This is a genomic window from Amycolatopsis sp. cmx-11-32 (assembly GCF_047608695.1).
Taxonomy (GTDB): domain Bacteria; phylum Actinomycetota; class Actinomycetes; order Mycobacteriales; family Pseudonocardiaceae; genus Amycolatopsis.
The window spans coordinates 1-227,047 of record NZ_JADNQN010000011.1 but is presented as its reverse complement, the minus strand read 5'-3'; the positions used below and the strand labels follow the sequence as shown (position 1 = coordinate 227,047).

General features: G+C 68.7%; 206 protein-coding genes, 4 tRNA genes, 6 pseudogenes and 1 riboswitch (2 of these 217 running past the window's edge). Of the genes and pseudogenes, 127 read left to right on the top strand and 89 right to left on the bottom strand.

The features are described from left to right. On the top strand, positions 1–13 hold the final stretch of the coding sequence (locus tag ACM6LR_RS29335; RefSeq protein WP_414940648.1) for a hypothetical protein. It extends 476 nt beyond the left edge of the window; only the last 13 of its 489 coding nucleotides appear in the window; the start codon falls outside the window, past its left edge; the stop codon is at positions 11–13. Here the strand turns inward: ACM6LR_RS29335 and ACM6LR_RS29330 are convergent. From ACM6LR_RS29330 to ACM6LR_RS29320, 3 genes and pseudogenes are all read right to left on the bottom strand, one after another. Then, positions 1–992, bottom strand: partial view of an aliphatic amidase gene (locus tag ACM6LR_RS29330; RefSeq protein WP_414940647.1) — the 5' portion only. 7 nt of this gene lie to the left of the window's left edge; 992 of the gene's 999 nt are visible here — the first part of the coding sequence; it begins with the start codon at positions 990–992; its stop codon lies beyond the left edge, outside the window. The two genes, ACM6LR_RS29335 and ACM6LR_RS29330, sit on opposite strands and share 20 nt — an antisense overlap. Beyond that, positions 979–1,604 (bottom strand): annotated as a pseudogene (locus tag ACM6LR_RS29325) (AmiS/UreI family transporter). The gene ACM6LR_RS29330 and the pseudogene ACM6LR_RS29325 overlap by 14 nt, the downstream one beginning before the upstream one ends. A gap of 79 nt (positions 1,605–1,683) precedes the next feature. After that, a complete protein-coding gene (locus ACM6LR_RS29320) occupies positions 1,684–2,760 on the bottom strand; it encodes a substrate-binding domain-containing protein (RefSeq protein WP_414944963.1) in 1,077 nt (358 codons plus the stop codon). An 87-nt stretch (positions 2,761–2,847) separates the two neighbouring features. Here ACM6LR_RS29320 and ACM6LR_RS29315 point away from each other — a divergent pair, with 87 nt between their 5' ends. Then, on the top strand, positions 2,848–3,258 hold the full coding sequence (locus ACM6LR_RS29315; RefSeq protein ID WP_414940646.1) for a MarR family transcriptional regulator: 411 nt from the start codon (positions 2,848–2,850) through the stop codon (positions 3,256–3,258). Between the two features lie 11 nt (positions 3,259–3,269). Here the strand turns inward: ACM6LR_RS29315 and ACM6LR_RS29310 are convergent, their stop codons facing one another. The 4 genes from ACM6LR_RS29310 to ACM6LR_RS29295 form a co-directional block, all read right to left on the bottom strand. Then, positions 3,270–3,923 carry an MFS transporter gene (locus ACM6LR_RS29310; RefSeq protein ID WP_414940645.1) on the bottom strand — a complete coding sequence of 218 codons (654 nt, stop codon included), beginning with the start codon at positions 3,921–3,923 and terminating at the stop codon, positions 3,270–3,272. A 309-nt stretch (positions 3,924–4,232) separates the two neighbouring features. Continuing rightward, positions 4,233–4,306 (bottom strand) — tRNA-Arg (locus ACM6LR_RS29305). 242 nt (positions 4,307–4,548) lie between these two features. Then, positions 4,549–4,938 carry a peptidase inhibitor family I36 protein gene (locus ACM6LR_RS29300; RefSeq protein ID WP_414940644.1) on the bottom strand — a complete coding sequence of 130 codons (390 nt, stop codon included), beginning with the start codon at positions 4,936–4,938 and terminating at the stop codon, positions 4,549–4,551. A 188-nt stretch (positions 4,939–5,126) separates the two neighbouring features. After that, a complete protein-coding gene (locus ACM6LR_RS29295; protein WP_414940707.1) occupies positions 5,127–6,176 on the bottom strand; it encodes a LacI family DNA-binding transcriptional regulator in 1,050 nt (349 codons plus the stop codon). Between the two features lie 121 nt (positions 6,177–6,297). Here ACM6LR_RS29295 and ACM6LR_RS29290 point away from each other — a divergent pair, with 121 nt between their 5' ends. Both ACM6LR_RS29290 and ACM6LR_RS29285 read left to right on the top strand, forming a co-directional pair. After that, complete coding sequence (locus ACM6LR_RS29290; protein WP_414944962.1) at positions 6,298–7,476, top strand: MFS transporter; 1,179 nt, start codon at positions 6,298–6,300, stop codon at positions 7,474–7,476. Positions 7,477–7,578: 102 nt separating this feature from the next. Continuing rightward, positions 7,579–8,754 (top strand): sensor histidine kinase, encoded by a 1,176-nt coding sequence (locus ACM6LR_RS29285; protein WP_414940706.1) that lies wholly within the window; start codon positions 7,579–7,581, stop codon positions 8,752–8,754. On the opposite strand, the gene ACM6LR_RS29280 is transcribed toward ACM6LR_RS29285, so the two are convergent. Next, positions 8,728–9,366 carry a histidine phosphatase family protein gene (locus ACM6LR_RS29280; protein ID WP_414940642.1) on the bottom strand — a complete coding sequence of 213 codons (639 nt, stop codon included), beginning with the start codon at positions 9,364–9,366 and terminating at the stop codon, positions 8,728–8,730. The two genes, ACM6LR_RS29285 and ACM6LR_RS29280, sit on opposite strands and share 27 nt — an antisense overlap. A 42-nt stretch (positions 9,367–9,408) precedes the next feature. Here ACM6LR_RS29280 and ACM6LR_RS29275 point away from each other — a divergent pair, with 42 nt between their 5' ends. The 8 genes from ACM6LR_RS29275 to ACM6LR_RS29240 all read left to right on the top strand — a co-directional run bounded on the left by ACM6LR_RS29275 (position 9,409) and on the right by ACM6LR_RS29240 (position 23,541). Next, a complete protein-coding gene (locus ACM6LR_RS29275; RefSeq protein WP_414944961.1) occupies positions 9,409–11,436 on the top strand; it encodes a cytochrome c oxidase assembly protein in 2,028 nt (675 codons plus the stop codon). 590 nt (positions 11,437–12,026) lie between these two features. After that, positions 12,027–12,476 (top strand): single-stranded DNA-binding protein, encoded by a 450-nt coding sequence (locus tag ACM6LR_RS29270; RefSeq protein ID WP_414940640.1) that lies wholly within the window; start codon positions 12,027–12,029, stop codon positions 12,474–12,476. A gap of 97 nt (positions 12,477–12,573) precedes the next feature. Further along, positions 12,574–14,250 (top strand): energy-dependent translational throttle protein EttA, encoded by a 1,677-nt coding sequence (gene ettA, locus ACM6LR_RS29265; protein WP_414940639.1) that lies wholly within the window; start codon positions 12,574–12,576, stop codon positions 14,248–14,250. 16 nt (positions 14,251–14,266) lie between these two features. Next, complete coding sequence (locus tag ACM6LR_RS29260; RefSeq protein WP_414944960.1) at positions 14,267–16,819, top strand: hypothetical protein; 2,553 nt, start codon at positions 14,267–14,269, stop codon at positions 16,817–16,819. Positions 16,820–17,166: 347 nt separating this feature from the next. Then, positions 17,167–22,140 carry an NAD-glutamate dehydrogenase gene (locus tag ACM6LR_RS29255; RefSeq protein ID WP_414940637.1) on the top strand — a complete coding sequence of 1,658 codons (4,974 nt, stop codon included), beginning with the start codon at positions 17,167–17,169 and terminating at the stop codon, positions 22,138–22,140. Continuing rightward, positions 22,140–22,559 carry an acyl-CoA thioesterase gene (locus tag ACM6LR_RS29250; RefSeq protein ID WP_414940636.1) on the top strand — a complete coding sequence of 140 codons (420 nt, stop codon included), beginning with the start codon at positions 22,140–22,142 and terminating at the stop codon, positions 22,557–22,559. The genes ACM6LR_RS29255 and ACM6LR_RS29250 overlap by 1 nt, the downstream gene beginning before the upstream one ends. Beyond that, positions 22,552–23,187: a hypothetical protein gene (locus ACM6LR_RS29245; RefSeq protein WP_414940635.1), complete on the top strand. Its 636-nt coding sequence runs from the start codon at positions 22,552–22,554 to the stop codon at positions 23,185–23,187. The genes ACM6LR_RS29250 and ACM6LR_RS29245 overlap by 8 nt, the downstream gene beginning before the upstream one ends. Before the next feature lie 63 nt (positions 23,188–23,250). After that, a complete protein-coding gene (locus tag ACM6LR_RS29240; RefSeq protein WP_414940634.1) occupies positions 23,251–23,541 on the top strand; it encodes a hypothetical protein in 291 nt (96 codons plus the stop codon). Between the two features lie 75 nt (positions 23,542–23,616). Here ACM6LR_RS29240 and ACM6LR_RS29235 read toward each other — a convergent pair whose 3' ends face one another. After that, the gene (locus ACM6LR_RS29235) at positions 23,617–24,249 is read right to left on the bottom strand and encodes a DUF305 domain-containing protein (RefSeq protein WP_414940633.1); all 633 of its coding nucleotides are present in this window, start codon (positions 24,247–24,249) and stop codon (positions 23,617–23,619) included. A gap of 86 nt (positions 24,250–24,335) precedes the next feature. Between ACM6LR_RS29235 and ACM6LR_RS29230 the strand changes: the two genes are divergently transcribed. Then, entirely contained in the window at positions 24,336–25,787 is a 1,452-nt protein-coding gene (locus ACM6LR_RS29230; protein ID WP_414940632.1) for an LVIVD repeat-containing protein, read from the top strand. An 86-nt stretch (positions 25,788–25,873) separates the two neighbouring features. Here the strand turns inward: ACM6LR_RS29230 and ACM6LR_RS29225 are convergent, their stop codons facing one another. Genes ACM6LR_RS29225 through ACM6LR_RS29215 form a run of 3 tightly spaced genes read right to left on the bottom strand, consistent with a single transcriptional unit; the run spans position 25,874 to position 28,820 of the window. After that, a complete protein-coding gene (locus tag ACM6LR_RS29225; protein ID WP_414944959.1) occupies positions 25,874–27,427 on the bottom strand; it encodes a glycoside hydrolase family 13 protein in 1,554 nt (517 codons plus the stop codon). Further along, entirely contained in the window at positions 27,427–27,822 is a 396-nt protein-coding gene (locus tag ACM6LR_RS29220) for a globin (RefSeq protein ID WP_101605936.1), read from the bottom strand. Before ACM6LR_RS29220 ends, ACM6LR_RS29225 begins: the two co-directional genes overlap by 1 nt. A gap of 20 nt (positions 27,823–27,842) precedes the next feature. Continuing rightward, positions 27,843–28,820 (bottom strand): mechanosensitive ion channel family protein, encoded by a 978-nt coding sequence (locus ACM6LR_RS29215; protein ID WP_414944958.1) that lies wholly within the window; start codon positions 28,818–28,820, stop codon positions 27,843–27,845. 419 nt (positions 28,821–29,239) lie between these two features. Here ACM6LR_RS29215 and ACM6LR_RS29210 point away from each other — a divergent pair, with 419 nt between their 5' ends. The 3 genes from ACM6LR_RS29210 to ACM6LR_RS29200 all read left to right on the top strand — a co-directional run bounded on the left by ACM6LR_RS29210 (position 29,240) and on the right by ACM6LR_RS29200 (position 31,212). Further along, complete coding sequence (locus ACM6LR_RS29210; protein ID WP_414940629.1) at positions 29,240–29,734, top strand: HNH endonuclease; 495 nt, start codon at positions 29,240–29,242, stop codon at positions 29,732–29,734. 745 nt (positions 29,735–30,479) lie between these two features. Further along, the gene (locus tag ACM6LR_RS29205) at positions 30,480–30,743 is read left to right on the top strand and encodes a hypothetical protein (RefSeq protein ID WP_414940628.1); all 264 of its coding nucleotides are present in this window, start codon (positions 30,480–30,482) and stop codon (positions 30,741–30,743) included. Then, a complete protein-coding gene (locus ACM6LR_RS29200) occupies positions 30,730–31,212 on the top strand; it encodes a DUF5130 family protein (RefSeq protein ID WP_414940627.1) in 483 nt (160 codons plus the stop codon). Before ACM6LR_RS29205 ends, ACM6LR_RS29200 begins: the two co-directional genes overlap by 14 nt. 133 nt (positions 31,213–31,345) lie before the next feature. Here ACM6LR_RS29200 and pepN read toward each other — a convergent pair whose 3' ends face one another. Beyond that, positions 31,346–33,922, bottom strand: coding sequence for an aminopeptidase N (gene pepN, locus ACM6LR_RS29195; RefSeq protein WP_414944957.1), 2,577 nt, complete (start codon positions 33,920–33,922; stop codon positions 31,346–31,348). 167 nt (positions 33,923–34,089) lie between these two features. Between pepN and ACM6LR_RS29190 the strand changes: the two genes are divergently transcribed. Beyond that, positions 34,090–34,710, top strand: a complete 621-nt coding sequence (locus tag ACM6LR_RS29190) for a disulfide bond formation protein DsbA (RefSeq protein ID WP_414944956.1) — start codon at positions 34,090–34,092, stop codon at positions 34,708–34,710. Here ACM6LR_RS29190 and ACM6LR_RS29185 read toward each other — a convergent pair. Beyond that, positions 34,707–35,510 carry an MBL fold metallo-hydrolase gene (locus tag ACM6LR_RS29185; RefSeq protein WP_414944955.1) on the bottom strand — a complete coding sequence of 268 codons (804 nt, stop codon included), beginning with the start codon at positions 35,508–35,510 and terminating at the stop codon, positions 34,707–34,709. The two genes, ACM6LR_RS29190 and ACM6LR_RS29185, sit on opposite strands and share 4 nt — an antisense overlap. Continuing rightward, positions 35,507–36,249 (bottom strand): annotated as a pseudogene (locus tag ACM6LR_RS29180) (2-phosphosulfolactate phosphatase). The gene ACM6LR_RS29185 and the pseudogene ACM6LR_RS29180 overlap by 4 nt, the downstream one beginning before the upstream one ends. A 45-nt stretch (positions 36,250–36,294) precedes the next feature. On the opposite strand from ACM6LR_RS29180, the gene ACM6LR_RS29175 reads away from it, so the two are divergent. Both ACM6LR_RS29175 and ACM6LR_RS29170 read left to right on the top strand, forming a co-directional pair. Beyond that, positions 36,295–36,768 (top strand): ribose-5-phosphate isomerase, encoded by a 474-nt coding sequence (locus ACM6LR_RS29175; protein ID WP_414944954.1) that lies wholly within the window; start codon positions 36,295–36,297, stop codon positions 36,766–36,768. A gap of 1 nt (position 36,769) precedes the next feature. After that, positions 36,770–37,579, top strand: a complete 810-nt coding sequence (locus tag ACM6LR_RS29170; RefSeq protein WP_414944953.1) for an Fpg/Nei family DNA glycosylase — start codon at positions 36,770–36,772, stop codon at positions 37,577–37,579. Between the two features lie 555 nt (positions 37,580–38,134). Here ACM6LR_RS29170 and ACM6LR_RS29165 read toward each other — a convergent pair. Further along, entirely contained in the window at positions 38,135–38,920 is a 786-nt protein-coding gene (locus ACM6LR_RS29165; protein ID WP_414940621.1) for a hypothetical protein, read from the bottom strand. Positions 38,921–39,049: 129 nt separating this feature from the next. On the opposite strand from ACM6LR_RS29165, the gene ACM6LR_RS29160 reads away from it, so the two are divergent. Further along, positions 39,050–39,925 carry a TIGR03619 family F420-dependent LLM class oxidoreductase gene (locus ACM6LR_RS29160; protein WP_414944952.1) on the top strand — a complete coding sequence of 292 codons (876 nt, stop codon included), beginning with the start codon at positions 39,050–39,052 and terminating at the stop codon, positions 39,923–39,925. Positions 39,926–39,928: 3 nt separating this feature from the next. Further along, complete coding sequence (locus ACM6LR_RS29155) at positions 39,929–40,375, top strand: nuclear transport factor 2 family protein (protein ID WP_409495198.1); 447 nt, start codon at positions 39,929–39,931, stop codon at positions 40,373–40,375. 172 nt (positions 40,376–40,547) lie between these two features. Here the strand turns inward: ACM6LR_RS29155 and ACM6LR_RS29150 are convergent, their stop codons facing one another. From ACM6LR_RS29150 to ACM6LR_RS29140, 3 genes are all read right to left on the bottom strand, one after another. Further along, entirely contained in the window at positions 40,548–41,777 is a 1,230-nt protein-coding gene (locus ACM6LR_RS29150; RefSeq protein WP_414940619.1) for an RNA polymerase sigma factor, read from the bottom strand. Between the two features lie 161 nt (positions 41,778–41,938). Beyond that, entirely contained in the window at positions 41,939–42,379 is a 441-nt protein-coding gene (locus tag ACM6LR_RS29145) for a GNAT family N-acetyltransferase (protein ID WP_414940618.1), read from the bottom strand. A 241-nt stretch (positions 42,380–42,620) separates the two neighbouring features. After that, a tRNA-Pro gene (locus ACM6LR_RS29140) sits at positions 42,621–42,697 on the bottom strand. 84 nt (positions 42,698–42,781) lie between these two features. Here ACM6LR_RS29140 and ACM6LR_RS29135 point away from each other — a divergent pair. Further along, positions 42,782–42,855: transfer RNA gene (locus tag ACM6LR_RS29135), tRNA-Gly, on the top strand. A 214-nt stretch (positions 42,856–43,069) separates the two neighbouring features. Here ACM6LR_RS29135 and ACM6LR_RS29130 read toward each other — a convergent pair. After that, a complete protein-coding gene (locus ACM6LR_RS29130; RefSeq protein ID WP_414940617.1) occupies positions 43,070–47,749 on the bottom strand; it encodes a HAMP domain-containing protein in 4,680 nt (1,559 codons plus the stop codon). Positions 47,750–47,879: 130 nt separating this feature from the next. On the opposite strand from ACM6LR_RS29130, the gene ACM6LR_RS29125 reads away from it, so the two are divergent. Further along, complete coding sequence (locus tag ACM6LR_RS29125) at positions 47,880–49,457, top strand: SpoIIE family protein phosphatase (protein ID WP_414944951.1); 1,578 nt, start codon at positions 47,880–47,882, stop codon at positions 49,455–49,457. On the opposite strand, the gene ACM6LR_RS29120 is transcribed toward ACM6LR_RS29125, so the two are convergent. After that, positions 49,440–50,447, bottom strand: coding sequence for a DNA topoisomerase IB (locus ACM6LR_RS29120; RefSeq protein WP_414940615.1), 1,008 nt, complete (start codon positions 50,445–50,447; stop codon positions 49,440–49,442). The two genes, ACM6LR_RS29125 and ACM6LR_RS29120, sit on opposite strands and share 18 nt — an antisense overlap. A 97-nt stretch (positions 50,448–50,544) precedes the next feature. Here ACM6LR_RS29120 and ACM6LR_RS29115 point away from each other — a divergent pair, with 97 nt between their 5' ends. Then, a complete protein-coding gene (locus ACM6LR_RS29115; protein ID WP_414940614.1) occupies positions 50,545–51,087 on the top strand; it encodes a type 1 glutamine amidotransferase domain-containing protein in 543 nt (180 codons plus the stop codon). Between the two features lie 69 nt (positions 51,088–51,156). Then, a complete protein-coding gene (locus tag ACM6LR_RS29110; protein WP_414940613.1) occupies positions 51,157–51,342 on the top strand; it encodes a hypothetical protein in 186 nt (61 codons plus the stop codon). On the opposite strand, the gene ACM6LR_RS29105 is transcribed toward ACM6LR_RS29110, so the two are convergent. Together ACM6LR_RS29105 and ACM6LR_RS29100 are read right to left on the bottom strand one after the other, a co-directional pair. Further along, positions 51,335–51,721 carry a hypothetical protein gene (locus ACM6LR_RS29105; RefSeq protein WP_414940612.1) on the bottom strand — a complete coding sequence of 129 codons (387 nt, stop codon included), beginning with the start codon at positions 51,719–51,721 and terminating at the stop codon, positions 51,335–51,337. The two genes, ACM6LR_RS29110 and ACM6LR_RS29105, sit on opposite strands and share 8 nt — an antisense overlap. A 49-nt stretch (positions 51,722–51,770) precedes the next feature. Then, positions 51,771–53,075 carry a protein kinase domain-containing protein gene (locus ACM6LR_RS29100; RefSeq protein ID WP_414944950.1) on the bottom strand — a complete coding sequence of 435 codons (1,305 nt, stop codon included), beginning with the start codon at positions 53,073–53,075 and terminating at the stop codon, positions 51,771–51,773. Between the two features lie 142 nt (positions 53,076–53,217). Here ACM6LR_RS29100 and ACM6LR_RS29095 point away from each other — a divergent pair, with 142 nt between their 5' ends. Further along, positions 53,218–54,315 carry a hypothetical protein gene (locus ACM6LR_RS29095; RefSeq protein ID WP_414940705.1) on the top strand — a complete coding sequence of 366 codons (1,098 nt, stop codon included), beginning with the start codon at positions 53,218–53,220 and terminating at the stop codon, positions 54,313–54,315. A gap of 164 nt (positions 54,316–54,479) precedes the next feature. Beyond that, positions 54,480–55,322, top strand: a complete 843-nt coding sequence (locus ACM6LR_RS29090) for an SAM-dependent methyltransferase (protein WP_414940610.1) — start codon at positions 54,480–54,482, stop codon at positions 55,320–55,322. Here ACM6LR_RS29090 and ACM6LR_RS29085 read toward each other — a convergent pair. The 3 genes from ACM6LR_RS29085 to ACM6LR_RS29075 all read right to left on the bottom strand — a co-directional run bounded on the left by ACM6LR_RS29085 (position 55,303) and on the right by ACM6LR_RS29075 (position 59,727). Continuing rightward, positions 55,303–57,186: a M48 family metallopeptidase gene (locus ACM6LR_RS29085; protein WP_414944949.1), complete on the bottom strand. Its 1,884-nt coding sequence runs from the start codon at positions 57,184–57,186 to the stop codon at positions 55,303–55,305. The two genes, ACM6LR_RS29090 and ACM6LR_RS29085, sit on opposite strands and share 20 nt — an antisense overlap. Positions 57,187–57,684: 498 nt before the next feature. After that, positions 57,685–58,518 carry an aldo/keto reductase gene (locus tag ACM6LR_RS29080; RefSeq protein ID WP_414940608.1) on the bottom strand — a complete coding sequence of 278 codons (834 nt, stop codon included), beginning with the start codon at positions 58,516–58,518 and terminating at the stop codon, positions 57,685–57,687. A 27-nt stretch (positions 58,519–58,545) separates the two neighbouring features. After that, positions 58,546–59,727 carry an MFS transporter gene (locus ACM6LR_RS29075; protein ID WP_414944948.1) on the bottom strand — a complete coding sequence of 394 codons (1,182 nt, stop codon included), beginning with the start codon at positions 59,725–59,727 and terminating at the stop codon, positions 58,546–58,548. 142 nt (positions 59,728–59,869) lie between these two features. Between ACM6LR_RS29075 and ACM6LR_RS29070 the strand changes: the two genes are divergently transcribed. From ACM6LR_RS29070 to ACM6LR_RS29055, 4 genes are all read left to right on the top strand, one after another. Further along, complete coding sequence (locus tag ACM6LR_RS29070) at positions 59,870–60,322, top strand: MarR family winged helix-turn-helix transcriptional regulator (RefSeq protein WP_414940606.1); 453 nt, start codon at positions 59,870–59,872, stop codon at positions 60,320–60,322. A 93-nt stretch (positions 60,323–60,415) separates the two neighbouring features. Beyond that, complete coding sequence (locus ACM6LR_RS29065; RefSeq protein WP_414944947.1) at positions 60,416–61,873, top strand: amidohydrolase; 1,458 nt, start codon at positions 60,416–60,418, stop codon at positions 61,871–61,873. A gap of 40 nt (positions 61,874–61,913) precedes the next feature. Next, positions 61,914–62,318: a hypothetical protein gene (locus tag ACM6LR_RS29060; protein ID WP_414940604.1), complete on the top strand. Its 405-nt coding sequence runs from the start codon at positions 61,914–61,916 to the stop codon at positions 62,316–62,318. A 59-nt stretch (positions 62,319–62,377) separates the two neighbouring features. Further along, a complete protein-coding gene (locus tag ACM6LR_RS29055; RefSeq protein ID WP_414940603.1) occupies positions 62,378–62,842 on the top strand; it encodes a DUF2127 domain-containing protein in 465 nt (154 codons plus the stop codon). Between the two features lie 9 nt (positions 62,843–62,851). Here ACM6LR_RS29055 and ACM6LR_RS29050 read toward each other — a convergent pair whose 3' ends face one another. From ACM6LR_RS29050 to ACM6LR_RS29020, 7 genes are all read right to left on the bottom strand, one after another. After that, entirely contained in the window at positions 62,852–63,550 is a 699-nt protein-coding gene (locus ACM6LR_RS29050) for a PP2C family protein-serine/threonine phosphatase (protein WP_414944946.1), read from the bottom strand. A gap of 304 nt (positions 63,551–63,854) precedes the next feature. Beyond that, positions 63,855–64,334: a hypothetical protein gene (locus tag ACM6LR_RS29045; protein ID WP_414940601.1), complete on the bottom strand. Its 480-nt coding sequence runs from the start codon at positions 64,332–64,334 to the stop codon at positions 63,855–63,857. A gap of 80 nt (positions 64,335–64,414) precedes the next feature. Then, positions 64,415–66,265: an ArnT family glycosyltransferase gene (locus tag ACM6LR_RS29040; protein WP_414944945.1), complete on the bottom strand. Its 1,851-nt coding sequence runs from the start codon at positions 66,263–66,265 to the stop codon at positions 64,415–64,417. Positions 66,266–66,269: 4 nt separating this feature from the next. Continuing rightward, on the bottom strand, positions 66,270–67,529 hold the full coding sequence (locus tag ACM6LR_RS29035) for a glycosyltransferase (RefSeq protein ID WP_414944944.1): 1,260 nt from the start codon (positions 67,527–67,529) through the stop codon (positions 66,270–66,272). Between the two features lie 74 nt (positions 67,530–67,603). After that, on the bottom strand, positions 67,604–69,457 hold the full coding sequence (locus tag ACM6LR_RS29030) for an ArnT family glycosyltransferase (protein ID WP_414940598.1): 1,854 nt from the start codon (positions 69,455–69,457) through the stop codon (positions 67,604–67,606). 5 nt (positions 69,458–69,462) lie between these two features. Then, positions 69,463–71,001: a sensor histidine kinase gene (locus ACM6LR_RS29025; protein WP_414940597.1), complete on the bottom strand. Its 1,539-nt coding sequence runs from the start codon at positions 70,999–71,001 to the stop codon at positions 69,463–69,465. Positions 71,002–71,570: 569 nt separating this feature from the next. Next, positions 71,571–73,583 (bottom strand): fatty acid desaturase, encoded by a 2,013-nt coding sequence (locus tag ACM6LR_RS29020; RefSeq protein ID WP_414944977.1) that lies wholly within the window; start codon positions 73,581–73,583, stop codon positions 71,571–71,573. A gap of 558 nt (positions 73,584–74,141) precedes the next feature. Between ACM6LR_RS29020 and tig the strand changes: the two genes are divergently transcribed. The 6 genes from tig to ACM6LR_RS28990 all read left to right on the top strand — a co-directional run bounded on the left by tig (position 74,142) and on the right by ACM6LR_RS28990 (position 79,996). Beyond that, positions 74,142–75,512, top strand: a complete 1,371-nt coding sequence (tig, locus tag ACM6LR_RS29015; RefSeq protein ID WP_414944943.1) for a trigger factor — start codon at positions 74,142–74,144, stop codon at positions 75,510–75,512. A gap of 210 nt (positions 75,513–75,722) precedes the next feature. Beyond that, entirely contained in the window at positions 75,723–76,325 is a 603-nt protein-coding gene (locus ACM6LR_RS29010; RefSeq protein WP_076166113.1) for a ClpP family protease, read from the top strand. Between the two features lie 27 nt (positions 76,326–76,352). Next, on the top strand, positions 76,353–77,024 hold the full coding sequence (locus ACM6LR_RS29005; RefSeq protein ID WP_101605975.1) for an ATP-dependent Clp protease proteolytic subunit: 672 nt from the start codon (positions 76,353–76,355) through the stop codon (positions 77,022–77,024). A gap of 217 nt (positions 77,025–77,241) precedes the next feature. Continuing rightward, complete coding sequence (gene clpX / locus ACM6LR_RS29000) at positions 77,242–78,537, top strand: ATP-dependent Clp protease ATP-binding subunit ClpX (RefSeq protein ID WP_257488325.1); 1,296 nt, start codon at positions 77,242–77,244, stop codon at positions 78,535–78,537. Positions 78,538–78,616: 79 nt separating this feature from the next. Then, entirely contained in the window at positions 78,617–79,000 is a 384-nt protein-coding gene (locus ACM6LR_RS28995) for a hypothetical protein (protein ID WP_414940595.1), read from the top strand. 75 nt (positions 79,001–79,075) lie between these two features. Continuing rightward, complete coding sequence (locus ACM6LR_RS28990; protein WP_414940594.1) at positions 79,076–79,996, top strand: anti-sigma factor RsbA family regulatory protein; 921 nt, start codon at positions 79,076–79,078, stop codon at positions 79,994–79,996. Between the two features lie 208 nt (positions 79,997–80,204). On the opposite strand, the gene ACM6LR_RS28985 is transcribed toward ACM6LR_RS28990, so the two are convergent. Together ACM6LR_RS28985 and ACM6LR_RS28980 are read right to left on the bottom strand one after the other, a co-directional pair. Next, positions 80,205–81,146 (bottom strand): alpha/beta hydrolase, encoded by a 942-nt coding sequence (locus ACM6LR_RS28985; protein WP_414940593.1) that lies wholly within the window; start codon positions 81,144–81,146, stop codon positions 80,205–80,207. A 97-nt stretch (positions 81,147–81,243) separates the two neighbouring features. Beyond that, a complete protein-coding gene (locus ACM6LR_RS28980; RefSeq protein ID WP_414940592.1) occupies positions 81,244–81,942 on the bottom strand; it encodes a TetR/AcrR family transcriptional regulator in 699 nt (232 codons plus the stop codon). 85 nt (positions 81,943–82,027) lie between these two features. Between ACM6LR_RS28980 and ACM6LR_RS28975 the strand changes: the two genes are divergently transcribed. Further along, complete coding sequence (locus tag ACM6LR_RS28975; protein WP_414944942.1) at positions 82,028–83,467, top strand: carotenoid oxygenase family protein; 1,440 nt, start codon at positions 82,028–82,030, stop codon at positions 83,465–83,467. A 69-nt stretch (positions 83,468–83,536) separates the two neighbouring features. Here ACM6LR_RS28975 and fdhD read toward each other — a convergent pair whose 3' ends face one another. Continuing rightward, entirely contained in the window at positions 83,537–84,370 is an 834-nt protein-coding gene (gene fdhD / locus ACM6LR_RS28970; protein ID WP_414940590.1) for a formate dehydrogenase accessory sulfurtransferase FdhD, read from the bottom strand. Between the two features lie 101 nt (positions 84,371–84,471). Between fdhD and ACM6LR_RS28965 the strand changes: the two genes are divergently transcribed. Genes ACM6LR_RS28965 through ACM6LR_RS28950 form a run of 4 tightly spaced genes read left to right on the top strand, consistent with a single transcriptional unit; the run spans position 84,472 to position 88,187 of the window. Then, positions 84,472–85,833, top strand: coding sequence for an OFA family MFS transporter (locus ACM6LR_RS28965; protein WP_414944941.1), 1,362 nt, complete (start codon positions 84,472–84,474; stop codon positions 85,831–85,833). Continuing rightward, on the top strand, positions 85,830–85,958 hold the full coding sequence (locus ACM6LR_RS28960) for an MFS transporter small subunit (protein ID WP_255355414.1): 129 nt from the start codon (positions 85,830–85,832) through the stop codon (positions 85,956–85,958). The genes ACM6LR_RS28965 and ACM6LR_RS28960 overlap by 4 nt, the downstream gene beginning before the upstream one ends. 18 nt (positions 85,959–85,976) lie before the next feature. Continuing rightward, the gene (locus ACM6LR_RS28955) at positions 85,977–86,735 is read left to right on the top strand and encodes an SDR family NAD(P)-dependent oxidoreductase (protein ID WP_414944940.1); all 759 of its coding nucleotides are present in this window, start codon (positions 85,977–85,979) and stop codon (positions 86,733–86,735) included. Positions 86,736–86,783: 48 nt separating this feature from the next. Beyond that, positions 86,784–88,187, top strand: a complete 1,404-nt coding sequence (locus ACM6LR_RS28950; protein ID WP_414944976.1) for an LCP family protein — start codon at positions 86,784–86,786, stop codon at positions 88,185–88,187. Between the two features lie 143 nt (positions 88,188–88,330). Here the strand turns inward: ACM6LR_RS28950 and ACM6LR_RS28945 are convergent, their stop codons facing one another. The 3 genes from ACM6LR_RS28945 to ACM6LR_RS28935 all read right to left on the bottom strand — a co-directional run bounded on the left by ACM6LR_RS28945 (position 88,331) and on the right by ACM6LR_RS28935 (position 92,062). After that, positions 88,331–90,646, bottom strand: a complete 2,316-nt coding sequence (locus tag ACM6LR_RS28945; RefSeq protein ID WP_414940587.1) for an FdhF/YdeP family oxidoreductase — start codon at positions 90,644–90,646, stop codon at positions 88,331–88,333. Between the two features lie 95 nt (positions 90,647–90,741). Then, positions 90,742–91,068, bottom strand: a complete 327-nt coding sequence (locus tag ACM6LR_RS28940; RefSeq protein ID WP_414944939.1) for a hypothetical protein — start codon at positions 91,066–91,068, stop codon at positions 90,742–90,744. Positions 91,069–91,093: 25 nt separating this feature from the next. Next, positions 91,094–92,062: a hypothetical protein gene (locus tag ACM6LR_RS28935; RefSeq protein ID WP_414940585.1), complete on the bottom strand. Its 969-nt coding sequence runs from the start codon at positions 92,060–92,062 to the stop codon at positions 91,094–91,096. Positions 92,063–92,169: 107 nt separating this feature from the next. Between ACM6LR_RS28935 and ACM6LR_RS28930 the strand changes: the two genes are divergently transcribed. Next, positions 92,170–94,803 carry a valine--tRNA ligase gene (locus ACM6LR_RS28930; protein ID WP_414940584.1) on the top strand — a complete coding sequence of 878 codons (2,634 nt, stop codon included), beginning with the start codon at positions 92,170–92,172 and terminating at the stop codon, positions 94,801–94,803. 60 nt (positions 94,804–94,863) lie between these two features. Here ACM6LR_RS28930 and ACM6LR_RS28925 read toward each other — a convergent pair whose 3' ends face one another. Continuing rightward, the gene (locus ACM6LR_RS28925; protein ID WP_414940583.1) at positions 94,864–95,739 is read right to left on the bottom strand and encodes an SGNH/GDSL hydrolase family protein; all 876 of its coding nucleotides are present in this window, start codon (positions 95,737–95,739) and stop codon (positions 94,864–94,866) included. 107 nt (positions 95,740–95,846) lie between these two features. Continuing rightward, on the bottom strand, positions 95,847–96,476 hold the full coding sequence (locus tag ACM6LR_RS28920) for a class I SAM-dependent methyltransferase (protein WP_414944938.1): 630 nt from the start codon (positions 96,474–96,476) through the stop codon (positions 95,847–95,849). Between the two features lie 68 nt (positions 96,477–96,544). On the opposite strand from ACM6LR_RS28920, the gene folC reads away from it, so the two are divergent. Then, positions 96,545–98,221 (top strand): bifunctional tetrahydrofolate synthase/dihydrofolate synthase, encoded by a 1,677-nt coding sequence (gene folC, locus ACM6LR_RS28915; protein WP_414944937.1) that lies wholly within the window; start codon positions 96,545–96,547, stop codon positions 98,219–98,221. Continuing rightward, complete coding sequence (locus ACM6LR_RS28910; protein ID WP_414940580.1) at positions 98,218–98,619, top strand: DUF4233 domain-containing protein; 402 nt, start codon at positions 98,218–98,220, stop codon at positions 98,617–98,619. The genes folC and ACM6LR_RS28910 overlap by 4 nt, the downstream gene beginning before the upstream one ends. Positions 98,620–98,683: 64 nt before the next feature. On the opposite strand, the gene ACM6LR_RS28905 is transcribed toward ACM6LR_RS28910, so the two are convergent. Continuing rightward, positions 98,684–101,065 (bottom strand): penicillin acylase family protein, encoded by a 2,382-nt coding sequence (locus ACM6LR_RS28905; RefSeq protein WP_414944936.1) that lies wholly within the window; start codon positions 101,063–101,065, stop codon positions 98,684–98,686. A gap of 160 nt (positions 101,066–101,225) precedes the next feature. Between ACM6LR_RS28905 and ACM6LR_RS28900 the strand changes: the two genes are divergently transcribed. Beyond that, positions 101,226–102,788 (top strand): alkaline phosphatase D family protein, encoded by a 1,563-nt coding sequence (locus ACM6LR_RS28900; RefSeq protein WP_414944935.1) that lies wholly within the window; start codon positions 101,226–101,228, stop codon positions 102,786–102,788. On the opposite strand, the gene ACM6LR_RS28895 is transcribed toward ACM6LR_RS28900, so the two are convergent. Further along, a complete protein-coding gene (locus ACM6LR_RS28895) occupies positions 102,721–103,635 on the bottom strand; it encodes an NAD(P)-dependent oxidoreductase (protein ID WP_414940577.1) in 915 nt (304 codons plus the stop codon). The two genes, ACM6LR_RS28900 and ACM6LR_RS28895, sit on opposite strands and share 68 nt — an antisense overlap. Before the next feature lie 112 nt (positions 103,636–103,747). Here ACM6LR_RS28895 and ACM6LR_RS28890 point away from each other — a divergent pair, with 112 nt between their 5' ends. The 4 genes from ACM6LR_RS28890 (at position 103,748) to ACM6LR_RS28875 (ending at position 108,843) form a co-directional block, all read left to right on the top strand. Continuing rightward, the gene (locus ACM6LR_RS28890; RefSeq protein WP_414940576.1) at positions 103,748–104,095 is read left to right on the top strand and encodes a winged helix-turn-helix transcriptional regulator; all 348 of its coding nucleotides are present in this window, start codon (positions 103,748–103,750) and stop codon (positions 104,093–104,095) included. A gap of 64 nt (positions 104,096–104,159) precedes the next feature. Then, positions 104,160–104,570, top strand: coding sequence for a nucleoside-diphosphate kinase (gene ndk / locus ACM6LR_RS28885; protein ID WP_414940575.1), 411 nt, complete (start codon positions 104,160–104,162; stop codon positions 104,568–104,570). 56 nt (positions 104,571–104,626) lie between these two features. Further along, positions 104,627–105,370, top strand: coding sequence for a maleylpyruvate isomerase family mycothiol-dependent enzyme (locus ACM6LR_RS28880; protein WP_414940574.1), 744 nt, complete (start codon positions 104,627–104,629; stop codon positions 105,368–105,370). Positions 105,371–105,480: 110 nt separating this feature from the next. Then, the gene (locus tag ACM6LR_RS28875; RefSeq protein ID WP_414944934.1) at positions 105,481–108,843 is read left to right on the top strand and encodes a phosphodiester glycosidase family protein; all 3,363 of its coding nucleotides are present in this window, start codon (positions 105,481–105,483) and stop codon (positions 108,841–108,843) included. Positions 108,844–108,912: 69 nt separating this feature from the next. Here ACM6LR_RS28875 and ACM6LR_RS28870 read toward each other — a convergent pair whose 3' ends face one another. After that, complete coding sequence (locus ACM6LR_RS28870) at positions 108,913–109,929, bottom strand: M14 family zinc carboxypeptidase (RefSeq protein WP_414940572.1); 1,017 nt, start codon at positions 109,927–109,929, stop codon at positions 108,913–108,915. A gap of 118 nt (positions 109,930–110,047) precedes the next feature. On the opposite strand from ACM6LR_RS28870, the gene ACM6LR_RS28865 reads away from it, so the two are divergent. The 3 genes from ACM6LR_RS28865 (at position 110,048) to ACM6LR_RS28855 (ending at position 112,621) form a co-directional block, all read left to right on the top strand. Next, positions 110,048–110,962 (top strand): ABC transporter ATP-binding protein, encoded by a 915-nt coding sequence (locus ACM6LR_RS28865; protein ID WP_414940702.1) that lies wholly within the window; start codon positions 110,048–110,050, stop codon positions 110,960–110,962. After that, positions 110,962–111,777: an ABC transporter permease gene (locus ACM6LR_RS28860; RefSeq protein WP_414944933.1), complete on the top strand. Its 816-nt coding sequence runs from the start codon at positions 110,962–110,964 to the stop codon at positions 111,775–111,777. Before ACM6LR_RS28865 ends, ACM6LR_RS28860 begins: the two co-directional genes overlap by 1 nt. A 76-nt stretch (positions 111,778–111,853) precedes the next feature. Further along, on the top strand, positions 111,854–112,621 hold the full coding sequence (locus ACM6LR_RS28855) for an ABC transporter permease (RefSeq protein ID WP_414940701.1): 768 nt from the start codon (positions 111,854–111,856) through the stop codon (positions 112,619–112,621). A 768-nt stretch (positions 112,622–113,389) separates the two neighbouring features. Here the strand turns inward: ACM6LR_RS28855 and ACM6LR_RS28850 are convergent. Further along, positions 113,390–114,820, bottom strand: coding sequence for a S8 family peptidase (locus ACM6LR_RS28850; protein ID WP_414940570.1), 1,431 nt, complete (start codon positions 114,818–114,820; stop codon positions 113,390–113,392). Positions 114,821–115,348: 528 nt separating this feature from the next. Here ACM6LR_RS28850 and ACM6LR_RS28845 point away from each other — a divergent pair. The 5 genes from ACM6LR_RS28845 (at position 115,349) to proB (ending at position 121,912) form a co-directional block, all read left to right on the top strand. After that, positions 115,349–118,459 (top strand): translation initiation factor IF-2 N-terminal domain-containing protein, encoded by a 3,111-nt coding sequence (locus ACM6LR_RS28845; protein WP_414944932.1) that lies wholly within the window; start codon positions 115,349–115,351, stop codon positions 118,457–118,459. A 170-nt stretch (positions 118,460–118,629) separates the two neighbouring features. Then, a complete protein-coding gene (rplU, locus tag ACM6LR_RS28840) occupies positions 118,630–118,944 on the top strand; it encodes a 50S ribosomal protein L21 (RefSeq protein WP_414940568.1) in 315 nt (104 codons plus the stop codon). A gap of 38 nt (positions 118,945–118,982) precedes the next feature. Next, a complete protein-coding gene (gene rpmA / locus ACM6LR_RS28835; RefSeq protein WP_003067129.1) occupies positions 118,983–119,240 on the top strand; it encodes a 50S ribosomal protein L27 in 258 nt (85 codons plus the stop codon). Between the two features lie 108 nt (positions 119,241–119,348). Beyond that, positions 119,349–120,806, top strand: a complete 1,458-nt coding sequence (obgE, locus tag ACM6LR_RS28830) for a GTPase ObgE (protein ID WP_414940567.1) — start codon at positions 119,349–119,351, stop codon at positions 120,804–120,806. Continuing rightward, positions 120,803–121,912 carry a glutamate 5-kinase gene (gene proB, locus ACM6LR_RS28825; protein ID WP_414940566.1) on the top strand — a complete coding sequence of 370 codons (1,110 nt, stop codon included), beginning with the start codon at positions 120,803–120,805 and terminating at the stop codon, positions 121,910–121,912. Before obgE ends, proB begins: the two co-directional genes overlap by 4 nt. Here proB and ACM6LR_RS28820 read toward each other — a convergent pair. The 5 genes and pseudogenes from ACM6LR_RS28820 to ACM6LR_RS28800 form a co-directional block, all read right to left on the bottom strand. Then, a complete protein-coding gene (locus ACM6LR_RS28820; RefSeq protein ID WP_414944931.1) occupies positions 121,909–122,712 on the bottom strand; it encodes a hypothetical protein in 804 nt (267 codons plus the stop codon). The genes proB and ACM6LR_RS28820 overlap by 4 nt on opposite strands. Positions 122,713–122,714: 2 nt before the next feature. Continuing rightward, entirely contained in the window at positions 122,715–123,206 is a 492-nt protein-coding gene (locus ACM6LR_RS28815) for a SigE family RNA polymerase sigma factor (RefSeq protein ID WP_414944930.1), read from the bottom strand. Positions 123,207–123,391: 185 nt separating this feature from the next. Then, a pseudogene (gene argS / locus ACM6LR_RS28810) lies at positions 123,392–124,390 on the bottom strand (arginine--tRNA ligase); the annotation flags it as partial. Positions 124,391–124,462: 72 nt separating this feature from the next. Next, entirely contained in the window at positions 124,463–125,749 is a 1,287-nt protein-coding gene (locus ACM6LR_RS28805; RefSeq protein ID WP_414944929.1) for an MFS transporter, read from the bottom strand. A gap of 78 nt (positions 125,750–125,827) precedes the next feature. Continuing rightward, entirely contained in the window at positions 125,828–126,067 is a 240-nt protein-coding gene (locus tag ACM6LR_RS28800) for a hypothetical protein (protein ID WP_414940562.1), read from the bottom strand. 119 nt (positions 126,068–126,186) lie between these two features. On the opposite strand from ACM6LR_RS28800, the gene ACM6LR_RS28795 reads away from it, so the two are divergent. Continuing rightward, positions 126,187–126,327 (top strand): hypothetical protein, encoded by a 141-nt coding sequence (locus tag ACM6LR_RS28795; protein WP_414940561.1) that lies wholly within the window; start codon positions 126,187–126,189, stop codon positions 126,325–126,327. 254 nt (positions 126,328–126,581) lie between these two features. Here the strand turns inward: ACM6LR_RS28795 and ACM6LR_RS28790 are convergent, their stop codons facing one another. Continuing rightward, positions 126,582–128,687, bottom strand: coding sequence for a RecQ family ATP-dependent DNA helicase (locus ACM6LR_RS28790; protein WP_414940560.1), 2,106 nt, complete (start codon positions 128,685–128,687; stop codon positions 126,582–126,584). Positions 128,688–128,848: 161 nt separating this feature from the next. Here ACM6LR_RS28790 and nadD point away from each other — a divergent pair, with 161 nt between their 5' ends. The 7 genes from nadD (at position 128,849) to ACM6LR_RS28755 (ending at position 135,375) form a co-directional block, all read left to right on the top strand. Further along, a complete protein-coding gene (gene nadD / locus ACM6LR_RS28785) occupies positions 128,849–129,448 on the top strand; it encodes a nicotinate-nucleotide adenylyltransferase (RefSeq protein ID WP_414940559.1) in 600 nt (199 codons plus the stop codon). A 54-nt stretch (positions 129,449–129,502) separates the two neighbouring features. Continuing rightward, entirely contained in the window at positions 129,503–129,907 is a 405-nt protein-coding gene (gene rsfS, locus ACM6LR_RS28780; RefSeq protein ID WP_016332398.1) for a ribosome silencing factor, read from the top strand. Then, positions 129,904–130,518, top strand: a complete 615-nt coding sequence (locus ACM6LR_RS28775) for a histidine phosphatase family protein (protein ID WP_414940558.1) — start codon at positions 129,904–129,906, stop codon at positions 130,516–130,518. The genes rsfS and ACM6LR_RS28775 overlap by 4 nt, the downstream gene beginning before the upstream one ends. A 3-nt stretch (positions 130,519–130,521) precedes the next feature. Continuing rightward, positions 130,522–131,247, top strand: a complete 726-nt coding sequence (octT, locus tag ACM6LR_RS28770; RefSeq protein ID WP_414940557.1) for a diglucosylglycerate octanoyltransferase — start codon at positions 130,522–130,524, stop codon at positions 131,245–131,247. 10 nt (positions 131,248–131,257) lie between these two features. After that, the gene (locus tag ACM6LR_RS28765; protein WP_414940556.1) at positions 131,258–132,103 is read left to right on the top strand and encodes a DegV family protein; all 846 of its coding nucleotides are present in this window, start codon (positions 131,258–131,260) and stop codon (positions 132,101–132,103) included. A 147-nt stretch (positions 132,104–132,250) separates the two neighbouring features. Beyond that, positions 132,251–132,973: a ComEA family DNA-binding protein gene (locus ACM6LR_RS28760; RefSeq protein ID WP_414944928.1), complete on the top strand. Its 723-nt coding sequence runs from the start codon at positions 132,251–132,253 to the stop codon at positions 132,971–132,973. After that, complete coding sequence (locus ACM6LR_RS28755) at positions 132,970–135,375, top strand: ComEC/Rec2 family competence protein (protein WP_414944927.1); 2,406 nt, start codon at positions 132,970–132,972, stop codon at positions 135,373–135,375. The genes ACM6LR_RS28760 and ACM6LR_RS28755 overlap by 4 nt, the downstream gene beginning before the upstream one ends. A gap of 17 nt (positions 135,376–135,392) precedes the next feature. Here ACM6LR_RS28755 and thrC read toward each other — a convergent pair whose 3' ends face one another. Then, positions 135,393–136,658 carry a threonine synthase gene (thrC, locus tag ACM6LR_RS28750; protein ID WP_414940553.1) on the bottom strand — a complete coding sequence of 422 codons (1,266 nt, stop codon included), beginning with the start codon at positions 136,656–136,658 and terminating at the stop codon, positions 135,393–135,395. 11 nt (positions 136,659–136,669) lie between these two features. Next, positions 136,670–136,802, bottom strand: a riboswitch (SAM riboswitch). 135 nt (positions 136,803–136,937) lie between these two features. Here thrC and holA point away from each other — a divergent pair. Continuing rightward, a complete protein-coding gene (gene holA, locus ACM6LR_RS28745; protein WP_414944926.1) occupies positions 136,938–137,921 on the top strand; it encodes a DNA polymerase III subunit delta in 984 nt (327 codons plus the stop codon). Positions 137,922–137,973: 52 nt separating this feature from the next. On the opposite strand, the gene rpsT is transcribed toward holA, so the two are convergent. Further along, entirely contained in the window at positions 137,974–138,234 is a 261-nt protein-coding gene (gene rpsT / locus ACM6LR_RS28740) for a 30S ribosomal protein S20 (RefSeq protein ID WP_414940551.1), read from the bottom strand. Positions 138,235–138,595: 361 nt separating this feature from the next. Between rpsT and ACM6LR_RS28735 the strand changes: the two genes are divergently transcribed. Both ACM6LR_RS28735 and ACM6LR_RS28730 read left to right on the top strand, forming a co-directional pair. After that, complete coding sequence (locus tag ACM6LR_RS28735; protein ID WP_414944925.1) at positions 138,596–139,474, top strand: EamA family transporter; 879 nt, start codon at positions 138,596–138,598, stop codon at positions 139,472–139,474. Between the two features lie 23 nt (positions 139,475–139,497). Continuing rightward, entirely contained in the window at positions 139,498–139,872 is a 375-nt protein-coding gene (locus ACM6LR_RS28730; RefSeq protein ID WP_414944924.1) for a VOC family protein, read from the top strand. Here the strand turns inward: ACM6LR_RS28730 and ACM6LR_RS28725 are convergent. Then, entirely contained in the window at positions 139,869–140,456 is a 588-nt protein-coding gene (locus ACM6LR_RS28725; protein WP_414944923.1) for a class I SAM-dependent methyltransferase, read from the bottom strand. The two genes, ACM6LR_RS28730 and ACM6LR_RS28725, sit on opposite strands and share 4 nt — an antisense overlap. A gap of 113 nt (positions 140,457–140,569) precedes the next feature. Between ACM6LR_RS28725 and lepA the strand changes: the two genes are divergently transcribed. Then, a complete protein-coding gene (gene lepA, locus ACM6LR_RS28720) occupies positions 140,570–142,408 on the top strand; it encodes a translation elongation factor 4 (RefSeq protein WP_414940547.1) in 1,839 nt (612 codons plus the stop codon). Between the two features lie 51 nt (positions 142,409–142,459). Here the strand turns inward: lepA and ACM6LR_RS28715 are convergent, their stop codons facing one another. From ACM6LR_RS28715 to ACM6LR_RS28705, 3 genes are all read right to left on the bottom strand, one after another. Beyond that, positions 142,460–142,906 (bottom strand): pyridoxamine 5'-phosphate oxidase, encoded by a 447-nt coding sequence (locus ACM6LR_RS28715; RefSeq protein WP_414940545.1) that lies wholly within the window; start codon positions 142,904–142,906, stop codon positions 142,460–142,462. A gap of 20 nt (positions 142,907–142,926) precedes the next feature. Beyond that, on the bottom strand, positions 142,927–143,070 hold the full coding sequence (locus ACM6LR_RS28710; RefSeq protein ID WP_414940544.1) for a hypothetical protein: 144 nt from the start codon (positions 143,068–143,070) through the stop codon (positions 142,927–142,929). 331 nt (positions 143,071–143,401) lie between these two features. Beyond that, on the bottom strand, positions 143,402–145,165 hold the full coding sequence (locus tag ACM6LR_RS28705) for a family 20 glycosylhydrolase (protein WP_414940543.1): 1,764 nt from the start codon (positions 145,163–145,165) through the stop codon (positions 143,402–143,404). A gap of 153 nt (positions 145,166–145,318) precedes the next feature. Between ACM6LR_RS28705 and ACM6LR_RS28700 the strand changes: the two genes are divergently transcribed. After that, positions 145,319–146,368 carry a nitronate monooxygenase gene (locus ACM6LR_RS28700; RefSeq protein WP_414940542.1) on the top strand — a complete coding sequence of 350 codons (1,050 nt, stop codon included), beginning with the start codon at positions 145,319–145,321 and terminating at the stop codon, positions 146,366–146,368. Here the strand turns inward: ACM6LR_RS28700 and ACM6LR_RS28695 are convergent. From ACM6LR_RS28695 to ACM6LR_RS28685, 3 genes are all read right to left on the bottom strand, one after another. Beyond that, entirely contained in the window at positions 146,343–147,818 is a 1,476-nt protein-coding gene (locus tag ACM6LR_RS28695; protein ID WP_414940541.1) for an amino acid permease, read from the bottom strand. The two genes, ACM6LR_RS28700 and ACM6LR_RS28695, sit on opposite strands and share 26 nt — an antisense overlap. Positions 147,819–147,952: 134 nt before the next feature. After that, entirely contained in the window at positions 147,953–148,996 is a 1,044-nt protein-coding gene (locus tag ACM6LR_RS28690; protein WP_414940540.1) for an alpha/beta fold hydrolase, read from the bottom strand. A 174-nt stretch (positions 148,997–149,170) separates the two neighbouring features. Then, positions 149,171–150,136, bottom strand: a complete 966-nt coding sequence (locus ACM6LR_RS28685; protein WP_414940539.1) for a zinc-binding dehydrogenase — start codon at positions 150,134–150,136, stop codon at positions 149,171–149,173. 60 nt (positions 150,137–150,196) lie between these two features. Between ACM6LR_RS28685 and ACM6LR_RS28680 the strand changes: the two genes are divergently transcribed. The 3 genes from ACM6LR_RS28680 to ACM6LR_RS28670 are packed head-to-tail and all read left to right on the top strand — an operon-like array spanning position 150,197 to position 151,247. Continuing rightward, a complete protein-coding gene (locus ACM6LR_RS28680; protein WP_409496266.1) occupies positions 150,197–150,400 on the top strand; it encodes a hypothetical protein in 204 nt (67 codons plus the stop codon). Between the two features lie 11 nt (positions 150,401–150,411). After that, a complete protein-coding gene (locus ACM6LR_RS28675; protein ID WP_414940538.1) occupies positions 150,412–150,891 on the top strand; it encodes a ribonuclease domain-containing protein in 480 nt (159 codons plus the stop codon). After that, the gene (locus ACM6LR_RS28670; RefSeq protein WP_414940537.1) at positions 150,888–151,247 is read left to right on the top strand and encodes a barstar family protein; all 360 of its coding nucleotides are present in this window, start codon (positions 150,888–150,890) and stop codon (positions 151,245–151,247) included. Before ACM6LR_RS28675 ends, ACM6LR_RS28670 begins: the two co-directional genes overlap by 4 nt. On the opposite strand, the gene ACM6LR_RS28665 is transcribed toward ACM6LR_RS28670, so the two are convergent. From ACM6LR_RS28665 to ACM6LR_RS28620, 10 genes are all read right to left on the bottom strand, one after another. After that, positions 151,244–152,017 carry an enoyl-CoA hydratase-related protein gene (locus ACM6LR_RS28665; protein WP_414940536.1) on the bottom strand — a complete coding sequence of 258 codons (774 nt, stop codon included), beginning with the start codon at positions 152,015–152,017 and terminating at the stop codon, positions 151,244–151,246. The genes ACM6LR_RS28670 and ACM6LR_RS28665 overlap by 4 nt on opposite strands. Positions 152,018–152,091: 74 nt before the next feature. Next, complete coding sequence (locus tag ACM6LR_RS28660; protein ID WP_414940535.1) at positions 152,092–152,268, bottom strand: hypothetical protein; 177 nt, start codon at positions 152,266–152,268, stop codon at positions 152,092–152,094. A 28-nt stretch (positions 152,269–152,296) separates the two neighbouring features. Continuing rightward, complete coding sequence (locus ACM6LR_RS28655; RefSeq protein ID WP_414940534.1) at positions 152,297–153,046, bottom strand: sirohydrochlorin chelatase; 750 nt, start codon at positions 153,044–153,046, stop codon at positions 152,297–152,299. Continuing rightward, positions 153,043–154,305 carry a sulfate adenylyltransferase subunit 1 gene (locus ACM6LR_RS28650; protein WP_414940533.1) on the bottom strand — a complete coding sequence of 421 codons (1,263 nt, stop codon included), beginning with the start codon at positions 154,303–154,305 and terminating at the stop codon, positions 153,043–153,045. The genes ACM6LR_RS28655 and ACM6LR_RS28650 overlap by 4 nt, the downstream gene beginning before the upstream one ends. Further along, a complete protein-coding gene (gene cysD / locus ACM6LR_RS28645) occupies positions 154,305–155,255 on the bottom strand; it encodes a sulfate adenylyltransferase subunit CysD (RefSeq protein ID WP_414940532.1) in 951 nt (316 codons plus the stop codon). Before cysD ends, ACM6LR_RS28650 begins: the two co-directional genes overlap by 1 nt. A gap of 11 nt (positions 155,256–155,266) precedes the next feature. Continuing rightward, positions 155,267–155,962: a phosphoadenylyl-sulfate reductase gene (locus ACM6LR_RS28640; RefSeq protein ID WP_414940531.1), complete on the bottom strand. Its 696-nt coding sequence runs from the start codon at positions 155,960–155,962 to the stop codon at positions 155,267–155,269. Continuing rightward, entirely contained in the window at positions 155,959–156,111 is a 153-nt protein-coding gene (locus ACM6LR_RS28635; protein ID WP_414940530.1) for an Insertion element protein, read from the bottom strand. Before ACM6LR_RS28635 ends, ACM6LR_RS28640 begins: the two co-directional genes overlap by 4 nt. After that, complete coding sequence (locus ACM6LR_RS28630; RefSeq protein ID WP_414940529.1) at positions 156,108–157,802, bottom strand: nitrite/sulfite reductase; 1,695 nt, start codon at positions 157,800–157,802, stop codon at positions 156,108–156,110. Before ACM6LR_RS28630 ends, ACM6LR_RS28635 begins: the two co-directional genes overlap by 4 nt. 36 nt (positions 157,803–157,838) lie before the next feature. Next, positions 157,839–157,925 (bottom strand): putative leader peptide, encoded by an 87-nt coding sequence (locus tag ACM6LR_RS28625; RefSeq protein ID WP_360907593.1) that lies wholly within the window; start codon positions 157,923–157,925, stop codon positions 157,839–157,841. Positions 157,926–158,078: 153 nt separating this feature from the next. Then, on the bottom strand, positions 158,079–158,651 hold the full coding sequence (locus ACM6LR_RS28620) for a TetR/AcrR family transcriptional regulator (protein ID WP_414940528.1): 573 nt from the start codon (positions 158,649–158,651) through the stop codon (positions 158,079–158,081). Positions 158,652–158,733: 82 nt separating this feature from the next. Between ACM6LR_RS28620 and ACM6LR_RS28615 the strand changes: the two genes are divergently transcribed. Next, entirely contained in the window at positions 158,734–159,147 is a 414-nt protein-coding gene (locus ACM6LR_RS28615; protein ID WP_414940527.1) for a VOC family protein, read from the top strand. Positions 159,148–159,329: 182 nt separating this feature from the next. Beyond that, positions 159,330–160,544 carry a radical SAM family heme chaperone HemW gene (gene hemW / locus ACM6LR_RS28610; protein WP_414944922.1) on the top strand — a complete coding sequence of 405 codons (1,215 nt, stop codon included), beginning with the start codon at positions 159,330–159,332 and terminating at the stop codon, positions 160,542–160,544. A gap of 66 nt (positions 160,545–160,610) precedes the next feature. Here the strand turns inward: hemW and ACM6LR_RS28605 are convergent. Next, positions 160,611–161,108 (bottom strand): annotated as a pseudogene (locus ACM6LR_RS28605) (hypothetical protein); the annotation flags it as partial. A 40-nt stretch (positions 161,109–161,148) separates the two neighbouring features. On the opposite strand from ACM6LR_RS28605, the gene ACM6LR_RS28600 reads away from it, so the two are divergent. From ACM6LR_RS28600 to ACM6LR_RS28590, 3 genes are read left to right on the top strand one after another with little or no spacing between them, the layout of a single operon-like run. Further along, entirely contained in the window at positions 161,149–161,988 is an 840-nt protein-coding gene (locus ACM6LR_RS28600) for a hypothetical protein (protein ID WP_414944921.1), read from the top strand. Beyond that, on the top strand, positions 161,985–163,028 hold the full coding sequence (locus tag ACM6LR_RS28595) for a GNAT family N-acetyltransferase (RefSeq protein ID WP_414940520.1): 1,044 nt from the start codon (positions 161,985–161,987) through the stop codon (positions 163,026–163,028). Before ACM6LR_RS28600 ends, ACM6LR_RS28595 begins: the two co-directional genes overlap by 4 nt. Continuing rightward, the gene (locus tag ACM6LR_RS28590; protein WP_414940519.1) at positions 163,022–164,041 is read left to right on the top strand and encodes a GNAT family N-acetyltransferase; all 1,020 of its coding nucleotides are present in this window, start codon (positions 163,022–163,024) and stop codon (positions 164,039–164,041) included. Before ACM6LR_RS28595 ends, ACM6LR_RS28590 begins: the two co-directional genes overlap by 7 nt. A gap of 119 nt (positions 164,042–164,160) precedes the next feature. Here the strand turns inward: ACM6LR_RS28590 and ACM6LR_RS28585 are convergent, their stop codons facing one another. Next, the gene (locus ACM6LR_RS28585; RefSeq protein ID WP_414944920.1) at positions 164,161–164,850 is read right to left on the bottom strand and encodes a TetR/AcrR family transcriptional regulator; all 690 of its coding nucleotides are present in this window, start codon (positions 164,848–164,850) and stop codon (positions 164,161–164,163) included. Positions 164,851–164,962: 112 nt separating this feature from the next. Here ACM6LR_RS28585 and ACM6LR_RS28580 point away from each other — a divergent pair, with 112 nt between their 5' ends. Genes ACM6LR_RS28580 through ACM6LR_RS28565 form a run of 4 tightly spaced genes read left to right on the top strand, consistent with a single transcriptional unit; the run spans position 164,963 to position 167,805 of the window. Continuing rightward, the gene (locus ACM6LR_RS28580; RefSeq protein WP_414940517.1) at positions 164,963–165,376 is read left to right on the top strand and encodes an SgcJ/EcaC family oxidoreductase; all 414 of its coding nucleotides are present in this window, start codon (positions 164,963–164,965) and stop codon (positions 165,374–165,376) included. Continuing rightward, a complete protein-coding gene (locus ACM6LR_RS28575) occupies positions 165,373–165,729 on the top strand; it encodes a hypothetical protein (protein ID WP_414940516.1) in 357 nt (118 codons plus the stop codon). Before ACM6LR_RS28580 ends, ACM6LR_RS28575 begins: the two co-directional genes overlap by 4 nt. Before the next feature lie 29 nt (positions 165,730–165,758). After that, the gene (locus ACM6LR_RS28570; RefSeq protein ID WP_414940515.1) at positions 165,759–166,559 is read left to right on the top strand and encodes a siderophore-interacting protein; all 801 of its coding nucleotides are present in this window, start codon (positions 165,759–165,761) and stop codon (positions 166,557–166,559) included. A gap of 10 nt (positions 166,560–166,569) precedes the next feature. After that, the gene (locus tag ACM6LR_RS28565; RefSeq protein WP_414940514.1) at positions 166,570–167,805 is read left to right on the top strand and encodes a serine hydrolase domain-containing protein; all 1,236 of its coding nucleotides are present in this window, start codon (positions 166,570–166,572) and stop codon (positions 167,803–167,805) included. 745 nt (positions 167,806–168,550) lie between these two features. On the opposite strand, the gene ACM6LR_RS28560 is transcribed toward ACM6LR_RS28565, so the two are convergent. Together ACM6LR_RS28560 and ACM6LR_RS28555 are read right to left on the bottom strand one after the other, a co-directional pair. Continuing rightward, positions 168,551–168,778 carry an alpha/beta hydrolase gene (locus tag ACM6LR_RS28560; RefSeq protein ID WP_414944919.1) on the bottom strand — a complete coding sequence of 76 codons (228 nt, stop codon included), beginning with the start codon at positions 168,776–168,778 and terminating at the stop codon, positions 168,551–168,553. Between the two features lie 116 nt (positions 168,779–168,894). Further along, positions 168,895–170,007, bottom strand: coding sequence for an alpha/beta fold hydrolase (locus tag ACM6LR_RS28555; RefSeq protein ID WP_414944918.1), 1,113 nt, complete (start codon positions 170,005–170,007; stop codon positions 168,895–168,897). A gap of 174 nt (positions 170,008–170,181) precedes the next feature. On the opposite strand from ACM6LR_RS28555, the gene ACM6LR_RS28550 reads away from it, so the two are divergent. After that, a complete protein-coding gene (locus ACM6LR_RS28550; RefSeq protein ID WP_414944917.1) occupies positions 170,182–171,678 on the top strand; it encodes an FAD-dependent monooxygenase in 1,497 nt (498 codons plus the stop codon). A 75-nt stretch (positions 171,679–171,753) separates the two neighbouring features. Here the strand turns inward: ACM6LR_RS28550 and ACM6LR_RS28545 are convergent, their stop codons facing one another. From ACM6LR_RS28545 to ACM6LR_RS28530, 4 genes are read right to left on the bottom strand one after another with little or no spacing between them, the layout of a single operon-like run. Continuing rightward, complete coding sequence (locus ACM6LR_RS28545) at positions 171,754–172,743, bottom strand: TIGR03842 family LLM class F420-dependent oxidoreductase (protein ID WP_414940510.1); 990 nt, start codon at positions 172,741–172,743, stop codon at positions 171,754–171,756. A 12-nt stretch (positions 172,744–172,755) separates the two neighbouring features. Continuing rightward, positions 172,756–174,141 carry a dihydropyrimidinase gene (gene hydA / locus ACM6LR_RS28540; RefSeq protein WP_414940509.1) on the bottom strand — a complete coding sequence of 462 codons (1,386 nt, stop codon included), beginning with the start codon at positions 174,139–174,141 and terminating at the stop codon, positions 172,756–172,758. Next, complete coding sequence (locus ACM6LR_RS28535) at positions 174,141–174,983, bottom strand: nitrilase-related carbon-nitrogen hydrolase (RefSeq protein ID WP_414940508.1); 843 nt, start codon at positions 174,981–174,983, stop codon at positions 174,141–174,143. Before ACM6LR_RS28535 ends, hydA begins: the two co-directional genes overlap by 1 nt. After that, the gene (locus ACM6LR_RS28530) at positions 174,934–176,505 is read right to left on the bottom strand and encodes an NCS1 family nucleobase:cation symporter-1 (protein WP_414944916.1); all 1,572 of its coding nucleotides are present in this window, start codon (positions 176,503–176,505) and stop codon (positions 174,934–174,936) included. The genes ACM6LR_RS28535 and ACM6LR_RS28530 overlap by 50 nt, the downstream gene beginning before the upstream one ends. A 241-nt stretch (positions 176,506–176,746) precedes the next feature. Here ACM6LR_RS28530 and ACM6LR_RS28525 point away from each other — a divergent pair, with 241 nt between their 5' ends. From ACM6LR_RS28525 to ACM6LR_RS28515, 3 genes are all read left to right on the top strand, one after another. After that, a complete protein-coding gene (locus ACM6LR_RS28525; protein WP_414940698.1) occupies positions 176,747–177,430 on the top strand; it encodes a response regulator transcription factor in 684 nt (227 codons plus the stop codon). Continuing rightward, positions 177,427–178,494 carry an ATP-binding protein gene (locus tag ACM6LR_RS28520; RefSeq protein ID WP_414940506.1) on the top strand — a complete coding sequence of 356 codons (1,068 nt, stop codon included), beginning with the start codon at positions 177,427–177,429 and terminating at the stop codon, positions 178,492–178,494. The genes ACM6LR_RS28525 and ACM6LR_RS28520 overlap by 4 nt, the downstream gene beginning before the upstream one ends. A 93-nt stretch (positions 178,495–178,587) precedes the next feature. Further along, the gene (locus tag ACM6LR_RS28515) at positions 178,588–180,144 is read left to right on the top strand and encodes a DUF4153 domain-containing protein (protein WP_414940505.1); all 1,557 of its coding nucleotides are present in this window, start codon (positions 178,588–178,590) and stop codon (positions 180,142–180,144) included. Between the two features lie 110 nt (positions 180,145–180,254). On the opposite strand, the gene ACM6LR_RS28510 is transcribed toward ACM6LR_RS28515, so the two are convergent. Both ACM6LR_RS28510 and ACM6LR_RS28505 read right to left on the bottom strand, forming a co-directional pair. Next, on the bottom strand, positions 180,255–180,620 hold the full coding sequence (locus ACM6LR_RS28510; RefSeq protein WP_414940504.1) for an SSI family serine proteinase inhibitor: 366 nt from the start codon (positions 180,618–180,620) through the stop codon (positions 180,255–180,257). Positions 180,621–180,679: 59 nt separating this feature from the next. Further along, on the bottom strand, positions 180,680–182,302 hold the full coding sequence (locus tag ACM6LR_RS28505; protein WP_414940503.1) for a PucR family transcriptional regulator: 1,623 nt from the start codon (positions 182,300–182,302) through the stop codon (positions 180,680–180,682). A 139-nt stretch (positions 182,303–182,441) separates the two neighbouring features. On the opposite strand from ACM6LR_RS28505, the gene ACM6LR_RS28500 reads away from it, so the two are divergent. The 13 genes from ACM6LR_RS28500 (at position 182,442) to ACM6LR_RS28440 (ending at position 193,994) form a co-directional block, all read left to right on the top strand. Further along, positions 182,442–183,938, top strand: coding sequence for a CoA-acylating methylmalonate-semialdehyde dehydrogenase (locus ACM6LR_RS28500; RefSeq protein WP_414944915.1), 1,497 nt, complete (start codon positions 182,442–182,444; stop codon positions 183,936–183,938). 422 nt (positions 183,939–184,360) lie between these two features. After that, positions 184,361–185,386 (top strand): heat-inducible transcriptional repressor HrcA, encoded by a 1,026-nt coding sequence (gene hrcA, locus ACM6LR_RS28495; protein ID WP_101606072.1) that lies wholly within the window; start codon positions 184,361–184,363, stop codon positions 185,384–185,386. A gap of 42 nt (positions 185,387–185,428) precedes the next feature. Continuing rightward, entirely contained in the window at positions 185,429–186,592 is a 1,164-nt protein-coding gene (gene dnaJ / locus ACM6LR_RS28490) for a molecular chaperone DnaJ (protein ID WP_414940501.1), read from the top strand. A 3-nt stretch (positions 186,593–186,595) separates the two neighbouring features. Then, positions 186,596–187,348, top strand: coding sequence for a 16S rRNA (uracil(1498)-N(3))-methyltransferase (locus ACM6LR_RS28485; protein WP_414940500.1), 753 nt, complete (start codon positions 186,596–186,598; stop codon positions 187,346–187,348). Between the two features lie 627 nt (positions 187,349–187,975). Next, entirely contained in the window at positions 187,976–188,326 is a 351-nt protein-coding gene (locus ACM6LR_RS28480) for a histidine triad nucleotide-binding protein (RefSeq protein ID WP_414944914.1), read from the top strand. 114 nt (positions 188,327–188,440) lie between these two features. Beyond that, positions 188,441–189,541: a PhoH family protein gene (locus ACM6LR_RS28475; RefSeq protein WP_414940498.1), complete on the top strand. Its 1,101-nt coding sequence runs from the start codon at positions 188,441–188,443 to the stop codon at positions 189,539–189,541. Further along, on the top strand, positions 189,538–190,092 hold the full coding sequence (ybeY, locus tag ACM6LR_RS28470; RefSeq protein ID WP_414940497.1) for an rRNA maturation RNase YbeY: 555 nt from the start codon (positions 189,538–189,540) through the stop codon (positions 190,090–190,092). The genes ACM6LR_RS28475 and ybeY overlap by 4 nt, the downstream gene beginning before the upstream one ends. Before the next feature lie 2 nt (positions 190,093–190,094). Continuing rightward, entirely contained in the window at positions 190,095–191,447 is a 1,353-nt protein-coding gene (locus ACM6LR_RS28465; RefSeq protein ID WP_414940496.1) for a hemolysin family protein, read from the top strand. Beyond that, positions 191,440–191,766, top strand: coding sequence for a cytidine deaminase (locus tag ACM6LR_RS28460; protein ID WP_414940495.1), 327 nt, complete (start codon positions 191,440–191,442; stop codon positions 191,764–191,766). The genes ACM6LR_RS28465 and ACM6LR_RS28460 overlap by 8 nt, the downstream gene beginning before the upstream one ends. Beyond that, positions 191,766–192,665 (top strand): GTPase Era, encoded by a 900-nt coding sequence (era, locus tag ACM6LR_RS28455; protein ID WP_414940494.1) that lies wholly within the window; start codon positions 191,766–191,768, stop codon positions 192,663–192,665. Before ACM6LR_RS28460 ends, era begins: the two co-directional genes overlap by 1 nt. 168 nt (positions 192,666–192,833) lie before the next feature. Next, positions 192,834–193,169 (top strand): CD225/dispanin family protein, encoded by a 336-nt coding sequence (locus ACM6LR_RS28450; protein ID WP_414940493.1) that lies wholly within the window; start codon positions 192,834–192,836, stop codon positions 193,167–193,169. 25 nt (positions 193,170–193,194) lie between these two features. Then, positions 193,195–193,545, top strand: a complete 351-nt coding sequence (locus tag ACM6LR_RS28445) for a CD225/dispanin family protein (RefSeq protein ID WP_276368437.1) — start codon at positions 193,195–193,197, stop codon at positions 193,543–193,545. Continuing rightward, complete coding sequence (locus ACM6LR_RS28440; RefSeq protein ID WP_414940492.1) at positions 193,542–193,994, top strand: DUF2752 domain-containing protein; 453 nt, start codon at positions 193,542–193,544, stop codon at positions 193,992–193,994. Before ACM6LR_RS28445 ends, ACM6LR_RS28440 begins: the two co-directional genes overlap by 4 nt. Positions 193,995–194,223: 229 nt before the next feature. On the opposite strand, the gene ACM6LR_RS28435 is transcribed toward ACM6LR_RS28440, so the two are convergent. Further along, entirely contained in the window at positions 194,224–194,529 is a 306-nt protein-coding gene (locus tag ACM6LR_RS28435) for a hypothetical protein (protein WP_414940491.1), read from the bottom strand. Between ACM6LR_RS28435 and ACM6LR_RS28430 the strand changes: the two genes are divergently transcribed. Genes ACM6LR_RS28430 through ACM6LR_RS28395 form a run of 8 tightly spaced genes read left to right on the top strand, consistent with a single transcriptional unit; the run spans position 194,521 to position 200,131 of the window. Continuing rightward, positions 194,521–195,285, top strand: coding sequence for an RDD family protein (locus ACM6LR_RS28430; protein ID WP_414944913.1), 765 nt, complete (start codon positions 194,521–194,523; stop codon positions 195,283–195,285). The genes ACM6LR_RS28435 and ACM6LR_RS28430 overlap by 9 nt on opposite strands. 54 nt (positions 195,286–195,339) lie before the next feature. Continuing rightward, on the top strand, positions 195,340–195,813 hold the full coding sequence (locus ACM6LR_RS28425; RefSeq protein ID WP_414940489.1) for a CD225/dispanin family protein: 474 nt from the start codon (positions 195,340–195,342) through the stop codon (positions 195,811–195,813). A gap of 28 nt (positions 195,814–195,841) precedes the next feature. Continuing rightward, positions 195,842–196,270 (top strand): CD225/dispanin family protein, encoded by a 429-nt coding sequence (locus ACM6LR_RS28420; protein WP_414940488.1) that lies wholly within the window; start codon positions 195,842–195,844, stop codon positions 196,268–196,270. A 49-nt stretch (positions 196,271–196,319) separates the two neighbouring features. Beyond that, a complete protein-coding gene (recO, locus tag ACM6LR_RS28415; RefSeq protein ID WP_414940487.1) occupies positions 196,320–197,081 on the top strand; it encodes a DNA repair protein RecO in 762 nt (253 codons plus the stop codon). 39 nt (positions 197,082–197,120) lie between these two features. Next, on the top strand, positions 197,121–197,942 hold the full coding sequence (locus tag ACM6LR_RS28410) for an isoprenyl transferase (RefSeq protein ID WP_414940486.1): 822 nt from the start codon (positions 197,121–197,123) through the stop codon (positions 197,940–197,942). Continuing rightward, positions 197,939–198,361: a hypothetical protein gene (locus tag ACM6LR_RS28405; protein ID WP_414940485.1), complete on the top strand. Its 423-nt coding sequence runs from the start codon at positions 197,939–197,941 to the stop codon at positions 198,359–198,361. The genes ACM6LR_RS28410 and ACM6LR_RS28405 overlap by 4 nt, the downstream gene beginning before the upstream one ends. A gap of 37 nt (positions 198,362–198,398) precedes the next feature. Further along, positions 198,399–199,415 carry a permease gene (locus tag ACM6LR_RS28400; RefSeq protein ID WP_414940484.1) on the top strand — a complete coding sequence of 339 codons (1,017 nt, stop codon included), beginning with the start codon at positions 198,399–198,401 and terminating at the stop codon, positions 199,413–199,415. Then, a complete protein-coding gene (locus ACM6LR_RS28395) occupies positions 199,412–200,131 on the top strand; it encodes a TIGR03943 family putative permease subunit (RefSeq protein WP_414940483.1) in 720 nt (239 codons plus the stop codon). The genes ACM6LR_RS28400 and ACM6LR_RS28395 overlap by 4 nt, the downstream gene beginning before the upstream one ends. 249 nt (positions 200,132–200,380) lie before the next feature. Here ACM6LR_RS28395 and ACM6LR_RS28390 read toward each other — a convergent pair whose 3' ends face one another. Together ACM6LR_RS28390 and ACM6LR_RS28385 are read right to left on the bottom strand one after the other, a co-directional pair. Continuing rightward, on the bottom strand, positions 200,381–200,794 hold the full coding sequence (locus ACM6LR_RS28390; RefSeq protein WP_414940697.1) for a Fur family transcriptional regulator: 414 nt from the start codon (positions 200,792–200,794) through the stop codon (positions 200,381–200,383). Positions 200,795–200,796: 2 nt separating this feature from the next. Continuing rightward, positions 200,797–201,180 (bottom strand): ArsR/SmtB family transcription factor, encoded by a 384-nt coding sequence (locus ACM6LR_RS28385; protein WP_414940696.1) that lies wholly within the window; start codon positions 201,178–201,180, stop codon positions 200,797–200,799. Between the two features lie 265 nt (positions 201,181–201,445). Here ACM6LR_RS28385 and ACM6LR_RS28380 point away from each other — a divergent pair, with 265 nt between their 5' ends. From ACM6LR_RS28380 to ACM6LR_RS28325, 12 genes and pseudogenes are all read left to right on the top strand, one after another. Beyond that, entirely contained in the window at positions 201,446–202,516 is a 1,071-nt protein-coding gene (locus ACM6LR_RS28380) for a hypothetical protein (RefSeq protein ID WP_414944912.1), read from the top strand. Between the two features lie 7 nt (positions 202,517–202,523). Continuing rightward, positions 202,524–203,153, top strand: coding sequence for a class F sortase (locus tag ACM6LR_RS28375; RefSeq protein ID WP_414944911.1), 630 nt, complete (start codon positions 202,524–202,526; stop codon positions 203,151–203,153). 179 nt (positions 203,154–203,332) lie between these two features. After that, positions 203,333–204,010: a class F sortase gene (locus ACM6LR_RS28370; RefSeq protein WP_414940480.1), complete on the top strand. Its 678-nt coding sequence runs from the start codon at positions 203,333–203,335 to the stop codon at positions 204,008–204,010. A gap of 93 nt (positions 204,011–204,103) precedes the next feature. Next, positions 204,104–205,492 carry a glycine--tRNA ligase gene (locus tag ACM6LR_RS28365; RefSeq protein ID WP_414940479.1) on the top strand — a complete coding sequence of 463 codons (1,389 nt, stop codon included), beginning with the start codon at positions 204,104–204,106 and terminating at the stop codon, positions 205,490–205,492. A gap of 208 nt (positions 205,493–205,700) precedes the next feature. Further along, a pseudogene (locus tag ACM6LR_RS28360) lies at positions 205,701–206,600 on the top strand (ABC transporter ATP-binding protein). Continuing rightward, on the top strand, positions 206,597–207,313 hold the full coding sequence (locus ACM6LR_RS28355; RefSeq protein WP_414940478.1) for an ABC transporter permease: 717 nt from the start codon (positions 206,597–206,599) through the stop codon (positions 207,311–207,313). Before ACM6LR_RS28360 ends, ACM6LR_RS28355 begins: the two are co-directional and overlap by 4 nt. A 16-nt stretch (positions 207,314–207,329) precedes the next feature. Then, complete coding sequence (locus ACM6LR_RS28350; protein ID WP_414940477.1) at positions 207,330–208,514, top strand: sensor histidine kinase; 1,185 nt, start codon at positions 207,330–207,332, stop codon at positions 208,512–208,514. After that, complete coding sequence (locus ACM6LR_RS28345; protein ID WP_414940476.1) at positions 208,511–209,116, top strand: response regulator transcription factor; 606 nt, start codon at positions 208,511–208,513, stop codon at positions 209,114–209,116. The genes ACM6LR_RS28350 and ACM6LR_RS28345 overlap by 4 nt, the downstream gene beginning before the upstream one ends. A gap of 31 nt (positions 209,117–209,147) precedes the next feature. After that, entirely contained in the window at positions 209,148–209,783 is a 636-nt protein-coding gene (locus tag ACM6LR_RS28340; RefSeq protein WP_414940475.1) for a YdcF family protein, read from the top strand. 71 nt (positions 209,784–209,854) lie between these two features. Next, positions 209,855–211,126 (top strand): deoxyguanosinetriphosphate triphosphohydrolase, encoded by a 1,272-nt coding sequence (locus tag ACM6LR_RS28335; protein ID WP_414944910.1) that lies wholly within the window; start codon positions 209,855–209,857, stop codon positions 211,124–211,126. Positions 211,127–211,343: 217 nt separating this feature from the next. Beyond that, positions 211,344–212,420, top strand: coding sequence for a serpin family protein (locus ACM6LR_RS28330; protein ID WP_414940473.1), 1,077 nt, complete (start codon positions 211,344–211,346; stop codon positions 212,418–212,420). Positions 212,421–212,429: 9 nt separating this feature from the next. Then, complete coding sequence (locus tag ACM6LR_RS28325; protein ID WP_414944909.1) at positions 212,430–214,232, top strand: glycosyl transferase; 1,803 nt, start codon at positions 212,430–212,432, stop codon at positions 214,230–214,232. 62 nt (positions 214,233–214,294) lie between these two features. On the opposite strand, the gene ACM6LR_RS28320 is transcribed toward ACM6LR_RS28325, so the two are convergent. After that, on the bottom strand, positions 214,295–215,632 hold the full coding sequence (locus ACM6LR_RS28320) for an aldehyde dehydrogenase family protein (protein ID WP_414944908.1): 1,338 nt from the start codon (positions 215,630–215,632) through the stop codon (positions 214,295–214,297). Between the two features lie 259 nt (positions 215,633–215,891). Here ACM6LR_RS28320 and ACM6LR_RS28315 point away from each other — a divergent pair, with 259 nt between their 5' ends. Beyond that, a complete protein-coding gene (locus ACM6LR_RS28315) occupies positions 215,892–216,458 on the top strand; it encodes a carboxymuconolactone decarboxylase family protein (RefSeq protein ID WP_414940470.1) in 567 nt (188 codons plus the stop codon). Between the two features lie 75 nt (positions 216,459–216,533). On the opposite strand, the gene ACM6LR_RS28310 is transcribed toward ACM6LR_RS28315, so the two are convergent. Then, positions 216,534–217,472 carry a sigma-70 family RNA polymerase sigma factor gene (locus ACM6LR_RS28310; RefSeq protein WP_414944907.1) on the bottom strand — a complete coding sequence of 313 codons (939 nt, stop codon included), beginning with the start codon at positions 217,470–217,472 and terminating at the stop codon, positions 216,534–216,536. A 62-nt stretch (positions 217,473–217,534) separates the two neighbouring features. Here ACM6LR_RS28310 and dnaG point away from each other — a divergent pair, with 62 nt between their 5' ends. The 3 genes from dnaG to ACM6LR_RS28295 are packed head-to-tail and all read left to right on the top strand — an operon-like array spanning position 217,535 to position 220,758. Continuing rightward, complete coding sequence (gene dnaG, locus ACM6LR_RS28305) at positions 217,535–219,436, top strand: DNA primase (protein ID WP_414944906.1); 1,902 nt, start codon at positions 217,535–217,537, stop codon at positions 219,434–219,436. 2 nt (positions 219,437–219,438) lie between these two features. Beyond that, on the top strand, positions 219,439–219,960 hold the full coding sequence (locus tag ACM6LR_RS28300) for a hypothetical protein (protein WP_414940467.1): 522 nt from the start codon (positions 219,439–219,441) through the stop codon (positions 219,958–219,960). A gap of 33 nt (positions 219,961–219,993) precedes the next feature. After that, a complete protein-coding gene (locus ACM6LR_RS28295; RefSeq protein WP_414944905.1) occupies positions 219,994–220,758 on the top strand; it encodes a trans-aconitate 2-methyltransferase in 765 nt (254 codons plus the stop codon). Between the two features lie 50 nt (positions 220,759–220,808). On the opposite strand, the gene ACM6LR_RS28290 is transcribed toward ACM6LR_RS28295, so the two are convergent. Next, positions 220,809–220,988, bottom strand: a complete 180-nt coding sequence (locus ACM6LR_RS28290; protein WP_414940465.1) for a hypothetical protein — start codon at positions 220,986–220,988, stop codon at positions 220,809–220,811. Between the two features lie 164 nt (positions 220,989–221,152). Between ACM6LR_RS28290 and ACM6LR_RS28285 the strand changes: the two genes are divergently transcribed. After that, positions 221,153–221,225: transfer RNA gene (locus ACM6LR_RS28285), tRNA-Asn, on the top strand. 572 nt (positions 221,226–221,797) lie between these two features. After that, a complete protein-coding gene (locus ACM6LR_RS28280; RefSeq protein ID WP_414940464.1) occupies positions 221,798–222,943 on the top strand; it encodes a hypothetical protein in 1,146 nt (381 codons plus the stop codon). Positions 222,944–223,386: 443 nt separating this feature from the next. Here ACM6LR_RS28280 and ACM6LR_RS28275 read toward each other — a convergent pair whose 3' ends face one another. Beyond that, positions 223,387–224,400, bottom strand: a complete 1,014-nt coding sequence (locus ACM6LR_RS28275) for a hypothetical protein (protein WP_414944904.1) — start codon at positions 224,398–224,400, stop codon at positions 223,387–223,389. A 443-nt stretch (positions 224,401–224,843) separates the two neighbouring features. Beyond that, positions 224,844–225,350 (bottom strand): hypothetical protein, encoded by a 507-nt coding sequence (locus ACM6LR_RS28270; RefSeq protein WP_414944903.1) that lies wholly within the window; start codon positions 225,348–225,350, stop codon positions 224,844–224,846. A gap of 111 nt (positions 225,351–225,461) precedes the next feature. On the opposite strand from ACM6LR_RS28270, the gene ACM6LR_RS28265 reads away from it, so the two are divergent. Next, complete coding sequence (locus tag ACM6LR_RS28265) at positions 225,462–226,445, top strand: DUF5937 family protein (protein WP_414941787.1); 984 nt, start codon at positions 225,462–225,464, stop codon at positions 226,443–226,445. Positions 226,446–226,897: 452 nt separating this feature from the next. Here ACM6LR_RS28265 and ACM6LR_RS28260 read toward each other — a convergent pair. Beyond that, positions 226,898–227,047, bottom strand: a pseudogene (locus ACM6LR_RS28260) (MerR family DNA-binding transcriptional regulator); the annotation flags it as partial.

Genomic DNA, 227,047 nt, shown 5'->3' with positions numbered 1-227,047 from the left:
TGCGGAGGAGTGATGGTGTCGCGAGTGATCGACTCGACCTTCTCCTGCGCCTTCTTGGCATCGGTGACCCAGAGCTTGTAGAAGTCGAACGGGCAGTCCGCCACGCCCTTGTCACCCTCGTCCGCGTCCTGCACGCCCGTGTATCCGCGGTGCAGCAGCTTGAAGATGTGGTTCTGCGACTGATCGTAGGTGCGTGCGTCGCGGATCGCCGACACCGACAGTTGCGCGTACTGGATCCCGAATTCCTCCTCGCCGGTCTCGCCGAGCGTGCGGCCGTCGAAGCCGATGATCGCGGAATGGCCGAAGTACGAGTACACGCCGTCGAATCCGGCGGCGTTCGCCACGGCCACGTAACAGTTGTTGGCCCACGCCATCGCCTTGGCCATCAGTACCTGCTGTTCCTTGGCCGGGTACATGTAGCCCTGGCACCGCACGATCAGTTCGGCGCCCTTCATCGCGCAGTCACGCCAGATCTCCGGGTAGTTCCCGTCGTCGCAGATGATCAGCGAGATCTTCATGCCCTTGGGGCCGTCGCTGACGTAGGTCTCGTCGCCCGGGTACCAGCCCTCGATCGGGCACCACGGAAGGATCTTCCGGTACCTCTGGACGATCTCGCCTCGGTCGTTGATGAGCACGAGGGTGTTGTACGGGGGTTTGTCCGGGTGGTCCTCGTGCCGCTCGCCGGTGATGGAGAAAACGCCCCAGGTCTGGGCTTCCCGGCAGGCGGCCGCGAAGATCTCGGTCTCCTCGCCGGGAATCGTCGCCGCGGTCTCGTACATCTCCTTGGGGTCGTACATGATGCCCTGCGTCGAGTACTCCGGGAACACCACGAGGTCCATGCCCGGCAGCCCGGATTTCATGCCCACCACCATTTCGGCGATCTTTCGGGCGTTGGCGAGGACTTCGGCCTTGGTATGCAGGCGCGGCATCTTGTAGTTGACCACCGCGACGCCGACCGTGTCCGGGCTGGCGGAAATGTCACCGTGTCGCATGAAGACTCCTTTTCTCCGAACGGTCTTTCAGGACGTCGAGAGAACCTGCGATGGCGACCAGCACCACCGCGATCGCGGCCGCCAGCAGCGCTGTCCCGCCGTCACTGCGGTAGGCGCGCCGGTCAGCCCGAGGAAGGCGGGCACCGTGCAGGTCGGCTGGCTGAGCAGGAGGACGGTCCAGCCGGTGAATCGCGTCAGCTGCTCCTTTCCGAGGCCCAGCACCAGAAAGAACAAGGTCCACAACAGCGACCAGGACAGCCAGATGACACCGAAAACCGGATCGTTGTCGTGCCAGAAGGCGATTCCCGCGTACACCGCGGCGGCGCCCGCCACGAAGAGCGAGAACCAGCCGATGCCTTCGGGTGCCAGGCCGGCGAGGTTCGCGATGCCGATGTACAGGTAGGTGAAGCCGAACAGGTACAGACCGGACGCGGCGAGGATCGCGTCCGGATTCCCGTCCGCCTGGACGATCAGCACGGTCGGGGTGACGCACTGCAGCGCGCCAACGAACAGGTTCAGCACCGCCGCCGACCGCGACGGTATCCGGCCGAGCAGCATCAGGCCGTTGATCATCAAGGCGGCGCCGACGTAGAGCAGGCCAACGTTGCCCATGCCCACCTCCGCCTCTTCACCTGAAATATTTCCAGATGAAAGTATGTGGCGTGTCGGACCGAGTCAAGGGGTGAGGGGGTCAGAGCCGGGTGAGGACTTCGAAGTCGTAGCCGTCGGCAACAGCGAGATGGACGTGCTGGTCGGCCTGCTGCCCGCGGAACTCGATCGTGCCGCGGGGACCGTGATAGGCGACGCCGTCGATCGCCGCGTTGAGCGCGGGCAGTTCCGGCGTACCCGCGCGGCGGACGAGTTCCGCCAGCGTGTGCAGTCCCTCGTAACAGGATTCGGCGGCGTTGTTCAAGGCCGGGGCGCCGGGACCGTTGCGGTCGACGTAGCGGCCGAGCAGGTCCATCGCGTCGGCGGTGACCATGGACCGGAAGTACGCCGCGGAGACGTAGAGATTTTCGGTGGCGTTCGCGCCGCTCGCTAGAAGCATGTTCTCTTCCATCAGCGGGCTGAACCGGATCAGCCGGTCGCTGAGGCCCTGGGCGGCGAAGGCCCGGTTGAAGCGCACCGCGTCCTGCCCGACCAGCAACATGAGTACACCGTCGCTTGTGGACTGTTCGACCGAACGGACCACTGTGGACATGTCGCCCGCGCCGAGCCCGACGAACGCCTCGCCGGTGATGCGCAGCCCGAGATCCTTGGCGTAGTGCCGGATCGCCCGCGTCGACCGGTGTGGCCAGACGTAGTCGTCACCGACGACGAACCAGCGCCGTGCGCCGAGATGGTCACGCAGCCAGCGCAGTGCCGGTTCGATCTGACAGCGCGGCGTCTCGCCCGTGCAGAAGATGCCCGAGCGGCGCTCGCCGCCTTCGTAAAGCGAGGTGTACACGTACGGCACCCTGTCGGCCACGACCGGCGCGAGCGCGTGCCGGATCGACGAGATGTGCCAGCCGCTCACCGCGTCGATTCGTCCCGCGTCGACCAGGCGGCGCAAGTCGTCGGCTACTTGCGCGGGGGAACCTCCGCCGTCGACCACCTCCGCCTCGACCTGCCTGCCGAGGATGCCGCCGGATTCGTTCAGTTCGTGGACGGCCAGGTCGGTGATCGCCTCGCAGGAGGGGCCGAACAGCCCGGCGGGCCCCTGCAGCGGTACCACCATGGCGACGCGCCAGGTGTCGTCGCGGGTCCGCGTGGCGAGGCGTAGGGGCATGGCGCTCCGTGCGGTGGCCCAGTAAGGTCAAAGTGCTTTCACCTGGAAGTATCGCGAGGGTGTCCGGTTTTGGCAAGGGGACGGGATATGGGGACACGCGGCGTCACGACCGCCGGACTGTCGCTCATCGGCTCGCTCACCCGTGCCGCGAGGGCCGCCGCAGCCAGTGTGGAGCAGGTGCTCGCCAAGGAGGGGCTCACTCTGGACCAGTGGCTGGTGCTGGACGCGCTGAGCGGCAAGGGTGGCCTCTCCATGGCCGAAATCGCCGACCGGACGCTGGCCACCGCCCCGACGCTGACCAGGGTCGTCGACAGACTGGTGACCACCGCGCAGGCCTACCGCGAGGTCGACGCCGCCGACCGGCGCCGGGTGCTCGTCCACCTCAGCGCCCGTGGCCGCACGACGCACCGGCGCGTGGCCGCGAAGGTGTCCGAGGTGGAAGCCCGGCTCGACGTGACGGATGAAGTGCTCATGGCGTTGCGGGGTCTCGGCGGCTGAAGCCCCGGTCGTCAGGCGTGCGGCGGACCCTGCGGCGGGTACGGCATCGACTGAGCCGGTGGTTTCGTCTTCATCACCGCGACGATGCCGATGACACCGGCGACGACGAGCGCGGCGAACACGAACACCGCGGCTACCAGGTACACCACGCGGAAGCCGACAGCGTCCGAGAGCAGCCCGCCGAGGACCGGTGCGATCGCCAAGGCAAGGACACCGAGCCCCGCGGTCACCCCGGCCGCGGCGCCGCGGCCGGTGCGCAGCCGCCGGAGCAGCGCGATGGTCACGCCGATGACCGCGCCCGCGCCGAGTCCGTTGAGCACCCGCGCGACCAGGAACAGGACGCCCTCGGGGGTGAAGGCGACCAGCACCACACCGAGGAGCATCGAGCAGATCGCGGGCACGGTCACCGCCGTCGGGAAGCGCGCTCCGAGCAGCAGGCCTGCCGGGAAGGCGATCGCGGCCGCGACGAGGTACGCGACCAGTCCACTCAGCAGCAGGGCCTGGTTGGACATGCCCAGCTCGATCTGCAGGGTCGCCCGGCCGTCGAAGCGGTAGATCACGGTAAGCAGGAACAGGCCGATGAGCGCGGCGAACCCGGGCCCGATGAGCAGCCACCATGGCGGTCCGGCGGTCGGATGCGGGTCGCGCTGCGTCGGCACGTACATGCGCACAACCTATAGCGCCTAACGATGTGGATGAACCACTTCCCGGGGAAGGCGGCGGAGGGGCGCACAGGACGCTCGTCCCGCCCGGTGTGACTGTGACCAACAACTGAGGATCTTCGACATCTGTTCCCGTTGGAAACACGCGGCTTTCCGGCGCTTGGGTGATGTTCTGCCGCGTTACGGGCCGTAACCGGAGACGCCTGTTCGAAGTCGCCGCTGGGACATCACGTGATGCCCCAGCGGCGGACCTGCTCGGACTCATCCGCGTCCGAGTTGCCTGGTCAAGATGCCTCTTGACCAGGTGCGACGTGCCCCCGGCAGGACTTGAACCTGCGACCTAGAGATTAGAAGGCTCTTGCTCTATCCAGCTGAGCTACGAGGGCCGACGTCGGCGACGTTGGGTGTCGCCCAGCACCGGCAGCTTAGCCGTCGCCAACCTGTCGATCGTTCGACACCGCCAGATCGTTTCAGGTCGAGCCCACTGTTTTTCGGAACGCCCGTGAGCGCGTCACGACGCGGGGTGACGCGCCCACGGGCCGGGGCCGCTTCGGGGGAGCGGCCCCTGGGTTCGTGCAGGTCGCGAGTCGACTCTTCGGCGAGCGACCGGCACGAACCGCCGGGGTGGTCAATCCCAGATCTTGAGGGCGCGAATCACGAACGGTCCCTGCGGTACGTAGGTGCCGCCACCCGGATAGGTGATAAAATCTCCTTCGGTCGTGCATTCTTCACTCTGATAAATCGTGACGTCCCTGCTCAACCGGTTCACGAACGAATGTCCGTCGAATCCTGCGGGCAGGGGAATGCATTCCTCGGGATTGGCGGTTCGCAGGTCGAATTCGTGCACGGTGCCGCTGAATGATTCTTCGCTCCAGACGCAGAACTCGCCCTTCTGACAGTCGGGTGCGGGCGGCGCGGTGGTGGCGCTCGCGACTCCGGTACTGGTCAGCAGGCCGAGCATGGTCAGCAGGAGTACCTGCGGGAGGCGTGCGCGCAGGTTCGTCAAACGTCGTTGCATGGCTGGGTTCTCCCCCGTGGATCGGCGGCTCGATCGCCGTCGGTGAATGTGTGATTCCACGATGACCCGGCGGGAAGGCTTTGTCAGCCCGCATTTCTACTGTTGTGGATAAGTAGTTGTGCGCCGCTCGATCGGGGCTAGTTGTCCACAGATCACCGAGACCGCATTGCGCTTGCCGAAATCAGCTGCTAGGCGGGCGCGGTCGACTCGCGGACGACCAGTTCGGTGGGGATCTCGGCGGGCGCGGGCGTCTTTTCCCCGCGCAGCAGGGTCAGGACCAGGTCGCCTGCCGCCCGCCCCTTGGCGGCGAGGTCCTGCCGGACCGTCGTCAGCGGTGGTTCGGACCACCGGGCGGGCGGGACGTCGTCGAAACCCACAACGGAAAGATCGCCAGGAACGGACAGCCCGAGGTTTCTCGCCGCCGAGATCGCCGCCAGTGCCAGCAGATCCGACATGCACAACAGCGCGGTCGGACGTGGCTGCCGGTCGAGCAGTCCGAAAGCGCTTGGAAGGGCTTCCTCGACCGAGAGTCCGGACGCCTCCCAGATCGGCACGTCCGCCACCGGGACACCCGCCTCGGCCAGCGTCTCCAGGTAGCCCGCCACCCGCTCGCGGTTGTCGTGGAACCGGCCGTTCCCGGCCTCCGCCGCGCTCAGTTCGCCGCCGCGTGGCGCCGAGAGGCACTGCGCCGAGAAGATCCCGATCCGCCGGTGCCCGAGGTCGAGCAGGTGCCGGGCCGCCGCGGCCGCCCCCGCACGGTCCGCCACCCCGATCCTGGCCGAACCGCGGATATGCGGCTGGTCGATCACCACCAGCGGCATGCCACGGTCACGGACCGCGCTCAGCGCCGGCGCCCCGTCGGCCAGCGAATACGCCACCGCGATGTCGGCTTGCGCGGTCAGGATCCGCTCCGCGCGCGGGCCGCCGCTCTCGCCGTCGCCGGGAAGCAGCAGGAGGGCGTGGCCCTCGGGGTCGACGACGGTCGAGAGCGCGTCGAGGGTGAGCGACAGCGCTGGGTCCGAGAAGGCCGTCGAAAGGTTCGTGTCAAGCAGGACGGCGATCGCGCCGGTGCGGCTCGTCGCCAGGCTGCGCGCCGTCGGGTTCGGGCCCGCGTACCCGATTTTCTTCGCCGCGCGCAGCACCTCTTCGCGCAGTTGGGCGGACAGCTGATCGGGCCGGTTGTAGGCGTTGGAGACGGTCGCCCGCGATACCCCGACGGCGTCGGCGACATCGTCCAACGTCGGCCTACGCCGTCGCGTCGTGGTCACCGCCGCAGTCTAGTCCCGGGCGGAACCGGTAGACTTTCTGAAGCGCTTAAGTCATTCTGGGGTAACAAGATTCGGAAGGAGACTGGGGTTTATGCGTGACCGTACGGCCGTTTTCGTCGTGTTCGCGCTCAACGGGGCCGCGCTCGGCTCCTGGGCGCCGCGGACTCCGGCGCTGTCGGAAAGAGTGAACGCCTCACCGGGTGTTTTCGGCCTGGCCCTGCTGGGTGCCGCCGTCGGTATGTTGATCGCGGCCTCGGTTTCGGGGCGGCTGATCGAGCGGCACGGTGCCCGCGCGGTGGTCGCGGGCAGCACGATCATCGCCTGCGCCGCGTTGCCGATGATCGGCTTCTCGACGTCGGTCATCCTGCTCGCCGGGGCGCTGTTCGTCCTCGGCGCGAGCGTCGGCGCGCTGGACGTCGCGATGAACGTCGCGGGCGTCGAGGTGGAGCGTCGGTCAGGGCGGGCCATCATGCCGATCCTGCATGCCGGGTTCAGCTTCGGAGCGCTGGCGGGCTCCGTCGCCGCCGGTTTCGCCGCTTCGCACCAGTGGTCGCCGGGTCGCCATCTCACCATCGCCGCGTTGGCGGCGCTGGTGGTGCTCGCCTTCGTCGTCGCGGCCGTGCCTGGCGCGCGGCCCGCACACGCCGGACCCGTCGAGAAGCCGCGGGTACCGCCGATCAAACGTCCCGTCCTCTGGCTGCTCGCCGCCATCGCGCTGTTCTCGGCGATCGCGGAAGGCGCGAGTTCGGACTGGTCCGCCCTGCTGATGACATCCGTGCACGGCGTCGGCGACGGCGCCGCGGCCTTCGCCTACTCCGGTTTCGCCCTGGCCATGGCGCTTGCCAGGCTCGCGGGCGCTTGGCTTCAGCGCCGCTTCGGCGCGACTCGCGCGCTGGCGGTGGGCGCCGGCGTCGCCGCGGCCGGACTCGTGCTCGCCGCGCTGGCTCGCCAGCCTGTGTTCGGATTCGTCGGCTTCGCGTTGGCGGGAGCCGGGCTGGCCGCGGCCTTCCCGATCGCGTTGAGCCTCGCGGGGGCGTCCGGCAAACGCGCCGACGGCACCGGCGGAGAGCGGGAGCTGGCCTTCGTCACCGCGATCGCCTACACCGGCTTCCTCGCCGGGCCGCCGCTGATCGGCGGAATCGCGCAGGTGACGTCGTTTTCGGTGTCGTTCTTGTTCGTCGGCTTGACCGCCGCGCTGATCGTGCCGTCCGCGCTGGCCGCGGCGCGGGCGGCGAAACGAGAGGAGATGCCCGAACCCGTCGCCCGTTGACATCCTCGCCAGGACGCGGGCAAGCTGATTGCTCGTAAACTGAAATGAATGCGACTCGCTCGCTGTTTCAGGATGGCTGATCCGGGGAGGGGCGGCGTGAGGGTGCTGATGCTCGGGGGCGGCGTAGGGGTCCTGACCGGTCGTCACCAGGTTCCCGGGATCCCGGCGCGGCTGGTGCAGACCGCGTTGCCCCGGCTCGTGCTGGTCCCGGTGGTGTTCCGGCTGGTGATGCTCGTGCAGGCGCTGTGGGCGGCGGGCTTCGGCGGTCCGTCGGTGCTGTGGACTTTCGCGGTGCTGTACCTGGTGCCGAACGTCGCCGAAGCCGCCTGGATCTTCCGCTTGTCCGCCCGCGATCCCGCTGGTACGCGCCTCGTACCGGTGGCCGACGCCGGGGTCGCCGTGCTCCTGACCCTGGGTGCCGCGCTGATCGCGCAGGACATCGCGATCACGTCGATCATCTGGACCCATCTGATGGGCACGGTGATGATCTGGACCCTGCTGCGCGGCGCGCTGGCGGGATCGCTGGTCGTCGGCGGCGGAGTGGTTCTGCACGCCGTGCTGGACCCGGCCTCCTCGCTCGGTCTCTTCCTCACTCTCGCGACCGCGCTGGTGGCGTCGCTCGCGATCGTCGGCCTGGTCGGCGCGTCGATGCGGTTCGCGCTCGGGTTCGGGGAGCAGCAGGGCCGGGCGGCGGAACGCGAACGGCACCGCCGCGACGTCCATGACACTGTCCTTCAGGTGATGGAGTCGTTCGCGATCCCCGCGCCTGCCGACGAACTCGACCCGGCGGCCAGCCTCGACCGGGTTCGCCGCACCGCCCGCGCCCAGGCGCTGCGCCTCCGGATCAGTCTCGAGCACGAACCGGCGGAGCCGGTCGGACTGCACCAGCGACTACGGCTGCTCGCCGCCGAAATGGCCCTTGAAGGCCTGCGAGCCGAGGTCGTCATCCAGGACGACTGTGGTCCGGCTCTCGCGGAGGAATCCGCCATGGCCCTGCACGACGCGGCGAGGGAAGCCTTGCGCAACACACTGAAGCACTCCGGGACCAGACGGGCCGTCGTCAGCGTCGAAGAGATCGGCGGCGGGGTTTCCCTGACGGTGCGCGATCACGGCGCCGGTTTCGACGTCGGCGACCGGCGGCACGGGTTCGGGCTCGAGAACTCGATCATCGCGCGGATGGCGGAAATCGGTGGCTTCGCGCGGATCGAATCCAGCCCGGGTTTGGGGACGAGAGTGGTGCTCCTCGCTCCATCAATCCTGCGTGTCCCCGTCGGGTGAGTCCCGCCATTGGCGGAACGGCCGGTCCAGCGTCCATTCGTCATCCTTGCGTTCGACGACGCGATATTCGCAGGTCGACGGGTTGGACAGGGACTCGAACAGCTCGATGCTCCAGCCGAAGAGACGGCGGCACAGCAACCGGATCGTCAGGCCGTGCGAGACGACCAGCACGGTCTTGGGGTGATGTTCGCCGCAGGCCGCCAGCTCGCTGAGGAAGGCCGCGACCCGGTCGTCCACGTCCGCGCCGGACTCGCCGAACGGGAGCCGGTAGAAGAAGTGCCCGAACTCGTGACGGCGTTGCTTCTGGACCTCCTGCCCCAGCGGGTCCTGGAGGTTGCCCCAGTCCTGTTCCCGCAGCCTCGGCTCCGGCACGATCCGCTCGCAGACGTCACGGATGTCCAGTAGTCGCAACGTTTCCCGCGTCCGCAGATAGGGGCTGACGTAGACCGCCGGGCGCTCGCCGTCGAGGAGGTCCCTGAGCTCCGGGCCAGCCCGCCGAGCCTGCTCGCGGCCGGCGTCGGTCAGGGGGAGGGAGTGGTCGGGGATCCGGGTGTAAGCGAGTTCGTCGACGTTGCCGAGCGACTCGGCGTGCCTCAACAGGATGATCCGCACGCCGCCATCTTGCCCCTTGCGCGCCCGGCTTACCCTCGTGACGTGCCTTCAGACCCCGAGACGAAACCGGCCCCACCCGCGCGGAAGGCCGGTGTCCTGCCGCTGGTGTCGATCGGGGCGCTCCTGGCCGCGGTGGTGGCCGTCGGCCTGGTCGCGCTGACCGGCGGCGCCGGTTACGTCATCGCAGGCCTGCCGGATCCGGGGCTGGTGACGCGCTACGGCATCACCGTCGTCCGGGTGCTGGCCGAGGCGGCTTCGGTGCTGTGCGTGGGTTCACTGCTGCTCGCCGCGTTCCTCGTCCCGCCGCAGAAGTCCGGCACGCTCGCGGCGGACGGCTACTCGGCCATCCGCGTCGCGGGCGCCGCCGCCTGGGTCTGGTTCTTCGCCGCCGCCGCGTCGATCTTCTTCTCCGCGGCCGACGGCGCGGGTCGCCCGTTCACCGAGGTGCTTTCGCCGCAGGTGCTGATCGACCTCGTGGACGCCATCGAGCAGCCCAAGGCGTGGCTGTTCACCGCGCTGATCGCGCTGCTGGTCGCACTCGGCTGCCGTCTCGCGCTGACCTGGGGCTGGACGACGGTGGTCTTCTTCCTGTCCGTCGGAGGCCTGATCCCCGTCGCGGTCACCGGGCATTCCGCGAGCGGCGGCTCGCACGACATGGCGACCAACAGCCTGCTGTACCACCTGGTCGCCGCCGCGCTGTGGGTCGGCGGCCTGGTGGCGCTGCTCGCGCTCGGCTGGCGCCGCGGCGAGAACCTCGAGCTCGCCGCGACCCGGTTCTCCAAGCTGGCACTAATCTGCTGGATCGTGATGGCGCTCTCCGGCCTCGTCAACGCACTGGTGCGGATCAGGATCGCCGACCTGTTCACCACCGACTACGGCCTCCTCGTGGTCGCGAAGATCGTGGCTTTGCTGCTGCTCGGCGTCTTCGGGCATCAGCAACGACAAAAGGGCGTGGCCGGGCTGGTGAACGGCGCGGGTGGCGGGCAGTTGCTGCGGCTCGCCGCGGTCGAGGTGCTGATCATGTTCATCACGATCGGCATCGCGACCGGGCTCGCGAAAACCCCTCCGCCGCAGGAATCGTTCACCCAGCCATCGACGACGGAACTGCTGATCGGCTACGACCTTTCCGGTCCGCCGACCGTCTTCCGGCTGCTCACGGACTGGCGGTTCGACCTCGTCTACGGCACTCTCGCGATCGTTCTCGCCGGGCTGTACCTCGCCGGCGTCCGGCGGCTGCGGCGCCGCGGCGACACCTGGGCCACCGGCCGGACCGTCGCGTGGCTCGCGGGCTGTTTCGTGCTGCTGATCGCGACGTCGTCCGGCGTCGGGCGGTACGCGCCCGCGATGTTCAGCGTGCACATGGGCAACCACATGCTGCTGTCCATGGTGGCGCCGGTGCTGTTCGTACTCGGCGGACCCGTGACGCTCGCGCTGCGCGCGCTACCCGCAGCCGGTAAGGAAGCCCCGCCCGGACCGCGTGAATGGCTGCTCGCCTTCGTGCACTCGCCGCTTTCGCGGTTCCTGACCCATCCGATCGTCGCGCTGCTGCTGTTTGTCGGTTCTTTCTACGGCCTGTACTTCTCGGGACTGTTCGACTCCGCGCTGAACTACCACTGGGCGCATCTGGCGATGAACGCGCATTTCCTGCTCGCCGGATACGTCTTCTACTGGCCGGTGATCGGTGTCGACCCCGCGCCACGACGGCTCCCGCCGCTGGGACGGCTGGGGATGATGTTCGCCGCCATGCCGTTCCACGCGTTCTTCGGGATCGCGCTGATGAGCATGCAGACCGTGCTCGGCCAGGACTTCTACCGGTCGCTGAAGCTGCCGTGGGTCACCGATCTGCTGACCGACCAGCGGCTCGGGGGCGGGATCGCGTGGGCGTCCGGTGAGGTGCCGGTCCTGCTGGTACTCGTCGCGCTGCTGGTGCAGTGGGCGCGGCAGGACGAGCGGGAGGCTCGACGCCGGGACCGCCGCGAGGACGCCTCGGGGGACGCGGATCTGAACGCCTACAACGCGATGCTGAAGAACCTCGCGGATCGGGGCCAGGGGCCGGGGCAGGGCTCTTGACCGGTGAAGTCCGTGAAGGACTCCTTAAGGGACCCAGAGTCCCTCGAAGTTCCCCTCACCCGTCCAGGAACGTCGCTTCAGGTCTCAGCCATCCCGCCAACCACCTCGGCTCAGCCGAGGAAACTCGCCCTTCACGTGCAGGGCGTCGGTACCAAGTCGGTCGGGACTGGTGACTTGGAGTCTGAGAAGTAGGCGACGGTGGCGTGTTCGTGGGCGGGCCGGTTGCGGGTGAAGGCTCCCTTCGCCGCGTCTGAGGCAGTGAAGGGAGCCTTCACCCAGGCGTCGGGACGGCGACCCCCGGGTATCGCACACTGCGGGCCGATGTCCCAATGCGGCAATGGGGACACTGAGCGTCTCCAATGTGGCATTGGGGGCAGCGGCCGCGAACAGCGCGGTAATGCTCCCCTCGGCCCCCAAGCGCGGCCTATCACAAGTCCCCGCCCAGTCGGCGACTTCCGCCCGAGTTGTCCACAGGAAGCCCGCCCTGCCCGGAGTTGTCCACAGATCCCGTTCACGCCCTTTGCCGGTCCTTGATTCGAGGCAGTCTGTGATCAAGGGAAACACCGAGGAGAAAGGCGAGTGTGATGGCGATGGGCGAAACGTGGGTGACCATGATCGGCAACCTGACCAGCGAACCGGTCCACCATCCGGAACGGATTCACGGGCACGATGTCGTGTCGTTCGGCTTGCGGAGTGTCGAACGCCGGTACGACAAGGAAAGGGGGGAGTGGGGTGAGGGACGGCAGCTCGCGGTCAAGGTCACCTGCTGGCGGAAGCTGGCGATGGCGGCCTTTTCCTGCCTGAGCAAAGGTGATCCGGTGATCGTGGCCGGACGGCTGCGTGGTGCCGAGACCGCGGAGGAGATCCCGGCACCTCTCGGTCTACCTGAGCTTGAGGCCTTCTCCATCGGCCCCAACCTCGCGCGCTGCTCGGCCGAGATCCGGCGGATCGGGCGCGACCGGCCCAGGGCGATCCCGCTACCGCCGCCGCCAGCCGGGAATCCCATGGTCACCGCGCTGGAGGACGCACCCGTGGCTTGAGAATTCCGATGCTCACTCAGTGATATCGGGCTGACTGTCGGTAGTTCGGTGGTGACCGCCGTCAAGGCCGCGATCGGCTCGCTCTACGATCGCTTGTATGGCCGAGTTCATCTACACCATGAAGAAGGTGCGCAAGACCGTCGGGGACAAGGTCATCCTCGACGACGTCAGCACCGCGTTCTACCCCGGCGCCAAGATCGGCGTGGTGGGGCCGAACGGCGCGGGTAAGTCCACCGTTCTGAAGATCATGGCGGGGATCGAGCAGGCCAGCAACGGCGAAGCCTTCCTCCAGCCTGGCGCCAGCGTCGGCATCCTCATGCAGGAGCCGGAGCTCAACGAGGAAAAGACCGTCCGCGAGAACGTCGAAGAGGGCCTTGGTGACATCAAGGTCAAACTCAACCGCTTCAACGAGGTCGCCGAGCTGATGGCGACCGACTACAGCGACGAGCTGATGGAGGAGATGGGCAAGCTCCAGGAGGACCTCGACCACGCCGACGCGTGGGAGATCGACTCCGCGGTGGAGCAGGCGATGGACGCTCTGCGCTGCCCGCCGCCGGAAGAGCCGGTCACGCACCTCTCCGGTGGTGAGCGCCGCCGGGTCGCGCTGTGCAAGCTGCTCCTGTCCGCGCCCGACCTGCTGCTCCTCGACGAGCCAACCAACCATCTGGACGCCGAAAGCGTGCTGTGGCTGGAACAGTTCCTCGCGAACTACGCCGGTGCCGTCCTCGCCGTCACCCACGACCGGTACTTCCTGGACAACGTCGCGCAGTGGATCATGGAGCTCGACCGTGGCCACGTCGTCGGCTACGAGGGCAACTACTCGACGTACCTGGAGAAGAAGGGCGAGCGTCTCGCCATCCAGGGCAAGAAGGACGCCAAGCTCGCCAAGCGACTGAAGTCCGAGCTCGAATGGGTCCGGTCGAACGCCAAGGCGCGCCAGACCAAGTCGCGGTCCCGGCTCGACCGCTACGAGGAGATGGCCGCGGAGGCGGACAAGTACCGCAAGCTTGACTTCGAGGAGATCCAGATCCCGCCGGGGCCCCGGTTGGGCAGCGTGGTCGTCGAGGTCGAGAAGCTGCGCAAGGGTTTCGACGACCGTGTGCTGATCGACGGCCTGTCGTTCGACCTGCCGCGTAACGGCATCGTCGGCGTGATCGGGCCGAACGGTGTCGGCAAGACGACCCTGTTCAAGACGATCGTCGGGCTCGAGGAGCCGGACGACGGCCAGGTCAAGATCGGCGAGACGGTCAAACTGTCCTATGTGGACCAGAACCGTGGCGGGATCGACCCGAAGAAGACGGTATGGGAGGTGGTTTCGGACAAGCTGGACTACATCCACGTCGGGCAGACCGAAATGCCCTCGCGTGCCTACGTCAGCGCGTTCGGCTTCAAGGGCCCGGACCAGCAGAAACCGGCGGGAGTGCTCTCCGGCGGTGAGCGCAACCGGCTGAACCTGGCGCTGACCCTCAAGCAGGGCGGGAACCTGATCCTGCTCGACGAGCCGACGAACGACCTGGACGTCGAGACCCTTGGCTCGCTGGAGAACGCCCTCGAACAGTTCCCCGGCTGCGCCGTGGTCATCTCGCACGACCGGTGGTTCCTCGACCGGGTCGCGACGCACATCCTCGCCTGGGAAGGCACCGACGAGAACCCCTCGCAATGGTTCTGGTTCGAAGGTAACTTCGAGGGCTACGAGAAGAACAAGATCGAACGTCTCGGTGCCGAGGCGGCTCGGCCGCACCGCGTCACCCATCGCAAGCTGACCCGCGACTGAGGGCCGGGGGTTCCCCGTGGAAGCCAGCAAGCGCCGACGGCCGGGCTCGCCCACCACCATGGTGGGTGGGCGGACGGCTGTCACCGGGGGAACCCTGTCCGCTGTCGGCAGGCTGATCGAACGAGCGGACGCCCTGCACCTGAGGGCGCCCGAACTCGCCCTGGTCCTCGGGGAGCGCGCGGCCGCGCTCGCCGAGGCGGCCGGTGCCGACGAGCAGTGGATCCGCGCGGAGAGCCTGGTCGTGACCGCTCGGGTGCGGCTCGGTGGCCGTCCTCGGACGGTCGGCCGGGCGGTGGCCGCCCTGCGCGCCGCCGAGCACGCGGGTTACGGCGACATCGCCGCTCGGCTGAGGATCGACCTCGCGGTCTGCGCGCGCAGCGTCGGCATCCCGCTGACCGGGCTGGCCGCGCTGCGTCCGCTGCTGGCGGATCCGTCGGTCTCACCGGCGCACCGGGCCGAAGCGATGTGTCACCTCGTCGGCTGCCTGGCGCAGTTCGGCCGCAAGGCGGAACTCGACCGGGTGCTTGCCGAGGCGGACAAACTCGTGCTCGGCGACGGCTCGATGACGGCGGATTCACAGCTGCTGACCCGCGCGTTGCTGCGGGTCGGGGTGTCGGCGCACCGTCGTCGTCACGGAGATCTGACGTCGGCGGCCGACGCCGCGCGGACCGGACTGGGCATGCTCGAAAAGCTCGGAAACCCCGACGACGACGGAGGTCTCGTCCGGATCCGGCTGATCCTGCAACTCGTCTGCACGTTGCTGGACCGGGGCGACACGGAGATGGCGATGGAGGCCGCGCAGCCGATCCTCGCCGCGCCCGTTCGCGCAGCCGGGGTCTCGCCTGCCGCATGGCTGCGGCTGGCGGTGGCCACCCGTGTCCTGCTGCCAGCGGGATCCGGGGAAGCCGCGGGCACGCTCGTGCGCGAAGCGGTCGCCGGGGCCGAGGACCACAACCTGCACGCCGTCACGGCACGGCTGTGGCTGGAACTCGCGCAGATCGAGGAACGGCTCGGCCGGGCCGAGGAGGCCATCGGCTGCATGCACCGTTCGCGTGCCGCCGAGCATCTGCACGCCCGCGCGCGCAGGCAGGCGTGCAACGTCCTGCTCGGCGAGTTCGGCGCGGCCGAGAACGCCGCGGTCGACCTCGACGACGTCCTGCGGGCCGTCGCCGCGCGGCCGTCCGTCGCCGCGGCACCCGCGCCGGTTCCGGCGGAGGTGACCGCGGTGATGGCGCCGATCGACGTCGCGCCCTCGAAACGGGCCGCGGCCGAGCCTCCGGTTCGTCGTGAACCGCCGCGGCCGGTGCGGCAGCACAGGCAGCCGGAGCCCGCGCCGGTGCGGAACACGCCGGTCGAGCCTCCGCGTCCTGCCGTACCTCCGCGTCCGGCGGAACCTTCCGTGGCGCCTGCCGCCGAAAAGACGGAAGCGCCAGTGTTGAAGCCGCCGCCGCGCCCTGAGACGTCTCGTGAATCTGCGGCGTCAGCCAGCGACTGGCGTCGCCGGGTGCCGAAGAAGCCTCAGCAACCCAAGGCGGCGATCAGGTTCGAGCCCAAGATCGAACCCGTCGTATCGAAACTGATGCCGCCGCCCCCGGAACCGGCGCCACGCCCTGAGCCGGTATCGCGTCCCGAGCCGGAGCCCGGGCGCCGCAGCCGTCCGGAGGTGCCCGCCGCTCGTGAGACCGTCGCCCGCGAGACGGTCGCTGCCGATCCCACGGTCGCCTGGCCCGAGACACCGGTCCCGGCCGCGCGGCGGCGGCGATCCGAGGTACCCGTCCGGTACGAGGAACCGGAACCCGTGGTCCCGGAACTGCTTCTGGCTCCCGAACCCGCCGCCGAACCCCGGCCGCGGATCGCGGCGGAGGCCGAACCGCCGCGTCCGCCGGGGACCGCCGCCCCGTTGTGGGAGAGCGACGAATGGGCCGCCGAGGAGCGTGTCCGCCGGTCCGCCGCGCCCGTTTCGCGCACGACCAGGCACGACGCCGAACACGGTTCCGTGGCGGCGAGATCGGTGCTGGACCGACTCGGGATCTCCAGCACCGGCGGGCACGGTGGTGGCCGTCGCCGCGCGGACAGCGGCGCGGATCCCGTGCACCCCGAGCCCGTCGCCGAGGAACCCGCCGATACCGGACGCGGCCGCCGGGAGCAGCCTCCGGTGGAGTACGCCGAACCCGCCGTCCCGCTCGCGCCGCCGCCCCGGGAGGACCCGGCGCCGTCGTTCGGCGGTGCGCCTCCGGAAGACACCCGGGAAAGCACTCGGCAGGGTGCCAAGGACGAGGTCGCGGATCCGTGGCTGCCACGCCTGCGGATGCCGCCGGCGCTGGACCCCTTGACCGACACCGGTTCTTGGCGGCCCATCACGCCGTTCCCGGAAAGCTACGCCCGCGCGATCGCGGAGGACGAGCCGCCGCCGGACGCCGGTCTCGCCGACCTGCTAGCCCGCGCGCTCGCCGAGCATCAGGCGGGGACCGCGAGTGCCGCCGCGCTCGTGAAACAACTCGGGTCCCAGGACTCGGGAAAGCGTCCGGTCAACGGCCGCGACCGGCACCGCGCCAACGGGAGCGACTGACCGCGCGAGAGCAAAGGTCCCCTGCTGCGGGGCTGGAAGAAGCCCGAGCCCGGCTTAAACGATTCAGTCGACCGGATGAGGCCGCCTGTCGTTCGTCCGATCGGCAAGGGGTGCTGGTCACCCCCGGTGCGGCAGGACTTGGGCAGGGCCGGACAGACCGCTTATGTGACCCGTCAGTAGCTGAACCGATCACGGCGATTCCGGTATCTGAGCAGGGAAATCTTCGCCGGGCGGGAATGACCCGGCCTTGTGGAGCCGACTGTCCGGAGCTGTAGGTTGGGTCTGGTCCGGTACGCCAGGCGTGCCGGTCGCGGTGTCAATCTCGCTACAGTGGAGAGTTGCCTCAAATGAGCTCGACGGGAGTCTCGTCCCCGCCCGGAAAAGATGTCGGCACCGAAGAGGGCGCCCGGCGCCGGTCGGCGAACCCGGAGCAGATCCGGGACGACCTGATCGACGCCGCCGCGGCGTATGCCCCGGAGATCGGCGACCTGATCCGCCTGTACTACCGGCACATCCCCGCTGAAGAGATCCTCGGTGACGACCCGGTCGACCTCGTCGGCGCCGTTCGTTCGCACCTGCAGCTGGCCAAGGACCGGATGCCCGGCCGTCCAGCGGTGCGCCTGCTGAACCCGACGGGCCCGGAAGACGGCTGGACGCGTGAGGCCACCGTCGTGCAGGTCGTCACGGACGACATGCCTTACCTCGTGGATTCCGTCGCGGCCGAGTTCGCCCGTGACGGGGTGCAGGTGCAGCGCATCGTGCACCCGATCGTCGTGGTCAGCCGCGATCTGACCGGCGAGTTGCTGGCGGTCCACCCGGACGCCGATCCGGCGGAGCCGCCGCCGAATTCGGCGGCCGAGTCGTGGATGTACATCGAGATCGACCTGGTGACGGACCCGAACCGCGCCCGCGAGCTGGACAACCGGCTCTCGTCGGTGCTGGGCGACGTGCGCGAGGTGGTCGAGGACACCGACAAGATGGCGGAGACGGCACGTCGTCTCGCCGACCAGCTGGACGCGGACCCGCCGAAGCTGTCCACGCGTGAGGTCGCCGAGGGCGCGCGGCTGTTGCGCTGGCTCGCCGACGGTCACTTCACCTTCCTCGGCTACCGCCGCTACGAACTGATCGACAGCCCTCATCCGGACAGCGACGAGCCCGCCCTGCGCGCGGTGCTCGCGACCGGACTGGGCGTGCTGCGCCAGGACAGCCTGGCCGCGCGCAGCCTCACCGCCGGTCCCGACACGGCGGCGTCCGCGCTCGCGCCGACGCTGCTGGTGCTGACACAGGCGAGCGCGCCGTCCACCGTGCACCGCCCGGTGTACCCGTACTACGTCGGCGTGAAAACGTTCGACGACAAGGGAAACGTCACCGGCGAACACCGCTTCCTCGGCATGTTCACCACCACCGCCCTGCACGAGAACGTGCTGGACATCCCGGTGGTGTGCAACCGGGTCCGCGAGGTCATCCACCGCGCGGGCTTCCCGATGGAGTCCTTCTCCGGCCAGCGGATGCTCGAGGTGTTGCAGAACTGGCCGCGCGCGGACCTGTTCTCGGCCGACACCGACTCGCTGTACTCCACGACGACCGGCGCGATCACGCTGTCGGATCGCCGACGGCTGCGATTGTTCCTGCGCCGTGACCCGTACGGCCGTTTCTACTCCTGCCTCGTGTACCTCCCGCGCGACCGCTACACGACCCGTTCGCGGCTCGCGATGCAGGAGGTCCTGCTCGACGAACTCGAAGGCACGCAACTGGAATACAGCGCGCGCATCGGGGAGACCGTGCTCGCGCAGGTGCATTTCATCGTGCACACCGACCCCTCGCAGCGGTCCGAGCCGGACACCCTGCGCATCCAGGAACGGCTCAACGAAGCCGTCCGCGGCTGGGACGACAGGATGGTCGAGGCGATCCTCGCCGAGCGTCGAGAGCGCGCCGGAGACAGCGGCGTCGCGATCGGCCTGCTGGGCGAGGAGTCCGCGGGCGAACAAGGCCAGCGGTTCGCCGCGGTGTTCCCCGAGGGCTACAAGGAGGACTTCTCCGCACTCGAAGCGCTCGCGGACCTCCGTGCCCTGGAGTCGCTGACCGATGAGGGCGACCTCTCGATGTCGTTCTACCTGCCCGCCGACGCCGAGCCGGGGGAGCGGCGCTTCAAGCTGTACCTGCGCGGCGAGGGTGTCACGCTCTCGCAGGTGCTCCCGGTCCTGCAGCGGATGGGCGTCGAGGTCGTCGACGAACGGCCGTACGAACTGCGCCGCGAGGACGGCGGCCGGTCCTGGATCTACGACTTCGGCCTGCGCATCGACCCGCAGGTGCTCGACCACGCCGACCACGACCTCCGGACCCGCTTCCAGGACGCGTTCCACGCCGCCTGGCGTGGCGACTGCGAGGTCGACGGCTTCAACGGTCTCGTCCTGCGCGCCGGGCTCACCTGGCGCCAGGCGGTCATCCTGCGGGCCTACTCGCGGTATCTGCGCCAGACGAAGATCCCGTTCTCGCAGGAGTACATCGAGGACACCGTCCTCGCGCACACCGACATCGCCACCGCGCTGGTGCGGCTGTTCGAGTCCCGCTTCGACCTTTCGCTCGGCACCGAGGTCCGCGCGTCGCAAACCGACCAGCTCACCGCCGAGATCGGCAAGCTGGTCGACGAGGTGACCAGCCTCGACGAGGACCGGATCCTGCGGCGGCTGATGGCGGTCATCCTCGCCACGCTGCGCACGAACTACCACGTGACCGACGGGGAGGGGAACTCCCGGCAGTACCTGGCGCTCAAGCTCGACCCGAGCGCGGTGCCCGAACTGCCCGAACCGCGGCCGAAGTACGAGATCTTCGTGTACTCGCCCCGGATCGAGGGTGTGCACCTGCGCTTCGGTGACGTCGCGCGCGGTGGCCTGCGGTGGTCCGACCGCCGGGAGGACTTCCGTACGGAGATCCTCGGCCTGGTCAAGGCACAGGCGGTCAAGAACGCGGTCATCGTGCCTGTCGGCGCGAAGGGTGGCTTCGTCGTGAAGCGGCCGCCGACGGCCACCGGTGACCCGGGCCTGGACCGCGACGCCCAGCTGAACGAGGGCATCGCCTGCTACCGGATGTTCATCTCCGGCTTGCTGGACGTGACCGACAACCGCGTCGAGGGCAAGACCGTGCCGGCGCCGGGCGTGGTCCGCCACGATGGCGACGACAGCTACCTCGTCGTCGCGGCGGACAAGGGCACCGCGAAGTTCTCCGACATCGCGAACGAGGTCTCGGCGAACTACGGGTTCTGGCTCGGCGACGCCTTCGCCTCCGGTGGCTCGGTCGGCTACGACCACAAGGCCATGGGCATCACCGCGAAGGGTGCTTGGGAAAGCGTCAAGCGCAACTTCCGTGAGCTGGGCAAGGACACCCAGACCGAGGACTTCACCGTCGTCGGCATCGGCGACATGATGGGCGACGTCTTCGGCAACGGAATGCTGCTCTCGGAGCACATCCGGCTGGTGGCCGCCTTCAACCACCTGCACATCTTCCTCGACCCGAACCCGGATTCGGCGACCTCGTTCGCCGAGCGCCGCAGGTTGTTCGACCTGCCGCGTTCGTCGTGGGAGGACTACGACCGCTCGCTGATCAGTGAGGGCGGCGGAATCTACTCGCGGTCGGCGAAGACGATCCCGGTCAGCCCCCAGGTCCGCGAAGCGCTCGGGCTCGGTGAGGACGTCACGAAGCTGGCCCCGCACGACCTCATGCAGGCGATCCTGCTGTCGCCGGTCGAACTGCTGTGGAACGGCGGCATCGGCACCTACGTCAAGGCCGAGAACGAGACCCACGCGGACGCGGGCGACAAGGCCAACGACGCCTTGCGGGTCAACGGGAACCAGCTCCGCGTCAAGGTCGTCGGCGAGGGCGGGAACCTGGGACTGACGCAGCTAGGCCGGATCGAGTTCGCCCGCACCGGCGGGAAGATCAACACCGACGCGCTCGACAACTCGGCGGGCGTCGACTGCTCCGACCACGAGGTCAACATCAAGATCCTGCTGGACCACCTGGTCTCGACCGGATCGCTGGGGGCCGAGCAGCGCAACGAGCTGCTGGAGCAGATGACCGACGAGGTCGGCGAGCTGGTGCTGGCCGACAACTACCGGCAGAACGCCGTGCTCGGCGTCAGCAAGGCGCACGCCGGGCCGATGGTCTCGGTGCACCAAAGGCTTGTCGCGGCCCTGGTCGCGAAGGGCGCCTTCGACCGCAAGCTCGAAGCGTTCCCGAGTTCGGCGGAGTTCCGCGCGCTGGAGAAGGCGAACGAGGGCCTCACCTCGCCGGAGCTGGCGACGCTGCTCGCGCACGTCAAGCTCGATCTCAAAGAGGAGTTGCTGGCGAGCGAACTGCCGGACTCGGAGGTGTTCTCGCGCCGTCTGCCCGAGTACTTCCCGAAGCCGCTTCGGGAGCGTTTCGGCGACGCGATCTTCCAGCACCCGCTGAAGCGCGAGATCATCACGACGATGGTGGCCAACGAGGTGGTCGACGGCGCTGGGATCTCCTACGTCTTCCGCCTGATGGAGGAGATGAACGCGACGGCGACCGACGCCGTCCGCGCGTACGCCGTGGTCACCCACGTGTACGACCTGCCCTCGCTGTGGGCCCAGATCGACACGCTGGACAACATCGTGCCGACCGAGGTCGCGGACGAGATGATGCTGGAGACCCGCAGGCTGCTCGACCGCGCCGCCCGCTGGTTCCTCACCAACCGGCCACAGCCGCTGGCCCCGCTCGCCGAGATCAACCGGTTCGGCCGGGTCGTCGGTGAGCTGGCCCCGCGGGCGCACGAGTTGCTTCGCGGTGTCGAGTGCGAGTCGGTGGACGCGAACACCGAGCGACTGGTGGGGAAGGGTGTCCCGGCGGAACTGGCGGGGCGCGTGGCACTCCTGCTGCACACCTTCGGCCTGCTCGACATCACCGATGTCGCGGAGATGGCCGAGCAGCAGGCGGGGATCGACGCGGTGCACACCCCGTCGGAAACCGCGAGCCTGTACTACGCGCTCTCCGACCACCTCGGCGTCGACAAGATGCTGACGTCGATCAGCGGCTTGGAACGCGGCAACCGCTGGCACGCCCTCGCGCGGCTCGCGCTGCGGGACGACGTGTACGGCTCGCTGCGGGCGATCACCCTGGACGCGTTGAAGCACAGCGATTCGGGCACCGGCCCGGACGAGAAGATCGCGCACTGGGAAAAGGCGAACGCTTCGCGGTTGCAGCGGGCCCGCGTCGCCCTGGACGAAATCAGCCAGTTCGGCAAACTCGACCTGGCGACGCTGTCGGTGGCGGCGAGGCAGATCCGGAGCACGGTGAGGTAGTGAGCTACATTTCCCTGATCCGGCCGCGCTGGTCGGATATGGACGTCTACGGGCACGTCAACCACGCGAACATGGTGACCCTGCTCGAAGAGGCGCGGATCCCCCTGTTGTTCGGGGACGCCGTCCGGGCCGGGCTCACCGAACTGCCCAAGGGTATCGTGGTGGTGAAGCTGGCCGTCCATTACCGTTCGCCGATCGTGGTGTCCGATCAGGACATCCGGGTGGAGATCTCGTTGAAGGACTTGAAGCACGCCAGCTTCACCCTCGGCTACCAGGTGCACGCCGGGCCCGCCGAGGTCGACAAGGTCGCGGTCACCGCGGAGACGGTGCTCGCGCCGTTCGACACCGGGTCGGAGCGGCCCCGTCGCCTGACCGAGGACGAACGCGCCTTCCTGGAGAAGGGGTTCGCGGATGCCTGAGCTCGTCATCCCGGACGCGGGCGACCGCGAAACGCTCGGAGCGTTCGTGGCCAGGGCCGTCCGGCTCGACCAGAACACGCTGGTGCGGCTGCGGCAGCGTGGTGACGGCGTCGTCGAGGCGTGGAGCACGACCCCGTTCGAGGTGCTCGCCACCAGGGCCGTCGCCGGTGACGTCACGCCGTCGGACGTCACGGTGTCCGGGAACGAGTTGCTCGCCGCGCTGACCATCGCCGGCGGCGAACGGATGGATCCGGGCCCGGCCCGCGACCTGATGTGGCACTCCGAACTGCCCGCCGCCGGACGCTGGCAGCTGGTGGACGAACTGCCGGCGACGGTGCTCTCCGAACTGGCCGACCGCGGTGTCACGCTGGCCCGTGACAACGTCGGCCCGCACGGCAACCCGCCCGCTTCGCTGATGGACCAGGCGGTGCTCACCGTCACCGGTGGCGAGGTGGAGATCAAGGTCCAGATGCGGTGCCTGTTCGCGTTGTCCGGGATGGGCTTCCTGGACTCGTCGATCGCCGACGACGTCGTCCGGGTCACCGCGACGGATTCGTGGATGCGCATCGACGCCCGGTACGGCGCCGTCCTCAAGCGCCGCCACGCGCTCCTGCCGCTGCTGTTCTGACAGGGTTCTTACCGCTTCGCACCGCGGGTGGCTTCCGGCCGCCCGCGGTGTCAGGCTGTCCCCATGAGCGACAAGGACGCCGGTAAGGACGGGGAGGACCCGACCGCGGACTTCCTCGCCGAGGTCAGGCAGGAGGAGACCCCGTGGCGGACCGAGCGGCCGCCTGGTGAGGAGGCACCGGAACGCGCCGAACGCCCGGAGAAGTGGGGCCGCGCCAAAGCTGCCGGACGGACCGCGGCGAAGGCGGCGCCCTACGTCCAGGCCGCCGCGCTGGCGACCTGGATCGTCTCGGGCACCCTCGACGACTCCGGCGATCCCGGCTACGGAGACATGGGCGCCTCCGGCGACGCCTGACCCCCGCAATTAGTCCTCTAGTTGCGGTAGTTCGTGCTGCCAACTACCGCAACTAGAGGACTAATTGCGGAGGGGTCAGAGCTTTGCGCGCATCGTCTTCATGCGCTCGATCTCGGCGGACTGGCCGGTGATCACCTCCTGCGCCATTTCCTGCGCCTTGATCTCCACCCCCTTGCCGAGCTGGGTCTCGGCCATGGTCAGCGCGCCCGTGTGGTGCGCGATCATCAGGTCGAGGAACAGCTTCTCGAACGCCACACCGCTCGCCGCGCGCAGATCCGCCAGCTGGGCGTCGGTCGCCATTCCCGGCATCAGCGCGTGATCGTGATGGCCGCCGTGGCCCTCGCCGGGCACAGGCTTGCCGCGGTCGGCCAGCCACGTCTTCATCATCGCGACTTCGCCGTCCTGCGCGACCGAGATCCGGCCCGCGATCGCCCGGATCTGCTCGTTCGCCGTCTTGGCCGGCACCAGGTCGGTCATCACCTTCGCCTGCTGGTGGTGGGGGATCATCATCGTCATGTACTCGACGTCGGCCTCGCCCGCCTTATCGCGATTCACCGGGCCAGGGGTGCCGGTGCCCGCCTGCTCACCCGGCTTCCCGGGGACGATCACCGGTGCGCTCTGGGCCGGTGAGGCGGGAAGTTCGTCGGCGGAGCAGCCAGAGACGGCGAAAGCGGCAGCGAGCAGTGCCGATGTCAAACTTTTTCTCATCCCGGAATTCCTCCGTTGGTCGGTATCTGCTGAGCCTAAATAAGTAATAAGGTCCGCGTAAAGCTGGGTGGAAGGAGAGCCATATCGTGCTGCAGCCTGGGCTGAAACGCCGCTTGACCAGGGTCCTCGTATCGGCGGCAGCGGTCGCCGCCCTCGGGGCCTCCAGTGCGCTCGCCGCGCCGGCCGTCGTCGCGGAGCCGTCGGCGACCACGATTCCGGGGGTGGACGAGATCGTCCACAGCCCGAATCTCCGGTCGATCGCGAACATTCCGCAGCAGGGACCGTTCACCGAGGACTCGACCGGTACCGACATCGCGTTCACCAAGGGTCACGCGATCATCGGCACGTACGACGGCTTCAACGTCTTCGACGTCCGCAACCCCTACCGCCCGAAGATCGTCAGCCAGGTCCTCTGCCCCGGCGGGCAGAACGACGTGTCGATCTCCGGTGACCTGCTCTTCCTGTCGACCGACGCCTCGCGCAGCGACGACTCGTGCAACAGCGTCGCGAAGCCCGCGTCGGACAAGACGGCGTGGGAGGGCATCAAGATCTTCGACATCTCGAACCTCGCCGCGCCGAAGTACGTCGCGGCGGTCGAGACCGACTGTGGTTCGCACACCAACACCCTGGTGCCGGACAAGCGCGGCAAGGACGTGTACATCTACGTCTCGTCGTACGCGCCGGCGGCGAACCTGCCCGACTGCCAGCCGCCGCACGACAAGCTGTCGATCATCAAGGTCCCGGTGAAGGATCCGGCGACGGCTTCACTCGTCGCGACCCCGGTGCTGTTCCCGATCGACGGCGGCAACCCCGGCGGCCCCAACCCCGACGGCACCCGCCGGTCGGCGACCACCGGCTGCCACGACCTGACGGCGCTGCCGGAGAAGGACCTCATGGCCGGTGCCTGCATGGGTGACGGCGTCCTGATCGACATCTCCGACCGGCTCAAGCCGCGTGTCATCAACCGTGTCCAGGACAACGTGAACTTCGCGTTCTGGCACAGCGCCACCTTCAACAACGACGCCACCAAGGTCGTTTTCACCGACGAGCTCGGCGGCGGCGGCATGGCGACCTGCCTGGAGAAGTTCGGCCCCACCCGCGGCGCCAACGGCATCTACGAGATCACCGGCCGCGGCGACAACCGCAAGCTGGAGTTCCGCAGCTACTACAAGATCCCGCGTCTCCAGTCCGAGACCGAGAACTGCGTGGCGCACAACGGTTCGCTGGTTCCGGTGCCGGGCAAGGACATCATGGTCCAGTCCTGGTACCAGGGCGGTGTCTCGGTGTGGGACTTCACCGACTCGAAGAAGCCGAAGGAGATCGCGTACTGGGAGCGGGGCCCGCTCTCGAACGAGAAGCTCGTCGGCGGTGGAACCTGGTCGGCGTACTGGTACAACGGCTACATCTTCTCGTCCGACATCGTGAAGGGCCTGGACGTCCTGGACCTCAACGACTGGCGGACCTTCCCGGCGAAGCTCGTCCGGCAGAACCAGTTCAACGCCCAGACGCAGTACAAGCTGCACCCGGGCTCCAACTGATCCACTGATCCACCTGTGAAATGAACGGACCTTTCATCACACATCCTGTGATGAAAGGTCCGTTCATCACATCCGGGGCCGGGCGCTCAGACCAGCCAGACAGCCGCGTCCGGCGGCAGTTTCCCGTCCACCAGCGGCACGCTCGACAGCAGCACCTCACCCGGCGGCAGCGCGATCGGGCTCGCCGACGTGTTCAGTGCGCAGATCAGCCCGCCGCCTCGCCGCCGGAACGCGAAACACCCGGCCGGGGCGCCGTACCACTCGAGGTCTTCGCCGCTGAAAGCCCTGTGCGACTTACGGGTCTCGATCGCCCGCCGGTACAGCGACAGCGTCGACGCGGGATCCTCCAGCTGAGCTTCCACGGTCACCGACGCCCACGAAGCGGGCATGGGCAGCCACGTCCGCGGATTCCGCGAGAAGCCGAACGGCGGCCGGTCGCCTTCCCACGGTATCGGCACACGCGACGCGTCCCGGCCGAATTCGGCGCCGGAGATCTTGGCGCGCGGGTCCGCGAGCGCGTCGGGCGGGAGGTCGACGTTGCCGAGTCCCAGTTCCTCACCGTTGTACAGATAGATCGTCCCTGGCAGCGCGAGTTCGACGAGCGCCATCGCCCGCGCCCGCCGCACGCCTCGTTCACCGTCGCCGTACCGGCTGACCTGCCGCCAGACGTCGTGGTTGCTCAGCGTCCAGGTGGCAGGGGCCCCGGCCGACTTCGGCACCGCCAAGGAACGCTCGATGGCGGTCCGCAACGCGTCCGCGTCGAAATGCGTGAGCACGAGCCGGAAGTTGAACGCCAGGTGCAGTTCGTCCGGCCGCAGATAGCGCGCGAGCCGTTCCTCGTCGGTCACCCAGATCTCGCCGACGGCCATCGCGTCCGGGTACTCGTCGAGCACCTTGCGGATCATCTGGTGGATCTCGTGGACGCGGTCGTTGTCGAACCGCGGGTCGTAGAACTCGCTCGGCCCGATCGGGTTCACCCTCGGGTCCATGTCCGGCAGGCCCGGCGGTTTCGCCATGCCGTGCGCGACGTCGACGCGGAAACCGTCCACCCCGTGGTCCAGCCAGAACCGCAGGGTGCGCTCCAGATCGGCGGCGACCTCGTGGTTGGCCCAGTTCAGATCCGGTTGCCGCGGCGAGAACAGGTGCAGGTACCACTGGCCGTCCGGGATCCGGGTCCACGCCGGCCCGCCGAACGCGCTGACCCAGTTGTTCGGCGGCCGCTCGCCGCGCGGGCCGAGCCCGTCACGGAAGATGTAGCGGTCCCGTTCCGGGCTACCCGGCGGCGCCGCCATCGCCGATTTGAACCAGGCGTGGGTGTTGCTGGTGTGGTTGGGGACGACGTCGATGGTGACCTTGATGCCGCGTTTGTGCGCCTCGGTCAGCAGCACGTCGAAGTCGCCGAGGGTGCCGAACATCGGGTCGACGTCGCGCGGGTCGGCGATGTCGTACCCGTGGTCGGCCATGGGCGAGCGGTAGAACGGCGTCAGCCACAGCGCGTCGACCCCGAGCAGCTCCAGGTACCCGAGCTTGCCTCGGATGCCTTCGAGGTCACCGACGCCGTCCCCGTCGGAATCGGCGAACGAGCGCACGTAGACCTGGTAGAAGACCGCCTGGTCCCACCAAGTCACGCCGCGCTCCATCACACGAAACTGTTCATCATGCTGTTGGCGGCCATCTCCAGGTACGCCCACAGCTGCCCGCGGTAGGGCTCCTCGATGTTCTCCTCGTCGACCGCGATCTTGATGCAGCGCAGCCAGGCGTCGCGTTCGATCGGGCCGATCTTGAACGGACCGTGCCGCATCCGCAGCCGAGGGTGGCCGCGCTGATCCGAGTAGGTGTGCGGGCCGCCCCAGTACTGCATGAGGAACAGCCGGAAGCGCTCCTCGGCCGGGCCGAGGTCCTCCTCGGGGTACAGCGGCCGAAGCACTTCGTCGACCGCCACCTCGGCGTAGAACCGCGCGACGATCCGGGTGAACACCGGTTCACCGCCGATCGCCTCGTACAAGGTCGTGGGGTCTGGTTCGCTCACGGACACAGCTCCATTCTGCCCTTGTCCTACTGGGCCGCGGGGCCGGACGACATAAAGCGCCCCAGAGGTGGTTCGAATCCCGCTTCGTCGAGCGCGGCGAGCAGGTGCGCCCGCAGCGCGCGCTGTACCGCCCACTGCTTGCCAGGCCGGACCTTCACGGTCAGGCGGACCTTGATGCCCTCCGGTGTCACGGTCTCCACACCGAGCATCTCGGGCGGCTCCAGCACGTTGGGTGCCAGCACCTCGTTCTCCAGGAGTGACTTCGACTTCGCGGCCATCAGCGCGGTGGCCTTCTCGACGTCGGCGGAGTAGCTGAGCGGGACGTCGACGACGGCCACGGCGAAGCCCTGGCTCGAGTTGCCGACCCGCAGCACCTCACCGTTGCGGACGTACCAGACGGTGCCGTTGATGTCACGCAGGGTGGTGATCCGGAGGCCGACGGCCTCGACGGTGCCGGAGGCCTCACCGACGTCGACGACGTCGCCGACGCCGTACTGGTCCTCGATCATCATGAAGATGCCGGAGAGGAAGTCCTTGACGAGATTCTGCGCGCCGAAACCGAGCGCGACACCGACGATGCTGAAGGAGGCGATGATCGGCGCCAGGTTGATGCCCAATTCACCCAGCACGAGGATGAACGCGATGCCGTAGATCAGTAACGTCGCCATCGACTTGAGCACCGAGCCGATCGTGGCGGCGCGCTGGCGGCGTCGTTTTATCACCGCCGACCCGAGCACCTCGGGAGCTTTCTCCCGCAGCGGTCTCAACAGGGCGGGCAGTTTCTTGGAGCCGCTCGGCATCCGCGTCACGCGGTTGATCACGCGCCAGACCAGGTACCGCAGCAGGAACGCCACGGCCATGATCATCAGGATCCTGATCGGCTTCGTCAGCACCCAGCCCGCCGACGCGGAGAGCCATTCGTTTTTTGTGACCTGGAACACCTGGTAGCACAGGCTGCCGACTTCTCGTGTGCAAGCCGGGGGTTCGGTAGGCAGCAGGTTCACGAAGAAGAAATGTCCTTTCGTGCTCGGCGGGGTTCGTTCGCGCTGTTCGGCTCGGCGGGATTCGAAATACCCGATTTCGGATGGCCGCCGGGTCGCGCGCATGTGACACGTCCAGTAACACACGTGCACTTTGGGGCTGATCTGTGGTCGACTATGCCTGCACCGGTGGAGGTGGTCGAGTGCCAGACCGACAACCCATCCCCCTCGGCGTCCCGAGCCAAGCCTTGGCCGGACAGGCGCCGGAGGTCGTGCTGCGCGCCCATCCGGGAGGTGCCCCCTCGCACGGGGCCCCGCCGGCAGGGCCGGGAACGCGACCAGGGGGTGTTGCCCGCCCGCCCGGACAGCGTAGAGGGCGGGATCCGTCGACTTCGGCGGCACCCACTACGACTACGGCGTCGTCCTGGGGTCGCAGACGGGTATTGCTGTTGAACGCCACGTTCGAGCCGCTCACGGCGCTGCCGTTGCGGCGCGCGGTGGTCCTCGTGATGTGCGGCAAGGCAGAGGTGGTGCACGGCGACCCCGCGGGGCACGAACTGCACGCCGCTTCGGTCTCGCTGCCCGTGCCCTCGGTGATCCGGCTGAGCACCTACGTACGCGTGCCTTACCGCGCGCAGGTGCCGCTGACCCGGGCCGGGCTCATGCATCGCGACCGGTACCGCTGCGCCTACTGCGGAGGGCGGGCCGAGACGATCGACCACGTCATCCCGCGCAGCCGTGGCGGTCCCCACGGCTGGACGAACTGCGTGGCCTGCTGCGCCAAGTGCAACCATCGGAAGGCGGACAAGCTGCTCTCCGAGATCGGCTGGCGCCTGCGCGTCGTGCCGAGGGCCCCGCACGGGCCGCACTGGCGGCTGCTCGCCCATTCCAAGGAGGCCGACCCGTTGTGGCGGCCGTACCTGGGAACCGCGGCTTGACCCTGTCCTGAACACGTCGGCGCCCCGGCTGCCTTTCGGCGGCCGGGGCGAGCCGATGATGCCGTGGTGAAGCTCTGCATCGCTACAGGTACGCCGGTCTTGCTCCTGCTCAGGCGGCCAGGGAGAAGTCGCTCTGGCAGGTGACGCGCGTGCCACGGGTGACGCGGGTGCCACGAGTGACCCGGGTTCCGCTGGTGACACGAGTGCCGGCGGTGCCGCGAGTGACGCGCGTGCCACGGGTGACGCGAGTTCCGGCGGTGACCCGCGTGCCCCGTGTCACGCGGGTGCCACGGGTGACCCGGGTTCCGGCGGTGACCCGCGTACCGCGAGTGACACGAGTACCGCGCGTAACCCGTGTGCCCGCCGTCACACGCGTTCCGGGGATGAATCCAGTTTCGAAGAGTGACGAAATGGTGTCGATGATCGCCTGGCCGGGTGTCTGGGTGCTCTGCATGACATGTCCTCCTGCGACCGGTGCGTTACCTGCTGGGGTGAGAGAGCTGGGCGCAAGGCCCGTACAGGTGAAAAAGCTACGAGGATTTCAAGGTCGCTACAAGACGACAGCGCCGGGTGCGGCCGCCCGTACGTTGAGTTGCAACCTTTCGGCCTTGAGGGCTTCGGCCCAATGTGGGAGCGCTTTCGCGGCAAGCGGCGGACGGCCCCCTCCGGACGACGAGTGGTACGTGCCGGGCCGCACGCCCGTGCGACCGGGTGCGGCCCTTCGGTATCGGATACGCTCACGCGCGTGAACCTTGTCGAGACGATCCTGGTCTTCGCGGTGATCCCCTTGGCCATCTACGCGATTTGCGGGGTGGCCACGCTGCGGTCGAAGGGCGCGGGCGTCGCCCGGTACCGGCCGGGGCAGCCGTGGGAGTACCCGGCCATGTGGTGGAGCGCCAACCCCGACGGTGTCGGCGCCAGGCATTCGCACGCGAACGTGGGCGGCGCGACCGCCGTCGGCGCGTCGGACGGAACTACGGTGACGGGAGGCGCTCGTGGCAACTGGTGAACTGACCCATTCGTCCACCGCTGTTGACGAAGAGCCCGGTTACGGCGCCGCCGTTACCTCGAGCGGCCGGGTTTCCGCCGCCAAGATGTACGAACCGGCTGGGCCGATCAGTCCATTCACGATCCAGCAGCTTGCCCGGCTGGACGAGGCACTGACGCTGGCCAGCCGCGAAACCGGCCTCGACTTCAGTGTGTACCTCGGCGAGCTCGGCGAAGACACCCGCGCGACCGCCGAAGGCCTCCTGGCCTCGACCGACGCCCCGGCCGACTCCGTGGTCGTCGCCGTGTCACCCGGCCAGCGCGCCATCGAGATCGTGACGGGTTCGCAGGCCCGGCACCGCCTGCCCGACCGCGGCGCGAAGCTCGCCGTGGCCAGCATGGTGGCCTCCTTCAAGGAAGGCGACCTCGTCGGCGGCCTCGTGAACGCCCTGCGGATGCTGAGCGACCAGGCCGGCAGCCCCAGGGGCTGAAGGGGACTTTCCCCGCATAAGTCCAGGCGTGGGCGCGGAGCGCCTCCGTTGAGGGTGGTGGCGGGGGCATGGATGGAGTAAGGAAGGGGCCCTTCGCCGCATCACATGCGGTGAAGGGCCCCTTCAACTCGTTCTAGACCCCGGCCTGCGAGTCGAACTCACGGGCGGCCAGCGCCCGCACGATCCCGGCCCGGCCTTCCGACACGAGACGGCGCAGCGCGGCGGGGTGGTCTTCCCCGGCCAGCCACACGTCCGACGCCTCGACGGTCGGCGCTTCGACCGCCCAAGACGGGTACAGCCCGACCACGGTCGGCTGGGCCCGCTCGCTGGAGCGCCGCTGCCACACCTCGTCGATGACGTCGAAGTAGCGCGTCACGTAGTCGCCGAGCAGGTGCTTCTGGCCCGGGTGGGAGAAGCCGGTGATGAGCGAGTCGCTGACCGCGTTGGGCAGCTCGTCGTCGTACACCGCCCGCTCCCACGCGTCGGCCTTCGCCTCGTCGGTCGGCCGCAGCGCCCGTGAGCGCTCCGCCTGACGCCGTCCGGCGGCGGTGTCGTCCTTGGCGAGTTCCGCGTCGATCTCGGGGTTCTCCGCCTTGCCATGCGCGACCAGTGCCTGCAGCAGCCGCCAGCGCAGGTCGGTGTCGACGGTCAGGCCCGCCAAAGGCGCCGTGCCGTCGAGCCAGCCCGCGATGATCTGCAGCGTCTTCTCGTCGAGCACGCAACCCGCGAGCGAGTTCACGAAGGCGAGCTGGTGGTCCGAACCGGCCTCCGCGCCCTGCGCCAGCTCCAGCAGCCGCGAGCTGAACTCCGGCCAGCCCTTGTCCGCCGCCCACGCCTTGTTCGCGTACGAGTTCAGCGCCGTCTGCGCCTGCAGCAGCAGCCGCTGCACCACACCGACCTCGGTCTCGGTGTGCACGCCGCGCTGGACCAGCGTGACGAAGTCGCGGGCCTTGAGCTCGGCCTCGCGCGTCATCTCCCACGCCGCCGACCAGCACAGCGTGCGGGGGAGCGGGTCGGTGATGTCGGCGATGCGGTCGATCAGCGTGGTCAGCGACGCCGGGTCGAGCCGCATCGTGCAGTAGGTCAGGTCGTCGTCGTTGACCAGCACGAGCTTGCCCGCGGGGAGACCGACCAGCTCCGGCACCTCGGTGCGCTCGCCGTCGACGTCGAGTTCGACGCGGTGCTTGCGGACGATCTTGCCGTTCTCGTCCTCGTCGTAGACACCGACCGCGACGCGGTGCGTACGCAGCTCACCGGCGCCCGGCTTGGCACCGGTCTGGGTGACGGCGAAGGCGGTGTACGCGCCATCGGCGCCGATCTCGTAGCGCGGGCTCAGCGAGTTGAGACCGGTGGTCTCCAGCCACTGCGCGCTCCACCAGGACAGGTCGCGGCCGGACGCCTCTTCCAGCGCGCCCAGCAGGTCCGCGAGGGTCGCGTTGCCCCAGGCGTGCTTGCCGAAGTAGACCTTCAGGCCTTCGAGGAAGTGGTCGAGCCCGACGTAGGCGACGAGCTGCTTCAGGACACTCGCGCCCTTGGCGTAGGTGATGCCGTCGAAGTTCACCTCGACCGCGTGCAGGTCGACGATGTCGGCGGCGATCGGGTGCGTCGAGGGCAGCTGGTCCTGCCGGTACGCCCACGACTTTTCGATGTTCGCGAAGCTGGTCCACGCGTTCTTGTACTCGGTGGCCTCGGCCTGGGCCAGCACGCTCGCGAAGGTCGCGAACGACTCGTTCAGCCACAGGTCGTCCCACCAGCGCATGGTGACCAGGTCGCCGAACCACATGTGCGCCATCTCGTGCAGCAGCGTCTCGGCGCGGCGCTCGTAGGCGTAGCGCGTGACGCGGCTCCGGAAGACGTAGTCCTCCAGGAAGGTGACGGCACCGGCGTTCTCCATCGCGCCCGCGTTGAACTCGGGCACGAACAGCTGGTCGTACTTGGAGAACGGGTACGGGGTCGCGAACTTCTCGTGGTAGAAGGCGAAACCCTGCTTGGTCTCGGTGAACAGCTTGTCCGCGTCCATGTGCTCGGCGAGCGAGGAGCGGCAGTAGATGCCGAGCGGGATCGTGCCGAGCTCGTCGGAGTGCTCGTCGCGCCACTCGCTGTACGGGCCCGCGATCAGCGCGACCAGGTAGGTCGAGATCCGCTCGGAGACGGCGAAGACGGTGCGAACGGCCCCTTCCGGGGTCTCGTCGGCCGACTCCACCAGCGCGTTCGAAATGACCTTCCAGTCCTGCGGCGCGATCACGGTGAGCCGGTAGACCGACTTGAGGTCAGGCTGGTCGAAGCAGGCGAACATGCGCTTGGCGTCGGCGGTCTCGAACTGGGTGTAGAGGTAGACGCCGTCGTCGACCGGGTCGACGAACCGGTGCAGGCCTTCGCCGGTGTTCATGTACCGGCAGACCGCGTCCACGACGAGTTCGTTCGACTCGGCGAGGCCAGGGAGCTCGACGCCCTTGTCCTCGACGTACCCGCTGACGTCGAGGTCCGCCCCGTTGAGGACGGCCGACTCGATCCCCTCGGCGACGATGTCGATCCACGACGCTTCGCCGCTTCTGGCGCTCGCGAACTTGATCTTCGTCTTCGACGTGAAGGTCTTCTCACCGGGACCGCCGCGGCCGTCGGTCAGATCGAGCGCGATGTCGTAGGACTCGACGTCGAGCAGGTCCGCGCGCAGCTTGGCTTGGTCTCGGGTCAGGTTGGGGGCGGGCACTGGCACCTCTGGTCATCGGTATCGGTTTTGGTTTCCAACTACAGGCATCCAATCATGCGGAGGCCGGTGCTGACGACGGGAACAACGCCGATGGCCCCGATGTTGGCCGCTGTGTAGCACTCTGTGGCTACCGGCCCACCCCAAGACGATGGCACCGGGAGAACTTGATGACCGCCCCGTCCGAGACGACCAAGGTCGACTTCTACTTCGATCCGATCTGCCCCTTCGCCTGGATCAGCTCGCGCTGGATCCTCGAAGTGGCGAAGCACCGCGACCTCGACCTGAGGTTCCGGATCATGAGCCTGTCCGAGCTCAACAGCGGCCGTGAAGACCTTCCTGAGCAGTACAAGGAGCTTCTCGACCGTGGCTGGGGACCGGTCCGTGTCGCGACCGCGCTGGCACAGAAGAACGGCGAGGAGGCCCTGCGCGACTTCTACACGGAGTTCGGCACCCGCCATCACAACCAGGGTGACAAGGACATTCCGAAGGTCATCACGGAGACCCTCAAGGCCATCGGCGCCCCGGCCGAGCTGGCAGGCGCCGCGGAGTCGACCGAGTACGACGATGCGCTGAAAAAGAGTCACTACGAAGGTATGAATCCGGTCGGAATGGACGTCGGCACCCCGACCATCCACATCGACGGCGTCGCCTTCTTCGGCCCGGTCCTCAGCTCGATCCCGCGCGGCGAGGACGCCGTCAAGGTCTTCGATGGCGCCCGCGCGCTGGCGAGCTACCCGGACTTCTTCGAGCTGAAGCGCACCCGGACCGGGGATCTCAACTTCGACTAAGGGGTCGCGAGTGCGGCCTTGGTGACATCGCCGGGGTAGGAGGACCTCGCGACGGCTTCGTCCGTCGTGAGGTCGCCCGAGGCGATCTGTGTCTTGAGCGCGACGAGTTCCCGCAACCCCTCACGGTGTTTCTCGATGAAGGCGATGTCGACCGGGTCTCCGTGTCCGGCCACGATGACCTTGGGTTCCAGCGCGAGGATCGCGTCCATCACGCCGGCCCACTCCGTAAGGGAGCTGTCCTCGGTGAAGGAGAACGCGCTGAAGCCCGCTTCGGCGTTCTCGACGGCGTCGCCCGCGTAGATGATCCCGGCGTCAGGTACGTGCACGAACAAATCGTGATCGGTGTGAGCGCGGCCGAGGAAGCGCAGCACGACAACGCGGCCGCCGAGGTCGATCTCGGCGGTGTCGACGACCGGACGATCCGGCATGGTGAGTTCGGTGCGTTCCAGCGCCTCCGCCATTTCGGGGCGGTTTTGGGCTAGGTAGTACGCGATCCACTTGCGCCGCGCGCCCTCACCGTAGGTGGTCAGCTCGGCCAGGCACCCTTCGTGTGCCCAGACGTCACAGGGCAGGAACGCCGTCGTGCCGAAGGCGTGATCGAAATGCGCGTGGGTGTAGACGACCGACCACGGCAGCGGCGTGATCTCCCGCACCGCCGCGGCGAGTTCGGCGCCCTGCTCGACGTCGCCGCGGACGTCGACGACCAGGCAGCGGTCAGTGCCGACGACCAGGCCGACGGTCAGGTCCAGCTCCTCGTGACGGCGGGCGTACACGCCGTCCGCGAGTTCGAGCCAAGTCACGAATCCTCCAGTATTCCCTTGCGCAGCACCGGAACCGTGCTGCTCGTGTCGAGCCGTGCGGCGAGGGTCACGTCGTTCCCGTGTCCGGCCGCAGCGAGCTCACGCCCTGAGGAGCACTCTGCCAGTGCTTCGCCGACGTCGGTCACTTTCGCTGCGATGGCCGCGAGACGGGCTTCGGCGGACAGCCGGCCGTAGTCGCTCAGCGCGGCCACGATCGCGCCCGCGCCGAGGTGGTCTTCGACGCAGGGCCGCAGCGGTCCGAAGGTCTTGGTCTCGGTGTGCATGTCGATGCCCCAGCGTTCCCCGGCCGGGATGACGCCGATCGGCCTGCCGTCCGCGAGTCCGGCCGCGTGGGCGGCGACGGCGGAGGCGTTGCGCAGGCAGCCCGCCAGGACTTCGGCGCCGGTCGTGGCGGCGGCGTCGCAGAGCGTGGCGCCGTTGGGGGAGGGGAGCGCGAGGAGCGTGCCGGAAGGGATCTCGATCACAGACGAAGGTCGCAAGGTCCACTCGTTTCACCCGTGAGGATGGCGCTTCGCTCTTTCGCGGCTTGTTCACCGCGATGGTCGCGCCAGCGGACGGGCAGCACCCGTCCGCCGTTGCCGAGGACTAGATCCGTTGTGGTGCAGAAGGAAAGTACGTCGACGATGATCAGAACGGCGCAGTCTCCGCCGAGGACGCAGACGCCTTCGGGTCCCCATTCGAGTCTGATGTCGGATCCGCGCTGGCCCCAGATGTCCACCCCCAGAGCATGCCCGAGAAGCCTTGTGATGGCAGACTTCGCGCTGTGCGTGTCTACCTTGGCTCTGACCATGCCGGTTTCGAACTGAAGAACCACCTCGTGGCCCACCTCAAGGAACAGGGCCACGACGTCGAGGACGTCGGTCCCTTCGTCTACGACGCGGCGGACGACTACCCCGCCTTCTGCATCGAGGCGGCCCGCCGGGTCGTCGCGGACGAGGGCAGCCTCGGCATCGTCGTCGGCGGTTCCGGCAACGGCGAGCAGATCGCGGCCAACAAGGTCAAGGGTGCTCGCGCCGGCCTCGCGTGGAGCGTCGAGACCGCGAAGCTCACCCGCGAGCACAACCACGCCCAGCTGATCGGCGTCGGCGCGCGGATGCACACCACCGAAGAGGCCACCGAGATCGTCGAGGCGTTCCTCGCGACCCCGCCGAGCCCGGACGCGCGCCACGGCCGCCGCGTCCAGCAGATCCTGGACTACGAGAACACCGGCTGGCCGCCGCCGCTGCCCGAGCACTGACATGCCCGAGGGGCACACGCTCCATCGACTGGCACGTCTGCACAAACGCCGTTTCGCCGGCCACCCTGTCGAAGTGAGCAGCCCGCAGGGACGCTTCGGCACCGAAGCGTCCCGTTTGGACGGCAGGGTACTGGTGAAGGCCGAGGCGTACGGGAAACACCTGTTCCACGACTACGGTCCACACGGGACAGTGCATATCCACCTCGGCCTGTACGGCACGTTCTCCGACGAGCCGCTGCCGGTGGCCGAACCGGTCGGTCAGGTGCGGATGCGCCTGGTCGGCCCGACGCATTCCGCCGACCTGCGCGGACCGAACCAATGCGAACTCCTGGACGCACCGCGCGTCGACGCGATCAAGGCCCGGCTGGGGCCGGACCCACTGCGCCGGGACGCGAAGCCGGACAAGGCGTGGGAGCGGATCACGCGGTCCAAGACGTCCATCGCGGCTTTGCTGATGGACCAGTCCGTACTGGCGGGCGTCGGCAACGTGTACCGCGCCGAGGTGCTGTTCCGGCACGGCGTCGCCCCGCTCCTCCCGGGCCGTGCGCTCGATCGCGGGCTGTGGGACGACATGTGGGCGGATCTCGTGACGCTCATGCGGCACGGTGTCCGGGTGGGACGGATCGACACGGTCGCGCCCGAGCACCTGCCCAAGGCGACCGGCCGCGCGCCGCGGCAGGACCGGCACGGGGGTGAGGTCTACGTGTACCGCCGGGCCGGGGAGCCGTGTCTGGTGTGCGGGACGCCGGTGCTGCGCAGCGACCTGGCCGCGCGGAACCTGTTTTGGTGCCCCACCTGTCAGCCAGCCTGAGGATGCTGGGAACGGGGCCGTTCATAGCATCGAGGCTGTGGGTGGGCCCCACGCCTGGTTCGCGGACTCTGCGCGACAAGGTGACCGGCTCTTTGCCCGCCTGAAGTACATGAAGCCCCCTTTGCTTGCGCCAGGCGCAAGCAAAGGGGCCTTCATTCACTTGGTGGGGGCGCTGGTGATGCTGGGACGCGCCCCGGGTCGGTGAGGGGAACTTCGAGGGACCCAGAGTCCCTTAGGGAGTCCTTCACGGACTTGACCCGGGGCTCCCGACTGGCGGGGGTTCGAAGGCCTCCATCCCTGCCTTGAGAGTGGGGAAGGGGTCTTTCTCGCACCGTTGTTGTGGCTGGTGGGGTGGCTGTGGCCAGGGGTGGCGTTCCGGGCCGGGTGAGGGGAACTTCGAGGGCCCCAGAGTCCCTTAAGGAGTCCTTCACGGACTTGACCCGACCGGCAGCCGAACCCGGCCGACACCGAACGACACAGGAAGAAGGCCTGCTATGAACGGGACTTTCATTGCAAAATTTGCAATGAAGTCCCGTTCTTCTCATCTCTCAGGGCTTAGAAGTCGAACCCGCCACCGTCGAAGCCGCCGCCATCGAACCCGCCACCGTCGAACCCACCGGCGTCCCCGCCCGTGTCTCCACCGGCGTCGCCACCCGCGTCACCGCCGCCGTCGGCCGCCCCGGCGTCTCCCTGGCCCGCGTCGTGGCCCGACTCCCAGGCCGACGCGCTCGCGATCCCTGCCATACCGGAGAACATCGCGCTGAACAGCAGCATCGAACCGAGACCCCAGGCACCGGCGACGAGCGCGGGCTTCCACCACGGCTCGCTGTACCAGCCCTGCGGCACCGGACGGCCGGCCACACGGCCACCGGGGTAGTAGTGCGGCGTCCGCTGGCTCGGGTCCGGCGAAGCCTCGTAGTGCTCGCCCTCGACGTCGACAGAGCGGTGTTCGGTGACCTTGCCGGCACGGTCGCGCTCCTCGCTGCCGGGCAGCTCCGGACCGGGGTCCATGCCCATCGCGAGCCGGGCCGCGCGGACGTAGTAGAGGCCTTCGATGGCCGTCTCGCGCACGAGCCGGGCCTGCTCGATGGTCTGCGCCTGCTCCATCTGGGAGCCTGCCGCGGTGAAGCGTTCGGACGCGTCCGCCATCGCCTGCTGGGAGGCGATGTCCGTGCCGGTGATGTTCATGACCTGACCGCCGAGTCGCTCGACGAGGCGCCGTGCGTCGGCTTTCGCGTCGTCCAGCTGGCGCTTCTTGGCCGCCGCCTGGGATTTCGCGAAGTAGATGCCGCCGCCGACCACCACGACGAGGAGCACGATCAGGAAGATCGCGGTGCCCATGGGTTCACTCCAGGAATCGTTCGGCCTTTTGCCTGGTCAACGCGGCCGGTGCGCCGGCGGTTCCCGCCAGTGCTCTCGGTCACCGCGCACACTGGCGGGCCAAACTAGAACACGTTATAGTTCGCCCTCATGAAGTTCACCCTGTCGATCGCGATGAATCCACTCGATCAGCTGGGCGAGCTCGCCCGTGCCGCCGAAGAGGTGGGGTTCTCCTCGATCGCGCTCCCGGATTCCCTGTTCTATTCCGAAACCGTCTCGGCCGACTATCCGTACACACCGGACGGCAGCCGGTTCTGGACCGAGGAGACGCCGTGGGCCGATCCGCTGGTCGCGGCCGCCTCGATGGGCGCGGTCACCGAACGGCTCACGTTCTACACCTCTGTGCTCAAACTCGGCTCCCGCAATCCGGTCCTGCTGGCACGCCAGGTCAACTCGGTCGCGGCGCTGACCGGCGGCCGCTTCGGCCTCGGGCTCGGCGTCGGCTGGTCGCCGGAGGAGTTCCGCTGGTGCGGCGCCCCGTACGAGAAGCGCGGCAAGCGCGTGGACGAGGCCATCGAGGTGCTGCGGCTGATCCTCGACGGCGGGATGGTCGAGTTTCACGGCGAGTTCTTTGACTTCGACAAGCTCCAGATGAGCCCGACGCCGCCGTCGCGCGTGCCGTTCTACATCGGCGGCCACACCGACGTCGCGCTGCGCCGGGCCGCCAGGGTCGCCGACGGCTGGTCGTCGGCGATGATGAGGTTCGACGACCTCCGCGAAACGATCGCGAAGCTGCGCGGGCTGCTGGCCGAACAGGGCCGCGCCGAAGACCCCTTCGAGTACCAGGCCGTCTGCATCGACAAGTTCGGTCTCGACGGCTACCGCGAGCAGGGCGACCTCGGCGTCACCGACGTCATCACCATGCCGTGGGTGTTCGACGGCCTCGGTTTCGACGCCGAAGTCGGCCCGAAACTCCATTCCATCAAGAAGTTCGGCGACGAGATCATCGCTAAGATCGGAGACTGAGCCATGGGTGTCGACGTCTGCTGGGATCCGGCCGCCACACAGCCGCCCGCGCGCCAGGCCGCGTTCCGCTCGATGACCGCCGTGACCGCCGGCGACAAGGCCGCCTGGCTCGAACTCTTCGCCGGGGACGCCGTCGTCGAGGACCCGATCGGCCCGTCCATGTTCGACGAGGAGGGCAAGGGGCACCACGGGCAAGACGGGATCAGTGCCTTCTGGGACAAGACGATCGCGAACGTCGAGCGCTTCCAGTTCACCATCCGCGATTCCCACGCGGCCGGTGACGAGGTCGCGAACGTCGGGACGATCACGACGTACCTGCCAGGGGGTTATCGCGTCGACACCGACGGCGTGTTCGTCTACCGGGTGCGCGAGGACGGGCTGATCGTGTCGATGCGGGCGTTCTGGGAGACCGAGCGCGCCATGGCCACCGCCAGGAAAGCCGATGAGTGACATACGGGCTTGACCGCTCTTCGTAAAGAACACTTCGGCCACGACGATCAGCACCACCGCGTCGGCGCTGGGCCACGGCGGGGCGCCGTCGTACGACTTGAAAGACGTGTGGTCGAAGGCGACCCGGATGACCGTCGGGAAGATCAGCGGCACGGCACCATCGTCTGCCGCGTCATTCGGTGAGCCGCTCCGCGCGCCGGGACAGGTACTGCTTTTCGGGTTCGCTTGCGGTCTTACCGGCGGCCCGGAGGTAGGCCTCGCGTGCGGCGCCGGTGTCTCCGGCCAGTTCCAGCAGATGCCCGCGGACGGAATCGAGGCGGTGTGTCTGGCTCATCCGGCCGTCGTCGTCGAGGGTGGCGAGCAGTTCGAGGCCCGCCGCCGGGCCGTTGACCTCGGCGACCGCGACGGCACGGTTGAGCGTGACGATCGGGCCGGGCGAGACCTTCTCGAGGACGTCGTAGAGTGCGAGGATCTGTGACCAGTCGGTGCCTGCCGCGGTGGCCGCCTCGTCGTGGACGGCGGCGATCGCGGCCTGCACCTGGTACGGCCCGACCGGGCCCGCTTCCAGCGCCGCGCTCACCAGCGAGACCCCTTCGGCGATGACTTCCGCGTTCCAGAGCGAGCGGTCCTGGTCGGCGAGGGGGATGAGCGAGCCGTCCTCACCGGCACGGGCGGCGCGGCGGGCGTCGGTCAGCAGCATGAGTGCGAGCAGCCCGGTGACCTCGTCCTCGTCGGGCATGAGCCGCCGGAGCAACCTGGTCAGCCGGATCGCCTCGGCGGTCAGATCGGCGCGGTGCAGGTCGGGGCCGCCGCTGGTCGTGTAGCCCTCGTTGAAGATCAGGTACAGCACGTGGAGGACGACGCGGAGCCGTTCGGCGAGTTCGGCGGACGGCGGCAGGACGAACTCCGCGCCCGCCTTCCTGATGGTCTGTTTCGCACGGCTGATCCGCTGGGCCAGCGTCGATTCCGGGACCAGGAAAGCGGTCGCGATCTCGCCGGTGGTCAGGCCGCCGACCGCGCGCAGCGTCAGCGCGAGTTGTGACGACGCGGACAGGGAAGGGTGGCAGCACAGGAAGAGCACGGTGAGCGTGTCGTCCGATGAGGACACTGTGGACGCTTCGCCCGGACCGGCCAGGTCCATCACCGCGGAGTTCTCTTCGCGACGGCGGCGGGCGCTCTCGCTGCGCCACTCGTCGACAAGGCGCCGTGACGCGACCGTCGCGAGCCAGGACTTCGGACTGTCCGGGATGCCTTGCTCCGGCCACTGTTGCGAGGCCGAGAGGAGCGCTTCCTGGACGGCGTCCTCGCAAGCGTCGAACTGCCCGTGCCTGCGCACCAGCAACCCGATGACCTGTGGGGCCAGCTCCCTCAAGAGTGCTTCCACCTGACGATCGTCTTTCACGCCGCCAGTCTTACCGCAATTCGTCCTCTAGTTGCGGTAGTTGCACGCGCAAGGACCGCAACTAGAGGACGAAACGCGGGGGCAGGCGGCGGGGCAGGTCGTCGTAGTTGTCGACGGCGTAATACTGGGTGGGCCTAGCGCTCCCCTCATGCGGGAGCTGGTCAGACGTTCAGCCGTCGCACGAACCGGGCGCTGTCTTCGCAGCGATCCTGGTATCCCCGCGCCCGGTAGAAGGCGTGCGCGCCGGTCCGGTGGCGGGAACTGGTGACCTCCATGGTGTTGCAGCCCAAGCGCAGCGCCTCCGCTTCGGCCGCGGCGACCAGCTCACGTCCGATCCCCGCGCCGCGCTGGGCCCCGTCCACCACCAAGGCCACGATCCGTCCTCCGGAGCCTTCCTTCTCGAGAAAAGGGATCGCGACCACCGCGACCACACCGACCACCGTGCCGTCCGATTCGGCGACGAACGCGGCACCTTCGGGATGACGGGACCAACGCTCGAGGCGGCGGCGCACGCCGGCCTCGCTGTTGTCCGGGTAGCCCAGCTCGGCGAGCAGCGCGGTCACGGCGGGAGCGTCGGTGGTGCGGGCGGGGCGGATCTCCATGATCTTCATCCTGCCCGGATGCGCGGTGGCCGACCAGCGTCGGGGCTCGTGCGGCTCAGGACTTCGCCGAAGCGCTGAGCGGCTCTGTCCTATTCGGTCGCGACGGCAAACTCCGAGCGGGCTGGAGGGTGCGAGGCGGCAGGCGAAAATCCGCAAAGCGGAGTGTCGCTGAGTGCCGCACTAGCTTCCGGGCCGAGTCTTCCGGCCCAAATAAGAGGTACAATCGCAGGTCAAAGACCTATGGTCGGGATGACAGGATTTGAACCTGCGACCCTCCGCTCCCAAAGCGGATGCGCTACCAAGCTGCGCCACATCCCGTGACTCCCCGATCTTCCCGGGGGGTGTACACACAGCCTAGCGGGTCACGCTAAGCTGCTTTCGCACCCGGTACTCCGGGGGCACGCGGGTGTAGCTCAATGGTAGAGCCCTAGTCTTCCAAACTAGCTACGCGGGTTCGATTCCCGTCACCCGCTCCACCGCTTCGAAGGAGACCCGCAGGCTTCTGGCCTGCGGGTTCTTTCGTTTCCGGAGCGAGCTGGAGTGGGCTTCAGGACGGTGCTGCCGACCCGCGCCGGTCCGAATACGGGGGTGTATGGAAATAGGGACACTCAACGTCCCTATTTCCACACACCCCTCCGGACACCGGCCACGCCCACCCGACCGATACCCGGGCGCCACGTACTTCGGACTTCAGTCACCGGCCTCCGAGGGCGACACGGCCTGCGAGAGGCCGCTGGAGGCGGCGTCGGCCTCGAGGTGCACAGCGATCAGGTCCAGCAGCTTGTCGGTGTCGACAGGCTTGGTCACGTAGTCGTCCGCCCCCGAAGCCAGCGTCCGCGCCTTGTCCTCCGCGGTCGCCTTCGCTGTGACAGCGATCACGGGCAGGTCTTCGTGTGCGGCCTCGGCCCGGATCGCGGTGATCGTGGCGTTGCCGTCCAGTTCGGGCATCATCACGTCCATCAGGACCAGTGCGGTGTCCTCGTGCCGTTCCAGGGCCCGGATGCCCGCGACACCGGTCTCGGCGTAGATGACTTCCAGGCCGTTGCGCTCCAGGACGGCGGCCAGCGCGAAGACGTTGCGCAGGTCGTCGTCGACGATCAGGATCTTCTCGCCGTGGAACCGCTGTGAGGGCGCGGGAGGGGCCACCCGCGGCACGGCCATGATCAGCGGGACACCGCCTGCCGCCGCGGTCGGGACGATCAAGTTCGACGCGCTGACCGGCAGGTACAGGGTGAACGTGCTGCCCTTGCCGGGTTCGCTGCGGACGCGCAGTTCGCCGCCGAGCAGTTCCGTCAGCTGCTGGCTGATCGACAGGCCCAGCCCGGTGCCGCCGTACTTACGGCTGGTGGTGCCGTCGGCCTGGCGGAACGCGTCGAAGATGATCGCGAGTTTGTCCGGCGCGATGCCGATCCCCGTGTCCTCGACGGCGAACGCGAGGACGCCGGGGGCCTGCCGTAGTGATTCGGCTTCCACTTCACCCGCGTCGGCCATCCGGATGTGCAGGCGCACGCCGCCCTCGTCGGTGAACTTCGCCGCGTTCGACAGCAGGTTCCGCAGCACCTGCTGCAAGCGATGTTCGTCGGTGTGGATCGACGACGGCACCGGTGGGTCGATCAGGACGGCGAACTCCAGGCCCTTGTCCGAGGTGAGCGGACGGCAGATCGATTCGACGTACTCGACCACTTCGGGCAGCGTGACGTCGGACATCTGGAGATCGAGATGCCCGGCCTCGACCTTGGCCATGTCGAGGATGTCGTTGATCAGCTGTTGCAGGTCGCTGCCCGCCGAGTAGATCGTCCGCGCGAACTGGATCTGCTTCTCCGACAGGTTCCCGTCCGGGTTCTCCGAAAGCAGTTTCGCGAGGATCAGCGCACTGTTGAGCGGGGTCCGCAGCTCGTGCGACATATTCGCCATGAACTCGGATTTGTACTGCGACGCCATGGTCAGCTGCCCGGCGCGCTCTTCGAGTTCCTGCCGCGCCTGCTCGATCTCGCTGTTCTTGACCTCGATGTCGCGGTTCTGCTGCGCCAGCAGCGCCGCCTTCTCCGCGAGATCCGTGTTGGACCGGCGCAGTTCTCGTTGCTGCGCCTGCAACTGCTCGGACCGCGCGCGCAGTTCCTGTGCCAGGCGCTGGGATTCGGTCAGCAGCGCCTCGGTGCGCGAGTTCGACTGGATGGTGCTGACGTTGACCGCGATGGTCTCCTTCAGCTGCTCCAGCAGATCGATGTGGACGGTGCTGAACGCGTTGATCGTCGCCAGTTCCAGCACGCCGAGCACCTCGCCCTGGAACAGCACCGGCAGCACGATCACGTTCACCGGCGCGGCCGAGCCGAGGCCCGACGAGATGAGCGCGTACTCCGGCGGCGCTTCGTGGACCAGTATCGTGCGGCGGTCGACGGCTGCCTGGCCGATGAGCGACTCGCCGGGGGAGAAGCGAAGCCCCGCTTGGGATTTCGCCAGCCCGTAGGTGGCGATGCTTTCCAGGACCGTTTCCTCTTGCTCGTCCTCGCGGGCGAGGAAGAACGCGCCCTGCTGCGCGGACACCAGCGGCGTCAGCTCGGACAGAATCAGCGAAGCCACCGAAGCGAGATCGCGGTGCCCCTGCATGAGCGCGGACAGCCGGGCCAGGTTGGTCTTGAGCCAGTCCTGTTCGCGGTTGGCGCGGGTGGTCTCCTTCAGGTTCGCGATCATCTGGTTGATGTTGTCCTTGAGCTCGGCCACCTCCCCGGACGCGTCGACGGTGATGTGCCGGGTCAGGTCGCCCGCGGTCACCGCGGTGGCCACCTGCGCGATCGCCCGCACCTGGGTGGTCAGGTTCCCGGCCAGCTGGTTCACACCCTCGGTCAGCCGCGACCACGTGCCGGCGACGCCGGGCACCTCCGCCTGCCCGCCGAGCGTGCCGTCCGTGCCCACCTCGCGCGCGACACGCGTGACCTCGGAAGCGAACGACGACAGCTGGTCGACCATCGTGTTGATGGTCGTCTTGAGTTCCAGGATCTCGCCGCGGGCGTCGATGTCGATCTTCTTCGACAGATCGCCCTGCGCCACCGCGGTGGTCACGGTCGCGATGCTGCGGACCTGGCCGGTCAGGTTGTCGGCCATGACGTTCACGTTGTCCGTCAACGCCTTCCACGTGCCCGCCACGTTCGGGACGCGGGCCTGACCACCGAGGATGCCTTCGGTGCCCACCTCGCGGGCGACGCGCGTGACCTCGTCGGCGAACGCGCGCAGCGTCTCGACCATGCTGTTGATCGTCTCGGCGAGGACGGCGACCTCGCCCTGCGCGTCGATCGCGATCTTCTTCGACAGGTCCCCGTTCGCCACCGCTGTCGTCACCGTGGCGATGCTCCGCACCTGATCGGTGAGGTTGTCGGCCATGACGTTGACGTTGTCGGTGAGGTCCTTCCAGGTCCCGGCGACGCCGCGCACCTGCGCCTGGCCGCCGAGTTTGCCTTCGGTACCCACCTCACGGGAGACCCGGGTGACTTCGTCGGCGAAGGCCGAGAGCTGGTCGACCATGATGTTGACGGTGTTCTTGAGCTCCAGGATCTCGCCGCGCGCGTCGACGATGATCTTCTGCGTCAGGTCGCCCTTCGCGACGGCGGTGGTGACCTGGGCGATGTTGCGCACCTGGTCGGTCAGGTTGTTCGCCATGAAGTTGACGTTGTCGGTCAGGTCCTTCCACGTCCCGGCCACGCCGGGCACGGTGGCCTGGCCGCCGAGCCGTCCGTCGCTGCCGACCTCGCGGGCGACGCGGGTGACTTCGTCGGCGAAGGCCGACAGCTGGTCGACCATGGTGTTCAGCGTGTTCTTGAGTTCGAGGATCTCGCCCTTGGCGTCGACGGCGATCTTCTGTGACAGGTCGCCCTTGGCCACCGCCGTCGCCACCTGGGCGATGTTGCGGACCTGCGCGGTGAGGTTGTTCGCCATGAAGTTGACCGACCCGGTGAGGTCGCGCCAGGTCCCGGCGACACCGGGCACCTGCGCCTGGCCGCCGAGCTGACCTTCCGTGCCGACCTCGCGCGCCACCCGGGTGACTTCGTCGGCGAACGACGACAGCTGGTCGACCATCGTGTTGACGGTCGTCTTCAGTTCGAGGATCTCGCCGCGCGCGTCGACCGTGATCTTCTGCGTCAGGTCGCCCTTCGCCACCGCCGTGGTGACCTGGGCGATGTTGCGGACCTGGTCGGTCAGGTTGTCGGCCATCTGGTTCACCGAGTCGGTGAGCCCGCGCCAGGTCCCGGCGACGCCCGGCACCGTCGCCTGGCCGCCGAGACGCCCTTCGCTACCCACCTCGCGCGCGACCCGCGTGACTTCGTCGGCGAAGGCCGACAGCTGGTCGACCATGGTGTTCAGCGTGTTCTTGAGTTCGAGGATCTCGCCGCGCGCGTCGACGTTGATCTTCTGTGACAGGTCGCCCTCGGCCACCGCCGTCGCCACCTGGGCGATGTTGCGGACCTGGTCGGTGAGGTTGTCCGCCATCAGGTTCACCGAGTCGGTGAGGTCGCGCCACGTGCCCGCCGCGCCGGGGACCTGCGCCTGGCCGCCGAGACGGCCTTCGCTACCCACCTCACGGGAGACCCGGGTGACTTCGTCGGCGAAGGCCGAGAGCTGGTCGACCATGATGTTGACGGTGTTCTTGAGTTCCAGGATCTCGCCGCGCGCGTCGACGTTGATCTTCTGGGTCAGATCGCCCCGCGCCACCGCGGTGGTCACCTGGGCGATGTTGCGGACCTGGTCGGTCAGGTTGCTGGCCATGACGTTGACGTTGTCGGTCAGGTCACGCCAGGTGCCCGCCACGCCCGGGACCTCGGCCTGGCCGCCGAGACGGCCTTCGGTGGCGATCTCGCGGGCCACTCTGGTGACCTCGGTCGCGAACCGGGAAAGCTGTTTGATCAGGCCGTTCAACGTCTTCGCCACCTCGGCGAACTGACCCTGCAACGGCCGCCCGCCGACCTCCAGCGGCATCGACTCCGACAGGTCGCCCTCGGCGACCGCGCCGAGGACCCGGTTGAGCTCGGCCGTCGGCCTGCTCACGTCCTCGATCAGCCCGTTGACCACGTCGACCGCGGTGGCCCAGCCGCCGGGGCCGATCTCGGCCGCGACGCGCTCGGTCAGCCTGCCTTCCTTGCCGACCGCCTCGCGGACGCGCAGGAGCTCGCTCACCAGCCGCTGGTTGCGTTCGGCGATGTCGTTGAAGGCGACGGCGAGCTGGGCCGTGAGCCCGTCGCCGTGCGCTACGAACCGCCGCCGAAAGTTGCCGTCCCCGAGGTCGCGGGCCGCCGAGAGCAGGCGTTCCAGGGTCGCTTCGTCCACCTGGGCGCCACCACCTTTCACGGGGGTCCGGTCCCTTTGGGAGTGCTGTGTCATCTGTGTCGACCCTCTCCACCACGCATGCCAAGCCATGGTCGTCGCATCAGCGTGCCATGATCCGACCTACACTTCGAGCCAGTCCGCCCGCTCACACTGCGCTACCCGCCAGGCAGGAGGAGGTCCGGGAATGGTGTCACGGCCGGCCCCGGCCTCGACGTCGCTCCCCTCGGAGCCGTCGTCCACGACGAGCGAGGGAGCGCTGCCCGAATCCGGGAGGTTCTGGCGCGAGCTGCTCGAAGACGTGCGTGACGCGGTGCTCGTGCAGGACGTCGGCGGCACGCTGCGCTGGTCGAATCCGGCCGCCCGTGAGCTGTTCGGCGGCGGCCGCCCGGTGCTGACCGCCGAAGGACCCGACGTCGGCCATGTCGAGCACACCGGCCGCCGGTTCCCTGCGCGAATCCGGACGTTGCCCGGAGGCTGGCACGCGTGGACGGTGACCTCAGCGGTCGCGGCCGACGGCCCGCGTGTCGACGGCTTCCTCGCCGCTTCGGCGCCACGGCTGGCCTCCACACGGGGACGGCACGGGACGGCGAAGGTGATCGCCGAGGTCGCGGCGGCCGAACTCGCCGACTGCGTGTTCGTCCTGCTGCCGGCCACCCGCGGCCGGTGGGAGTGGTGGAGCTGCGATCACCGCACCAACCACGGTCACGGCCATATCCGCCGTGTCCCGGCCCAGCTGGCGCCGGTGCTCGCCGGAACCTTCGCCGCCACCGACGAACCCGAGGCCAAGACCGTTCCGGCGGAAGAGGTCGCGGCGCTGCCCGCGGTCGTCGCGGAACGGCTCGCCGTCCATCAGTCGGTCACCGTGGTCTCGCTGGGACTCGACGGTGGTGCCGGGGTCACCGGCGCGGTCGTGCTCGGCAGGCGCGGCACACCCGCGTTCGGCGACGACCACCCGCGCGCGGTGGCCGAGTTCGCCCGTGCGGCCGGGACCGCGCTGGCGAACGCGCACCGCTATGCCCGCCAGGAAGAGGCCACCCGCGGCCTGGAGACCACGTTGCGCCCGACGCCGCCGCCGGAAGTCCCCGGCGCCAAGTTCGATGTCTGGTACGAGCCGTCGGCCGGGCTGCTCGACGTCGGCGGTGACTTCTACGACGTCCTTCCACGCGAGGACGGCGGCGCGATGTTCGTCCTCGGCGACGTCTGCGGCAAGGGCGCCGAGGCGGCCGCGCTCACCGGCCGGGTCCGGCAGACCCTCGCCGCACTCAACCTCGTCGAGCGCGACAACACGACGTTGCTGAGCCTGCTCAACTCCCTGCTCATCACCGGCGGCAGCGGCCGGTTCGCCACGCTGGTGCTCGGTTCGGTGCTGGCGGGCGAAGACGGTCTCGGTGTCACCTTGGCTTCCGGCGGACATCCCGCGCCGCTGGTGGTGCGCCGCCGCGGTGGGGTCGACGAGATCACCTTGCCCGGCACCCTGGTCGGGATCTCTCCGCAGGCCCGTTTCGCCGAGACGGCCGTCAAGCTGGCCGAAGGCGACGTCTGCCTGCTTTACACCGACGGGATCACCGAAGCACGCCACCACGAGCGGCCGTCGGACCTGTTCGGCGACGAACGGCTGCGCGAACTGCTGACCCGCTGCCGGGGCCTGTCCGGCCACGAGGTCGTCGGCCGGGTCCGGTCCGCGGTGCGGGATTGGCTCGGCAGCGGGACACACGACGACATCGCGGTCCTCGCCATCGAGGCCTCAAGACCCACCCAGTAGCCGCACCACCGCCCGCTCCACGATGTCACGGGCCTCAGTGGGATCGGCTGCCTTCTCCGCTCGTCGCGTCGCGCGCTCGATGGTCCGATCCTCGTGGTACGCCGTGATCACGCGAGGGTCCACATAGGACCGACGGGCGACGGCGGGCGTGTTGCCGAGGCCCTCGGCGACTTCGGTCATCACGGTCTTCTCGATCCGATTCAGGCCGCGCCGGCTGGACGGCTTTTCCTGTCCCGCGAAGGCGGCCGCGGCGAGCACGGTGGCGTTCCACGTGCGCAGATCCTTCGCGGTGAAGTCCTCGCCCACGAGTTCCTTGAGCCGTTCGTTGATGTCGTCGGCCCGGACCTCCTGCCACCCGCGGCCGTCGCGATAGGCGAGCAGGCGCACCTCCCCACCACGCGCCCGTCGCAGCGACCGGACCAGCCGCACGAGACCGTCGTCGCGCAGCCGGACCTTCCGCTGGATCCCGCCCTTCGCGGGGTAGTCGCAGAGCAGGCAGCCTTCGCTGACCGAGACGTGTTCGCACAGCAACGTCGCCACCCCGTGTGTGCCGTTCTCGTCGGCGTAGTCCTCCCCGCCGGTCCTGAACACGCCGAGGTCGAGCATGCGCAGCGCACCGGCGAGCACACGTTCGCGGGTGAGCCCACGGGAATCGAGGTCTTCCTGGACCGCCTCACGCAGCTTGGGCAGCTTCCGGGCCAGCCTGAGGACGCGCTCGTGTTTCTCTTCGTCCCGTGCCCGTCGCCAATCCGGGTGATAGAGGTATTGGCGCCGCCCGGCGTCGTCCACACCGACCGCCTGGACGTGCGCGTTGTCGTACGGCGAGATCCACACGCGCCGCCACGCGGGCGGGATCGCCAGCGCGGTGATCCGCTCGACCACTTCCTTGTCCGCCAGCGGCTCGCCGTCCGGGGCGAGGTAGCCGAAGCCACGCCCTCTGCGCCGCCTCCCGATACCGGGGGACCCCAGGTCCGCTCGCCGAAGTCGCATGAGGACTGATACCCGCCGCGACGCCGGTTCATGCCCATGGTTCGGCGACTCCGCTCCGGGGTAATCCGGGGGCGGAAGACGAGCTCAGGAGGAACCCATGGCGACATCGCTGAAGGGACGCCGCGTGGCCATCCTCGCGGCCGACGGCGTGGAACAGGTCGAACTGGTCGAACCGCGCAAAGCGGTCACCGAAGCCGGGGCCACGGCCGAGGTCGTCTCGCTGGAATCCGGCGAGATCCAAGCCATGAACGGCGACATCGACAAGGCGGACAAGTTCACCGTGGACCGGGTCGTCAAGGACGTCACGGTCGACGACTTCGACGCGCTGGTGCTCCCCGGCGGCACGATGAATCCGGACAATCTGCGCGCTGACGAGAACGCTGTCCGCTTCGTCCGCGATTTCGTGAACAGCGGCAAACCGGTCGGGGTCATCTGCCACGGGCCGTGGACGCTGGTCGAGGCCGACGTCGTCCGTGGCCGCACGCTCACGTCGTATCCCAGCGTGCGCACCGACATCCGCAACGCCGGCGGCACCGTCGTGGACCAGGAGGTCGTCAACGACAACGGCCTGATCTCCAGCCGGAATCCCGACGACCTGCCCGCCTTCTGTGCCGCGATCGTGACGGAATTCGGCAAATGAGCCCGGGTGAACGAGTGGCGCGCGTCACATGATTGAGGGATCGTGGTCGGTAGAGAAGGAGGTGCCACGATGACCGTGCATTCGAGACGCTACGGCCGTCGGTGCCGTCAGCATTTCGACACCGAGCCGGAAACCGGGCAGCGGCGACCCGCCGCTCAGGCCGTGGAGGTCAGGGCGGATGCCACCGACGCCCCGGCCGAGCAGGCCGAAGGCGCCGGTGACGTCCCGCCGGGGAACCCGGGCTCGCTCAACTGAGTGTTCGCCGGTACCAGACCCTGCGCGGGCCCGGGAGGCCGATCCGCGAGACCAGGTCGGTCACCACACCGCCGATGATCAGCCACAGCAGCGCGGCGAGGCCGTCGTTCAGCAGGGTCCGCAGTTTGGGACTGTCCGGCGTGAACAGGTTGCGCAGGCCGAGAGAGACCCCGCGCGACCACTGGTCGATCAGCTGCGCGAACCCGTTGCCGGGATTGGCCTCGCCGAACACGAGCAGAATGTGCAGGATCAGCACCAGCGCGAAGATCCAGCACACCGCGTGGACGAGGGCGTTGACGATCCTTACAACGCGGATCCTGGTCGGTGTCCGCTCGACGATCTCTTCCTGCGGCTCGCGCGGGTCGTTGATATAGGTCATCGCCGTCTCCCATCATCGTCCACAGTGGACATCACAGCGGAGCGGACGCTCAGCCGGGGCCCCGGGTCTTCGTATTCGATTTGATCCGGGTCTTCGACTTGCCTGGCTTTTCCGAGGTGCTCGGATCGCCGCTGGACGCGGTCGCGCCACTCGGTGTCGACGTGACGCCGACATTTCCCAAGGTGCCGGGTGGATTCGCGGAGACCGGCACCACGACCGTGTCATGGGGTGCCTTCGCGCCGCTGGCGGGTATCTCGACGGCCCCCGAGGGCGGTGTCCCCTCCGCCGCCGGGCCGGAGGTGCCGGTCGCCGCCGGAGGGGGCGACCCGCCCGGCTGAACCGGCGGGTTCGGCCCGGTCTGGTTGACCGCCAGCAGTACACCGATGGTGATCGCGGCGGCCGGTGCGCTGATCGCGGCGAGCACCGCCGCGCGCTTGCGGGTAACCGGTGCGAGGTAGGCGACCTTCGTCCCGGTCGAGTCCTCCAGCAGGATCCGCGAGATCGCCGCGGCGGTCGGGCGCTGCGACGGCTTCCGCGCGGTCATCCCGCGTAACAGCGTCGTCATGGTCACCGACAGGCCGGTGGGGATTCGCGGCTGCCGGTGCAGCCTGCCGACCGCGGCCTCGACCGGTGTGCCGATGTACTCCCGTTCCCCGGACAGGCATTCGAGCAGCACCAGCCCGAGCGCGTAGACGTCGGCGGGCGGGCCGATGTTCTCGCCGCGGACCTGTTCGGGCGCCATGTACGCGGCTGTGCCGACCACGCCGCCGGTCTCGGTCACCCTGGTCGCGTCGAAGGCGTGCGCGACCCCGAAATCGCCGATCAGCGGACCGTCGTCGGCCATCAGGATGTTCGCCGGTTTCAGGTCGCGGTGGGTGATTCCGTGCGCGTGGACGTGCGCGAGCGCGTCGGCCAGCCGGGCCGCCAGGTCGACGACCGCGTCCGGGGAGAGCGTGCCGGAACGCAGGCGCTGGGCCAGGTTCGGCCCGTCGACCAGGCGCATCGTGAGATAGCTGTAGCCGTCATCGGAGCCCGCGTCGTACAACGGGACGAGCCCGGGATGACGGACCACGCTGAGGGTTTGGATCTCCTGGTCACGGCGGCGTTCGTCGCGGGTCATCGTGTCGGCGTGGAACAGTTTCAGCGCGACCTCGCGCTGTTCGAGCAGGTCGTGGGCGCGGAAGACACGCGCGGTCGCGCCGCGGCCGAGCAGATCCCCCACCTCGTACCGGCCGGCGAGTTTGCGCGGCAGGTGATCCGGGTCGTGGACGTTCAGGCTGAACCGTCGTTGAGTGGTTCCGGCATCAAGGTCTCCGTCGTCATCACCGCCAGCACGCGGACCCGCGTCGTCCATCGGTGCTACCTCCGTCTCACCGGCCGAACGCCGTATACCCGGTCCGGCTCCGGGCGAAACAAGGTTCGTGAGCTTACCGGACCTATCCGCGGTTCACCCCGAATGGCGGGCAACCCCCGAGGGGGCCGGACGTCTCGTGACCATGAAGCCGAACCGGTGGGCCGCGCTCACCGCCATCGCGGTGACCGCCCTGGCCGCCCTCACTCCGTCCGCCGCCGCCGATTCGTCGGTACCCCAGGGCTTCGCGCCCGCGTCGACGAGCTGGACCGGGCCGCTGCGCGGGTTCGTCCTCGGCTTCGCCCCGTGCGGGACGCCGGGATGGTGCGCGTCCCTGCTGTCGACGGCCGACGGCGGGAAGCGGTGGCGGCGGGTCGGTGCCCCGCCGATCTCGTTGCCGGACAACCACAACCAGGTCAAGCTCACCGTGATCGACGAGCGCGACGTCTTCCTCTCCGACGGCACCCGGTTGCTCGCCAGTCACGACGGCGGCGGTTCCTGGTCCCGCGTCCGGCTCGCCGGAGTTCGGGAGCCCTTCTATATTTCGAAAATCACCGAATCCGGGGCTCGGGTGTTCGCCATGGTCACTGGTTTCGGCACCCCGTCGACGACGACGCTGTACGCCGGGCTCTCCGGCACCCGGGTCCTCCTGCCGGTCCCGGGGTTCACCGTCACCGGCTCCTCGACCTACGGCGACATCGCCACCAGCGGCGGGGTCCAGGTGTCGATGGGGTCAGACTACCGGGTCCAGAAGTATTGGACGTCGTCCGACGGCCTGACGTTCGCGGCCGCGCCGCCGCCCTGCCCGGCGGACAGTTCGGCTTCGTTAAGTGGAGTCCGGCAAGGGCACGTGCTGGCGCTGTGCAGCGGGGGACCGGGGTCGCCACAGCCGGGGGCGACCGTCCGCCGGTTGTGGCGGGCGCCGAAGCTCGGCGGGCAGTTCACCGGAACGGCGCAAGGGCCCACTCTCGGAATCAACCAGAGTTTCAGCGCCGCGTCGCCCGCGGCGGCGACCGTCGCGGCGGAGGGTGGCGGAACCGGATTCCTGCACCGCACCGGCGACGGCGGGGTGACCTGGACGACGATGGTCCTCAGCGACCGCGGTGTTTGCCTCAACGACCTGGACTTCCCGGACGAGCGCGTCGGGGTCGTGGTCGACGGACAGCCCGACGCCGACGGTGGATCTGCCGTCTACCGCACCACTGACGGCGGTGTCACCTGGAGTGAACTCGCCTTCGGGTAAGGCGACGGTGCCCGCACGGATGATCACCGCAGGTAGGCAAGGCCCTTGGGGAGGTTCACTTTGCTACACGCCATGTCGTAACCTGAGTACTGTCCGTCGATGTCGAGGGAGCCGTGGATCGTGTTCGCCGCGATCCGCATGCGGCTGAAGGGTGGAGCGTGTCCATGACTTCGGACGAGGTCCGGGCTGTGTCGAGGCGCCCGCTACCACCCCTCGACTACAGCAAGCCCAATCTCGCCAGGATGAAGGACGCCCTTCTCGGGGGGCACGATCACTACGAGATCGACAGGCAAGCCGTCGAGGCCTTCCTCACGGTGGCCCCCGACGGCGCCGCGGTGGCCAAGGAGTTCCGGTCCTGGGCGAGCCGGGTGGTCCGGTTCCTCGCCGGCACCCGTGAGGTCGACCAGTTCCTCGATCTGGCCTCCGGCATGCCCTACGTCGAGAACACGCACCAGACGGCGCAGCGGTACAACCCCGACGCGCTGGTCATCTACATCGATGACGACCCGGTGGTCCAGGCACACGGACTGGCGTTGCTGGAAGACCACCTCGTGCACGTCAGCGGCGCGGATCCGCTCGATCCCGAGCGGACGCTGAAAGATCCGGTGGTCGCCGAGCATCTCGAACTCGACCGCCCGGTCGCGGTGCTCCTCAACGCGGTGCTGCACCACATCGAGGACCTCGGCGAGGCGCAGGCCGTCGTCCGCGGCTATGTCGACGCCCTCGCCCCTGGGTCGTATTTGCTGCTCACGCACTACTACACCGACGGCGACGGCCCGCGTGGCGCGTTCGCGCGGAAGCTCGACGGCCTGATGGGCGGTATCGGTTATCCCACGGTGCACCGCGGTCGCAAGGAGATCGAGTCGCTGTTCGACGGGCTGGAGATGCTCGAACCCGGTCTCGTCCACCTGCATGAATGGTGGCCGGAAGGCCCGCGTCTGGCGCCGTTGACCCAGCTCAACTACCTGAGCCTCGGCGGCGTGGGGGTCAAGCCTTCAGCGAGCTGAAGAACGCCTTCAGTTCGTCGTGGGCGGTCCCGAAGTCCTCGGTGTTGCCGGTGATCGCCAGTTCCAGCGCCTCGCCGTCGGAGAGTTCCAGTGTCAGGTAGGCGGTGAGCTTCCGGCGGGGGAAACCGCCCGCGACGATGTCCGTGAACGGGATCCGTCGCGCGCCCGGCTCGGCGCGAAGGTCGTCGAGGCCGCGCTCCCGCAGCTTCCGGATCCGCTTGCGGTCCGACACCCCACGCGCTCCGATGAGCCCGGCGACGCCGCGGCGGAGCAGCACCGAACGCGCCATCGGCAGCAGCACCACTTCGGTGTCGCAGACGATCAGGTCGTAGAGCTTCCGCTTGGCCTTCAGCGCGGTGAACATCCCGAGCATCCGGGCCTCGGCGGGATCAGGCTCCCGTTCGGGCTCCTGTTTGCAGAAGTACCCGGCCGGCACGTTCAGCAGTTGCAGGTTGCGGACCAGTTCGTCGACCGCGCGCGGGCTCGCCACGGCCGGGCCGACCAGGTCCGTGACGTCGAACGGCTCGCCGTCGCCGAGACAAAGTTCCCAGCCGCCGCCCCAGTTCAGGCGGTGCGCGGCGACGCCGTTGTCGATCATCGCGGCGGTGACGGTGTCGGCGAACAACTCGGTCAGCAGTTCGCGGCCCTCTTCGCGGGACGGGGCCCGCAGGGGTTTGGCGAGCGCGTCGGCGTCGCCGTCACGCAGGACCCGCACGACCTCGCCGATCGTGCCGCGCGGCGCCAGCCTGCTCTCGATCCCGGCCGAGGTCAGCAGCTTCGCGCCCTCCGCCACCGATGCCCGGCCGGCGCGTTTGACGACCTCGTCCCAGTCCGCCCGCGGCCCCACGTCGCGGACCAGCACGTCCAGTTCCGCCTCGGGGACGTCGACCTTCGGCGCCCCCAGCAGTGACCAGCCCGGCCGCGCGTCCGGCTTCACCGGGTTGTCCGGCACCCCGGACAGTGCGGCGATCCGCCGCTTCGTGGGGGGATGACTGTCGAACTTCGACAGCTCTTCGCCGTCGAGGATGTCTTCGGCGTACTCAATCACCCAGTCCCGCTGGACCGGGTGATTGAGGTACGAACGGAAGCCCAGGAGCACCGCAGGAGTGCGCCTCGCCGCCACGCCGAGCGAGACGTAGCGCTCGGCGTAGTCCTTCCAGAGCGGGGTCAGCGTCGCGACCTTCCGCAGCGCCGTTGCCGCCGTTCGGCTTCCCGCCGCGAGCACCGACGCCTCGTCCGCCTGCAGTTCCTGCCGCCGGTTCGCCGACCGCGCGACCAGGAGGTACAGCTTCGAATACGCGGAAAGCAAGGCCCTGGCTGGACCGCCGTCCAGCCTGTCGACGGTGAAGGCGAGCGTCTGGGTCCCGCGATAGGTCAGCGCGAGCAGGCGGGTGTGGCCGCCGCTGTAGTGGCCGAGTTCGTGCGCGAGCACCGAACGCAGTTCGCTGACGCTCATCGCGGCCAGCAACGGCAGCCCGATCAGCATCGTGCGGCGGCCCGGCCGCAGGCCGAGGAACCGGGCGTCCTCGGAGACCGCCGCGTTGATCTCGCCGATCAGCACGATCTCGTCCGGCGGCCGCGTCTTCACCTGGGCGGCGAGGTCGTCGATCATCTCCCACAACGCCGGATGGGCGTCGCGGTCCAGCCGCGGCCCCTCGATCGGGGGACGCCGCGCCCGCAGCGCGCTCACCAGCCCGAAACCGAGCGCGATCATCATCGCGAGGCCGGCGAGCAGCACGTAGATGCCGGTCTTGCCAGGGATCCGCAGGCCCGCCAGCACACTGGCGACACCCACCGCGACGACCACCACTGGGAACGCCACGAGCAGAAGTGTCGCGAGGACGGCGCGTCCTCGGGCCTGCATCGTCCGGTTACCTCTTTTCGCACAAGTGCCGTCTGTGCGGCCGAATAGTAACCGGCTACCCAGACGACTCGTGCGAGAAGGAAGAGCTACGCCCGCCAGCTGGGAACGGCCGCCGGTGCCGCGGTTCGGGTCGTGGGAAGTCCGTGAAGGACTCCTTGAAGGACTCTGGGTCCCTCAAGGAGTCCTTCACGGACTCGGGCCACTTGTCGCAGCTTCAGCAACCTCATTAGTCACGACAGCGGCACGTGACGGTCCCTTACGCGGCTCAGCCGGGGAAACTCGGACCTTCATATACTCGCGCCGTGTTCGTGATGGGAGCCTTCGTTGCGTCTGACGTGGTGAAGGACGCCTTCGGCCCTGGCCGCCCGCGGGTTGTGGGTGCCGAGTCGCGGTCTCTCGGCCCCGCGCGGACACTGCGTGGCTGATGTCCCCAATGTGGCGTTGGAGGCGCTCAGCGCCCCCAACGCCACATTGGGGACCTTGACAGCTGCGCGTCGGTTACGCGGCGTTGAAGGTGTCGGGATCCGGCCCGGTCCGCTGCCCCCGGTCCAGCACGGACAGCGAGGCGACATCCTCCTCCGACAGACTGAACCCGAAGACGTCGAGGTTCTCCTTGATGCGAGACGGCGTCACGGACTTCGGGATCACGACGTTGCCCAGCTGCAGGTGCCACCGCAGGACGACCTGCGCCGGAGTACGGCCGTGCTTCGACGCCAGCGCCTTGACCGCCTCCTCGCCGAGCAGGTCGCCGCCCTTGGCCAGCGGGCTCCAGGCCTCGGTCGCGATGCCGTGCTTCGCGTCGAATTCGCGCACCTCGGCCTGCTGCAGGTACGGGTGCACCTCGACCTGGTTCACCGCCGGGACGACGGAACCGGCGCCGAGTACCCGTTCGAGGTGGGCGGGCTGGAAGTTGGACACGCCGATCGCGCGTACCCGGCCGTCGGCGTAGAGCTTCTCCAAGGCCTTCCACGTGTCGGTGTAGAGGTCGCGCTCCGGCGTCGGCCAGTGGATGAGGTAGAGGTCCAGCCGGTCGAGGCCGAGTTTGACCAGGCTGGCGTCGAACGCCTTCAGTGTGGCGTCGTAACCCTGTTCGCTGTTCCACAGCTTGGTGGTGATGAACAGCTCGTCGCGGGCGATCCCGGATTCGGCGAGGGCCTTGCCGACGCCGGCTTCGTTGCCGTAGATGGCGGCGGTGTCGATGCTGCGGTACCCGGCGTCCAGCGCGGCCTTGACCGCGGCGGTGGTCTCCTCGTCCGGTACCTGGAAGACGCCGAATCCGAGCTGCGGCATCTCCACCCCGTTGTTGAGCTTGACGGTGGGAATGTCGGTCACTTGCTTTCCTTCCGTGGATATTCGCGGTCAGGCGACGGGGGCCGGTTCGGCGCGACGGACCTTCCGCCGCCCGTGGTCGAGCATGCCTGAGATGACCGCGACCAGCAGTCCGGCGAGCGCGAGCGCGGCCCCGATCCAGCTGGGCGCGGTGTAGCCGAGACCGGCGTCGATGGCCTGGCCGCCGAGCCACGCGCCCGCGGCGTTGCCGAGGTTGAACGCGGCGATGTTGGCGGCCGACGCCAGCGCGGGTGCGCCTTCGGCCTTGTCCATGACGCGGGCCTGCAACGGTGCGACGGTCGCGAAACCGGCGGCGCCGAAGACGGCGATGGTGATCGCGGCGGGCAGCTGGGCGTGCGCGGTGAAGACGAACACGACCAGCACGGCCGCGAGCGCGGCGAGGATGACGTACAGACTGGGCATCAGTGCCCGGTCGGCCGCTTTGCCACCGAGCAGGTTGCCGACGAACAGGCCACCGCCGAACAGCACGAGCAACCAGGTCACCGCTCCGGGCGAGAAACCGGCGACCTCGGTCATCATCGGGGCGATGTAGGTGAAGGACGCGAACACCCCGGCGAACCCGAGCGCGGTCATCGCCAGCGCGAGCCACACCTGCGGACGCTTGAAGACGGCGAGTTCGCTGCGCAGTCCCGCGCTTCGCGTCGTCGTCTGGACCGGCACCAGCGCGAGGATCCCGATCAGGCCGATCACGCCGAGGACGCTGACCGCCCAGAACGTCGAACGCCAGCCGAACGCCTGTCCGAGTGCCGTCCCGGCGGGGACACCGAGGACGTTGGCGACGGTCAGGCCGGTGAACATCATCGCGATGGCGCTGGCCTGTTTGGCAGGCGCGACCAGCGAGGCGGCGACCACCGCGCCGACACCGAAGAACGCGCCGTGCGAGAGTGCCGCGACCACGCGGCCGGTCATCAGCAGGCCGTAGGTGGGAGCCACCGCGGAAACCACGTTGCCGGCGATGAACAGGACCATCAGGCCGACCAGGACTGTCTTGCGTGGCACCCGCGACGCGAGCGCGGTCAGCACCGGGGCGCCGACGACGACGCCGAGCGCGTAACCGGAGATCAGCAGCCCCGCGGAGGGAATCGAGACGCCGAAGTCGCCCGCGACCTCGGGCAACAGGCCCATGATCACGAACTCGGTGGTGCCGATACCGAAGGCGCTGATCGCCAGTGCGAGCAGAGCGGCAGGCATGGGAGCTCACTTCTTCCCGTAGAGTGTTGATAACTGGCGTCGGCAACTACGAGCGTCTGAAATAGTTGCGCGCGCCGTATATTGCACACGCTTGATGATGCACGACGCAACGAAGCTCGGGCAACCGGGGAAGAGGTGAACCGTGTCACTGGCCGACGACGCCGTGGAGGCACGCGCGCAGGGTTGGCGGACCCTCGCCGCACTGCACGCGCGGATAGAGGACGCGCTGGAGCGCGCGCTGGCGCAGCAGCACGAACTGTCCGTCAGCGAGTACACCGTGCTGGACGTGCTCGCCCGGCAGGACGGCTTTCACCTGCGGATGAACCAGCTGTCGAACGCCGTCGTGCTCAGCCAATCGGCGACGACGCGGCTGGTGTCGCGGCTTGAGGACCGAGGGCTGCTGCAGCGGTACCTGTGCCCGGACGACCGGCGGGGGATTTACACGGAGGTCACGCCGTCGGGGCAGGAACTGCTCGCGGCCGCCCGGCCGACGCACGACACCGTCCTCACCGACGCACTCGCCGCCGCCGGAGAACTCCCCGAACTCGCGCCTTTGGTCGCAGCACTCGGAAAACTCACCTTCGCCCGCTCCTGACGCTCCCCGCGTTTCGTCCTCTAGTTGCGGTAGTTGCACAGGCAAGGACCGCAACTAGAGGACGAAACGCGGGCGGGCTGGCAAGGTGAGGACGTGGACGATCTTCTGTTGCGCCGGGTCCGGGTCGGCCTGGCGGGTTCCCTGTCGGACGTGCTGATCAAGGGCGGCCGGATCGCGGCCATCGCGGGCCCGGGTCAAGCGGGTGAAGCGTCGGAGATCCTGGACGGGCACGGCGGCACGCTGCTGCCGGGGCTCGTCGACGCGCACGCGCACACCGCGCAGTGGTCGGCGGCGCGGCGCCGGCTCCCGTTGGGGGAGGCGAGGTCCGCCGCGCACACGGTCGATCTCGTACTCGCCCACCTGCTGGCGAACCCCGTGCCGCCCGGCGATCTCGTGCTCGGCGCCGGGTTCCGCGACGGCCTCTGGCCCGACGTCCCGCACAAGGATCTGTTGCAGAAGGCGCTACCCGGGCACCCCGTCGCCTTGTTCAGCGCCGACCTCCACACGCTGTGGCTCAGCCCCGCCGCGCTGAAGCTCATCGGCCGCGAGCATCCGACCGGCGTGCTGCTGGAAAACGACTGCATGAGCGCGACGGCCGAACTCCCGGTCGCCCCCGACGACGTCATCGACGGCTGGGTCGCCGACGCGCTCGACGCGGCGGCCGCCCGCGGCGTCACCAAGATCGTCGACTACGAGTACGCCGACACCGTCACCGACTGGCGACGGCGGCTGGCGCGGAAACCCTTGCCTGTCAGGGTTTCCTGCGTGATCGCGAAGTACCTGCTCGACACCGCCGTCGAACGTGGCCACCGCACCGGCGACGTCCTCGAGGGCACTGGCGGGCTGCTCACGGTCGGCCCGTTCAAGCTGTTCGTCGACGGTTCGCTGAACACGCGCACCGCGTACTGCGTGGGGCAGTACGCCGGAACCGAGTCCCACGGGCTGCTCGAACTTCCGCCCGAGGAGCTGGAACCGTTGATGCGTAAAGCTTCCGAGTATGGGCTCTTGCCCGCGGTGCACGCGATCGGCGATCACGCCAACAAGATCGCGCTCGACGCTTTCGCCAACGTCGGCTGCGCCGGCCGCGTCGAGCACGCGCAGTTGCTGCGTGCCGAGGACGTCGCGCGGTTCGCCGAACTGGGTGTCGTGGCGAGTGTGCAGCCCGCCCACCAGCCGGACGACCGCGACGTCGCCGACCGGTACTGGCACGGCTGGACCGACCGGGCTTTCCCGTACGGCGCCCTGTATCACGCAGGGGTGACCCTGGAGTTCGGTTCGGACGCTCCGGTCGCGCCGCTGGACCCGTGGGACGCGATCGCGTCGGCGATCAGCCGCACCGACGACGACCGTCCGCCGTGGCATCCCGAGCAGGCGATGCCGCTGGAGGCCGCGCTCGCGGCGGCGTCCGGCGGCCGGTCCTCGGTGGCCGTCGGGGACGTCGCGGACCTGGTCGTCACCGCGGTGGATCCGGCGCGGCTGTCCCCGGCCGGGCTGCGCGACATCCCCATCACCGCCACCGTGCTCGACGGCAAGGTCGCTTTCGTGTCCTGAGTCCTTCCCTTGCCAGGACGCAACGCCCTAATGGGAGGGCATGGATCACCGCCTGCTCGACCGGCTCCGAGACCTCCACGGCTCGCTCGGCAGCGACATCACCTTCGTCACCCGGATGGTCGAGGAGGACACGCCGCGCGCGGACCTCCTCCGAGATCTCGGGGAACGGCTCACCGACCTCGGCGCGGCATTGCTCCGGCGCTCGGACGACGTCGACGCCGACGTGCTCGCGAAACTGCCTGACGACGGCTGGCTTCCCCAAGCCGGCGTGCGTCACCAGGCGCTGGTCGTGGCGCACAACGTCGGTGCGCGGCCGCTGCGGTGCGGGCGCATCTACCTCGGCGTGTGCGGCGCGCCGTGCTTTCCCTTCTACGGCAGGGACCCCTCCGGCCGGACCGGATGGCACGAACGGTGCCGGACCTGTCAAGACCGCCTGTTCCGGTGACGGTGGCTGCGTCCGGCGGCCGGGTGAGGCAGGGTGAGGTGATCGCGGAAGGAGCGCCCATGGGCACCGAGAAGCTGTTCCGGATCGCCATCGCCTTGAAGGGGCTTGACGGCGCCTTGCAGCTGGTGGGCGGGCTCGTCCTGATGATCGTCCCGGCGTCGGTCATCACCGGTTTCGCGCACGCCGTGGTCACTCGTGACCTGCTCGGAGACGCGGAGGGGACGCTGGCCCGGCATCTCGAACTCGCCGCCGGCCACTTCGTCGAAGGCCGGACGTTCGCCGTCGTGTACCTCGTCGCGCACGGGCTCATCAAGCTCGGCCTGGTCTGGGCGCTGGCGCGCAAGGTGATGCGCGCTTACCCCGTGGCCGCGGTGGTGCTTTCGGCGTTCGTGGTCTACGAGATCTTCCGCGCGGTCCACACGCACTCGCTCGCGCTGCCGTTCTTCGCCGCCCTCGACGTCGTGATCGTCGTACTGGTGCTGCGCGAGTACCGGCAGCTGAAACGGGATCGCGTCGCGGCCTGACCGCCCGGTTCAGGCCGCGACGCGAAATTTCTCGGTGGTGGGATCCGCGCGGGGCGGATCCACCACGATCGCGGTGGCGTTGTCGGAGCCACCGAGCGAGATCGCCGTCCGCACCAGCTCCGTGGCCGCCCTGTCCGGCATCCCGAGGATGTCGAGCATGGTCGGCCCGCTGAGCGTCTTGTGCACACCGTCGCTGGTGAGCAGAAGCCCACCGGTCGTGCTGGTGGCCGTGCCGATCTCGTGGGTACCGGCCGTGCGGACGCTGGTGGTGACGACGTGTTCCATCCGCGGTGTCACGGGTTGATCGTGGTCGCGGAAGTACTGCGCGAGCGTATGGTCCTTCGTCACCTGCCGCACGGTGTGCCCGTCCCAAGCGTACGCCCGGGCATCCCCGAGCCATGCGATGCCATACCCCTCGCCGGTCCAGACCGCCACGACGAGGACGCAGTCACCGGTCCCGCCGAACCCGAGGACTGCGCGCTGAGCTGCGAGAACAGCCGCGACCGCGCCCTGGTCGACCGGTGTCCGGACCGCCGCCGAGGCGGCCGTCCGCGCCGCGTGTGCCGCGTTCGGGTGATCTCCGACTCCATCGGCCAGTGCGAACACGATCCCCGCCCCGCCCGCGGCCGCGTACGCCCCGATGGCGTCCGCGTTGTGCTTGCGCGGACCCCGCGCGCTCGCCGTGTGCCAGTGTGGAAGCTCCCTCACGGTCTTCTCCTCACCCCTGGGTGATTCTTTCCCCACTTCCAGAGTCCGCCTGTTCCCTGTGTTCCGCCTGAGGGTTTCGGTGTCAGACGGGCCTGAATGTCCGTGAAGGCCTCCTTCGCTGCTTTCAAGGTCAGGGTCTCGGCAAGTGAGCTTGATCTACAGGCGTTCAGGGACATGCCTCCCTCAAGAACCCCGGCACACGCAGGCACTAGCGATGCCCAAGTCGGCAGGAAAGGAGGCCTCCACGACCTTGGGTGCGCCGTGGTGGGCGCGCTGAACGTTTGGGCGGTCCGACACCCGCGGATCATCGCCGCAGCTGGAAGTCCCCTCGCGTGATCTCCATCGCCTGGCCCGCTGCCGGAGCGCAGCGCCGCGTCACCTGTTCCCGCGACCCGAAGGCGACGAGATCCTTCGTCCCGTTGTCCCGCACGGTGAGGCTGACCGGGTCCCCCGCGACCGCGCCTGTGAAGGCCTCCGCGTCGGTCACCACCCCGGTCACGGTCCCCACCGCGCCTTCGACGCGGACGCAGTCGACCCGCGCGACCAGCCAGCTGAGCCCGCCGTGGACGTGATGCGCCATCCACAGCACGCCTTCACCCGCACGTCCGTTCCCCTTCGCGTGGACGGTGAATTCGAACGTCGTCAGCGGGTTCTGGGTGTCGAGTTCGGCCCGGCCCGTCATCGAGACCGTCCGCGCCGGTTCGGCGCCGGCCGCCGCCCCGGTTCCGACCAGGGTGACCACGGCCACCGAAACACCGGCGAGGGCTTTCTTCATCTTGTTCATACGGCGAGCATCTCGGATCCCAGCCGCGGAGAACTCCCTCTGCGGCTGGGGTTCCGTCCTCCTCGAGAGGGAGCCAGGGCTCAGGGGATCAGGTTGTACACCGTCTGCTCGCCGACCGTGGTGGCCGCGAAGTTCGCCGCGACCCAGTCACCGATCTCGTTCGACCCGCCGCCAGGACCGCCGCCGCGGCCACCCTCGACGTAGTAGGTGATCTCGCCGTCGGCCACGTACTGCTGGAACTCCGCCAGTGTCGGCGCCGGGTCCTGGCCGCTCCAGCCGCCGATGCCGATCACCGCCTTGCCGCTCGCGAGTTCCAGGTTCGCCGCCGACTGCGAACTCGCCGTCGCCGCCGCCCACGTCGTCGTGGTCGCGGCGAGAAGGGTCCCCATCTCCGCCGACGAGCCCTCTTCCATGCCCGGACCGCCGCCCAAGCCGCGATCACCGCCGGTGACCGGTCCGGAGAGCGGGATCGACCCGGAATGCGCCTGCGCGGCCGTTTCCACGGCGAAGGCGGTGGTGCCGAGGCCGACGGTCAGCACGGCCGCCGACGCGATCACGGAGACGAGTCCGCGCATCGGCGGGACACCCACCAGCACGACGGTCGCGGTCACCAGGCCGAGACCGGCGACGGTCCAGCGCAGCGCGGGCAGCCAGTCGGCGTCGCGGTCGAGCAGGATGTACGCCCAGACAGCGCTGGCCGCGATCATCAGCGACAGGAACACCCGCGGCGCGAGATGCGCTCGGCCGCGCCACAGCGAGGTCCCGGAGATCGCCACCACGGCGGCGATCGAGGGCGCCAGCGCGACGGCGTAGTACGGGTGCACGATGCCGCTCATGTAGCTGAACACCAGTGAGGTGACGAGCATCCAGCCGCCCCAGACGATCAGCGCGGCCCTGGTCCGGTCGGTGCCGGCGGCCCGCCGGGTGAACCACAGCCCCGCGACCAGGCCGATCAGCGCGGCGGGCAGCAGCCACGACACCTCGCCGCCGAAGCTGGCGCCGAACATCCGGGTCAGGCCGCTCTCGCCGCCGAAGCCGACGTTCCCGCCGCCCATGCCCCCGCTCGTCCCGCCGACCATGGTGCCGCCGCCCCTGCCGAAGATCCGGCCGAGTCCGTTGTAGCCCAGTGCCAGTTCGAGCAGGCTGTTGTCGGTCGAGCCACCGATGTACGGGCGTGAGCCGGCAGGCCACAGGTCGACCAGCGCGATGAACCAGCCGGCGGACATGATGGTCGCGATCAGAGCTCCGAGAAGGTGAAGCAAACGTTTGCCCAGCGAGGTCGGCGCGGCGATCAGGTAGGCGAGCCCGAACGCGGGCAGCACCAGGGACGCCTGCAGCATCTTGGTCAGGAAGCCGAACCCGATGGCGACCCCGGCCAGTGCCAGCCAGCGCGGGCTCGCCTTTTCGATCGCGCGGACCGAGCAGTACGCGCCCGCGATCAGCAGCAGCGTCAGCAGCGCGTCGGGGTTGTTGAACTTGAACATCAGCGTGGCGACCGGGGTGACGGCGAGCGCCGCCCCGGCGAACAGGCCGGCGACCGGTCCGGAAGTCCGCTTCACCGTCAGGTACAGCAAACCGACGGAAGCGACGCCCATCAGCGCCTGCGGCGCCAGCACGGTGAAACTGGAGAAGCCGAAGAGCCGCGCGAACGCCGTCGTGACCCAGAGCGCGGCTGGGGGTTTGTCGACGGTCAGCACGTTCCCGGAGTCGAGGGAGCCGAACAGCCACGCCTTCCAGTCCTGCGTGCCGGACTGCACCGCCGCGGCGTAGAACGAGTTGCCGTAGCCGGAGGCGGTCAGATTCCAGAAGTACAGCAGTGCGGTGGCGGTGAGCAGCCCGAAGACGGCCGGACGAACACAGCGCCCCGGCGGCTTCGCGACGCTTTCCTCGACCGGACCGGGTTCCACCCGGGAAGCGAGTGCGGTGGTCATGGGTTCAGCTCTCCATCTCGGTGGTGGGCTGACGGCGGGAGCGGAAGACCCAGCCGCGCAGCAACAGGAAACGCACTACGGTGGCCGCGAGGTTCGCGAGCACGAGCGCGGTGATCTCGAGTGGCAGCCCCGGCGTCGTCATCGTGTGCAGCAGCGCCAGCGTGCCGCTGGTGAGCCCGAGCCCGATGCCGAACACGATGAGACCTTGGAACTGGTGCAGTCCGGAGCCTTTCCGGCCGCGGATGCCGAAGGTCAGACGCCGGTTGAGCGTGGTGTTGCCGATCGCCGTCACCAGCAGCGCGACCAGGTTCGCCGCCTGTGCGCCGGTGAACGTCCGCAGCAGCAGGAAAAGCAGGAGGTACGCGACGGTGCTGGCGACGCCGACGGCGGCGAACCGGACCAGTTGCCGCACGAGGCTCGGTGCCACTCCTGGTGCCCGCACCTGGATCGGCGCGCGGCCGAGTTGCTCGCGCAGGCCGCTGATCGGGACCCTGCCGGTCAGCGTCGCCTTCGTCAGCCGCACGATGCCTTTGAGGTCGGCGGTCGCGGTGGCGACGATGTCCACCGACGAGTCCGGGTCGTCGATCCAGTCGACCGGGACTTCGTGGATCCGCAGCCGAGCCTTTTGCGCCAGCACGAGCAGTTCGGTGTCGAAGAACCAGCCGGTGTCGTGGATATGCGGGAGCAGCCGCTCGGCGACGTCGGCGCGGATCGCCTTGAACCCGCATTGCGCGTCGCTGAACCTCGCCGCCAGCGTGCCGCGCAGGATCAGGTTGTAGCAGCGGGAAATGAGTTCCCGTTTCGGTCCGCGCACCACTCGCGCGCCACGGGCGAGCCTGCTGCCGATGGCGAGATCGGAATGTCCGGACAGCAGGGGCGCGACGAGGGGGCCGAGTGCGGCCAGATCGGTCGAAAGGTCGACGTCCATGTAGGCGAGCACCGGAGCGTCCGAAGTGGACCAAACGGCGCGAAGCGCGCGGCCGCGGCCTTTCTCCTCGAGGTGGCGGACTTCGACGTCGTCGAACTCGCGGCTCAGTCGTTCGGCCACGCGCAGGGTGTCGTCCGTGCTGGCATTGTCCGCGACGGTGATCCGGAACGGATACGGGAACTGCTCCACCAGGTGTGCGTGCAGTCGTCGGATGCACGGTTCGAGGTCGGCTTCCTCGTTGTGGACCGGGATGACGACGTCGAGAACGGGGGAGCCGGTCGGGGCGATGGCTGGACGGCGGCCGGGGTCGGCGCCGGAGATGATCGCGGCTGTCATGTCGTCAATCTCGGCCATCGCGCTGAGGCCGGCTTGTGTCCCGCCTGTGCCGTCGCTGTGTTCCGTCACGGGTTTCACCGGCTCAGGTCGTAGACGGTGACACCGTCCACAGTGGTCGATGTGTAGGTCTTCGCGACCCAGGCGGCGATGCGTTCGGCGGCGTCGCTGCCGGTCTCGCCGCGCATCGTCATCCCGTCGCCGAGGAAGTAATGGATCTGTCCACTTCGGACGTGTTCCTGAAACTGTGCCAAGGTGGGAGCCGGATCCGTGCCGTTGAACCCGCCCACGGCCAGCACCGGCGCCCCGCCGCCCAGCTGGTAGCCCGCCGCGTTGTTGGAGCCGACCGTCGCGGCCGTCCACGTGTAGTTCGCACTGTCCTGCCGTAGGAGGGCGGCGAGGTTCTCGCCGGGCAGGCTCGTCCCGAGCAGACCGCCGGGGCCGCCCATGCGTATTCCCCGGCTCGTCTCGGGGCCCGCCGACGGGAGCGCGCCCGAGTGCGGCGTGGCCGCTGTCGCGACCGTGTACACGCCGGTGCCGGTGAGAACGGTGATCAGCGCGCCGACGGCGACCATGCGCCTCGCGACACCGGGTAACCGTGAAGCGAAGAAGACCAGGATCGCGCACAGGAACCCGGCCACGAGAATCGCGATCGCCAACCCCGGGAGCCAGGTGGATTGCCGTGACAGCAGGAGATACGCGGTCAGGGCGGTCAGGCCGATCCCCGCGCTCAAGGTGCCCGCCGCGGCCGGATTCCCGCGGGCGCGCCACAACTGCGTCCCGGCGATCCCGACGAGTGCGGCGATCGACGGGGCGAGCGCGATCGTGTAGTACGCGTGGATGATGCCGCTCATGTAGCTGAACACCCCGGCGGTCACCAGGAACCAGCCGCCCCACAGGATCAGCGCCGCGCGCCCGCGGTCGGTGTGCCGGGCGTGGCGGGTGAACCACAGCCCGGCGGCCAGCGCGCCGACGGCGGCCGGGAGCAGCCAGGCGATCCCGCCCGCCATCTCGGTGCCGAACAACCGGTCCCAGCCGGTGCCGCCCCAGCCGCCGTTGCCACCCCCGCCGACGCTGCCGACCTCGTCGCCGGTGATACGGCCGAAACCGTTGTAGCCGAAGGCGAGTTCCCACAGGCTGTTCTCCTGCGAGCCGCCGATGTACGGCCGGTCGGTGGCGGGCCACGACGCGACGACGGCGAGATACCAGCCGGCGGAGACGATGGTCGCGATCAAAGCTCCGAGCAGATGCAGCAGGCGTTTGCCCCATGACGTCGGCGCGGCGATCAGGTAGGCGAGCCCGAACGCGGGCAGCACCAGGAACGCCTGCAGCATCTTGGCGAGGAAGCCGAACCCGACGGCGGCCCCGGCCAGCGCCAGCCAGCGCGGACTCGCCTTCTCCAGCGCGCGGACGACGCAGTACGCGCCCGCGACCAAGAGCAGGACGAGCAGGGCATCGGGGTTGTTGAACCGGAACATCAGCGCGGCGGCGGGGGTGAGGGCGAGGACGGCGCCCGCCAGCAGACCCGCTGGCGGGCCGGACGTCCGTCGCACCGCGGCGTACAGCAGGGCCACCGAGCCGACACCCATAAGCGCCTGCGGAACGAGAATGCTCCCGGCGTTGACGCCGAACAGGCGGGTGGAAAGGCTCATCACCCACAACGCGGCCGGTGTCTTGTCGACCGTGATCGCGTTCGCGGCGTCGCTCGATCCGAAGAACAGCGCCTTCCAGCTCAGCGATCCGGCCTGCGCCGCCGCCGAGTAGAAGGCGTTGGCCCAGCCGGATTCGCCGAGGTTCCAGAGGTACAGGACAGCGGTCGCGAGCAGGAGCGCGGCGACGGAAGGCCGGACCCAGCGTGGATCTGCCGGTTGTTTCGCCGTCGCGGCGTCTTCGGCGTCTTCGGCGGCGTCGCGAGAGGCGAGAAGGATCATGGGCTTCAGGGTCGAGTGCCGACCTGGGGCGTGGTTGTGCCGAAGCTGTGCACCCGCTGTGAGGAACCGATCACCGGCAGGCGCACGGCGAATTCGGTACGCCCGGGACGGCTGTGCACCTCGATGGTCCCGTGGTGGGCCACCACGATCGCCGACGCGATGGCCATCCCGAGCCCGGTGCTGCCCGCGGTCCGGGAACGCGAAGAGTTCCCGCGGGCGAAGCGTTCGAAGACGCTCGGAAGCAGTTCCGGCGCGATGCCGGGGCCGTTGTCGGTCACCGTCAACACCGCGGCCCCGGCGTGGGAGCGGCCCAGCGCGGTGATCACCGTGGTGCCCGGCGGGGTGTGCGTGCGCGCGTTGGACAGCAGGTTCGCCAGGACCTGGTGCAGGCGCTGGACGTCGCCGTGGACGGTCAGCGGCCCGTCCGGCAGCCGCAGTTCCCAGCGGTGGCCCGGGCCCGCGACGTGCGCGTCGCCGACGGCGTCCGCGGTCAGCCGGGTGAGGTCGGCGGCGCCCGCTTCGAGCGGGCGTCCGGCGTCGAGCCTCGCCAGCAGCAGGAGATCCTCGACCAGCGTCGTCATGCGGGCGGCCTCGGACTGGATGCGGGACATCGAACGCGCGACGTCCGGCGGCACCAGCGCGCTGCCGCGGCCGGCGAGTTCGGCGTACCCGCGGATCGCCGCGAGCGGGGTGCGGAGTTCGTGGCTCGCGTCGGCGACGAACCGGCGGACGCGGGTTTCACTGGCGTGCCGGGCTTCCAGCGCCCGCGCGATGTGGCCGAGCATCAGGTTCAGCGCCGAACCGACCTGGCCGACCTCGGTACGCGGATCGGTGTCGGCCGCGGGCACCCGCACGGAAAGCGCGACCTGGCCGCGGTCGAGCCGCATCGCCGACACCCGGCCCGCGGTCGCCGCGACCCGGTCGAGTGGCCGCAGGGTCCGCCGGACCGCGAACGCGCCGAGGAACCCCGCGCCCGCGACGCCCGCCGCCGCGACCCCGAACAGGATCCACCCGACCGTCGTCAGCGTGTCCTGCATCGGCTCGAGGGGAAGACCCGTGACGACGACCCCGCCGGGGACCGAGACGGCCTGCACCCGGTAGTCGCCGAGCCCGGCGAGCAGCACGGTCGTCGGCGTCCGGTCGACCGGAACCGAGAGCAGCCCGGACTCCTGCCCGGCCGAGAGGCCTTGCGGAAGTCCTTGCGCCGACAGCACTCCGGCGTAGAGCACGCGATCGCCGGTGAAGCGCACGCTCAGCGTCCCCGACGCCTGGCCCGGCGCGTTGAGCGGATTGGGACCGGGGCCGGGCGAGTCGTCCGGCGGCCGGTTCGCGTAGTCGTGGGCACGGGCCGACGCGGCCGAGAGCTGACCGTCGACCTGGTCGGCGAGGAACGACCGCAGCGCGATCTCACTGGCGACGCCGATCACCAGGCAGACGAAGGTGAGCAGCAGCACCATCGAGCCGGTCAGCTTGGTGCGCAGGGAAAGCCGCCCTGGCCGGGACCACCGGCGCGGGCCGGTGGTCGGGACCGATCCGGATGCCATGCCCTCGAGCGTGCGCCGCGGTCGTATGCGCGCGGTGTGTCCCGCCTGTGAGCCGGCTGTGCGCGTGGGTCACAGGAAGGTTTGACGCGCGGCACAGGCCGGGCACAGCCGCGACGCGGGCAGTGGGGTCGACGACGAAGCCACAGGAAAACCGATCATGAACGAGAACACACCGCCCGCTCCGTCCACATCGGACCGGGAAACCCTTGCGCCCGCACGCGGCGGCAAACGCAAGCCGTCGTCGCGGGCGCGGCCGCCGCGGTGCGCGCCGTCGGAGCCGACGGGGGAGGGCCAAGGGCCTCCGCAGGACGTTCCGGAGGGACGCCGCCGGCCAATGAGCCGTGGGTGCCGCCCGAAGGTCCGTGAAAGACTCCTTGAGGGACCCAGGGTCCCTCAAAGTTCCCCTCACTAGGCTTGCTGTGTCACTTTCGCCCCAGCGACACCACCCCCCACAGGAAGGGGGCCTTTCTGTACTGGGGAACGGCAAGTGCGCCCACGGATGACCATCCCGGGGCGGCGATTCACCAGCGACGCCCCGAACCGCGTCAGCACGCGAACGGCCGTCCGCCTCAGCGGTCGTAGTCCACCGACAGTTCGGCCGAAGCCGCCACCGCCCGGCAGGTCAGGATCTGCCCCGCCGCGACTGCTTCGTCCCCGAGCGCGTAGTTCACATCCATCCGCGCGCTGCCTCGCACCACTGTCGCCCGGCACGTCCCGCAAGCCCCGCCGACGCACGCGTACGGCGCGTCGACGCCGCGCCGCAGTGCAGCGCTGAGCACGGTTTCGCCCACCGTCGCGGGGAATTCGGCGGTCTCGCCGCCGGCGGTCACCGTCAGCACCGGGCCCGGTCGTCGCGAGGGGCGGACGGGAAGCGCGCCCTGGAACAGTTCGAAGTGGACGTTCTCCTCGGGGACGTCCTTGTCCGCGAGCGTCCGGCGGACCATGTCGACCAGTTCGCGCGGGCCGCACAGGAACCAGTCGTCCACCTTCGCCGGGTGCAGTCGTGCCTGCAGCAGCGCGCGGAGGCGGGTGCCGTCGAGACGGCCGCGCTGGTAGCGCTCGTACGAGATCGCCAGCGCCTCACCGACGGTGTCGAACGGCTTCTCGAACCGCTGTGTGCGCAGGTCCGGGTCGCGTTCGTCGGTGCGGTAATGCACGACGTGCAGCCGTCCGCCCAATTTCGCCGCGAGGGCGCCGAGTTCGGCGGCGAACATCGTGCTGGCGCCGGAGGTGTTGATGTACAGCAGGGTCGCCTTGCTGTTCGGTTCGTTCAGCAGCGTCGTGGTCAGTATCGACAGGATCGGCGTGATCCCGCTGCCCGCGGCGAGCGCGACGTACCGGCCGGTGCGGCCGTGCGCGGGGGTCAGCGTGAACGCGCCGTCGGGAGGCAGTACTTCCAGTAGGTCGCCCGCCGCCAGTTCGGTGGTGGCGAACGTCGAGAACGCGCCGCCGATCTGGTGCTTGATCGCGATCCGCAGCTCCCCGGAGTCCGGCGTCGAGCAGATCGAGTAGGCCCGCCGTACCTCTTCACCGTCGACTTCGGCGCGGACCACGATGTGCTGGCCCGGAGTGAACAGGAAGGTCTCCCGCAGCCGCTCCGGCACGTCGAACGTCACGGTGACGGCGCCTTCGCACAGCGGCCGGACTTCGGCGACCCGCAGCGGGTGGAACAGGCTCGGCGGCCGGGGCTGGGGAGCGGGCGGCTCTTCGTCGAACGAACCGGTGAGCTGGCGCCATTCGCGGTACTCCGACGACGTCAGTTCGCGGCCCCAAGCGGTCGCGATCGGGACGTCCCTGGCCAGGTAGGCGTCGCGGTTGTCCTTCCACGCGCGCAGGTACCGGTAGAACGGGATCGCCGGGTGGAGATGGTGCACCAGGTGGTAGTTCTGGCACAGCATGATCGGCGTCATCAGCCATTCGAGCCCGACGCGGACGCGGGTGGCGCCGAACCGGTTCTGCCGCTGCGCGCCGAGGTCGTGATGCGGGAGCCAGTCGAACCACCAGGCCAGCACGGCGAGGCCGAGGCGCTGCGGGAGCAAATAGACCACCAGCAGTTCCCAGCCGTGGCCGGACGCGATCAGCCAGGCGAACGCGGCGAGGCTCAGCGCGACCACGGCCGCGGTCTCGATCCGTTCCGACGGCGGCCGCGTGCGCTGCCGCGCCACGTAGAAGCGGGCGTACCAGAAGTCGATGGTCAGCCACCGCAGCGGCAACTGCCACCAGGGGCCGTGCGCGGTCCAGGCGTCGGGATCGGTGTAGGCGTCCTCGTTGGTGTTGCGGTGGTGCTCCAGATGGATGTAGCGCACCAGGGGAAAGGAGCCGTAGCCCGCCACGAACGGCATCGCGAGCCTGCCGAGCAGTTCGTTGACCCAGGTGAGCTGCCCCGCCGCGTGATGCGTCGACTCGTGCAGCACGGTGAACATCGTGAAAGTGACCAGCGCGTGCAGCGGGATGGTCACCCACGACGACCCCGCGTCGTTGACGACCAGCCAGGTGGCGCCCACCCAGACCATGGCCCCGCCGAGGAACAGGAGAACGGTCGGCACCGAGACCACCGGAAGCGGGATCCTCGGGTTGGGCAGACCACGTCTCGCCGGTCTTGCGGTCAGGTCCCCCGTGTCCTCGGACCGGGTGGCGGCGACGGTCATCGATCGGTCCCTCCGTCGATGGCTACCGGGACAAGCTGTCACACCGTAGACAACTGGTACTGGTTTGTAAACTTCGGCTACCTGCTGAAAGGCCTGGTCGCGGCGCCCGATGGTGGAGCGCGGCCCGCATTCCTGTCCAGGACTGGACGGCTTCGTAACAGAGAAGAACTGAAAGCTGGTCCGATCGGGTGGTCCACGCTCTGTTCGCCGGACGGGGCCCGAAAGCTGTGATCCGCCAATGAGGGCGGGCACGACGCGGCCGTGTCGGACTAGACCCGGACCGGTGTGCCCGGTCCTGTGAGTCCGTACGCGGGCTTCGCACCCAGGCGGTCCCCGGCGGCACGGGCGCCACCTGGATCACGAACCCCACCGAAGAGACTCACAGGACACGGCCTAGACTCGGACGGCCCGGTCTGCAAGCTGGCCAGGGCACATCCGCTGTCGACCGCATGCGGATGCCCATCACATCGTTTACCGCTCGAGGAGAATACGTTGAAGAGCACCGTCGAGCAGCTCAGCCCGACGCGAGTCAAGATCAATGTCGAGGTGCCGTTCGACGAGCTCAAGCCGAACTTCGACCGCGCCTACCGCAAGATCGCCCAGCAGGTGCGCATCCCCGGCTTCCGCCCGGGCAAGGCGCCGGCTCGCGTGCTGGAAAGCCGGATCGGGCGCGCCCCGGTGCTCGACGAGGTCGTCAACGAGGTCATCCCGGCCAAGTACATGGAGGCCGTGCGCGCGGGCGAGGTCCGCACGCTGGGCCAGCCCGAGTTCGAGGTGACCAAGCTCGAGGACCGTGAGGTCCTGGAGTTCACCGCCGAAGTCGACATCCGCCCGGAGATCTCGCTGCCCGACCTCGAGGGCTTCGCGGTGAGCGTCGACGACGTCGAACTGACCGACGCCGAGATCGACGAGCAGCTCGACGAGCTGCGTGCCCGCTTCGGCACCCTGACCGGTGTCGAGCGCGCGGCCGAGAACGGCGACTTCGTCTCGATCGACCTCGCGGCCACCGTCGACGGCCAGGAGGTCGAGGAGGCCTCGACCACCGGCCTGTCCTACGAGATCGGCTCCGGCCAGCTCGTCGACGGTATCGACGAGGCGATCATCGGCGCGAACGCGGGCGAGACCAAGACCTTCACCACGAAGCTGGTCGCCGGCGAGCACGCGGGCAAGGACGCCGACGTCACCGTCACCGTGCAGACCATCAAGCAGCGCGAGTTGCCCGAGGCGGACGACGAGTTCGCCCAGCTGGCGAGCGAGTTCGACACGATCGACGAGCTGAAGAGCGACCTTCGCGAGCGCCTCGGCCGCGTCAAGAAGATGCAGCAGGGCGTCCAGGCACGGGACAAAGTCCTCGAGGAACTGCTCGAGCGCACCGAGGTCGCGATCCCGGAGAAGGTCCTCGAAGCCGAGATCGAGAACCGCAAGCACGACGCGATCCACCCCTTCGATCACGACCAGGCGCAGTTCGCCAAGGCGCTGGAGGCCGAAGACCGCACGATCGAAGAGTTCGACACCGAGGTCCGCGAGGAGTCGGAGAAGGCGGTTCGTACCCAGCTGCTGCTGGACAGCATCGCCGACGCCGAGCAGACGTCGGTCAACGACGGCGAGCTCACCGAGCGGATCATCTACCAGGCGCAGCGCTTCGGCGTCAGCCCGGACGAGTACGTCCAGCGGGCGCAGCAGTCCGGTCAGCTGACCGCGATCTACGCAGACGTCCGCCGCGGCAAGGCACTGGCCACCGTGGTTCGCAAGACCACCGTGACCGACGCCTCCGGCACCGCGGTCGACCTCGAAGAGCTTTTCGGCCCCGCACCCGAGGAGACGCAGGTCACCGAGGAGACCGCGAAGACTGCGGCCGAGTAGGGAATAAGCGGCCCGCGCGAAGCGGACCGTAAAGCTGTAAGCGAACTTGGGCGGTGTCAGGCATTCTGCACCGCCCAAGTTCGTTAGGGTCGGTTGCAAGATCTTCAGCATCTGGACACACCAGCAACAGCATCTCCGACAGCAGCAGCTAGACACACAGCGGCGGCAGGCCCAAGGCCACGCCGCCGTCGGCGGAAAAGGCAGGCAGACGTGACGCAGCACACGCCCGAGGCGCGGACCGGTACCGCGGGGCTCAACCTCACCGACTCGGTCTTCGAGCGGTTGCTCCAGGAGCGCATCGTCGTCCTCGGCTCCGAGGTCAACGACGAGGTCGCGAACCGGATCACCGCCCAGTTGTTGCTGCTCGACGCAGACGACTCCGAGTCGGACATCCGCTTCTACATCAACTCGCCAGGTGGCTCGGTCACCGCGGGTTTCGCGATCTACGACACCATGCAGCTGATCCGCCCGGACGTCGCGACCTACGCGATGGGCCTGGCCGCGTCGATGGGGCAGTTCCTGCTGTCCTCCGGCACACCCGGCAAGCGGTACGCGCTGCAGCACGCGCGCATCCTCATGCACCAGCCCTCGGCCGGCGTCGGCGGCACGGCCTCCGACATCGCGATCCAGGCCGAAGTGTTCGGCAAGTGGAAGCAGGAGCTCGCCAAGATCACGGCCGAGCAGACCGGCCAGACCGTCGAGCAGATCGTCAAGGACGGCGACCGTGACCGCTGGTTCACCGCGCAGGAGGCGAAGGACTACGGCTTCGTGGACCAGGTCCTCACGCGCGAGAACCCGCTTCCCAACAGCTGATCCGCGCCGGCACACAGGAGAATTCCAATGAGCAACTTCCAGCTTCCGATCGGGTCGCAGGCGCCGGGGATGCAGTCGCGGCTCCAGCTGCCGCAATCGCGGTACGTCCTGCCCTCCTATGTCGAGCGCACGAGCTACGGCATCAAGGAATCGAACCCGTACAACAAGCTCTACGAAGAGCGTCAGATCATGCTCGGCGTGCAGATCGACGACGCGTCGGCGAACGACGTGATGGTCCAGCTGCTGCACCTCGAGCACGAGGACCCGGACCGCGACATCATGATCCTGATCAACTCGCCCGGTGGTTCGTTCACCGCGCTGATGGCGATCTACGACACGATGCAGTACGTCCGCCCCGACATCGTCACCATGTGCATCGGCCAGGCCGCTTCGGCCGCCGCGGTGCTGCTGGCGGCCGGTACCCCCGGCAAGCGGTTCACGCTGCCGAACTCGCGCGTGCTGATCCACCAGCCCGCCACCGAGGGCACCTACGGCCAGGTGTCGGACCTGGAGATCCAGGCCAACGAGATCCAGCGGGTGCGGCGCCAGATGGAGGTCATCCTGGCGAAGCACACGAACAAGGACGCCGACGACGTCAAGAAGGACATCGAGCGCGACAAGATCCTGACGGCCGATGAGGCCAAGGCGTACGGGATCGTCGACGAGGTCCTCGAGTACCGCAAGGCTTCGAGCAGCTGATCGCGACCGGACCGGTGCGTGTCGGGAGACGACACGCACCGGATCCCTGGTCTATGGTCAGCTTCTGGCGTGCTCAGATGTGACGTTGGTTCTCCCGTCGGCGGCATCGGGCGGGTACCGTCAGTGGCAGTGTGTGAGGCTCCGAGCGGTCATCCGTGACCGGGGCGGTAAGACAGTCAGGCGCGACATCGCGCCGGAGGGGACGAGGTCAACGGCCATGGCACGGATCGGTGACGGCGGCGACCTGCTGAAATGTTCTTTCTGCGGCAAGAGCCAAAAGCAGGTGAAGAAGCTCATTGCCGGCCCCGGGGTCTACATCTGCGATGAGTGCATCGATCTCTGCAACGAGATCATCGAGGAAGAACTGGCCGAGGCCGGTGAGGTCAAGCTCGACGAGCTGCCCAAACCCGCCGAGATCCACGAGTTCCTCGAGCAGTACATCATCGGCCAGGACGACGCGAAGCGTTCGCTGGCCGTGGCGGTGTACAACCACTACAAGCGTGTGCAGTCCGACGACAAGGCCGGGCCGAAGGATTCCAAGGACGAGACCGTCGAACTGGCGAAGTCCAACATCCTGATGCTGGGCCCGACCGGCTGCGGCAAGACCTACCTCGCGCAGACCCTGGCGAAGATGCTGAACGTCCCGTTCGCGATCGCGGACGCCACGGCGCTCACCGAGGCCGGGTACGTGGGCGAGGACGTCGAGAACATCCTGCTCAAGCTGATCCAGGCGGCGGATTACGACGTCAAGCGGGCCGAGACGGGCATCATCTACATCGACGAGGTCGACAAGATCGCCCGGAAGTCGGAGAACCCGTCGATCACCCGCGACGTGTCCGGTGAGGGTGTGCAGCAGGCGCTGCTGAAGATCCTCGAAGGCACCACCGCTTCGGTGCCGCCGCAGGGCGGACGCAAGCACCCGCACCAGGAGTTCATCCAGATCGACACGACGAACGTGCTGTTCATCGTGGCCGGCGCTTTCGCCGGGCTGGAGAAGATCATCAACGAGCGGGTCGGCAAGCGCGGCCTCGGTTTCGGCGCGGAGATCCGCACCAAGGCCGAGATCGACGAGAGCGACATCTTCTCCGACACCATGCCGGAGGACCTGATCAAGTTCGGGTTGATCCCGGAGTTCATCGGCCGCCTCCCGGTCGTGGCGACGGTGACCCACCTGGACAAGGAGTCGCTGGTCAGCATCCTGACCACGCCGCGCAACGCGCTGGTGAAGCAGTACAAGAAGCTCTTCGAGATGGACAACGTCGAGCTGGAGTTCACCAAGACCGCGCTCGAGGCCATCGCCGACCAGGCCGTGCTCCGCGGTACCGGCGCCCGCGGCCTGCGCGCGATCATGGAAGAGGTCCTGCAGCCGGTCATGTACGACATCCCCAGCCGCGACGACGTGGCGAAGGTCGTCATCACCGAGCAGACCGTTCGAGAGAACGTGAACCCGACGATCGTGGCGCGTCAGCCGTCACGCCGTCGCAGCAGCGAGCGCGGCGAGAAGTCCGCCTGAGCGACTGATTCGAAAAGCGACGCCCCGGCCGGATCCTTCCGGCCGGGGCGTCGCTTTCTCCGGGCCGAGATAGGATGCGATGGTGCCGCTGACTCCCACGAAGGACGAGAACGAGGCTCCCGAACTGGCGGCCGCGAGTCCACGCGAGGTCAGGGGACTCGTCGAACTCACCGAACGCATCGTCATCGGGGCCTACCGCCGTCATCTGTGGATCCCGCGTGCACTGACGATCGCGCTGGGCGTGCTGGTGGCGACCTGTCTGGTGGCGGGGGTCGTCCGGTTGTCACCGCTGCCGCTGATCCCGTTGCCGTTGTTCGCCGTTTCGGCGTACACGCTCATCCGGGTCAAGGCGGCGCGAAGCGCGGAGGCGAACCGCGCGCTCGTCGCCTGGACCGGGTTGTTCGCCGGTGCGACGCTCATCGGATTCTGGTTGATCTCGATGGTGGGACGCTGGCTCAGCTGATCGGCCCAGGACCGTTTTCGGGTTTTCCTCCGTTAGCAGGGTTTCAGAATCGTCCCGACGGGGTAAGACGGGTCCGTGACAGTCACCGCAGAAGCCTTCTCTCATGTGGGCCTGCTCTACTCCGGTGACTCCGAGTATCTGAACGGTACGGTTCCGTACATCCTGGAGGGCCTGAAGCTCGACGAACCCGTCGCGGTGGCCGTGCCGGGCCGGAACTTGACGCTCATCGAAGAAGCCCTGGGTGATTCGGCCGCCGAGGTCGAGCTCATCGACATGTCCGAAGTAGGCCGCAACCCGGGCCGCATCCTTCCCGGCGTGCTCCTCGCGTTCGCGGACAGTCGTCCGGGGCCGGTCCGGATCATCGGCGAGCCGATCTGGGCGGAGCGGTCGGCCATCGAGTACCCGGCGTGCGCGCAGCACGAGGCGCTGATCAACTTCGCTTTCGGCGACCGCGACCTCAGCATCCTGTGCCCGTACGACCTGATCCGGCTCGACGACGACGTCCTCGCCGACGCCGAGCGGACCCATCCGACCCTCTCTGGCGCCGACGGCGACCGCCGGAGCGAGGGTTACGCTCCCGACGCCGTCGTCGAGAAGTACAACCTGCCGCTACCCGAACCGCGGGCGGCCGACGCGTTTCGTTTCGATCTCTCCAGGCTCGCCGCGGTGCGTCACTTCGCGCGGGAACGGGCCGAGGAGAGCGGGCTCGTCCCGGACCGCGTCGAGGATCTCGTGCTCGCCGTGGCGGAACTGTCCGCCAACAGCGTGCTGCACGGTTCGGGCCACGGTGTCGTCCGCGTCTGGCGCGACGAGGACCACGTGCTTTGCGAGGTCATCGACGAAGGCACGCTGAACGATCCGCTCGCGGGCCGTCGTCCCGCGTCGCTTGGGCAGATCGGCGGACGTGGCCTGGTGCTGGTGAATCAGGTCGCCGATCTGGTCCGGCAGTACCGGAGACCGGGTTCGACCGTCACCAGGATCTACTTCCGCGTCTGAACCCGGTTCGATCCATTCTCGTGCGTGTCAAGGACGGTCGGACAAGGGGCGGCGCCGGGAACGCGAGCGCCAGCACCCGCTCACTCACGCCTGCCTGCCGGGCCGCAAGTAGAGGACTACTTGCTTTGGGGCGGCGGCGGGGAAGAGCGGGACGTGTCCCCAATGTGGCATTGGGGACACCCGCCACGTTTGTCTGGAGAGACCCGGGTCAGGCGTTCTTCGGGACATGTTTGCCGAGGAACGCGATCAGGCTCGGCACGACCGTGCGGTTGAACGTGTCGCCGTGCTTACCCCGCGCGGTGTGCGCGACCGTCGGCCGCGCTTCGGAGATGAACTTCCGCACCCCGCCGATGAACGGGTCTTCGGTACCGCACCAGACCCCGGTCGGCACCCTCTTCGTGACGTCGATGTGGCGCAACGGATCCAGCGAGCCCCAGTCGGTCGCGTCGCGGAACGCGCGCCGCTTGCTCATCTCCGCCCACGACGTGATCAGCGCGGGCGCGAGCGCCGCGACCGCGGCGGGCGGACGGCGGTGTTCCAGACGCCGCCGCGTGTAGAGCAGCGCGCCGAAGCCGCCCATCGAAAGCCCGGTGGCGGCGAACGGAAGCCCGTCCCGGCCGCCGAGGCCGCGGGCGGCCAGCCAGCGAGGGACCTCTTCGAGCAGCATCGCCATCGGGTTGTCGCCGGGCTGGTTCTCGTGCCAGTAGTGGTCGCCGCCGTCGACCGCGACGAATCCGAACGGGGGCACCGCCTTGCGGGCGACGTCGCTGCCGAGTTGCTTGAGCAGTCCGGTGGGGGCGGCGTGCCGCGCGGTGCCGTGGAGGCCGTGCAGCATCAGCGACATCGGCAGGCCTTTGGGCGGCGCCTTGGTCGGCAGCATCAGTACGAGGTCGACCTCGCGGCCACGGGCTTCGGAGTACACGCGTTCGACGCGGGGGCTGCCGAGCTGGGTGGCCGGAGTCGGCGACGCGACGCCGAGTGCCCGCTGGAGCGCTTCGCTGAACGGCAGGGCTCCGGAGGCCGTTCCGGCGGCGAGCCCCGCGACACCGAGACCGGAGGCGCCGGCGATCAGCACGGAACGACGGCTCAGCCAACGGCGGGCGCCACGCACCCCCGGCAGCGTCGCGTGCCCCTGGTCGTCGTCGTTCACCCGTCCCCGTTCCCCGTTTGATCTTCTACCAGGTCAGACGCGCGCTCCCGCCCAAAGGTTGCACGATTCACCGACCTGTGACCGGGGTATCGCCGGATCAGGTGCCGACGTTTCCCTCTTTCGCGCGCCATGCCTCGATCGAGACCCGCGCGGACCGCGTCGCGGCCTCGAGAGTGTCGCCCAGGCCGACCCCGAGGGCGGTGGCCAGGGGAACCAGGATGTGGTCCACACCATTCTCGCCGTCGCCGAAATGGCCGGCGACCTCCAGCGTGATGTAGCCGTGCACGGCGCTCCAGAGCTGGGCGGCGACGGCGAACTCCGGGGCAGGGCGGAACCGGCCCGCCTCGATCACCCGCTTCGCGCCGCGGACGAGGTAGCCGAAGGCCTCGATGCCCTCCTCGCTGACGTTCTGGCGGGTCTCTTCGTTGGTCATGTCACCCTGGGCGGCCTTCTGCCCACTGGGCTGGCTCTGACCGAAGGTCACCGCGTAGAGCTCCGGGTTCTCCACCACGGTCCGCCGGTATGCCAGGGCCAAGGTGAGGATGTCGGCCACCGGGTCACCGGTCTCGTCGACCTCGCCCAGATTCGCCGACAACCGCCGGAATCCCTCCCGTGCGACCTCGTCCACCAGTGCGCCCATCCCGCCGAAATGGGTGTAGACGGCCATGGTCGACGCGCCGATCTCGGCCGCCAGCTTGCGGGCTTGCAGCGACTCCGGGCCGCAGGTGGAGAGCAGCCGGATCGCCGCCTCGATCAGTTTGGCCTTGACTTCGGCGGCGGCGGGTTTCGGTGACATGCTTGCCAGTATTCCATAACCCTGTTATAAATGTATCCATAACCACGTTATGGTCGCTGCAGTCATCAGATCCAGGGGGCCTGTGATGGGCAACAAGTTCCTCGAGGGCAACTTCGCCCCGGTCAGCCGTGAGCACACGATCACCGAACTGGATGTCACGGGGCACATTCCGGAGTACCTGGACGGGCGCTATCTGCGGAACGGGCCGAACCCGTTGTCCGAAGTGGATCCGGCGACCTTCCACTGGTTCATGGGCGACGGCATGGTGCACGGCGTCCGGCTGCGCGACGGCCACGCCGAGTGGTACCGCAACCGCTGGGTGCGCAACCCCAGGCTGTCGCGGGAACTCGGTGAGCGCTGGGAAGGCGGATCGGTTGCCGGGACCGCGTCCATGGGGGCCAACACGAACGTCATCGGCCACGCGGGCAAGACGCTCGCCCTGATCGAGGGTGGCGCCTCCAGCTTCGAACTGACCGAGGAACTCGACACCGTCGGCGTCTGTGACTTCGACGGCACCCTGCCCGGCGGCTACACCGCCCACCCGAAGCGTGATCCGGAGACCGGTGAACTGCACGCCGTGTCGTACTTCTTCGGGTGGGGCAACAAGGTGCGGTATTCGGTGCTCGACGCGCAGGGTCACGCGCGGCGCAAGGTCGACATCGAGGTCACCGGTTCGCCGATGATGCACGACTTCTCCCTGACCGAGAAGCACGTGGTCTTCTACGACCTCCCGGTCACGTTCGAGACCGAACAGGCCGTCGCCGCGTCCGTGCCTTCGTTCCTGCGCGCGCCCGCCCGGTTGGTGGTGTCGGCGCTGGTGGGCAGGGTGAAGGTGCCGGATCCCCTCAGCGCGAAGCTGCGTGAACGGATCTCTGGCAACGCGGGCCTGCCGTACCGCTGGAACCCGAAGTACCCGGCGCGGATCGGCGTCATGCCGCGGGAGGGCGGCAACGGCGACGTCCGCTGGTTCGAGATCGAGCCGTGCTACGTGTTCCACCCGATGAACGCCTATGACGACGGAGACGACGTCGTGCTGGACGTCGTCCGGCACCCGAAGATGTTCGACAGCGAACTGCTCGGGCCGGCCGAGGGGCCGCCGACCCTGGACCGCTGGACCGTCGATCTCGCCGCGGGCAAGGTCATCGAGGAACGCCTCGACGACCAGGGCCAGGAGTTCCCGCGCGTCGACGAGCGGCTGGTCGGGCGACGGCACCGCTTCGGCTACTCGATATCCACAAAGGACGGATCGGCGTCTTCGGGTGTTTTGTACAAACACGACCTCGGGAAGCAGTCGGTGCAGAGCAGGCGGTTCGGCGACGGCGCGCAGGTGGGGGAGTTCGTGTTCGTTCCGTCCTCTGTGGACGCGGCCGAGGACGAGGGCGTGCTGATGGGGTTCGTCTACGACCCCGCGACGCGGAAGAGTGACCTGACCATCCTGGACGCGGAGACGCTGGAGACCGTCGGTGCCGTGCACCTGCCGGACCGGGTGCCGAACGGCTTCCACGGCAACTGGGTGGCGAGCTGAAGGGGACTTTTCCCGCATGGCACGCGGTGAAGGGCGCTTTCCCCGCATGAGACGCGGGGAAGGTCCCCTTCAGCTCCCGAGCCCGAGCACCCGCTGCTCGCCGGTGTAGAGGTTCATGCTGTCGCCCCGCAGGAAGCCGATGAGGGTCATGCCGTTCTCCTCGGCCAGTTCCGCGGACAGCGACGACGGCGCGGAAACCGCCGCCAGCAGGCCGATCCCGGCCATGGCGGCCTTCTGCACCAGTTCGAACGAGGCGCGGCCGGACACCAGGAGACCGGCGTCCGCCGCGGGGATCCGGCCTTCCTGCAGCGCCCAGCCGAGGACCTTGTCGACGGCGTTGTGCCTGCCGATGTCCTCCCGCACGACGGCGAGGTCCCCCTCGGCGTCGAACAGGGCGGCCGCGTGCAGCCCGCCGGTGCTGGAGAAGACCTTCTGATGGGTGCGCAGCGTGTCCGGGAGCTTCGCCAGCACATCCTTGCTCACCGCGAACTCGGACTTCTCCGGTGAAAACCGGCTTCGGAGCTTGACCGCGTCGAGTGCGGCCTTGCCGCAGACGCCGCACGAGGACGTCGTGTAGAAGTTCCGTTCGACGCCCGTCTCCGGCGGCGCGACGCCTTCGGCCAGTGCGATGTCCAGGACGTTGTAGGTGTTGCGGCCCTGGTCGTCGACGCCGTCGCAGTACCGGGCGACCGCGACGTCCTCGCGAGTGGTGAGCACGCCTTCGGACAGCAGGAACCCGTGCGCCAGTTCGACGTCGTTGCCGGGCGTCCGCATGGTGACGGCGAGTGCCTTGCCGCCGACGCGGATCTCCAGCGGCTCTTCGGCCGCCAGCGTGTCGGGCCGTCGCACGTCCCGGGTCGCGGAGATCATCCGTACCGGACGGCGCACCGTCACCCTGCCCACTTGTCCACCCTTCTGGCCGGTCATTCGACAGTCGAATACTGCAACGCCGGGCATTAAGTAATACATTCCCAGTGCCCACCCCCAGAGTACGGAGGCGCCGGATGGCCATCGGCTTCCTGGACCGTTCACGCATTGTCGCCCCGCCGGGCTGGAGCCGCTGGCTGGTGCCGCCCGCCGCGCTGGCCGTCCACCTGTCGATCGGGCAGGCGTACGCGTGGAGTGTCTTCAAACTCCCGCTGGAGAAGACCCTCGGACTCAGCGGCACACAGAGCGCGCTCCCGTTCCAGCTCGGCATCGTGATGCTCGGGCTCTCGGCGGCGTTCGGCGGGACACTGGTCGAGCGCAACGGCCCGCGCTGGGCGATGTTCGTGTCGACGGTCTGCTTCAGTTCGGGCTTCCTGATCTCCGCGCTCGGCGTGGCGACGTCGCAGTACTGGCTCGTCGTCCTCGGCTGGGGCGGGGTCGGCGGCATCGGGCTCGGCATCGGCTACATCTCGCCGGTGTCGACGCTGATCAAATGGTTCCCCGACCGGCCGGGGATGGCCACCGGCATCGCGATCATGGGCTTCGGCGGCGGCGCGCTGATCGCCTCCCCGTGGTCGACGCAGATGCTGGGCGCGTCGCCGTGGACGATCGGGACGGTCGCGACGGCGTTCCTCGTGCACGGCCTGGTCTACGCGGTCTTCATGACTCTCGGCATCCTGCTGATCCGGGTCCCGGCCGACGACTGGAAGCCGAAGGGCTGGGAGCCGAAGACCGACCACGGCAACGCGATGATCACCACCGCGAACGTGTCGGCGCGCAACGCCATCAAGACACCGCAGTTCTGGCTTCTCTGGGTGGTCCTTTGCTTCAACGTGACCGCGGGCATCGGCATCCTGGAGAAGGCGTCGCCGATGATCGCGGACTTCTTCCGCGAGACCTCGACGCCGGTCGGCACCGCCGCCGCGGCCGGGTTCGTCGCACTGCTCTCGCTCACCAACATGCTCGGCCGGTTCGTCTGGTCGTCCACTTCGGACCTGGTGGGGCGCAAGAACATCTACCGGCTCTACCTCGGCGCCGGTGCCCTGCTGTACCTCGTGATCGCGCTGACCACGAACGCTTCGAAGCTCGTGTTCGTCCTGTGCGCCATGCTGATCCTGTCCTTCTACGGCGGCGGTTTCGCGACAATCCCGGCGTATCTGAAGGACCTCTTCGGCACCTACCAGGTGGGCGCGATCCACGGCAGGCTGCTGACCGCGTGGTCGATGGCGGGGGTGCTCGGGCCGCTGATCGTCAACGCCATCGCCGACAGTCAGAAGTCGGTGGGCAAGGTCGGCCCCGATCTCTACACGACGTCGCTGTTCATCATGATCGGCCTGCTGGTCGTCGGCTTCGTCGCCAACGAACTGGTGCGGCCGGTCAACCCGAAGTTCCACCAGCCGGCGTCGTCCGGCGAGCCCGCGAGGAGTGCGGCCCGATGACCGAACAGGCACCCGAGCGCCGCCGCACCGGGCTGATGGTCTTCGCGTGGCTGTGGGTCGCGCTCCCGTTCGCCTACGGCGTCTACGAACTGTTCCGGAAGGTGGTCCAGCTCTTCGGCGGCTGACCCGCGTAGGGTCGGGCCGTGGGTGTCTTGGTGACCGGGGCGTCGCGCGGTATCGGCCGTGCGATCGCCCGCGCCTTCGCGGAAAAGGGCGACCGTGTCGCCGTCCACTACGCCTCGAATCAGGAGGACGCCGAGCGGACGTTCGGCGGGCTTCCGGGGTCCGGTCACGGTCTTGTCCGGGGTGATCTCTCCGATCCCGACGTGGCGCTCCGGATCGCGGACGAGGCCGAGGCACTGGTCGGTGGGGTCGACGTACTGGTGAACAACGCCGCCCTCGCGCCGTCGTCCGCGTCGGCCCATCCCGTCGCCGAAGTGTCCTACGCGGACTGGCAGCGGATCTGGCGGCGGATGGTCGACGTCAACGTGCTCGGCACGGCGAACGTGACCTACTGCGTGTCGCGGCACATGATCGACCGTGGCGTGCCAGGCCGCGTGGTCAACATCGGCTCGCGGGGCGCCTTCAAGGGTGAGCCCGAGTTCCCGGCGTACGGCGCGAGCAAGGCCGCGCTGCACTCGCTCGGGCAGTCGCTCGCCGTCGCCCTCGCCCCGCACGGGATCGCGGTGACCTCGGTCGCGCCCGGGTTCACCGCCACGGACCGGGTCGCGATCAAGCTCGAAGGCGAGAGCGGCGAAGTCCTGCGCGGGCAGAGCCCGTTCGGCCGGGTCGGTACGCCGGAGGAGGTCGCGGCGGCGGTGCTCTACCTCGCCTCGGCCGAGGCCGCGTGGGCGTCCGGCGCGATCCTCGATTTGAACGGGGCCTCGCATCTGCGGATGTGAAGTGGGTCACCTATGCAGCAACGACCCCCTGCAGTGCGTCAGATGATCGTGCACAAGCTGGGGAAGGTCGTGGTCGCCGTGCTCGCGGTGGCGGTGTTCGGTGGGACCGCGTATGGCTACTCGACGGTGAGTTCGCTGGACGGCGTCACCCGTGAAGACGTGATCGAGTCCCCGGAGAAAGGGGAGCGGCCCGCCGACGGTTCGCTGGACATCCTGCTGGTCGGGCGCGATTCGCGGACCGACGAGCACGGCAACCCGCTGGCCCCGGAGATGCTGCGTGAGCTGCGGGTTGGCGCGAACGGCGACGACCTGACCGACACGCTCATCGTGCTCCGCATCCCCAACGGCCAGCAGGCGGTGAAAGCTTTCTCGATCCCGCGCGACTCCTGGGTCGCGGAGCCGGGGACCAAGGACAAGACCAAGATCAACGGGATCTTCGGTCACGCCAAGTTCGCTTCGGCGACCGAGCAGCGCGCGGCGGGCAAGACCGACAAGGCGGAGATCGACAAGGTGGCGATCACGGCCGCGCGGAAGGCGACCTTGAAGGCCGTCGAGGACCTCACCGGCGTCAAGATCGATCACTTCGCCGAGGTCAACCTGCAGAGTTTCTACGACATCAGCAAGGCCGTCGGCGGGGTCGAGGTGTGCTTGAAGAGGGCCACCAAGGACGTCAAGTCCGGGGCGAACTTCCCGGCGGGGAGGCAGACGATCCAGGGCGCAGACGCGCTGGCCTTCGTCCGCCAGCGGGAGGATCTGCCTCGCAGCGACCTCGACCGCGTACGCCGTCAGCAGGTGTTCCTCGCCGGGCTGGCGAAGCAGGTGCTCTCCGCCGGGACACTCGCCAACCCGGCCCGCGTCTCCGAACTGATCGACGCGGTGAAACGCTCGGTCGTGCTCGACGGCTCGTGGGACCTGTTCGACTTCGTCCGGCAGATGCGGGGCGTCACCGGCGGCGGCATCGCCTTCGACACGATCCCGGTGGTCAACGCCGACTATCGCTACAACCCCAGGCAGCCGGCCGCGACCGCCGTGCAGGTGGATCCCGCCCAGGTGCGCGCTTTCGCCGCGTTGCTGATCGGCGCCCAGCCAACGACACCGCAGACGCCCGCCGGCCCCACGGTCGACGTCGTCAACGCGAGCGGCAAGGACGGTCTCGCCGCTCGCGTCGCGGATGTCTTGGCGGAGAAAGGGTTCGGCAAGGGCGAGACCACGGCCGAGACCGGACGGCGGACCTCCGTCGTCCGGTTCAGCGACGCGTCCGGGCCCGCCGTGGAGATCGCGAAGCTGCTCGGCGGGCTGGAAACCCAGAAGGCCGATTCCGTCGCGGCGGGCCGTGTACAGGTCGTCCTCGGACAGGTCTACAAGGGACCGGGCGTCTCCTCGGGTGGCGGGGCGGCCGGAGTCCGGACCGACCAGCCCATCACCTCCGACGACACCGGGTGCATCAACTGAGCCGGGTCATTTCCCCCGGCGGGATCTTGCCGTTCTTGGCGACCGGAAGGCCGAGCTGGGTCGGCTCGGTGACGACGACCTCCTCGCTGGGAAGGTTGGCCAGCACGGGGTTCTCGCCGATTCGCGGGCGATGTCCCCAGGGTTCATGGGGTGGAATCTAGCGGCTCCAGCCTGACCACGATCGCCTTCGACACCGGGGTGTTCGACTTGTCGGCCACCGAATCCAACGGCACCAGGGTGTTCGCCTCGGGGAAGTACGCCGCGGCACAGCCCCGTGCCGTCGGATACGAGACCACGCGGAAGCTCGGCGCCCGGCGGTCACCGTCCCGCCATTCCGAGACCAGGTCGACCATCGCGCCGTCGGCCAGCCCGAGCGAGACCAGGTCGTCGGGGTTGACCAGCACCACGCGCCGGGCGTCCTCGATCCCGCGGTAGCGGTCGGAAAGGCCGTAGATCGTGGTGTTGTACTGGTCGTGGCTGCGTATCGTCTGCAGCAGCAGCCTGCCTTCGGGCACCTGGGGGTACTCGAGTTCGGAGACGGTGAAGTTCGCCTTGCCGTTGGCGGTCCCGTTGAACTGCCGGGAATCGCGCGGCGCGTTCGGGAGGACGAACCCGTCGGGCTCGCGGACACGGGCGTTGTAGTCGTGGCAGCCGGGGACGACACGCGCGATCCGGTCGCGGACGAGGTCGTAGTCGGTGTGGAAGTCCCGCCACGGTACGGCGTGCCCGGTACCGAACAGCGCTTCCGCGAGGTGGCAGATGATCGCGACCTCCGAAAGCAGGTGCTCACTGGCCGGGGTCAGCCTGCCGCGTGAGGGGTGCACCTGCGACATCGAATCCTCGACGGTGACGAACTGCTCGCCGCCCGCCTGGGTGTCGCGTTCGGTGCGGCCGAGGGTCGGCAGGATCAGCGCGGTCTTGCCGGGGACGACGTGCGAGCGGTTCAGCTTCGTCGACACGTGCGCGGTCAGCGAGCACGACTTGAGCGCCTTCTCGGTCAGCTCGGTGTCCGGGGTGGCGGAGGCGAAGTTGCCGCCGACGGCGAAGAAGACCTTGCCCTTTCCGTCCCGCATCGCGCGGATCGCGGCGACGGTGTCGTAGCCGTGCTCTCGCGGCACCTTGATGCCGAACTCGTCGTCGAGGCTGTCCATGAACGACTCCGGCATCTTCTCCCAGATGCCCATCGTCCGGTCGCCCTGCACGTTGGAGTGCCCGCGCACCGGGCACAGGCCCGCGCCCGGCTCGCCGATCATGCCGCGCACCAGCGCCAGGTTCGCCACCTCGGAGATGGTCTGCACCGCGTGCTTGTGCTGGGTCAGGCCCATCGCCCAGCAGTAGATGGTCCGCTGCGACGTCGCGATCATCCGCGCCAGCCGCTCGATCTGCTCACGCGGCAGCCCGGTCGCCGCGGCGACCTCGGTCCAGTCGATCTCCCGCAGATGGTTCGCGTAGGCGTCGAATCCCTCGGTGGACGACTCGACGAACGCGCGGTCGACGATCGTGCCCGGCGTCTCCCGCTCCCACCGCAGCAGGAGGTGCCCGATCGCCTGGAACAGCGCGAGGTCGCCGCCAAGCCGGATCTGCGCGAACTCGTCCGCCAGCGGGGTGCCCCTGCCGATCACGCCCCGGACGTTCTGCGGGTTCTTGAACCGCATCAGGCCGGCTTCGGGCAACGGGTTCACGGCGACGATCTGCGCGCCGTTGCCCTTGGCCTCTTCCAGCGCGGACAGCATGCGCGGGTGATTGGTGCCGGGGTTCTGGCCGACGACCACGATCAGGTCCGCCCGGTGGATGTCGGCGAGTGTCACCGAGCCCTTGCCGATCCCGGTCGTCGCCGCGAGCGCGGCGCCGGAGGACTCGTGGCACATGTTGGAGCAGTCGGGGAGGTTGTTCGTGCCGTAGGAGCGCACGAGCAACTGGTAGAGGAACGCGGCCTCGTTGCTGGTGCGGCCGGAGGTGTAGAAAATCGCCTCGTTCGGGTCCTGGAGCGCGCGAAGTTCCTCCGCGACCAGGGTGAAGGCGCCGTCCCAGGAGATCGGTTCGTAGTGCGAAGCCCCTTCGCGCAGCACGAACGGCTCGGTGATCCGGCCCTGCTGGCCGAGCCAGAAGTCGGTCTTCTCCGCCAGGTCCTGGATGGAGTGCTCGGCGAAGAACTCGCGGCCGACCCGGCGTTTGGTCGCCTCCTCGGCGACGGCCTTCGCGCCGTTCTCGCAGAACTCCGCGAGCTTGCGGTGCTCGCCGTCGACCTCGCGCGGCTCCGGCCAGGCACAGCCGGGACAGTCGAAGCCGTCGCGCTGGTTCAGCAGGCGCAGCGTCTTGACCGTGCGCGCGGCGCCCATCTGCTCCACGCCGCGTATCAAGGAGACCGCGACCCCGGGGATCCCGGCCGCCCAGCTCTTCGGTTTCCCTACCTCGAGCTGGGTCTCGTCAACGTCGTTCGCGGGTGCTTCGCGGGTCATGCCACCATCGTGCGCCTTGCCGGCCCCGTGCGCGACCGAGGGAGTGTCGTCCATCCAGTCACGCGTGACTGATATTCAGGCACGCCTGTTCGCCGCTAGGCGTCCGTGATGGTCCGCGTGATCTGCGATTCGTCCAGTGGGAACCAGGGCGTGTCGTTGACGCCGCGCTCCTGCACCGCGTTCACCGTCACCGCGGCCACGACCAGCACGACAAGGCCGACGATCGCGGCGATACCCGGCCACCGGTTCGAGCCCGGCTCGCGGTAGCCGCCGACGGACGCCCCGGCCACCTTGCGCTGCTTGCGGCGCTTCTTCTTGAGTTCCTTCTTCGCGCCGAGCCAGGCGTCCAGTTCGGCGTGCTTCTGCCAGTTCGGGTCGACCAGATCCGGATGAGTCTCGATGCGCCGGTCTTCTTCGTCCATCTCGGTCCTCTTCCCCAGGATTCGGCTACTCACAGTTGCCCGTCGACGGCAGGGGTTTCGTCGGGTCGTAGGTGTCGGCTTCGTCGACCGCGATCGCACCGTCGACGGGTTTGCTCTTGTCAGCGTACTGGGGCGCGAGGATGCCGGTCTTGATCGCGTCACACGCCATGTTCGAGTGATAGCCCGAGCCCTCGCCGAAACCGAGCCCGGCGTCGGCCTTCGCGAACGGTGGGGCCTTGCGGATCACGTAGTCCTGCTCCTCGCGGATGAACGGGACTATGTCCGCCGGCGTCCGGGCTTCGCTTGGAAAGGCGTCGAAGGCGTAGGCGGTCGTGTAGCTCGCGTGGACGATCAGCTCGCCCTCGTCGCCGGGCTTCGCCGTGAGGGAGCCGGTCATCCGCGGTCGCACCTGCAGCAGACGGTTCGGGCCGATGAGGGTCAGGTACCTGCCCTTCTCGACGGTGAGCGCGCTCGTGAGCGCCGGTTCGAGCCGGGCGCGTTCGTTCGGGGCAAGCAGGGCGAGCAGTTCCGAGCCGTCCTTGTTCTGCAGGGCCCGGGAGCTGAGCCGCGCGGCCGCGATGGCTTCCGTCACCGTCCGATACGCCGCGTCGACCTCTTTCGCGGTGAAGCCGCCGACGGCCTGCCCCGGCGGCACGGTGATTCCGGCGAGTCCTTCGGCCCAGTTCGCGGCCGGGGTTCGGTCGTAGGGCCGGTTGAGGTCGACCCCGCCGGACAGCGGGACCGCTCTCGGCGCCTGCCCGAAGCCAGGGACGTCGTTGACCCCCGAGCCCCGCACCTGGTGCCCGACGACCGCGGCGGCCACGAGCGCGATCAGCGCCAGTACCAGGACAGGACCGGGGGACACCCGGAAACCGCGGCGCGAAGCCCGCTGCCTGATGTCCTTCTTCGCGCCGAGCCAGTCATCGACGTCGGCGTGCTTGCGCCATTCCGGATCCATCAGATCCGGAGGTGTGGCCAGCCGCCGGTCTTCCACGAGCCCGTCCCTCCCCAGTGTGTGACGACATCACCTCATCGGCTGGGAACGGCCGGCGTTACGGCCGGTGAGGAACTCGCTAGTGAGGGTTCGTAGACTTGTCAACTGTGACCGAGAACGCCCAGCCGCAGCAGACCGACCTACCGGGTGCCTGGAACCCGGCCGACGAAGAAGCCTCGCTCTACCAGCGTTGGGTGGACGCCGGGTACTTCACGGCCGACCCCACGTCGGACAAGCCGCCGTTCACGGTAGTCATCCCGCCCCCGAACGTGACCGGTTCGCTGCACATCGGGCACGCGTTCGAGCACACGCTCATCGACGCCGCCACCCGCTACCACCGCATGCTCGGCGACGAGACGCTGTACCTGCCGGGCATGGACCACGCGAGCATCGCGGTCCACGCGCTGGTCGAGAAGCAGCTCCGCGCCGAAGGCACCAGCCGCCGCGAACTCGGCCGCGAGGCCTTCGTCGAGCGCGTCTGGCAGTGGAAGCAGGAGCACGGCGGCCGGATCCTCGCCCAGATGAGGCGCCTCGGCGAGGGCGTCGACTGGACCCGTGAGCGGTTCACCATGGACGAAGGCCTGTCCAAGGCCGTCAACACGATCTTCAAGAAGCTCTTCGACGACGGCCTGATCTATCGCGCCGAGCGGCTGGTCAACTGGTCGCCGGAGCTGCGGTCGGTGCTGTCCGACGCCGAAGTGAAGCACGAAGAGGTCGAGGGCGAACTCGTCTCCATGCGCTACGGCGACGGGGACGACGCGATCGTCGTGGCCACCACCCGGATGGAGACCATGCTCGGCGACACCGCCGTCGCGGTCCACCCGGACGACGAGCGCTACACGCACCTCGTCGGCACCGAGGTCGAGCTGCCGCTGACCGGGCGCAGGATCCCGATCGTCGCGGACAAGCACGTCGACCCGGAGTTCGGCACCGGCGCGGTCAAGGTGACTCCCGCGCACGATCCGAACGACTTCGAGATCGGCCAGCGCCACGACCTGCCGATGATCACGATCATGGACGAGCAGGGCCGCATCGACGGCACCGGCACCGAGTTCGACGGCATGGACCGCTTCGAGGCCCGTGTCGCGGTGCGGGAGAAGCTGCGCGAGCAGGGCCGCATCGTCGCCGAGAAGCGTCCGTACCTGCACAGTGTCGGGCACTCCGAGCGTTCGAAGGAGCCGATCGAGCCGCGGCTTTCGCTGCAGTGGTTCGTCAAGGTCGGCCCGCTCGCGCAGGCCGCCGGCGACGCGGTGCGCGACGGCCGGGTGAACGTCCATCCGCCGGAGATGGAGAAGCGCTACTTCGACTGGGTCGACAACCTGCACGACTGGTGCATCTCGCGCCAGCTGTGGTGGGGGCACCGCATCCCGGTCTGGTACGGCCCGAACGACGAGGTCGTCTGCGTCGAACCGGACGAGGAGCCGCCTTCGGGCGAGGGCTGGACCCAGGACCCGGACGTCCTCGACACCTGGTTCTCCTCGGGTCTGTGGCCGTTCTCCACCCTCGGCTGGCCGGAGAAGACGCCGGACCTGAACAAGTTCTATCCGACGTCGGTGCTGGTCACCGGCTACGACATCCTGTTCTTCTGGGTCGTGCGGATGATGATGTTCGGCCTTTACGCCACCGGCGAGGCGCCGTTCAAGACCATCGCGCTGCACGGCATGGTCCGTGACCAGTACGGCAAGAAGATGTCGAAGACCGCGGGCAACGGTGTCGACCCCATCGAGTGGATGGACCGCTACGGCACCGACGCGCTGCGCTTCACCCTCACCCGCGGCGCCAACCCGGGCACCGACGTGCCGATCGGCGAGGAATGGGTCGCCGGTTCCCGGAACTTCACCACGAAGCTCTGGAACGCCACCAAGTTCGCCATGATGAACGGCGCGGCCGCGGACGCCCCGCTGCCCGCGCCCGCCGAGCTCACCGAGGCCGACCGCTGGATCCTCGGCAGGCTCGACAGCGTGGTCGAGGACGTCACCGGATACCTGGCGGACTACCAGTTCGCCAAGGCCACCGACACGCTCTACCAGTTCACCTGGACCGAGCTGTGCGACTGGTACCTGGAGCTGTCGAAGGTCCAGGTCTTCCAGGGTGACGAGGCCCGCGTGACGGCGACGCGCGCGGTGCTGGGGCACGTGTTCGACACGGTGCTGAAGCTGCTGCACCCGTTCATCCCGTTCGTCACCGAGAAGCTGTGGACGGCGCTGACCGGCCGCGAGTCGCTCGTCATCGCCCCGTGGCCGGTGGCGGACGGCTCCTACGCCGACGCGGTGGCCGACAAGCGGATCGCCGATGTGCGGAAACTGGTCACCGAGGTCCGCCGGTTCCGTGCCGACCAGGGCCTCAAACCCAGCCAGAAGGTGGCCGCGCGGCTGTCCGGCGACGGCTTCGCCGAGATCACCGGCCACGACGAGCCGATCCGCTCGCTCGTCCGGCTCACCCAGCCCGGGGACGGCTTCGCGCCGAGCGCGTCGCTGGAGGTCGGGCTGTCGGCCGGCGTCGTCACCGTCGAACTGGACCTGTCCGGCACGATCGACGTCGCCGCGGAGCGCAAGCGCCTGCGGAAGGACCTCGGCGTGGCGGAGAAGGAACTGGCGCAGGCCGAGGCCAAGCTCGGCAACCAGGCCTTCATCGACAAGGCGCCGGAGCCGGTGATCGGCAAGATCCGGGCCCGCAAGGACACCGCGGTCGCCGACATCGAGCGCATCAACGCCCGGTTGGCGACGCTGCCTGCCTCCTGACGAGCGCTATGAACGGTCCGTTCCTTGCAAAATTTGCGAGGAACGGACCGTTCATAGCATTCAGCGGAGGTGGCGGAGGATCACGTTGGCGACGCCCGCCATCCCGGTCCGGTAGGGGTGATACGCCGCCGCGGCGAGCAGTTTCGTGTGCTGCCCGTTGATCCACGCGGCCCCCTTCGGCGCGCAGGCGTCATGTCCGGCCGAGGGGCCGAAAGTGTCCACGAAGGAAGCTTTGCCGTCGGCGGCGACGGCCTTCTCGATCGCCGAGTTCAACGCCTTCTCGACGTCGTTGAGCCAGGCGTAGTCGCCCTCGGCGAAGGGCAGGATCTTCGGACAGTAGCCGGATTGCGGCGCGATCCGCGGGTAGCCGATGACGAGCACGTCGGCGCGCGGCGAGCGGGCGTGGATCCCGGCCAGCACTTTCTCGACGTTCTTGCCGGTGTCGGCGAGCTTGGCCTTCATGGTGTCGACGCCGCCGACGGTGAACTTGTCCTGGCAGGGGTTCCCGGTGGGGTCGCTCGCCCGCAGCGACGGGCAGGTGCCGACCAGGGTGCCGAAGACGCCGTAGTCGTTGCCGCCGATGCCGACGGTGACCAGGTCGGTGTTCGCGCGCAGGGCGCTGAACTGGGGCGGATTGCTGCCGAGGAGCACGCTCTGCGGTCGCGTCATGTTGGTGGTGTCCGCACCGCCGCAGCTGATGTCGGTGTAGGAGCGGACCCGCAGCGCCGCGGCGAGGATCGACGGGTAGTTCTGCGTCGATTTGCCGCAGAAGAGTGGATCGAACCGGGGGAGCGGGATGAGCGGTCCGGACGTGTAGGAATCACCCAGCGCGACGTAATTCCGGTAGGACCGCTCGGCGGCGGTGGCCGCCGCGGTGGAGGCGATCAGCAGGACGACGGTCGAGACGGCCGCGAACAGGACGCGTCTGAAGCGCATGAGGACCCCGATCTCCGGACTGGATGGCCCTTCCAAAATGAACCGGATCCAGCCGGGCGAACGCCGCCGATCGGGTAATCGCGTGCCGGGTTCACCCACTTGGGGTGTCACCTGGGGTGATCGTTTTCTGGCTTTCGGTAGACGAGGAGATAGCGGTAGAAGAGCAGGTTCCGGACCTTGCTTCCCGGCAGCAGCCTGGCCGCGTCGCGCCGGATCCGGTGCATCGGCGGGAACGTCTCCACGATCGGCGCCGTCGGCAGCGGATCGATCCCGCCGTTCAGCCGCTCGCCCGCGGACACGATCGCCCTGGCCAGCGCGTTGATCGGCGAGGCGACGATGGAACGGGCGTAGTCGGCGGGCGAGCTGGGTCTGCCGACACCGAGGACGGCCAGCACCCCGCCGGGGACCAGCGCGTCCCGCAGCTTCGTGACCGTGTCGAACGGCACATGATGCAGGGAAGCGAGGCAGGAAACGAAGTCGTAGGCCTCCGTCGGCAGTTTCTCCGTGAGGAAGTCGGCCTGCCGGTAGGAGATCGTGCCTGGACCCGGTGAACCCGCGGCGTGGGCGATGTCGATCATCGGCCCGAACCGGTCGATGGCCTCGACGTGCATGCCCGTCGCCGCGAGCCGCCGGGCGAATCGCCCGCTGCCGCAGCCGACGTCCAGCGCCACGCCGGGGCCGGGAGGCAGCTGGTCGAGCAGCAGCGGGTGGTAGTGGTCGTTGTGGTTGAACCCCATGCGTCGAGAGTGCCAGCAAAGCCGCACGTAGACTCGGGACGACAAGAGCAAGGGTTAGAGGAGAGTTCGTGCCGCGAGGTGACGGCCGGGATTCCGAAGAATTCGCAGAATCCCCGGACCTGGCAGATCTGGACAGTTTCGCCGGTGTGGACGAATTGGGGGCGCGTGCCCACGATCCGTCCGACGACACCGACCCGGATCTGGACGCACCCGACGCCGCGTACCAGGCGGGCGGCGGTGCGGGCGGTGGCATCGGCGGGATCGGGCAGCTGGGGGACAACCTCGCGCTCGGCCCGGTGCCGGACCTCGTCGCCCCGGAGGACGTGGAGCTGCACGAACTGGACGACCAGGGCGACGACCTCGCCCCGGCCGACCCGAACGGGCAGCAGGCACGCCGCGAGCTGCTCGCGGTCGAGGCCGAGCTGAACCTGCGCTGGCCCGAGACCAAGATCGAGCCGTCCCTCGCCCGGATCGCGGCGCTGGTCAACCTCATGGGTGAGCCGCACCGCGGCTACCCGGTGGTGCACGTCGCCGGGACCAACGGCAAGGGCTCGACCACGCGGATGGTCGACGCGCTGCTGACCCGGATGGGCCTGCGCGTCGGCCGGTACACGAGCCCTCATCTGCAGCTGGTCACCGAGCGGATCGCGCTCGACGGCGTCCCGATCTCCGCCGCCGCGTACGTCGACCTGTACCGGGACGTCGCGCCGTACGTGACCATGGTGGACAACGCGGGCGGGCCCGACGCGGTACCGATGAGCAAGTTCGAGGTGCTCACCGGGATGGCGTTCGCGGCCTTCGCCGACGCGCCCGTCGAGGCCGCGGTCGTCGAAACCGGTCTCGGCGGCTCCTGGGACGCCACCAACGTCGTGGACGGCGACGTCGCCGTCATCACGCCGATCGGCGTCGACCATGTCGAGTACTTCGGCGGCGATCCGGCCAAGGCCGCGGTGGAGAAGGCCGGGATCATCAAACCCGGCAGTGTCGCGGTTATCGCCGAGCAGGACCCCGAAGTGCAGAAGATCCTGCTGGAACGCGCCGTCGAGGTCGACGCCAGCGTCGCCCGCGCGGGCAGCGAGTTCGGCGTGCTGGAGCGCGAGGTCGCCGTCGGCGGGCAGATGCTGAAGCTGCAGGGCCTCGGCGGGGTCTACGACGAGATTTTCCTGCCGTTGCACGGCGCGCACCAAGCGGCCAACGCCGCACTCGCGCTGGCCGCCGTCGAAGCGTTCTTCGGCGCGGGCAAGGACAGGAAACTGGTCGTCGAGGCCGTCCGAGAGGCCTTCGCCGAGGTCGAGACCCCCGGCAGGCTGGAGCGGGTCCGCGCCGCACCGACCGTGCTGCTGGACGCGGCCCACAACCCGCACGGTGCCAAGGCGCTCGCCACCACCGTCGCCGAGGAGTTCGCCTTCCGCCGCCTCGTCGCCGTGGTCGGCGTCATGGCCGAGAAGGACGCGCGAGGCATCCTGGACGCCCTCGAACCTGTCGTCTCCGAGATCGTCGTCACCAAGAACTCGTCGCCGCGCGCGATGCCGCTCGACGAACTCAACGAGATCGCCATCTCGATCTTCGGCGAGGACAGGGTGGTCGCCGAGGCTAGCCTGGACACCGCGCTGGAAACCGCCATCGGCCTCGTCGAGCAGAGCGACGACCCCGAGGAACCACTGGCGGGCGGAGGCGTGCTGGTCACCGGCTCGGTCGTCACCGCCGGCGAGGCCAGGACCCTGTTCGGTAAGGAGCCGGCGTGACCGACGAGACCCCGAAGCCGCCCGCGAAGGACCCGATGAAGTCCTTCCGCGGTGTGATGGCAGGCTCGCTGATCATGGAGGGCATCAGCGTCGCGCTCGCGCTGCCGGTGGTGGCGAGACTCGGCGGCGGTGTCGGTTCGTTCACCGGCTGGTCGGTGCTCGTGCTCGCGGTCGGGCTGATCGTGCTGTGCGGTTTCCTGAAGAAGCCTTGGGCGGTGCCCGCGGTGCTCGTCCTCCAGGTCGCGTTGATCGCGTTCTTCGTCGCGCTGCCCGCCGTGGCGATCCTCGGGGTGATCTTCCTCGGGTTCTGGCTGTGGCTGCTGTGGCTGCGGCGGGACGTGGCACGGCGGATGGCCGCCGGAACGCTCCCGAGCCAGCAGCAGGTACCTCAGCAGTAGCCCGCCCCACCGCAACTAGAGGACTACTTGCGCCAGGTACCGACCACCTTGACCCAGTCCGGGCCTACCGCAGCCTCACCACCCGCAGTTCCGGCGACTTCGCGATATCCGCGCCACAGAACCGGCCCCGCACCCAGCCGCCCCGCGAGTACAACCGCGTTTGGTCGGCGAAATGCGGTGAGGTGACATCGGTCGACTGCGAGTACGTCATGATCGTCGAGACGTCCGGGCAGGCCTTGCCGCCGAACCCGACGACCTGCACGAAGCTCGAGCCGTGCACGACCTCGTGGTTGCCCCTGGCCGGGTCCCACCGCGCCGTGATCACGTTGAGCACGCCGAGACCGCCCGGGCCACCGTGGATCGGGATCTGTCGCCCGGCGCGTGTCACCGACTGGTTGTCGCCGAGCCTGCCGTCGACGGGGATGCCGCCGTCACGGAACTCGGCGAGTGTGTCGCCGAAAGCGCTTTGCACCGCGGGGTTTCCGACGGCAAGGGTGTTGGGCGTCGTGACCGGCTGGTTCGGGTCGAACGGGACCTGCCAGCTGCCGCGCAGCCCGCCGATCCGTTCCGCGAACCGCTGGAAGAACAGCGCGCCACGGCTGTCGAGCCGGAACGTGTGGTCCCAGGACGCGAGTGTCGCGCAGGCGTCGCCGACCGGAACCGGTCCAGACGCGGACGGAGCCTGCCCTCCCGGGAAGGCCGCACACATCTTCGCCGTGTCGGCGGCCGCGAGCTCGGCGGTGCGGCTCCGGTCGCGATACAGGGCGTCCTTCATCGACGACGTCGTAAATCTCTTGCCCGCGAAGCCTTCCTCGGCGGTGATCAGCGCTTCCCTCGTCCGGTCGGACCGCTGTGTCCCGATCGTCCCGACGATCCGGGGGTACCCGGTGATCGGGGCGCGGGCGTTGGCCAGCCAGGCGCTGTCGTTGGCGTTGAGTTCGTAGTCACGTCGCTGCTGCAGTGGCAGCCGGGACGGCGCGAACAGACCCGGTTCCAAGGATCCCGGGTCGGAACCCCAGTCGCACGAGGACTTCGAACCGTCCAAAATAGACAGACCGGTGCCTGGGAACAGGGCGCGGCCCAGTGGGGTCCCGCAGTTCGTCGCCCGGTCGTCGGTGACGTGCGGGACGACCTGGATGTCGCTGTAGAGCGCGTTTCCCGCCCTGTCGGCGGCGACGGTGTTGACCCAGGGGACACCCTGCGTGCGTGCGAGCGCCTCGGCGACGTCCTTGGTGCCGCGTGATCCGCTGAGCTCGAACCAGGTGTTGAGACCGCGCAGGTTCCCCGCGTTCCCGTCCCGTAGCGCGTGCGCCGACTTCGCCGTCCACGGCGTGGGCACCCCGAAGGCCGACCCGATCACCTGGCCGTAGCGCGTCCCGTAGAACGTGCGGCCGACCAGCCGCCGCTCGCCGTTCGGCTCCCGGACTTCGACCTTCACCTCACGCGCGGTCATCTTCTCCGGTTCGCCGTCGACGAGGTACGTTGTCGGGTCGCCGGGCGTCAGCGCCACCTCGAAGAGGCCGAACGTGACCGCGGTCGACACCGTATGCGTCCACGCGACGTCGGCGTTGTGCCCGATCTGTGGCAGCGGCAGACCCAGCAGGCTCCCGCCCGCGACGTCGAACCGGCCGGGAATGGTCAGCTGTGACTGCCAGAACCGGCGCCCGCCCTGCCACGGATAATGCGGGTTGCCGAGCAGCAGGCCGCCGCCGGAGCGCGTCCCGTCGGCGCCGATCGCGATGCCGTTGCTGCCCAGTTCGCCCGAGCCCGTGGCCTTGCGGAACCCGTCGGCGATCCGCGGTGCCGCATCCGGTCCCACCGCCGGAACGTCCTTTGTGGACGGCGGCTGTGTCCTGGCGAGGTCGGCGGCGAGCACGCCTTGTCCGCCCACCGAGGTGACGGCGTAGAAGTGCCGGTAGAAGTCCAGTTCGGTGATCGGCCGGACCCAGTCCGCGCCGCGGCACACCGGATCCGAGATCCCCTGGACGCCGGTTTCCTTCAGGTATGCGTTGTAACCCTCGACGTATCCGGCCGCCAACTCACGGACCTCCGTGCGCGGGCCGTGCGGCGCGGGCTGGGCGGCAAGGCGTTCGACGACGCCCGAGTCGTTGATCCGTCGGAAGTGCAGGTCGCTGTCGAGGTTGTTCTTCGCCTCGCTCATCGCCGGATCGCCATGGCCGCCCGCCCCGAGGTACGCGGACCGCCGCGCGGACACCGTCAGATAGGTGTTCGCGAGTACGCAGATGTTGTCCTTCGCCGCGGCGAAGCCGTAGCCGTAACCGAGCCCGTCGAAATCCTTCGCCGCGATGTGCGGGATCCCGTACTCGGTGTAACTGATCACCGCCCTCACGCGACCCAGTTCGTCCGCGGACGAGACCCCCGTCACCAGGCCCGACGTCACCAAAGCCGCTGTGAGCAGCACGAAGCCACGCTGGAATCTTCGCATCGTTCCCCCCTCCGGATCGATCATCCCGAGATCGAAACTACCGGCGGGGACACCGGGCAAACAGCGGCCGATCGGTGGAGGCGGAAATACCGCCCACTCGTTCACCGCCGCGCAAACCGCAGTTGGCCCATCGGCCGTGGCCGCGGGATAGAACCGCGCCATGACCGCAACCCACCACAACCGCCGCACGCTGCTCAAAGCCGGTCTCACCGGCGCCGGGGCCGTCGCGGGCGGACTGCTCCTCCCCGGAACCGCGACCGCGACGCCGGGCGCCGTCCCGCTGATCCGCGGCGACCGCCCGGTGCTCACCCACGGCGTCCAGTCCGGCGACGTCACCACCGGCTCCGGCATCGTCTGGTCGCGCGCCGATCGGCCTTCGCGACTGATCGTGGAGGTCGCGAGAGACCCCTCGTTCCGCCACGCGCGCCGCGTGCGCGGGCCGGTGATGAGCCCGGAGACCGGTGGCACCGGAAAGGTCCGCGTCGCGGGTCTCCTGCCGGGGACCGAGGTTTACTACCGCGTGACCGCCGAAGCCCTCGACGGCCGCACCCGCAGCGAGCCGGTCACCGGCCGGTTCGCCACCGCCCCGTTCGGCCGCTCGGACGTCCGCCTGGTGTGGTCCGGTGACGTCGCCGGGCAGAACTGGGGCATCAACCCCGAACGCGGCGGGATGACGATCTACCGCGCGATGGCCGACCGTCGCCCGGACCTGTTCCTCCACTGTGGAGACACGGTCTACGCCGACGCGCCGCTCACCGAGACCGTCGCGCTGCCCGGCGGGCGCGTGTGGCGCAACATCGTCACCCCGGAGAAGTCGAAGGTCGCCGAGACGCTCGACGAGTACCGCGGCCAGTTCGCGTACAACCTCCTCGACGACAATCTCAAGCGCTTCACCGCGAACGTGCCGTCCTACGTCCAGTGGGACGACCACGAGGTCGTGAACAACTGGTACCCGGGCGAGATCCTCGACGACCGCCCCGAATACACCGAAAAACGCGTCGACGTGCTCGCCGCCCGCGCGTTCCAGGCGTTCCACGAATGGCACCCGATCGACCGGCGCCAGGCCGTCGACGGCCGTGTCCACCGCAACTTCCGGCACGGCTCGCGCGCCGAAATCTTCGTACTGGACATGCGGACGTACAAGGACGCCAACACCGCCGACCAGGCCGAGCCGGGCCGGATCCTCGGCGACCGGCAGGCGCGCTGGCTCGTCGACGCGCTCGACCGCAGCACCGCCACCTGGAAGATCGTCCAGGCCGACCTCCCGATCGGCCTCACCGTCCCGGACGGCAAGGGCATCGAGGGTGTCGCGAACGGCCTGCCCGGCGCGCCCGGCGGCCGCGAGACCGAACTCGCCTGGGTGCTGCGGGAGATCTCACGGCGCCGCGTGCGCAACGTCGTCTGGCTGACCGCGGACGTGCACTACACCGCGGCACACCACTACTCGCCGGATCGCGCGTCGTTCACCGACTTCGACCCGTTCTGGGAGTTCGTCTCCGGCCCGCTCAACGCCGGCGCGTTCGGCCCGAACACGCTCGACCCGACCTTCGGGCCGGAAGCGGTGTTCGTGCACGCCCCGCCCGCCGCGAACACCTCACCCGCGGACGGGTTCCAGCACTTCGGAGAAGTGAACATCGACGGACGGAGCGGTGCGCTCACGGTCGATCTGCGCGACGCGACGGGTGCTTCGCTGTGGTCGAAGACCCTGCGGCCCCAACGCTGAGCAGTTCGGTCAGGACCGCGATGCTGCGGTCGCCGTGCCCGGCCTCGGCGGCCCGCCGCACGAGGTCGTGCATCGGAAGCTGCCAGCCGACGTCGACGCCCTCCTCGGCCAGTTCGAGGTCGGCGGCGGCGCCGGCGTGGAAGATGTCCACCGAGGAGGAGGGATTCGAGTAGTCGCCGCTGTCGATTTCCTTGGCGAGCATCGGCAGGACCGAGATGATCATCTCGAACCATTTGGTGGCGTAGGGCAGGAGCGTCTCCGCTTCGAGCCCGCGTGACCGCAGCAGGGCGGCACCCTGGAAGAACCCGACCAGCGCGGGCAACAGGGTGCCGCCGACGGCCATCTCGTAGAGCGCGGCGAGATCGGTCTCCTCGCCGAGGTGGACGGTGTCGCCGCCCAGCACCCGCAACGTGTCGACGTGCTCGTCGAAGACGGTCTTGTCGCCGCCGTAGTACAGCAGCGTGTCCGGCGCGCCGACGGCCGACGGCACGTTCTTGATCGCGCCGTCGAGGAACCGCGCGCCGTGGCCGGTCGCCCAGTCGGCCATCCGGCGCGCTCCCGCCGGTGAGCCACTGTTCAGGGTGACCAAGGCGCGTCCGGTCAGCGCGGCGGGTTCCAAAGCCGCGACAGTGTCCTCATAGGTGGTCAGGCAGGCGATGATCAGCGGGCTCGCCCGCAGCGCGTCTTCGACCGTCGCGGCACTGCGGGCTCCTTGCGCGACAAGGGGATCGGCCTTCGAAGCCGTCCTGTTCCACACCGTCGTCGGATGCCCGGCCGAAAGGAACGCGCTCGCCAGGGCCGAGCCCATCGAACCGAGACCGACGACGGTCACCGGTGTTTTCGTCATTTTTCACTCCAGTCAAGGGAAATCTGTGGGATGACCTCATGCTGGGGCGTCGCGTACATTTGTACAAGTACCTACTATTTTGCCGGGTACCGACAAAAAGGTAAGTGTGAAGATGACCAAGAACCGCACGTTCACCTGCGGGCTCGACGCCGCGATCGCCGTCATGGGCGGAAAATGGAAAGGGCTCATCCTGTTCGCGCTCCAGGACGGGCCGCTGCGCTTCGGGGAGTTGCGGCGCGAGGTTCCCGGCATCAGCGAACGGGTCCTGATCCTGCAACTGCGCGAGATGGAGGCCACCGGCCTGTTGCATCGCGAGGTATACCACCAGGTTCCGCCGAAGGTGGAGTACTCGCTGACCGCGTTCGGAGATTCGCTCAACACCGCGATGGCCCCACTCGGCGAGTGGGGCGAGGAGAACATCGAGCGCATCGAAGCCATTCCCTGGTCCGACGTGAAGTGAGTGGCGAAGCACCCAGTAGGCTCCGGGCGATTAGCACGAAACCCACCCAAGGAGAAATACCGCCGTGACTGAACGCACGCTGGTCCTCGTCAAACCCGATGGCGTCGCGCGCGGCCTCGTCGGCGAGGTCATCTCGCGCATCGAGCGCAAGGGCCTGAAGCTCGTCGCCCTCGAACTGCGCACCGTCGAGCGCTCGGTCGCCGAGGAGCACTACGCCGAGCACAAGGAGCGCCCGTTCTTCGGCGAACTCCTCGAGTTCATCACCTCGGGCCCGCTGGTCGCGCTCGCCGTCGAGGGCCCCCGCGCCATCGCCGCCTTCCGCCAGCTCGCCGGTGGCACCGACCCGGTCGAGAAGGCCACCCCCGGCACCCTGCGCGGCGACTTCGCCCTGGAGACCCAGTACAACCTGGTGCACGGTTCGGACTCCCCGGAGTCGGCCGAGCGCGAGCTCAAGCTCTGGTTCCCCGAGGCCTGACACACTCGTGGATGGCGCGGGATCACCGCGCCATCCACGGACCCGGGGGTTTGTCGATGACACCGGACGAGTACCTGGCACACCTGCGGAAACTCGTTAGCGGCTTCACACTGGTGGCGCGCACCGGGGACCACGCCGCGCCCGTGCCGTGCTGCGGCGACTGGCGCCTGCGTGATCTGGTCGTCCACCTCGGCAACGTGCATCGCTGGGCGGCCGGGATCGTCCGCACCGGTGACCCCGCCCCGCAGCTCTTCGGAGTCGAGCCGGACGAGGACATCGCCGCCTGGTACGGCGACTGCGCGGACGGCCTCATCGAGGCGTTGCGCGAAGCCTCGCCGGACGACGGTGCCTGGAACTTCACCGCCGCCGCCAAGACCAAGGCCTTCTGGTACCGCCGCCAGGTCCACGAGACCGCGGTGCACCTGCTCGACGCGCACCGCGCGGCCGGGACCGAACACACCCTCGACCCGTCCATCGCCGCCGATGGCGTGGACGAGGTCCTCCTCGGCATGCTGCCGAAGGTGAAGCGCTGGCACACCCCGCCGGTGGTCACCGTTCCGCTGTTGCTGAAGACATCCGACACCGGACACGCCTGGTTGATCACACCGCCGGGAACAGACGGCATCCCCGGCTCGCGGCGGGCCGATCCCGCCGAAACCGCGGAAGCCGTCGTAGAAGGGACCGCGGAAGGGCTGGACCTGCTGCTGTGGCAACGGGTCGGGCTCGCCGAATCGGGTCTCGGGATCACCGGTGACGGCACGGCGGCCGAGACCTTTCTCGCCGGGCCGTTCACGCCCTGATCTTCGGCGCCCTACGCCGTTCGGTTCACGTTCACCTCGAGGTCTTCTCCTGGCGGCTCGCGTCCGCTGTGCTGACCTGAGCCGCCTGTCACTCGATCGTGGGGTACTTCGTGAGAAGATCACGCCTGGTATTGCTCGCCGCCCTGCTGCCCGGATCGTTCGTCGCCGCACCGGCGTCCGCTGATCCGCTGGCCGCTCCGCTGGGGCCCGCGCCCGTCGAAGCCGCCCCCGCTGCCTCGTCGGCGAAGGAGGGCCCGTCCGCGTACGCCGTGGCCGCGCCCGACGACGGTCTCGTCACCACCAGCGCGACTTCGCGCGTGGCGCCCGGCCTGAGTCTCACCGAGTTCGACCGCTACGACCCGGCGGGCTGGATCCGCGGCGACACCCTCGCCGTCGATCTCACCAGCAAGACGCTCAAGCCGACGTATCTCAGCCCTGGCACGGTTTCCGCGCGGACGCCGCTTTCTCGGCAGGTCGCCAGGACCGGCGCGGTCGCCGGGGTCAACGGCGACTTCTTCGACATCAACGCCACCGGAGCACCGATCGGCGTCGGCGTCGACGCCGGGAAACTCCAGACGGCGCCCGCACGCGGCCACAACCTGACCGCGTCGATCACCGAGGAGGGCAAGGCGCGGCTCGCGGAGGTGTTCCTCGAAGCGTCGGTCACCTTGCCCGACGGCGAGGTCGTGCCCGCGTCGAACTTCAACAGCCCGGTGCTGAGCGGGAACGCGATCGGCGTCTACACGCCGCTGTGGGGCGCGGCGTCCCGGCGGACTTCGGTCGCGGGCGCCCAGCGCGTCGTCGAGATCGAACTCCGGGACGGTGTCGTCACACAGGTGCGGCCGCAGCCCGCGGACGGCCCGATCGCCGCCGGCGCGACGGTCCTGCTCGCCCGTGACGGTGGCGTGGACACCTTGTCCGGTCTGAAGACCGGTGACCGGGTGGGTGTCGCGTACGCGCCGAAGAGCGACGCGGGCAAGCTGTCGGTCTCGATCGGCGGGAACATCGTCCTGCTGCGCGACGGCGCGATCCAGCCGGTCGACAACGTGGCCATGCATCCCCGGACCGCGGTCGGGTTCTCCGCCGACGGCACGAAGATGTGGCTGGCCACGGTCGACGGCCGCCAGGCCGACAGCCGCGGCATGACGGAACTGGAACTCGCCCGCCACCTGAAGTCGCTCGGCGCGGACGACGCCATCAACCTCGACGGTGGTGGCTCCTCGACCTTGCTCGCCCGTGAGGAGGGCGAGAAGACGCCGCTGGTCCGCAACTCGCCATCGGACGGCGGGGAACGCCTGGTGCCCAACGGGATCGGCGTCACCACCGTGCCCGGCAGCGGACGCCTCACCGGATTCTCGCCGCGTCCCGCGCGGGACACCGCCGACGCGACGCGGGTGCTTTCCGGACTGACACGCAAACTCGCGGCCGGAGCGCACGACGAGACCGGCGCGGCGGTGGCCGCCAAGGCACAGTGGCTCAGCACGAATCCTTTCCGCGGCACGGTGACCGACGGTGTCTTCACCGCGCACGCCGACCGGCTCCGGCCGGACGCGCCCGCGAACGTCGACGTACTCGCGAAGCGCGGAGGTGTCCTGGGCAAGGCCACGCTGAACGTCCTCGGTTCGCTGGTCCGGCTGGGCACCAGCACCGAACAGGTCGCGCTGTCCGGCGAAGGCGCGAAGAGCACGTTCAAGGTGTTCGGCTACGACGCCGACGGCTACGGCACGTGGATCGAGCCCGACGACGTCAAACTCGATTACGACCCCACGGTGGTGCGGATCGAGCCGTCCGGCGACGGATTCGCGGTCACCGCGCTGAAGGCGTCGGGTGCTTCGGCGATCACCGCAACCGCCGGTGGGAAGTCGACGCACCTCGCGGCGTCCGTCGGCACGGAATCCCGGATGGTGGCGTCTTTGGACGGCCCGGCGGGCTGGACCGCCAGTGTCTTCCCCGCCGTCGTCGGCGCCGCGCTTTCCGAGGCTCCCGGCCGTGAAGGCGGCCGAGGGCTGGCGCTGGACTACCGGCTGAACGGGACCAACGCCACGCGCGCGGCCTACGTCAATTCGGCGGCGCCGATCGCGCTGCCGCCCGGCGCCCAGCGCGTCGGCCTGTGGGTCAACGGCGACGCGAAGGGTGCTTGGCTGCGGGCGGAACTCCGCGACGCCGCCAACGTCCCGTCCATTGTGGACTTGTCGCTGAGCGTCGACTGGACAGGCTGGCGTTACGTCCGCGCGGCGATCCCGGCCGGACTCCCAGACGGGCAGCGGCTGACGAAGTTCTACGCCGTCGAGAACGTCCCGGACCAGCAGTACGAAGGACGGCTGGTCTTCGACGACCTCACCTTCGAGGTCGCGCCCGCGGCCGCCGTCCCGGCCGATTCGGCGCCGCGTGATCCGGCGCTGATCACTGACGGCACGGCGACCGGCGGACTGCGGATCGCCGTGGTCAGCGACGCGCAGTTCACCGCCGACGACCCGAACGGCCCGCTGGTCGTCCAGGCACGGCGCGCGCTGCGCGAGACGGTGGCGGCGAAACCGGATCTCGTGCTGATCAACGGCGACTTCGTCGACCGCGGCACGGCCGCCGATTTCGTGCTGGCTCGCTCGATCATCGAGGAAGAACTCGTCGGCAAGGCACCCTGGTACTACGTCCCTGGCAACCACGAAGCCGATGGCGGGCACGGGATCACCGAGTTCCAGGCGGCGTTCGGGGAGACCCACCGCGTCGTCGACGTCGCCGGGATCCGCCTGGTACTGATGGACTCCTCGCGCGGATCGCTGCGCGCGGGCGGATTCGACCAGATCCGGATGCTGCGCGAGGCGCTCGACGGCGCGAAGACCGACAGGCGCGTCCGCGGCGTGGTCGTCGCGATGCACCACCCGGTCAAGGACCCGAGCCCCACCGGGAACTCGCAACTGGCCGACCGCAAGGAGGCCGCGATGCTGACCGGCTGGCTGACCGCCTTCGAGCGCGAATCGGGGAAGCAGGTGGCCGCGATCGCTTCACACGCGGGCGTCTTCAACCTGTCGCGCGTGGACGGTGTGCCGTACCTGGTGAACGGCAACTCGGGGAAGTCGCCCGCGGCCGCCCCCGGTGACGGCGGTTTCGTCGGCTGGACGATGGTCCGGTTCGAGCCGGGGGACAAGGCACAGCCGGTGCGGTTCGAGACGCGGCCGAACGTCGACGCGCTGACGCTGTCCGGGCCCTCGTCGCTGGCGCGCGGGGAGAAGGCGGACATCCGGGCCGTGGCGGCACAGGGAGCGCGTCAGGTGCCGGTGTCGTACCCGGTCAGTGCGGACTGGAAGGGCGGCTGGGGCACGCACGTCGCCGACGGGTTCCTGCCCGCGATGCCGTGGGACGTCGCGTCCTTCGACCAGGGGACCGGGGTGCTGACGGCGCTGCGGTCGGGGGTGGCGCGGCTCTCGGTCACCGTCAACGGGGTGACGCGGAGCTTGTCGGTCACCGTCCGTTAGCCCTCGCCGATGTGATGAACGGGACTTTCATGGCGAAATTTGCCATGAAAGTCCCGTTCATCTCACGCTTCAGGCGGCTTCGTGCGCCTCTTCGACCGTACCCGGCAAAGCCGGACCACGCGGCGGGATCGCGTCGGCCTTCGCCGGGTCGACCTTCCGCACCGAACCGTCGGCCGCGGTCCGCGCGATCGCGAGCATCGAGGCCAGCGCGTCCTGGATCTGCGCCTGCTCCCGCTCCGGAATGGCGCCGAGTTCGATCAGCACGCTGCCGTTGCCCAGTAGCCCGTACCCGTTGCGCGCGATGCCCTGGTAGTCGCCGCCGGGGTACTGCGAGACATAGCCGCCGTTGCCGTCGATCGACCGCTGCACCACGACCGCGATCTGCTTCGCGAAGTCCACATCGGACTGTTTCACGCCCGCGTTCGTCGGCCACAGCGTCGAAGCGGTGATCTCTTTACCGTTCGCGTCCTGGTACCGGCCTTGCATGTGGTAGTCGACCATGATGTCCGGCTTGAACGAAGCGTTCCGCCGCTGGATCAGGCCCGCCTCGGTGGCCGGGTTGTCCTTCGGTGCCACTGCCGGGTCGTGGTACCGATTGATGTCGTAACCCTTGCCCTTCTCGCCGTACTCGGGGGTGGCGTCCGGGTCGTAGTTGTAGCGCCAGTCGCGCTCGTTCCCGTCGGGGTTGGCGCGCACGACGATGTCGACGGTCACCTTCGACAGCAGCTCCCGCTGCCATGAGCCGCGTTCGACACCGACCTTGCGCAGGAACTCCAGCGCGGCGGGCGTGCCGAGCGGCTCGTCGCCATGCTGCTGGGTGACGTACTGGATCCGCGTCTTGCCGTGGCCGACCCTCGCCGCCCACACCGGACGGCCCTCGTTGCTGCGGCCGATGCCGCTCACCCGGATCTTGCCGTGGCTCAGCAGGGCCAGCTTGTGCAGTTCGAAGGCGAGTTTGGCGGTGGACGGGCGCGGGTCGACGGTCCGGCCGCCCACAGTGGCCTCGGCCGCCTGTGAAGCGGGAGCCACCAGCAGCCCGGCGCTGACGAAAACGGACAACAAGGCGATTCGGGACTTGAGACTCATGGTCGGTGAGTATCGACGAGCCGGGACCGGCCAACAAGGGTGTGGTTAAACCGGTCGAATTTTGTCGGTGCCAGGTCCTAGGGTGCGAACCGTGGGTGACTCAGAGCACGGCCCGGCGATGGTGCAGGCGAAAGCGTTGGTCAAGCGCTTCGGCGATTTCGAGGCCGTACGCGGGATCGATGTCGAGGTCCGCCCCGGGGAGGCGTTCGGTTTCCTCGGGCCGAACGGCGCGGGCAAGTCCTCCACCATGCGGATGATCGCGAGCGTGTCCCCTCGCAGCGACGGTGACCTGCGGGTCCTCGGCATGGATCCGGACGCCGAGGGGCCGAAGATCCGTGCCCGGCTCGGCGTCGTGCCCCAGCAGGACAACCTGGACACCGAGCTCACCGTCCGCCAGAACCTGCAGATCTACGGCCGCTACTTCGGGCTCTCCCGCTCGCACGTGCGGAGCAAGGCCGACGAGCTGATGGAGTTCGCCCAGCTCACCGACCGGGCGGACGCGGAGGTCGATTCGCTCTCCGGCGGGATGAAGCGGCGGCTGACCATCGCGCGCTCCCTGGTCAACGACCCGGAACTGCTCCTGCTCGACGAGCCGACAACGGGGCTGGACCCGCAGGCCCGGCACCTGTTGTGGGACAGGCTGTTCCGGCTCAAGGCGGGCGGGACCACCCTGATCATCACCACGCACTACATGGATGAAGCAGAGCAGCTTTGCGACAGGCTGGTCGTGATGGACAACGGCCGCATCGCCGCCGAGGGCTCGCCCGCCGACCTGATCAGCCGGTACTCCACCCGCGAGGTAGTGGAACTGCGGTTCCCGAACGGCGAGCAGGAGGCCGCGGCGAAGCAGATCGAGGGCCTCGCCGAACGCGTCGAGGTCCTGCCGGACCGTGTCCTGCTCTACACGATGACCGGCGAGGCCACCCTCGAACAGGCGCACGCGCGCGGGCTGCGGCCCCTGTCGAGCCTGGTCCGCCGAAGTTCGCTGGAGGACGTCTTCCTCCGCCTCACCGGCCGGACGCTGGTGGACTGATGACCACAGCGGAGACGAAGGCCTCGACGGGCCGCGTGGTGTCGACCTGGCTCGGCGCCTGGCTGCGGGTCGAGGGGTATTGGATGTGGTACCGCCGGTACTGGCTGTCCACGCTCTACTCGACAGGCCTGCAACCGGTGCTGTTCCTGGCCGCGATGGGGCTCGGCTTCGGCTCGCAGGTGCAAGCGGGCGCCGCGACAGGTGGTTTCTCGTACCTCGAGTACGTCGCGCCCGCGTTGCTCGTCGCCGGCGCCGCGCAGCTGGCGGTGGGGGAGTCCAGTTACCCGGTGCTGTCCGGGTTCAAATGGCAGCAGACCTATGTGGCCGTCACCGCGTCCCCGATCACCCCGGGACAGGTGCTCGGCAGCCAGCTCATCTGGGTCGGGATCCGGCTGGCGCTGGCCGGATCGATCTACGCCGTCATCGCCGCGCTGTTCGGCTCGTGGACGAGCTTCGGCGTGCTCGTGGTCATCCTGATCGGGGTGCTCACCGGAATCGCCTGCGGCACCCCGGTGATGGCGCTGGCCGCGACCACCTTCGACGAGGGCGCGCGGTTCGGCCTCGTGTTCCGGTTCATCCTGATCCCGATGACGTTGTTCTCCGGCACGTTCTTCCCGATAGCCGAACTGCCCGCCCCGCTGAGGTGGATCGCCTGGCTTTCCCCGCTGTGGCACGGAAACGAGGCCGCCAGGGCGGTCAGCCTCGGCTCCGTCGGCCCGCTCGCCACCCTGGGGCACCTCGCCTTCCTGGTCGTGCTGGCCGGGGTGGGCTGGGCATTGGCGCACAAGTACTTCTACCGACGGCTGGTGGTCTGACGTGGCTGTTCTCACCGAGGCGCAGCGACGTGGAAAGCCGAGGCGCGGGGTCCTCCTGCGCGTCCTGCCGCCCGCGATGTACAGCGGCCGCTCGAAGGCGGTGCTGGAACGCACCTTCCTGACCTACTCGCACGTCTGGATGCTGTTCGTGTCCGGCGCCTTCGAGCCGTTGTTCTACCTGATGGCCTTCCAACTGGGCTTCGGCAAACTCGTCGGCGAGGTCGTCGGTCCCGGCGGCCAGACGATGAGCTACGTCGCCTTCGTCGCACCCGGCCTGCTCGCGGCGTCGGCGATGAACGGCGCGATCATGGACTCGACGTACAACCTGTTCTTCAAGCTGAAGTACGCGAAGCTGTACGACGCCATGCTCGCCACCCCGATCGGGCCGTTGGACATCGCGCTCGGCGAGGTCGGCTGGTCGGTGCTGCGCGGCGGGATCTACTCGGTGACCTTCCTCGGCGTGATGACCGCGATGGGCCTGCCCGGGTCCTGGTGGGCGGTGCTGATGATCCCGGCGGCGCTGCTCGTCGCGATGGCCTTCTCCGCGATCGGGATCGTGCTGGTGACCTTCCTGCGGTCGGTGTCGCAGTTCGACTACATCAACCTCGTGCTGATGCCGCTGTTCCTGTTCTCCACGACGTTCTACCCGCTTTCGGTCTATCCCGAGGCGATCCAGTGGATCGTGCGGATCTTCCCGCTGTACCACGGGATCGAGCTGATGCGCGGGCTCTCGGTCGGTGTGCTGTCGTGGAGCATGGTCGGGAACGTGGCGTACTTGGTGGCGCTGGCGGCAGTCGGGATCTACGCGTCTTCGCGACGCTTCGGAAAGTTGCTGCTGCGCTGACCCGCCGAACCGCGTGGTATCGGCACCCTCGTCCGCTCGAAGTACGTGAGGCTTCCTTCCCTACTCTCGAGGTCAGGGTCCCGGCAAAGTCGCGGAGCTGGTCAAGCGGGTCGTGAGTGGCGATTCGGGTTCTCCCCGACCTGTCTTTGCCTACCCGCTGAAACGGTGTCATCCTCCCCGCTCGATGAAGTCGACCTTGATCGACGGAGGATCGGGGACGTTGAGTGTCCCCGATCCTCTGTTGATCAAGGTCCGAGGCCTCGCGCCGTCGGGCTGATCACATGTGGGTAAGCAACTGCCGGTCCGCCCTGACCCGAATTGCCACTCACGACCGAAGGGTGGTTCAGACGTCAAGCGCGGCCGCCCCCGGTGTCGCGAAAGCCACTTTCGCGACACCAGAGGTCCCGAAAGTGGCTTTCGCGACACCGAAACGCAGAGCTGCTGGTGGTAATCCGGGCTTGACATCGCTAATGCCTGCAAAGGGCCGAGCGCATGTCCCTGAACCTCTGTTAATCAAGCTCCGCAACCGGCGTAACCCCGCGGCGAGGTAGGAATTGGGACACTCAACGCCCCCATTCCTACACCGTCAGCCTCACACACAGCGACGAAGAGCCGCCTGACCAGTATCTCTGCGACTTTGCCGGGACCCTGACTCGCAAGGTAGGAAAGGGACCCCTCACACCCTGCCCCGCGTTGCTGGCGGTGGTGCCGAGGCCTACGAACTTTCCCCAAGCGACCCCACGCGGCCCACCGCGAGAAGCCGACTGCTCACCGGGCCGCGTTCGAACCCGTCACCCTCGGCGCCACCGCGGCCAGCGCGTCGACCATCCCGTGCCCGTAGAAGCCGTTGAACCCCGCGTACCCGGTGCAGTACGCGTCCTGCGAGCCGTCGCCGGTCAGGTCGTAGTCGGCGGGACACGCGATCGGCGTCGCCTGCGCGTCCAGCGTCCGCTTCAGCTGGCGGGCGCTGTAGCCGGGACGCGCCGAAGCGAGCAGGGCCGCGACACCGGCGACGTGCGGCGCCGCCATCGACGTCCCGCACAGCGGCGCGTACCCGCCGGGAACGGTCGAAAGCACGCATTGCCCGGCCTCGCCGCCGGGGGCGGTCACGTCGATCACGCTCAGCCCGTACGAGCTGTAGCCGGCCTTGACCCGCTCCGCGCTCACAGACGACACCGCGACGACGTCACGCAGGCCGGCGGGCAGCGCCTGGCAGCCTGCGGCCTGGACTTCGACACCCGAGCGCGGCGACGGCACCAGCCCGACGGCTTCGTTGGTCGCCGCGGCGACGTTGAGCGTGCCCGCCGAGGTCGCGTACTCGACGGCGCGGGCCATCACCTCGTTCACCACCCCCCGTTCGTCGGCGTGGGCGCACGAGAGCGACCACGGGTCGACGAAGTAGCTGCTGTTCGTCACGGCCATGCCCTGTGAGGAGGCCCACATCAGCCCGCAGACGGCTGCCTCGGGGTCGGCGTACCCGCGATCGTCGATCACCTTCACCGAGGCGATCCGCACACCGGGCGCCACCCCGGTGACCCCCTTACCGTCGTCGGCCGCGGCGATGATCCCGGCGACATGGGTGCCGTGCGCCGACGTCGTCGCGGCCCAGTTCCGGTCGGGCGCGCCAGTCAGGCAGCCCGCGGACCTGCCGGGGTCGAGGGCGGTCGTCAGTTCGGGGTGGGTGTCGTCGACGCCGGAATCGAGGACGCCGACGACGACGTCCCGGCTGCCCCGCTCGATCACGCGGGCCTTGTCGGCGCCGATCGCGCGCATGTCCCACTGCTCGTCGGTGCGGTCGGCGGAGGACAGCTTCGCCGGATCCGTCGGTTCGAGTTCGGCGCGTGAGGGTGTGGACCTGGCCGACGGGGTGCCGGCCGCCCGCTGCACCGCCAGCCGCTCCGCCTGCGCGCTGAACGCGGCGGCGGGCCGGACCAGTTCGGTGAAGTCCCGGTCGGCCGAGGTCGCCACGGCCACCGCGATCTGCGGGTAGTAGATCGTCGTGCTGCCGCAGCCGCCGGTGATGGCCGCTCTGGCCTGGGCTTCGGAGATGCCCCGGTCGAAGGCGACGACGTAGCGCAGCGCCCGGCCCTCGGGATGGCACGATGGCACCGCCTCCGCCGTCGCGACGGCGGAGATCGAACCGCAGAGCACCATGAAGGCGCACACGGCCGCTCGCAGGGACCGCCCCAGCAGGGACACCGGACCTCCCACCGGAGAACAGAGGGACTACGGGGATCGCCGCGGCCTTGGCATCGGCACCCCCGAGCGGCACGCTAGCCACCCACGGCCGGGTCGACAAGTTCTCTCGCGAAGTTCGCTCGGCCGGTGGCCGCGGCGCGCCCGGGAGTCAGGTCTGTGGCACCGAGTACACCGGAGTGGGGCCGGGGTGTGGGATACTCGCGTTGGCCGCTGGCCGACGGGCACACGTGAGAGGTGGCGCTCGCGGTCTCGTGGCCCGGTGGTGTGCTGCACATCCTCCACACGCGTCGCCGCTTGCATGCGGCTCGACGATGTGGCGGGCGGCCCGATGTCGCGCACGTGGCCAGCACTCCGCCGAGCAGACCTTCAGCCGTACGCGGCGCCCGGACAATCCCGGCGTCGTCGCGGTGCCGGGCAAGGATTCCCGCTGCTGGTGACCACCACGGCGGAACGAACAGAAAGGGGCCCCTGCGCGGCCGCGTCGAGCCGGTGTGAGCCAGCCGACGCGCCCGGGGGCGGAGGAGATATATGTCGAACGCGGACACACCCGCCGTCACCGGCGGGAATACCGCCACACCCATCGCAGGCCAGCTGGCCGAACTGCCTCCCCGGATCCGGGTGCACGCACTGGCGAAGCTCCTGGGTTCCAACAGCCGTGAACTGATGGCCAAGCTCGGTGAGCTCGGCGAGACCGTTCGCAGCGCGCAGTCCAGCGTCACCCGCGATGTGGCCATCAAGCTCGCCGAAGCCCTCTCCGGCGGAGGCGAGCCCGAGACCACCGAAGCGGCTCCAGCCGCCGAGGCGCCCGTCGTCGAGACCCCGAAGGCTCCCGAGCCCGAGGTGAAGCCCGAGGTCGAGCCGGAGCCCACTCCGCAGGTGGAGACACCTTCGCGGCGTGTTCCGCCCGCGCTGGCCGCCCCGGTGACCCCGGAGCCGCCGCAGCAAACGACCCGTCCGTCGAGGGCGGCCGTGCACGTCCCGGTGTTCGCGGCGCCGTCGCCGCTGTTCCTGCCGCCGGAGCCGGTCGCGGCGAAGCCCGCCCGCAAGCCGGAGCCGGCCTTCACGCAGACCGAAGAGACCGCCTCCGACGAGGACGAGACGCAGGCCGAGCAGTCCGATCGCCACGACGATGCCGACGACGACGGTGACGACGCCAACGGCCGTCGCCGCCGCCGTCGCGGGCGTCGTGGCCGTGGCCGGGGCAAGGGCGGCGACGAGAACTCGGCCGACTCCGAGAACGACGACGAGCAGCCTGAGCCCCCTCGCGGCCGTCAGCCGCGCGGCAAGGACAAGAACAACAAGAACGAGAAGGACGCCGACGCCGAAGAGGCCGAGTCCGAGAACGCCGAAGAGGCGTCCGTCACGTCTGATTCGGCGGAGTCCGATCCGGACAATGACGGCGACTCCGACAACGGCAGCAAGCGCCGCCGTCGCCGCCGCCGTCGCAAGGGCGGGGACGACGACAACGCCGAGGCCATCACCGACGACCCGCCCAACACGGTCGTCCACGTCCGCCAGGCCAAGGCCGCCGAGACCGAGCGTCCGGCCAGGGACGAGGTCCGCAGCGTGCGCGGCTCGACCAGGCTCGAGGCCAAGCGCCAGCGCCGCCGGGACGGCCGCGAGGCGGGCCGCCGCCGCGCGCCGATCCTGTCCGAGGCCGAGTTCCTCGCCCGCCGCGAGTCGGTCGAGCGCACCATGGTCGTCGCCGAGAAGGGCGAGTCCACCCAGATCGGCGTGCTCGAGGACGGCGTTCTGTGCGAGCACTTCGTGACCTCGTCGGGCACCGGCTCGATCGTCGGCAACGTCTACCTCGGCCGCGTGCAGAACGTGCTGCCCTCGATGGAGGCCGCCTTCATCGACATCGGGCGTGGCCGCAACGCCGTGCTCTACGCCGGTGAGGTCGACTGGGACGCCGCCGGTCTCGAGGGCAAGGCCCGCAAGATCGAGCAGGCGCTCTCCACCGGCGACTCCGTGCTGGTCCAGGTCACCAAGGACCCGGTCGGGCACAAGGGCGCCCGGCTGACCACCCAGATCTCGCTGCCGGGCCGCTTCCTGGTCTACGTGCCCGCGGGCGGGGCCACCGGCATCTCCCGGAAGCTCCCGGAGAACGAGCGCCGCCGTCTGAAGGACATCCTCAAGCGCATCGTCCCCGAGGACGCCGGTGTGATCATCCGCACAGCGTCCGAAGGCATCGTCGAGGAGGAGCTGGACCGCGACGTCCGCCGTCTCAAGGCGCAGTGGGACGTCATCAAGGAGAAGGCCGAAGCCGGCAACGGTGGCAAGAAGAACAGCGCCCCGGTCATGCTCTACGAAGAGCCGGACCTGCTGGTCAAGGTCGTGCGCGACCTGTTCACCGAGGACTTCGCCAAGCTGGAGATCCAGGGCGACAAGGCCTGGGACACCATCTACGACTACGTGCAGCACGTGGCGCCGGACCTGGCTGACCGGGTCAAGCGGTACACGGGCACCGGTTCGGCTTTCGCCGATCACCGGATCGACGAGCAGATCACCAAGGCCCTGGACCGCAAGGTCTGGCTGCCCTCGGGTGGCTACCTGGTCATCGACCGCACCGAAGCGATGACCGTCATCGACGTCAACACCGGCAAGTTCACCGGATCGGGTGGAAACCTCGAGGAGACGGTGACCAGGAACAACCTGGAGTCGGCGGAGGAGATCGTCCGCCAGCTCCGGCTCCGGGACATCGGCGGCATCATCGTCATCGACTTCATCGACATGGTGCTCGAATCCAACCGTGAGCTGGTGCTGCGCCGCCTGACCGAATGCCTCGGCCGCGACCGCACCCGGCACCAGGTGGCCGAGGTCACCTCGCTCGGCCTGGTCCAGATGACCCGCAAGAAGATCGGCACCGGGCTGATCGAGGCGTTCTCCACGCCGTGTGAGCACTGCAAGGGCCGCGGCGTGGTCGTCTCGACCGAACCGCAGCGCACCGGTGGTGGCGGCAACGGCCACAGCCACGGCGGTGCCAGTGGCGGCAGCGGCAGCGGTGGTGGCAAGGAGCAGGGCTCCCGCCGGTCCCGTGGCCGCGGCAAGGGTGAAGACCAGAGCCAGAACGAGCCCGCGGCGGCCAAGACCGAGGCCCCGCAGGCTTCCGGTCCGCGTGAGTCGGTGGTCTCGGCGGTCCAAGCCGTGGCCAACGCCGCCAAGGCGGCCAAGGGTGAGCACCCGCACGAGGTCACGGAGAACGTCGAGGGCGTCGCGCTCAACGGCCACGCGCCGCAGGTGGCTGAACAGCCCGCAGAGCAGGCGAAGGAGGCTGAGGGGTCTTCGGAGCCCATTGCCGAAGCGACCGTCGAACAGGCGGCCGAGGCGGCGGCTGAGCCGGTTTCCGAGCCGATCACCGAGGCACCCGCGACCGAACTCGCCGGTGAACCGGTGACGACCTCGGACGACGAGGCCCCGGCCGCGCGCGAAGAAGAGATCTCGGTCGTCGGGGAATCGGGCCCGGAGCCCGAAGCTCCCGAGGTGCCGGTGACTCCTGAGGCTGTTGTGGCACAAGAGCACACCGAACCCGAGGTGGAGGTCCCGGCCCCGGCCGGTCGCTCCACCACCCGCCGCCGTCCGCGACGGGCGGCCTCGCGGCCGGCCGGTCCGCCGGTCAAGGCGTCGGAAAAGAGCTAGTGAACACCGAGGGGCACCCCGGTGTGATCGCACCGGGGAGCCCCCCGTAACCTGTAGAGCGGCCCGCCACTTAGCGGCGGGCACCTTGCGCAGACCTTGGACCGCCGAGAGAGATCCGGTGGGCCGGTCACGCAAGCCCCCACCCGTTGTCGAGTAAGCAGGAGACTTCCGTGTCGGCGTACGCGATCGTCAAGACTGGCGGCAAGCAGTACAAGGTGGCCGTCGGCGACGTCGTCGAGGTCGAGAAGCTCGAAGGCGAGCCGGGTACTGAGCACACCTTCCCCGCAGTCCTTTTTGTGGACGGTGGCGACGTCACCACGGACGCCGACGCACTGGCGAAGGTCTCGGTCATCGGCAAGGTCGTCGAGCAGACCAAGGGTCCGAAGATCCGGATCCACAAGTTCAAGAACAAGACCGGCTACCACAAGCGCCAGGGTCACCGGCAGAAGCTGACCCGCGTCGAGGTCACCGGCATCTCCAAGTAGAACTTTCTCCGGATCTTCGTCAGAAAGAGGATTGAGCCATGGCTCACAAGAAGGGTGCGTCCAGCTCCCGCAACGGTCGCGATTCGAACGCGCAGCGACTGGGCGTCAAGCGCTACGGCGGCCAGGAAGTCAACGCGGGCGAGATCTTGATCCGCCAGCGTGGCACCAAGTTCCACCCCGGCGTGAACGTCGGCCGTGGCGGCGACGACACGCTGTTCGCGCTGGCCGCCGGTGCGGTCCAGTTCGGCGAGAAGCGTGGCCGCAAGACGGTCAACATCGTGCCGTCCGAAGCCTGAATTTCGGCTTCGAGTTAGAACCTCTGACGAGGGGTGGGGCCGGAATATCCGGACCCACCCCTCGTTTGTTTTGTGTATCCCCTTCTCGCGAATGAATAGAGGCAAGTCATGGCGTCCCGTTTCGTGGACCGCGCGGTGATCCATCTGACCGCCGGTGACGGTGGGAACGGCTGCGCCTCGGTGCACCGCGAGAAGTTCAAACCCCTCGGCGGCCCGGACGGCGGCAACGGCGGCAACGGTGGCGACGTGCTGCTGATCGTGGATCCGAACGTCCACACGCTGCTCGACTTCCACTTCCGCCCGCACGCCCGCGCCGGCAACGGCAAGATGGGCCAGGGCGGCAACCGCGCCGGAGCGGCGGGCGACACGCTGGAGATGCGGGTCCCCTCCGGTACCGTCGTGATGACCGAGGGCGGCGAGATCCTGGCCGACCTGGTCGGCTCCGGAGCCACCTTCGTCGCCGCCCAGGGCGGTCGTGGGGGCCTCGGCAACGCGTCGCTGGCCTCCAACACGCGCAAGGCGCCCGGATTCGCGCTGCTGGGCGAGCCGGGAGAGAGCCGGAACCTCGTACTGGAACTGCGTTCGGTCGCCGACGTCGGCCTGCTCGGCTTCCCGTCGGCAGGCAAGTCGTCGCTGATCTCGGTGTTGTCCGCGGCCAAACCGAAGATCGCCGACTACCCGTTCACCACCCTGGTGCCGAACCTGGGCGTGATCACCGCGGGCTCGACCGTGTTCACCATGGCCGACGTCCCCGGCCTGATCCCAGGCGCGAGCGAGGGCAAGGGCCTCGGCCTCGACTTCCTGCGGCACATCGAGCGGTGCGCGGTGCTGGTGCACGTCATCGACTGCGCCACCTTCGAACCCGGGCGCGACCCACTGTCCGATATGGACGCGCTCGAAGAAGAACTCGCCCGCTACACCCCGAGCCTCGGCGGCGACCTCGCCGACCGGCCGCGCGTGGTGGTCCTCAACAAGATCGACGTCCCGGACGCCGCCGAACTCGCCGAGTTCGTCCGCCCGGAACTGGAGGCCCGCGGGCTCAGTGTGTTCGAGATCTCCACGGCTTCCCGACAGGGACTGAAGGAATTGACCTACGCGCTCGCCGCCGTGGTCGAGAAGTATCGCGCCGAGCAGCCGGAACCGGAGCCGGAGAAGGTCGTGCTGCGGCCGATGGCCGTCAACGACGCGGGCTTCACCGTCGAGGTCGACCCCGACGAGGAGGGCGCCTTCATCGTGCGCGGTGTCCGCCCGGAGCGGTGGATCCGCCAGACGACCTTCGGCAACGACGAGGCCGTCGGCTACCTCGCGGACCGGTTGCAGCGGCTCGGCGTCGAAGAGGCGCTGGCCCGCAAGGGCGCCGTGCCGGGAAGCCCGGTCACCATCGGCGACGTCCAGTTCGAATGGGAGCCGTCGACCCCGGCCGGGGTCGCGGTGCACATGTCCGGCCGGGGCACCGACGTCCGGCTGGAGAACAACAGCCGGATCGGTGCTTCCGAGCGCAAGGAAGCCCGCCGGATCCGCCGCGACGGCCCGGACGGAGTCGAAGACGGGGCGGACGACGAGTGAGCTCGACCCGGGCGGCGATCGCCGACGCGAAGCGGGTGGTCGTCAAGGTCGGTTCCTCAGCGCTGACCACCGCCGGAGACGGTCTCGACGTGGCCAGGCTGGACGCGCTGGTCGAAGCGATCGCCGACCGGGTCTCCCGTGGCACGCAGATCGTGCTGGTGTCCTCGGGAGCGATCGGCGCGGGACTGGCGCCGCTCGCGCTCGGCAAGCGACCGCGTGACCTCGCCACCCAGCAGGCCGCGGCCAGCGTCGGGCAACTCGCGCTCGCCCACGCCTACGCCGAGTCGTTCGGCCGGTTTTCCCTGACCGTCGGCCAGGTTCTGCTGACGTCGGACGACGTCGTGCGCCGCGCGCACTACCGCAACGCGCAGAACACGTTCACCCGGCTGCTGGCCCTCGGCGCGGTTCCCGTGGTCAACGAGAACGACACCGTGGCCACCGAAGAGATCCGCTTCGGCGACAACGACCGGCTCGCCGCGCTGGTCGCCCACCTGATCGGCGCCGACGCGCTCGTCCTGCTGTCCGATGTGGACGGTCTGTACGACGGGGATCCCCGTGACGGCGCGACTCGCAAGATCGCCGAGGTCGCCGGGGAGTCCGATGTGGACGGTATCACCGTCGGCATGTCGAGTTCCGGGCTCGGCACCGGCGGCATGGTCTCGAAGCTCGCCGCGGCCCGTACCGCCGCCAGTGCCGGGATCCCGGTCCTCCTCGCCGCCGCTTCCGAGGCCTCACGCGCCCTCACCACGGCCGAGGTCGGCACGGCCTTCGTCGCCGCGGACTCCCGCCTGTCGGCCCGCCGGTTCTGGCTGGGCTACGCCGCCGGCGCGTCCGGGAAACTGCACCTCGACGACGGTGCCGTCACGGCCGTCGTCCGCCGCCGACGGTCCCTGCTCGCCGCCGGGATCACCGGTGTCGACGGTGACTTCCAGGCCGGCGACGTCGTCGACCTGGTGGATCTCCGGCAGCGCACCGTGGCGCGGGGTGTCGTCGCCTTCGACGCGAGGGAGCTGCCCGACCTCATCGGCCGTTCCAGCCACGACCTGCCCGCCGAGCAGCGGCGCGAGGTCGTCCACGCCGACGACCTCGTCCCCCTCCGTCGCTAGGGCACCAGCCCCGGCATGGTCGCGATTTCCTCGAGCTGCTTCGAGGTCAGCGGAGGCTCGGCGCGTTCCACCGGCAGATGGATACCGTCGCCGGATTCCACGACACCGGTGTTGGTGCTGGAGAGATAGATGACGCCGGTCGGCATGGTGAGCTCAGTCGTGCGGACGATCAGGCCTGCTTCGTTGCGGTTGGTCGTCTCCCGCAGGACACCGTCGGCGATCTGGCGCGTGGAGCACGAGACTGTTTTGGGGATGGTCGCGTCTTCGCAGCTCGTCTCCCAATTGTAGATCGGCGGAAGAATGCGAACGAGAACCGAGCCCGCGCCGCGGTCGTCACTCACGCGGACGTCCAGGTAGTAGAGCGTGGACACGGTTCCTTCCTCCTCTACCTGCTTGGCCGTCAGGAGGAACGGATCCGGCGGCGGGATCTCATCAGGCAGGGTGAGCCTTTCGATCCGTGCCCCCGGCGCGACCCGGGATCGCACCGAGGTGTCGACGATGCAGCTCAACCGGGTGAGTAGCTGCTGTGCGGTCTCGTCGGAGGTTCTCGTTCCGCAGCGGGCTCCCGGGACGGGGTCGGCGGGCCGTGGTGGCGGAGGCGGTGACGGTGTGGTCATCACGGAGGTGGCTCCGAGGATCGCCACCACGGCGAACGCGGCACCCGCGATACCGGCCGCCGCGAGGCGGCGTCGCCGCGACCGTCGGCCTGCGGCGAGCACACGGTCGCCGGTGAGCCCGATGGGCGGTTCGGCTTCCGTCACGTACTTCGTCAGCACGGAGCGAACATCGAGGTCATCCATGGTTACTCCTTGCTCGTCGGAGAGGGAAGGACGGCGCGCAGCGCCTCGACCCCGCGGGCGGTCTGGCTTTTGACGGTGCCTTCGGCGACACCGAGCAACGAAGCCACTTCGGCAACCGAGAGGTCTTCAAGGAAGCGAAGAACGACCATCGCGCGCTGACGCGGCGTCAGACCGCTGAGCACCCGTTCCAGGTCGATCCGCTCGTGGCTGTCGTGGTCCGGTGGCGCCGCTCGCTCCGGCGGAGACGAGGTCACCAGCTCCTTGCCGCGTTTGCGCCGTCCGGTGAGGAAAGTGTTCAGCAGAATCCGGCGCGCGTAGGCATCGACGGTATCCGGCCGAACCCGGCGCCATCGTCGGTACAACTGGACGAACGTGGCCTGCACCAGGTCCTCGGCGCCGTGCCAGTCGCCGCACATGCCGAACGCCAGTCGCCGGAACTGCTGCACGCGGGCCTCGAAGTACTCGCTGAAATCGGTGTCTTTCGCTTGTCCCACCGGCCACCCCCTTTCTTTCTGCACTCTTTAGTCCAGGAGGGTGCCGAAAGGTTCAAGTGACAGCGGGGGACCTTTGCTATCGCTTCCCCGGAACGGCGAGGTGACCGACGAGCCGTGCCAGCTGTTCGCCGTAGGTCTTGGCGAATTCGGCCGAGTTCGGGTCTGACCCGAAACGGCTCGTACGGGGTCTTCATGGCGTGGCTGTCCTCGCCGAGCACTGAGCCGAATCCGATGTGCTCGGCCTTATGCTCCTCGCGGAGCCAGCCGGCTGCCCGGCACACGGTGAACATCATCGCGAAATGCTGTGCTCGGGGCGCGCCGACGACGTAAAGCAGATCGGTGACCCCGCGCTGTTCCGTCCAGTAGCGCAGGGTCGCGAGATCGGTGGCCGCATAGCCGTAACCGCCGTCCCGCTTGCGAACGATGAGCGGCAGCGGCTCGCTTCCCGGTTGCGGAAGCCGTCGGGGAAGGCACCGACGGCGCCGTCACTGATCGCGGTCAGTCCCGCGCGGGTCAGATCGTCCACGAGCGCGGCGAGAAACGGGTTGTAGAAGCTCTCTCCGTAGGCATCCCCACTCGACAGGCCGATCCCGAGAAGTTCGTAGACCTGGGTGAAGTGCCGTGTCGACTCGTCGACCAGCTGCCGCCATAACGACAAGGTCTTGTCGTCGCCGCTTTGAAGGAGCACCACACGCTCCCGCGACCGCGTCGCGAAGTCCTCGTCGGTTTCGAACTTCGACCGGGCGGCCTGATAGAAGCCGTTGAGACTCCCGACCGGATAAGGGGCCGACAGGCGTTCGTCGAGCAGCTACTCGATCAGCATGCCGAACGGGGTCCCTCAATCACCGAGATGGTCGTGCGGGATGACGTCGTGCCCGGCGGAACCGCAGCAGCCGCGCGATCGCGTCACCGATGACGGTGGGCCGGAGATGCCCGACATGCAGCTCCTTCGCCACGTTCGGGCTGCTGTAGTCGATGGCTATCCGCCGCGGTCGCGGCGTCACCGCGGCGCCGAGCCGTGGGTCACCGTTGATCGCGGTCGCCCGGTGTTCCGGCCAGGACGAACGCAGTGTGAAGTTGAGGAAGCCCGGTCCCGCGACCGTCGGCGGCTCGATGTCGAGAACGTGGCAAAGGGCTGTCACCACGCGTCGCGCCAATTGCTCGCTTACATCGCCGAACAACATGGTGTCCCTCCTTCGCACTCGTCGTAGGAGCGCGAAGGTATCCACCTCGGTACGCCGTCAGCGACGGAGCTTTCAGCGCAGGTCGCTGCCCTTGGTCTCCGGCAGGGTCCGGATGACGAAGAACGCGATCGCCGCTCCGACGGCCACGTACCAGAAGAACAACGTCGACAGGCCGGCGTCGGACAGCGCGGTGAGCACCAGGGGAGCGGTGCCGCCGAACAGTGCGACGGTCAGGTTGTACCAGGCGCCGATGCCCAGGCCGCGCAGTTCGGTGGGGAACAGTTCGCTCATGATCGCGGGCGCGATCGACGTCATCGCCGTGTACAGGCAGAGCCCGACGCAGAACACGACCAGCAGCCCCGGCAACCCCGGACGGACCAAAGTGGACAGTGGGACGATGAGGATCGCGGTCGCCGCCGACCAGACGAGCAACTGCGGCTTGCGGCCGAAGCGATCGGACAGCGCACCCATCGGGTACTGCAGCGCGACGAACAACGCGGTCGAGATCGACAACGCCAGGAACACATCGACGTCGTCGGCCTTGCGGGTCTTGACCGCGAAGGACGTCAGTGCGCTGAAGAACGTGTAGTAGCAGAGGGTCGACAGCATCGAGAAGCCCACGAGCTGCACGACAGCGCGCGGGTGCTCGCGCAGAGTGGTGCGCAGCGGACGTTCGACCCGGCGCGCGGTCGACTTCTTCTCCTCGAAGATCTCGGTTTCGGCGAGACTGCGCCGGAGCCACAGGCCGATGATGCCGAGGACACCACCAAGCAGGAACGGGATCCGCCAGCCGTACGCGGTCAAGTCCGCTTTGGACATCGTCCGCGCGAGCACGAAACCGAGGATCGAGGCGATCAGGACGGCGGAACCGGTCGAGATGTAGAAGAACGCGGAGTACCGCCCGCGGCGTGTGGGTGGCGCGATCTCACCCAAGTAAGCCGAAGCGTTGGAGACCTCGCCGCCGAGCGACAGTCCTTGCGCCACCCTCGCCAGCAGCAACAGGATCGGGGCCAGCCAGCCGACCTGATCGAACGTCGGCAGGAGGCCGATGGCCACCGAACCGCCCGCCATCAGCACAATGGTCAGGATCATCGCCGGCTTCCGGCCTCTGACGTCGGCGAAGCGGCCGAGCAACATCCCGCCGAGCGGCCGGAAGAAGAACGCCAGCGCGTACGTGGCAAAGGTGTTGATCAGCGCCAGCGCTTCGTTGCCCTTCGGGAAGAACTCGCTGGCGAAGTAGATGCTGAAGGTCGCGTAGATGGTCCAGTCGAACCACTCCAGTGCGTTCCCGACACTGGCGGCGAACAGCTTCTTCACCGGGAGCCGATGCCCTAGCCGCTCCGTTGTTGAGTCCGCCATCGGCACCTCCGTACTCGCGCGTGGACGGAACCTTGCCAGAAAGTTCCCGTGCGGAGAAGAACCTGTCGAATGCTGGGATCAGTTCGAGGTGATCGGGGTGTGTTCGACGGCCCATGCCAGCGCCTTGTCCGCGGCCTCCTTCCAGCTGTCCTGGCCGACGATGTAGTGCGTCTGACCGGCCAACTCGACGTACTCGGTGACCGACGGTGACTTGCGGTACCGCTTGACCATCGAAGGCTGGGCGATGAGGTTCGCGGTACCGACGGTCGTCCTCAGCAGCGGCGCCCGGTCGGGCTTCGCGAAATCGACCTTCGTCACCGCCCGGGGGTTGAACTTGACGAAGGCGCCTTGGAAGTGCACGCGGGCGGCGGTTGTTGGTAACGGCGTAGTGGAACTGCTTTGGCGTGAGCGGGACGGCTTCCTGGGGTTGAACGGGTTTGCCCAACACCGGCCCCGAGGCGATCGCGACCCCGGCGGCGCCGACCCCGCGGTCGAGCGGCAACTGGATGAACACCCCGCCGAACGAGTGGCCGATGATGATCGGCGGCTTGTCCAGCGCCCGGATGATCCGTTCGTAGTGGTCGACGATCTCCCGCAACACCTCCGCGCCGGCTCCGAGGCCGGGCCGATCGGTGCGAGCACCTCGAAGCCGAAGTTCTCGCAGCGCTCGATCCAGTGTTCCCAGCTCAGCGGGGTCATTCAGACTCCGTGCACCAGGACGATCGTGTCGGCGGACGCGGGGCGGATCTTCGTGTTCATTCGGACGTCCGGGCCTACACGAGACAGGGCGTTCTGTCGCATCGTCTCACTCCTTCGGCTTACGGTTCCTGAGTCACGAGGTGCTGGCGAGGGCGAACGGCAGAACGGCGCGGGCCCCGGCCTGGCGGAGCAAGCGCGCGGACAGCGTCGTCGTCCACCCGGTGTCGATCAGATCGTCGACCAGCAGGATCGGGCCCTCGGCCGCGGCGACCTTGGCGGCGAGATCGTCGGGAAGGTCGAGCCGCTTCCACAGATCGGCCAGCCGTTGCGCGCTGTTCGCCTGACGCGGGGGCGGTCCCGCCGAGGCGATGGCGCCCAGGTATTCCAATCGTCCGATCGAGGCCAGCTTCGTCGCCAGACCGTGGACCAGCTGAGGCCGGGTGGCGGACGGTACCTCCACCACCGCGACCGGGCGCTCCGCCCACTGCCAGCCCTTGAGCACCTCGATACAGGCTTGGAAGACCGGATCGGGTAGCTCGGCGTCCGCCGCCGACGGTCCGACCAGTTCGCGCAGTCTCGCACCCCAGCCGACGTCGGTCACCCGGCCCACGACCTGACCGGTTTCGGCCTGCTCGCCCGCCGGCAGCCGTCCGGAAAGCGGGACGTCCAGCCCCGCCATTCCGGTCGGCCACATCTTCCGAGGCGCGACCTCGACCCCCGGCCGGCGCAGGCGTTGCCGGGTGGCGTCGACGACGTCGTCGGAAATCGTGGTGTCCCAATGCTTTCCGGTGCAGTTGTCGCACCGGCCGCAAGGTGTCGCCTCGGGATCGTCCAACTGCTTACGCAGGTACTCCATCCGGCAGCCGCTGGTTTCGAGATAGGCGAGCATGGCGTTCTGTTCGTTGGTCCGCGCCGCGCTCACGCGCGCGTAGCGTTCCTTGTCGTAGCGCCACTCTTCGCCGGTGCCTTCCCAACCGCCCTTCACCCGTCGGACCGCGCCGTCAACGTCCAGCACCTTGAGGACCATCTCCAGCCGGGACCGGGACAGTTCGACGAACGGTTCGAGCGCGGGTGTCGACAGTGGACGGTCCGCGTACGCCAGCGCGTTGAGCACCTGGGTCACCCGTAGTTCGTCCGGGAACGCCAGTGAACCGAAGTACGCCCAGATGTCCTTGTCCTCGTGGCCCGGCAACAGGATCACTTCCGCGCGATCGACGCCACGCCCGGCACGGCCGACCTGCTGGTAGTACGCGATCGGCGAGGACGGGGCGCCGAGGTGGACGACGAATCCCAGGTCCGGCTTGTCGAATCCCATGCCCAGCGCCGATGTGGCCACCAGTGCCTTGACGTTGTTGTTCAGCAGATCGTCTTCGGCCGCTTGCCGGTCCGCCGGGTCGGTCTTGCCGGTGTAGGCGGCGACCGGATAGCCGCGCTCGGTCAGCAGCCCCGCCACGTCGTGGGCGGCCGCGACGGTGAGCGTGTAGATGATCCCGGAGCCCGGCAGCTCTTCCAGGTGTTCGGCCAGCCAGGCGAGCCGGGCTTGCGAAGTAGGCAGCTCGGCCACCGACAGATGGAGGCTTTCGCGGTCCAAGGTGCCGCGCAGGACGAGAGTGCCGCCCCCGTTGCCGATGCCGAGTTGCTCGGCGACGTCGGTCGCCACCCGGTCGTTCGCGGTCGCGGTGGTGGCGAGTACCGGGACGCCCTCGGGCAAATCCTTCAGCAGCGTTCGCAGTCGCCGGTAGTCCGGCCGGAAGTCGTGGCCCCAGTCCGAAATGCAGTGCGCCTCGTCGACGACGAGCAGGCCGGCGCTCGCGGTCAGCTTCGGCAGGACGGTGTCGCGGAAGTCCGGGTTGTTCAGCCGCTCCGGGCTGACCAGCAGGACGTCGACCTCGCCCGCCGCGATCGCGGCCTGGACCTGATCCCACTCCTGCGGGTTCGCGGAGTTCATCGTCACCGCGTGGATACCCGCCTTCGCGGCCGCGGAGATCTGGTTGCGCATCAGGGCCAGCAGGGGCGAGATGATCACGGTCGGGCCTTCGCCGCGTTCTCGCAGCAACGCGGTCGCCAGGAAGTACACCGCCGACTTCCCCCAGCCGGTGCGCTGGACGACGAGCGCGCGACGGCGGTGCGCGACCAGCGCCTCGATGGCCGTCCACTGGTCTTCGCGCAGCCGGGCGCTATCGCCGGCCAGCGCCCGGAGGAGGGTCTCGGCGCGGTCCCGGAGAGTTGAGGTGTCCACGTCCCCACCTCTACCCCATGCCACCGACGAAGTCGCGATCGGCATGTCGTGAACGGACCGTTCATCCACGAAACCGAGGGTAATGTGACCCAGATCACCACCGGTCGGTGGGTCCGGCGACCCGAGCGGGACAGCTCCACCGATGTATAGGCTCACGACCCATGTCACCACGCAGGATCGGGGTCATGGGCGGCACCTTCGACCCCGTGCACCACGGACACCTCGTCGCGGCCAGTGAGGTCCAATCCCGGTTCGCGCTCGACGAGGTCATCTTCGTGCCCACCGGCCAGCCGTGGCAGAAGTCCGACCGGGTCGTCACCCGGGCCGAGGACCGCTATTTGATGACGGTGATCGCGACCGCGTCCAACCCTGTCTTCTCGGTCAGCCGCGTCGACATCGACCGCGTCGGGCAGACCTACACCGTCGACACCCTGCGCGACCTGCGTGCGGAGTATCCGGACGACCAGCTGTTCTTCATCACCGGCGCGGACGCGCTCGAGCAGATCCTCACCTGGCGCAACGCCGACGAGCTGTTCGACCTGGCGCATTTCATCGGCGTCACCAGGCCGGGTTATCGGCTCAATTCGCAGCACCTGCCGAGTGGGAAGGTGAGCCTGGTCGAGGTGACCGCGATGGCGATCTCGTCCACCGCCTGCCGCGAGCGGGTCGAAGGCGGGGAACCCGTCTGGTACCTCGTCCCCGACGGTGTGGTGCGCTACATCGCCAAAAAGGACCTCTATCGCAAAGACCCCCGTGGCTGACCGGGTACTCTCGTCGGGCGCACCTGCGAGTAAAGCCATCTTTTGAGGAGAACTGTGACAGCCACGTCCGAGGCACGAGAGCTGGCCGTAGCGGCCGCCCATGCGGCGGCGGACAAGAAGGCGAGCGACGTGGTCGTGCTGGACGTGTCCGACCAGCTGGTGATCACCGACGCCTTCGTGATCGCGTCCGCGCCCAACGAGCGCCAGGTCGGCGCGATCGTCGACAACGTCGAGGAGCAGCTACGGCTCGGCGGGCACAAGCCCGTTCGCCGTGAGGGCGCCCGCGAGGGCCGTTGGGTCCTGCTGGACTACGTCGACGTCGTCATCCACGTCCAGCACCAGGAGGAACGCTCCTTCTACGGTCTTGAGCGGCTCTGGAAGGACTGCCCGCGGATCGAGGTCGCCGGTTTGGAGACACCCGCCGAGGAGGACCCCGCCGACGCGCAAGGCGCCTCGTGAGTCCGCGGCGGCTGGTGCTCTGGCGCCACGGTGAGACCGACTACAACGCGGCGGGCCGGATGCAGGGGCATCTGGACTCCGCGTTGACGCCGGTCGGCTGGAACCAGGCCCGGTTCGCCGTACCCGCGCTCGCCCGATTCTCACCGGATCTGGTGATCGCCTCGGATCTGCGCCGCGCGACCGACACGGCCACCGTGCTCACGGAGGCCATCGGCGTCCCGCTGCGGATCGACAAGCGCCTTCGGGAAACCCATCTGGGTGAATGGCAGGGCTTCACCGGCCAGCAGGTCGACGAGGCCTACCCTGGCGAACGCGCCCGCTGGCGGGTCGACGCGACCTGGGCGCCGCCCGGCGGCGAGTCGCGAGTGGATGTCGCCGAACGCGCGCTGGAGGTCGTCGCGGATCTGGATCAACCCAATGCCGACGCCGGCGACGCCGTGCTGCTGGCCACGCACGGCGGTCTGATCATCGCGCTGACCGCGAAGCTGCTCGGCCTGCCGGTCTCGTCCTGGCCGTCGCTGGGCGGGATCGCGAACTGCCACTGGGTCGAGCTGACCCGGCGTGACGGCGCCTGGCGCCTGGCCGCCTACAACGCGGGAATCACCGGCTGATCCATGGCCCCGCGCCTGCTGGTGTTCGGCGATTCCCTCAGCTTCCACGGCCCGGACGGCCCGCTCGCCGCCGACGACGCGCGCCTGTGGCCCAACATCGCCGCCGTAGCGCTCGGTGGCGACGCGGACCTCGTCGCCGGGTTCGGCTGGACCGCCCGCGACGCCTGGTGGTCGCTGATCGGCGACCCGCGTGTCTGGGCCGATCTGCACCACGTCGACGCCGTCGTGCTGGCTGTCGGGAGCATGGACACACTGCCCTCGCCATTGCCCACCTACCTGCGCACCGGCCTTCGTTACCTGCGGCCCGACCCGCTGCGGAGAGTGGTCCGCAAGACCTACCTGGCCGCTCAGCCGCGGCTCGCGATCGCCCTTCGGGGACGTCCGGTGGTCTTGCCTTCGAAACTGACCGTCCATTACCTCGACACCGCTGTGGGAGCCCTGCGGGTGCTGCGCCCGGAACTGCCGATCTTCGGCATCTTGCCGTCCGTGCACCGATCCGACGCCTACGGCCGGGTGCACACGGCCCGCGCCGGTGCCGCCGCCGCCATCGCCGGCTGGGGGCGGCGCGCGGACGTGCCACTGCTGGATCTGGAAGCCGTCGTCGGCGACCACGTGCTGAGCGGCCGGGGCAATCCGGACGGGATGCACTGGGGCTGGGAAGGACATGCCGCCGCCGGCGCGGAAATGGCCCGCCTGATGGCCCCGGTGTTGCGCCCCGCGGCAACGTAGGCTGGCTGCCGTGTCGGTAGCCGTAGTCACGGATTCCACCGCCCACCTGCCGGAAGGCTTCGCCGAACGGAACGGGATCCGGGTGGTCCCGCTGCACGTCCTCGTGGACGGCGTCGTCTTCCTCGACGGCGTCGAAATGGGTCCCGCTGCCTTGGCCGAAGCGCTCGGCAAACGCAGCATGGTGACGACGTCCCGGCCGACGCCCGCCGAATTCGTCAAGGAGTTCCGGGCGGCGCTGGCCGACGGCGCGGACGCCGTCGTGTCGGTCCATCTGTCCCGCGAACTGTCCGGGACCTGGGAGGCGGCGGTACTCGCGGCGCAGGAGGTCGGGCCGGACAAGGTGCGTGTGGTCGATTCACGCAGCACCGCGATGGGACTCGGCTTCGCTGCCTTGCGTGCGGCGAGTGCCGCCGCGGACGGGGCCGGTCCGGCCGAGGTGGAGGCGGCGGCGGTCGACGCGGTGAGCCGTTCGGAGACCTTGTTCGCCGTCGAGACCCTCGAGTATCTGCGCCGTGGCGGTCGGATCGGCCCGGCGGCCGCCCTGCTCGGCACGGCGCTCGCGGTGAAACCGGTACTGCACATGTCCGAAGGCAGGATTCAGCCGCTGGAGAAGGTGCGGACGATGAACCGCGCGGTGGCGCGGCTGGTCGAACTCGCGGTGAAGGCGGCCGGCGGAGGACTCGCCGACATCGCCGTCCACCATCTGGCTTCACCGGAGCGCGCCGTCGAACTGGCCAACCGGCTGGAGGAGTCCATCAGCTGTCCGGAGGGGTGTGTGGTGTCGGAGATCGGCGCCGTCATCGGGGCTCACACCGGTCCCGGTGTGCTCGGTGTCGTGATCCAGCGAGCGGGCTGAGGAAAACCCGCAACCATCCCACACGGCACTGACAGAACCCGGTGACGCGGCTCCGGCCGTCGCCGAGTTGTCCACAACACCCCACTTGTCCACAGCCCCGGGATTCACCACTGCCGCCCGCCACCCCCGCTCCGTAGCGTCGTTCACGTGTTCGACCAAACCGCCCGATCATCGGGTTCCTCCGTCAACGCCAGGCTGGCGTGGCTGGCCGCGCAGCTGTCGCCACCCACCCAGGGCCCGCCCGCGGGCAGGCTCGTGCGCCGCTGGGTGCCCGCCCGGTTCACGGCGGACGGGATACCGGTGAAACGGCGGTGGTTCGCCGTGGTGGCCGTGGTCATCGCGGTGGCCGTGATCGTGGCAGGCGCGATCACTTTGTTCGGACACCGGCCAGGGGCGGAGCCCCTTCCGCCCCTGCCGTCGGCCAAGGCCGCCGGAGACGCCCCCGCCGCGGCGGCCAAGGCGCCTCTGGTGGTCAGCGTCGTCGGCCGGGTGGTCAACCCAGGCCTGGTCACGATCCCTTCGGGCGCACGGGTCGCCGATGCCCTCACGGCGGCCGGTGGGGCACAGCCCGGAACGGATCTGACCGGGCTGAACCTGGCCAGGCGGCTCACCGACGGCGAACAGGTGGCCGTCGGTGTCCCAGGGCCCGCCGCGGCGGGCCCTGGGACACCACCGGGAAAGCTCGACCTGAACACGGCCACGGCCGAGCAACTCGACACCCTGCCCGGGGTCGGCGAAGTGATGGCCAAACGCATCGTCGACTGGCGGTCCGGGCACGGCGGGTTCACCACGGTCGAGCAACTCCGTGACGTAGAAGGGATCGGCGAAGCTAAATTCAAGAAAGTCCGGGAGTTGGTGTCCGTCGGATGAACCCGTCCGCCGATCCGTCCGAAGTGGACACCGCGTCGTGGCGAGGTCAGGACCTGCGGCTCGTACCGGCCGCGGCGACGGCCTGGCTGGGCACCCTTTCCGGGCTGCTCGGCGGCTGGTGGATCACGATGCTCTGCGGTGCGGCCGCCGTGGTGCTCGCGATAGCCGCCGGAGTCCGTGCCCACCGGAAGGCGTCCCGGTGGGTGGCGGGCCTGGGTGCGCTGGCGGTCCTCGGCGTGCTCACCGCGGGCCCGGTGGCGCTGCGGATCCGGGCCGCCGAGCATGACGACCTCCGTGCCGCCGCCGTACGGGGGAGTGAGGCCACCATGAGGGTGGTGGTCACCGAGCGGCCACGTCCGGTCCGCGGCGCCGGATACGCCGATCGCCAGGCAGGCACCCGCCTGGTGGTCGTCGCCGCGACGGTGGACGCCGTGGTGGCCGATGAGCGGGCGGTGGATTCGGCAGGCCGGATCCTCCTGCTCGCTCCCGCGGAGGGATGGGCGGACCTGCTGCCCGGGCAGCAGGTCACCGCCTCCGGGCGGCTCGCGCCTGCCAAGGGTGCCGAACTCACGGTCGCGGTCCTCTCGGTGCGCGGACCGCCGTCAGCCCTCGGGCCGGCGCCCTGGTGGCAGCGAGCCGCGGAATCGCTGCGCACCGGGCTCCGGGGCCTGTGCGCCGTCCTCCCGGAGGAACAGGCCGGTCTCGTGCCCGGACTGGTCGTGGGGGACACGAGCACGTTGTCCCCGAGGGTCGAACGTGAGTTCACGGACTCCGGCATGTCCCATCTGATGGCCGTGAGCGGTGGGAATGTGGCGATCGTCTGCGGCTCGATCCTTCTTCTGCTAAGGGCGCTCCGGGTCGGGCCGCGGACGTCCGCCGCCGCGGCCGCCGCGGGGCTCGCCGGTTTCGTGGTCCTCGCCGGGCCCGCGCCCAGCGTGCTCCGCGCCGGGGTGATGGGGGCGGTCGGGTTGCTGGCGCTCGCCCTGGGGCGCAAGGGGTCGGCGCTGCCCGCGATGGCCTTCGCGGTGGCGGGGCTCGTCGTGGCCGATCCCGCGATGGCCGCCGACTTTGGATTCGCCCTTTCGGTGCTGGCCACGGCGGGGCTGGTCCTGTTGGCCCCGCGGTGGGCCGAGTGGCTGGTCGCCCGCGGTGTGCCGTCCGGCTACGCCGAGGGACTGGCCGTCCCGCTGGCCGCGTTCGTAATGACGGCACCGGTCATCGCGGGTATGGCGGGAGCGGTCAGTCTCGTCTCGGTGGTGACCAATGTGCTCGCCGCCCCGGTGGTCGCCCCGGCCACCGTGTTCGGCGTGCTCGCCACCGTCGTCGGACCGTGGTGGCCGTCGGCGGGCAGGCTGTTGGTCCGGCTGACCGAACCCGAGGCGAGTTGGCTCATCACCGTTGCCCGCCACGGCGCTCGCGCGCCGGGAGCGGTCGTGGACTGGCCGGATGGCTGGTGGGGCGGGCTTTTGGCAGCCGGTCTGCTCGTCGTCTTGCTCGTCACCGTCCGGCTGCGTCACACCAGGATCCTGCTGGCGGTCGCCTTGGCGGGCGGACTCCTCGTCTTCGTGCCGGTGCGGGTGCTGGCCCCGGCGTGGCCACCGGCTTCGTGGAGCGCTGTCACCTGCGATGTCGGACAGGGTGACGCCGTCGTCCTCGCCACGGCCGAGCCGGGGAGGGCGGTCCTGGTCGACACCGGGCCGGAACCGGGACCGGTCGACGAATGCCTGAGCAGGCTCGGGGTGGACCGTGTGCCGTTGATCGTGCTGAGCCATCTGCACGCCGACCACATCGGCGGTCTCGAATCCGTTTTCGAGGGCAGGTCGGTCGGTGCGGTCGCCGTCGGCCCGGGCCGGGCTCCCGCCTGGGCGTGGCGGAAGGTCGCCGACGAGACCGCGCGTCGTGGAATTCCCTTGCTGGAACTGGGGATCGGGCAACGGCTGGACTGGCCGGGGCTGTCGCTGGAGGTACTGGGGCCGCGGTATGTCACTCGACGATCGGTCCTCGAACAAGACGGCACGGTGATCAACAACGGCTCCGTCGTCCTGCGGGCCGGGACGCCGGCGGGCCGGTTACTGTTGACCGGCGACGTCGAACTCGCCGCGCAGGCGGACCTGATGGCCGAGGGAACCGATCTGTGTGCCGAGATCCTGAAGGTTCCGCACCACGGAAGCCGTTACACGGCACCGGATTTCCTCAACGCCGTCGCGCCACGGGCCGCGTTGGTGAGTGTCGGTGCCGGAAACACCTATGGTCACCCGAACAAGTCCACTTTGGACAACCTGGCGGCTGTCGGTGCCTCGATCGCCAGAACGGACACGGACGGCGACACCGCGGTCGTCGCCGACGCGCGAGGCCTCGCCTTGGTGCGCAGGGGTGAGCCCCGCGGCCCGCCTCGTTCTTGAGGCGGGCCGGCGGGAACTCAGATGCCGAGTGCCTCGCGGACCGCGTCGGCCGACGCGCTGACGGTCGCTTTCGGGCCGATTTTGTCCTCGACGGCGTCGAGCGTCTTGAGGCCGTCACCGGTGATCAGCAGGACGATCTCCTCGTCCGGGTTGAGTTTGCCGGTCTCGATGAGCTTCTTGGCCGTCGCCACGGTGACCCCACCGGCGGTCTCGGTGAAGACGCCTTCGGTGCGGGCGAGCAGCCGGATACCTTCGACGACCTCTTCGTCGCTGACGTCTTCGATCGAGCCACCGGTGCGCTTGACCACGTCGAGGACATACGGGCCGTCGGCCGGGTTGCCGATCGCCAGCGACCGGGCGATCGTGTCCGGCTTGACCGGCTGGACGACGTCGCGGCCCGCGCGGAACGCCGCCGAGACGGGGGAGCAGCCGGTGGCCTGCGCGCCGAACACCTTGTACGGCGTTTCGTCGACGAGGCCGAGCTGTCCGAACTCGCGGAAACCCTTGTCCACCTTGGTGAGCTGGGAACCGGAGGCGATCGGCACCACGATCTGAGAGGGAAGCCGCCAGCCGAGCTGCTCGGCGACCTCGAAGGCCAGTGTCTTGGAGCCTTCCGAGTAGTAGGGCCGGACGTTCACGTTGACGAACGCCCAGCTTTCCTGCTCGGCGGCGAGCTGGGTGGCGAGCCGGTTCACATCGTCGTAGTTGCCGTCGACCGCGATCAGGTCACCGTCGTACACGGCGGTGGTGAGGATCTTGGCGCGCTCGAGGGTCTTCGGGATCAGCACGACCGACCGCCAGCCGGCGCGGGCGGCCGCGGCGGCGACCGCGTTGGCCAGGTTACCGGTCGACGGACAGGCGAGCACGTCGAACCCGAACTCGCGTGCGGCGGCCAGCGCGACGGCGACCACGCGGTCCTTGAACGAGTGGGTCGGGTTGCCGGTGTCGTCCTTGACCCAGACCTTCTTGACGCCCAACGCCTTCGCGAGCCTGTCGGCCTGGATGAGCCGGGTGGCGCCGGGTTCGGTGTTGGGGATTTCTTCGACGTTCGAGGGAACGGGAAGGAGCTTCTTGTAGCGCCAGATGTTTTTCGGCCCGGCTTCGATGTCCTCGCGGCGCACGCGGCCGAAGTCGTAGGCGACCTCGAGCGGCGAGAAGTCCTCCGCGGAAACGAACTCGGGGGCGAGCGGCTGCCGGTGTCCCTCTTCCTTCGACACCAGTTCGACGGCGGGTCCGAGATCCGGGGTCTTGGTGGTGGAGGTCGTGCCGAGGGTTGCGGTCATCGCGAGGTCCTTCCTCATCTGCCCCGCCGTGGCGGGCCGGAATTGGCACCGTGTTCGTCAGCTATCCCGCGATCGCGGGATGACAGGCTGACGCCGGTTGCCGGGGCTTCATCGGGCCGTTCCCTCTGCCCCTCTGGATGAGCGGTATTCGATTGTCGGCACGCGTGTCATCGCGTCGCCTCGCCAACACCGTACGACATGGGCCTCGCGTGGGGCCACCGTGCCCGGAACACATCACCGGACAAAGCACACGAGAGGAGGAGTGGCAGGATCGTCACCGTGACGACGCAAGCTTCCGCCCCATCGCCGCTGGTCCTGGTTCTCGGTGAGGAAGAGCTGCTGATCGAACGCGCCGTCCGCGGCGCTTCGGACGCGGCCAAAGCGGCCGATCCGACGGCGGACCTCACCCGGATCAGGGTGTCGGACCTCACAGTCCCCGCGCTCGCGGAGATGGTCAGCCCCTCACTGTTCGCCGAGGGCAGGGTGATCGTCCTCGAATCCGCGCATGACATCTCGCAGGAGCTCGCCGACGGGGTGATGGCTTACGTCAAGGCGCCCGCCGACGGCATCGTGCTCGTCGTCGTGCACAGCGGAGGCGGTCGGAGCAAGGCTGCGAAGGCGCTTCCCGCGGCCTTGAAGAAGGCCGGGGCGGAGGTCGTCGAGTGCCCGAAACTGACCAAGCCCGCCGAGCGGGAATCCTTTGTCCGTAACGAGGTCCGCCGGGTCGGCGGGAAGATCGACGGTGCCGCCGTGCTCGCGTTGATCGACGCCGTCGGCTCGGATCTGCGCGAATTGTCGTCGGCCGCGACACAGCTCGTCGCGGACGCCGGGGGAACGGTCGACGAGCAGGCGGTCCGCCGCTACCACCGGGGCCGCGCGGACGTGAACGGGTTCGCTGTCGCCGAGAAGGCCGTCGCCGGGGACATGGCGGCGGCTTTGGAGTCGCTGCGCTGGGCGATGCAGCTGGGTGTTCCGTACGTGCTGGTCGCGGACGCTCTCGCCGACGCCGTCCGGACGATCGCGCGGGTGTCCGGCGCCGGTCGCGGGAACCCGAACCAGATGGCGGGTGAGCTGGGGATGCCGCCGTGGAAGGTGCGCAAGGCGCAGGGGCAGGCCCGCGGCTGGGGGCAGGACGGTCTCGCCACCGCGATGCGGGTCGTCGCCCGGCTCAATGCCGAAGTCAAGGGTGTCGCGGCAGACCCGGAGTACGCACTGGAACGCGCCATCCTGGAAGTCGTCGCCGCCCACGGCACAAGCCGCTGAACATGGCGAAGGGCCCCGGCGACTCGCGTCGCCGGGGCCCTTCGAAAGCCGATCAGAGAGAGTTCGCGCGCTTCGCGAGCGAGGACTTCTTGTTGGCGGCCTGGTTGGCGTGGAGAACGCCCTTGGTCACGGCCTTGTCCAGCTTCTTGGCCGCGTCTTTCTGCAGTTCCAGCGCCTTGGCCTTGTCGCCGGAGTCGGCGGCCTCGCGGAACTTGCGGATCGCGGTCTTCACCGAGGACCGGATCGCCTGGTTGCGCTGACGCGCCTTCTCGTTGGTGGTGATGCGCTTGATCTGCGACTTGATGTTGGCCACGGGGGCGCTCCTCTTGAATCTCTCGGTGGTTTCACCGCCGCGCTGTGACCGGCCCTGCGCGCTCGTGAAAGCGGCGCGGGTTTCCTCCATGACGGAATGCCACACAGCGATGAAGGGGCAAGCTTAACAGTCGTCCGAGGGTGGATCGCGGCCGCCTCCGGACGAGTGTTCGGGGTACGGTGATGAGCGTAGTGCCTAGGGTTCCGTCGCCTGCCCGTTCAGCGAAACACACAATCAGGGCAGGTGGGACAGGTCCGAGCGGCACCATCGGCGGGGCTGGAGGCGCCACCGTTCATCTGACGGGACAAAAGCCTGGAGGACCGATGTTTTCCGTGTGCGCGGAAAACATGAAAGGTCCGTAGTGAACGTCACCGCCCTGTCCCTCGTCATCATCGCCGCCGTCATCCACGCGGGCTGGAACCTGGCCGCCAAACGAATCCGTCGCGGCGGAGCCCGGTTCGTCTGGGCCTACTACAGCCTCTCCGCGGTCCTACTCGCTCCCGCCATGGCGGTCTCACTGGCCGTGGAGCCGCAACGTCCACAGTGGACGTGGCTGCTCGCGGCCGCGGTCACCGCCGTGTTCCACGTCACCTACGGGGTCGTCCTCCAGCGGGGTTACGCAGTCGGGGATCTGTCCGTCGTGTATCCCGTCGCCCGCGGTACCGGGCCGTTGATCTCGGTGCTCGCGGCCGTCGTGCTGCTCGGTGAGCGGCCGGGGCCACTCGGGCTGGTGGGCGCGTTCCTCGTGGTCGCCGGGGTGCTGGTCATCGGTACCGGGCGAGCACCTGCCCACGCCGACGCCGCGGACCGTGTCGCTCGCCGCAAAGGCGTGGGGTACGGGCTCCTGACCGGGCTCACGATCGCCGCCTACACGCTGTGGGACGCGCATTCGGTCACCGGTCTCGGTGTCCCGCTGATCGTCTACTTCGGGACCGGCGCGATCGTGCAGAGCCTGCTCATGACGCCGTACGCGCTGAAGGACCGCGAAGAGGTCTCGTGGCTCTGGCGTGAGCACAAGCGCGAAGTCTTCATCGTCGGCCTGCTCTCGCCGGTCGCCTACCTGCTGATCCTCTACGCCCTCCAGATCGCCCCGGTGAGCCTCGTCGCACCCGCGCGGGAGCTGAGCATCGTTTTGGGCGGCCTGGCCGCCTGGCTGGTCCTGGGTGAGTCGAACGCCGCCCGCAGGCTGGCCGGGTCGGCGGTGGTGCTGGCGGGCATCGCCGCGATTGCGATGGCCTGAACCCATCCGGTAGGGATTGATCCATGGACGTGCTGAGCAGCAGGGTGCTGATCCACCCGGAGGACCCCGACGTGTCGACGGCGTTCTATCGGGACACTCTTGGCCTGGCGATCGACAAAGAGTTCCCCGGCGGGACGGTGTTCTTCGCCGGGAACGGGTCGATCGAGATCGTCGGTACCGGGAAGACCGGCCCGACCCCCGACGTCGGCTTGTGGCTCCAGGTCCGGGACCTGCCCGCGGCGCTCGAGGAACTCGCCGCGAAGGGGTTGGAACCCGTCCGCGGAGCGCGTCGTGAACCCTGGGGTCTGGACGAAGCGTGGATCGCGGATCCGGACGGCACCAGGATCGTGCTGGTCGAGGTACCGCGGGGGCATCCGTTGCGCACCGACCCGCGCTAAGCGGCGGGTTTGACCGCGCGGAGCTGAGCGGCGAGTGAGGCGCCGAAGCCCGGCGGGTCCCAGGTCCAGGTCTGTAAGTCGGTGAAGCCGGCCGCGGCCGCTTCGTCGGCCAGCTCGTGCCGGGACACCGGCAGCCACTTCTCGTGCGCGGAGAGCAGCAGCCTGCCGCCCGGCCGCAGCACGCGGAACAGTTCGTCGAACCCGGCCGCCCGGTTCTCCCACAGCTGCACGTTGTTGACGGTCAGGATCACGTCGACACCTTCGTCCGGCTCACCCGTGGAGTCCGCGGTGCCGCGCCGCAGCTCGACCTTGTCGCCGCACCGGCGGCGGGAGCGGGCGAGCATCTCGGGGGACGGGTCGACGCCGATCACCCGGCCCGCGTGTTCGGCCGCGGCCTCCAGGCCGACACCGGGGCCAGTGCCCACGATGAGGGCTGTTTCGCCGGACTCGATCGACGCCAGTTCGACGACGCGAAGTTCGGTGGCAGCGTTGCCGTGCGCCATCGCCAGGCCACCGAACCGGCCGAGCAGTCCCCTGGGATGGCCGAACGTGTTCTCGAGCATCTGGGTCAGTGAATTACTCATACTTCGAGGGCACCACAGCGTGACACAGGCCGCATCGGGGATGACCCCCACTCGCACCCGGAGCGGCATGGGACCATAGAGCTGGCACACCCCGACCTTCGCGAGGAAACCCGTTGACGACGTTCGCCGACACGACCTTCACGCCCCCGGAGCTCATCCGGAACTTCTGCATCATCGCGCACATCGACCACGGCAAGTCGACCCTGGCCGACCGGATGCTGCAGCTCACCGGCGTGGTCGAGGAACGGGCCATGCGGGCTCAGTACCTCGACCGGATGGACATCGAGCGGGAACGCGGGATCACCATCAAGGCGCAGAACGTGCGCCTGCCCTGGAAGGTCGACGGTCAGGACCACGTCCTGCACATGATCGACACCCCCGGCCACGTCGACTTCACCTACGAGGTCTCTCGCGCGCTCGAAGCGTGTGAAGGGGCGGTTCTGCTGGTCGACGCCGCGCAGGGGATCGAGGCGCAGACACTCGCGAACCTGTACCTCGCGCTGGAGAACAACCTCCAGGTCATCCCGGTGCTCAACAAGATCGACCTGCCGTCCGCCGACCCGGACAAGTACGCCGCGGAGATCGCCCACATCATCGGCTGCGAGCCGTCGGACGTGCTGCGGGTGTCCGCGAAGACCGGCGTCGGGGTCGGGGAGCTCCTCGACGCGGTCGTGAAGCAGGTGCCCGCCCCGCAGGGCGACGCGGACGCTCCGGCAAGGGCGATGATCTTCGACTCGGTGTATGACACCTACCGGGGTGTCGTGACCTACATCAGGGTCGTCGACGGCAAGATCACCCCGCGCGAGCGGATCAAGATGATGTCCACCGGCGCCACCCACGAACTCCTCGAGGTCGGGATCATCTCGCCCGAGCCCAAGGTCAGCAAGGGGCTCGGTGTCGGCGAGGTCGGCTACCTGATCACCGGCGTGAAGGACGTCCGTCAGTCCAAGGTCGGCGACACCGTGACCTCCGAGCGCAACGGTGCGAAGGAGGCCCTCGCGGGCTACCGCGAGCCGAAGCCGATGGTCTACTCCGGCCTGTATCCGGTGGACGGTTCGGACTACCCCGAGCTGCGTGAGGCGCTGGACAAGCTTCAGCTCAACGACGCCGCGCTGGACTACGAGCCGGAGACGTCCGTCGCGCTCGGCTTCGGCTTCCGCTGCGGTTTCCTCGGCCTGCTGCACCTGGAGATCACGCGCGACCGGCTGGAGCGCGAGTTCGGCCTCGACCTGATCTCCACCGCGCCCAACGTGGTCTACGACGTCGTCCTCGACGACGGCAAGGAAATCCACGTGACCAACCCGTCGGACTGGCCGACCGGGAACAAGATCGACAAGGTGCTCGAGCCGGTCAGCAAGGTGAGCATCCTGGCGCCGTCGGAGTTCATCGGCACGATCATGGAACTGTGCCAGAACAAGCGCGGTTCCCTGCTCGGCATGGATTACCTGTCCGAGGACCGGGTCGAACTGCGGTACAACCTGCCGCTGGGTGAGATCATCTTCGACTTCTTCGACACGCTGAAGTCGCGTACGCGCGGCTACGCGTCGCTGGACTACGAAGAGGCGGGCTCGCAGGCGGCGGACCTGGTCAAGGTGGACATCCTGCTTCAGGGCGAGGGTGTCGACGCGTTCTCCGCGATCGTGCACAAGGACGACGCCTACAACTACGGCAACCGCATGGTGAACCGGCTCCGGGAGCTGATCCCGCGGCAGAACTTCGAGGTGCCGATCCAGGCCGCCATCGGGGCCCGCATCATCGCCCGCGAGACCATTCGCGCGATCCGCAAGGACGTGCTCGCGAAGTGCTACGGCGGTGACATCTCGCGTAAGCGCAAGCTGCTGGAAAAGCAGAAGGAAGGCAAGAAGCGGATGAAGACCGTCGGCCGGGTCGAGGTTCCGCAGGAGGCCTTCGTCGCCGCATTGTCCACCGAGGACAGCGGCAAGAAGAAGTAGGTACTACTCGCGAAAGGCCGCCCGGAGCGTTACCGGGCAGCCTTTTTCGTGTCAGCGATTCCCGCTGATGCGGTTCGCCGTGACGAAGACGGCCACGCGGCGTTCGGCGGCCATCACACGGTCGTACTCGTCCCAGTCGTCGTGGGTCCCGGTCGCCGCGACGAACACCTCGCGCAGCAGCCCGGGGAGTCCGCTCGGGTCGAAGTCCGGGTCCGGGTCGTCCGGGCCGATGAGGTGGACGGTGCCCTGGACCGCTGCCCATTCCCAGCCGCGGCGGAAGGTGATCGTGGCGTGGCCCGCCCGGCGGAAAAGGTCTAGTTTCTGCGCCCCGCCCACGGCGACGAAACCGACCCCGGGTGCTTTCGTGACCGGGTCTTCGATCACCCCGGCGTTCACCACCGACGAGTGCACGGTGCCGTCCGCGCGGACCGTCGAGACGGTCGCGAGTCCGTTTTCGCGTAAGGAAAGAGTGCGAACGAGTTCGAGATCAGTGGCCATGGAGCCACCGTAGCGCTCGGTCAGCCGTTCGCGGCCCGGCGAGCGGCCAAGGCGGTCCGGAGGGCGGCGACGGTGGCGTCGAACTCCTGATTCGGCTGCCAGTAGAAACCGGGATTCTCCTCGCTGGTTCCCGAGCCGGAGGCGAAGGGCGATTCCTTCCCCATGCCTTGGAATTTCGTCGGCACCCGTGAGGAAGTTCGGCCCGAGGTCTTCAGCCTTCGAGATCATGATGAACTTCGAGATGTCTCCCCAGGGGATGTGCCGTCGGAGGAAGAACCGGCCTTCTTCACGGACTCGAATCCCGGACGGCCGCTGTGAGAGGACGGGCATCGCCGTCCCGCAGCCCGCCGCCAGCCAGAGAGTCAAGAACGGAATTACGAAAACCAGGGGGCGACCAGGTGCCGATGGCCGTTTGCGCCCCATGCCGCAAAGCTTAGGAGGAAGAGGGACCGGGCCAGTGAGGATCGGAGAATACTCACCGGCCCGGGCCCGGGCTCAGCAGGTGCCGTTGTCGCGCCAGACGCCCCATTGGCCGCCCGCGCCGGGTTCTTCGCCCTGCGTCCACCACTGTGCCGCCCATTTGTGCCCGTTGTGGGAGACAGTGGCCCCGCCGGTGTAGACGGACGCGCGGTCCCACGCCGGGAGCGAACAGGTGCCCGGGTTGCCGGATCCCGTTTCCCAAGGCACCTGGCTCGACGCGTAGTAGCCGATGCCCTGCGCCTGCCAGCGCGGGGCCTGTGCGCCGAGGCGTACCCGGAAGGCGTTCCAGTCGTGGGTCGACCAGGGAGACCAGCCGAGTTCGGCATGCGCCGGGAGCCGCGGGAAGGCCAGGTAGTCGATGTTCGCCGGGGTCACCACGGTTTCGGTCCACAGCGGGGATTCGACGCCGCGGACGGCCGATTCCGGCACCCCGGAGAGGTAAGCGCCCGGGTTCCAGTTGTAGGCGTCCTGTACCTCGATGTAGCCCGCCCACGAGAGTCCGATCGGCGAGCTGGAGTTGTACTTCATGTCCAGGTACGCCTTGTTCGCCGGCGACAGGATCACCTTGCTGCCGCGGGCGACGGCGTTCGAGACCTCGGTGCTGGACGTCGTCGTGCCCCAGAACTGCGGGGTCGCCGTGGCGGGCAGGGTGGCCTTGCCGATTTCGTGCCAGCCGACGACCTGCTTGCCGTTGGCGGCCACCATCGGCAGTACGCGGTTCATGAAGGCGCGGTAGTCCGCGTCGGTGGTGGCTTGGGCCTCGTCACCGCCGAGATGGAAGTACGGGCCGGGGGTCAGCGCGGTGACCTCCCGGATGACGTCGGCGACGAAGGTGTACGTGATCTCCTTCGAGATGCACAGCGAGCTATACCCGACCGCGGTGTCGGTACGCAGCGGGGGAGCGGTGTTGTTGCAGTTCAGTTCGGCGTATGACGCTTGGGCGGCGTTGGTGTGTCCGGGCATGTCGATCTCCGGGATGACCGTGATGAACCGCGAAGCCGCGTAGTTCACGATCTCGGAGTACTGCGCCTTGGTGTAGTAGCCGCCGGCGCCGCCACCGACCTGAGTGCTTCCGCCGTAGGTGGTCAGGCGTGGCCAGCTGTCGATCTGGATCCGCCAGCCCTGGTCGTCGGCCAAGTGCAGGTGCAGGTTGTTGATCTTGTACTGCGCCAGCTGGTCGATGTACCGCTTGACGCTCGCGACCGGGTGGAAGTGCCGAGCGACGTCGAGCATCGCGCCGCGATAGCCGAACCGCGGATAGTCAAGGACGTCGGCGCCCGGGATCGTCCAGGGGCCCTGCTGCACGGTGGCGCTCTCGATCTTGCCGGGCAGCAACTGTCGCAGCGTCTGGACGCCGCCGAAGAGGCCTTGTGCCGTGGACGCGCGCAGGATGACCGAAGCAGACCTCGAGCTCAACTGGTAGCCCTGGTCGCCGACCCGCGCGTCAGCGCCGGACAACAGGAGTGAGATGCCGTCGGCGGGGGTGCCCGCCGGCGCGTCCGAAACGGGCAGGGCGAAGCCGGTGGACTTGCGCAGCACTTCGGCGAGGTAGTCGCCGACCGCCTTGGCGGGCGCCGAACCGGCCTGGGTGTAGATCTTGGTGTTCGCGGTCAGGGAGTGATCCGAGCCGGTGACGGCTTGGGCCGAGACCGGAACGGGGACGATCGCCTGCAGTTTCGGGGTGGTGGCGTCGGCGACGGGGGCTGCTGCGGTGGTGGCGCCGGCGAGCAGCGCCACCCCGACGAAGGCGCGGCCCAGCCGCTTTCTCAAGGTCTTCACCGTGGCCTCCAGGAGACAGGGGGACGTGACCCACGTCACGACTGGAGCGATCGTCGCATTTTCGGCGTGAAAGGTCTAGACCATCAGTGAGAAGTCTTGGAGTGACTCGAAGGTCACATTCCGTGCCGCCGCGAGGGGACTATCGTCGGAATCGTGTTCGAAGACCTGCGTTTCCCGGTGATAGTGGCTCCGATGGCGGGCGGGCCGACCACTCCCGAGCTGGTGGCCGCGGTGACCGCGGCGGGTGGTTTCGGCTTTTTGGCGGGTGGCTACCTGAGCGCTGATGCCCTCGCGGACCGGATGGGAGAAACGGCCGAGCTGACCGGCGAGCCCTTCGGCGTGAACCTGTTCGTCCCGGGTGGCGCCGCGTCGGCGGATCTCGGTGAACACATCGAGCGCTGGCGCGCGGAGGCCGCACGCTACGGCGTCGAGCCCGGCGAGCCTCGCTGGGACGACGACGCGTACGCCGCGAAACTCGCTGTCGCCCTGGAGCGGAAGGTACCGGTGGTGTCCTTCACCTTCGGCACGCCTTCACCTGAGGACGTCGAACGCCTGCACGCCAACGGGAGCAACGTGGCCGTCACCGTCACCAGTCCGGCTGAGGCCGATCAGGCCGTCGCGGTCGGTGCGGACGCCCTCGTGGTCCAGGGATTCGAAGCCGGAGCGCATCGAGGGATCTTCGCTGACGAGCCCGGAGCCGAAGGCGGGGGAGGACAGTACGGCGTACTCAGCCTGCTTCGGCTGGTCTCGGCGCGGACGGACTTGCCGCTTGTCGCGACCGGAGGGCTCGTGCATGGCGCCGACATCGCCGCGGTGCTGGCGGCGGGTGCCGTCGCGGCGCAGCTGGGCACCGCGTTCTTGCTGGCGGACGAGGCCGGGACGCAGCCGGCGCACCGGAAGGCGCTGGCGGACGGCGGCAGGCCGACCGCGTTCACCAGGGCGTTCAGTGGACGTCCCGCCCGCTCGCTGGTCAATCGTGCGGTCGCGGACTTCTCGGCCACGGCGCCGTCGGCGTATCCGGAGGTCAACAACTTGACCAAGCCGATCCGCGCGGCCGCGGGAAAGGCAGGGGACCCCGAAGTGATGTCTCTCTACGCGGGGCAGACCTACGAACTCGCGGGCTCCGGCCCGGCGGCGTCGATCATCGAACGCCTCCAGGCCGAAGCCCGCGAAGCCGCTACGCGTTTGAGTCGTCTCCGCTGACCTGTTTCGCGTCACCATTATTCGCGTTCATCGCGGAGTGACGGCGGCTGTAGGCGAAGTAGATCAACAGGCCGACGACGAACCAGGCCGCGAACCGAAGCCAGGTTTCCGGGTTCAGGAACGTGATCAGCCAGATCGAGAAGACGATGCCGATGATCGGCACGACCGGCATGCCCGGGGTCTTGAACGTACGCGGCAGGTCCGGCTGCTTGTAGCGCAGCACGATCACCGCGATGCAGACGACGACGAACGCGAGCAGGATGCCGATGTTCGTCAGTTCCGCGGCCTCGCCGATGGGCAGCAGCCCGGCGATGATCGCCGACGCGATGCCGAGCACCCAGGTCATCCGGTTCGGCACCTTGCGCACCGGGTGGGTCTTGCCGAACCACTTGGGCAGCAGGCCGTCGCGGCTCATCGAATAGCCGACCCGGCTCGCGCCCATGAGGAAGGTGAACAGCACCGTGGTGATACCGATGATCGCGCCGACCGCGATGATCAGGCCGAGCCACTTCATCCCGACACCGGCGAAGGCGCTGGAGAAGGCGGCTTCGCTGTCGATGTCCTTGTAGTTGACCATCCCGGTCAGGACCAGGCAGGCCAGCACGTAGAGCACCATCGAGATGGCGAGCGAGTAGAGGATCGCCTTCGGCATGTGCTTCTGGGAGTCGGTCGACTCTTCGGCGGCGGTGGACATCGCGTCGTAGCCGAAGACCGCGAAGAACACTGTCGCCGCACCGGTGAACGCGCCGCTGAGGCCGAACGGGAAGAAGTTCGAGTAGTTGTCGGTGTTGATGTGGAAGACGCCGACGACGATCACCAGCAGGACCAGACCGACCTTAAGGTAGACCAGCAGCGTTTCGAACCGGGCCGCGTTCTTCATGCCCTGGTTGAGGATGAAGGCGATCAGCAGGCACAGCAGCACGGCGAACAGGTTGATCTTGTAGGACCCCGGTTCGACGCCTGCCTTTTCGGTGCCCGGCGCGCCCAGCATCCACGTCGGGAGGTCGATGTCGAGGTAGCCGAGTAGCTCGTTGAAATAGCCGGAGATGCCGATCGCGACCACCGCCACGATCGCGGTGTACTCCAGCAGCAGGTCCCAGCCGATGAACCAGCCGACGATCTCGCCGAGCACGGTGTACCCGTAGGTGTAGGCGGATCCGGCGCGGGGGATCAGCCCGGCGAACTCGGCGTAGGAGAACGCGGCGGCCGCGCTGGCGATACCCGCGATGAGGAACGAGATGAGCACGGCGGGTCCGGCCGTCTTGTTCGCGACCGCGCCGGCCAGGGAAAAGATTCCCGCGCCGATGATGCCGCCGACGCCGATCGCGGTCAGCTGGCGCAGGCCCAGCGTGCGCTGAAGCCCGCCGCCGTCACTCAGTTCTTGGATCTGGTCGATCGGTTTGCGGCGGAATACCCCGGACCCCGAGCCCAGGCTGCGCGGTGTGGACATCGTCGTCTCCCAACAGTTGTGCCCTTCGGACTGGGTCACAGTCCGAGTGGAGACTAGGCAAGTGTCGCGAAGCGGCTCCGTTGAGGGTGGTGGTGGGGGCATGGACGGACGTAGCGGGAGACGAGCCATCGCACCTATCCGGCGACGGTGTCCTCGCTCACTTCGGCCGCCACACGAGAGGCGATCTTCGACGGCCTGGCCGCGCCGGCGGAGAAGTAGGTCAGCAGCTCCGAGATCTCGATGGGGTCGTCCAGCTGCGGGCAGTGGCCCCAGTCCTCGCGCACCATCAGCCTGCTGTGCGGGACCAGCGCGTGCAGCTGCCGTCCGGAGGCGGCGCTGACCAGCTTGTCCTTGCCGCAGACGACCACCAGGAGCGGAACTCGGACCTGTTCGAGCCGGTACGCGTCCACGAGTTCTTCGACGAGTTGCCTCGCCTGTTCGAGCCGGGTGGTGGTAGAGCGGTAATCCGGGAACAGCGACGTGAACCGGCGTACCTGGGCGGCGTCCGCGGCGGTGGCGTTGGCGTACAGCAGCCGGGGTACCACCTGCTCGGCGACCGCGCGGACGACGAAACCGGGGATCGGCAGCGGCAACGCCGAATACATCCGCAGCGGCAGCGGATAGCGCGCCATGGTCCGGATCAGCCAGCTGTCCACGAAACCGGGAGCGGCGATCGACACCACGCCCGCGACCGGCAGCCGGTGGTTCTCCGCGGCGCGCAGGCTCATCGTGCCGCCGAGCGAGTTACCCGCGAGCACCACCGTGCCGAGAACGGCCTGTTCCTTGATCACGGCCGCGGCGAAGGCGTCCAGCTGCGGCAGCATCGGGCCCGGCCGCAGTGGTTGTGCGTCACCGAAGCCCGGCAGGTCGACCGCGACCGCCGGAATTCCGGCGGTCGCGAGCAGTTCCAGCACCGGGCGCCAGGTGTCGGCGCTGTCGCAGTAGCCGTGGAGCAGCACCAGTCTCGGCGCCGTGGGCTTGGCGTGCCCGCGCGCGGCCGTCCGCTTGCCGAGCATCCTGCGGGGCGCCCGGTCAGTGGATTCCACTGGCTGCGGCCCGACTTCGAGCACTCTGGTGCGGACACCGGCATAGCGCCGGGAAGAGACGCGGATCGGGTCGGTTTCGGTGGTGGTCCGGCCCCCCGGGTCCGCCGGTTCGGGCCGCTGCGATGCGGTCATGAATCCAGATTAACCACGAGAGGTCGGACTTGGGTCGAACTTTGGTCGTGAAAAGCTCGCCGAGTCATAACGTTCTTGACACTTGACAAGGCCGTAAAATGACGGTTTGACCTGCGGAGATAGGCGCTCATGTGCGTGCTTGATCACGACAAGGGGGAGAACCCACCCCTCCGATCAATGCGTGAAGACCACCTTGCCCGATGTTTCCCCGTCGAGCATGTTCTTAAACCCGGTTTCCGCTTCCGGGAACGGCAATTCCGCGCCGATCTGCGGTCGAACCCCGGTGAGCTCCAGATAAGCGAGGAGATCGGTCAATTCCTCCCTGGTCCCCATCGTCGAACCCGCGATACGCAGTTGCAGAAAGAACACGCGCTGCAACTCCGCGTGAGCGTCCGGTCCGCTGGTCGAGCCCGAAACGACGATGATCCCGCCGGGTTTGAGCGACTTCACCGAGTGCGACCAGGTCGCCTTCCCGACGGTCTCGAAAACCGCGTCGACTCGTTCCGGCAGCCGCGCGCCGGACTCAAAGGTCTGATGTGCGCCCAAATTTTCGGCCAGCGCACGCTTTTCTTCGCTACGCCCCGTCACCCAAACCCGGAATCCGGCCGCGCGCCCGAGCTGCACGAGGGCGGTCGAGACGCCGCCGGAGGCGCCCTGGACGAGCATCGTCTGCCCCGGTCGCAGCCCGGACTTCACGAACAGCATCCGGTAGGCGGTCAGCCAGGCCGTACCCATCGTCGAGGCTTCCGCGAAGGTCAGGCCCGCCGGTTTCGGAACGACGTTGCGCGCCGGGACGACGACCTGCTCGGCGAAGCTGCCCTGGTGTTTCTCGGTCAACAGGCTGCGCTTCGGGTCGAGGGTGTCGTCGCCCTGCCAGCCGGGGGCGTTGATCACGGAGTGGAGGACGACCTCGGTGCCGTCGTCGAGGGTGCCCGCTCCGTCGCAGCCCAGGATCATCGGGAACTGCTCGGGTTTGATGCCGACACCGCGCAGTGTCCACAGGTCGTGCATGTTGAGGCTGGCGGCCTTGACGTTGACCCGCACCCAGCCTTCGGGCACCTCGGGTTCGGGTCGCTCGCCGATCACGAGCGAGTCCAGCGGCTTTTCGGCGTTGGGTTCGGAAGCGTAAACGGCGAACATGTCAGCAACCTACCTGGCCTGACCGACGGTGGCAGCAGGTGCGCGCGTAGGGTCACACTTGTGTTCAACGGGCTTGCTGACTGGTGGGACGGCGTCGAGCTGTGGCTCGCGCAGGCCCCGTTTCCCGTGCAGTTCGTGCTGGTCATGGCGGTCGTCGTGCCGCTGTGCCTGGTCGCGGCCTGGTTGCTCGACACGGTCTTCGGCAAGGTCGCCCGGCTCTTCGGCGCGGCCCGCGATGCGAACGACTCCGACCGGCCATCCTAAGCTGGCGAACCATGTTCAACCGTAGGCGGATCACCGCCGCCCTGATCGGGCTGATCGTGCTGGTGCTCGCCGGCTGGTTCGTCAAGGACGGCATCAGCGGTGACGACACGAAGAGCACTTCGGCTCCGGCGAGTTCGTCCAGCGCGGCCGGAAAGCCGGGCGGGACCGAGGTGAACCAGGGCAAGGTCGCGGGCGAGGAGTCGGGTCTCCCGGTCAAACCGCTCACGGGACTTCCCCCGCAGGCCTCCGACACCTGGAAGCTCATCAAGGCTGGCGGGCCGTACCCGTATCCGCGCAACGACGACGTCACCTTCCAGAACCGGGAGAAGGTCCTGCCCGCCAAGGATTCCGGCTACTACCGGGAGTACACGGTCAAAACGCCGGGCAGCCAGGATCGCGGGGCCAGGCGGCTGGTGACCGGCACCGGCAAGGAGCTGTACTACACCGGTGACCACTACAAGTCCTTCGTCGTAGTGGACGCCGACCGATGAGCGCGGCCGAGAAGAGTGAGGCGGAAAAAGCCGTCGCGCGCGGTGCGCATCCGCATCCGATCGACGGCCGCAAGACGACCGACAAGGCTTCGACGTTGGACGCGATCGCGGAAGCGCTGTCCTTCCCCGGCTACTTCGGGAAGAACCTCGACGCGCTCTACGACTGCCTCACCGACCTGTCCTGGCTGCCGCCTGGTGAGCACGTGCTGATCTGGTCCGAGTCCTCGGTGCTCAGGGAGCGTGATCCGAAGGCGTACCTGGCCGTCCGCAGTGTGCTTTCCGACGCGCAGCGGGCGCTGGGGCCGACCGGTGACCGATCGGACTCCCGGCGCCTCACCGTCGTGCTGCCTGTTTAAGCCTCAGGAACCCAGTTCGGCTTGCGCTTCTGGGCGAAGGCCGTGATGCCCTCCTGGCCCTCTTCGCTCGCGAAGAACCCGGCGGACAGCTTGTTCATGGCCTCGAAGCCTTCGCTCGGGGTTGCCGGGCGAGGCTTGCTGAGCAATTCCTTCGTCGCCGCGAGCGCCTTCGGCCCGCCGAGGGCGAGGGCCTTGACGTAGCGGGCGACCTCGCCGTCGAGTTCGTCGGCGGTGACGGCCGAGTTCAGCAGGCCGATGTCGACGGCGCGCTTCGCGTCGAAGGTGTCGCCGGTCAGGAACAGCTCGTGCGCGGCACGGGCGTTGAGCCGCGGCAGCACGGTCAGCGAGATGACGGCGGGTACGACGCCGATCCGCACTTCGGAGAAGGCGAAAGTCGCTTCGTGCACGGCGACGGCGATGTCGGTCGCGGCCACCATGCCGATCCCGCCCGCTCGCGCGGGGCCTGACAGCTTCGCCACGACCGGCTTGGGGCTGGTCCACAGCTGCTCGAGGATCTTCGGGAACTCGTTGACGCCCTGGTCGCCCGCTCCGGCGCCGCGGGCTTCCTTGAGATCCATCCCGGCGCAGAACACCGGGCCGGTGTGGGTGAGCACGATGACCCGTATCGCGTCGTCCGCCTGCGCCTTGTCCAGCGATTCGCTCAGCTCGCGTCGCAGCTGGGCGGAGAGCGCGTTGCGGTTGTGCGGGGAGTCCAAGGTGATCGTGGCGGTGCCGCCCACCACGTCGTAGTGCACCAGTTCGTCAGCCATGCCACACCTTCGCACAACGCGGTCCGGCCGGGCAGTGGCCTGCGCCACCCCGCGAAAGGGTGGCGCAGGCGTGTTCAGCCGATCGTCGTCGTGGTGAAGGTCAGGCCCGGGTCGCCGTGGCTGCTGCCCGCCAGCTTCGTTTCGATAGTGCCGAACGTCGAGCCGCCCGCGGCACCCGGCGCGACGATAGCCGGGGCGGCGACGTCGGCGTCCTGGTTGAGCTTGAAGGGCGAGCGGGGGCTTCGCTTCACAAGCGAAGACGACGGTGAGTCGTGCTACTCAGGCGGCGAGCCGGGCGGCGGCGACGTCGTAGCGTTCCAGGACGAGTCCGGCGATCCGCGGATCCGGGCCCAGCGGTCCGGCGACGATGACCGACGGGTCGGCTTCACGGGCCAGCCGCGCGATCCGGTCCGGCAGCAGCCCCGGCGCGAGGAACCAGCCCGCGACCGCGAGCCGCCGTGCGCCGTTGAGCCGCAGCCGCGCGATGGCGGCGGGCACGTCCGGCTGGGCGGCGCCGGCGAAGGCGGGCGTCGCGAGCAGCCCGCGCCGCAGGTGCCAGCGGGTGGTGATGCCGGCGACCGCGTCGTTGGCCGCGACGTTCGACGAGCCGACGCCGGCGAGAAGGACGCCCAGTTCCGGGTCGTCGAGGTCGGCGCCCGCCTCGGTGAGCCGGTCCAGCGCGACCGTCTCGACGACCGGGTCGATGCCCAGCACCCCGGAAACCCGCACGTCGAGGCCCGGGCACTCCGCCGTCACCTCGGCGACGAGTGCGGGCAGGTCGACCCGGGCGTGATAGGCCACGCCGAGCAGCAACGGCACCACGACGACCTCGCGATGACCTTCGGCGTACAACTCGCGCAGGGCGTCGGTCAGCAGCGGCTCCGAGAGGTCCAAAAAGGACTCTCGGATGTCGAGGCCCGGTGCCAGGCCGCGGGAAACGTCGAGCAGGGCCCGGATGGTCGCGGCGGACCGCGGGTCGCGGCTGCCGTGTGCGACGGCGACCAGTGGCGGAGTGAGGCTTGGGGTCATGCGAACCTTTCGCCGACGAGTCCGGCGGCGAGGGTGTCGCCGTCCTTCGGGTCGATGACCAGGAACGCGCCCGTCCGCGGGCTGACACCGTAGTCGTCCACGCCGATCGCCTCGGCCAGCCGTAGGGTGACCTGGCCGATGTCGTTGAGCTCCAACGAATCCGGTTCGTCCACACTGGACAACGTCTGCTCGTCGAAACGGGCGTGGAGTTCGCCGACGATGGCCTGCACCGTCCGCGTGCCGTGCTTCACCAGCACCCGGGCGCCCGGTTTGAGCGCCTTGGCCGAGAGCCAGCACAGGGTCGCGGCGATCTCGTCGGTCACTTCCGGCTGCCGGTCGGCGGCGGCGATCAGATCCCCGCGCGAGATGTCGAGGTCGTCCGCGAGCAACAGCGTCACCGAGGCGCCCGCCCCGGCTTCGGCGAGCGGCCCGTCGGCGGTGTCGATGCCCTCCACCCGGCTGCGGAGGCCTTGCGGGAGTACGACGATCTCGTCGCCGGGACGGACGGTGCCCGCCGCGATCTGCCCGGCGTACCCGCGATAGTCGGGGTGGTCGGCCGTACGCGGCCGGATCACGTACTGCACCGGGAACCGGAAAGGCGAATCGTGCGGATCCGGCGCCACCGGCACGGTTTCCAGGTGCTCCAGCAGGGTCGGGCCGGAGTACCACGGAGTCTTGTCCGACTTCTCCGCGACGTTGTCGCCCTCCAACGCCGAAACCGGCACCGCGAGCACGGAACCGCGTTCGTAGCCCAGGGAAGCGGCGTGCTCCGCGAACTCCTCGGCGATCACGGTGAATGTCGCTTCGTCGTAGCCGACGAGGTCGATCTTGTTCACCGCCAGCACCAGATGCGGAACGCCCAGCAGCGCGAGGACCGCGGCGTGGCGCCGCGTCTGCTCGATGACGCCCTTGCGCGCGTCGACCAGCAGCACGGCCAGTTGCGCGGTGGACGCCCCGGTCACCGTGTTCCGCGTGTACTGCACGTGGCCAGGCGTGTCAGCGAGCACGAAGCTGCGCCGCGGTGTCGCGAAATACCGGTACGCCACATCGATCGTGATGCCCTGCTCGCGTTCCGAGCGCAGGCCGTCCACGAGCAGTGAGAGGTCCGGAGTGGACAGTCCTTTGTCGACACTGGCGCGGGTGACCGCGTCCAGCTGGTCGGCGAGGACGGACTTGGTGTCGTAGAGGAGCCGCCCGACCAGGGTCGACTTCCCGTCGTCCACACTGCCCGCGGTCGCGAGCCGGAGAAGGCTGGACATCAGAAGTACCCCTCACGTTTGCGGTCTTCCATCGCCGCCTCCGACATCCGGTCGTCGGCGCGGGTGGCGCCGCGTTCGGTGAGCCGGGAGGCCGAGACCTCGGCGATGACCTCGTCCACCGTGGCGGCGGTCGATTCGATGGCGCCCGTGCACGAACCGTCGCCGACGGTCCGGTAGCGCACGGTCAGTTCGCTGACGTCCTCGCCCGGCCGCGGGCCGCCCCATGGGCCTTCGGTCAGCCACATGCCGTCGCGCTGGTAGACCTCGCGCCGGTGCGCGTAGTAGATCGACGGCAGTTCGACCTTCTCCCGCGCGATGTAGTTCCAGACGTCCGCCTCGGTCCAGTTGGACAGTGGGAAGACGCGGACTTGCTCGCCGGGGCGATGCCGCCCGTTGTAGAGGTTCCACAGTTCGGGGCGCTGCCTGCGCGGCTCCCACTGGCCGAAAGCGTTGCGGAGACTGAAGATCCGCTCTTTGGCGCGCGCCCGTTCCTCGTCGCGGCGTCCGCCGCCGAAGACGGCGTCGAACTTGTTCTCGGAGATCGTGTCGAGCAGCGGCGTGGTCTGCAGCGGGTTGCGCATCCCGTCGGCGCGCTCTTCGAGCCTGCCGTCGTCGATCCAGTCCTGGACCTTCGCCACGACCAGCCGGAGCCCGTGCTGCTCGACCACGCGGTCGCGGAAGTCGATGACCTCGTCGAAGTTGTGCCCGGTGTCCACGTGCAGCAACGGGAACGGCACCGGAGCGGGCCAGAACGCTTTGATCGCCAGGTGCAGCAGGAGCGTCGAGTCCTTGCCGCCGGAGAACAGGATCACCGGCCGGTCGAACTCGCCCGCCACCTCGCGGAAGATGTGGATCGCCTCGGATTCCAGCGCCGCCAGGTTGTCCGTAGCCAGGGGGGCCTGGGGGGTGCCCCCAGGAACCACAGTTGCCGCCGGTTCGAGCGTGGTCATGTCGTCCCTTCTCAGCCGTGCAAGCCGCACTCGGTCTTGCCCTGACCGGCCCACCGTCCGCTGCGCGGGTCCTGGCCCGGAGCGACCTTGGCGGTGCACGGCGCGCAGCCGATCGACAGATAACCGATGGACACCAACGGGTTCTCGAGGATGCCGTGTTCGCTGATGTAGTCCCTGAAATCGTCGTCGGACCACGGCGCGATCGGGTTGATCTTCACCAGCCCGTTGCGGTCGTCCCAGGTGACGATGGGGGTGTCCGCGCGCGTCGGCGCGTCGACGCGGCGGACACCGGTCACCCACGCCGAATACTTCGCCAGTGTGTTCCGAAGCGGAACGACCTTGCGGAGCTGGCAGCACTGGTTCGGGTCGCGTTCGTGCAGTTTCGGGCCGTACTCCGCGTCCTGTTCGGCGACGCTTCGCGCGGCCTCGGCGTTGACGATCCGCACGCCGGGGTAGACCGCCTGCACCGCGTCGCGGGTGCCGATGGTCTCCGGGAAGTGGTAGCCGGTCTGCAGGAACAACACGTCGACGTCGGATTTGACCTGGGTGGCCAGATCGATCAGGACGGCGTCCTGCATGTTCGACGCGACGATGAAGTCGTCGCCGAACGTCTCCGCGGTCCAGCGCAGGGCCTCGGCCGCGGTCGCCTCCGCGAGCTCCTTCGAGGCGCGTTCGGCGAGTGTCTTGTAGTCGGCAGTGGCGGTCATCCTGGTGACACCTCCGGAAAGGACAGTCCGAGGAACTTCACGGTGAAGACCCGGCGGCAGCCCGAGCACAGCCAGGAGCCGCTCTCATCCGGCCGCAGGTCTTCATCGCCACAAAAAGGGCAGTAGTATGGGGTCGTTCGTTCGGTCACTGCAGGACGCCTTCATCGGCCCGCGCGACCCATTGGGCGAACCGCTCACCGGGTTCGCGGCCGGCGAGATAGGCCCGCACGAGCGTTTCGACATAGTCGGTCAGTTCCGACGCGGTCACCTTGTGGCCACGCAGTTTCCGGCCGAACCCAGCGTCCAGGCCGAGCCCGCCGCCGAGGTGCACCTGGAAGCCTTCGACCTGCTTGCCGTCCTCATCGGTGACGATCTGGCCCTTGAGCCCGATGTCGGCGGTCTGGATCCGCGCGCAGGAGTTGGGGCAGCCGTTGAGGTGCACGGTCACCGGGTTCTCGATCTCGGACTGGATGTCGGCGAGGCGCTTCTCCAGCTCGTCGACCAGCTGGATGGCGCGGGCCTTGGTCTCGACGATGGCGAGCTTGCAGTACTCCAGTCCGGTGCAGGCCATGATCCCGCGCCGCCACGGCGACGGCTCGACCTGCAGGCCCAGGTCGGCCAGTTCGGTCTTCAGCCCGCCGACCTCGGCTTCGGGGACGTCGAGGACCACGAGTTTCTGCAGCGGGGTAAGCCTGACGCGGTTCGACCCGGCGCGTTCGGCGGCCTTCGCGACCGCCAGCAGGGTGGCGCCGGAGACGCGGCCCGCGATCGGCGCGGCGCCGACGTAGAACTTGCCGTCGGTCTGCGGGTGCACGCCAACGTGGTCGATCTGCGTGGCGGGGACCTCGGGCGCCGGGCCGTCGGTCAGCTTGCGCTTGAGGTACTCGTCTTCCAGGACTTGGCGGAACTTCGCGGCGCCCCAGTCCTTCACCAGGAACTTGATCCGGGCGCGGGCACGCAGGCGCCGGTAGCCGTAGTCGCGGAAGACGCTGATCACGCCTTCCCAGACGTCGGGGACCTCGTCGAGCGAGACCCAGGTGCCCAGCCGCTGCCCGATCATCGGGTTCGTGGACAGGCCGCCGCCGACCCAGACGTCGAAGCCGGGCCCGTGCTCAGGGTGGTTCACACCGACGAAGGCGACGTCGTGGATCTCGTGCGCGACGTCCTGCTGGCCCGAGATCGCGGTCTTGAACTTGCGTGGCAGGTTCGAGTAGCGCGGGTCGCCGATATAGCGGCGCTTGATCTCGTCGATCGCGGGCGTGCCGTCGATGATCTCGTCCGTGGCGATGCCGGCGACCGGGGAGCCGAGGATGACGCGCGGGCTGTCACCGCAGGCTTCCATCGTGGTCATCCCTGCCTTTTCCAGCTTGGCCCAGATCGTCGGGACGTCCTCGACCTGGATCCAGTGGTACTGGATGTTCTGCCGGTCGGTGATGTCGGCGGTGTCGCGCGCGTGGGTTTGCGAGATCTCGGCGAGCACGGCCAGCTGATCGGTGGTCAGCGCGCCGCCGTCGAGCCGGACCCGCAGCATGAAGAAGCGGTCGTCGAGCTCTTCGGGCTCCAGCGTCGCGGTGCGGCCGCCGTCGATTCCCGGCTTGCGCTGGGTGTAGAGGCCGAACCAGCGGAACCGGCCGCGGAGGTCGCCGGGGTCGATCGAGTCGAACCCGCGATGGGCGTAGATGTTCTCGATCCGCGCCCGGACGTTGAGCGGGTTGTCGTCCTTTTTGGACCGCTCGTTGGGGTTCAGCGGTTCGCGATACCCCAACGCCCACTGTCCCTCGCCCCGTTTTTGTTTGACCCGGGGTGTGCGGGCAGGGGTTTCGCGCGTGGGCGACGACATGGGAATCCTCCGGCAGATCGTGGTGGTGGCGGGGAGTCAGCGGTTCGTCGCACAGAGCGCGCTCGCCACACGACGGAGGTCCACGTGGCGGCGTGCCACGAGGGTGATTCCGGCGCGGGTCATTCATTCAGCGTGCCACGCGCCCACTATGTGGTCCAGGCCGGTCCGAATAGTGGGAACAACCTTCGGGTGTGACTGTTTCCGCTGGTCCAAGGCCCTCTTCGCTAGTCAAGCCCGAGCCCGTTCCTTCCCGCTGTGACGCAGAACGCGCACGCTTCAAGACGGGAGGACGCGGTCCACGAGTATTCGGATGACGTCTTCGTCGGTGACGTCCGCGAGTACCTCCGGCAGGGTGAGCCGTTCGACGGTGAGCCCGGTCAGCGCGAGATACATCAGCAGCACCTCGGCACGTCCGCCCGGCATTCCGGCCGCGACGTGCCAGTCGACGCTCAGGTCGATGCCCTCGCGGATCGTCTTGGTCAGCTCGGCCGCCAGCTCCGGGCGACGGGTGGCTTCGAGCCGGAGTTCGAGCAGGGCGAGATAGGGCTCGCGGTGTCCGGTCAGCCGTCCCATGAGGTCACCGAGCAAAACGCCGACCCGGTCGTGGGACGGTGTCTCCGCCTGCGGGTTCGCCATCACCTCGGCCGGCGCCGACAGCCGTTCGTGCACGCGGACGCCGACCTCGCCGAGCAACTGGTCCCGGTTGCGGAAGTAGTTGGACGTCGTTCCCGGCGGGACGTCCGCCTCGACGTCCACGGCACGGTAGGTGAGCCCGCGCGCGCCCTCGCGGGCCAGGACGGTGATGGCGGCGTCGGTGAGGGCGGTCCGGCGCTCCGGATTGTGTCGCATCGGAACAGTCTCCTTGCCTCGGTCAAACCACTATGGGTATAGTACTACGCATCAAGTGGTTCGACCGGGAGGAAAACACCAGATGCAACTCAGCGGTTTCGGTGCCTGTGTGCTCGTCGACGACATCGCCGGTACCACCGCCTGGTGGAAGCGGCACCTGCGGTTGACGGTGACGATCGAACTGGACTGGTTCTCCAGCCTCAACGTCGGCGTGCCGGGCTATGAAATGAGCTTCGCGAAGCGCGGCCACAAGGCCACGCCAGAGCCTTGGCGGTCGCAGGAGGCCGCAGGCTCGATGGTCGGGCTCATGGTCGCCGACGCGGCGGCCGAGTACGAGCGGCTGCGCGGGGAAGGGGTCAAGATCGTCACGGAACTCGTGGACGAGGAATTCGGTCAGCGGCACTTCTACATCGAGGACCTCAACGGCTTCCTGATCGACATCATCGAGGTGATCCCGCCGTCGCCGGAGTGGCTGGCCGCGAACGGGTTGGCCTAGTACCGGTTCGAGGCGGTCGGCTGCTCGCCGACCGCCAGGGGGCACCTCGCCAACGTGGTCGACGACTGCTCGATCTCCATGGAGACCCTCGTCGAGGTGCACGTCTCCCACCGGTAACGCGTTTTTGTGAAAGCCTCTTTCCCCGGGGAAGGAGGCCTTCGCGGCGTGGGGGACACTGGGGTGTGCCCGCGTTGCTGCCCGAAACCACCACGCCCGTCGAGTCCACGCTCCCCGAGAGCGCGCTGGAAGGGCTCGGCACCCGGCCGTTCGGTGTCTACGTGCACGTCCCGTTCTGCGCGACTCGCTGCGGCTACTGCGACTTCAACACCTACACCGCCGGTGAGCTGGACAGCGACTCGTCGCCGCAGTCCTGGCTCGAAGGCCTCAAACGCGAGTTCGACCTGGCCGCGCGCGTGCTCGGGAAGCCGCCCGCGGTCGACACCGTCTTCGTCGGCGGAGGCACCCCGTCCCTGCTCGGCCCGGACGGCCTTCGCAGCGTTCTCGACGCTGTCCGCGACACGTTCGGCCTCGCGCCGGACGCCGAGGTGACGACGGAGTCCAATCCGGAGTCCACCTCGCCGGAGTTCTTCGCGGGCATCCGTGACGCCGGGTACAACCGGATCTCGCTCGGGATGCAGTCGGCCGCGCAGCACGTCCTGCGGATCCTCGACCGGGTGCACACCGTGGGCCGTCCGGTCGCGGCCGCGGCGGAAGCGCGAGCCGCCGGGTTCGAGCACGTCAACCTCGACGTCATCTACGGCACGCCGGGGGAGCGGGTCGAAGACCTCCAAGCCTCGCTGGACGCGGTGCTCGCCGCCGGTGTCGATCACGTCTCGGCGTACGCGCTGATCGTCGAGGAGGGCACCGCGCTCGCCCGCCGTGTCCGCCGCGGCGAACTGCCCGCGCCGGACGACGACGTGCTCGCCGCCGACTACGAGATGATCGACCGCGTCCTCGCTTCGGCCGGTTTGCGGTGGTACGAGGTGTCCAACTGGGCGACCTCGGAGGAAGCCCGCTGCCGGCACAACATCGGCTACTGGCGCGGCGGCGACTGGTGGGGCGCGGGACCCGGCGCGCACAGTCACGTCGGCGGCGTCCGCTGGTGGAACGTCAAGCACCCGGCCCGCTACGCCGCCTCACTCGCCGCCGGTGACTCACCGGCCGCCGGCCGTGAACTGCTCACCGACGAAGACCGGCACCTGGAGCGCGTGATGCTGGAACTCCGGCTGTCGGAAGGACTTCCGCTCGGCGCCCTCGACGACGACGGCCGTGCCGAAGCCCGGGTCGCCGCCGCCGAGGGGCTGCTCGATCAGTCCGCTTTGGACAGTCAGGGGCGGGCGGTACTGACCGACCGAGGGCGCTTGCTGGCCGACGGGCTGGTGCGCAGGCTTACGTGAATGGTGAGCGACGTTCTGGCGGACTCGTGGGGACGTTGAGCCTTGATCAGGGTCCGGGATGACCACTCACGAGACACCGAGTGCCCGGTCGACCCACCGGCCGACCGGCAACGCCACCACGATCGCCGCCAGTGCCAGGTGCACCAGCATGAACGCGACCGCGACCGGAACGCTCGGCGGTCCGCCGAGGAACACGATCATATGTGACGCCCATTTCAGTTCGGTCGGTTTCGTGCCCGCCGCCCAGACGTCGTTGAGCGCCCAGAAGGTCAGGTCGTTCGCGCCCGAGATCACCACCAGGATCGCGGCGATCCCGGCCTTGAGCACGTTCGCCGTCCGGCCGCCGCCGAGCCGGTACGCCATCAGCCCGAACAGGACGATGAACGTCACGATGAACAGTTCGAACTGGTACACCGGTTGGAAGGCGTTCTCGTCGGTCGCGACGTTACGGGCGAACGCCTGGATCCGCATGATCAGTTCGGTGTCCAAATAGGACATGTAGACGAAAATTGCGAGGACGATCAGTGCCGGACCCCCTTTGGTGCGCGGGAACAGCGCCACCGTCATGGTGTGCCGTAGCTGGCGGGCCACCGACTTCGCCCCGATGTCCGATTTCGGTGGCCGGTTCCGTCCGCGCTGGGCCGAGGCCTACCTCTGGCAGCTCAGCGGGTACCCGGCCTGTGTGCTCGACGAGCGGCTGGACGACGCTGAGCGGCGACAGGCGATCCGCCGGTTCGAGCAGGCGCTCCGCACACACCTCGGTCCGGGGCTGCTGGGTGTGATCTACCGCGCGATGAACCCGGAACTCCTCCCCGCCATGGAGGGTCGTGGCCGGGTGTCCCGCGAGATCGACCCGGCGGCCGTGCTGCTCAACACCTACTCCACTGTGGACGATTGGGAGCGAGGGCTCGGCGACGAGCCCCGGGAGACTCTGCGCGGCCTGCGCGTGGACGAAGACCTGCGCACCGAGGTGGCGCCCGCTCGCCGGGACCTGGACGTCCACGAACTTTCCGCGCTGCTCAACGCGCATCGTGCCCGGCAGGACGACCGGGCATGGGCGGAGGGGCAGCGCTCCCGGATCGGCGGGCTGCACATGGACACCCGGAGCCCGATCGCACCGTCCTATCTGGACGCTCTCGTGCGCCGTCCGGACGTGGTCACCCTTACCTATCGCGACGGATCCGGGCGGCTGCTGGGTTTCGGCACGCTGTTCGACGCCGAGGAAGGGTGCGCGCTGCACCAGTGGGCCGCACTGCCGAGCGCGGGCGGCGGAAGGAAAGGCCTCTATGTCGACTTCTACGCCAGGGGAGTGGAGCACATGATCGTCAACCGGCGCCCCGAACTGACCGCCGGCCGGGCGATGCTGGCCGACAAGGCCGCGCTCGGCTTCGGCACCCGCGCCCTGGTGTCGGTCGCCGTCCCGAGACCGGTGCTGGGCCGATGACCTGGCAGGTGCGGGTGCTCGATCCGCGGATCGATCCCGAACCCGAGGACTGGGCCCGATTCCTGGTCGCGCAACAGGCCCCGGTCCCGTGGGACTACCACCTGCTCCGGGTGGAGTCGCGGTTCTCACGCAGCCCCACCGTGCTCACCGTGATCACCGATGGGGGCAAACCGGTCGCCGCGGTGCTGGCGATGCTGTGTTCTCCCGGCTCCACGGATCGGCCGGGTGCGGTGCACGGGAAGGCGAGGCTGGGGCCGCGCTGGGTGGAGGTGCAGCACGCGTGGCTTTCCGGGTACCCGCCGTGGTTGTTCGCGGACGGGATCGACGCCGCGGACCGGCGGGAGATCATGCGACGGTTCGAGCGGGCCGTCTGCCGCTTCACCGGACCCGGCTGCCTCGGCGTCGTCTACCGCACGGTGCCACCGGAGTCGCTCGACATGCTGACGGGGCGGGGCAGGCCGGTGCGCGACACGATGCCGACTTCGGTGCTGGAGAACCGGTTCGTCGACGTCGAGGGCTGGCTGGCGTCCCTGCGCCGGAGCAGGCGGCTGAGCCTGCGCGGCCAGTCGAAGAAGATCGCCGCCGACCCGGACGTGGTCGTCCGGACCGAAGCCGCCCGCACCGACCTTGACGCTCTCGAACTCGCCACCCTGCTGCGTGAGCACCGGGCGCGGATGGGACCGGTGAAGTTCGACCAGCGCGGCCCGGTCACCGCCGAATACCTCGGCGAACTCGTGCGCAGGCCGGACGTGATCACCTCGACCTACCACGACGGCGCCGGGCGGCTGCTCGCGTTCACCAACGTCCTCGACCACCCGGTGGCGCCACTGCACCAGCACTGGGCCGCGATGGCTCCGGAAGAGGGACGGCCGAAGCACCTCTATTTCGAAGCCGTCGTGCGGAACGTGCGGTACATGATCGAGGGCAACCGGAAGTCGCTGTCGATGGGGCGGGGGCTGACCGACCTCAAGGCCACGCTGGGATTCCAGCCGGTGCCGCTGTTCGGTGTCATCGCGGCGAGACCGGTGACGCGATGGTGATCGAGGTACTCGACCCCCGGCGTGACGCCGAGCCGGCGTATTGGGATTCGCTGCGGGCCAAGGCGGGTCTGCGCGCGGACTGGAGCTGGGAGGTGCTCACCACCCAGGCATGGGCCGCGCGGACCGAGCAACCGGTCGCCGTGCTGCTCGAACGCGGCGAGCCGTGCGGTGTGGTCAGCTGCGCGTGGGTCACGGGCCTCACTCGGCGGTACCGGTTCGCCCGGGCCTCGGGCCGCGGAAGGCTCGGCGGACTCGACGTCCGATCGCCAGGTTCGGGGGCGATCCCGGGCTGGTGGTTCGACGGCGAAGACAGCGACGGCGGTGTCGGCCGCCTGCTCGACTCGTTCGTCCCGGCGATGCGCGCCGAACTTGGTTCCGGGTTGCGGGGGATGTTGATCCGGCAGGTCGGCGAGTCCGGAGTGGACAGTGTGCGGGGTGGGCTGAAGGTGGTGCGCCGGACCGAGGACGTCGCCGTGCTCGATGTCTCGCCGTTCTCGAGCCGGGACGACTGGATGTATTCGCTGGCCAGGAAGCGGAAACAGAACCTGCGCAAGATCTTCCGTACCATCGAGGCCGATCCTTCGATCGGGGTGCGGATACTGTCCGGTGACGGCGCCGACCCGGTCGGGATCGCGGAATTGCTGCGGTACAACGGAACCAAGCACCATGACGTGCCGATCGTGCCGCTCCCGGCGTTCGTGGGCTACGTGAGCGCCCTGCTGCGGCAACCGGACGTGCGCGTCGTCGAGTACCGCGAGAGCGCCACGGGCCGCTTGCTCGCCATCGCGACCATCCTCGATCACCCGACCCGGCCGATCGCCCGGCATTGGGCGGCGCTGCCGACGGAACTGGGCGGACGGCCCAACCTGTACTTCCACTTCTACGGCGAGGCCGTGCGCTGGGCGGTGGAAGCAGGGCGGCACGAGGTGGTCTTCGGCAAGAAGATGTCCGAGGTGAAGTCCTCGCTCGGAGCTCGGCTGGTGCCGCAGTACGCGGCCGCGCTGCTCTCGTGAGTGGTAAGGCAGCGACCGGTCCCGCTGCCGCACCGCGACCCTCACGGTGTGGATTTGGGGACATCAGATGACCCAAATCCACGCAGCCCCTCACCCCGATGCCACCTCTGCCCTACCTCTCAATCACCGTCTTTACCACTAGCGACCCGTGTCAGGCCGACGAGGAACAGGTCGATGGCGAACTCGAACCGTTCCTGCGCGGTCTCCGCGTTGAAGTACTCGCCCGAGCCGAGCAGATTCGGGAAAGTGGCGGGCGGGAACGACGTCATGTACTCCAACATCTGCTTGCCGCGTTCTTCCTGCATGGTGATGTCGATGTCGCCGTACTGCCAGCCGGCGCCTTCGTAGGCGTAAGCCTTGGTGTAGAGCCATAACGCGTCGGCGGCGAAGAGTGCCTGCTTCAGATCGAGGCCGCCGGCGCGCAGGATCGCGAGCATCGCCTCCGCCTGGTGCAACGCGTTCGCGCCGGTCGGTACCGGGATGGCCCACGCGATCTTCGCGATCCCGGGGAACGCCGTCAGCGCGCGGACGTTCTGTCGCAGCAACTCCTTCGCCTGCTCCACCCATCGGCTCCCGTCGGGTTCGGGGATCGGGCCGAAGTCGAGGACGTGGTCGACCATCAGCTCGTGGAGCTCTTCCTTGTTCGCGACGTGGGCGTAGAGCGAGGCGGGGCCGGTTTCCAGCGTCTGGGCCACGCGCCGCATGCTCACCGCCTCCAGCCCTTCGGTGGCGAGAAGGTCCAGTGCCGTCTTCACCACGAGCTCCTGGGACAGCACGGGTTTCTCGGCGCGACGCCGGGGCCTGCTCACTTCGTTCGCCTCCTGTTCCGGGGTTCGCCGGGAACTCTACTTGACGCGAACGCCGTTCGTCTGTAGAACGGTGTTCGTAGAACGAACGCTGTTCGTCTAACTGGAGGGCATCATGACCGAACGAAAGACCGAAGTCCTGGCCGTGCTGGGCCGTCTCGCCGACGCGTGGAACGACGGCGACGCGGCCGCGTATGCGCGGTTGTTCACCGAGGACGCCGACTACGTGACGTTCTTCGGAATGACCATGCCGGGCCGCGCGGTCATCGAAAGCGCGCACCGATCCCTGTTCGAAGGGCTGCTGAAGGGGGCGAAGCTGGTGGCCGGGAGTGGTGAGCCCAAGGTCCGGTTCATCCGGCCGGATGTCGCCATCGTCGTGTCCGGCGGCGGATCGTCACTGGCGGGCGGCAAGCCCGAACCGGGCCGGGAATCGACGCTGACGTACGTGCTGGTGGAGGAATCCGAAGGCTGGCGCGTCGCGTCCTTCCAGAACACCAGGGTGAGTAATCCGGCCGCGAGCGCGGCGTGAAGCCGCTGGTCGAGGTGGCGGCCGTGGTGCCCGCGCCTGCCGACGAGGTCTTCGCCCGTATTGCGGGGATTCTTCGGGAGCAGCCGTACAACCCGCGTTTCGAGGTCGACGCCGAACGTCGCTTCGTCGCCCAGCAGGGCGGTTGGTGGTACCGCGGCGAGTACACCGTCGAGGAGGATCCGGCCGGGGCGCGGGTGACCCATCGGGTGTACAACGTCGCTTCCCGGGGCCGGTGGGCGGTTCCGTTGGCCAACCGGTTCTTCCTCGGATTCGCCGAACGGACCAGGGAGGGTCTTGATCGGATGATGGGAGACCTCACCCTGGTGGGCGGGGAAGAGCGTACGCTCGGTTAGGTTCACCTAACCCAGGAAAGGAATCGTGGATGGCCGAGGCGCGTAAGCCGGCGTCGGCGACCCGGTTGCGGGTGCTGCGCACCGAGCGGATCACCCCGCATATGGTCCGGATCGTCGCTGGGGGCGAAGAGATCGCCTCGTTCCAGCCCAACGAATTCACCGACGCCTACGTCAAGGTGCACTTCCGGGTGCCCGGCGTGACCTATCCCGAGCCGTTCGACCTGGCGCGGGTCCGTGAAGAACTGCCGCGTGAGCAGTGGCCGCGGATGCGCTCCTACACCGTCCGGGCCTTCGACCGGGATCTCGGCGAACTGGTGCTCGACTTCGTCCACCACGGTGACGAGGGCATCGCCGGACCGTGGGCCGCGGCCGCGCAACCCGGTGACGAACTGCTGGTCTCCGGTCCCGGCGGGGCGTACGCGCCGGGCGACGAAGCCGATTGGCATCTGCTCGCTGGGGACGAGAGCGCCCTGCCGGCGATCGCCGCGTCACTCGAGGCGATGCCGGCGGGCGTCCCCGTGCACGCTTTCATCCTCGTGGAGGACGTCGCCGAAGAGCAGTCGTTGACCACCAAGGCCGACACCCGGATCACCTGGCTGTACCGGAGCAAGGGCGACGATCTCGCCGCCGCCGTCCGCGCGCTCGACTGGCGTGACGGCGTAGTGCAGGCGTTCGTCCACGGCGAGGCCGGGTTCGTCCGTGATTTGCGGCGGCACCTGCTGGACGACCGGGGGATGCGGCGCGACCTGCTGTCGATCTCCGGATACTGGCGGTTCGGGACGACCGACGAGGTGTGGCGAGTGGAGAAGCGGGCCGAGCGGAACGCGTAACCTCGGTCGCATGATCGAGCTGAAGGTGGACGTCGACCCGGCCGAGGTGGGTTTCGACGCGGAGCGGTTGCGACGGATCGACAGGCACTTCGACGGATACCTGGAGCGAACTCTGCTCCCCGGGTATCTGGCCGTGGTGACCAGGAACGGGAAGGTCGCGCATCTCGCGTCGAACGGGTTGCGCGACATCGAGGCCGGGCTTCCGGTGGAGACCGACACGATCTGGCGCGTCTACTCGATGACGAAGCCGATCACCTCGGTCGCCGCGATGATGCTCGTCGAAGAGGGGCTCATCGACCTCCGGGACCCGATTTCTCGCTGGCTCCCGGAATTCGCGGAACCGCGAGTCTTCACGACGGGCTCGCCCGTTCGGATGGCGACCGAGCCCGCCACGGAGCCGATCCGGCTCTGGCATCTGCTCACCCACACCGCGGGCTTGACCTACGGGTTCCACCGCACGCATCCGGTCGACGCGCTCTACCGCGAGGCCGGATTCGACTGGGGCACCGCGCCAGGGTTCGATCTCGCCGGTGTCTCCGAGGCGATCGCGCGGCAGCCGCTGCTGTTCCAGCCAGGTTCGGAATGGAACTATTCGGTCGCGACGGACATCCTCGGCAGGCTCATCGAGGTCGTCTCCGGTCAATCCCTCGACACCTTCTTCACCGAGCGGATCTTCACCCCGCTCGGCATGAGCGAGACGGGTTTCCAAGCCGATCCCGGCGTGCTCGACAGGCTGGCCGCGCTCTACGTGCCCCATCCGAAGACGAAGGCGCCGCTGCGCCACGACGAGATGGGCGCCGTCGGCCGCGTCGAGCCCACGTGTCTCTCGGGCGGTGGTGGTCTGGTCTCGACGGCGGGCGATTACCACCGCTTCACGCAGATGCTGGTGCGAGGCGGTGAACTCGACGGTGTCCGGTTGCTCGGTTCGCGCACGGTGGAGGTCATGGCGAGCAACCACCTGCCGGGCGGAGTGGATCTGGAGACCTACGGACGTGCCGCGTTCTCCGAGGCGCCGTACCACGGTTTCGGCTTCGGACTGGGTTTTTCCGTGCTCGACGACCCGGTGAAGGCCAAAACCCTCGCCAGCGCCGGGGAATTCGCCTGGGGCGGCGCGGCGAGCACCGCCTTCTGGGTCGATCCAGGCAAAGACGTCACGGTGCTGTTCTTCACCCAGTTGCTGCCGTCGTCCTCCTATCCGATCCGCGTCGAACTGCGCAACCTGGTGTATCAGGCGCTCGTCGGCTAGACGGTTGATTCCGTGAGGATCGCGTGAAGTGCAACCCCGCGAAGGAATCCTTCCCTTGACCGTCCATAAGGACACTAGTTGTGCGATGCCCGATTGTTCCTCGATTGCCCGTTGCCGGGTCTGCGAGGGCTCATCAAGGCCTCGACATGGCCGTGAAGGCCTCCTTGCCTACCTTGAGGGTAAGCAAGGAGGCCTTCGCTACCTTGACGATACGAACATACGGCATCTGATCGGACGATTTGACTCGAAAAGCGTCCTTTTTAGACAAGCACGGTGCCTCACGTGATTTTCATGGAATCAACCTTCTAGTGTCGCGTGATCCTGCTTGCTTGACGTTTGGTTTCGTTCCTCGGACGGCGATCTCGCGTGATCAGACGGCGGTTACCCGTGATTGGACGGCGATCTCCGGAGATCGCCGTCCAATCACGGGTAAGACCCGCAGGATCACGCGACAATAGGGCGTTTTTTCGGCCGGAGGCCTCGGATTTGTGGAGGCGGGCCGCTGATACAGCTGGTGAGAGACCAGCTGATGTCGCGGCCCGCCTCCGCAAATCCGAAAACACGCTTCGAGAGACACAGCCTAGGAGCCCGCCGTCTCGTGGCAGGCCCGGTTCGACGGTCTCTCCCCACGTGACGACACTCGTTCTCTGTATCGCGAGCCGGTCTACCCGGTCTGGCCTTCGGCTTTCGCCTTCAGGGAACTGTTCTACGCCGCCTGGCTCACCGACGAGCGGATCTCGAGGGACTACCTGGCGTCGAAAGGCGCGTGATCCGGGGAGCAGACGGTGCCGCGTGCCGGAAGGCGTCCGTGGGTCAGGTAGGCGTCGAGGGCCGCGTCGACACAGGCACTGCGGTTCGCGGCGCCGTGCCCCCAGGCGTCCAACGTCAGGAGCCGGGCGTTGCCGAGGACGCGCTCGGTCCGTGTCGCCCCGGCGTACGGCGTCTCGGGGTCGCCCTTTCCGTTGGCCAGCAACAGGATCGGAGCGGTCGGCCGGGTTCCACGGTCCCGTGTAGCGCGCCTGGTCGGCGGCGGGCCAGAAGGCGCACGGCAGCGAAAGATAGGTGTCGTAGGAACCGAAACCGCGGCTCTCACGGTCGGCCGCGCGCGCCGCTTTCGGCCAGGCCGCCGGGTCGCGAGGGTTCGTCGTGTCGGCACAGATCGTCCCGCCGCCGTCCAACGCGGAGTCGAACGGTGGCCTTCGCCGACGCAGCTTTCGTCGCCGCCTGAAGGAATTCCGCCAACGCGGGGGAGTTCGCTTCGTCGGTCAACGCGTTGTGGGTGCGCCGGATGACGTCCTGGTAGGTGATCGCGCCTGGCGCGGCTTCGAGACGGTCGAGTATGCCGTCGTACTTGGCCCGCAGGTCCGTACCGGGTTCGCGGAACGCGCACCGGACATCGGCCGCGCACGTGTCGAGGAACGCCTGCAACGCGCGGTCCGCGTCCCGGAAGCCGCCGAGCCTGGCGCTGAACGGGATGTTCGCGTCCTCCGGGCGGTGTCCCGTGGACCAGGCGATCGGATCGTCGACGGCGTCGAGCGCCATGGTCCCGACGCGGTGCGGGAACAGGTTGGCGTACACCTCACCGAGGTAGGTGCCGTACGAAGGGCCGTAGTAACGCAGGCGGGGCTCACCGGCGGCTTCACGGAGCTTGTCGAGATCCCGGGCGACGTTGGCGGTCGACAAGTGACTCAGCAGCGGCTCGGCGTTGCGGCCGCAGGAGGCGGCGACCGCACGGACGTCGGCGAACTGCCGCGTCTCCTGCTCGGTGGTGATCGGGAACTGGCCCAAAATCCGTTTGAGCGGCTCGGTTTCCGCGTCGCTCGCGAAACAACGGACCGGGGTGCTGGCGCCGACCCCACGTGGGTCGAAACCGACGATGTCGAACTGCCGATGCAGTGTCGGGGTCTGGAATTCGGTGAAGCGGCCGGGGTTCCCGGGGCCGCCCGGGTTGGTGAAGAGGGTTCCTCGTTTGTGTTTCTGGTCCGTGGCCGGAAGACGGCCGAGCGCGATGGTGAGCCGCGGGCCGCCCTGGGCCTGGTAGGACAACGGGACTTCGACTTCGGCGCAGTCGTAACCGGATGGCGAGCCTTCGGGACAGGGTCCCCAGGCGATGCCCTTCGGCGCGGCCGAAGCCGCGGGCGCGATCGTGACGGCGGCGAGTGCGGTGAGGGTGATCAAAGCGGCGATGCGGATTCTGGTCACCCGGCCAGCGTCTCGCCTCGCGGACGCGCGATCCCTGGTGCCCGTACCCGGGAAGAAGGTGGGGCCAGCCCCTCCATGGTCAACATATAGCGCACCGGGGGGCTTGCGGCAAGACCCCGGTGGTGCCGCAGAATCTTCGGCTGTAGCCAGCACAGGCCGAACAGGAGTGAAGATTTGACGGACGTCGACGTGATCATCGTGGGTGCGGGCCCGACCGGTCTGATGCTGGCCGCGGAGCTGCGGCTGGCCGGGGTGTCCCCACTGGTCCTGGAACGGCGGTCGGAACAGGGGAAGACACCGAAGGCCCACGGCCTCAGCGGACAGATCCTGGACCTGCTGAAGTACCGCGGTCTGCTGGACCGGGTGCGGGAGGCCGTCACCGATCCCGCCCCGGTCGACCGGTTCCCGTTCGGTGGGGTGCACGTGGACCTCACCCGGTTCGAGGAGCCGCCGCTGAAGGCGATCCCGCTGCGCCAGCCGATGCTGGAGCGGCTGCTGGAGGAACACGCCGCCGGGCTCGGCGCGGAGGTGCGGCGCGGGCACGAAGTCACCGGGGTGAGCCAGGACGACGAGTCGGTGACCGCCGAGGTGCGCGGTCCGGACGGGCCGTACCAGGTGACCGCCCGCTACCTCGTGGGCTGTGACGGCGGACGCAGTTCCCTCCGGTCGATGGCCGGGATCCCGTTCCCCGGCACCACGTATCCGGAGGTCAACCGGATCGGGCAGGTCAGTGTCCCCGAAGGACTGACCGTGCACGACGACGGCGACATCGAGACGCCGGAGCTGGGCCGGATCAGGGCGGGCTTCACCCGCACCGACAATGGCGTGTTCGCACTCGGCTCGCTCACGCCGGGGATCCTGTTCATCCAGACCACCGAGGACGACCCCGGCGAGGTCGACGACGACGTGCCGATGACCCTGGCCGAACTCGGGGACAGCATCCGCCGCGTGCTCGGCGGGGACGTCCCGCTGGGCGACCCGGTCCGGCTCTCGCGCTACCAGTTCTCCGCCCGCCAGGCGGAGCGCTACCGCGAAGGACGGATCCTGCTGGCGGGTGACGCGGCGCATCTGCTGCCGTCCACCGGTACGGCGATCAACGTCGGCATGTCCGACTCCGTCAACCTCGCCTGGAAACTGGCCGCCGAGGTCCAGGGCCGGGCTCCGGAAGGACTGCTGGACACCTACCACGCGGAACGGCACGCCGCCGGTGCCCGTGCGCTGCTGCAGTCCCAGGCTCAGGTCGCGCTGCGGCGCGGGCACGACGAGGCCGCTGAAGCGCTCCGGACGGTTTTCCAGGAACTGCTGGCCGACGAGCAAGCCGCGCGACGGCTGGCCTCCCATGTCGCCGGGTCCGACCTGCGTTATCCGATGCCCGGCTCCGGGCACGCGCTCGCCGGCACCTTCGTTCCGGATCTCGCGCTGGAGACCGACGAAGGGACTACCAGCGTCGGGGAGCTGCTGCGCTCGGCGCGGCCGGTCCTGCTCGACCTCGCCGGACGGCCGGAACTTCACGGACTCGCCGAAGCGGCAGGCGTCGACGTCCACACCGCCAAGGCCGAGGACCGGCTCGCCGACGTCCTCCTGATCCGCCCCGACGGCTATATCGCCTGGGCGTCGGACGTCGACACCGACGGTCTGCGCGAGGCCCTCGCCGCCTGGTTCGGCGGCTGACTCCCGCAATTAGTCCTCTTCTTGCGATAGTTGCACGCGCAAGGACCGCAAGAAGAGGACTAATCGCGGAGGTCGTCAGTGGCCGACGATTTCCGAGCCGTAGCGCTTCAGGGTTTCTTCGCGCTGGTCGTGCATGAGGTACAGCGCGAACTGGTCCACACCGAGCGAAGCCAGTTCCTCCAGCCGATCCACGTGCGCCGACGACGGCCCGAGCAGGCAGAACCGGTCGACGATCGCGTCCGGCACGAAGTCGGTCGACGGATTCCCGGCCCGCCCGTGGTGCGAGTAGTCGTACCCTTCCCGCTCGCGGATGTAGTCGGTCAACTCGCGGGGCACCGGGCCGGAATCGCCGTAGCGCGCCACGAGATCCGCGACGTGGTTGCCGACCATCCCGCCGAACCAGCGCAGCTGTTCCCGTTGGTGTGCCAGATCATCGCCGACGTACGCCGGTGCCGCGAGGCAGATCGTGATCCCGCCGGGATCCCGGCCTGCCGCGCGGGCCGCCTCGCGGACGGAACCGATCGTCCACCGGGCGATCGCCGGATCCGCGCACTGGAGGATGAAGCCGTCGGCGTGCTCACCGACCGTCTTCAGCGCCTTCGGCCCGTACCCGGCCATCCACATTTCGAGCCTGCCGTTGCGGATCCAGGGGATCTGCACCGGCTTGTCCCGCAACAGGACTTCCCGGCCTTCGGCCAGCTCCTTGACCACGTGCATGCAGTCGCGCACGGTGGCCAGAGTGGACGGTGCCATGCCGACCACCCGGTGCGCCGAGTCGCCGCGGCCGATCCCGCACACCGTCCGGTTGCCGTACATGTCGTTGAGCGTGGCGAAGGTCGACGCCATCACCGACCAGTCCCTGGTGGCCGGGCTGGTCACCATCGGACCCACGATCATCGACGACGTCGCCGCGAGAATCTGCGAGTAGATGACGAACGGTTCCTGCCACAGCACGCACGAATCGAACGTCCAGCCGTAGCGGAAACCCTGGTCCTCGGCTGCCTTCATCAGCCGGACCAGGTCGCGCGCGGGCGGGTCGGTCTGGAGAACTACTCCGAAGTCCATCCGGCCACCGCCTCAGTTCAGGTACTGGTTCAAGTCGCGCGAGAGGAATTTCCCGTGCGTCGTGCTGCCCGAGAAGCCCGACGGCGACACCACCACGCGGCCACGCGAGAGCACGGTCTCGACCTTGCCGGTGATCTCCATTCCTTCGTAGGCCGAGTAGTCCACGTTCATGTGGTGCGTCTCGACCGACAGGGTCTGTTTCGCCGTGGGATCGTAGATGACGATGTCCGCGTCCGAACCCGCCGCGATGACACCCTTGCGCGGATAAAGCCCGAACATCCGCGCCGGGGTGGTCGAACAGGTCTCGACCCACCGGCCGAGGGTGAGTTCGCCCGCCACGACACCCTGGTGCAGCAGGTCCATCCGGTGCTCGACGCCGGGGATCCCGTTCGGGATCGCGCGGAAGTCGCCGCGACCGAGTTCCTTCTGGTCCTTGAAACAGAACGGGCAGTGATCCGTCGACACCACCGAGAGATCGTTCGTGCGTAGTCCTCGCCACAGGTCCGCCTGATGCGATTTTTCGCGCAGCGGGGGAGAGGCGACGTACTTCGAGCCTTCGAAATCCGGTTTCGCCAAGTCCTCGATGGAAAGATAGAGATACTGAGGACACGTCTCCGCGAAGACGTTCTGGCCGTCGTCGCGTGCTTCCGCGACCGCCGCCAGCGCCTGCGACGCCGAGAGGTGCACGATGTACAGCGGCGCCCCGGTCACCTTGGCCAGCTGGATCGCGCGCGAGGTCGCCTCGCCCTCCAGTTCCGGCGGCCGGGTGAGGCCGTGGTGCACCGGGTCGATCTTCCCGGCGGCGAACGCCTGCGCGGCCAGCTGGTCGATCGCGATGCCGTTCTCCGCGTGCATCATGATCGTGGCGCCGATCTCGCGCGCCTTCTGCATGGCCAGCAGGATCTCGCCGTCCGTGGAGTAGAACACTCCCGGATACGCCATGAACATCTTGAAACTGCCGATCCCGCCGTCGACGCAGGCCTGCATCTCCTTCAGCGACGAATCGTCGACGTCGGAGACGATCATGTGGAAACCGTAGTCGACGGCGCAGTTGCCATCGGCCTTCTCGTGCCATTTGTCCATAGTGGACAGCAGCGAGGTTCCCTTGGCCTGGACGGCGAAGTCGATGATCGTGGTCGTGCCACCCCACGCCGCCGCCGTCGTCCCGGTGCCGAAGGAATCGACGGAATGCGTCCCGCCGAACGGCATCTCCATATGGGTGTGCGCGTCGATCCCGCCGGGCAGCACGTACTTCCCGGTGGCGTCGATGACGTGGTCGGCCGGGACCAAAGTTCCGGGTGCGCCGACGGCCACGATCGTCTCGCCGTCGACGAGGACGTCCGCGGCCGACGCTCCCGCGGTGCCGAGTACCTGCCCACCGCTGATGAGGGTGGTCATCACGCCTCCGCGAGGGGTCCGTAGCTGTCGGGGCGGCGGTCTCGGTAGAAGGCCCACAGATCGCGGACCTCGGCGAGTTTCACCATGTCGAGGTCGCGGATGACGATCTCCTCCTCGGTGTCGGAAGCGGCCTCGCCGATCAGCTGACCGCGTGGGTCCGCGAAGTACGACTGGCCGTAGAAATCGTTGTCGCCCAGCGGTTCCACGCCGACCCGGTTGATCGTGCCGACGAAGTACTCGTTCGCGACGGCGGCCGCGGGCTGCTCCAGCCGCCAGAGGTATTCCGACAGTCCCCGGCTGGTCGCCGACGGATTGAACACGATCTTCGCCCCGGCCAGGCCCAGCGCGCGCCAGCCCTCCGGGAAGTGCCGCTCGTAACAGATGTAGACGCCGATGCGGCCGACCGCGGTGTCGAACACCGGGTAGCCCATGTTCCCGGGCCGGAAGTAGAACTTCTCCCAGAAGCCTTTCACCTGCGGGATGTGGTTCTTGCGGTGCTTGCCGAGGTAGGTCCCGTCGGCATCGATCACCGCGGCGGTGTTGTAGTACACGCCGGGCTGCTCGACCTCGTACATCGGAACCACCAGCACGACACCGTGGCGTTCGGCGACCTCCTGCATGAGCTTCGTCGTCGGCCCGTCGGGGATGCCCTCGGTGTAGGAGTAGTAGTCGGTGTCCTGCACTTGGCAGAAATAGGGGCCGTAGAACAACTCCTGCAGGCAAATCACCTGTGCGCCCTGCGAAGCGGCCTTGCCGATGGCTTCGACCGCGCCTCTGATCATCGACTCCTTGTCACCCGTCCACCGCTGCTGGATCAATCCGGCTCGGACCAGGTCGCTCACTTGCTTCCTCCTTCGGATAGGCGGTGCGGTTGTGTTCGGGCAGGGCCAGCAGCAGGTAGACGACGAAGGCGCCCGCCAGTCCGACGACCCAGTTGTAGTCGTAGAGCGGTTTCAGGAACGGGATCAGCCCGTCGGCGGGGAACGGCCCGCCGTACGCGCCACCGACCGAAAGCACGGCGCCGACGAGTGTCGCGACGAGCGCGCGCCAGTTCCAGCCGCCCTTGAACCAGTAGACGCCGCGTTCGGTGTAGAGGTCCCGCAGTTTCAGTTCAGTACGCTTGACCACCCAATAGCCGGCGACGAGCACCCCGGCGACAGCCCCGAGCAGGCCGCCGTAGAAGCCGAGCCACGCGAAGATGTAGATGTTCGGATCGGAGTAGAGCCGCCACGGCTGGATGACGATGCCGATGATCCCGGTGATCAGCCCGCCGACGGCGAAAGTGATCTTCTTCGGGAAGGCGTTGGAGAAGTCGTAGGACGGGCTGACCACGTTGGCCGCGAGGTTCGCCGAGACGGTCGCCAGCACCAGCGCGATCAACGCGACCACGACGACCACGGGGGAATCGAAGCGGTCGGCCAGTTTCGCCGGGTCCCAGATCTGTTCGCCGTAGAGAACACTGCCGCCCGAGGTGGTCAGGATCGCCACGATCGCGATGAACGTCATCGTGGTCGGCAGGCCGAAGATCTGGCCGCGGACCTGCTTGCCCTGGCTGCCGCCGAACCGGGTGAAGTCCGGCATGTTGAGCGAAAGGGTCGACCAGAACGCGATCATCGCCATCAGCGACGGCGCGAACACCTTCCAGAAGTCCGGTCCCCAGCCGAGTTTCCCGGGTTCGGACAGGATCGGGCCGAGTCCGCCCGCCTTGACCAGCACGTAGCCCAGCAGGATCAGGAAGCCGACCGAGACCAGCGGCGCCGTCCAGTTCTCGAACCGGCGGACCGCCTCCATCCCCCGCCAGATGATGAGCATCTGGAACAGCCAGAACAAGCCGAACGAAAGCCACAGCGTCCAGTGCTGGCCGAGGACGACGGTGGAGTCCTTCCAGTCGGAGCCCGCCAGCCGCCCGACGATGATGTAGACGGCCTCACCCCCGACCCAGGTCTGGATGCCGAACCAGCCGCACGCGATGAACGCCCGCAGCAACGCCGCCAGATTCGCGCCGCGCATCCCGAAGAAGGCACGGGCGAACACCGGGAACGGGATGCCGTACTTCGTCCCGGCGTGGCTGTTGAGCAGCATCGGGGCGAGTACGACCAGGTTGCCGATGGTGATCGTCATCAGCGCCTGGACCCAATCCATGCCGAGGGCGATCAAGGAGGCGGCGAGCGCGTACGAGGGAATGTTGTGCGCCATCCCCATCCACAACGCGAAGTAGTTGTAGGTCGTCCAGGTCCGCTTCTCCACCGGGACCGGGGCGAGTTCCTCGTTGTAGAAGCGGCTGTCCCTCAAGGACTCGACCTCGCCGAGTTCTACCCGGCCATCAGGATGCACGAGCTGGGTTCCGCGTGCCGTCGGCTCCATTGCGGAATCGTGCTCGCCCGCGCCGCGCGGGTGGGACTGGCAGACTGTTCACCGTTGATGGCGTCGGAACGCAGACTGTCGATTGCGTTCCCGTCCCCCTGGTGCATGACCTGCGTCACACACACGGACGTAGCAATCAGGCAAACGGGCCGAAACATCTCCACAGGATCTCCACAGCTCACCCGAACGGTCTCCACGGTCGCTGCTTACAGTCATCCCCATGGAACTGGGAGGACGTCGGGTGCTGGTCGTCGAGGACGACGTGACCATCGCCGAAAGCATCGCCGCGCGCCTGCGGGCCGAGGGATTCTCGGTCGATCTGGCGCACGACGGCCCGTCCGGTGTCGAGGTGGACACCGTGCGGGAGCCGGACCTGGTGGTGCTCGACGTGATGCTGCCGGGGTTCGACGGGCTCGAGGTCTGCCGCCGGATCCAGGCCCGCCGTCCGGTCCCGGTGCTGATGCTGACCGCCCGGTCGGACGAGACGGACATGCTGATCGGCCTCGGTGTCGGCGCGGACGACTACCTCACCAAGCCGTTCTCCATGCGGGTGCTCTCGGCCAGGGTGCACGCGCTGCTACGCCGCGTCGACCGGTCCGCCCGCGCCGACGTGGGCGAAGCGGACACGAAGATCGTGCTCGGCGACCTCGAAATCGACGTCGAACAGCGGCGGGTGACGCGGGCGGGCACGCCTGCCCAGCTGACACCGATCGAGTTCGATCTCCTCGTCCATTTCGCGAAGCGGCCGAGGGCGGTGCAGCCGAGGGAACGGCTGCTCAGCGAGGTCTGGGACTGGGACGTCGCGGGCACGGGGTCGGGCACACGCGCGGTCGACAGTCACATCAAGGCGCTGCGCCGCAAACTGGGCGCGGATCTCATCCGCACCGTGCACGGCGTCGGATACGCCCTGGAGGTGGGATCGTGAAGCTCCGCCCGCTGCTCGGCCGGATCGTCGACGCGCTCCCGCGACCGCTCGACCCGGTCCGTTCCATCAAGCTCAAGCTCGCGATCCTGCTGGTGTCCTCCGGCGGGATCGCGTTCGCCTTCTTCAACTGGCAGATCGGCTGGCTGCCGCCCAAGACCACGATGGCCGCGATGGTGCTCGCCGTGGTCACCTCGCAGATACTGGCGCACGGCATGACCCGGCCGCTGCGCGAGATGACCGCCGCCGCCAGGTCGATGGCCAAGGGCGACTACACGCGGCGGGTCCGGGCGACCGCCCGCGACGAGGTCGGCGAACTGGCGCACGCCTTCAATCAGATGGCCGCCGATCTCGACGCCTCGGACCAGCGCCGCCGCGAACTGATCGCGAACGTCTCGCACGAACTCCGCACGCCGATCACCGCGTTGAACGGCGTGCTGGAGAACCTGGTCGACGGGGTCGCCGAACCCGATCCGGCGACGCTGAAGACCGCGCTGCAGCAGACCGAACGGCTCGGCAGGCTCGTCTCGGAACTCCTCGATCTTTCACGGATCGACGCGGGGGCGTTCCCGTTGCAGCTGGAGGAGTTCGATCTCGAACTGCTCCTGGAGGAGGTCGCCGCCGAAGCGGGGGTCACCGCGACCGGCCGCGGCGTGCGGTTCGCGGTCGACGTCCAGCCACCCGGCGCGATGGCCGTCGCCGACCGCGGCCGGCTTTACCAGGTCGTGGTGAACCTGCTCGACAACGCCGTCCGGCACGGACCGGCCGGCGGAGAGGTCCGCGTGCGGGCGGAGGCCCGCGAGGCCGACGTCGTCATCGAGGTCGAGGACGAAGGCCCCGGAATCCCGCCGGGGGAGCGTGACAGCGTCTTCGAACGGTTCACCCGCGGCGAGCGCGCGGGCGGCGGGGGAACCGGGCTCGGCCTCGCGATCGCGCGGTGGGTCGTCGATCTCCACGACGGCAGCATCGCCGTCGTCAGCCCCGAACAGCGGCCGGGCTGCGTCATCCGCGTCGTAATCCCGGTTCCTAGCCGTGGCGGAGCTGAAGGGGACTTTCCCCGCATGTGATGCAGGGAAAGCGCCCTTCGCCGCGTGAGACGAGGGGAAAGGCCCCTTCAGCTTTTTTGGTCAGCTAAATTTGCTTTTGCAAATGGAGGTTCGATGAGCGAAGAACAAGACGACCGGCAAGCGCACGCGTCGCCGCCGCCGGCGGCGACGGCCACCCTGCCGTCCGCGCCGACGGCGCCGGTGCTGATGCGGCCCTCGGTACCGCCGAAGTCGGCGATCGTCCCGCTGCCCGGCTCGGTCGTGCCCGCGGCGGTGGCGGCCGGGTTGATCGCCGCCGTCGCGCTGCCGGACGATCCCGGAGCCGGGTGGTTCGTGGCCGGTCTGGCCTTCGCGGTGGCCGTTTACTTCGCCGACAAGCGGTCTCGTGGCGACGCCGAACCACACTTCCGCCTGGCCAACGCGGTGTGGGCGGCGGCCGCGCTGGGGCTGCTCGCGGTCGGCGCGTTCCGGGCGTCGGTGTGGCTGAACGTGCTGTGCGTGATGGCCGCCTGCGTCGCGGGATCTCTCGCGGTGGTGGGGAAGCGCACCGTGAACACGATCATCTACGACGTCTTCGCGGTCCCGATCGAAGCGCTGCTGTCGATCCCGTGGATCGGGCGCGGACTCGCGAAGCTCGGTAAGAAGCCGGAAAGCCGCACGAGGCCGAGGTTCCTGGTACCGGTGCTGGCGAGCGCCGGACTGCTGCTGGTGTTCGTCCCGCTGCTGCGCGGCGCGGACGCCGTGTTCGCGAGCGTCGTCGACACGGTGATCCCCGAGCTGAGCCCGGGAACCTTCGTGCGCTGGGGTTTCCTGTTCGTCGTTGCCGCGTTCGCCGTCGCCGGGGCCTGCTACCTGCTGGCGGCGCCGCCGTTGCCCGCCGAGGACGACGCGCCGCGCAAACGACTGGGGCACCGGCTCGAATGGACCCTGCCGCTGAGCGTGCTGGTGCTGCTGTTCGCGAGCTTCGTCGTGGTCCGGCTGGTCGTGTTGTTCGGAGGCACCGAATACGTTCTGCGTACGAGTGGCCTGACGGCGGCCGAATACGCCAGGAGCGGGTTCTGGCAGCTGTCCGCCATCACCGTGCTGACCCTGCTGCTGGTCGCCGCGGCGCTGCGGTGGGCGCCGAAATCCTCGGTGGCCGATCGGGGGTGGCAGCGTGGGCTGCTCGGTGTGCTGAGCGTGCTCAGCCTGGTGCTGGTCGCGTCGGCGTTGAGTCGCATGTGGACATATCAGCAGGCGTACGGGTTCACCGTGCTGAGGCTGCTGGTCGAGGTCTGCGAACTCTGGATCGGCGTGATCTTCATGCTGGTACTGGTATCCCTGGTCCCGTTGCGTTCGGCGTGGCTGCCGCGGGCGGCCATCGGCGCCGCCGTCGCCGCCCTGCTGGGGCTGGCGGTGCTGGACCCGGAACGCTTCATCGCCGATCGCAACATCGACCGGATCGTACCCGGCAAGACGCTTGACACCCGCTACCTGTCAGGGTTTTCCACCGACGTCGTCCCCGCGGCGGAACGGCTGCCGGAACCCTTGCGGTCCTGTGTGCTCGGACCGGTCGTGACGGGTAACTCGGAAGATGATTGGCGCGAATGGAACCTGAGCCGGTCCCTCGCGCGTCAGACCCCCGTTGCCACGGTGGGCAGGGCTGAATGCGCTTATCCGGCCCGTCGCTGAGCCGTGGCACCACGGCCTTGATCGCCCTCTTGGGGGTGAGGGCGATCAAGGCGGTGGTCGATCGCCGGGCCACCGAGGGGGTGGCCTGGCGATCAGCTGTTCCTCACCGGTCAGAAGCTGAAGACGCCGTCGGAATCGGCGTCGGCGACGCAGCGGTTCGCGTAGGAGGTGCGGAAGGTGACCGGCTCGCCGCGCCACTTGCCGACCGCGGAGACGTCCACCGGGGCGTACTCCAAAGTGCAGGCGCGCGGTTCCCCGCGTAGCTTGTCGAACTTCCCGTCCACTTTGGACAGGCTGGCGCAGGCGTCACCGCGGTCGGGGTGTGAACCGCCGGTGGGCTGGCAGGTGAGGGAAACGACGCCGATCCGGCCATTCGAGTGGTGGCTGGTCAGCTGGAACATGGATTCGGCGGGCTGCGCGGGTGCCAGGCAGGTGAGCGCGAGGAAGCAGGCGCCGATCGGTTCGAAGAAAGCCATACCATCTCTATCGGCAGACGGGGCCCAGTCACTGTGTTCCACGCTTGGGTGAGATTTGCTCACCCGGTCGTGTGGTCGTCGCTTTCTCGAATGTCGTGGGCGAGCAAGGCGACGTAGAGGGAGAGCATCGATTCCGGCTCTTCCAGGCGCACCCCGAGCACCTGCTCGATCCGGGCGAGCTGCTGGTAGTAGGCGGTGCGGGAGGTGTGCGCGGCCGCCGCGGCCGCCGATTTGTTGCCCCCGTGCTCGCAGTAATGCCTCAACGCCTGAATGAGTCTGCTGCCCTGTGCGGCGTCGCGGCTCAGCAGCGGGCCGAGTTCCCGAGCGGCGAACGCGGTGATCCGTTCGTCGCCCGCCAGCAGGTGCAGCAGCCCGCGCAAGCGGACGTCGTCGAGCCGGTGGAGCACCCGCTCGGCGTTTGCGGTGAGTGCCGCGGCGGCGACCTGGGCGGCTTCGACGAGTGTCCGGCGTGCCTCGGCGGGTCCGGTGCCCGTGGTCCCCACCGCGACCACGGCGGGTGCGCTGGAGCGAGCCTCGTGGACGTCGGTGGCCAGCCGCCGCAGGACCGCGTCGACCCCCGCCTCCGGCGAGAGCGCGATCAGCGCGCGTACCAGTGTGTCGTCGGTGGCCACCAGCGCGGACACCTTGGCACGCCGGGCGGCGAGCGCGGTCGCTTCGGCGAGTTCCCTCAGCAGCACCGGAGTCGACTGCGTGGTACTGGTGGTCGCGGTGATCCTGGGCCGTACGGCGACCCCGACCAGCAGCCGCCCGGTCAGCGGGACGCCCAGCGCGGAGGCCCGCGCGGTCAGTTCGGCGGGTGGCACCGGGTTCGCCAGGAGTTCGGTCAGGATCGCGCGGTGCGCCTGGCGTTCGAGGCTGTCGGTGTCCTTCGCGACGAGCCGGTGGACCGCGAGCGCGGACGCGGCGCGTTCGGCGACCACGACGTGCCGCCGCGACGGTGGATCCCCGCACACGACGATCAGCCGTCCCCAGTCGTGCCCCCGCGCGCCGACCACGGTGACCAGCCAGCCCGCGCCGGCGTGGAAGCCGGTCCGCTCGCCCACCTGCACCGGCCGCGACCGCGACGGCCAGCCGGGCAGCAACTCGCCGGGGTCGGCCCCCGCCGTGTCGTAGGCGAGGACCTCGTGCGACAGCGTCTCCAGCACGACAGGATGTTCGGTGAGCCTCGCGACCTCGCGCAGGATGTCGCCCGGCTCGGCGCCCGCGATCGTCAGCGCGGTGAACGTCTCGTGGACCCGCTCCGCCGCCCGTAGTTCGTCGACCTGGGCGTCGACGATCAGCCCGTTCACCGCTTCGGTGACCGACACGAAGCGCGTCTCCCGCGAAAGGGTGACCAGTGGGACACCGTGCTGGTCCGCGGCCTCGACCAGTGCGGACGGCAGCTGGTCGCTCCAATGCCGGACCAGTTCGACGACGACCCCGGCCACTCCGACACCGGCCAGATCGGCGATGTACCGGGCGAGCGCGGCACCGTCGTCGGGCAGCGCGACCCCGGTGGTGAGCACGAGTTCCCCGCCCCGCAGCAAGGGTGCGATGTCCGCGACTTCGGCGACGTGCGCCCAGCGGACCGGCGCGTCCAGCCCCGCCGCCCCCGCCACCACATGAGGCCTGCCCTGACGCAGCACCGGCAGCGCGAGCACTTCGGCGACGGTCGGGTACATCGGCCTCCCACCTGGTCGGAACGACAGGAGACAGACTGTACGGCCGGGACCGGGAGTCCGTACACGTTGCCGATGGTGTCAGTGTGGCGCGCGCACCCAGACTCGACCGGGAGCAGACACCCACGCCAGGAGGGCACCCGTGACCGACCACATCAACCACTGGATAGACGGCAAACCGTTCGAAGGCGTGAGCGAACGATCCGGTGACGTGTTCGATCCGGCCACCGGTCAGGTACGGGCGAAGGTGCCGTTCGCGGCGCAGGGCGACGTCGACGCCGCCGTCGCGGCCGCGTCACGGGCGCTGCCGGGCTGGCGCGGGACCTCGCTGGCAGGCCGGACGTGCGTGCTGTTCGCCTTCCGTGAGCTGCTTTCGGCGCGGCGTCACGAGCTGGCGAAGATCGTGACGAGCGAGCACGGCAAGGTCGAATCCGACGCGGCGGGCGAAGTCGCGCGCGCCATCGAGAACGTCGAATACGCTTGCGGCGCGGCGCAAATGCTCAAGGGTGGCTTCAGCGAGAACGCCTCCACCGGCGTCGACGTCTACTCGATTTCGCAGCCGCTGGGCGTGGTCGGGGTGATTTCGCCGTTCAACTTCCCGGCCATGGTCCCGCTGTGGTTCGTGCCCAACGCGCTCGCCTGCGGCAACACCGTCGTGCTCAAACCGAGCGAGAAGGACCCGTCCGCGGCCGTGTTCATCGCGGAACTGTTCGCGGAGGCGGGCCTGCCCGACGGCGTCCTCAACGTGCTGCACGGTGACAAGGCCGCCGTCGACGGACTGCTGGAACACCGCGACGTCAAGGCGATCTCGTTCGTGGGGTCGACGCCGATCGCGAAGTACGTCTACGAAACCGGGACCAGGCACGGGAAACGCGTGCAGGCCCTCGGTGGCGCGAAGAACCACATGGTCGTCCTCCCGGACGCCGACCTCGACCTCGCCGCCGACGCGGCCGTCTCCGCGGGCTTCGGCTCGGCGGGGGAGCGGTGTATGGCGGTGTCGGTCGTGGTCGCGATCGACCCGGTCGGCGACGAACTGGTCGCGAAGGTCGCCGAGCGCATCACGCGCCTGCGCGTCGGTGACGGCATGCGTCCCACGTCGGAAATGGGGCCGCTCGTCACGGCCGCGCACCACGAACGCGTCGAGTCCTATGTGGCGGCGGGCGTCGAGGCGGGTGCCCGGCTCGTCGTCGACGGCCGTGGCATCGAGGTCGACGGCGAGGACGGCGGGTTCTGGCTCGGCCCGACACTGTTCGACCACGTCACCCCGGAGATGTCGGTCTACACCGACGAGATCTTCGGGCCGGTGCTCACGGTCGCGCGGGCAGAGGGATACGACGCGGCGCTGGACTTGATCAACGCCAACCCCTACGGCAACGGCACCGCGATCTTCACCAACGACGGACGGGCCGCGCGGCGGTTCCAGAACGAGGTCGAGGTCGGGATGGTCGGCGTGAACGTGCCGATCCCGGTGCCGGTCGGCTACTACTCGTTCGGTGGGTGGAAGGACTCGCTGTTCGGGGACAGCCACGCCTACGGGCCGGAGGGGTTCCACTTCTTCACGCGGACGAAGGTCGTCACTTCGCGGTGGCCGGATCCTTCGCAAGGCGGGGTGAACCTCGGGTTCCCGCGCAACAGCTGACGCCTTCGGCACCCTTGCCGGCCAACAGCGTTTCGGTGCCTACAGCGGGTGAGTCGAGCCGTGGTGTCGTGAAGGCCTCCGTTCTGGTGATCCGGACTTGATATCGCTAGTGCCTGCCAGGTCCGAGTGGGGAAGATCTGGGACGTTGAACGTCCGAAATCCTCCCCGCTCGGCGTGTGCCGGGGGCACTTCCCCCAACCTCTGTTGATCAAGCTCCGCAACCGGTGTGACCTCCGCGACGATGTAGGAATCGGGACTCAACGTCCCATTTTTCATCGTCAGCCTCACAGCGACGACTCGCCGCCGTGAGCCGAGAAGGACCAGGCGCTTTTCCCGCGATCCATGCGGGAAGGCGTCCTGTGGCTCCCCGGGCACTATGCCTTCCGTAAACTCGTTGTGAGGACGAGCCGAGGGAGGTGCGGGTGGCCAACGCGGAAGAGCGCCGCTTCGAAGTGCTGCGCGCGATCGTCGCCGACTACGTGTCGAACCAGGAGCCCGTCGGGTCCAAGGCGATCGTCGACCGGCACAACCTCGGTGTGTCCAGCGCCACCGTGCGCAACGACATGGCGGCGCTGGAAGAAGAGGGCTACATCACACAACCCCACACGAGCGCGGGCCGCATCCCCACCGACAAGGGGTACCGGCTGTTCGTCGACCGCATCGCCGAGGTCAAACCGCTCAGCACGGCCGAACGCCGGGCCATCACGGCCTTCCTCGACAGCGGCACCGACGTCGACGACGTCCTGCGCCGCTCCGTCCGGCTGCTCGCCCAGCTGACCAGGCAGGTCGCGGTCATCCAGTACCCGATGATGACCAACTCCGCCGTCCGTCACCTGGAAGTGGTGCCGCTCACCCCGGCCCGGCTGATGCTGGTGCTGATCACCGACTCCGGCCGCGTCGACCAGCGCACGGTCGACCTCGGGGACGTCATCACCGAGGAGAACGTCGGCAGGCTGCGCACGGTGCTGAACGGGGCACTGGCGGGCCGTCGCCTTTCCGAGGCCGCGGCGGCGGTCGCCGAACTGCCCGAAAAGTCGCCGGGCGAGCTGCGCGACAACCTCACCCGCGTCTGCACCGTACTGGTGGAATCGCTGGTCGAGCACCCCGAAGAACGGCTGGTGCTCGGCGGCACGGCGAACCTCACCCGCAACGTTTCGGACTTCCCCGGATCACTGCGGCAGGTGCTGGAGGCACTCGAGGAGCAGGTCATCGTGCTCAAGCTGCTCGCGGCCGCCCGCAACCCCGGTGCGATCACCGTGCGCATCGGTGAGGAAAATGAGGACGAGCAGATGCGCAGCACCTCGGTGGTGTCCATCGGCTACGGCATGGACGACCTGCTGCTGGGCGGAATGGGCGTCGTCGGGCCGACCAGGATGGACTACCCGAACACCATCGCCGCGGTGCGCGCGGTGGCGAACTACGTGGGGCAGATCCTCTCCGGCCGCTGAACGCGGCGTTGAGGTCGAAGTCAGAAGGAGAAGGCGAAGACGGTGGCGAGGGACTATTACGGCATTCTCGGGGTTGCGAAGAACGCGACGGATCAGGAAATTAAACGCGCTTACCGCAAACTGGCCCGTGAACTGCACCCCGACGTCAACCCGTCGGAGGACGCCCAGCACCGCTTCGGCGAGGTGACCACCGCGTACGAGGTGCTGTCGGACCCGCAGAAGCGCAAGGTCGTCGACCTCGGCGGTGACCCGATGGACGGCGGGGCACGGGGCGGAGGAGGCGGCGACCCGTTCTCCGGCTTCGGCGGTCTAGGCGACATCATGGACGCCTTCTTCGGCGCCTCCGGGGGCGGCGGCCGTGGCCGTGGCCCGCGCAGCCGCGTGCAGCCGGGTTCCGACGCGCTCATCCGCCTCGGCCTGACCCTCGAGGACTGCGCCACCGGTGTCGACCGCGAGATCACCGTCGACACCGCCATCGTCTGCGACCTGTGCCGCGGCGCCGGTTCGACCGAAGGCACCGGCACCCAGACCTGCGACACCTGTGGCGGCGCCGGTGAGGTCCAGTCCGTGCAGCGGTCGTTCCTCGGCCAGGTCGTCACCGCCCGCCCCTGCCCGGTCTGCCGCGGCTTCGGCGAAGTCATCACCGACCCCTGCCGCCAGTGCGGCGGCGACGGCCGCGTCCGCGCCCGCCGCAACGTCACCGCCAAGATCCCGCCGGGCGTCGGCGACGGCATGCGCATCCGGCTCTCCGGCCAGGGCGAGGTCGGCCCCGGCGGCGGCCCGGCAGGCGACCTGTACGTCGAGATCGACGAGACACCGCACGAGGTGTTCGTCCGGCAGGGCAACGACCTGCACTGCAACTTCCGCATCCCGATGACCACCGCCGCCCTCGGCGCCACGGTGCCCATCGAGACACTCATCGACGGCGACTACGAACTCGACATCGAGCCGGGCACCCAGCCCGCCACCGAACTCGTGCTCACCGCCAAGGGCATGCCGCGACTGCGGTCCTCCGGCCGCGTCGACGGCCGAGGTGACCTGCACGTCCACATCGACGTCGTCGTGCCCACCAAACTCGACGACGCCCAGCGCGACCTCCTCGTCGAACTGGCCCAGCAGCGCGGCGAAGACGTGCCTTCGCTCTCCTCGAACGGCTCCAAACCCGGCGGGCTGTTCTCCAAGCTGCGCACCAAGAACCACCGGTAACCCGTGCCCGAGACGACACTGCCGGTCTTCCTCACCGCCGCGCTGCCCGGCTCCGGGCGCACCACGCTCGACGGCGAGGAAGCCCGGCACGCCGCCACCGTCCGGCGGCTGCGCGTCGGCGAACGTCTCGTGCTTTCCGACGGCGAAGGCGCCATGGCGCGCTGTGTCGTCGAAGCCGTCCAAGCCGGCCGAGACGCGGCACTCACCCTCGTCATCGAAGAACACTGGACCGAGGAACCACCCGCACTGCGCGTCATCGTCGCCCAAGCACTCGCCAAAGGCGACCGCGGCGAACTCGCCGTCGAACTCGCAACCGAAGCAGGCGCCGACGCGATCGTCCCCTGGCGCGCCGCCCGCAGCGTCGCCCGCTGGGAAGAAGGAACCCGCGGCGACAAAGCCCTCACCCGCTGGCGCACCACCGCCCGCGCCGCCGCCAAACAAGCCCGCCGCGCCCACGTCCCCGAAGTCGCCGAGCCCGCCACCACCCGCGAACTCGCCGAACTCGCCCAGACCGTTTCCCGCGCACTGGTCCTCGAATCCGGCATGACCGCGAAGCTCACCGAGATCGAACTCCCGCCACAAGGCGACATCCTCCTCATCGTCGGCCCCGAAGGCGGCATCACCGACAAAGAACTCACCACCCTCACCGACGCCGGCGCGACCGCCATCCGGTTGGGCCCCACCGTGTTACGCACCTCCACCGCCGCCGCCGTCGCCCTCGGCGCACTAGGAGTTCTCACCGCCCGCTGGAAGTGAAAAAACACCCCACTAATTTGCGGCGAGTTATGGCGCGATCACGCAAACAGCCGTTACTCTCGTTAACTGACGCGCAACACACGGTTTCGGCGCGCCACTGGGGATGAAACCCAGTCGCGCGCGTGAATCCCCGCCGGGCACCTCCCCCCTCGGTCCGGCGGAGCCGCGGCGACGGTGGAGCGACCCCCAGGCTCCACCGCGCCGCGGCGTCTTCATTTGGGGGCTTCGCAAGCTGCGCCCCAAATTTCGTGCCGCAGCGCGGTTCCGCGTGCCTGCCCGGGGGGCCGAGCCCCCCGGACCCCCCACGGTGCGTGAAGCGGCGGTTGGCAGCCCCGAAGCGGAGCGTAGGGCGGCGGTGGTCTTCGGTATCGGCGTAGGGCCTGGCGGCCCTCGCCTGGTGGGTGTGTGGCGAGCGGCGTAGGGCCTGGCGGCCCTCGCCTGGTGGGTGTGGGGGCGCCCTACGTCGGCGCTGGCGCGCCGGCGTGGGCTGGTGAGGAGCGAGGCTTTCGCAAGTAGTCCTCTGGTTGCGGTCGTGGGGGCTGGGTGTCGTTACTCAGGGCCCGACGGACCCGAAACGCTGCTTACGGCCAGCGGGGCGGAGGGTGGGGTGGGGGATAGGGTGAGGCAATGAGTGACGCGGAGACGTTGTTCGAGCGGATCATCGCGGGGGAGATCCCGTCCGACAAGGTGTACGAGGACGCGACGACGTACGCGTTCCGGGACATAGCGCCGCAGGCGCGGGTCCACGTGCTCGTGGTGCCGAAGAAGCGGTACCGGAACGTGGCCGAACTGGCCGCCGCCGACCCGCAGGTGCTCGCCGACATCGCCTTGGCCGCCAAGGAGGTGGCGGAACTCGAGGGGATCGCCGAATCCGGCTATCGGGTGGTGTTCAACACCGACGGTGACGCCGGGCAGACCGTCTTCCACGTGCACGCGCACGTGCTCGGTGGCGAGCAGCTGGGGCATTTCGGACGCTGAGGCGCGCAGCCGGCGGAAACCGGACTGCGAGCCGACGCCCGCAACCAGTAGCATCGACCTTGTCACTGTCGTTGAAAATCGCAGCGTAAGCGCAGGAAGTAGGCCCGAGGCCACGTGGCCGGAACCGTACCGGGTGAAGCCGCCCGACCCGACGTTCCCACGGACGTCACCGCGACGAAGGCCGACGAGGCCGCCGTCACCGAAGCGGCCCAGTCCCGTTTCCCCATCCCCGACGCCGCCGCGCTCAGCCTGCTCGGCTCGAGGGACGAAAACCTCCGCGTCGCCGAAGAGCTCCTCGCCGCCGACGTCCACGTCCGCGGTAACGAGGTCACCCTGACCGGCGCCCCCGCCGACGTCGCCTTCGCCGAGCGTGTCTTCGCCGAACTCGTGACGCTCGCCGGCCGCGGCCAGCAGGTCGACCCGGCCACCGTCCGCCGTACCGTCGGCATGCTCTCCACCGGTGACCACGAGTCACCGGCCGAAGTGCTGAGCATGAACATCATCTCCCGGCGTGGCAAGACGATCCGGCCCAAGACGCTCAACCAGAAGCGCTACGTCGACGCCATCGACAAGCACACCATCGTGTTCGGCATCGGCCCCGCCGGTACCGGGAAGACGTACCTCGCCATGGCCAAGGCCGTCCAGGCACTGCAGGCGAAGCAGGTCAGCCGCATCGTGCTGACCCGGCCCGCGGTCGAAGCGGGCGAGCGGCTCGGCTACCTGCCGGGCACGCTCAACGAGAAGATCGACCCGTACCTGCGCCCGCTCTACGACGCGCTGCACGACATGGTCGAACCCGAGTCGATCCCCCGGCTGATGCAGGCGGGCACCATCGAGATCGCGCCGCTCGCGTACATGCGCGGCCGCACCCTCAACGACGCCTTCATCATCCTCGACGAGGCGCAGAACACCACGCCGGAACAGATGAAGATGTTCCTCACCCGGCTCGGGTTCGGCGCCAAGATCGTCGTCACCGGCGACGTCACCCAGGTCGACCTCCCCAACGGCCAGAAGAGCGGCCTGCGGGTGGTCCGGGACATCCTCGAAGGCGTCGAAGACCTGCACTTCGCCCAGCTCACCAGCCAGGACGTGGTGCGGCACAAGCTCGTCGGCGACATCGTCGACGCGTACGAGAAGTGGCAGGCGGTGCAGGACAGCCAGGACCAGGGCAGTCGGGGCCAGGGCAGTGGCTGGAAAGGGCAACGCCGTTCATGAGCATCGAGATCGCCAATGAATCGGGTGTGAACGTCGACGAGACCTCGATCGTGTCGGCCGCCCGTTTCGCGCTCGACAAGATGGAGGTCAGCCCGCTCGCCGAGCTGTCCATCCTGCTCGTCACCCTCGAGGTGATGGAGGACCTGCACGAACGGTGGATGGACCTGCCCGGTCCCACCGACGTCATGGCCTTCCCGATGGACGAGCTCGACTCGTCGCGCCGTCCCGACGCGCCCGACGCCTCACCCGCGCTGCTCGGCGATATCGTGCTCTGCCCGGCGTTCGCGAAGGACCAGGCCAAGACGGCCGGGCACGCGCTGATCGACGAACTGCACCTGCTCACCACGCACGGGGTGCTGCACCTGCTCGGCTACGACCACGCCGAACCCGCCGAGGAACGCGAGATGTTCGGTCTGCAGAAGCGGATCCTCGGCGAGTTCCAGGCGGCCGTGACCGCGATGAGCCGCCGCGACGCGCAGCGCACCGCGGACGACAGGCTCCTCGGCACCGCCGGCCTCGACGCCGTGCCCGCCGACGAACCCCCCGCCTAGACATGGCAAGTCCCACGGCACTGCTGGTCATCGCCATCGCGCTGATCCTGCTCGCCGGGGTGTTCGCGGCCGCCGACGCGGCGGTCAGCACGGTCTCCAAGGCCCGTGCCGACGGCCTCGTCCGGCTCGGCCGCCCCGGCGCGCGTCAGCTCGCGCTGGTCATCGCCGAACGCCGCCGACACATCAACCTGATCCTGCTGCTGCGGATGACCTGTGAGCTGACCGCCACCGTACTGGTCACCGTCGACATCCTCGGCTGGATCCGGCCGCTGTGGCTCGCCATCGTCGCCGCCGCCGGCGTGATGGTCGTGGTGAGTTACGTGCTCATCGGGGTCGGCCCGCGCACCCTCGGCCGTCAGCACCCGTACCGGATCGGCCTGGTCGTCGCGGGCCCGGTCCGCATCCTCGGTTCGGTCCTCGGCCCGCTCAGCAGGCTGCTGATCGTCCTCGGTAACGCCATCACCCCCGGCCGCGGCTTCCGCGAAGGCCCATTCACCTCCGAAGTCGAACTGCGCGAACTGGTCGACCTCGCCCAGGAACGCGGCGTCGTCGAGGAATCCGAACGCGAGATGATCCACTCGGTGTTCGAACTCGGCGACACCGTCGCGCGCGAGGTCATGGTGCCGCGCACGGAGATCGTCTGGATCGAGCACGAGAAGACCGTGCGCCAGGCGCTCGCGCTGGCCCTGCGCACCGGGTTCACCCGGCTGCCGGTGATCGGCGAATCCGTCGACGACGTCGCGGGCGTGGTCAACATCAAGGACCTCATGCCCGCGTACATGGCCGAGGGCGGCCCGCAGCGGCGCGTCGAGGAGCTGATGAACCCGGCGAGCTTCGTGCCGGACTCGAAGCGGCTCGACGAACTGCTCAAGGAGATGCAGGTCTCGCACAACCACATGGCGATCGCCGTCGACGAGTACGGCGGCACCGCGGGCCTGCTCACCATCGAGGACGTCCTCGAGGAGATCGTCGGTGAGATCACCGACGAATCCGACACCGACGAACGCCCCGAGGTCGAGGAACTCGAAAACGGCGCGGTCCGTGTCTCGTCCCGGCTTTCGATCGACGACCTGGGCGAGCTGTTCGGGATCGACCTCGAAGACCACGATGTGGAGACCGTGGGCGGGCTGCTCGCGGAGCGACTGGGTAGGGTCCCGCTGCCGGGGGCCGAAGCCGAGGTCGCCGGACTTCGGCTGTTCGCCGAAGGCGGTAAGGACCGGCGCGGGCGGATGCGGATCACCTCGGTGGTCGTCCACCCCGCCGACGCGGACGCGGTGAACGACGCGGCACAGGGCAGGCGTCGTACCCGGGTCCCGCAGCCCGATGAAAGTGACAGGAGTGTCGAACATGCCTGAGCTGGACGCCGAGGACGAGAAGCTGGTGACACTGGCCAGGTCCGCGCGAGCCCGCACCCAGGCCGAGGAAGGCGCCGCGCTCCGCGACACCGACGGCCGCACCTACGTCGCGAGCACGGTCGACCAGCCGTCGTTCAAGCTCACCGCGTTGCAGGCCGCCGTCGCCGCCGCCGTTTCGAGCGGAGCCGAAGGAATCGAGGCCGCCGTCGTGGTCACCGCCGAAGGCCTGCTCAAGGAGGCGTCCGTGCACGCGGTACGCGACATCGCCGTAAAGGCGCCCATTTACCTCGCCGATCCCAGCGGCAAGGTGCTGAACTGATGGCCGAACCGCATCGCTCTGGTTTCGCCTGTTTCGTCGGACGGCCGAACGCGGGTAAATCCACGCTGACCAACGCGCTCGTCGGCAGCAAGGTGGCGATCACCTCCAGCAAACCGCAGACCACCCGGCACGCCATCCGCGGCATCGTCCACCGCGACGACGCCCAGCTGGTGATCATCGACACGCCGGGACTGCACCGGCCGAGGACACTGCTCGGCGAGCGGCTCAACGACATCGTCCACTCGACATGGTCCGAAGTGGACGTCGTCGGGCTTTGTGTGCCCGCCAACGAGAAGATCGGTCCCGGTGACCGGTACATCGCCGCCGAGCTCAAGAAGATCGCGCAGCGGACCCCGGTGATCGGTGTTGTCACCAAGACGGATCTCGTGAAACCCGAACAGGTCGCCGAGCAACTGCTCGCCCTGCAGGAGGTCATGGAATTCGCCGAGCTCATCCCGGTGTCCGCTGTGGACGGTTTCCAGGTCGGCGCGATCGCGGATTTGCTGGTGCGCCACCTTCCCGAAGGCCCGCAGCTGTACCCGGGCGGGGAACTCACCGACGAGCCCGAGCAGACCCTGGTCGCCGAGCTGATCCGCGAGGCCGCGCTGGAGGGTGTCCGGGACGAACTCCCGCACTCGATCGCCGTCACCGTCGAGGAAATGCTGCCGCACGAAGGCAGGGACGACATGATCGACGTGCACGCGTTCCTCTATGTGGAACGGCCGAGCCAGAAGGGCATCATCCTCGGGCACAAGGGTGAGCGCCTCAAGGACGTCGGCGCCCGCGCCCGGCAGCAGATCGAGGGGCTCCTCGGTACGAAGGTCTACCTCGACCTGCACATCAAGGTCGCCAAAGAGTGGCAGCGCGACCCCCGCCAGTTGCGACGGCTGGGCTTCTGACTGCTTCTACCTGAACGGAATGTCTCAATTCGGTCGCGGACACCGGTTGATGATGTGGAACCGGACGGGTGACCTTAGAGTCTCATTCCTCGACTCCGTTGATCGCTGATCGGGCAGCGGCGCGCGCGGGTCGATCTGCACATTTCATTCGTGAAGGGAAAGCGGTAAATGACCGACAACCAGGGCCTGCCCAACTACTCCGGCGACCCTCAGGGCGGTAGCGGTGCGCACAACCCCGGCCCGCCGCCCAACAACAACCTGGTGTGGGGGATCCTCACCACGATCCTGTGCTGCCTGCCCTTCGGTATCGTCTCGATCATCAAAGCGACCCAGGTGAACACGCTCTGGGCGCAGGGGCAGCCCGCGGCCGCGAAGGAAGCGGCCGACGCAGCCAAGAAGTGGGCCATCATCGCCGCGATCGTCGGCGTCGTGGTCGGCATCCTCTACTTCGTCCTGGTGGTCGCCCTCGGCGTCTTCTCGACCGATATGAACAGCTACCGCTGATCAGGGCGATAGAGGGGGAGATTTCATGACCGACCAGTACCCGAACTACCCGCCTCCTGGCGGGCCTCCGCCGCAGCAGCCGTATTACGGTGGCATGCCGAACTACGGCCCGCCGCCGGACAACAACCTGGTGTGGGCCATTCTCTGCACCGTGTTGTGCTGCTTGCCGCTGGGTATCGTGGCGATCGTGAAGTCGAGCCAGGTGCAGACGTTGTGGTCACAGGGTTTCCACGCGGAAGCCCAGAAGGCCGCCGACGACGCGAAGAAGTGGTCCATGTGGGGCGCGATCGCCACCGGCGTTCTTTTCCTGCTGTACATCATCTTCATCGTGGTGATGGTCATCATCGGCGCTTCGGCGGGAAGCTTCACGCCGTGACAACGTCCGTCTACACGGGATCCCCGGCGCGCGGGTTCAAAGCACGGGCCCGCGCGCTGGGGCCACCCCTGGCCATCGCCGCCGGCGCCGGGCTCGGCTGCGTCGTCCTTTGGCTGGGCGATCCCACCACCCCTGGTGGGCCGCTTCCGGTCTGCCCAACCAAGTCACTGCTGGGCATCGCCTGCCCGGGTTGCGGTGGCATGCGCATGGTCTACAGCGCGCTGCACGGCGACATCCCCGCCGCGCTGCACTACAACGCGGTGTCCTTCGTGGTCGTTCTGCTGCTCGTCTGGAGCACCGCCGCCTGGGCGGTCGGCAGGTTCCGTGGCCGGGCGGTGAACAGCTGGCTGCACTGGCGCTGGACGCCGCTCGCGTTCGGGGTCGTGTTCGTCGTCTGGTTCGTCATCCGTAACCTGCCTTTCGCCCCGTTCACCTCGCTGTACGTCTGAGTGCCGGGCCGAGCCCCGGATCGTCGGTGGCACCGAGTACGCTCCCGCGCACCGGCTGCTCGGCGTGTACCCATGCCGTACATTCAGCCCGGGTCGCCGCACGAGGCCCGTGCGGCAGGGGCGAGGAACCAGCGAGGGGATTTCGATGACCACTCCCTACGGCCAGCAGCCGCCGGGACAGCAGCCGCCGCCCGGGTTCGGGCCCCCGCCGGGGGATGGGCAGCAGCAGTCACCGCAGCCGCAGCAGCCGTTCGGACAGCCGTCGTCGGGAGATCAGCCTTCGCCCTTCGGTCAGCAGCCTCCCCAGGGTGACCAACCCTCGCCCTTCGGCCAGCAAGCGCCCGGTGAGCAGCGGTCCTCGCCGTTCGGCCAGCCACAGGCCCAGCCTTCCCCGATCGGCCGGCAACAGCAGCAGCCGGGCCAGCCGTTCGGCGCGCAGCCACACCAACAGTCGCCGTTCGGTCAGCAACCGCAGTCGTCGCCGTTCGGACAGCAGCAGCCGGGCCAGCAGGCGCCGTTCGGCCAGGTGTCCCAATTCGGACCGAGGCAGGATTACGCCCACTGGGGCCTGCGCGCGGGCGCGACCCTCATCGACTTCGGGCCGATCGCCGTGCTCCCGATCCTCGGCTCCATCATCTCCGCGACGGGGTCCTACACCGTCGGCATGATCATCGCCGGTCTCGGCTACCTCGCGGGACTCGGCTGGACCATCTACAACCGGTGGATCCGGATGGGGACCACCGGTCAGTCCCTCGGTAAGAAGGTCCTGAAGATCAAGCTCGTCCGCGAGGCCGACGGACAGCCCATCGGCCCGTTGATGTCCTTCGTCCGGGACCTGTGCCACAACCTCGACGGCTGGGTCTGCGGGCTCGGCTACCTCTGGCCGCTGTGGGACGACAAGAAGCAGACGTTCGCCGACAAGATCCTCAGCACCGTCGTCGTCCCGGTGGACGCCGCCGCGCCCGCGCCTGCTCCGTTCGGCCAGCCCCCGGGGTTCCCCGTGCAGCCCTCGCCGTTCGGTCAGCAGACTCAGCAGGCTCAGCAACCTCAGCCGTCGCAGCCGTTCGGGCAGCAGCCGCCGGGAACCGCGGCGCCGTCCCCGGAGTCCCAGACTGAACCGGCCTTCGGCGAAGCCGAGCCGACGCAGGTTCTCCGCCCTGGTCCGCAGCCTCAGCAGGCGCCGTCCGGGTTCGACGAGGCCGAGCCGACGCAGAAGATCACGCCGGAACAGCTGAGGCAGCAGCTGCCCGGCGCGGACGGGCCGAACGGGCCCGGAACACCGCAGCAGTAAGGAACGACCGGCGGGATCCACCCGCCGGGAAGCACGACAAAAGTGGGGAACCCGATGACGAACCCGTACGGCCAGCAGCCCGGCTACGGCCAGCAGCAGCCCTATGGCCAGCAGCCTCAGCCCGGATACGGACCCCCGTCCGGCGCCACGCCCGCGCCGTACGGCCAGCCCTCGGGGGCGAACCCGATGCCGTACGGCCAGCCGGCGCCCTACGGTCAGCCTTCGCCGTACGGCCAGCCCGCGCCTTATGGCGCTCCGGGTGGCATGCCCGGCGGCGGCGGCGACATCAACTCGATCCCCGACTACAAAGGCTGGGCGATCGGCTGCATCTTCCTCTGCTGGATCATCGCGATCTTCGCGATCATGAAGTCCAATGAGGTCAACACCTACAAGATGCAGGGCAACTACGCCGCCGCCATGGACGCGTCGAAGTCGACGAAGACCATGTGCATGATCGCGTCGATCATCGGCGGTGTCGGCTGCCTGTTCTCCCTGCTGTGGATCATCGTGGTCGCTGCGTCGTTCTGAACCTGAACACAACCGAGGAACACTTCACATGACCAACCCTTACGGCCAGCAGCAACCCTACGGACAGCAGCAGCCTGGCTACGGGCCCCCGTCCGGTGGCATGCCCACTCCCTACGGTCAGCCGGCCCCGTACGGCCAGCCCGCTCCTTATGGTGCTCCGGGCGGTATGCCCGGTGGTGACATCAACGCCATCAAGGATTACAAGGGCTGGGCGATCGGCTGCATCTTCCTCTGCTGGATCATCGCGATCTTCGCGATCATGAAGTCCAATGAGGTCAACACCTACAAGATGCAGGGCAACTACGCCGCCGCCGCGGACGCGTCGAGGTCGACGAAGACCATGTGCATGATCGCGTCGATCATCGGCGGGCTCGGCTGCGTCGTCGGCATCGTCATCTTCATCGTTTCGATCATCGCGGCCGCGTCCGTGCCGAGCTGCTACGGCCGCTACTGCTGATTCCGGGGCACACCACCCCGATGTCGGCCCCGGGTGGGACGATGTCGGGGTGGTGAACCTCTATCGCGACACCGGAGTGGTGTTGCGGACGCACAAACTGGGTGAGGCCGACCGGATCATCACCCTGCTCACGCGACGGCACGGCAAGGTCCGCGCGGTCGCGAAAGGCGTGCGTCGGACGTCGTCGCGCTTCGGGGCGCGCTTGGAGCCGTTCGGGCACGTCGACGTCCAGTTCTACACCGGCCGGTCCCTCGACGTGATCACCCAGGTCGAGACGGTCGACGCCTTCGCGCTGCCGCTGGTGGCCGACTACCAGCGCTACACCGCCGCGAGCGCCATCGCCGAGACGGCGGACCGGTTGTCGGCCGAAGAGGGCGAGCCGGTGCTCAAGCTCTACATGCTCGTCGTCGGGGCCCTGCGCGCGCTGGCGGGCGGCGAACGTGACAGCTCCCTCGTCCTCGACGCCTTCTTCCTGCGGGCCATGGCCTACGCGGGGTGGGCGCCCGCGATCACCGAATGCGCCCGGTGTGGCCTGCCGGGACCGCACAAGGCGTTCAGCGTGTCGGCAGGCGGCTCGATGTGCCCGGATTGCCGGGTTCCTGGCTGTGTCCACCCCTCCCAGGAGGTGCTGACCTTGCTCGCGGCGCTCCTGCACGGGGAGTGGCCGGTGGCCGAAGCGTCGCAACCGGTGCCGCGGCGGGACGCGTCCGGCCTGGTCGCGGCGCATCTCCAGTGGCATCTGGAGCGCCAGTTACGGTCGCTGCCGCTGGTGGAGAGGCGTGCGCGGGAGGGCGTCACTCCGGCGCAGTAGGGTCGCAGGCACAGGTTCACTCGATCAGGAGGCTCGAAGGTGCTGCGCAGGGGACGCGAGAACAAGGCGTCACAAATCGAACTTCGCGCGCCGGAGCCGCACCCGTCCGGTGCCCGGCCTCCGGAGATCCCCCGGGAGTTGCTCCCGAAGCATGTGGCGCTGGTGATGGACGGCAACGGCCGCTGGGCCAACCAGCGGGGACTGCCCCGGATCGAGGGCCACAGACGCGGTGAAGCGGTGATGATCGACGTCGCCAGCGGTGCCGTGGAACTGGGCGTGAAATGGTTGTCGGTGTACGCGTTCTCCACCGAGAACTGGAAGCGGAGCCCGGAAGAGGTCCGCTTCCTGATGGGCTTCAACCGCGACACCATTCGCCGCCAGGTCGACTACCTCGGCTCGATCGGCGTCCGCATCCGCTGGGCGGGCCGCCGTCCCAAGCTGTGGGCGAGCGTCATCAAGGAACTGCAGGTCGCCGAGGAGAAGACCAAGAACAACACGGCGCTGAACATGACCATGTGCGTCAACTACGGCGGCCGTGCCGAACTGGGCGACGCGATGCGCCGGATCGCGCAGGACGTGGCCGACGGGAAGCTGAATCCGGACAAGGTCACCGAGAAGACGATCGGGAAGTACCTGTACCAGCCCGACATGCCGGACGTGGACCTGTTCCTGCGGCCGTCGGGGGAGCAGCGGACGTCGAACTTCCTGCTCTGGCAGTCGGCCTACGCCGAGATGGTCTACCAGGACACGCTCTTCCCGGACTTCGACCGCACCCACCTGTGGCGGGCGTGCCTCGAGTTCGCGAAACGGGACCGCCGCTTCGGCGGGGCCATCGACAAGGCTTCCGAAGGGACCGCATGACCACCGAAGCAGCGGACACGGCGGCGTTGCTGACGTCGGCACGGGAAGCCCTCGAGCGCTATCTCGAAGTCCACGTCGACGATGACGGCGCGCTGACCTTCTCCCACGCCGACGTCCCCTGTGTCATCCAGGCGACCCGGCTGGCCGAAGGGTTGACTGTGCTGAGCCTGACCTGTGTCGTCGCCTGGGATCTGCCGGACGACCCGGCGATCGCGGTTTCGGCGGCGGAACGCGCCGGGCAGGGCCTGTTCGGGACGCTCGGCGTGGTGCGCTCGGAGAAGGGCATCGACATCACGCTGAGGTACGCGTTCCCGGCCGAGGGCATGGACGCTTCGCCGCTCGGGACGCTGCTCATGCTGGTCGTGTCGACCGCTTCGCAGCTGCGCACCGATCTGCTGGGCACGGCCCCGGGGGACTGACCTTCTCCACACAGGGTCACCTGGCATCATCTCGCGCATGGAAACCATTTCCAGGAGCGCCCCGGAGAAGAAGCCGGCCCGGCGGTTCAAGATCACCTCGATCGAGGTGCTCTGCGCGATCCTGCTGATCGCGATCCTCGGGCAGAGCTGGCTCCAGCAGGTATTCGACGTGCCAGCGCTGCGGACCGGCTCGACGGTGTTCGTCGCCGTCTGCGTGCAGGCCCTGCCGTTCCTGGTGCTCGGGGTGCTGATCAGCGGCGCGATCGCGGCGTTCGTCCCGGCGCGGGTGCTGAAGAAGGTGCTCCCTCGCCGAGCCGGTGCGGCCGTCGGTGTCGCCGGGCTGGCCGGGGTCGCCCTGCCGGGCTGCGAATGCGCGTCGGTGCCGGTGGCGCGCCGGCTGATCGGCCAGGGTGTCGCGCCCGCGGCCGCGCTGACGTTCCTGCTGGCCGCGCCCGCGGTGAACCCGGTGGTGCTGGTCGCCACGGCGGTGGCGTTCCCCGGTAACCCGGAGATGGTGTTCGCCCGGTTCGCCGGTTCGCTCGCCACGGCGATGGTGATGGGCTGGCTGTGGGCGAAGTGGGGCAAGCTCGACTGGATCGCGGAGCGGGCGCTACGGCGTCTTCCGGAGGTTCAGCACGGTTCGCGCTGGAAGACGTTCGCCGAGACCGCGCGGGCGGATCTGGTCGAGGCGGGCGGGTTCCTCGTGCTCGGCGCGATGATCGCCGCCGCGATGAACGTGCTGGTGCCCGCCAAGTGGTTCGGTGTGCTGGGGGAGCAGATCGTGCTCGGGGTGCTGGTGATGGCCGTGCTCGCCGTCGTGCTGGCCCTGTGCAGCGAGGCCGACGCCTTCGTCGCCGCGTCGCTGACCGCGGTGCCGCTGCTGCCGAAACTGGTGTTCCTCGTGGTCGGCCCGGCCATCGACGTCAAGCTGTTCGCCCTGCAGACCGGCACCTTCGGCAAGTCCTTCGCGTTGCGGTTCGCGCCGGTGACGTTCGTCGTCGCGCTGTCGTGCGCCGTCGTCTCGGGCGTGCTCATCCTTGGAGGTGGCGCGTGAAACGCGAGACCCAGAACATCCTGCTGATCCTGCTCGGCGGGGCGCTGCTCAAGATCACCGTCAACGGCGACTACCTGCGCTACGTCAAACCCGCGCAGCAGCCGTGGATCATCGCGGGCGGCGCGGTGATGGTCGCACTGGGCGCGGTCGCGATCGTCCGCGACCTGCTGGCCGCGCGGGCCGCCACCTCTGTGGAGGTCCACGGGCACGACCACAACACGCGTTCGGCCTGGCTGCTGATGGTGCCGGTGCTGGCCGTCTTCCTGGTCGCGCCGCCCGCGCTGGGCGCCGACTCGGTGACCCGGACCGAGGCCAGAGCGCCGCAAAGCGCCTCGGCGAGCAACGCGGCCGCCTTCCCGCCCCTGCCGGCCGGGGACGTGGTGCCGCTGGAGGTCAACGACTTCGTCAGCCGCGCGGGCTGGGACAAGAGCGGGACGCTGAACGGGCGCACGGTGCGGCTGTCCGGGTTCGTCGTGCACAACGAGGGCAACACGATGCTGGCCAGGATGGTCATCGGCTGCTGCGCCGCCGACGCCTTCCCGATCACCGTGCGGTTGGTGGGCGAGGGCGTGTCGGGCTTCGGTGACGACACCTGGTTGGAGGTGACCGGGACGGTCGTGCCGGGCACCGCGGTGCGGGAGAACAGCTATATGCCGGACTTGACGCTTGCTTCGGTGCGGCAGGTGCCGGCGCCGAAGGACCCTTACGAATACTGAGCCCGGATGTCCGGCGCCTCTGGCCCGCGAAGCAGGGAAGGCCTACTTCCTTTACCTTGAGGGTCAGTGTCCAGGCAGGGTCGAGGGGGATTTGGGACGTCGAACGTCTTGAATCTTCCCCGCTCGGGCGACGATGAAGGACGAATAACCGCCTGACCTGCAAGAACTCGATTTTGCCTGGACGCTGACCTTGAGGGTAGGCAAGGAGGCTTTCACGGATGGTCACGCTTGGGTGCGAGGCCGCGAACGTCAGTGGTTCGAGCAGGTCCCGACGATCTCCACGGTGTGGCTGATGTCGGAGAAGCCGTGCTCCGAAGCGATCTTCTCGGCCCAGCGCTCGACGGCCGGCCCCTCGACCTCGACGGTGCTGCCGCAGAGACGGCACACGAGGTGATGGTGGTGGTGCGAGGAGCAGCGCCGGTAGATGGCCTCGCCGGTGTCGGTGCGCAGGACGTCGATCTCGCCCGCCTCCGAGAGCGACTGCAGCGTCCGGTACACCGTGGTGAGACCGATGCCGTCACCGCGTTTGCGCAGCTCGTCGTGCAGTTCCTGGGCGGAACGGAAGTCGTCGATCTCCTTGAGGAGCTCGACCACGGCGGCCCGCTGTTTCGTCGACCGGCGTCCCGGCACCGGCGCGGAACTGTTGGCCATCGTGGGACTCATGCTCACTTCCCCTCCTGAACGTGGGCTACGGCGTCCACCACGATATGCGCAAGGTGATCGTCGACCAGCCGGTACACCACCTCACGGCCGCGTCGCTCACCCTGTACGACGCCCGCCGTCTTCAGCACCCGCAGGTGCTGGCTGATCAACGGCTGCGCGACGTCGAGTGTGTCCACCAGTTCGTGCACGCACCGGTCCGCGTTACGCAACTGCAGGACGATGGCGATGCGCACCGGCGCGGCGAGCGCCCTGAGCAGGTCACCGGCGTCGGCGAGCACGGCGGCCGAGGCCGATGCGGCGGGTTCGGCGGGGGGACGGGCCGTCGAATGCGGTCCGGGCTCCTCCGTGAAGCCCGGGGCGGCCGAATCCGGGGTCACCGTAGCCATCGCCGCCTCCAGGTCCATCATGATTTCCGAAGTCATTGCCAGTAACAGTCCAGCCCATCCTAGTGTTCCCGTCCCCGGTGGTCTGTTCGCCGACCGGGCGACCGGCCGGCGGCATCGTTACTGATCCATTCGGGTGACTTCGCAAAGAAATGACCATTCCACTTCGCATGTGGTCGCTGACGGTGCAAGGTTGTCGCGGAGCGTTTCGTCGCTTCTCGTACGCTGACGACCGCGCTCGGAGGGCACGGAGAGGCAGTGGGGAGACATGACTCGTTTCGTGACGAAGCTGGCCGTCGCGACGGCGGCCTTCGCTTTGGCGTCGGTTCCGGGGCTCGCCTCGGCGCAGACGGCGCGGGCCGTCGATGAGAAGACCGGCCCCGTGTCGTTCGCGAACGTGGCATCGGTACGCATCGGGAACCCGGGATCGCTGATCACCGAGACCCAGCGTTCGCCGTTGACGCCCGGCCAGTCGAAACTCTCCCCGGACCGCACCGTCGTCCCCCGCGACGACGGCGAGCGGAACACCTTCGGCGACAAATGGGCCATCAACCTCGGCCGCTACGGGGCGCAGAGCCCGTACCCGGCCGGCATCGCCAGCCGCGACCACAACGTGCTCGCCGCGCTGCGGCAGACCACGGTCCCGACAGCGATCGCGGAGAGCAACTACGCCCTGATCGACAACGGGCACGGCGGTGCGACGCTCGCCGAGAACACGGTGCTGGTGCTCGAAGGCGCGAAGAGCGCGGTCGACTGCGTCTCGCCGGGCAAAACGACGTCGTCGACGAGCGTGGGCAAGATCTGGGTGCGGAACGAAACCGGCGCGCTGAAGCAGTCCGGCGCCTCGGGCGTCGAGGTCAAGGGACTCAAGCTCGGTCCGCCGTCGATCGTCAAGAACGAGAACATCAGCAACGACAAGACCACCTCCGACCTGACCGTGTCGCGGGTGACCGCCTTCGACCAGCTCATCCGGCAGAGCGGCTGGCGCGACGGTGACGTGACCGCGGCGGCGGGCTGGAAGCTGGACATCGTCACGCACGTGCGTGACGCGGCGGGCAGGGACCTGCGCGAGGCCCGCACGACGATCGTGCTCGGCGGCGTGAGCTGCGCGATCCCGAAGAACTTCGTGGCGAAGCCCGCCGGCGGCACCGGGCCGGGCGCCGCGCCCGAGCAGCCGTCGGTGCCGGGGACGGTGCCCGCGGGCGGTATTCCGCCGCAGGTCGCGGACTCGACGCGGACCGTGGTCGGGCTCGGACTGCTGGGCGGCGGCATCGTGATCGGCGCCGCGGCCCTGCTGCTCTACCGTCGTCGCGAGCCCGTGCCGGCGCGGGAGAAGTAGCGGTCCCGTGCGGACCTGGGTCGCGGGACTCTCCGCCGTCGTCTCCGCGCTCGCCATCTCAGCGGGCGTGATCGTGCTGACCTGGATCCCGCCGGAACCCGCGGCCTCGTTCGCGGAACCCGCGGTCATGCCTGGCGAAGAAGGCGCGCCCTTGGTGCTGCCCGCGGACAACGCGAAGCGCGGGCAACGGCCCGGCACCATCCGCCTGCCCGAGGGCGGATCGGCGAAGCTCGTCCGGTCCGAGGTCAACTCCGACGGCGTCCTCCCGATCCCGCGTGGTCTCGGCGACGCGGCGTGGTGGGGCGCGCGGCTCGGCGCCGAAGCCGGCACGGCGCTGATCTCCGGGCACGTCAACTGGGACGGTGCCAAGGGACCGTTCGACGAACTGTGGCGGATGCGGGACGGCCAGGAGGTGGCCGTCAGCGACGCGGCGGGCGGGATCTGGGTCTATCGCGTGCGTGAGGTCGTCACCGTGCACAAGAACGACCTGCCCGCGCAGGCGGAGAAGCTGTTCGCGCAGCGCGGGCCGCACCGGCTGGTGCTGGTCACCTGCGGTGGCGATTACCTCGGCGGGACGGACGGCTACCGGGACAACCGGGTCATCGTCGCGACCCCCGTCTCCGGCCCGCCCGCCTGACCCCTGCCCCTGCCCCTGCCCGCCCGCAATTAGTCCTCTAGTTGCGGTAGTTGCACACGCAAGGACCGCAACTAGAGGACTAATTGCGGGGAAGTCGATGCAACCCCCGTCAGCTCACATCGCGTGTCTAGCGACACCGGCCGTTTCGGCGGCTTGAAGCGAGCAAGGAGAAATACCCGATGGTGGGACAGTTCGACGACGGCGCGGCGGGCGAGGAGCACCCGAAGAAGCGGTCAAAGCTGGGCTGGGTCCTCGCCTGTGCCGGGATCTTCGTGGTGGCGGCCGTGGTCGCGGTGTTCGTCTTCACCGGGCTTGGGGTCACTGAGAAGAGTGACCCGGTCGTCGCGGCAGCACAGGACCAGGCGAACGCGTCGGCGGTGCAGCAGTCCGAGGTCGCGGCGGATACGGGCCAGGCGCCCGGAACGGTCAAACTGCCCGGTGGCGGCACGGCGAAACTGATCCGCAAGGAACTGACCGCCGATGGGACCCTCCCCATCCCCGAGGGTCTCGACGAAGCCACCTGGTGGGGCTCGAAACTGGGCGCCGACCAGGGCGCGTCTCTGCTTTCCGGGCACGTGAACTGGAAGGGCGAGAAGGGCCCGTTCGACGAACTGTGGCGACTCAAGACCGGTCAGGAGGTCAACGTCGTCGACACCGACGGCGGCAAGTGGGTCTACAAGATCGGCGAGATCGTCACCGTGCACAAGACGAAGCTCGCCGAGCAGGCGGAGAAGCTGTTCGGACCGGACGGTCCGCACCGGCTGGTGCTGGTCACCTGTGGTGGCGAGTACGTCGGCGGGACCGACGGCTACGAGGACAACCGCATCGTCACCGCGTCCTTGGTCAGCCGCCCCTGACCCGTTCCAACCTCGCCGGAGGTCGTGCGGGGACGGGCGGTTAGTCTTGTCGTTCTAGTCCGATACCCGTCCCCGCATGCTTCGGAGCGTGGAGTGCCCGCCAACACCATTGAGACCGTCGTCAGCCTGTGTAAGCGTCGAGGCTTCGTTTTCCCGTGTGGAGAGATCTACGGCGGTACCAAGTCGGCGTGGGACTACGGGCCCCTCGGTGTCGAACTCAAGGACAACATCAAGCGCCAGTGGTGGAAGAACGTCGTGCAGAGCCGGGACGACGTCGTCGGCCTCGACTCCTCGGTGATCCTGCCGCGCCAGGTCTGGAGCGCGTCGGGTCACCTCGACGTCTTCACCGACCCGCTGATCGAATGTCTCTCCTGCCACAAACGTTTCCGTGCCGACCAGCTCGCCGAGGACTTCTCCGCGCGAACGGGCAAGGAGGTGACCGAGGACGACCTGTCCGAGGTCCCGTGCCCGAACTGCGGCACCCGGGGCGAGTACACCGCGCCGCGTGACTTCAACATGATGCTGAAGACCTACCTCGGCCCGGTCGAGTCCGAGGAGGGCGTGCACTACCTCCGTCCGGAGACCGCGCAGGGCATCTTCATCAACTTCCTCAACGTGCAGACCACCGCGCGGAAGAAGCCGCCGTTCGGCATCGGCCAGATCGGCAAGTCGTTCCGTAATGAGATCACGCCGGGCAACTTCATCTTCCGCACGCGTGAGTTCGAGCAGATGGAGATGGAGTTCTTCGTCGAGCCGGGCGAGGACGAGACCTGGCACCAGTACTGGATCGACGCGCGCACCGACTGGTACAAGGATCTCGGCATCAAGCCGGAGAACCTGCGGCTTTACGAGCACCCGAAGGAAAAGCTCTCCCACTACTCGAAGCGCACCGTCGACATCGAGTACCGGTTCGCGTTCAACGCGGGCCAGGAGTGGGGCGAGCTCGAGGGCATCGCGAACCGCACCGACTACGACCTGACGACGCACTCGAACCACTCCGGTGTCGACCTGTCGTTCTTCGACCAGGCTTCGAAGCAGCGGTTCCGCCCGTTCGTCATCGAACCCGCGGCCGGTGTCGGCCGCTCGATGATGGCGTTCCTGGTCGACGCGTACCACGAGGACGAGGTCCCCAACGCCAAGGGCGGCGTCGACAAGCGCGCCGTGCTGAAGCTGGACTACCGCCTCGCGCCGTACAAGGTCGCCGTGCTTCCGTTGTCCCGCAACGCCGACCTCACGCCGAAGGCGCGCGACGTCGCGGCGACGCTGCGGAAGCACTGGAACGTCGACTTCGACGACGCCGGCTCGATCGGCAAGCGCTACCGGCGCCAGGAAGAGATCGGGACGCCGTTCTGCGTCACCGTCGACTTCGACACACTCGACGACCTCGCGGTGACCGTGCGGGAGCGCGACACCATGGCGCAGGAGCGGGTCGCGATCGACAAGCTCGAGGCTTACCTGGCGGGGCGCCTGATCGGCTGCTGACCCCGCTCGCGGATGTTATGAACGGTCCGTTCAGCACAAATTCTGTGCTGAACGGACCGTTCATCACCTCGGGGGCGGGGTTGTTGTGAGCGGTGGGCGGGGATCTCGCCGGGAACGCTCTCACCCGCGGCCTACCCTGACAACTGTCACCCCCAGTTCGTGACGCGCGGCCCACGTCCGGAGCGCCCCCGCGCGACAAGCTCCAGGCCTGCGAGAACAAGGCATCACCGCGGGGGCGGCGGTACGACTTTCCGGCCTGCGTAAGCATTACGGCGACGTCCACGCCGTCGACGGCCTCGACCTCACGATCGCGCCGGGTGAGGTGGTCGCGCTTCTCGGCCCCAACGGCGCGGGCAAGTCCACCACGGTCGACATGACCCTGGGCCTCACCGTGCCCGACAGCGGCACCGTGACCGTCTTCGGGCGCGAGCCGGGTGACGCGGTCGGCGACGGGATGATCGGCGCGATGCTGCAGGGCGGCGCGCTCGTCGAGGATCTCACGGTCGCCGAGACCGTCGGTATGGTCGCCGCGTTGCACCGCAAGCCGATGCCCGTGCGTGAGGCGTTGCGCCGTGCCGGGGTCGAGGACATCGCGAATCGGCGTTCCACCAAGCTTTCCGGCGGCCAGAAGCAGCGCGTGCGGTTCGCGTCGCGTTGGTGAGCGACCCCGACCTGCTGATCCTCGACGAGCCGACCGCCGCGATGGACGTCGGCACGCGCCGCGAGTTCTGGAAGTCCATGTACGAGTTCACGAACTCCGGCCGCACGGTCGGAGTTCGCGACCCATTATCTCGAAGAGGCCGAAGAGTTCGCCGACCGTGTCGTGCTGATGCGGTCGGGGCGGATCGTCGCGGACGGTTCGGTCGCGCAGGTCCGTGCGCTGGCAGGGGGACGCACGGTCCGCGCGGTGGTGCCCGCGGTCACCGGTTTCGAACTCCGCGGCGGCCGCGTCGTCATCTCCAGTTCCGATTCCGACACCACGTTGCGGGCACTGCTGGCCCACGTGCCCGAAGCGCACGACATCGAGATCAGCGCCATCGGCCTCGAAGGCGCCTTCCTTTTCTTGACCACCGACAGCACCGAAGACACCGAGGAAGCTGTCCGATGAACCCGGCCTTTCTCAAGACCGAGATCGTCCGCACCTTCCGTTCGACGCGGTTCGTGCTCTTCGCCGTCGCCTTTCCGGTGCTGATGTTCCTGTTGCAGGTCAACGTTTTCGGTTCGGCCGACGTGAACATCTCCGGCGTGATCATGGTCAACATGACGGCCTTCGGCACTTTCTCCGCCGCGATGACGAGCGGCGCGAAACTGGCGATCGAGCGGTCCGCGGGCTGGCAGCGCCAGCTGCGGCTGACCCCGCTGACCGGCGCCGGTTACCTCGGCGGCAAGGCGCTCTCGGCGATGCTCGTCGCGCTTCCGCCGCTGCTCCTCGTCCCGCTGGTCGGCGTCCTGTTCCAGGGCGTCGACCTCGACGCCGCCGGCTGGCTGCGGCTGGTGCTCGGCAGCTGGCTCGGCGCGGTCCCGCTGGTGCTGCTCGGCCAGTTCGGGACGCCGGAGTCGATGCAGCCGATGAACATGATCGTCATGATGGGCATGGGCTTCCTGGGCGGCTTGTGGATCCCGATCGACGGGACGCCGTCGTGGATGGCCGACCTCGCCAAGGTGACGCCGACGTACTGGCTGATCCAGCTGGTCCGCCCGGTCGTCACCGACCATCTCACGGTGAGCCTCCCCGGCGCGTTCGGTGTGCTGGCGGCGTGGACCGCGGTTCTCGGGGTGCTGGTGATCAGGCGTTACCGTAAAGACAGTGCGCGGGTCTGAGAAAAAAGGTGAACCGGTGAACGACTACCCGGGCAGGGTGAAGACGGGCTTGACCAGCCGGGAGAACTGGTGGGCGGACATGCCACCGCGGACCGGCCGGAGACCCCGGCCGGGGCGGTGGGCCGTACTCGGCCTCGCCTTCATCCTGCCCAGCCTCGTCCCCGAGGCGGTGGACCTGCTGACCGACGGGGCGACCGGGAAAGAGCTCGTGACCGCCGCTTTCCTGATCGTCTACGGCGTCTGTTACGTGCTGTTCCCGCTCAGCCTGCGGCCTTCCCGGCGGAAGGCGACCTACGTCTTCTCGGTGCTCATGCTCCTCATCGGTCTCGTCCTGGTGTTCCTGCACGACAACAACCCGTACGTCCTGATCTACGCGACGGCGGTGCTGGCGTTCACCCTGCCGCCCGCCTGGGCGCTGATCCTGGACGGCGGGGCCCTGCTGCTGGTGCTGCTCGTCCACCTGATCCTCGGGAGGGACGACTTCGGTGACCTCATCGCGGTCACCTCGATCACGGCGGCGATGTTCTTCATGGCGAACCTGGTCCGCGCGGTGCGGAAGCTGGAAGCGGCGAACCAGGAGATCGCGACACTCGCGGTGGCGGGCGAACGCGAACGGCTGGCGCGCGATCTGCACGACATCCTCGGTCACAGCCTCACCACCATCACGATCAAGTCCGGCCTCGCCCGCCGGATCCTGGAGAGCGGCACGGACGACAGCCGTGCGCTGCGGGAGATCAGCGAGGTCGAGAGCCTGACCCGCAGCGCGCTCTCGGACATCCGCGCCACGGTTTCCGAGTATCGCGAGGTGTCGCTCTCGGTGGAGGTCGCCGGGGCACGGGCGGCGCTGCGGGCGGCGGAGATCGACGCTGAGCTGCCGCACGCGGTGGACAACGTCGATCCCAGTCTGCAGCGGACCTTCGGTTACGTGCTGCGGGAAGCGGTCACCAACGTTCTCCGCCATTCCGAGGCGAAGCGGGTCAAAGTCCGCTTCGGCAAGACCTGGCTCGAAGTCGAGGACGACGGCGAAGGCGGCGAGGCGGCGGCGGGGAACGGCCTGCGCGGGCTCACCGAACGGCTGGCCGCTGTCGGCGGGACCTTGACGACCACCGCGCCGTCTGCGGGAGGATGGCTCGTCCGCGCGGAGGTACCGGAGTCCGCCGTGCGTGCGCCGCTCACCGAACCCGCTGGAGGTCGCGCGTGATCCGGATCCTGCTCGCCGACGACCAGGCCATGGTGCGTGGGGCGTTGGCCACCTTGCTCGGCCTCGAAACCGACATCGAGGTGGTCGCCCAGGTCGGCTCGGGTGACGAAGTGCTTCCACGGGCGAAGGAAACCGCCCCGGACGTCGCGCTGCTCGACGTCCAGATGCCGGGCAAGGACGGTCTCGAGGCCGCCGCCGAACTGCACGGCGCGCTGCCGTCGTGCCGGATCATCATCTGCACCACCTTCGGCAGACCCGGCTACCTCGCGCGGGCGATGGCGGCGGGCGCCGCGGGATTCGTGGTCAAGGACGCCCCACCGGAGCAACTCGTCGACGCCGTCCGCCGAGTCCACAGTGGACTCAGGGTGGTCGATCCCGCGCTCGCCGCCGAATCGCTCGCCACCGGCGCGAGCCCGCTCACCGCACGCGAGCACGACGTCCTCAAAGCGGCCGAGGACGGCAGCACGGTGGCCGGCATCGCCCGTGCGCTGCACCTTTCCGAAGGCACCGTCCGCAACCATCTTTCGGCCGCGATGGGCAAGATTGGCGCGAGGACGCGGGCCGAAGCGGTGCGGCTCGCGGAAGAACGCGGCTGGCTCTGAGAGCACCTCGCCGCTCTGCGAGAATCACCCCGTGAGTACCGCCGAACGGACCAAACCCACTCGCGCGAACCGGGTGCGCCGGATCGTGGCGGGAGCGCTGCTGATCGTCGTCGCGGTGATCGGCGGGACGGCGTTCCGGGTCTGGCAGGTCGCCAGGGAAGACGTGCGCGATCAGGCCGACGTCATCGTGGTGCTCGGCGCGGCGCAGTACAACGGCAGGCCGTCGGAGATCTTCCAGGCCCGGCTGGCCAAGGCGAAGACGCTCTACGACCAGGGCGTCGCCAAGACGATCGTCACCGCCGGCGGCAAGAAAGCGGACGACAACTACACCGAAGCACAGGCCGGCGCGCAGTGGTTACGCAAGCGAGGCGTGCCCGCGTCGGCGACGCTGCCGGTCGGGGAGGGCAGCGATACCCTGCGCAGCCTGCGCGCGGTCGCCGAGCAGGTGCAGAAGCGGGGCTGGAAGACGGCGGTGCTGGTCAGCGACCCGTGGCACTCGTTCCGCGCCCGGGCCATGGCCGACGACCTCGGCCTGGAGTCCTGGACCTCGCCCACCCACCACGGCCCGGTCGTGCAGACCCGCGAGACGCAGGCGCGCTACATCGTCCGCGAGACCGGCGCGCTGCTGTATTACCGTCTTACGAAGTCTCCGGTCGATGCTTTGTAAGTGGCACTACCGTCTCACCAAGTCCCCGTCGACGCCCTGTAGTTGTCGGTGCTCGCGCTTAAGCTGGGCCGGTGAGCGACACCTACACCAAGGCCGACACGGCGCGTCTGCTGCCCGAGCGGCCCAAGGGCGCGGCGCTGGGAGGCGCCGAGGACGGGCGGAACGCCTTCGCCCGTGATCGCGCGCGGGTGCTGCACTCGGCGGCCCTGCGGCGGCTGGCAGGCAAGACCCAGGTGGTCGGCCCTGGTGAAGGTGCCGAGGTCAGCGGCGTGCCGCGTACCCGGCTGACGCATTCGCTGGAGGTCGCGCAGATCGGCAGGGGGATCGCGGACGAACTGGGCGCGGATCCGGATCTGGTGGACACCGCCGGGCTCGCGCACGACATCGGGCATCCCCCGTTCGGGCACAACGGTGAGCGCGCGTTGAACGAGGTCTCGCAGCCGTGCGGTGGCTTCGAGGGCAACGCGCAGACGTTGCGGATCCTGACCAGGCTGGAGCCCAAGGTCCTGCTCGAAGACGGGTCCGTCGGCGGGCTGAACCTCACCCGCGCCTGTCTCGACGCCTCGACGAAGTACCCGTGGCAGCGTGAAGAGGGCAATCCGAAGTACGGCGTCTACGCCGACGACGCGGAGGTGTTCGCGTGGGTCCGCGCGGGCGCGCCGGACCGTCGCACCTGCCTGGAAGCGCAGATCATGGACTGGTCCGACGACGTCGCGTACTCCGTGCACGACGTCGAAGACGGGGTCCTGGCGGGCCGGATCTCCTTGCGGGTACTGGCCGACGCCGAGGAACGCGCGGCGGTGGCCGAGGTGGCACGGCGGTTCTCGGACCAGTCACAGTCCACTTTGGAGGGTGCGGCGAAGGAACTGCTCGACCTGCCCGTGGTCGCGGAACTCACCGGACAGCGACTCGACGGATCGCTCAAGGCGCAGGTCGCGCTGAAGCGGCTGACGAGCGAACTGGTCGGCCGGTTCGCGACGGCGGTCGTCGGCGCGACGCGGGCGGTCCACGGCGAGGGCCCGCTGAGCCGCTACGCCGCGGAACTGGTCATCCCGGAGCAGGTCGCGGCCGAGGTCGCGTTGTTCAAGGCGCTCGCGCTGCGGTACGTGATGAGCGACAGGCGGCGCCTCGCGATGCAGGACGGCCAGCGCCAGACACTCGCCGAACTGGCCGGGGCGCTGTGCCGCCGCGCGCCGGACGCGCTGGACGGGGTGTTCCTGCCCGCGTGGGAGGCCGCCGCGGACGACGCGGCCCGCTTGCGCGTGGTCGTCGACCAGGTGGCGTCGCTCACGGACGCGCAGGCCTACGCGTGGCATGCCTGGCACACGGGCCGCCACGGCTGAGTGGAGTCGTGAGTTTTGGTCGTTCTGACGACCCGAACACGTACGACCGCCGGGGCCGGCCGCTCACCCGCCCCGATCGGTGTCGCGAAAGCCACTTTCGGGACATCAGAGGTCGCGAAAGTGGCTTTCGCGACACGCCAGCCTTGTCTCACCTCGTGAACAAGGCGGAACTTTCGGACAGGAGACGGACGGGCCCGTCCACGGTACGGTCTGCGGCATGGGCGCTGTCGAAAGCCACCTCCGGTTTGGTCTGGACCTCTACCGAGTGCTGGCGAGCCGCGCGGAGAACGCGTGCTTCTCGCCGTACTCGATCGCGAGCGCGCTCGGCCTGGTGACGCAGGCCGCCAAGGGGAAGACCAGAGAAGAACTGATCGCGCTGCTCGGTGACCCGGACGAGCTCGCCGACCTGCTGGGCAAGGCTTCGTCGCTGCTCGACGACGGCCCCGAACTCGCGGTCGCGAACACGCTCTGGGCCTGGGACGGGCTCCCGCTCGAGGACTCCTTCCGTGACGAACTGGCGACGTGGCCGGGCGGCAAGGTCGCGAGCGCTCCGTTCGGCGACGATCCGGAGGCCGCGCGGCGGCTGATCAACGCCGACGTCGCCGAGGCCACCCGCGACCTGATCCCCGAACTTCTGCGGCCAGGGACCGTCGCGGCGGACACCGTCGCCGCGATCGTCAACGCGCTGTATCTCAAAACCGCGTGGACCAACCCGTTCTCGCGTGACAACACCGCGCCCGCGGACTTCCACGCGGCGTCCGGTACCCGTACGGTGCCGACGATGTGGCTCGAAAAACAGCTCGACCACACCCACGAGGACGGCTGGCAGGTCGTCCGGCTCGGCGCCGAGGGCGGGGTGGAGGCGATCGTCCTGCTGCCGGACGGCGACCTCGACGACGCCGAACTCGACCCCGCCAAGCTGGCACGCCTGCTGGAGAACACCCGCTCGAAGACACTCAGCCTGTCGCTGCCCAAGCTGAAGCTGGACGTCGCCAGCCCGCTGACGGAGAAGCTCCAGGAACTCGGCGTGCGGACGATGTTCACCGCCCGCGCCGATCTCACCGGGCTCGCCGACGACGACCGGCTCGAAGTGTCGGAAGTCGTCCACCAGTCCGTGCTCCGCATCGACGAACAGGGCCTCGAAGGCGCCGCCGCGACGGCGGTGCTGATGCGGCTGACGTCGATCATGGTCGACGAACCTCTCGAGGTCGCCGTCGATCGCCCGTTCCTTCTGCTCGTGAGGCATGCCTCGACGGGTGTGATCTACTTTCTCGCCCGCGTTGTCGAGCCGTGAGGATGGTCAGTGAGCCTTTTCCAGGCTGAGGCGGCGGCCGTTGAGGCCGTGGAGACTCCCCCGAGACCCCGCCGATTCGCCGCCGCCGACGCCGCCATCATGGGCGGCTTCCTGCTGTTCGCTTTCCTGCTCTACAACGGGCTTTGGCTCGACCTGAAAGAGGGCTACCTCTGGAACAGCGCGTCGGACCAGAACCTGTGGGAGTGGTTCTTCTCCGTCACCGCGGACAACGTGCAGCACCTGAACAACCCGCTCACCTCGCACTTCCAGAACCACCCGCTCGGTGTGAACCTGATGGCCAACACGGCCATGCTCGGCATCGGCATCCCGCTGACGCCGGTCACGCTCATCTTCGGCCCGACGGTCACCTGGGCCATCGCGCTCACCGGCGGCCTCGCCGGCACGGCGGCGGCCTGGTACTGGGTCTTCTCGCGGCATCTGGTCACCCATCGGGTGGGCGCGGCCATCGGCGGCGCCTTCGTCGGGTTCGCCCCGCCGATGATCTCGCACGGCAACGCGCACCCGAACTTCGTCGCGTGGTTCGTCCTGCCGTTCATCGCGCTGCTGGTCTTCAAGATCGCGCGCGGCGAGCGGCCGGTCCGCAACGGGATCTTCCTCGGCCTGCTCGCGGCGTACCAGGTCTTCCTCGGTGAAGAGCCGCTGCTGATCTTCGCGATGGCGTTCGCGATCTTCGCCATCGCCTACTTCGCGACGAACTACCGCGAGTTCCCGCCGATGGCCAAACCGCTGGGGATCGGGGTCGGCATCGGCGTCCTCGTGGCGCTGATCCTGTGCGCTTTCCCCTTGTGGTGGCAGTTCTTCGGCCCGCAGAGCTATCAGGCGATCGAGCACGGCCCCGTCGGCAACGACACCGCCGCGTTCACGCGGTTCGCGACGCAGTCGGTCGCCGGGCAGCCACAGGCCGCGGCGGACGTGTCGATGAACCGCACCGAGGAGAACGCCTTCTTCGGCTGGCCGCTGATCGTGCTGATGGTGGTCATCACCGTCTGGCTGTGGCGCGAGGTGTTCGCGCGGGCGCTGGCGATCTCGATGTTCGTGATGGCCTGGCTTTCCCTCGGTGTGCAACTGATCGTGGTGCACGAGGAGACCGGGATCCCGGGGCCGTGGAAACTCTTCTCCGAACTGCCGCTGTTCGAATCGCTGCTGGAATCGCGGCTCGCGATGGGCTGCATCCCGCTCATCGGCGCCCTGCTGGCGCTGGCGACCGAGCGCGTCCACACGGTCGCGTCGAAACTGCCCGAAGTGCCGGGGGAGCGGCGATTCCCGTTGCGGCTGGTCTGGATCGGCGTCGTGATCGCGGTACTGCTGCCGGTCGCGCCGACGCAACTGGTCGTGAAGGACCGGCCGCCGACACCGAGGTTCCTCGCCGACGGCACTTGGCGGACCTACGTCGCGCCCGGCGGCACCGTGGTGCCCGTGCCGTTGCCGAGTTCCGGCGAATCCGAGCCGCTGCACTGGCAGATCGACGCGGGACTCGGCTACTCGATGCCGGAGGGCTACTTCGTCGGCCCGAGCGGGCCGGACGACAAACGCGGTCGCTACGGCGCCATCCAGCGGCCGACGTCGATCATCTTCGACCAGATCAAGCAGACCGGGGTGCCGGCGACGATCACGGAGTCGCAGCGGGTGCAGGCGCTGGAGGATCTGCGGTACTGGAACGCCGACGTGCTCGTGCTGATCCCGCGCGAACACCAGGACGCGTTCCGGGCCACGGTGGACCTGCTGCTGCGGAAGCCCGCCGAGTTCGTCGACGGTGTCTGGATCTGGGACGTGCGGACCATCACCCCCTGACCCCCTTCGCAAGTAGTCCTCTAGTTGCGGTCCTTGCACGTGCAACTACCGCAACTAGAGGACTAATTGCGGGCTGGTGGGTGGCGGTGCACGACGAACGGTTCCGTGTTGCCCGCGATGTCGCCAGAGCCGCCCAGTTCGCTCTGCTTCGAGCCCGGGAAGGGTTCGTCGAGGGGCAGAGCCAAATGCTCGTTGACCCACACCGTCCCGCATTCGAGCCGCCGAGCGACTTCGGCGCCGCGCTGCTCGTCGGTGCTCCACACCGACCCGCACGAGCCCGGCGACGAGTCGTTCGCCAGTCCGACGGCTTCGTCCACTGTGGAGCATCGGACGATCGGCAGCACCGGGCCGAATTGCTCCTCGCGCACCACACGCATCCCGTCATGCGCCTCGGCGAGGATCGCCGGGGCGAAGAAGTAGCCGGGCCCGTCGAGCCGTCCGCCGGTGACGACCCGCGCGCCGCGCGCCCGCGCTTCCTCGGCCAAATCGGTGACGCGGTCGTATCGCGACCGGTTGTTCACCGGGCCCATCTGCGTTCCGGGTGTCCGTCCGTCGCCCACCACGACCTTCTCCGCCAAGGCCGCCAGTGCCTCGACGATGCCGTCATACGCCGGCCCGATGGCGTAGACGCGTTTGACCGCTATGCCGATCTGCCCGCAGTTGGCGAACGCGCTCCAGAACAGGCTTTTCGCGATAAGCGCGGGATCGGTGCCGGGAAGGACGATCGCGGGACCGTTGCCACCCAGTTCCAGGGTCAGCCGTTTCAACGCGGCCGCGGCCGCGGTGGCCACCCGTTTCCCGGTGGGGACGGAGCCGGTGAAGTCGATCTTCCGTATCCCAGGGTGCGAGACCAGATACTCGCCGAGAGGGTCTTGTCCGGTGAGCACGGTCAGCACGCCCGGTGGCAGCACCTCCGCCAGCATCCGGCCCAGGTGCAGGGTGGTGAGCGGGGTATGCGGCGACGGCTTGAGCACCACCGTGTTCCCCGCGGCGAAGGCGGGCGCGAGTTTCGCGACGGCCAGCTGGACCGGGAGATCCCACGGCGTGATCGCGGCGACCGGACCCAATGGGCGATGGTGCACCTCGATCCGGCCATCGCCGACGACCTGCGGTTCGAGTCTCAACCGGGCGAAGTACCGGAACCGCGCCGCGGCCTTGGCGAATTCGGCTTCGGCTTCCCGAAGCGGTTTCCCCTGCTCCTCGGTCAGCACAGGGGCCAGCACCGCCGCGGCCTCTTCGACGACGACCGCGCACGACATCAGCGCCGTGTGCCGGTCCGTGGCGCGCCAGGCGGGCCAGGCGCCGACGGCGGCGCGCACCGCTTCGTCGACATCGGCGCGCCCGGCGTTCGGGACGCTCGTGATCCGTTGCCCGGTCGCGGGATCTTCGACGGCGAGCATCAGTCGGCGCCGATGACGAGGTGGTCCATGTGTTCCTCCGATGGGGGAGTGCGGAGGGATCGCCGAAGAGACCGACGGATCGGCATCGGTTGGTACGGAAGCAATTACGGAGAGCCAGTTTACCCTCGATGATCGAATCGGGGTTCCGGCGAAAAGGCTAATCGCTTCCTGTCGTGTGGCTCGCCTCACCGAAACGGCTGTCACGTCCGCGCGGGCCGCCTCGTCCACCTTCTGATCGCAACCGCACGAGGAGGACATCATGCCGCGCATTCCCGCCGTCAAGACCGCCGAAGCCGGCCTCTTGCTGAAGCTGTCCTACAAGTTCGCCGGAAGGCGCTTCGGCGCGGTGCCCGAGCCGATGGCGGTCGCCGCGCACCACCCCGCGCTGTTCCGCGCGAGCGGACTGCACGAAGTGCTGGTCGAGAAAGCCAGCAAGGCACTGCCGCCGAACGTGCGCGAGCTGGCCGTGTACCGGGTCGCGACGCAGCTCGGCTGCGCGTGGTGCATCGACTTCGGGACCATGCTGCAGGTGCACGAGGGTCTCGACATCGAACGGCTGAAGAACATCGACGACTACGCGATGTCGCCCGCCTTCACCGGCCAGGAACGGCTCGCGCTCGCGTACGCCGACGCGATGACCGCGAGCCCGGTGACCGTCACCGACGAGCAGGTCGCCGAACTGGAACGCGAGTTCGGCCGTAAGGGTGTCATCGAACTGACCTACCAGATCGCGCTCGAGAACTTGCGCGCCAGGATGAACAGCGCGCTCGACATCACCGCGCAGGGCTTCACCTCGGGCGACGCGTGCCGGATCCCGCTTCCCTGACCCGACCTCACGCGTTTCGTCCTCTAGTTGCGGTAGTTCGCGCTACCAACTACCGCAACTAGAGGACGAATTGCGTCAGGAGCCGACGTGGGAGCGCGCGGTGGCGAGCTTGTCCGGGTTCGCCATGTCGTAGATCGCGACGATCTTCCCGTCGCGGATGACGAACGCGTCGACGTGTTCGTCGAGCGCCCGGTACCCTTCCGAGGCGGCCTGCGGCGGGATGTAGAACCCGAGGTCGCCGTTGACCAGCGCCATCCTGGCCTTCTCGATCCCGGCCGGGTCGTACATCCGCATGAGGCCCTGGAACAGCCGGGTGACCTTGTCGAGCCCGCTGACCGTGTGCACCGCCGTGCGCGCCTTGCCACCGCCGTCGCCGACGAGGACGACGTCCGGGTGCAGGACCTCGGCCACCGCCTTGATGTCGCCGGTGAGCATCGCGGTCATGAACTTCTCGATGATCTGCTGCTGCTCGGCGAGCGCCGTCCTTGGCGGCGGATCGGCGTCGGCGAGCGCGCGGCGCCCACGGGAACCGTGCTGGCGCGCGGCCTCCGTGGTACAGCCCAGGATTTCGGCGATCTCGCCGAACGGCACCGAAAACGCGTCGTGCAGAACGAACGCGACACGTTGCTCGGGCGTCAGCCGGTCGAGGACCACCATGGCCGCCATCCGCATCCCGTCGTCGCGGACGGCGATGGTCAGCGGGTCCTCCGAAGCGGGTGTGCCCAGCGGGCCGAGGACCGGCTCGGGCAGCCACTCGCCGACGTACCGCTCGCGGCGCACCACCGCCGACCGCAGCCGGTCGAGACAGATCCGGCTGACGACGGTGGTCAGCCAGCCCTTGTGGTCCTCGATGGCCGAGCGGCGGCCCTCGTCCAGGCCGCTCAGCCGCAGCCAGGACTCCTGGACCGCGTCTTCGGCGTCGGTCAGCGCGCCGGTGAGCCGGTAGGCCACCGACACCAGATGGGGGCGCAGTGTGGCGAACTTCCCGGCGAGTTCATCCAGGGCGGTGCTCATTCTCCGAGTGTGCCGCACGGGCCTCCAGCACGAAGAACCAGGACACGGCCTAGAGTGGGGGCGTGGCAGGACGGATTCGGGACAGCGACATCGCGGAGGTGCGCGACCGCAACCGAATCGACGAGGTCATCGGCGATTACCTGGCGCTCCGCAACGCCGGCGGCGGCAGCCTGAAAGGGCTTTGCCCGTTCCACAACGAGAAGACCCCGTCGTTCAACGTGCGCCCCAGCCACGGCACCTTCCACTGTTTCGGCTGTGGTGAGGGCGGCGACGTGATCAAGTTCATCCAGAAGATGGACCTGATCTCCTTCGTGGAAGCCGTCGAGCGGCTCGCGGATCGCGCGGGGTTCCGGCTGACCTACGAAGGCGGCGGCGGGAGCGTCCAGCGTGATCGCGGCACTCGCGCCCGGCTGATCGAAGCGCACCGCGCGGCTCAGGAGTTCTACGCCGAGCAGCTGCTCACCCCGGACGCGCGCGCGGCGCGGGACTTCCTGTCCGAGCGGGGCTTCGACTCCGCCGCCGCGCAGACGTTCGGCTGCGGGTACGCGCCGGCGGGCTGGGACAAGCTCACCAAGCACCTGCTCACCCACGGGTTCGAGGTCAAGGAACTGCTCACGGCCGGTCTGGCCAAGGAAGGGCAGCGCGGGCCGATGGACCGGTTCAACCGGCGGTTGCTCTGGCCCATCCGCGACGTCGGCAACGAGGTGGTCGGGTTCGGCGCGCGGCGCCTGTACGACGACGACCGCGTCTCGGCGAAGTACCTGAACACCGCGGAATCGCCGATCTACAAGAAGTCTCAGGTGATGTTCGGCCTCGATCTGGCCAAACGCGAGATCGCCAAGCGGCACCAGGTCGTCGTGGTCGAGGGCTACACCGACGTGATGGCGATGCACGCCTCCGGGGTGCCGACGGCCGTCGCGTCGTCAGGGACGGCGTTCGGCGAGGACCACATGAAGGTCCTTCGGCGGCTGATGATGGACGACGACGCCTTCCGTGGCGAAGTGATCTTCACCTTCGACGGTGACGAAGCCGGTCAGAAGGCGGCACTGAAGGCCTTCGAGGGTGACCAGACCTTCGCCGGGCAGACCTACATCGCGGTCGCCCCCGACGGCATGGACCCCTGCGAACTGAGGCTCGCCAAGGGTGATACCGCGGTGCGTGATCTGGTCGCGCGGCGGATCCCGCTGTTCGAGTTCGCGATCAAGAGCATGCTCAAATCCTTCGACCTCGACTCCGTCGACGGCCAGGTCGCGGCGCTGCAGAAGACCGTCCCGATGGTCGCGGGCATCAAGGACCGCGCCAGCCGCGACGGCTACGCGTCGAAACTCGCCTGGTGGGTCGGCTGGCAGGACGCGGCGCAGGTGGTGAACCGGGTCCGCGGCAGCGCGGGCGCGTCGGCGAAACGCTCCTCCACCGTCGAGGCCCGGCGGCCCGCCGCGGCGGCCACCACCACCACCGCGGAGGACGATTTGCCGAGGCCCGCGCCCGGCGATCCGCGGTTCATCGCGCAGCGGGAAGCGCTCAAGGCGGCGCTGCAGCAGCCGATGCTCGCCGGGGCGGAGTACGACGCGCTCCCCGAGGACGCGTTCACCCACCCGGTTTACGTCGCCATTCACAAGGCGTTGCTGTCCGCCGGGGGAGCGGGTTCCGGCCTGACCGGGCCCGCCCTGCTCGACGCCGCCGCCCCGCACTGTCCACAAGGGACGGTACGGCGAGTGCTCAGCGAACTTTCGGTGGAACAGTTACGGGCCAAGGGCGAGGTCGACTCGCGCTACATCTCGGCGCAGCTCGCGGCGGTACAGGAGAGCCTGGTCGGCCGCCAGATCAACGAGATCAAGTCGAAGCTCCAGCGGCTTTCCCCGGTCGAGGCGCCGGACGACTACCGCGCGCTGTTCGGCGACCTGGTCGCGCTCGAGCAGTACCGGAAGGCGCTGAAGGAACAGGCCATCGGCGGATTGGACTGAGCATGGGCTGGCTGCGTCACCTGCTGGGTGACCGTGTCCCGGCGGATTTCGCAGGCACTCTGGACGACGGCGAGCACGTCGTCGGGAGCGCTCCGGTCGAGAGCGGCGGGTATCTGCTCGTCACGCAGCTCGGCCTGTGGATCCCCGGCGGAGAAGGGCCGCGCCGGGTCGGCTGGCATCTGATCGGCAAGGCCGCGTGGTCCGAAGGGGTGCTCACCCTGACCGAGTCCGAGGAGACCGGGTCCGCGGGGAAGGCCGTGCTGCTGGCCGACAAGGCCCCGGTCCGGTTCCGGCTCGCGCGGCCGGGCAAGGTCCCGTTCCTGCTGCGGCAGCGTGTCGACGGTTCGGTCCGGGAGCGGCACCGCAAGGACCTCGGGACCGGGGGAGCGTGGTTCGTCGAGCGCAAGGTCCCCGGCCGGGACGGCACGGTGCTGCAGGTGCGGGCCGATCCGGGCACCGACGTCGACGTGATCAAGGCCATCGCCGAGGAAGCGGCGGAGAAACTCGCCAAGCCCCGCGGCTAGCAGTACGCTCGTACTGTATCGCTGGGAGGTGCCATGTGGGATCCGGTCAAGTACCTCGACTACGCCGGCCTGCGGGCCCGGCCGTTCCACGACCTCATCGGGCGGATACCGGTCGTGAAGCCCCGCCGGGTCGCCGACCTCGGCTGCGGGCCAGGGAACCTGACCGCCGTCCTGGCGGAACGCTGGCCGGACGCGGTCATCGAGGCGAGTGACAGCTCCCCGGAGATGGTCGAGGCCGCTCGCTCACGAGGCGTCGACGCGCGGGTCCTGGACGTCAACGACTGGACGCCCGAGCCGGACACCGACGTGGTCATCTCCAACGCCGTGCTCCAGTGGGTCCCCGAGCATCGAGTCCTGCTCCGTCGCTGGGTGGGCCACCTGCCGTCCGGGGCGACGCTCGCGTTCCAGGTCCCCGGCAACTTCGACGCCCCGTCGCACGCCCTGGTCCGCGCCCTCGCGCGCACCGAGGAGTGGGCCTCGCGCCTCGCCGACGTCGTCCTGCGGGAGAACGAGGCCGTCGACAGCCCACTCGGCTACGGAAACCTGCTCGCCGACGCGGGATGCGCCGTCGACGCCTGGGAGACGACGTATCTGCAGCGGCTGACCGGGGAGGACGCCGTGCTCGAATGGATCACCGGTACCTCGTTGCGACCGGTCAAAGAGGCGCTGCCGGGCGCCGATTGGGACCATTTCCGGGCCCAGATCGCCCGAAAGCTGGACGAGGCCTACCCGCCGCGCTCCGATGGGAGTACGTGGTTCGAGTTCCGGCGCGTCTTCGTGGTCGCCGTGGTGCCGTGAGGGGCCCTCCGCCGCAGGCGAAGGGCCCCTTCGGTTCGTCTGGGGCATCGTCAGCGCCGGGGCCGCCCGAACCTCTCACCGACCTTGGCGCGAGCGACCCCGGCGGCGCCCTGCACCATGGGGTGGTCAGCGATCTTGCGGTAGGTCCGCACGATCTGCTCGTACCGTCCCCGGCCGGCCTTCGCGCCCAACACATAGCCCGCGGCCGCGCCAAGCAGGAACATCTTCATCCGAGTCCACGCCTCCGTTCGATCTTGCTCCGGCTGTCATTGTCCCTCAAAACGCGAGCTTGACGAGGTGACGGACAAAAGTGGGGGGTGGGTGAGCGGCTGCCGGAGGTGGTGGGCTAGAGTTCTCTCATCGGTCGGAGCGAGCCGGCCGGTGCGGAGCACAATCCCCTGTAGCTCAACTGGCAGAGCATTCGGCTGTTAACCGGAGGGTTCTTGGTTCGAGTCCAAGCGGGGGAGCACAAGCCCAGGCCACGCGGCCTGGGCTTCTTCGTGTCTGGGCACCAGGGGCGATTCAGTGTCGATTTCGACGCTCGCCCAGTGTTCGGCCGTCGCACCGCTTGCGTGATCCGCTATAGTCACGACGACTTGTTCCCAGATTTGATCTTCCCGCGGTCGGCGCCGATTCGCTATGCCGGCTTCATCGTGGGTGCGGCAGCATCCACCGCTGGTCGGAAACTTGCCGGACCGCAGCGCTCTGACCTGTCGTTATAGAGAATCCGCCGCCTGACTCACGCCAACCAGCCCTGGCTTCGCCGAGACTTCTCACTCGCCACAAGGATCCGACTTCGGATCACGTGAGGACACCACGTCGGTGAACCGCGCCTGACAGGGTCTGACGGCGCGCGCTCATGGCGACGTTCTTTGCCGTGCTCGCGGGCGTCGATCGGCCAACGCCTTGTCGTCCTCCCCGTATCTACCCGCACGCCGCAGCCGGTTCTGGCCGGTCCGACTCACTCCACAGGAGATCCTCCATCAGTGTTCCCGTTGTTCTGCCGCATGCCGCCTGTGCTCCTCGTTCTCTCACCGATGTGTACGGTCCGGGCATCGCTGTCTGCGCCCGGCCCGAACTGACCGCCGCGGAACCAGTGAACAGACACCGCCGCAGCCGCGACGTAGTTTCCGCGCGACCGATCGCTGTCGCCGCCGACACGCCGGTGATCTGCAGTGCCGGTGGCACGGACCCGGATTTGCTGGCACACCTGCGTGACAGCGGCCTGCCGGTCGGCACAGACCTGCGCGAGTTCCGAAGCGAAAGGGAATTCGCCTCCCGGGTGACCGAAGCGATGTCCGACGGCCTGCTGATGTCGATGGAGTACCCGCAGCCAACCACGCTGTGCCCAGACGAACGCGCGCTCAAAAGCGCGCAACTCGTCGGCTATTTGAACAACAAAGCCAGCATTACCACGTTGGTCGATCCACGTTTTCAAGCGCACCGCAGCGTCGTGACTCGCGAGCAACTCGCGGAGGCGGCGCCGGCGGAGAAGTCGTGGGTGCTCAAGGCCGCGACCAACGACGCGCACGGCGGAAGCCTCGATGTATATCTGCACCGGGCCGACGAGCGGATCACGCTACCGGCGTTCACCGATGTGCTCACCGAATTCGTCGTCGAGGAGTACCTGCAGATCCTGCGAAACTGGGGCCTGCAGTTCTACGTGGGAGCGGACGCACGGGCCCGCCTGCTGGCCGTGACCGAGCAGCGCGTCGACGCGATCGGGGTCTATGCCGGCGGCAGATTCGGTGCGGTCACCACTCCTCCTGCCGAACTGCTCGCCGAATGCCTGGCGATCACCCAGCGCGCGGCCGATGTCGGCTACCGCGGTCTGTGCAGCCTTGACTGCGCCCAAACCCGGGACGGCCAGCAGGTCGTGCTCGACCTGAACTTCCGGATCACCAGTGGCTCGATCCCGTTGCTGGCGATGCAGTCCGTCCGCCCCGACGCCCTTGACCGCGCCGCCGAGTCCGTGACGCTGACCGTCGACGGCGCACTCACCGACCTGCTCGCCGAGGTACGCCCGGCATTGGCCGCCGATGCCCTGCTCATCGTGGCTGGTCATGACACCGGCCACACGGACAACCCCATCAGGCGAAGCACCTTGCAACTGCTGGTCCTCGGCGACGACCCCGACGAGGTCGCCACTCGACGCCGCATGCTGGAAGAGAAGACCGGCCACTGACGCTCGTCATGCCACGGAGCGGCTCCGTCACGTTCAGTGCGACGGGACAGCAGCCAGATGCGTGTGCGACCCGCACGGCTTCCGGACGATCCGCGGTACTGCTACGTTCGCCGGTTCCTGCACGCCGGTGCACAGGAACCGGCCGCCGTGGTGCTTGTGGTTTCCTTGTATGTCAGCGAGTTCGTGACCCGTCATGGTTGACCAGTGGCTCGGGCCCAACGAAGGCGCCGGGAATTGCCAGGGCAGCTGATCGAACAATCACACACCTGTCGTTTCCGGCGGAACATGACATGTTCCGCCGGAAACGACATGATGGCTAGCGTGCGGGCCGTGTGGTGCCCGGATACTCGTCGGCGAGGTTCGGTCGGTACCACTGAATCGTTGGAATGCGCTGTCTTGCTTCAACGACTCGTCACGTGAGACGCGGTCTCAGGTAGAGGGCTTCAGTACGGGAGGACGTACGCGTGGCTCATGTCGGAGTCGTGCGTGGTGGTCGAGCCGCGTGAGTCGGGGAGTCCGGTGGCCGTGCCCTGGATGCCGGCGGTCTCACCGCCCAGCCATTCGGCCTTGACGTAGGCGTTGAACCGGGGGATGCAGCCCGGTGCTGTGCTCACGGTGAAGTCCGCTTTGTTGAGTGGGACGTATTTGTGGTGGACCCAGTACGGCACGTCGTGCGTGGCCTGGATGCTGCTGTCGGTTTTGCAGAGGGTGCCGTCGGATTTCCATTGGTTGACGAAGAGTGTGAACTTCACCTGCGCTGTCTTGTACTTGTCGCAGGGCGTGTTGGGCCAGCAGATCATCAGCTCGACATCGCCGACGACGTTGAGGCCCTGCACGGTCGTGGGGAGGGTGAAGTAGTCGAGCGCGGGTAGCCGCACCACCGGGCTACCGGCGTTGAGGCTGTGTACCCCCGGCCCCACGCTGGATTGCACTGGTTGCCCGTCGGTGGCGTTGGTGACCGAGGTGTCGGCGAAGGTGATGTATCCGCTGTCCAGGCGGTAGGTGGCGTCGTTGGCGTTGAGCGAGTTGCCTCGCACGTTCGCGGTGCAGGTGACTGTGCCGGCGACGCCGGGGTGGACGAGGAAGCGGGTGTAGAGCGTCACGTCCTGCGCGGGGGAGCCCGAGTTCTTGTCGTAGACGTTCTGCCCGATCACCATGTTCTTGCTCCAGCCGCCCGGACCCCGGCAGACGACTTCGTTGTCGAAGAGGCTGCGGATGGTGGCGTTGTTGACCCGCATCTTCGAGACCACGTACGCGGTTTGCGTGGCGGTCATGTTCAGCGAGATGGTGCCAACGGGAGTGACGTTCTGATCGACCCCGCCACCCGGTGGGAGCCCGGGCGCCAGGATCGTTTGCGGGGTGAAGGTAACGGATGTCGCCGCCTGCGCGGGCGTGGCGACCAGCAGGCAGGCGATCAGCGCGAGCACCGCCGTCGCGACCAGGGAACGGACGTTCAAGTTCGACCTCCTCATTGACATTTCCTCATGCGGACCCGGCCGACAGGGCAAGCCGGTCTCATTTCCTTGTTGTCATGGCCTCACCCGGAGGGAACCACGCATGATTCCGGCTCGTGACGAAGACGCGGAGCCACACATTTGCGGGTGATCGACCGGAATAGCGGCAGCTCGTGCGCTTCCCCGAAAGCGCACCAGGATTAGAAAATCCCTAGCGACGCCCGACGGCCGGGCAGTCACTTCATACTGGGTGGTGTCCTATTACCGAACCATCCGCCGTTCGAGTGGAGCAGGAACCTGGCAACCACGAGGAGTGCGTGACTTGCCACGTCCTCGTCCAGGGAGATTGTTCCCACCGCCGTTCGCCGAGTTGTCCTGACCTACGTGGCGGATACGGGGCCCATACGCGGTCACGGGCTCAGGCCGGACGGTGCCGCTACCGCCGGTCAGCCATCGAGGGGCGGCACCCAGGGCCTCCCCGCATGGGGACCGGAGCAGACGCTGACGCCGCGATAGCAGGCAAAGTACTCGAGGCCGTCGTCGGGGTTTCCGCTGGTCATCCAGACATCGACCCCGGTGGCTCCGCCTGCGACGTCGGTGAAGAGGGGAAGGGACGCGGGCCCGGATTTGTTGTACCAGGTGCTGGAACCCCGCCAGCCCAGCCAGGTTGTGCCTGCCCACGCCTGCGCGTAGATCCGTCGGTACCCGCTGGCCTTGAACGCTCCGTCGACGCCGACCGACCGGTTGTACCAAGTGACCGTGCCTTTGTAGTAACTCGCGCCGACCACGATCGAGAAGGTACTGGTGGGATAGGCGGCGTTTGCGGGTGTCGCCGCGAAGACCATCCCGCCAACCGACGCGACCGCGGCCACGGCCGCACCGACCTTTCTCATCCGGTTCTTCGCCTTCGTTGTGTCCTTCGGTCTCACCATGACGATCACTTCCAGGTTCATCGGGTAAGGGGGCACGTTGTTCGGCGACACCACTCAACCGCGTGTGGGCCTAGCGCCGGAAAGCATTCGAGCCCGTTCAAATCCACCACGGCAGCTGCTACCGTCGGCGCGGTGCTCACGTTGCGTGTAGACGCCGACACGGTGTCCAGGACGCGGTGGTCGCCTTCCCCCGCATCGGAGTCCATGGCGTGGCTGAAACTCGCCGCCGCGTCGGGACGGCACCCGGTGTTCGGAGACCCCGGACCACTTGCCCGCGCGTCACTCGCCCATCCGGACGTCGCCCTGCTCGCGGACCTGTTGCCGCAGAACGGCGACACCTACACGCCCGACCTGCTCACCCCGCAACCAAAAACGGACGCCCGGCGCCGTGACCTGCTCGGTGAGCAGATCGCGCAGATCGAGGCGGCAACGCAGGACGACCTCGAAAACCAGGTCTTCACCTACACCCGGACCCACTGGAACAGACCACTGAGGGCCACGACCCGCCGGATCGCGGAGTCGGGGCGGATGCAGCGACGTCTCGCCAACGGTCTCGCGCGGTTCTGGCGGGATACCCTCTCCGATGGCTGGCCCGAATTGCGCTCGATCATCGATCAGGACATCGCCCACCGTGCGACGGCCATCGCCACCCAGGGCGTCGGCCGGACGCTCGGAGCACTCCACCCCGACATCGGTTGGGCCGGCGACGCGGTCACCATCGCCAAGCCTTGGCACGGCGAAATCGATGTCACCGGCCGGGACCTGGTCCTCGCCCCCAGCGTGCTCAGCTGGCCCGACGTCATCATCCAGGTCGACACCCCCGGGCAGTTCGTCCTCTACTACCCCGCCCAGCGGATCGGAACCAGCCAGGACCGCAGATCCGGAAACATCGCGCAAGTCGTCGGCAACGCCCGCGCGGCCCTGCTGACGGACCTCGAAACCGCCCGATCCACCACTGAACTCGCCATGCGGAACGGATACACCCCAGGCACCGTCTCCTACCACCTCAGCGCACTGCACCGCGCGGGCCTCGTCACCAAAGTCAGAGCCGGGCGCTACGTGCTGTACCAGCGGACCACACAGGCGGCAGGTCTGCTGGAAGAAGCCCGTGACTAGCCTGGGCCTGTGAACCGCCAGGCCGCCCTTCCCTGCTGTTCGAGCCGGTTGAAGCAGCGTTGCACGATGTTGCGTTGTTTGAAGACCGCTGCGCCGGCTCAGGGTGGCGCGCGGATCGCGTAGCCGGAGGTGGCTTCATGACGAGCGAGTCCGAGGAACAACCGACCTGTCCGCGGGGGCAAGCTGGCCGGGCCGGTCGAGGCGGTGCCTGACGAGTTCACGTTCCCGGCGGTCGTACAGATCAACACCGACGTCTCGTCGTCCAAAACAGTCGAGGCCCGCTGGAAAGCGGCGCGGTGACCGGGCGAGAACGGCGACGAGCCGCCATTGACCGAAAGGCACGCCGTGAGAACAACGGCGGCTGTAACGAACACGACAAACCGCGCGATCGCCGGCTCGTTTGACGACCGGTGCGAGGTGTGCCGCGGGATGTTTGCGGCACACCTGGCGGTTTAGTCGGTGGTGGGGAGTGTGCGGTTTTGGTGTTGTGCGTCGTGGAGTTGGTCTTCGAGGGTGATGATGCGGCAGGCGGCGTCGAGGCCGGTGCCGTTGTCGACTAGTTCTCGTACGCGTGCGGCGAGGCGGAGTTGGTGGCGGGAGTA

What these genes read in the sequence shown, in the direction of transcription:
- ACM6LR_RS28425 (WP_414940489.1), top strand. Translation starts at nt 195,340, where the DNA reads ATGACGAACCCGTACGGCCAGCAGCCCGGCTACGGCCAGCAGCAGCCC.
- ACM6LR_RS28290 (WP_414940465.1), bottom strand. Translation starts at nt 220,988, where the DNA reads ATGAAGATGTTCCTGCTTGGCGCGGCCGCGGGCTATGTGTTGGGCGCG.
- ACM6LR_RS28860 (WP_414944933.1), top strand. Translation starts at nt 110,962, where the DNA reads ATGACCACAGCGGAGACGAAGGCCTCGACGGGCCGCGTGGTGTCGACC.
- ACM6LR_RS28450 (WP_414940493.1), top strand. Translation starts at nt 192,834, where the DNA reads ATGACCGACAACCAGGGCCTGCCCAACTACTCCGGCGACCCTCAGGGC.
- ACM6LR_RS28405 (WP_414940485.1), top strand. Translation starts at nt 197,939, where the DNA reads ATGACCACCGAAGCAGCGGACACGGCGGCGTTGCTGACGTCGGCACGG.
- ACM6LR_RS28715 (WP_414940545.1), bottom strand. Translation starts at nt 142,906, where the DNA reads ATGGCCACTGATCTCGAACTCGTTCGCACTCTTTCCTTACGCGAAAAC.
- era (WP_414940494.1), top strand. Translation starts at nt 191,766, where the DNA reads ATGGCCGAACCGCATCGCTCTGGTTTCGCCTGTTTCGTCGGACGGCCG.
- ACM6LR_RS29165 (WP_414940621.1), bottom strand. Translation starts at nt 38,920, where the DNA reads ATGGGCACCGCGATCTTCCTGATCGTGCTCCTCGTCGTGGTGGTCGGC.
- ACM6LR_RS28510 (WP_414940504.1), bottom strand. Translation starts at nt 180,620, where the DNA reads ATGGCTTTCTTCGAACCGATCGGCGCCTGCTTCCTCGCGCTCACCTGC.
- ACM6LR_RS29255 (WP_414940637.1), top strand. Translation starts at nt 17,167, where the DNA reads ATGAGCTCGACGGGAGTCTCGTCCCCGCCCGGAAAAGATGTCGGCACC.
- ACM6LR_RS29170 (WP_414944953.1), top strand. Translation starts at nt 36,770, where the DNA reads ATGCCCGAGGGGCACACGCTCCATCGACTGGCACGTCTGCACAAACGC.
- ACM6LR_RS28900 (WP_414944935.1), top strand. Translation starts at nt 101,226, where the DNA reads ATGACCGCAACCCACCACAACCGCCGCACGCTGCTCAAAGCCGGTCTC.
- ACM6LR_RS28320 (WP_414944908.1), bottom strand. Translation starts at nt 215,632, where the DNA reads ATGCTCGCCGTCGAAGATCCCGCGACCGGGCAACGGATCACGAGCGTC.
- ACM6LR_RS28590 (WP_414940519.1), top strand. Translation starts at nt 163,022, where the DNA reads ATGGTGATCGAGGTACTCGACCCCCGGCGTGACGCCGAGCCGGCGTAT.
- ACM6LR_RS28960 (WP_255355414.1), top strand. Translation starts at nt 85,830, where the DNA reads ATGACCGAACAGGCACCCGAGCGCCGCCGCACCGGGCTGATGGTCTTC.
- ACM6LR_RS28400 (WP_414940484.1), top strand. Translation starts at nt 198,399, where the DNA reads ATGGAAACCATTTCCAGGAGCGCCCCGGAGAAGAAGCCGGCCCGGCGG.
- ACM6LR_RS29290 (WP_414944962.1), top strand. Translation starts at nt 6,298, where the DNA reads ATGCGTGACCGTACGGCCGTTTTCGTCGTGTTCGCGCTCAACGGGGCC.
- ACM6LR_RS28355 (WP_414940478.1), top strand. Translation starts at nt 206,597, where the DNA reads ATGAACCCGGCCTTTCTCAAGACCGAGATCGTCCGCACCTTCCGTTCG.
- ACM6LR_RS28925 (WP_414940583.1), bottom strand. Translation starts at nt 95,739, where the DNA reads ATGCGCTTCAGACGCGTCCTGTTCGCGGCCGTCTCGACCGTCGTCCTG.
- ACM6LR_RS28390 (WP_414940697.1), bottom strand. Translation starts at nt 200,794, where the DNA reads ATGAGTCCCACGATGGCCAACAGTTCCGCGCCGGTGCCGGGACGCCGG.
- ACM6LR_RS28995 (WP_414940595.1), top strand. Translation starts at nt 78,617, where the DNA reads ATGGTGCCGCTGACTCCCACGAAGGACGAGAACGAGGCTCCCGAACTG.
- ACM6LR_RS29125 (WP_414944951.1), top strand. Translation starts at nt 47,880, where the DNA reads ATGGTGTCACGGCCGGCCCCGGCCTCGACGTCGCTCCCCTCGGAGCCG.
- nadD (WP_414940559.1), top strand. Translation starts at nt 128,849, where the DNA reads ATGTCACCACGCAGGATCGGGGTCATGGGCGGCACCTTCGACCCCGTG.
- ACM6LR_RS29130 (WP_414940617.1), bottom strand. Translation starts at nt 47,749, where the DNA reads ATGACACAGCACTCCCAAAGGGACCGGACCCCCGTGAAAGGTGGTGGC.
- ACM6LR_RS28920 (WP_414944938.1), bottom strand. Translation starts at nt 96,476, where the DNA reads ATGGGGTTCAACCACAACGACCACTACCACCCGCTGCTGCTCGACCAG.
- octT (WP_414940557.1), top strand. Translation starts at nt 130,522, where the DNA reads ATGGCCCCGCGCCTGCTGGTGTTCGGCGATTCCCTCAGCTTCCACGGC.
- ACM6LR_RS28655 (WP_414940534.1), bottom strand. Translation starts at nt 153,046, where the DNA reads ATGACCCCAAGCCTCACTCCGCCACTGGTCGCCGTCGCACACGGCAGC.
- ACM6LR_RS29245 (WP_414940635.1), top strand. Translation starts at nt 22,552, where the DNA reads ATGCCTGAGCTCGTCATCCCGGACGCGGGCGACCGCGAAACGCTCGGA.
- ACM6LR_RS29115 (WP_414940614.1), top strand. Translation starts at nt 50,545, where the DNA reads ATGGCGACATCGCTGAAGGGACGCCGCGTGGCCATCCTCGCGGCCGAC.
- ACM6LR_RS29110 (WP_414940613.1), top strand. Translation starts at nt 51,157, where the DNA reads ATGACCGTGCATTCGAGACGCTACGGCCGTCGGTGCCGTCAGCATTTC.
- ACM6LR_RS28515 (WP_414940505.1), top strand. Translation starts at nt 178,588, where the DNA reads ATGAGCGAAGAACAAGACGACCGGCAAGCGCACGCGTCGCCGCCGCCG.
- obgE (WP_414940567.1), top strand. Translation starts at nt 119,349, where the DNA reads ATGGCGTCCCGTTTCGTGGACCGCGCGGTGATCCATCTGACCGCCGGT.
- ACM6LR_RS29060 (WP_414940604.1), top strand. Translation starts at nt 61,914, where the DNA reads ATGGATCACCGCCTGCTCGACCGGCTCCGAGACCTCCACGGCTCGCTC.
- ACM6LR_RS28675 (WP_414940538.1), top strand. Translation starts at nt 150,412, where the DNA reads ATGTTCAACCGTAGGCGGATCACCGCCGCCCTGATCGGGCTGATCGTG.
- ACM6LR_RS29025 (WP_414940597.1), bottom strand. Translation starts at nt 71,001, where the DNA reads ATGGCATCCGGATCGGTCCCGACCACCGGCCCGCGCCGGTGGTCCCGG.
- ACM6LR_RS28945 (WP_414940587.1), bottom strand. Translation starts at nt 90,646, where the DNA reads ATGACCCGCGAAGCACCCGCGAACGACGTTGACGAGACCCAGCTCGAG.
- ACM6LR_RS29190 (WP_414944956.1), top strand. Translation starts at nt 34,090, where the DNA reads ATGACCGCCCCGTCCGAGACGACCAAGGTCGACTTCTACTTCGATCCG.
- ACM6LR_RS28380 (WP_414944912.1), top strand. Translation starts at nt 201,446, where the DNA reads ATGACTCGTTTCGTGACGAAGCTGGCCGTCGCGACGGCGGCCTTCGCT.
- ACM6LR_RS28685 (WP_414940539.1), bottom strand. Translation starts at nt 150,136, where the DNA reads ATGTTCGCCGTTTACGCTTCCGAACCCAACGCCGAAAAGCCGCTGGAC.
- ACM6LR_RS28330 (WP_414940473.1), top strand. Translation starts at nt 211,344, where the DNA reads ATGGGCGCTGTCGAAAGCCACCTCCGGTTTGGTCTGGACCTCTACCGA.
- ACM6LR_RS28805 (WP_414944929.1), bottom strand. Translation starts at nt 125,749, where the DNA reads ATGGCGGACTCAACAACGGAGCGGCTAGGGCATCGGCTCCCGGTGAAG.
- ACM6LR_RS28310 (WP_414944907.1), bottom strand. Translation starts at nt 217,472, where the DNA reads ATGAGCACCGCCCTGGATGAACTCGCCGGGAAGTTCGCCACACTGCGC.
- ACM6LR_RS28480 (WP_414944914.1), top strand. Translation starts at nt 187,976, where the DNA reads ATGAGTGACGCGGAGACGTTGTTCGAGCGGATCATCGCGGGGGAGATC.
- ACM6LR_RS29075 (WP_414944948.1), bottom strand. Translation starts at nt 59,727, where the DNA reads ATGCCTGCCGCTCTGCTCGCACTGGCGATCAGCGCCTTCGGTATCGGC.
- ACM6LR_RS28755 (WP_414944927.1), top strand. Translation starts at nt 132,970, where the DNA reads ATGAACCCGTCCGCCGATCCGTCCGAAGTGGACACCGCGTCGTGGCGA.
- ACM6LR_RS28855 (WP_414940701.1), top strand. Translation starts at nt 111,854, where the DNA reads ATGTACAGCGGCCGCTCGAAGGCGGTGCTGGAACGCACCTTCCTGACC.
- ACM6LR_RS29095 (WP_414940705.1), top strand. Translation starts at nt 53,218, where the DNA reads ATGAAGCCGAACCGGTGGGCCGCGCTCACCGCCATCGCGGTGACCGCC.
- ACM6LR_RS28870 (WP_414940572.1), bottom strand. Translation starts at nt 109,929, where the DNA reads ATGAGTCTCAAGTCCCGAATCGCCTTGTTGTCCGTTTTCGTCAGCGCC.
- ACM6LR_RS28615 (WP_414940527.1), top strand. Translation starts at nt 158,734, where the DNA reads ATGCAACTCAGCGGTTTCGGTGCCTGTGTGCTCGTCGACGACATCGCC.
- ACM6LR_RS29055 (WP_414940603.1), top strand. Translation starts at nt 62,378, where the DNA reads ATGGGCACCGAGAAGCTGTTCCGGATCGCCATCGCCTTGAAGGGGCTT.
- thrC (WP_414940553.1), bottom strand. Translation starts at nt 136,658, where the DNA reads ATGACCGCAACCCTCGGCACGACCTCCACCACCAAGACCCCGGATCTC.
- hydA (WP_414940509.1), bottom strand. Translation starts at nt 174,141, where the DNA reads ATGACCACCCTCATCAGCGGTGGGCAGGTACTCGGCACCGCGGGAGCG.
- ACM6LR_RS28695 (WP_414940541.1), bottom strand. Translation starts at nt 147,818, where the DNA reads ATGTCCACACCGCGCAGCCTGGGCTCGGGGTCCGGGGTATTCCGCCGC.
- ACM6LR_RS28940 (WP_414944939.1), bottom strand. Translation starts at nt 91,068, where the DNA reads ATGGACGAAGAAGACCGGCGCATCGAGACTCATCCGGATCTGGTCGAC.
- ACM6LR_RS29035 (WP_414944944.1), bottom strand. Translation starts at nt 67,529, where the DNA reads ATGACAGCCGCGATCATCTCCGGCGCCGACCCCGGCCGCCGTCCAGCC.
- ACM6LR_RS28300 (WP_414940467.1), top strand. Translation starts at nt 219,439, where the DNA reads ATGGGCTGGCTGCGTCACCTGCTGGGTGACCGTGTCCCGGCGGATTTC.
- ACM6LR_RS29155 (WP_409495198.1), top strand. Translation starts at nt 39,929, where the DNA reads ATGGGTGTCGACGTCTGCTGGGATCCGGCCGCCACACAGCCGCCCGCG.
- rpmA (WP_003067129.1), top strand. Translation starts at nt 118,983, where the DNA reads ATGGCTCACAAGAAGGGTGCGTCCAGCTCCCGCAACGGTCGCGATTCG.
- ACM6LR_RS29300 (WP_414940644.1), bottom strand. Translation starts at nt 4,938, where the DNA reads ATGCAACGACGTTTGACGAACCTGCGCGCACGCCTCCCGCAGGTACTC.
- ACM6LR_RS29085 (WP_414944949.1), bottom strand. Translation starts at nt 57,186, where the DNA reads ATGCAGGCCCGAGGACGCGCCGTCCTCGCGACACTTCTGCTCGTGGCG.
- ACM6LR_RS29240 (WP_414940634.1), top strand. Translation starts at nt 23,251, where the DNA reads ATGAGCGACAAGGACGCCGGTAAGGACGGGGAGGACCCGACCGCGGAC.
- ACM6LR_RS28565 (WP_414940514.1), top strand. Translation starts at nt 166,570, where the DNA reads ATGATCGAGCTGAAGGTGGACGTCGACCCGGCCGAGGTGGGTTTCGAC.
- ACM6LR_RS29045 (WP_414940601.1), bottom strand. Translation starts at nt 64,334, where the DNA reads ATGAACAAGATGAAGAAAGCCCTCGCCGGTGTTTCGGTGGCCGTGGTC.
- ACM6LR_RS28905 (WP_414944936.1), bottom strand. Translation starts at nt 101,065, where the DNA reads ATGCGAAGATTCCAGCGTGGCTTCGTGCTGCTCACAGCGGCTTTGGTG.
- ACM6LR_RS28650 (WP_414940533.1), bottom strand. Translation starts at nt 154,305, where the DNA reads ATGTCCAGCCTTCTCCGGCTCGCGACCGCGGGCAGTGTGGACGACGGG.
- ACM6LR_RS29310 (WP_414940645.1), bottom strand. Translation starts at nt 3,923, where the DNA reads ATGTACGTGCCGACGCAGCGCGACCCGCATCCGACCGCCGGACCGCCA.
- ACM6LR_RS28270 (WP_414944903.1), bottom strand. Translation starts at nt 225,350, where the DNA reads ATGAACCTGGAAGTGATCGTCATGGTGAGACCGAAGGACACAACGAAG.
- ACM6LR_RS28460 (WP_414940495.1), top strand. Translation starts at nt 191,440, where the DNA reads ATGCCTGAGCTGGACGCCGAGGACGAGAAGCTGGTGACACTGGCCAGG.
- ACM6LR_RS28530 (WP_414944916.1), bottom strand. Translation starts at nt 176,505, where the DNA reads ATGGAGCCGACGGCACGCGGAACCCAGCTCGTGCATCCTGATGGCCGG.
- cysD (WP_414940532.1), bottom strand. Translation starts at nt 155,255, where the DNA reads ATGACCACGCTCGAACCGGCGGCAACTGTGGTTCCTGGGGGCACCCCC.
- ACM6LR_RS28865 (WP_414940702.1), top strand. Translation starts at nt 110,048, where the DNA reads ATGGTGCAGGCGAAAGCGTTGGTCAAGCGCTTCGGCGATTTCGAGGCC.
- ACM6LR_RS28965 (WP_414944941.1), top strand. Translation starts at nt 84,472, where the DNA reads ATGGCCATCGGCTTCCTGGACCGTTCACGCATTGTCGCCCCGCCGGGC.
- ACM6LR_RS29225 (WP_414944959.1), bottom strand. Translation starts at nt 27,427, where the DNA reads ATGGAGCGCGGCGTGACTTGGTGGGACCAGGCGGTCTTCTACCAGGTC.
- ACM6LR_RS29120 (WP_414940615.1), bottom strand. Translation starts at nt 50,447, where the DNA reads ATGCGACTTCGGCGAGCGGACCTGGGGTCCCCCGGTATCGGGAGGCGG.
- ACM6LR_RS28625 (WP_360907593.1), bottom strand. Translation starts at nt 157,925, where the DNA reads ATGACCCGCGCCGGAATCACCCTCGTGGCACGCCGCCACGTGGACCTC.
- ACM6LR_RS29160 (WP_414944952.1), top strand. Translation starts at nt 39,050, where the DNA reads ATGAAGTTCACCCTGTCGATCGCGATGAATCCACTCGATCAGCTGGGC.
- ACM6LR_RS29320 (WP_414944963.1), bottom strand. Translation starts at nt 2,760, where the DNA reads ATGCCCCTACGCCTCGCCACGCGGACCCGCGACGACACCTGGCGCGTC.
- ACM6LR_RS29030 (WP_414940598.1), bottom strand. Translation starts at nt 69,457, where the DNA reads ATGATCCTTCTCGCCTCTCGCGACGCCGCCGAAGACGCCGAAGACGCC.
- ACM6LR_RS28975 (WP_414944942.1), top strand. Translation starts at nt 82,028, where the DNA reads ATGGGCAACAAGTTCCTCGAGGGCAACTTCGCCCCGGTCAGCCGTGAG.
- ACM6LR_RS28295 (WP_414944905.1), top strand. Translation starts at nt 219,994, where the DNA reads ATGTGGGATCCGGTCAAGTACCTCGACTACGCCGGCCTGCGGGCCCGG.
- ACM6LR_RS28670 (WP_414940537.1), top strand. Translation starts at nt 150,888, where the DNA reads ATGAGCGCGGCCGAGAAGAGTGAGGCGGAAAAAGCCGTCGCGCGCGGT.
- ACM6LR_RS28595 (WP_414940520.1), top strand. Translation starts at nt 161,985, where the DNA reads ATGACCTGGCAGGTGCGGGTGCTCGATCCGCGGATCGATCCCGAACCC.
- ACM6LR_RS28570 (WP_414940515.1), top strand. Translation starts at nt 165,759, where the DNA reads ATGGCCGAGGCGCGTAAGCCGGCGTCGGCGACCCGGTTGCGGGTGCTG.
- ACM6LR_RS28820 (WP_414944931.1), bottom strand. Translation starts at nt 122,712, where the DNA reads ATGGATGACCTCGATGTTCGCTCCGTGCTGACGAAGTACGTGACGGAA.
- clpX (WP_257488325.1), top strand. Translation starts at nt 77,242, where the DNA reads ATGGCACGGATCGGTGACGGCGGCGACCTGCTGAAATGTTCTTTCTGC.
- ACM6LR_RS28895 (WP_414940577.1), bottom strand. Translation starts at nt 103,635, where the DNA reads ATGACGAAAACACCGGTGACCGTCGTCGGTCTCGGTTCGATGGGCTCG.
- ACM6LR_RS29270 (WP_414940640.1), top strand. Translation starts at nt 12,027, where the DNA reads ATGGGCGAAACGTGGGTGACCATGATCGGCAACCTGACCAGCGAACCG.
- ACM6LR_RS28710 (WP_414940544.1), bottom strand. Translation starts at nt 143,070, where the DNA reads ATGGGGAAGGAATCGCCCTTCGCCTCCGGCTCGGGAACCAGCGAGGAG.
- ACM6LR_RS28845 (WP_414944932.1), top strand. Translation starts at nt 115,349, where the DNA reads ATGTCGAACGCGGACACACCCGCCGTCACCGGCGGGAATACCGCCACA.
- ACM6LR_RS28880 (WP_414940574.1), top strand. Translation starts at nt 104,627, where the DNA reads ATGACACCGGACGAGTACCTGGCACACCTGCGGAAACTCGTTAGCGGC.
- ACM6LR_RS28545 (WP_414940510.1), bottom strand. Translation starts at nt 172,743, where the DNA reads ATGGACTTCGGAGTAGTTCTCCAGACCGACCCGCCCGCGCGCGACCTG.
- ACM6LR_RS28445 (WP_276368437.1), top strand. Translation starts at nt 193,195, where the DNA reads ATGACCGACCAGTACCCGAACTACCCGCCTCCTGGCGGGCCTCCGCCG.
- ACM6LR_RS28980 (WP_414940592.1), bottom strand. Translation starts at nt 81,942, where the DNA reads ATGTCACCGAAACCCGCCGCCGCCGAAGTCAAGGCCAAACTGATCGAG.
- ACM6LR_RS28640 (WP_414940531.1), bottom strand. Translation starts at nt 155,962, where the DNA reads ATGACCGCCACTGCCGACTACAAGACACTCGCCGAACGCGCCTCGAAG.
- ACM6LR_RS28890 (WP_414940576.1), top strand. Translation starts at nt 103,748, where the DNA reads ATGACCAAGAACCGCACGTTCACCTGCGGGCTCGACGCCGCGATCGCC.
- ACM6LR_RS29005 (WP_101605975.1), top strand. Translation starts at nt 76,353, where the DNA reads ATGAGCAACTTCCAGCTTCCGATCGGGTCGCAGGCGCCGGGGATGCAG.
- ACM6LR_RS28580 (WP_414940517.1), top strand. Translation starts at nt 164,963, where the DNA reads ATGACCGAACGAAAGACCGAAGTCCTGGCCGTGCTGGGCCGTCTCGCC.
- ACM6LR_RS29105 (WP_414940612.1), bottom strand. Translation starts at nt 51,721, where the DNA reads ATGACCTATATCAACGACCCGCGCGAGCCGCAGGAAGAGATCGTCGAG.
- ACM6LR_RS29235 (WP_414940633.1), bottom strand. Translation starts at nt 24,249, where the DNA reads ATGAGAAAAAGTTTGACATCGGCACTGCTCGCTGCCGCTTTCGCCGTC.
- ACM6LR_RS29090 (WP_414940610.1), top strand. Translation starts at nt 54,480, where the DNA reads ATGACTTCGGACGAGGTCCGGGCTGTGTCGAGGCGCCCGCTACCACCC.
- ettA (WP_414940639.1), top strand. Translation starts at nt 12,574, where the DNA reads ATGGCCGAGTTCATCTACACCATGAAGAAGGTGCGCAAGACCGTCGGG.
- ACM6LR_RS28370 (WP_414940480.1), top strand. Translation starts at nt 203,333, where the DNA reads ATGGTGGGACAGTTCGACGACGGCGCGGCGGGCGAGGAGCACCCGAAG.
- ACM6LR_RS28725 (WP_414944923.1), bottom strand. Translation starts at nt 140,456, where the DNA reads ATGAGTAATTCACTGACCCAGATGCTCGAGAACACGTTCGGCCATCCC.
- ACM6LR_RS28505 (WP_414940503.1), bottom strand. Translation starts at nt 182,302, where the DNA reads ATGTACCCGACCGTCGCCGAAGTGCTCGCGCTGCCGGTGCTGCGTCAG.
- ACM6LR_RS28620 (WP_414940528.1), bottom strand. Translation starts at nt 158,651, where the DNA reads ATGCGACACAATCCGGAGCGCCGGACCGCCCTCACCGACGCCGCCATC.
- ACM6LR_RS28315 (WP_414940470.1), top strand. Translation starts at nt 215,892, where the DNA reads ATGCCGCGCATTCCCGCCGTCAAGACCGCCGAAGCCGGCCTCTTGCTG.
- ACM6LR_RS28600 (WP_414944921.1), top strand. Translation starts at nt 161,149, where the DNA reads ATGTCCGATTTCGGTGGCCGGTTCCGTCCGCGCTGGGCCGAGGCCTAC.
- ACM6LR_RS29040 (WP_414944945.1), bottom strand. Translation starts at nt 66,265, where the DNA reads ATGACCACCGCACTCGCTTCCCGGGTGGAACCCGGTCCGGTCGAGGAA.
- ACM6LR_RS28665 (WP_414940536.1), bottom strand. Translation starts at nt 152,017, where the DNA reads ATGGCTGACGAACTGGTGCACTACGACGTGGTGGGCGGCACCGCCACG.
- ACM6LR_RS29315 (WP_414940646.1), top strand. Translation starts at nt 2,848, where the DNA reads ATGGGGACACGCGGCGTCACGACCGCCGGACTGTCGCTCATCGGCTCG.
- ybeY (WP_414940497.1), top strand. Translation starts at nt 189,538, where the DNA reads ATGAGCATCGAGATCGCCAATGAATCGGGTGTGAACGTCGACGAGACC.
- ACM6LR_RS28420 (WP_414940488.1), top strand. Translation starts at nt 195,842, where the DNA reads ATGACCAACCCTTACGGCCAGCAGCAACCCTACGGACAGCAGCAGCCT.
- ACM6LR_RS28730 (WP_414944924.1), top strand. Translation starts at nt 139,498, where the DNA reads ATGGACGTGCTGAGCAGCAGGGTGCTGATCCACCCGGAGGACCCCGAC.
- ACM6LR_RS28690 (WP_414940540.1), bottom strand. Translation starts at nt 148,996, where the DNA reads ATGACCGCATCGCAGCGGCCCGAACCGGCGGACCCGGGGGGCCGGACC.
- ACM6LR_RS28465 (WP_414940496.1), top strand. Translation starts at nt 190,095, where the DNA reads ATGGCAAGTCCCACGGCACTGCTGGTCATCGCCATCGCGCTGATCCTG.
- ACM6LR_RS28630 (WP_414940529.1), bottom strand. Translation starts at nt 157,802, where the DNA reads ATGTCGTCGCCCACGCGCGAAACCCCTGCCCGCACACCCCGGGTCAAA.
- ACM6LR_RS29100 (WP_414944950.1), bottom strand. Translation starts at nt 53,075, where the DNA reads ATGGACGACGCGGGTCCGCGTGCTGGCGGTGATGACGACGGAGACCTT.
- ACM6LR_RS28385 (WP_414940696.1), bottom strand. Translation starts at nt 201,180, where the DNA reads ATGGCTACGGTGACCCCGGATTCGGCCGCCCCGGGCTTCACGGAGGAG.
- ACM6LR_RS29145 (WP_414940618.1), bottom strand. Translation starts at nt 42,379, where the DNA reads ATGGAGATCCGCCCCGCCCGCACCACCGACGCTCCCGCCGTGACCGCG.